The organism is Comamonas sp. C11, from assembly GCF_024496285.1.
Lineage (GTDB): Bacteria > Pseudomonadota > Gammaproteobacteria > Burkholderiales > Burkholderiaceae_C > Comamonas > Comamonas testosteroni_F.
Window position 1 is genome coordinate 55,065 of the sequence record NZ_CP101744.1, and the last position, 210,713, is coordinate 265,777.

Below are 210,713 nucleotides of genomic sequence, written 5' to 3' on the forward strand. Positions count from 1 at the left end.
ATAGCTCACCATTAGCTCAGATGGGCATAGCCATCAGGCCACAAATAAGCAGACCTCAACGTGCCGCCTCAGAGCAGAAGGCGTTGTACCAATTCAGGGGGGATAAACAGATTTTTTGGCCCGATAGCGAAAAAGCACACGTACCAACTGAAGGGGGGATACGTACCAAATGAGGGGGGATGAACACTGAAATTTGCTTGATAGTGCTCCAGAAAATGGAGCACCAAACTGTGAATATCAGGGGCTATCGAGCAAATTTTGGGGACACCAATGATCCCAAATTAAGGTGTGTAAGAGCCCAAATCGGGGGTGACACCCTACCAACCAGCGGATGTTATCGAACCAATGGACGGGGCCTACCGTACCAATACGGGGGTGTTATGCCTCTGCAACCCATTGTCAACAAACAGCTTTTCGCTCTCTTTATTGTAGTTAGCGTATTAAAGTTTTTATTGTTTTTAACGGTGCGCTGTCGCGGTTTACAAAGGCAAAAAAATGCGGGACTCCCTGGGGTTCTAAAAACGTTGCAGCGGTAGAGCGCAGAAGAAAATTTTTCCCGATAGCTAACCAATGCAGCGACGATTCACGGAGTCAGACAGAAGACGTTCCACACGTACAAAACCACATGGCTAGATCAGGAACCAAAAAAAGGGGTCTACCGTACCAATTGAGGGGTGCTAACGAGCAATTTTTCTGTATGGCTGAGGGGGCCATCCCTCTGAAAGAGTCGCTGCTGAAAAGCTATCGAGACAAAATTTGTACTGGGTGCGGTTTTTTGCTCTTTACGCTAAAAATTTCCCAATACAAGGGAGCTATCAGCACAAATTAAGGCTTGCAACGTACCAACTGAGGGGTGTTGAAGTACCAATACCCGGCATCCTTCGTACCAATTAAAGGGTGTCATTGCTCTATAAGTTGTTGATAACAAACAACTTAATTAAGTCCTTATAGTATCTATGCCTCTAGGTATCTATGTTTTTACGGTGCGCGCGATGAGCAAGTGCACACCTATTGCAATCCTGCAAAAAAATGAATAAATTCCGGGGTGATAATCCGTTGGCAATCAATAAATTTTTCTCAAATCGGCTCCAGGATCAGGAAAATTCCTTGTCTTGGTTAGGGCAACAAAAAGGGCGAAGCCATGGCCAAAGACGTTGAAGCAGAAGAATTCAATCTGCCGATGACCGATGCTGACCGGCAAATTGGCCTGTCTGGCTTCCCTGACCCCGAACCTGATTCGAAAAAGCGATTTCGCCGCGTCAACGTCAGAGCAGCAAAAGCTCGGCCTGAGTCCATCAGGAAGAACTATCCGCTCATCCATTCGTTGACTGCAACATTGCAGACAAATCATCAGCAGAAGCTGATGAACATGATCATCAAGTGCGTCCAGACGCAAGAGCGCGATGCTGATGGTTTTTGGTCGATGCCATTTTCGGATTTGAAGGTTGCACTCAACCTCAACACCAACAATCGCACCCACATCTCTGCAGTCGCAAATTCGATGCAGGAGATCAAGATGCACTTCGACATGGCGTCGAAGGATCTGAAGAATCCCAAGCTGGTGTGGATTGTGTTCGTGCCGACCATCCTGTACGAGTCTGGCGAAGTGCGCTTCAAGATCAACAGCGATGTTGAGCACCTTTTTTCTAAAGACCATCGATATGCGTTGCTCGAAGAGCGCGAGATGGCCGCTCTCAAGCTTCAGTGCTCGGTACGTCTGTACGAACTCGTCTGCCAGGATGCTGGTATCCAGCACTCCGCACTGATGCCATGGGAAATGCTGCGTGGCCTGATCATGGCCAAGGACATTCCGAAGAAGGCCGAGACATGGAGCGGCTTCAGCGAGCGATATCTGATTCCATCGATCCATGAGGTTTCGATGCAGACTCGGTTCAACGTTGAGTTGGATGTCATCAAACGGGGCAAATTCGTTCATCAGGTCCGTCTGCTGATCAAGCTGAAAAACAACCGGCAAGAAGTTCTCTCTGGCATCAGCGAAACACCTGCGCATGCTCAGATGCGTGGCTTCCTTGAAGGCTGGCCTCTCCCTAACGGTGACATCCTCAGCCTTTTCGGTAAGTACTCCATCGAGGACATACAAAACGCATACGCCCACACGCTGTACCGCTCGAAGTTTGAAAAGTACCAGCTCAAGCACCCACACAAGTATTTCTTGCGTAGCTTGGAGCACAAGTATTTCAAGGACTACCCCGATTGCGCGAAGGTGATGGGGCTTATCTTCGTCTCGGCTGTTCGCAACGAAGTTGATGACGTAGTGCCTGATGCCCGCAGGTCTAATGTCGAAGACACAGTGACGATTGAAGATATCGATAGGCGAGTCATGCTGCGTCGGCAAACCGAGCTACAAGGGATGGTTGATGGCATGCCTGCAGAGCAGCGCCATGCTCTGTTCTCCAAGTACAACGACACGCTGAAGGATGATCGATTCAAGCTCAACATCGGACGGCGCAACCGTGCCGGAAGCATGTCGATGTTCAGGCACTGGTACGGCGAAACGGTCTATGGTGCCATTTCTGCCGAAGAGCGTGAGTTGGCAAAGCAAGCGATCCTAGCTGAGGCCGTGGCGACTACCTACTGAGTTTGGTCTTGCATTTTTAACGATGCCGGTACTCTGGTTGTCAGTCACAACAGGAGTCCAGCATGTATCAGACAGCAGATCTATTTGGGTTTGTCGCGCCAGCAATTCAGCCAGGTGCGAAGGCGCAGGCAAACGCCAAGGCCAAGCCGTTCATCATCGACATCAACGCCAAAGCACCGATTCCTGTGGCTGTCCGTGCAAAGCTGAAAAAGGATGCACAAAACGTGCGCGCCTGCGCTGAGCGCAAAGGCCTGTGCATGGACCACTGGGAAGAAATGGATGAGGCGGACCATGCGAAAAATCACTTTGAGCTGGGATGCTGGCTGTACTTCTATCAACGGTCTTTCTATGACCTGAGCAAAGACAATATCAATGAGCGCGTGCAGTGCATGCTGCGTCTGTTCTTGAATGGATTCACTAACCCCGGCTATAGCTTCTACACGGTCTTCGATTTCGGTGAGCGCCAATTCGATTCGATCATGGAGATGGGAGACAGCGAGCGTGTGAAGGCAGAGATGCAAAAGGCTTTGCCCCTGGACAAGACAGGCAAAATTGCAGCTGCGTTCAGCTACCATGGCTGGTCCACAAATTGAAAAAGGTGAGGGGATGAAGCAGGCGATTTTCACCATTTTTGAAGATGCTCCGGGCTACTGGTTCGTGCCATACGAACAAGAAGCTGCAGCGAAGGCAAACCCCGAAAAGTTTCGGCAGGATGTCTACCAAACCAAGATCGCAGCCTGCCGCGCTACTCTTGCTTTAGCCAAGGAAGTTGGTGCAACTGAGCTTCATCTGCACGGGTTTGGTCCAACCACAACAATCAAGAAAGAAGCCGCTGCACAGGGCATCAAGCCCATGGTCTACTGGCCAGCAGCTTCTACGAAAATTGCTCCGTTTGCACGAGGAAAGTAAGGCGACTTTTTCGCATGCGAAAAACTTCGACAGTGGAGAATGTTTCGCGTCGGTTGATCGACGACTTATTCCCAGAAACCTTACCTAAGCGCACGAAGCCTCGCGTGTTGATGCATGTCAGCGATGCTGGCCAAGTGGATTCCGGCAAGCCGGAGGACATCGGCAAGCCGCTGTGCAAGATGGTCTGCAGACGCTGCGGTGCTGAGAGCGATTACATGATCTTCGGGACCATCACAGCGGCAAAACGCGGCATCCCATGCAAAGCATGCAATAAGCTAGGAAGAACGTCATGAAGGAACTGACAGCCCAAGCTGTGTTCGATGAGGCTTTCAAGCCTGGGCGCGCCCCACGCAGCGAGGCATACAAGCAAGGTGTACTGGCATCTCTTCGTGTTCGCATTGACAGATTGCCGATGGTGCCATGCCCGTATGTGGACAGCACTGCTGAGTCAGATGCCTTCTTCGCAGGAGTCGAGGAAGGGCGTGATCTATCACCTGAAGACGGTCAACCCGGACTGCTCGATGTCTATGCTTATCTGGATGAACTAGAGCAGGGGTAAACAGCTCCGTTCATGGTGTGATCCCAGAGAACATCCAGCGATAGCTGAGTGTTACCCGCTTCTGTATTGGCGAATGGGTAGCACTTGCATTTTTCAGGGCTATGAAAGACTGATTGCATCGTTTCAAGGACTTCCCCATGAGCATGCACACAGTCACAACTCGCAAACTCAGTGAGCGCGATGGATCGCCTCGTCTTTGGCTTGAGGGCAAGCGACTGCTCAACTCGGGCTTTGAGCCTGGACATCAGTTTGTTGTTGAACCCTATGGCCTCGGTGTCGTGCTTAAGCTCCAAGAGCAGGGCACAAACAAAGTCGCTCGCCGTGAGCGTAAAAAGGACGGTCGCATTGACTCCATCATCGATGTCCGAGACTCCACCGCCCTGGCTCCGCTGATGGGGTGCAAGGCCATCCGCGTGGTCTTCGGTGAACGTCAAGTCTTTGTCTCTCCTATGGCCTCGGAGCTGCGTTTGATTCGCCGCGTCAAGCGTTTGATGGAGCGCTTGAAGGCGGGCAAGAGTCTCGCCACTGCGGGGGTAGCCAGCGGCGGTGGGGTGCTGGACCACGCGTTACATGCGGGCCTGCGCAAGGCCGGTATCAAGGCGCATCTGCACGCCTTCAATGAGATCCGCGAAGACCTCACAGAACAAGCGTTGGAACACAACGAATTACTCAACGACTCCACCATCGTATTGAACCTTCCTTTGCAGGAGCTGGCTTTCGATGAAATGGTGATGGACCGCATAGGTGAGGTTGACGTTGTTTGCATGGGCCTTCCGTGTTCTGGGGCCTCCAAAGCGGGCCGAGCAAAGCGACGTACAGATATGCCTGAAGCGCACCCGGAGGTCGGGCATCTGGTCGCTGGCGCAGTTGCGCTGCTGGCCAAGCTAAACGCATCTGTCTGTATCTTTGAGAATGTGATCCCCTGGGGCAATTCGGCCAGCGCGTGCATTCTTCGTCAACAACTGCGCGATATGGCCTATGAGACGCATGAGCGCGTTCTGAGCGGCCCGGAATTCGGTGATTTGGAAGCCCGTGAGCGTTTTTACATGGTGGCTGTATCACGCGGGATGGACTTTGATTTTGATGCCATGGCCAGCAAGCCCGCGTGCTCGTCGCGCACCCTGGCAGACGTATTGGAGCCAGAGGAAGTCGTGAAGGACCGTTGGTCAACGATGGACGGACTCAAAGCCAAGCAAGAGCGCGACAAAGAGGCGGGGAAGAATTTCATGATGCGCGTCTTCAAGGCCGAAGACACGTTCATTGGAGGCTTGACTAAGGGCATCACAAAAAACCGCAGCACCGACCCGAAAATTCAGCACCCTACGAACCCTGAGTTGCTGCGCGTGCCTACCGCCATAGAGCATGCTGCGTGCAAAGGAATTCCTAAGCATTTGATTGAAGGCCTGCCCCAGACCAAGGCCAATGAGTTGCTGGGACAAAGCGTCACTTACGGTGCGGCTTCATCGCTCGGTGAGCATGCTGGGCGTGAGATCTTGCGTTGGGCTAATTCGTTTGGTCACTGCGTCAAGACCGCACTGCAGCAGCTGCGCAAGACTATGCCCGTGGGGCAAAGTGAATTATTCAGCGCTGCAGCGTGAGTGCGTTGCACCCATCAAAGATGCGGGTGGTACTGTCTGGCCATCTGGCGTGCCTGTGCGAAGCCTCGACACACAGATTCGCAAACTGGTTTCTGAGCGCGAAGAAACATGAGGGCAGGGCCGATGCTGGGAACTTCAATTCCGTCGCGGGTGGAATTGAGATGGCCGAGATGGCTGGGCAGGTAGTCTTGCCATCCCACAAATTCTGGATACGGGATCAGATGATGGCTTCCGCTGTCTCTCGATTGCACGCGCAGCCAGCTGCTCCCGTCCGCCATTTGTATGAACAGGACAGAGCGAAGTGGATCAACCCATGGCCAGGGCGGCAGTGCATTGCGCAGAGCCTCCCCAACGACCAGCTTTGGTGCCATGGCAGCTGGGGTAGGCCTGGACGGTGGAGAGTTGGTAGGGCGAGCTTTTGCAGCATGTGCTTGGGACTTGGCCAGTGCCTGCAGAGCATCGCTGGCCAGCTGGGTTTCGTATTCATTTTTCAAGCGTGCAAGAAGCTCGTGGGTATTGCTGATCAGGATCTGGCGCTCTTCCTCAGTCAGCTCTCGGCCATCGCCAGAGGAAACGGAATAGGCAGGCCGGCTCAAGTCGATACCTGCGGCATAACCATCCTTGGTAATGCATGTAGACCCAATGAGCTTGATGTCACCAGCATCGTCCACCACGTAGATGCGTTTGTGGATCGGGTGATTGCAGTTGGGGAACATGCAGCGAACCCGGTTCTCTTGATTGACAGAGACGATGGCTAAAAGTCGGCGTTGATTCATGGTTCCCCCCATACACTGCTGGTGCCCAATCATCAGGCGCTGGCTGCTGGGATTGTCACAAAGAAACGGAGAGGGATGAAATGATCGAACGGGACAAGCTACCCGAGCAAGAGACGATGGTTGGCTTCATGGAGGAAAACGATGTGCAGGGTGTTTATTACGGCCTGCACCTTGCAGAGCGCGCATACGGTGGCGGTGTGCGCGCTGGTATCGATGCCCTGGTTCACAAGCCCAAGGAATTTGATGCGGCGGTCGCAAAGTACCTGAGACAGCCCAATCGACAGGTTCAAATGCACACTGCCATTTTTGGAGGCGGCGGCCTGCTTTTCGGAGCGTTAGCTGCTACAGATCTGATGAACGGAAGCGAAGATATCTTTCTGACTGTTCTCAAGGCTGCGATTGCTGTATTTGGGGTGCTTGCAGCACTGCATGAGAGGATGAAGAGGGCCGTCATGGGCAAGATGATTGATTCGATCAGTGCTGCCCTAGACTCCACACCCGCAAGCTTGAATCGTGAAAGATATTTTGCGTTCTTGCATGAAAATCCCCAGCTCAAGGCTTTCGCTGAAAGGCTCAACCAGGCCAACGAACTTCCAACGTTGCGTGATCTGGTTGCGCTGAAGTTTCATGAGATTGACCTGTTAGGAGCAGTGAGCAGCTGAGCATGTCCAAGCAGTACGAAAAGCACAAATTGAGCCGCTGGGTTCGGGAGGACGAAATCGGTCGCGTCACTGCTTGGCTGCGTGCCTTTCGCGCGGCGCTTGAACAGTTGGGTCTTCCAGGCGCGACTATTCGCTACGGTGACAAACGGACGCTGCAGGAGTGGATTCGGCAGGACGGCTCCCTGGTACTGGAGCGGGCCGACAACATCGTTCCACTGGCAACAAAGACCGCGAACTTGGTTCCGCAGGTAGTAGTGCATTTGCAAGTTCTCTTGCCTGCAGAAGCACAGAGTTTTGGCATTTCACAGGTTGTGCTTGATAGGCTGGTGTCCACGTTCAATGCCTTCATCGACCACAAGCCTAAGGCTCATACACCTGCCCAGGCCCAGGCTCCAGCCGTGACGATTGTGGAATTTTTGGCCCACCTGCACGCAGTGATGCAAGCGCTCCCAAATGAAGGTAAGGATTGGGAGTTGTTCAGTCTTCATGCCAGGGAGACGGTTGCTCGAATTGGAAAAGTGAAGCCGAATGCCGAGCAACTTCAGTTCGCAGAAAGCCTCTTCGAGCATCTGATCAACAGTCAGAAGAAGTTGGTCATTTCTTACCAGCGCTTCTTGCATTCAGGGCAAGTGAGAATCACCCAGAGGAATGGGGTGTTCGTCTGGAGTGATGTACACATAGTCTGCAGGCTCTATGCAAGGGCTATGGGCATTAGGGACTTCGTATGGTGAGGGACGTTGGGATGGGTTCAGATTTCAAGCAGCTGCTGGCCAGCATAGACAAAGACCAATTAGCCAAGATCATCGACCGACAGACTGCTCAAAGTTGTGGCCTGACATTGGATGAATACGAAGCTTTGATGGCTTACAACAAATCGCTGCAGGAAGAGGGCGCGTTGTACCTCGGGAAGCCGGTATGCGAGTGGCCCGCGCTTGTTTTCAACTGGGACTATTCGCAAGCTGGACAGCACTTCGCAATGGATGGAGTGACTGAGCAAGCGATGCTTGAGATGTACCCAAATGGCCTGCGCTTGGGCCACATGCCGCTGCGCGCGTTCGATCAAAATCTGGCCCGTTACTGCCGCCGCGATACTGAAAAAGAGCTGTGGTCACTCGGCTCTGATTGGCGACTGGCCCAGGTGATAGCTCATCTGCGCCGTGGGATGCCGATGACCCCGCCGCTTGTGATTCGCGTTAAAGATGAAGCTTTTTTCAGCGGTGGCAATCATCGCTACGCCGCAGCAAAGGCCGTGGGCTTAGCCGTCATTCCGTTCTATGTGAACGAAGACGATGTGGCAGAGATTGAAGAGATCTTAGATGTGACCTGGGGTCAACCGCGTTGAGTATGGGTGCTGGCCTTAATTGACCATCATGCAGATACGCAATGACCGGCCTGCTTGTACTGCACCACCGGCAACAATCGCCCCGAAGCGGGTATCTATCTAGGACGGTTCTGGGATTCTCTGGTTGCCAGCTTTTTCGGTCGTTGCCTTACTGGAGCTTGCTTAGGACCAGTTTGGGTAAGGCGAATAGACTCACTTTGGGTACGCCGAGAGCTGCTTCCAGGATGCTATCGCACAGGATGATGCGCTGAGCTTTAGGATCATGAAGCGCATTCGCCTCGATGTAGGCGTAGACCCTGCGCACCGCCTCAGCATGACTGATTCGCTCGTGACCAATTATGAGAGCGATGGATTGGGACGGTGAAAGCAGTTTTTCTGGTTTTTCTGGTTTTGCTGGAGAGGGCAGCTCATCGTCATCAGCATCCAGGGAACTATCAAGGCTCTCGCATGGCGGATTCCCACAGCGCTCACACTTTTCCCAGGATTTGCTCGTCGGACTGACGCGAACCTGCCAGTCCATATGACTTTCAAAGCACCCAGGGCAGAGGACAGCAGACCAGTGCCATGGGCCATCCAATACGCCATCGTCATCGTAGAAATCACAGACCAGGTTGCTCATTTTTTGGCCTTCCTTTCGCATGTTGAGCCGGGTTGCTCCTGTGGTTTGATTTGCGTGGTTCGCATTTGGAGCTTGGACTTGCCCAAAACGGGTCGCGCAGCATTGAAGAGTACAGCCTTGACGCTTCTAAGGTTCGGATTCCTTCACAGACTTTCACAGGAAATCATGAGCTGTATTCCAAATCGAACCTCTTCCATCTCTGAAAAGAGGATTGGCGCGAACGGCGGCAAGTACCAGGCACGTTTCAAAAATGCTGATGGTTCTTGGAGTCCATGGTGGAACCTTGGCGGGGGATTGAATGCGTCGGATGTCGAGGTGAAGCTGGTGGAAGCTGCTGAGCCGCCGGTGGGGCCAATGTGGAATGCGTTGCTTAACTATGTTCTGGAGAATCAGAGCGAAGATCCCATGGCGCTGCTTCGTTTGTGGCGCGAAGGTTCGTTCGACGTTATTCGCAAAGAGTGGCCGGATGCCCCGAAAGAAATCTACCCAGCGGCATAGATTCGTTGGGAGTAGCCAGTCAGGTGTGGGGTCCTGGCTCTACAGCCAAGAACTCACACCTCTTTGTCAAGAGAACTCTCTAGCTCTCCAAGCTGTCACGAGAGTATTCCGGTTGAACTGACCGTCTGTGCCGGTTGAGGCAGACAAGGCTGCTGGTCGATTCGCTCTTTCCTTTGCTCGCTACAAATGGTCTACACTGCCTCTCTATTTGGAAGAGATTGCATGACAGGTCCTTTTGTTCGGGGTAACTACGTTCATCATGAATGGAATGTGGGAGCTTCACGTTTAACAACTACGTCGCCACCATATGTGTTCTATCACTACACAAGAGTTGATCCGAGCACATTCGAATGCAATAAAAATAAAATTCAGACTGTACGGCCTAACCCTCTAGGCAGTAGCAATTCGACTCATTGGTGCTCTGTCAAGATTGACAGTAACGACACCAAGTCTCTTGTAGATGCTATCGGCTTTGCTCCTGACGCTCCGATGTGGCGCATTGAGCTGGAAGTGTATCCGCATGAACTCGATTATGTTCGAGAGGGCGCTCGGCAGAAGAGCAGCCTTGTGATCGATTATGAAATTAAGATGGAAGTGCCACTAACGCGTTGCACCATTGTTGCTATCTAGGATGGCATTGGGGCGATTGCTGCCGATGGTCTGTGCAAGCAGGCCGATCATCTTGCCTCGGAACCATGGTCAATTAGCACCAGCTCCTGCAGTCACGCCCGAGCAATCGGCGCATCCTGGAGATTCGTCGTGTAGTGCGGGGTTCTTAGCTCTTGCCTGCTGTAGCTCTTCACTGTGGTGCTGGCTGTGCGCAAGCAATTTCGGCCATAGCGCGCATTGACGGCATCGACGGCCAGCATCAGGGCATGTTCTTTAGACGACAGCGGCCCTTCGTTTGTTGCGTCCGCACAATCATCAAACAGCAATTGGCCTTGGGCCATGGCCTCTTCGCGCGAGCTGATGTCCATCAGCATGACGCCTACCTTCACGATGTCATAGCCAGTTTCAAAGATGCTCCGCATTCCAGCTGCTGCGGCAGTACAAAGCTTGCGGGAGTCGTCAGTCGCTCTGGCTAGGGGTACTACACGAGAGCGTGCGAATCTCGGGCCATCACGGAAGGGGCTACTCATCGCAAAAACGGAAACTGCCTTGCTCACGGAGCCTTGCTGGCGCAGCTTGCGCGCAGCATTGGTTGCGAACAGACTGGCCAGCTGCTGCAACTCCTGGCAGGACTCCACCGGCTTGGCAAGGGAGCGAGAGCACATGATCTGTTGGCGCGTGCTTGAGCCTTCGACATCGATGCAAGCAATGCCATTCAGCTCGCGCACGGTGCGCTCCATATTGACCCCCCACCTTGCACGTACAGTGCCCGCATCCATGTTGGCCAGATCCAATGCCGTGAGAATGCCGCCGTCGATCAGCTGCGCGGAGTAGCGTCGGCCTATACCCCAGACCTCGTTGACGGGCGTATTCGCCATGCAGTCCTGCAGTAGGGAGGGCGCACACTGGCCAAGGTTGCATACATGGGCCAGTTCTGCGGGGTAGATGCCTGGTCTACGAAAAGCTTGCTTGGAAATATGGCTGGCCAGCTTCGCAAGAGTGAGCGTTTTTCCAATGCCCCCGCCCATAGGCAAGCCTAGCCATTGGCCAACACGCTCTCGCATGCGCCACACCCGCTCTGTATGGTCGCCGCGCATGTCACCCAGGTAGCTGAATGACTCATCGACAGAGTAAGGGCTTGTGTGCTCCGCAAGGCCTGCAAGCAGGCTGTGCATGCGTGTTGAATAGTCGGAATACAGCGTGAAGTTCGCAGACAGCCCCATCAAGCCTTTCAGCTCGCGCAGATCCTTGAGCTTGAACCACGGCTCTCCCATCTTGACCCCCAGGGCACGCGCCAGCTCGGATCGGGCCACAACAGCGCCATCGTTTGCTGAAAGGATCACATAGGGGTGTGAGCGCAGCGCAGGCCGCATGTCCCCCTCTACGGATGCGTAAAAGTTGTGAGCGTCTAAAAGGGCAAACATAGGGCACCTATGAGGGCCGGATATTGAAGCCGGGAAGCGCGTGCAAGCCAGTGCGTGCAACGCCGAAGATCTCCAGCGTCTGCCCTTCGCGGGGAACCATCTTTGGGTAGGTGGGGTTCGCGGCTTCGAGGTAGAAGCAGCCGCGCTTTCGTAGGTATTTGATAGTGAAATCCTGGTCCCAGACTGCGACAACGATATGACCCGGTTCCGGGCGTACAGCGCGGTCTACAAGTACGTAGTCCTGATCATGCAATCCGGCCAGCACCATCGAGTCACCGGAGACTCGGAAGTAAAACGTCGCCTGGGGATGAGGAATCAGTAGCTTGCTGATATCAATTGGAGACTGGGAAAAGTCCTCGGCAGGGCTAGGAAATCCAGCTCTGACAGCGCCTGAGACGCCGATCAACCAGCATGGTCTGGCGTCGATTGGCAGTGGCTGTAGGGGAAGAGGGTGGGGCTGCATGTCGGCTTTGCGGTGTACTGTATATATATACAGTTTAGCAAAATGCGTGACTCAGCAAAAAGGCCATGGTCACAAGCCAGCTTTCCTGGCTGTGAGCATGGCCCGAGTTTTCGCGCGGCTTGCGGTGGTTCTCAGTGCAGCGTGTAGTCGGTGTTTTGTTGCTCTTGCACCAGGGACCATGCTGCACGGTAGACCGCTTCCTGGGCAACACCGTTTTGGCGCATGGGTTCAGCGGTGGTGGCCACTGCCAGCAGTTCGTCCTGCGAGAACTCGCGGCTGACCTGATCTTTCTTGCTGGAATACATAACGGAGATGGCCACGGCAGTCACGCGCTTCAGAGCCAGTGTGAGCTTGTTGTTCATCAGCTCCAACTGCTGCAGTTGATCGGACTGGTTTTCAAAGACTTGATTCAAGGTCATTGCGGATTGTTCGTTACGGACCAAGCTGCACAGATCGTTACTGTTGAGTTGACGCAAGGCCAGTTCGAGGGCGGTCAGTTCAGCGGTGGTTTGGTTTTGCATTGTTGAGTACCTGGAAAAGTGTCGTTCTTCGTGGCCCGTATCGGCCTCACATAAACACCATAGCCGGAGCCTCAGGAATGCAAGCTTCTGCCCAAACTGGCCCAATGCGAGTACAGAGCTGTACGGGGTGGCACAGGCATACTTGGCAAATCTAATTTGTTCCTCCTGGGAGCGAAAGGTGAGGTAGCTGGCCTCCACAAACAAACAGCTTCTTATTGGCCGCAAGGTCTTTTTCAAACCCGGATGGGCCTCTGTTGCCCTTGGGCCGGGGTCTGTCCATTTCATACGGAGTGGATATGTCGATACACGTACAACCTCAACCGCTGCAGGCCTGGGCCGTTTCCTTCACCAGTTTGGAAGGGGAGAGTGCCAAGGTTCCAACCAAGGCCAGCTACAAGGGGACCGTGCCACCTTCAAAGGATGGCGTCTATCTTGTCAATGGAAAGTTCTCGCGCTTTCTGAGCGGGTTGTGGCGAGTCCCGAGTTCTGATGTGGCCAAGGCCGCGCAAGAGGTTCGGTTTGATGCTTTCTCAAGCCCTGAGTTTCGTTTTGCGCAGCGATATCGCTGGACAGAAATCGAAGAGTGCCTGCTTGCCTGAAAAGGCATTCGGCTAGGACACAGGCAATCAATTGCCTTCACCGACTGGGTAGGGTCAACCAACCTTGATTGATCCCTATCCAACCCTTTGAGTCCGCATAGCGGTCTTTTCAACCCCCAGGGGCGATTCAGCCCCTGTGGGGGAGATCGCCCTGATTTGTTTCAGGAGATCAAAATGAAAACGCTAGACCTTTTCCATGAGGCAGCAAGTGATGTCGGGTCCACCACGGCGCTTGTTAGCGTGAGGCTGGAGTCAGCTGAGGATCGCGCTCGTCGTATCGTCTCGGACATCATGAAAGCTCGGCACATCTGTGTCGGTGCTTTCTCTGCAGGTAAAGACAGCTCGGTCCTGGCCAGCGTCATCTTGCTGACGGGTGCCGAGCTGAAAACGCAGGGCTATGAGGTGCCACCCATCGTCATAGTTCACAGTCAGACTGGCATTGAAAACCCAGTGGTTGCAAGGCTGGCGCTGGCTGAGCTTAAAAAGATGGAGCTGTTTGCGCAGCGTCATCAGCTCGATCTTCGGGTGTTGCTTGGTTATCCAGATCTGAACGACTCTTTCCCTGTCCGAGTGATTGGCGGGCGGGCGCTACCTGCATTCGCCTCAAGTCGCCCGGATTGCTCAACTGATCTAAAGGTCAAGGTGAACACTAAGCTGCTCAACCAGCTGATGCGCTCAGCACCGAATCTCGGTGATTGGAAAGCACCTGTGGTCATGACTGGTGTGCGCCAGAACGAATCTGCAGCGCGCGATAAGCGTATTGAAGAGCGTCAGGAGTCTGCCGAAGGGATCTGGGTGAATGATCAAGGTCATCTTCGCGCGTCACCAATATTGCTTCACACCGTCGATGACGTTTGGGAGCATCTGGGGATGTGTGCAGCTGGTGTGTATGACAGCTATAGCGATTTCTCCGACACCATGGAGCTTTACAAGGCTGCAGGAGGTTCGTCGTGTGTGATCGTTGCCGACATGAAAATGTCGGGAAGCAGCAAACCGTGCGGAGCGCGCACAGGATGCTGGGCATGCACTCGCATCGGACCGCATGACAGATCAGCAGAGCAGATGATTGATTCTGACCTGGTGCGCTACGGGTTCATGAAACCCTTGAACCGGCTACGCAACTGGATTGCCAACACTCAGTATGACTGGAGCATGCGGCAGTTTGTGGGCCGCTCGATTGCCAGTGATGGCTACATCGAGATCGGCGCAGACACATACTCGCCAGACACCCTGAAAAAGCTCTTGGTCTACACCCTGACTGCCGAAAGAAAGTCCGGTGTGCAGATCATCAGCATTCAACAGCTTATTGCCATAGATGCTCGTTGGTCTTTGTACGCAATCGCCCCTCCTTTCAGCGCTTTGAAGATCTATCTGGATCTTCAGAACAATGATGGATGGGAGGAAGCGCCGGTAGTACCAGTCTTCCCCAAAACGGACGTACCCAAAGTGGGCCGCATTCATGTGGGCGATGATTGGTACAAGGTCACAGGCATCAAAAGCGCAGTCGGTCTGCGTGATGTGGGCCTGGAGATGTTTGCGGACTCGTGCAACGTGGGCCTCAAATCCCTTTCCAACGGTGCATTGGTGTGTGACTACGAAGAGGCGGATGCTTTCTCGGTAGACGCTGTGGGAGCAGCAGACTTTTTGGAGTTCCTTGCCGAAGACTACATTGCGAGCTATTGCGATCCGTCTTGCAGCGACTGGACTTATGGCTTCAAGACCTATTTGCGCATGGGCACAATTTCTCTCGCCACTGGCCAAAGCCGGATGACCGATGAGATCTTGCGTCGCTCGCAATGGCGACAGGAGCATGAACTGCATGGCCAGCGCGCCTGGTTGGACCTGGAGCACAGATGCGACCAGCTCCATACAGCGCAAATTGCCTTGCTGTGACAGCAAAAAGCCCAGCTCGATCCTTACAGGGATTGGCTGGGCTTTTTTTATTCTGGCAATGAGCTACGGTGCTTTGTCGTGACGAAACACCGCCCAGATTGGGCCAATGCGCAGAGGCCGAAGACCATGCAGTAGGGGCATACTGGGCAGATTGATTTTGTTCCTTTCGGAACGAAAACGTGAGGTAGCTGGCCTCCGCAAACAAACAGCTTTTTGGCAGGCCTCGCGGCCTTTTTTAACCCAGATGGGCGACAGCTGCCCTGAAGGGTGCTGCGCGCATCTTCAACCCGCGAAGAAGATGATCGCCAGTGAGCATTCTTTTCACAAACCACCCGATAAGGGATGGACCCATCAAGCTGTGGAAGCCGTAGCCAAGCCCACCGAGGCCTGGGACGCGTTCCTCGTTCTCAATGAATAGGCTCCTCAGGAGTCTGACCTAGTAGCGACTGCAAATGTGTAGTCGCTGAATCTGTTCTTTCCCAACTTTCTTCAACCCTATGGGGCGCTGTCTTGCCCTATGGGGCGCGGTGCCCTTTCACTTCCCCACGAAAGGAATCCCATGTCCAAGCACTTCATCAAACAAACGAGCGTCAATGGTGTTGAACTGGTTCTGGAATGCGGTTACGACCGCCCAACGGAATCGTTCTTTGCCAACATCAGCTCTGAGGGTGATGTCTACTACACCTCACTTGCAGAGTTCGGGCCGAAAGACTCGGGCTGGCTGCTCACGGTGACTGCGAAGCACGGTCTGGTTCTCCCTCCGAAAATGATGGAAACCCTGGCCATGGAAGCAATGTTCGGCGGTAGCAATGCTGTCGTCGAGCATGATGCTTACACACTGACGAATGCCGACAAGCTGCTGCTGTTGCTGGGCTTCCGTCAGCAGATGCCTTCCATGTTGCCTGTTGGTAGCCCGGTATGGGTTTGGTACACAGACAACGAAGAAGGCCTGGGTGAATATGCATTGTTGCAATGCAAGGACTATCAAGCCTTTGTGCCTCGTTTGCTGTGCGATGTCTTGCCACAAGAGCAGGGCTGGCCGGTGCTCGATGAACAGGACTTGCTCAAGCACCTTGAAGTGATGCAAGTGCGTCTTTTGAAGGGCGCGTATCAGGAACATCCCGGCGAAAGCGTGAATGCGGTTCTTAACCGCGTTCTCGGTTTCGTGCCAGCAATTCAGACTATCGAATCCACGCTGCTCGTGCTCTTCTCCGAACTGGAGTTTGAGCATGAAAAGCTGGGGTTCTGGGACGGCGATTGCTGGGGGGATTTTTCCACTGCGAAGGTCTACGAGCAGTGCGATGAGCCTGCCAAGGGTGGCGAGCACTTCATCTCTGTAAGCGAGGCTTATGCCCTGCTGAGTGGTGAGTTGGTCAAGATCCAGGCCTCAGGTGCCAAAAGCATCTCTGACGATGATCTCTGCGCCTCTTGCGGCCACTGCAACTATCGCCCAGGCGATATGAGCAGCTGCAGCAAGGACTGGCCTGGATATCAGGATATGGATGGCTATGTGAAGGTGTGCTTTGCATCTGATGTAGCCGTCTGAAGCGAACGCATTTTGTAAAACCCGGAAGGGCGTTGTCGCCCTCTGGGCCGCGCCTTTCCAATTTAGGAGATTGGAAATGAACACATCTAGCAACGAACCCCAAACCATCACAGTGACTGCAAAGATCATCGTGACGACACCCGCAGACGCGGCTCTTGAAGCTCGCTTCAAGAACCAGGCTGATACGTTGGAATGGATGAAGGCTTGTTTGAACTGCAATACCAACCACGCAAGGGTTGATATTGAGCCACTGTGTGCAAGTGACGACCCAGCTTTTCAGGTGCAGATTTCTGCACTGAAGGAGGTGAGCGCCACATTGAACGCGGGCCTGAAATCAGAGGACCAGGAAGAAGACCCCACGCCTGAACAGCTTGCCGCCCTCTCACGCTTTGCGAAGCGTGCTGGCGCTGACTGGAAGGGCCAACTGTCAGCTGCTTGGACTTCTGGAAAGGATGCAACGATGCCCGATGGGCATCTCTTGCGTCAACTTCGCAATCGTCTTGGCCCGGAATGGCTGACGAGTTTTACGCTGGCATAAGGAGATAGAAATGACCGTTATGACTGCAGATGCCTACCTGCGCATGTATTGGGGCGGGGCAACTTCTGAAGCGGGCACTTCAATTCAGAAGATCGCGGTGTTGGAAGCCTGGGATAAGACAACAGGACACAACCCTCGATTTTGTGCCTTCAAGATCCTTCCTCGCTTCTGTGAGCAGGTTGAACGCATGGTGTCTACCAGCAGAGAGCATGAGAGAGCTGGTAGCACATCCAACTACCCAGAAATGATCTGGGGAAGCGCGGAGATCGTCGATGGGATGGACGACCTTGGGAGTGAGATCCACGTCACCAGTGACGGAGGATTTAGGTTCACAGAGTATGCTCTTCAGGGTGGATCTGTTGAAAGCAACCTCATGTCTCTCAAGCAGTTGGAGGAGCTTTTCTCCGATCAGAACATCCACATCTCTCGTAACGAGAAATTCTGGATTGCAAGCGAAAGTGCAGATGCACTAATCGCGTTTTTGCAAGCGCCTGAGGCGGCTGAATGGCTAGCCTGAGATCTGCATCCAGCTCGGATCTGTAATAGCCACTACCCGGTAGTGATGCCTGAAAGTATCAAAAGCCCAGCGCACATCCTCGGATGTGCCTGGGCTTTTTGTTTTGCTCAATCGGTTCGCATGCCGAGAGCGGACAGGTCCGTTCAGCTCGATGGCCGAAGCTTCTGGTTCAGATAGTGAAACATCGTTCGGACAGCGTTAACGACCAATGCAGCCTCGGGCGTACCGACAATGTTCTCGTTGGGGTGGGCGATGCTGCCGTGGTTGCGCAGGGTATTGATGGCATCGAGAACGGCTGCGAAGGGGGCCAAAATTTTCCCTATATCTCCATCATGACTCCCGAGCGATTGCAGCGCAGGATGTTGTGCACGCAATGCTTTATAGGCCACGGTTAAGGTTGCACCGTCTGGGAGGTCGATGCCGCTTTCTTGGCACATGGTTTTCAAGTATCCATGCATGGCGGTATGTAGACGGTCGATAGTGCTAGGTGCTCCAGATGTTGCAAGTAAATTATCCGCATCGGCCAAAGCAAGACGAACTACTTCTGAGGCAGAAATATGTTGCGCCACGGGGGGGACATGACCTGCTTGGTAGCCCATCTCGATCAGCTTTTCTGGTTGATCTCGCTCCAGGTGGGGACGAATTTTTGGATGCTGGATAACTGCAACCAAGGCTTGAATGTCCTGCCGTGAGAAATGCTCAAGCACCCCAAAAACATGATCGCTGTAGTCATCATCTTTCCAGGACAGACTACGCCGAAGGCGCGGATGCTTGATGATGTAGTCCTGAAATCCCGTCTCATAGCCAATCTCACGCCAATCGGCTGCAGTAAATTCGGACAATAGTGCCCGATGCATTGCAAGCAGCAATGGACCGCGCCAAGCCGAATCTTCCAACAAATCATGGTTCATATTGCCTCCCTGAAAGGAGCAATCTAACCTAGCTTGGTCGGATTGAGGGTGGGTGTGCACGTTCTATAAAAAAGATAGCATCTGAAGTCAGGTGCAGTGCTTAACAAAAAGATCTACCTGATCGGTGAGCACTTCTACGGGCATTCTTTTAGCGCCTGCAAACTCCATGTAAGCTGATCGGTGTCGTCCATTGGTGAATGAGACGACTGCATGAATGCTTGGTGGCCTCAAGCCATACCAGCGCTTGATTTGAACCTCTTCAATGGATGTTCTCGGCATCACAGGTTCATCGCCCCCGGCTGGGTCAAGGTGAGAACACAAGCGCTCACGTTTATCGTCGCTCCACAACTGGATTTCTGGAATCCGCAACTGATTGCCGTTGCGCACGCAAGCCATGAACTTCGCTACGTCAACAACTACAACGGAAAACCACGAATGTTCCGGGAGGGGGCGCTGCAGGAAGATCTGAGGGTAGGGCGCATGCGTCTGGGCAAGCTGGACAGTCCACTGCTGAGGAGTTGAAGCCATTGAAGATTTTTCGGGTGCAGGGGCCGCGAAGGATCTGATGAAGATGACAACCTATCAATGCTGCAAGTTTGTTTCCGGGAACTCTCTGCCCCCTTTGACGGGCGCTTGATCAACCTTCCTACGGAGGCTTGCTGAGAGAGGCACCGGAAGGGGTCATACTTTCTGAAAATACTTGTTAGCACTCAAGTCAACCAAGACTCGGCCGTGGAGAACCCGATTCGGAATTCTGAAGGAGAACGTCTTGGGGTCACGCTCCAGCCCGTGTCTCTTAGCAAAAATTTCTGCAGCCCCTTGAGCTAGGATCGAACCAGAGCCTTTGAGGATGAAAGTGTCTTCACCTATGGACGTTGTTGTGATAACTCCGTCGCCGTCTCTTTCTCGAAAAATCGCCATTTCTATTCCGGTAAATGTGAAGGTCTGAGCATAAGAGTTTAGTCAGTTGCAGCATTGAATTGCATTGAAATTTGCTGGCACACCAGGCCAACGACGGAAAGAAGTTGAGAAGCAACCCATGCCATGATCCAGGCCTGAAAAAGGAGACAGGAATGTTCGGGCTAAAGAAGCTCTTCACCAAGTTGGTCAGCACTGATGAGCAGGCATCCGCCGAGGATCTGCCGAACCAGATGCCCACAGTCAAGGTTGACAAGTCAAGACTGACCCCGGCAGTCAAGGCTCAGTTGAAGAAGGACATCGCATCGTTTGCCGAAATTGGCAAAAAGAACGAAGCAAAGGTTCTCGCTACCGCTCTGGAAGCATTGAACAGGGGCCGAGACATGGCTCATCTCTCTTCAGGGCTAATGACTATCGATGGGATGCCGAAGAACTGTGCGCATCGCATCACACGGCTGCTAGTGAACAGAGCTGATGTAATCATGACCGTGGAGCATCGCTTGACTCTTGGGATGAGTGAAGCGAAGTGGATTTATGCAAAAGCTCCCTGCATGCATGACCCAACGAATCCAAGTAAAGCAGACATCAAGCGTGATGCCGCTCACAGCGCCCTAGACGGTAAGACCTTTGATATAGCCAAAGGGATGGTGGTTGACGGTGTTGCAACGTGGCCAGGGTTCGACGAAGGCTGCAAATGTGTCTCCAGAACGATCTTGCCCGACTGATGGCTGCAGGCCAGTAGCCTCGTGCTCGTGGCACTGATCGACTGTGGAAAGATGGTTTCGCTCGGAAAATCACTGCATGAAGCTTGTGACACCACTTGACCGCCTCACCGTATCGCGCATCCCGTCTGCGCTTGAAGGAAAGTTCTATCTCGGCGGGCCATACGAGTTTGCTGAAATGCTTCGTGAGCCTGATGAATATGGAGATGAGGAAATCGACTGGCGCAAAGTGCAGATCGCACCAGTCAACGGAGTCCAGATGCGTTCTGCTCAGGTGGACGTAACTTGTGGTCATCACCACGTAAAGCCAGGTGCTTGGCCTGGTGATCCAGCTCAAGTGAGCTATTCAATGCGATATCTATACCGTGATGAGTTCAACTCACCCATCCTTGGCGTGGTTCAGCTGAAGGTCGCACATGAAGTTCATGGGGTTCGAAAAGGGTTCAAGACCCAGTGCAGGAAGGCCATACACGCCGTTTACGTGAAACCATCAAGCCAAGGTATGGGCATTGCTCGCATCTTGTTATCTGAGGTTTTGGATGACGCACCAGACGTTTGCGTCCATCCCCAGTTCTCCGAGGATGGTGCGCGGCTTTTTGGATTTGATCTGAACGGCAGACGCGGTTAGCAGAGATGGTCAACTTTCCGCGTAGCGTTGGCCTAAAGCGCTGGAGTGCTCATAAGAAATAGGGCGAGGGCAAGCAGCAGGTGAATGAGAATAAATTTGCGCAATGGAAGCTCCGTAGTTTGTTGCAAGCACCGTTGCCTGCTACTACGTATAGCGCTGCGTTTTATACATGCCGACGCATTGGGCCAAGTTTCCTTGATAGCGAGGATTGCCGCGACACCATAGGTGGCTTTAAGCACAAAGCTCAGATAGCATCACGGTAATTCGCACTTCTGATGAATTACTAGATGGCAAAACCACAGGTTATTTCAGACCGACAATTCGAGCACATGCTGAAGGCAACAGCTGCATACAGCCGCGTGCCCGAGCGCGACAAAGCGCTTCTGCTGACGCTCTATGGCACCGCCTTGGCTGTGACTGAACTGGCATGCCTGACAGTAGCCGACTACCTCATGCCAACTGGCGAAATTCATGAGAAAAGCCGAGTGCGCGCTGAAATCGCGCACAACGGCGTGCCGCGTCCTCTGTATTGGACAAACAAGCGGGTCAGCACTGCGCTTGATGAGTACCTGGCCTGGCGCGTGAAGCACAAGCATGGTGTTACGGTCAAACATGGTGCTTACCGTGGCTTAGACCCCTCAAGCGCTGTTTTTTTGACTGAAGCGGGGGCTGCATATGGACTCACAGAAAAAGTGCTTGTTTCAGGTGCTTTGAGCTATTCATGCAATGCGCTGACCGCGTACATCAGCAGGCTCCACGCAAATGCAGGCATAGAGGGTGGGTCTGCCCAGTCTGCCCGCCGCACGTTTGCGACAAAACTGCGTCGCTTGGGCTACGACTACCGGCACCTTGCCGAAATCCTGGGTGTAAAGAGCGTGACGACAGTGAAGCGCCTAGTAGAAGCTGACCCAGTTGACCTAGGCGAAATCGTTGCGGGGGCAGTGTGAATATGCAGCAGCAATACCTACGGGAGGCGGCAGCACTTTTGGGTTGGTCGCAAAAAGCACTGGCTGACCACATGGGAGTCCCCTGGTCAACCTTCGAGAAATGGCTTGCTCCTAGCGAGTCCAAGAGTTTTCGGGAGATGCCAGGGATGGCTGAGCATTTCGTCAGGCTCATCGTTGAAAACCATAGGCTTAGAGAACAGATAAAACGCTTGAAACACCCCCCAATGGGGGGTAGACTTCCCAACTCCAACAAAACGACGGAGAAAGCAATGAGCAACGGGCAAGCAAATTTGAGTACAAGCGACCACAAGAACATGGATGCATTCTTAGGTTACGTACTCGACGATTACAAGGCAGGAGAAATCACCAAAGAAGAAGCTGTAGGCGCGCTCGCTCATGTGATGGCCGCGCTAGACATAGGCAACACAGCAGAGGCAGTGAATTGGTTTAAGCAGGGCCGTAAGTTCATTCGCTCAACACGCTGAGCTACGGCCAAGGAAAACCATGCCAGCCGCGAGCGCCGAACCCAAGTTGCTGTTTTGCTGGGTAGCTGAAGGGCTGCATGTGCTTGTACCCAAGCGCCGTGGAACAGGGTTTCTAAGCGTCCCATACGGACACCATACCGACAAGGGGCTTGACGCAATCGCTGCGCTTGCGAACTGTGATCTGTACGGTCTTGATGGGGCTTTGAATTTCGACTGTGGCTGGGACATTTGCCATGGTCAGAAGGGTACTCAAGATGTGTTCATTGAGCGGATCAGAAAGCCTTTGGAAGCCCACTACAAGATGCAATCACAGCTCATTGATGTGAACACATTTTGGGAACTACACCCACATAAATCCAGATAGGACAGCGGATGAGCACGGGTATGGAAAAAGAGTCGTTGGTCTATCTCGCAGACCGCCTTGAGGGCGTCCCCTGTGATGAGCTGAAAGCAGCAGCTGAGCTGGTGCGCAAAGTCATGGCCTCAAGTTCAGCTGCGCTCGAAAAGCCTGCTGCAGAGCACGCGCTTTTTCAGGCTGTCTGGAATCACATTTCACAAGCAATTGACCATGAGAGTTATGCGCCCCAGTTTGCGCAGCAAGTGAGTGCATTGGAGGCGGAAATGGCTGGCCGAGTTCTAACTTTTAGATTGCAGCGAGGATGGATTGCCAAAACAGCAAGCGGGCCTTCTGAGTTCCGCAGAATTGAAGATTTTTTGTAGAGCAACACATCGAGGAAATCCGAGGAAAGACATGTACCTGGGCACAGCTCTCAAGTTGGCAATTCCCTTTGCGATCTTGGATCGGGAAGCCATGGCCGATGCCCACACATCAGGGCCGGACGCCGATGCAGCCCATAAGGCGTGCGTGGATATGCGTGCTATTCGGGGTGTGAAGCCTTCAACCTTCACCGCCGAGCAGCGTGAGACGGCACGAATGTCGCTTCTGTGGGGTGAGCAGTACCTTGCGGGCTTCATGGATGCAACTGCGGATTCCGGTTGCATTGACCGCCTGTGCCGGTCGCGGCTGACCAGCCTGCTGGTCGTGACCGGCTTGGGATCGGCCAGAAGCTGGCGTCCGGTCGGTAGCAGTGAGCGGCAGGTCTAGGCTGAACTGAGTCATTCGGTTCTGGCCTGCCCAATTCCGCTCTGACCGACTTCGGACATGGACTGATCCCGTAGACAAAACCCAGCCTCACGTCCGGGCCCGCGTCAACTCCTGCGCGAGAAACGGCGCAGTCCGGCTGTCGGGCATTCGCGCCACCTGTCCCGGAGAACCGGCTATCACGATGCGGCCGCCGGCATCGCCTGCGCCCGGCCCCACATCAATCACCCAGTCGGCCTGGGCCACCGCACGCATGTCATGCTCGATCATCACCACGGTATTGCCGGCATCGACCAGGCGCTGCAACTGCACTAGCAGCCGGTCCGCATCCGATGCATGCAGACCGGTGGTCGGCTCGTCGAGCACGTACAGGTTGCGTCCGCGCTGACTGCGCTGAAGCTCGGTAGCCAGCTTAATGCGCTGCGCCTCACCACCGGAAAGCTCTGTGGCTGGTTGCCCCAGGCGAAGATAGCCCAGTCCGATATCACGCAGCAGTTGTAGTGTCCTTGCCACTGCGCCTTCATCCGTGAAGAATTCGCTGGCCTCGTCCACGGTCATCTGCAGCACTTCAGCGATATTGCGCCCGTGCCATTGCACCTTCAGCGTGGCCTGGTTGTAGCGTGCGCCATGGCATGTCGGGCACGGCGCGTACACGCTGGGCATGAACAGCAGTTCCACGCTGACGAAACCCTCGCCCTCGCAAGTTTCGCAGCGCCCCTTGGCAACATTGAATGAGAACCGTCCGGCGTCATAGCGTCGGCGTCGAGCATCGGGCGTGGCGGCGAACAGCTTGCGCACGTGGTCGAACAGGCCGGTGTAGGTAGCCAGGTTCGAGCGCGGCGTACGCCCAATCGGCTTCTGGTCCACTTGCACCAGGCGCTGAATGGCGTCCACGTCGCCCGCCAGACGACCGCCGGTCGCTTCGATTACGGCCGGCCCTTCGCTGGAGGCGTTTTCGGCCGCATCGTCTTCAGGCTCGTGGCCCAGGTGCAGCAGCATCAACTCCGGCAAGGCCTGCGCTACAAGGCTAGACTTGCCGGAGCCGGAGATGCCGGTGACGGCTGTCAGCACGCCCAGCGGAATCCGTGCATCCACACCATGCAGATTGTGGCGGTGGATGCCCTGTAGCTCCAGCCAGCTCGTCGCTTCGCGTGCCCGGCTCCCCGGCGCGGGGATCTCGTCGAACAGATATCGGGCGGTGCGCGATTCGGCAATCTTGCGCAGGCCATCCGGCTCGCCGCTGTAGAGCACGTGGCCGCCACGCTCTCCGGCATCCGGCCCGACATCCACCAGCCATTGCGCGCGGCGCATCAGGTCCAGATCGTGCTCCACCACGAACACCGAGTTGCCGGCGTCGCGCAGCCGGTCGAGCGCGTCGTACAGGGCTTGGCTGTCGGAGGGGTGAAGCCCCGCCGAGGGTTCGTCGAGGACATACACGACGCCAAACAGCAGGGAACTCAGCTGCGTGGCCAGCCGCAGGCGTTGCAATTCGCCAGCCGAAAGCGTCGGCGTGGCCCGGTCCAGCGTCAGGTAGCCTAGGCCCAGCCCGCGCAGCTGACGCAGTCGTGCCATCACGCCACCGGCCAAGCGCTGCGCGGCGAGACGCTTTTCTTCCGACAGCGCGGAGGTGCGGCGCACGTCGGGCGATACCGCATGCACGGCACGGCCGGAGGTCGCGCGTTCTGCACGGTCGCGCCGGGTTGCCTCTTTGTCCGTGGCCGCTCCCGCTGCATGGGCGCGGAAATCGCCCTGGGCGATGGGTTCGAGCAAGGCCGCCAGTCGGTCCAGCGGCATCTGCATGAACGCGCCGATGTCCACACCGGCGAAAGTGATCGACAGTGCCTCAGGCTTGAGCCGCTTGCCTTGGCACGTGGGGCACGGCTTGCCCTCCATGAACCGGGACACACGCTTTCTCATTAGCGCGCTCTGGGTGTTCGCGAAGGTGTGTAGCACATACCGACGGGCGCCGGTGAAGGTACCCATGTAGCTCGGCTCCATCTTGCGCTTGAGCGCGGCGCGGGTCTCAGCAGGTGTGAAGCCCGCGTACACCGGCACCGTCGGTGTTTCCTCGGTGAACAGAATCCAGTCACGATCCGTCTTCGGCAAGTCCTTCCACGGTCGGTCCACGTCGTAGCCCATACTGACCAGGATGTCGCGCAGGTTCTGCCCCTGCCAGGCGGGCGGCCACGAGGCAATCGCCCGCTCGCGGATGGTGAGCGATGGATCGGGCACCATGATGGCCTCGGTCACCTCGTACACATGACCCAGGCCGTGGCAGGTCGGACATGCCCCCTGCGGCGTGTTGGGGGAAAAATCCTCGGCGTACAGCATCGGCTGACCGGCCGGATAGGCTCCGGCGCGGGAATACATCATCCGGACCAGGCTGGACAATGTCGTGACGCTGCCCACAGAAGAACGCGCATTACTGGCTCCGCGCTGCTGCTGCAGCGCCACCGCTGGAGGCAGGCCGTCGATCGCATCGACATCGGGTACGCCGGCCTGGTCGATCAGGCGTCGTGCATAGGGAGCCACCGACTCGAAGTAGCGCCGCTGGGCTTCTGCATAGATGGTGCCGAAGGCCAGCGAGGACTTCCCGGAGCCGGACACACCCGAGAACACAACCAGCGCGTTGCGCGGGATGTCGACGTCCACGTCCTTGAGATTGTGCTCACGCGCTCCCCGCACCTGCACGAGGCCGCTGGCGGCGGCAGTACAAGAGGATTCACCGAAAGAAGGGTTGGGCATGTTCTTATCCTGTAGTTCATGAGCCGATTTCGGGGGGCGATCGGTCAAGATTCCGCCTCTGGCGGCATCTCATCGTCGAGCGAACGTAGCCAAGTGAGCCGTTCTCCCAGCTTGCGCTCAACGCCTCTGTCGGTTGGTTGATACCAACCCGGCCGCGCCACCCCTTCAGGAAAATAGGTTTGCCCAGCGGCATAGCCATTGGGCTCATCATGGGCGTAGCGGTAGCCTTCGCGATATCCCATCTGCTTCATCAGCTTCGTCGGCGCATTGCGAAGATGAAGTGGTACAGGCTGGGAGCCGCTGCGCTTGACGAACGCCTTGGCCTGGTCCCACGCGGCATATGCGGCATTCGACTTGGGGGCCAGAGCAAGGTAAGTCACCGCCTGGGCCAGCGGTATCTCGCCTTCGGGCGAGCCCAACCTGTCGTAGGCCAACGCGGCATTGAGTGCCAATTGCAGCGCCTGCGGGTCTGCATTGCCGATGTCTTCGCTGGCCATCACCACCATGCGACGGGTCACCTGACTCACATCACCGCTGCCATCGAGGATGCGAGCCAGCCAATACAGGGCCGCATCGGGGTCGGAACCCCGCAGCGATTTGTGAAATGCCGAGAGCTGCCAGTAGAACTCGTCGCCGCCCTTATCGAAGCGGCGCAGCGACGGACTGGTGGACAACCTGGTGAACTCGCCATCGACCAGAGGTTTGCCGGCGCCCGCCGCCGCATTTGTCACCTGCTCAAGCAGATTGAGGAAGCGCCTGCCATCGCCATCGGCGAAGCCCTTGAGCAAGTCCAGCGCGTCCGCATCCAACCTGATGCCCTGCAGATGCGGCAGTGCGCGTGCATAGAGCTGCTGCATCTCTTCGCCAGACAGCGGCTCCAGTGTGTAGACCTGAGCACGAGAGAGAAGGGCGGAATTGACAGCCAACCCCGGATGCTCCGTAGTCCCTCCCACCAGGGTAAGCAGACCCGACTCGACATGGGGTAACAACGCATCCTGCTGCGCCTTGTTGAAGCGATGGATTTCATCAACGAAAAGGACTGTAGAACGACCGTGGTTGTCCAGTTCAGCCTGGGCTTCGTCGATGGCTTGCCGAATGTCCTTCACCCCGGCCAGCACGGCGGAGATGGCGATGAAGCGGCTGTCGGTCACGCTGGCGGCTAGGCGGCCCAGGGTGGTCTTGCCCACGCCCGGTGGCCCCCAGAGGATGAACGAGTGCAGCTTGCACGACTCGAATGCGAGGCGCAGCGGCTTGCCGGGGCCAAGCAAGTGCCTTTGCCCGACGAATTCATCCAGCGTCTTGGGGCGCAGGAGTTCGGCCAAGGGAGGCTTGGGCTTTGTCGTGAATAGATCGGTCAAGTTCGTCTCCCAGGCATTTCAAGAAAATGATTCCGATGGCGCAGGTTCTTGTGTAAGTACGCGTATTTCTTCAAACCCAACATTTGAGTTGACTGGAACCAGCCAGCGACTGCGCTGGATCACCCCTTGGTTCACAAGGCGCTATTGCCATGAGACAGCGAGCTCACTACGGCAACTATCGCGATCCCAAGCAGAAGCCAAGCCACTTGTATCGTGGCGTCCTTCGCCGTTCGGCGTTGCTGCATCCGAGGTATTACGTCTGAGAGCGCCACATAGATAAAGCTGCTCCCAGCCACAGCCATCAAGAATGGTTGCCAATGCTGTAGCTTTGCAAGCAGAAGATATCCACTTACACCTCCTAATGCTGTCATCCCGCCAGCCATGGTGAGTTTCAGAACCGCAGAACCTCGATAACTCCCCTCCCGTAGAACGGCCAGATCACCCATGTGGTGAGGTATCTCATGCGCTAATACTGATGCGGCAGCAATCGCGCCCAATCGAATGTCCACGATGAACATAGAAGCGATCAGAACGCCGTCACCGAAACAATGAACACCATCGCCAATCAGCAATGCCCAACTGGAGCCTCTGTGAGAAGGGCTTGTATGTTCATGGTCGTGCGGGTGATGCCATAGCTCTGCCTTGCCCAAAAGAAAAAAGAAAACCAAGCCCGCCAGAATGACCAAGAAGAGCTCATGCGCATCTACATTGCTTTCAAGCGCTTCAGGCAGCAGATGAGTGAGGCTTGTAGTTAAAAGTGCGCCAGCTGCCAAACCAAGAAAGCCTTGCTGCGCGTAACTAGTCTGTCCATTGCTTGCCCTGGTACGGGCGACCAACAGATAGGCTATCCAGACGCTCCCTATGCCCGCGGCCAGCGTTGCCAGGATGACGATCATCAGTGACATAGATTTTGTACGTAGTTAGTAGGCCAATGGATGTGAAAGAGCAGCTGTCTTGCCTGAATTGCCTGCTGGCTACTTAACTGCGCGGCCTTGCGCGCTGTTTAGAACAACCAGCTGTCTTATCCAGGCTACTGACGATCAACGTCGATTAAGCAAGACGATCAAGAATCCGTACTGCACCCAAACGTGGTCTTGCCTACTCCGGAGCATGGTCCTCTAATCCGAAGGTCCGGATTTACCCAACGCCATAGGCTTAGGGGGGTGGTCCTTGTCCGGGCTTGTCCGAAGGATGATGCGAGAGCCTCGGTAGCCAATGCTGTGGTTCCATACCCAACTCAAGGCAACGCTAAGGCGATTTCGAGTACCAATAAGAAAGTAGATATGCGCGAGTTTCCAAATCCACCATGCAAACGCTCCGCGCAGCTTCACTCGTCCCATGTCAATGACCGCCAGGCTACGGCCTATGGTTGCTAGGTTCCCCTGATGTCGGTATTTAAAGGCACCATCGCTGGGCTTACCCTTCAAGCGTCGCCCAATCAGGCTAGCAACGTACTTGCCTTGCTGTTTTGCTGCTGGTGCAATTCCTGGGACAGGCTTTCCATCAGGCATAGTGCACGAGGCCGTATCGCCGATGGCAAAGATCTCAGGGTATCCCGCCACCGTCAGGTCGGCCCCTACGACAACTCGGCCAGCACGATCAGATGCAGCACCCAACCAGCGGGCTGCAGGAGACGCTTGGACTCCGGCGGCCCAGACGATGGTCTTGGCCGAAAGGGGGTTGCCGCCATACACCACGCCGTCCGCCGAGCATTCGGTGACCGGCGTACCCAGCACGACCTCGACCCCGAGCTTTTCGAGCGCCTGGCGCGTATAGGCCGAAAGATCCTCTGGAAAGACGGACAACAGGCGTTGACCAGCCTCGATCAGTACAACCCGCGACGTGCTTGGATCGATGGAGCGAAAGTCTCGCGCCAGCGTGTCTCGTGCAAGCTCCGCGATGGTGCCCGCCAATTCCACCCCGGTGGGGCCGCCACCGATGATGACGAAGGTCTGCAACGCAGCGCGTCGTTGCGGATCGCTCGTGCGCTCGGCTTCTTCGAATGCAGCGAGAATTCGGCCTCGGATGGTCGTGGCATCCTCAAGAGTTTTCAGGCCTGGGGCAAAAGGCTCCCATTCGTCATGCCCGAAATAAGCGTGGGTCGCGCCTGTAGCGAGCACGAGCGTGTCATAGGGCTGGCGCGATCCATTGCTGAGAATGACTTCACGTGCGTCAGTGTCTACACCTTCCACTTCGGCCATCAACGTGTTCACTTCCGGCCGATTGCGGAAGAGATAGCGTATAGGCCAAGCGATCTCCGAGGTAGATAGGGACGCCCCTGCGACTTGGTAAAGCAATGGCTGGAACAGATGATGATTGCGCCGATCAATGATCGTCACATCGACCTCGGTGCCAGCTAGCTCGTTGGCAACTTCGATCCCACCGAAGCCTGCCCCAATGATGACGACGTGATGTCGGTCTGTAGAGGTCCTTAACATGATCTGATCTCCTCTTAGTCAGCGGTTCAACGCTGACGCATGGTGTGCCATGTGTTCGCCGATGAAGCTGGCAATGAAGTAGTAGCTGTGGTCGTGGCCCGGCCGCAGGTTCAATGTCAGCGGATGCCCCGTTTCTTCACACACTTTGCGCAGCAGTTCGGGACGCAATTGACTTTCAATGAACTCATCGTTCAAGCCCTGGTCTACCAGTAACGGCAAACGTTCCCGTGCGGTACGGATCAATTCCACCGAGTCGTATTGCTTCCATGCCTCCTGATCACCGCCCAGGTAGGCTCCAAAGGCCTTTTGTCCCCAGGGCACTTGAGTGGGAGCCACGATGGGGGAGAAGGCAGATACGCTGCGATAACGGCCAGGATTGCGCAGGGCGATGACTAGAGCCCCATGTCCACCCATGGAATGGCCACTGATGCCGCGTTCCGTCGTTACAGGAAACTGCGCCTCGATACGTGCAGGCAACTCATGCACCACGTAGTCATACATCCGATAGTTCGCCGCCCAGGGCTCCTGTGTCGCATTGACATAGAAGCCTGCCCCTTGCCCGAGGTCATAGGCCGCATCGTTGGCAACACCTTCACCGCGAGGACTAGTATCCGGTGCGACAACGGCAATGCCATACTCAGCAGCGAAGCGCTGGACAGCGGACTTGGTGATGAAGTTTTGCTCCGTACAGGTGAGGCCCGATAGCCAGTAAAGCACCGGCACTTTGCCGTGCTGCGCCTGTGGAGGCAGATAGACACCGACCTTCATCGTGCAACCGAGTGTCGTCGATGCGTGCTGATAGACGTCCTGCCAGCCTTCAGAGCTGGCGTGATGTTCAATGCGTTCCATGTTGTTTCCAATATTCATAACTGCGCAGCCATTGCGCACCAAGACAGCTGCGCTGTCAGGAGGATTTCACTTCTGCTGCCGGGTCGCCGTGGGCGTGCCTAATCCTGCGGACCGTCCACCAGATGGCCAGCATCACCACAGGCACCAGGACAGCCGTTACTGGCGCAACCACGTCGTGAATGACGGGAATGCCTTTGAGCAGATAGCCCAGCAGACTCACGACGTAATAAGAAATTGCCGCGACCGACAGACCTTCAACCGTTTGCTGAAGGCGCAGCTGCATCTTGGCCCGGTCATTCATCGACGCGAGTAGGTCCCGATTTTGTCGTTCGAGCTCAACGTCTATCCAGGAACGCAGTAGCGAAATGGATCGATTCAACTTGTCTGAGAGCTTTGCCTGGCGCTCCTTTACGGACTGGCAGGTCCGCATCGCTGGAGCGATGCGACGCTGTAGAAAATCTGCCCATGTGCAGTAACCGGACACTGCCTCTTCCGAAAGAGAAGCCAGTCTTTCCTCGACGATCTCGTAGTAAGCACGGCTTGCGCCAAAACGATAGAGGTTTGCCGCAACACCGGCTTCCAGTTCCGCAGCTAGGCGAGTCAATTCGGCCAGCAAAACGTCACTGTCCCTCCGTCCGGCCAAACTGGTGCACATCTCGTCTGTGATGGCTGCCAGTCTTGACTCCATGCGTCGAAGTTCGTGCGTCATCGAACGAGTCAACGGAAGGGATAACAATGCCAACGTCCGATAAGTCTCTATCTCCAACAGACGTTGAGAAAGTGCTCCAGCACGCGCAGGATTCAAATCTCGAGCGAGTATGAGAATGTGCGTTAGACCATCCTCATCCTGACGAAAGTCGGTCAAGACAGCGGCAGAGCCATTCTCCACCAGCGAGTAGCACAAGCTGGCTGGATCAAAGCGCTCAGCTTCCTTCTCAGTTTCCGAAGTCCATGGAAGTAGCCTCAAGCTAATGCCGGACACCACCGGACCGGGAGGAACAAATCCGTGCTTGAAGGGGTTTGCACCGCATGGCTCACCACTCTCAGCATCCAGCGCTGCGCACCAGAGGTACGTAGAAAATTCAGTGTGTTTTTCGCAGTGCAGATCTCCCTCGTCCCATGTCAATCCGTGAAGAGGAGTGGCATGATCGGGCTCTGCAACGCCGAAGCGATGAGACAGCTCACTCATCGCAGCTTGGTCCTTTGCAGCGTCGCCTTCGGTCATGAAGGCGAACTGCAATATGCCCCGAGGGGCTTCTATCAGCAGATGTGGGCGCGCATGCACTTCACCGACCGCAGCATCACGATCGGCATAAGCTGGCATGCCATACACGGTGGCGGTGTGAGTGGGTTCTGCGGTCGCATTGACGTTTGCTGGATCTTTCATACCGACCTCATCTCTCATAGTTTGAAAATCACCACGCTTCACATTTATTGCCCAGGACCAAGCACAAGGTGCGTGGCCATGGGCCAGTCTTCAGATGCTTCATGCTCTGGGATTTGGCCGGTACCGGCGCTACAAGTAGACCCAGTACCGGCTTTGTCAGAGCTATTTCAGCTTAGATGAAGGTGTAAGAGCAGACCTTGTTGCCAGCGGGATCGCGCAGATACGCCGCATAAGCGCCAGGCAGATGTCCGCGAGGACCAGGTTGACCCTCGTCAGTGCCACCAGCTGCAAGGCCGGCTGCATGGAAAGCATCCACTTCAGCAGGAGAGGCAGCTGCGAAGCCTACTGTCACGCCATTGCTGGAGGGAGCTTCGCCATTGCCGGGGCGGGCAATGATGAAGGCTGGCTTTTCGCGGCCATAGAGTACCCAGCCATTGCCGAAAGGACCGAGGTTATTGATGCCGAGAGCACCCAGCGCTGCATCGTAAAACGCGGCCGACTTTTGAACATCGGCTGCACCGATAAAGACGTGGGAGAAAATGCCGTCACCGGAGATAACAGGAGTAGACATGGAAGTTTTCCTTGATATTTGCTGTTGAAAAGATCGTTATTGATCCGTGGGTTAGTAATGAATCACGGTACGAATCGACTTGCCTTCATGCATCAGGTCGAAGGCTTTGTTGATGTCGTCCAGACCCATGGTGTGGGTGACGAACGGGGCGAGATCAATCTCACCTTTCATCGCGTCCTCCACCATGCCGGGAAGTTGGGTGCGTCCCTTGACGCCACCAAAAGCGGAGCCCTTCCAGGTACGACCAGTGACCAACTGGAATGGGCGGGTCGAGATTTCCTTGCCGGCACCTGCCACGCCGATGACGATCGATTGGCCCCAGCCACGGTGGGCTGCTTCCAATGCGGAACGCATCACATTGACGTTGCCAATGCACTCGAAAGTGTGATCAACCCCCCAGCCAGTCATTTCGATAAGCACTTCGTGAATTGGCTTCTCGAAGTCTTTCGGGTTGATGCATTCGGTCGCCCCGAAGGTACGAGCCAGCTCAAACTTGGCAGGATTCGTGTCGATGGCGATGATGCGACCCGCTTTGGCTTGGCGTGCCCCCTGAATAGCTGCCAGACCAATACCGCCCAAGCCGAAGATAGCGACGGAATCACCTGGCTGCACCTTGGCCGTGTTGTGCACAGCGCCGATGCCGGTGGTAACACCGCAACCGAGCAAGCAGACATGCTCCGGATTCGCGTCCGGGTTGATTTTGGCCAGCGAGACTTCGGCGACGACTGTGTATTCGCTGAAGGTCGAGCAGCCCATGTAGTGATAAAGCGGCTGACCGTTGTACGAAAAACGGGTCGTACCATCGGGCATCAGGCCCTTGCCCTGTGTGGCGCGAACGGCGACGCACAGGTTGGTCTTCCCCGACTTGCAGAACAGGCACTCGCCGCATTCGGCTGTATAGAGCGGGATGACATGATCGCCAGGCTTCACGCTGGTGACACCTTCACCCACCTCCACGACGATGCCCGCGCCTTCATGACCCAACACGACCGGGAAGAGTCCTTCGGGGTCATCGCCCGACAGGGTGAAAGCGTCGGTATGGCAAACGCCAGTGTTCGTGATCTTGATGAGCACCTCGCCCTTACGCGGCGGCTCAACGTCGATCTCGACGATTTCCAGAGGCTTACCAGGCCCGAAGGCCACTGCTGCACGTGATTTCATGATGTTGTTTCCTTTACTAACTAAATTTGACGTCAGCGATGATGAATATTGAGCACATCAAGCGCCGCCAAGAACGCAACTGGCTTCGCGATCGCTGCAGTGCAAGGTGCCGTAGTAGGTGGTGATCTATGCCGAAGTATTCATGCGCGGTTCCTGTGGAGTTGCTCTGGAATCGAAGTATGTGATTTCGCAAAACTCTTGTATATGGAATTGTTTCGATTTATTAATTCCAATTTCTGGAATAATAAACACGCAGTGGAACCGACCAGGTGAGGCGCTCGTCATGAACAAGGAAATTGAACTGCTGCGTATCTTTCGAGTGGCGGCCGAAAGCAGCAGTTTTCGCGATGCGGCCGTCCGGCTCAGTACTTCCCCGCAAGGCGTTACACGCGCCATCCAGCAACTGGAGCAACACTACGGCGAGGTGTTGTTTCATAGAAGCACGCGCCAGGTACGCATCAGTGCGTTTGGTGAAGGTTTGTTAGACCAGGTGCGCCCCGCATTGGAGCGGTTCGAGGAACTCTGGCGAGTTCCTGGGCGTGACGAACAGACATCCCTCTCTGGCACGGTTCGCATCACGGCACCGCTCAGCTTAGGCACCCGGGCGGTTCTGCCTGCACTGGAGCGCGTGGCCGCGCGTCATCCCGCAATCACACTGGATGTCCGTCTGTCCGATCGCATCAGCAATACGGTTGAAGAAGGGATTGACGTTGGCGTCAGGCTCGGATTTATGCGCGATAGCCGCTTCGTCGCGCGAAAGGCCGCCGACATGAAATTTCCAATCGTTGCCGCACCGCATTTGATTAGAAAAGTTGGCGTACCTGACACCATTGATGCCCTCAGCAGACTGCCGACCACTGCGTCTATGGATCTCAATACCGGCCGCCCCTGGCCTTGGTATTTCAAAGCGGGACGCCAGTGGACACCCATTGCTGCCGCAATCGTCGTCGACAATGCCGACATGGAATTGGGGGCGGCGTTGGCAGGCATCGCCTTTGCACAACTGCCAGACTACGTAGTCGCCCCATACATTGCCAGCGGAAAGCTCGTGCGCGTGCTGGAGAAAGAAGAATCTTCAGCATGGGGTTTGTACGTTTATCGGCCGCAGCGCGGCCCGGTCTCGGGAAGAGTTCGGGCGGTATTTGATGAAATGCTGGCTGCCGTTAAATCGTTGCCGGCATTGAGGTGACACGCGACCAAGCGTCGTAGGGCATCAGCTTCGGAAAGCAAAGCACCGAGCCTTGGTGGCTCATTACGTATGCCCGAATTGTTAGTCGACCTTCTGCTCGCTTAAACTAGATGCAGATCGGTCGACCGTACAACTTAGTTGCTATTAAAGCCGGCTAAAGATTAGATATAAATGAATTGCCGGTACAAAACATCCAATTGACTACGGATTTCTTCCACGTGTTGCTCGTCACCAGCGTCGGTAAATTCGAGTAGTAATTGTTCCTTGGCAGTGATTTGGTCGCAAAGGTCGGACAAACTCTTGCAGAAAGCCTCGGAGTGAACTGTGGGTTCCTCCGCATTCGTCTCTTTTCCTGCCAGCTTTCGCACAGAAGAGGTCGGAGAGATTCCGTTTTCTTCGTTAAAGGCAATTTGAAGTTCCCTGCGCCGATTTGTCTCATCAATTGCTTGCTGCATCGCAGGAGTCATCGCATCCGCATACAAGATCGCTTTTCCGTTCTCATTCCGGGCGACTCGGCCTATCATCTGAATGAGCGCCTGGGCCGACCTCAGGAAGCCCGCACGGTCCGCATCGAGAATGGCTACCAATGACGCCTCGGGGATATCCAGCCCCTCGCGCAAAAGGCTCACGCCGATCAGAACATCAAACTCCCCAGCGCGCAGGCCATTGATGATTTCAACACGATCCTCCGCCTTGATGTCCGAATGCATGTAGCGCGCTCGGATTCCGCTGTCCGTCAAGAAATCCGTCAACTCTTCCGCGCCGACCTTTGTCAGCGTGGTCACGAGCACGCGGTCTTTTCTCTTCACGCACGTCGATATTTCGGCAAGCAGATCGTTCATGCGCCCGTCCGCCTTTCGCACCTCCACCTTGGGATCAAGCAGCCCTGTGGGCCGGATGATCTGCTCGACAACCCGGCCTTTCGATACCCTCAACTCGTATTCACCAGGAGTGGCCGAAACAAAGATGGTCTGTGGCTTGACCTTCTCGAATTCGCCAAAGTTCAATGGCCGGTTGTTCTTCGATGAAGGCAAACGGAACCCGTAATCGATCAACGTATCCTTGCGTGCCTGATCCCCCCGGTACATTGCGGATATCTGCGGCACCATGACGTGGGATTCATCAACGAACAGGAGCCCGTCTTTCGGCAGGTAATCCAGCAAGGTGATCGGAGGCGCAGCCGAGTCCCGGTCACTGAAGTAGCAGGAATAATTCTCCATCCCCGAGCAGTAGCCAAGCTCCCGCATCATCTCTACGTCGTTTGTGATCCGCTCGTACAGACGGTTGGCCTCGACCAAGCGATTGTCCCTGTTTAGTTGGGCAACGCGCTCTTCCATTTCAGCGAGAATCTTCTCGGACGCGGATTCGATCTTGTTCGTAGGTGTCGCGAAAAGCGTCTTTGGAGAAACCAAGTAGTGGTCAATTTTCCCCAGTGTTTTACCCGTAACAGGGTCTAGCCATTGAACAGACTCAACAGAGTCGTCCAGCAGTTCCACCCGAACCGCCCTGTGTTCTGAATCGGCAGGGAAAATATCAATCACCTCACCTCGAACTCGGAACGTTGCACGCTTGAGGGTGCGCTCAGTACGCTCATATTGCAGTAGAACCAGGCGACGAATCAGCTCCCGCTGATTTAGGTTGGCCCCAGGGGACAGAGCCATCTGCAGCGCTCGGTATGCATCTGGATCACCCAGGCCGTAGATTGAAGAAACCGAAGCAACGACAATCACGTCGCGGCGCTCAATCAAGGATTTGGTCGTGGATAGACGCAGACGCTCAAGATGATCATTGATCGCCGAGTCCTTTTGAATGAAGCGATCACTGCCCGGTATATAGACCTCGGGCTGGAAATAGTCATAGTAGGAAACAAAATACTCGACCGCATTTTCTGGGAAGAAATGCTTCATTTCACTATAAAGCTGCGCGGTCAATGTCTTGTTAGGAGCCAAGATCAATGTAGGCCGCTTCAGACGATGGATCACATTGGCCATCGTAAAGGTCTTGCCTGAGCCAGTGATCCCCTTCAGCGTTTGGTGTGTCGCACCTTCTTCTAGGTCAGATAGCAGGCGCGCTATCGCTTCTGGCTGGTCCCCCGCCGGCGTATAGTTGGAGTGCAGTATGAACATACCGGTTGACATGGAACATCTCCTAATTGAAGCACTTCAACTTGGCCTGATGCGTCAGCTATTTCAGAAGACCTATAGCAGTGCCAAACCGAGACGCGAATGGCGGTGATCCGGACGAGCCCCATGTGGGCCTAGGCGTCGCTCATGATAGCCCACACATGGGTCGATCTCCTAGTGCATCCTAGGAGTGCCACGACATTTGCGAGCAGCTTTCTGAGAGCTGTCTGTACCTGGGGCTGCATGCCTCATGAACCGTCGAGATCGAGCTGTGATTGGAGGCCCCGAGCTTGATGCGAAATGTGTGATGTACTTCCATTCACGATACGTGCCTTCGGCCCTAAAGATGCACGATTTCGACATTCGACCACTTGCCAGCAAGGTACTCGGCCACAAGTCTCCGATGGCAGTGATGGGGCCTGTCTTCGCTGCAAAGCAGGCAACTATTGTTAAGTTTTTCTTTATCAATTGATTCAATTTTTCTGGAGGACATTAAATCCAGAAACTTTCTAGCGTAGCTATCCCAGTCACCATTATTTAATTTATATTCTTCGAACATCTCTTTGGTTGGCGCAAGCGATGTTAGATGTTCATACTCCATTCCACACAGCGCCTCGGAGAAGTACTTTAGATCTTCGCGCTTCGCGAAACCTGCCAATTGCGACACGTTATTCAGGCGAACATCGACAAGACGTTTAGCACCAGAGGCGCTTAGTTTGGCGAAGAAGGACCGCGCGGAGGTCTTTGTGAATCCAATTGTGAATATCTTCATCTGTCTTGTCCTTTTCGCTACTTCATCCAAGATATGAAGGTAGGGGGCTGTCGATCGCAGAGTTACAGAGTTGAGCCAGCAGTGCTCAGGCACAGTGGCTAGCCATGATGAGTTTGACGCCCACATATTTCCCTAGAGTTGTTATACCGTCTAGGTAGAGCGTCAGATAGTAAGGGAATGGTCTTTGAATGCCTGCTGACAGCTATCTACCGTGAGGTCACGTTGCTGGAGCGATCGGCAGCAATCGCTGCAAAGCCACCCTAAGAAGCAGAAGTCGGCTTCAGGCTGGTTGCGGTCGGTCAAGACCGAACGCTCAATGACTGTTGATGCTCAGGGCAGTCATTAATCTGAGGCTAGCAGTTAGCTAGGAATAACTGACCTGCCCCCTTCAGCCGTACCAGTGATTAGGTTGGGGTCCTGGGGTTGAAGGTTAATGGATTTGGGCAGGGATCTCATGACGAGCTGCGTCGCCTGCGTGCTGACGCAGTTGCTGGGCATACCTGGCTGGCGGTATGCGGCCAATGCTGCTGTGAGGCCGAACCTCGTTGTAGTCCCGACGCCATGCGGCAATCTCGGTGCGTGCCTGGCGCATGCTCTGGAACCAGTGCTCATTGAGGCACTCGTCGCGGAACTTGCCGTTGAAGCTCTCGATGTAGCCGTTCTGCATGGGCCGACCTGGCTCGATCAGGATGTGCCGGATGTGGTGTTCCTGCGTCCAGGCGATGAAGGCCCGGCTGGTGAACTCCGGGCCGTTGTCGGTTCTGACGGCGGCCGGGTAGCCCCTGAAGCGCGCCGCCTGATCCAGCAGCCGGGTGACGTACAGGCCGCTGATGCCGTAGTCCACAGCGATCTCCACGCATTCGTGGCTGAAGTCATCGGCCACGGTCAGGCACTTGATGCGCCGGCCACTGGCCAGGCTGTCGCTGACGAAGTCCATGCTCCACACCTCGTTGATGCGTTGGGCGATGTTTAGGGGCGTGCGCTCCATCACGGGGCGCTTGGCCTTCTTGCGCTTGCGAACCGCCAGATTGGCCGCTCTGTAGAGCCGGTACACCCGCTTGTGATTGACGCCAGGGAAGTCGTTGCGCAGCAGGTCGTGCACGCGCCGGTAGCCGAAGCGCCGACGCACATGCGCGATCTCGACGATCTTGTCCTTCAGGGCCTGGGTCTGTGCGCTGGGCACCGGTGGGTGCCGGTAGCTGTCTCGGCTTAGCCCCACAAGCCCGCACGCGCGACGCTCGGACAGTTGGTGCTCCTGCACCAGCTGCGTGATCAGCTCGCGCCGGGCTTGTGGGGCTACCTTTTTACCCCGAGCACGCTCTTGAGCGCATGCAGATCCAGGTGCGCCTCGGCCAGCAGGTGCTTGAGCTTGGCGTTCTCCGCCTCCAGCTCGCGCAGCCGTCTGGCCTCTGACACCTGCATGCCGCCGAACTTGGCGCGCCACTTGTAGAACGTGGCGTCGGAGAAGCCGCCCTTGCGGCAAATCTCCGCCACCGCCATGCCGACCTCGGCCTGTTGGAGGAACCCGATGATCTGTTCCTCTGTGAACTTGCTCTTCCTCATGTCTGCGATTCTCCTGAATGGCGGACCCCTTGCTACTTCACATTGGTACGGCCTGGGGGGAGCAGGTCATAACTGCTCAACTCACTGTGAAACAAAAAAGCACCCCAACGGGTGCTTTTTAAGGTTGCCGCATTGAGAAAGTTAATCAACTCGCTCAGGCTCGCCAATGCTCTTCAAGAGAGAGTTGTATTGAACCTTGTCTGAGGCATAGATCTTTTCCAAGACATAGTTGGCAACTCTGGCAATCTCAGGAATTTCAACAGGCTTGAAGCCTCTGTCTGGAACCGCCTCTAGGTGTGAGAACTCGTTGTTAAGGCGATTGACGAGCGTAATGGCTGTGTCTTCCTCTTCTCCAAAGAATTTCTTGATTCGTTCAAAGGAGTCGTTCTTGTCGTCGTGGTATGGAAATTTGAAGAACAAGAATGCCTCGAGGAATTTGCGCAGATTGTTGCCGAAGCCAAAGAATGGCTCGTGGTTCTCTGCTGCGGCAGCTTGATCCTTGCACTTATAGATTTGGTGGAAGAGGTAGTGGAATTCGGTGATGTAGTCTTTGAGGTAAGGCGGCATAAGCATGATGTTGCTTGAGGCGCCGTTTCGCTCAATCATGAAGTGTTCATGATCGCTGACACTCTTTGCCTTTACTCCCTCTGCTGCTGGCTGCTTCTTCATCGGAATGGAAAGGCGCTTGAGGTACTTCAGAAAGTCCAAATTGTGCGTGGAGATGAACAGTTGCTTGTAGCGGTACGAATTTGAGCCATCTGGCTTCTTCACTGGTTTTGTGATCAAGCTTTCAATCAAGCTGAACATAAAGAAGATGTGATTGCCATCCAAGCTTGAAATTGGATCGTCAATGTAAATGATTAATTCTTTGCCTTTGCTGTCTGGATCTTCAAGCTTGGCCATGAAGTAGCAGAATGCAATGAGGCTACATTCACCTTCACTGAGGTTGTAGGCCGACTTGCCGTTGCGGGTGATCTCAAACTTGACGGTCGCGTTGTCTGCACTGTCACGCGCTTCCAGCTTGATTCCGTCATGGCCGAAGAAGTTGTTGAGCAGGGCATTGACTCGTTCCGCCCCCTTACGCTCATCCTTCTGTTGGGCCCTCAATGTCTGGACCCCCGCCTCGGCTTCACGGATCTCTTTTTCTGCATCGGTAAAGGCTGTACTTGCGGTGTCAGCGGTGGTCTTAAGGGTGGCGATCCGGCCAAGCTCCTTGTCATAGGTTATGGCCTCAGCAAAGGCGAACACATTAGCCAAGCGAAGTGACTCTGTGGCACTGGTTTTGTCTTTTTCCAACGTGGCAGTCTTGCTGTTGCTTGTTTCGATCAGTGCATTTATGTCAGCAACGTGCTTTGCGATTTCCTTGGCGTCATGGGAAGGAGTCTTGAGAGCTATGGGCTGGAACAGGTTGTTCTTCCGAGTCTCAAGCGACTTCTTCAGTGCCTCCAGATCTTTTTTATAGACGGCTAGCGCTAGAGACAGAGCTTTGCTACTGATTTCAAACGCTGTGCGCTCGTCAGCGTAGAACTGAGAACCCGTGAAAGTGTTGAGTCCCGCGACGGTGCCAATTTCGGTCGTTACTGTCGTGATAGCCTCATCCAAGGCCGTTTCCAGATCCCCAGACTCCTTGCTGAAATGCTCATCGAGCACTTGCCAAATGTCGTGCGGCAGATCCTGTCGGCAGAAGGCACATGTATCGCGCTTCTCGCGGTGGTGCCCCATACCCTGCTTGACCCAAAGTTGCAAGGCGCTGTCTTTGAGCAGTTCCTCAATGGCCTTGGTAGGCGTGATCGTCTTGGACAGTAACGGCTCGGCTGTGGCGGTCAAGGACTCCAGCTTGAGCGCTACAACCAGGGTCTCTGTGATGTCGGGTAACGCTTCCTGCTTGAGCAGCTTGATCCGACCTGCCTGTTCTTCGGTCGTGAGTGCGACGAAGCCTGGCTTGCTGGTCGTGGCGATGTCACGCCTGATGTGCTCGATGTTGTAGACGGGGCTGCGGAAGTTCGGGTTTTTCTTGATTTTCTCTGCGGCATGTGATCGCAGTTTGTCGTCCAACCCATTGGACGCAGCGGTGTGGGCAGACTTGGTGCGGTCGCGCTCTTTCTTTTTGGCTTCCAGATCAAACCGAAGCCCTGCCTTGCCTTCCACGCTGCCAAGCTTGTCTTCAATTGCAGCGATGGCATCGTCAATCTCTTTGTTTTGTTCACCGACGATGGCAAAGGTCTTGATCACCCCCCCTACTTCCTGATTTACCAGGAAGCTAAGGTTGTCGGTTACGAAGTCGCGGTTGTAGACCCGCACTTCGTAGTTGTGCGACAGCAAGCCAGTATGGGAGACAGCACCTTTGTCGCCTGTCAGGGTGAAGGCCGAACCGACATAGTTGAGGGGTAGTTTGCGAGTCTCCAGCGAGCGGAAGATCCGCGAAAGAGTGGTCTTGCCAGAGTAGTTACGCCCGTACAGCACGTTGAGGCGCTTGAAATACTGGGTTGTCTTGCCACTGTCCTTGACCGTTTTTTTCCAGTCCAAACCTTGAAAGCTGCCAAAGCTGGCTATGTCTACCTGATTGATCACTGACTCAGTCCTCCCTATATTGGCTTGCAGGCTTTTTGCAACAAAATGTTTCATAAATCTACTAAGCGTAGCCGTTGGTGGTCTAGGGTCTATCCATATAAATAGTTGCCAGTCTTCAAAGCTGAATCGACGTGAATTTCCCAGAGAGACTGCTATTTGAGTGAACTAATTTTTATTTATTGTGAATGACTTCTGCCTTGGAAAGAGCAGTCATTCATGTTGCGAACTCGATAGGCAACAACCGCTGCACAGCGGTCATTTGTTGACGTTGTGCGGACGACAGCACTGGGTCGATAGCACCAGTTCGCTCCAGGTAAAAGCAGTCACCCAACATTCGTGCCAGAACAGTTACTTCTTTGAGGTTGGGAGCGGACCTTTGTTGAGGTCTCGCTCCAATGGCTGCTTAGGTTAATGGCAGTCATTGGCATTTTTGAGTTGAGCGACTACAGAAAGCCTGAAGCAATCCGCTAGGCAAAGGTGGATCGACGGCTCATGGCTTCTTCTTGGCCTTTGGGGATGCGAGTCGCTTGTGGGTGCGGCCGATTTTTTGTGTGATTTTCAAGCGACCAAAAAGTAGCTCGCAAAGTCGCTTCGCGTTGGCTACATGTGTGTCAGGCGCAAGCCCCAACAGCATCTTCCCAGGAAGGGGATGCACAACATCCTCGCGCCAGCGTGTCCTTGTAAAGGGCATTGGCGGTTTGGAGACTCACCCCCAGTTCCCTAGCGCATCGGATGATGAGGCTAGGCTCAATTTCATTGAAGAAAAAGGCAAGAATTCCATTTGCTTCAAGGCTTGATGCCGACAGTCTCCCATTCCGGAACGATGCGGCAACATCTTCCTCACTGACGACTTTGCCGTAGGGGGCATTCATGTGGTTTGCGATTAACGCAGCTGCGCTCATGTAGATTGGCTCCTATCCACCATCGATTTTGACGCCCCGGCCTTAACTGTCCCAAGGACGGAGTCTGATACGAGCCCGTGGCGGAGGCAAGAGAGCTATACGTTCTACCCACGTCAAACCTACTTGACTGTTCTACGCATGGAATCCCCTTTAAGCTCTATGCGGTGCGCTGCGTGCACAACCCGATCAAGAACAGCATCGGCGATTGTCGGATCCCCGATATAGTCATGCCACTTTTCAACTGGTAGTTGCGATGTAAAGGCAAGTGATATGGTGCCATGGCAATCATCGACCAGATCAAGGAGGTCCTGTCGATGCCGTGCTCCCAATGGAGCAAGGCCCCAATCATCAAGAATCAACAAGCGGACCTTGGACAGCTGCTGTCGTAGCCTCGGAAGGCTGCCATCCGCCCTGGAGATTTCCAGTTCCTCAAGCAGGCGACTGAAGCGGCGATAGGCAACGGGCAAGCCTTTGCGAATGGCTTGATGCCCAAGGGCGCAAGTGAGCCAGGTCTTGCCCACGCCGGTTGGGCCAGTCACGATCAGATGCTGCGCAGAGTTGATCCAGTCGCAGCTGAGCAGTGCGCTGAACTTTCGCTTGTCGAGACCCCGAGCTGTTCGGAAGTCAATGTCCTCTGGAGACGCACTCACTTTCATTTGGGCAGACTTAAGTAATCGTTTCATCCTGCGGCCTTCGCGCTGTGAACGCTCGGCATCGACCAGCATTGAAAATCGATCATCGAATGGCAGGTCCTGCAATGCACTCGAAGTTCGTTGTCGTTCAAAGGCCTCGGCCATGCCGTGCAGACGCAGCTTGCGCAAGGAGTCGACGGTGTTCTCAATCAACATGATGGGTCCTCCTTGCCGGCGTAGTAGCCGGGGCCGCGGACGTTATGGTGAAGAGGCAAGCTGACCTGCCGTGTTTCGTCGGGATGAGTATCAAGGTAGCGGCGTGTCCCGAGCAAGGAGCGCACGCTCTTGACGGTTGGTGACTGAATTTGCAGCGCACGTATACACGCCTGTTCCAACCGGTCACTGCCATACTGACGGCCAAGTTTCTTCAGCGAGTCGCAAGCTGGTAGACCTAGCGCTGGTACGGATCGGTTGAATTGCTGCTTAACGACAGCCAAGGTGCCCGGTCCAATCCCGCGCGCCCAATCCATTAACTTTTCGGGCGTATGCTCCGCATAGGCGCGATGCTGCGGTGGCTGATGGGCGGGGTCAGTCGAGTTTTTGCCAACCTCAACGCGTACGTGAGAGGCCACGCGGACACCACAATGGAAGATCTCGACACTTTGCAGGGTTGCACGCGCCTCGACGCTTTCGCCCACGAGATGAAAGGGCACGGAGTACCAGGCACCATCGACCGACACATGGTAGTCGGGACCAACGGCCTGGCGGGCCGACCAGGTCGCCCATTCGAACTTTGCCGCGGGCAGTGGCTTCAGGTGCTGCTGCTCCTCCTGTTCTAGGCGCTCGAAGCGGCAGCCAGGCATCTTCTTGAAGGGACGCAAGTTGAGTTCGTCGCAAAGGCGGCGAATTTCCTGATTCAACCCACCAAGCGAGAAAAACTGCATGTTCCGCAGGCGTGCCAGTATCCAGCGCTGCGCAATCTGGACTGAGACCTCAGCCTTGGACTTGTCCTTGGGGTGACGGCTGCGTGCTGGCATGATCACAGTGCCGTAGTAGTCGGCGAATTCGAGGTAAGCGCGATTGATACGCCGGTTGGCGCCCGGCTTGACAACGGCGGCCTTAAGGTTGTCCGGCACAATGATTTCAGGCACACCGCCGAAGTAGTCCAGCATCAGCACATTCGCCTGAATCCAGTCTTGGATTTTCTGGCTTTCAGTGGCGAGTGCAAAGGTGTAGACCGAATAGCCCAGAACACCAATGAACAGTTCAACTGCCACCAGTTCACCGGTATCCTGGCGCACATAGTGGGGCCGCTTGCCGCTGAAATCAACAAAGGCCTTGTGGCCGGGAACGTGGGTCTGACGCATGCTCAGCTTGATGCGACGGGTGTACTGCCGATAATGGTGGGTGAACTGCGAATAGGACAAGGCGTCGTCGGCAGAGGCTAGCCGATACTCCTCCCATAGCAGTTGCAATGTCACGCCAGGCCGAGCCAACTGCAAGTGGATGTCTGTGAAATCGGGCAGGCGCTTTTGTGACAAGCGGCGTTCTCTTTTGTTCAGGAGGCTTTCAAGCTCGGCAGGTAGGTTAGCTTTGATGTCTTCCCATCTGAGCTCTCGTTCTTGGGCCAGATGCCGATAACGGCGAACAGTATTTTTTGAAACTGCTACAGCCTCGCCAATTTGCCGGTCCGACAACACTGTAGTCAGAATCAGCCGCAAAATGTCTCGAAGTTTACTCATCTGTCTCTCCTTCCCGCTGGTCATGACCAGCGGGCAGTTTTTGAGGGAGCGCCCAACCCCAAGCCTCGACGTATGCCGATGCTTGACAACTGAATTGGGAAAGAAGAGACTGATGGCGGATCTAGCGATAGTCCACAACCAAGGGCCTTGGGAGCTGTAACTCCCCGGGTCCTTTTTCTCTTTCCAGGATTGCAGAGCGCCTGCTTCAGTGGCGTGAATGTTTCAGGTCATGATGCGATGCCTCCTGCGGTTGGTGGCGATGAGTCGCGACCCGGGGTTGTGGCAGTACAGCGGCGTTCGTAGAGCCAGGCTGCTACTTCTTGCGTCAGGGCAAAGCGTCCCCTGCGGTTCGGTACGCTAAAAACAGGCACGGGGAGCGTGCCGCGCAATGCAGCTTGCCTGAAGGCAGCTGCACTGGGGAAGCCTAGGGCTTGCCGTAAGTCTTGCCCACCGATCACCGGACCATAACGATCCTGTAGTTGCGTCAGCAACCACCCTTGGCCTTCCGTGGCGTCCAGTTCACGAAGTTTGCTGTGGTTCACCATAGCCTCGCTCAGTTGCGCTATGTACCCATCGTAGGGATAGCCCGCTCGGCCGTCGAGGAGTGACAATGTGCACTAACTTTACCCGTCGACATCATGATGGCGCACTACCAAGTCATTGCTACGGAACAGTTTTCATTGGCGGAGTTCTGCATTTATGCAGGTTTTTCTGGGCCTGCTGAAACAACTGGGAGTAATCGGCGCGACGTGACGGATGCACTGGCAACGGTAAGTTGGTACCGGCGACTCAATCAGTTATCAGAATGGGCACGGCCCTATGCGATTGGCCTGAAAATAGAACCAGAGGCGTATTGGAATACTGCTGAGCACGAGCGTTTTCATCGCAACAAGTGGCCAAAGTACGCTCGTGGACTGCACCGACCACAGGAACCACTGGTCTGCGCAGCGGAGCACGCCTTTCCTGGCAGCGCGGTGGAACTGAGTAAACCCATCTGGCTCATCCTGAAACACCCGCCTGCTTCGCTGCACCAAATCACCAAATTTGAGGAGATGCTGGATCTCAGCGTTCGCCTTGAGATATCCCGTTGGTGCCCTCGTGTGCAGGCTAGCAAGAACGGCTCTATCAAGCGGTTTGCAGGAGCGCTGGAGCGAATTGCCAGTTTGGATGCATTGACTGCAATGATTTTGCAGTGTCACAAGGCACTCTTACTTGGAGAGTCTGAGACCGCTTGCAAATGGGTAGCTCAGATCTATCGTGGACTACTAATCCTTGGGTTTCAACTGTGCTCGCGAGGTATTGCGTTGCCGCTCTTTGAACTTCTTGAACTCAGGTTGCTCAAGGATGTATCACATGGTGGATGGCGGTACTACTTTCCAGCGACTCGTTATCTTGACGCATTAGGAGCCATGTCAGAAGCACTCTGGCATATCGAAGGGAGGCCCTACAGCTCAATGAGTTACGCTCAGAAGACTATATACATACTGAAGGTCATGGACGGAGACCTTGGCTGGGATCTCAAGTTCGCCTTGAACCCAGTCTGCTTACCTTGCTCAGAAGGTACGTTGATGTGGGATAGCGATCTGCGTCCGTTTCAGAAAGGGATCAATGTGTTTGTCTGGGCCTGGAACATGCGTCGTAGCGGCCGTCCACACCCTCAAATCCCTCCTCCTGAAGTGTTTGGTGGCACCGATTTGTGGGCCAGGTCATCAAGTAGTTGGCATTAGCGGACACGACCAGCGAGGTGGTCAACCTGAGCCGGCATGAGCGGTCAACTCAAACCGGCAAGGCGGTCAACTTACTACAGCGCCTGCATGCAACCGGGGAATCCGACAAAGCTGAACTTTATCTGGCGAAAAAGCAGCGTCAGCAGATACGCAGTGTGCGCTTCGAGCACTTCGGGAACACCGTGGGAGAAGCAGCAATGAAGGGTTGCTCCGAAATGCCTGTTGGCGGTCGTCACAACGACAAATTCTTCAGCATGCTCTCGCATGTGGTTTGCCCAGTTTGCAAGACACGCACAAATGGTGCATCTGCCGGTGATTTGTGCAGAGCTTGCAAGACAGGGATTTTTGAACATGCGCAATAAAGGAAATCGGCCATGAAGCCCGTTCGACTTGAAGACAACCATAACGGTAAATTCACCGCTTGGATTTTTAGCACCAGCTTTACCGGCAGCTATGAAGAGTGCCAAAGCTGGCTGAAAGGCCACGGCGAGCACATTACATGGAGCGTCAGCCCCGCGCAGGGAATGGGGCCTACGTACCACCATTTAATAGGTCTGAGCAGGCCTATGCTTTTGAACTGCACAAGCGAAGAAGCTCACCAGATCGCCGCAGCCGAAGAAATGTACAAAGCGCTAAAAGCTCTGCAAGACGTTGGAGTGCTTGAAGATGATTCACGAGGAATGCATGACGGCATTCAAGGAGCTAAAGCTAACGCCCGCGCCGTCTTGGCTAAATTAGCTAGTTCAATCTGACATCAAGGAAAGAAGAATGACTCAACTTGAGCACTTGGACGAAATTGCCCGTGAAGCATGGGCTGGCAACTATGACCGCACTGGCGTGCTGTCTGGTGGTGAGCGCCGCTATGTTGCCCTGGCATCAGGCCGGATGCGCGAGCTTTGCCCAGATGATTCGATTCCGTACGCAGTGAATAGCCTCGATCCTGGCTGGTTTGAGCACATGCTGACCGTGTGGCGAGCAGATAGCCAGCCCCAGAACTGACCAAGGAAATCACCGGTCCTATAAGGGGCTGGCCCAGGCTCCAGCGCAATGCGTGAGCAGCGCATTGCATTGAAGCTTGAAAACAATGGAAAGAGCTATGAGCAAACCGAAAATGTGGACGCCAAGTGACAGTATTGTCGAGGCGTTCTGGAAGAGGGTTAAGGTGGTCTGGCCCACGCAATTGGCTTCAGTTCCAGAAGGGGTTCCGACGATCCCTTCCTTTGAACAACGTGGCACTGAGTACCGAGCCGCGCTGACATTCGTATATCCGAAGTCTTCCAAGACTGCGTACTTTTCATTTTCGTATTCAACAGGTCAATGGACTTGTGTGAATTTTCCTGATGACTAAAAGGAAACTTGCTGGCCCGCACAGGGCTGGCTCAAGGCCTCAGCGCCAAGCCTTCATGGGCTTGCCAGTGAGACTTTGAAAACTACAGGGAGAAGACATGGCACAAACATCTGAAGCCGTGAACATCGACGTTAATACGTTGGCTCAGACCATGGGCAGCTACGGAGTACCAGTTGAGATGATTCAGCAGGTTCGTGCGCTGGGCCGCATGCAGTCCGCCTTGCGCGAGTTGCAAGCCTTTGACTTCAATCTGCGCGTTGAAGGCCATGAAGGACTGAATCCCGAAGTGGTCAAGATCGTGGAATCCGCTTTCGAGCTTTAAACGAGGAAACCAACACCATGGCATTTGAAGAACTCAACGCACAGACTGAGGTGATAGATAACCTTTATGCCCACGCCAATGCGATCAATGACCTGTTGATGACGAATTCCTTGCTGAATGATTGCCGGTATTCCAAAGCACGAGCGATCCTAGAAGACGCAGCTCGCCAGCTCGTCAAAGCTCAAAGCGAAATTGGCGCTGTCGAGCGCATCAAAGACTGACTTCCTAACCGATCGGAAAACAGGAAAGTGATGACACCCTCAACTGCAAAGCGCCACTTGCTGAAGTTGCAGAGCGATATCGAAAAAAGTGAAGCGAAGCTGCAGGAAGCTGGATTTTCCGATGCCAATGGATCGGTGCGCAAATTTGATTTGCGAACAATAGAAGCTATCAACGTCCTGGTGCTTGGGCTGGGACAGAAGCCCAAGCGACTCACAAAGAAGGCAACGAAGTTGCTTGAGGAGGCGGGTTGCAATGAAATTTCGGACGACTATGTGATGCTTGGTTCTACCGATCTGCGCATTCTTCTGCCGGATGACGCTATTGAAGATTTGAACGCCCAGGCGCGGGAGCAGGCGAGCTACAGATGATCGATCAATGCACGATACCCGAGAAAAAATGGAGCACTACCCAAGCGCAGGGTATGGGGCCGTACTACCACCATCTGCATGGCTTGCAACTTAAGTCGCTACTGCTCAATTGCACTGAAGAGGAAGCACGCCGCATCTGCGCATGTCTCAATGCATGCGAAGGCTTAACGACAGATTTTTTGGAAGCCAACCTGCTGAGCGACAGGCTTGCTTCGGCGGGCTGATTGGAATTCATCATGAGTATTTGGGCTTGGATTTTTCGAGTAGCAGCAGGTCGATTTCTGTTGGGCGCTCTGCTTGTTCTCTTAGGCTGCACAGGCCTGAACATGCCGACAATTGAAAAGGATGGCCAAGTTGTCATTCAGACTGCACTTTGGAATTTTGGCCATGGGCCGTTTGTGCTTTGCGTAGGAGTTGGCTTGGCACTGATTTCATGGGCGTATGCCACAGCCAAAGAATGGCAAAGTGCCAAATTTCACAATCCAGAGATTCAAGCAATCGCTGATGAAATGGATGCAGCGATTCGCGCTGAAAAGGAAAGCCCAGCGTGGCAACGTAAAGCGAGAATTAAGTCAATTGGTATCGCCGCAACAATTTTGGGCTTGGGTGTTGTGGTTACAGGACTAGTTTCAGATGAACTACTGATTTCTGATTGGTATAAAGTTTGGTTCGGTTTAGGTATGGGCCTGACTGGTTTAGGGGCTGTTGCTTCTGCGCTTTTTTGGGACTAGGAAAGTCTCTGTATCAGTTTGGAAAGTCTGAGTGCAATGCACTCGTGAATTGCAGTGTATGTTCGATGCTAAGAACAACGCTGAGGATAAGAATATCAAGGGGATGATTGCATATTATGGAGATTCCAAGTAGTTTAGAGCAGTGGTCATGGCTTGCAGGAATTGTAGGGGCAATAGTTGCCATATACACAGTACTAAAACCTGATAAAAGCTCATCCAGTGAATCAAGAAAAGTTTTTCAAAAGTTTGATGGCGAAAATAATAACTATATAGGTGAAAATACTGGGAATGTCACAATTAATAATAATTCAAACATCTCTAACATTTACGAAGAAAAAGAAGATAAGAAAGAGCTGGATATTATAGGTAGATGGAATTTAGAGGATGCAAAAAGGATATGTGAAGAGATTTTAATATCGTCTGACTGGGAAGGGTTCAACTTGAAAATTGAGCCTCCATTGTCGCATGAGTTTGTGAATGTCTATTTTCCAATCTATAAGAATAAAGAAGAAGCTATTATTATTTTTGCTACAAAAACAGAAGGAGATGACTGCCACGTTTCTGCGCCACACCTAAGCATATTTGAATTCACGAAGAAAGAGGGTGGTTGGCATTTATCCACTCATGATGTGGCTGCGTTCCAAGCAGGAAGCTGGGGGGCTGCGCCAAATATATCTGTTCATGTTATAGGTGATGAAAAATATGCCATTTATATGGAGCACGGATGGATGGGCCAAGGTTGGATTATGGGATCTATCTCTTTGCATGCTAAGATAGGTGATTCATTTCAAGAAATATTTTCTCTGCCCATGCATGAGTATGACCCAGAAGGGAATGGCTGGGAAAGCGCCCTAAAAATGGTCCATGCGAATACAGGTTTCTATGCAATTGACGTTGCTAGAAAAGGAACAAGAGGTGATCAGGATTTAAAGTATTTAAATGTTGTACACGAATCATTTATAACTAGTGTTGCCGACTATAAAGGCAATATTAGAAAATCAGATACATATAAGTTTGACGGAATCAGGTATCAATTGGCGGTATAAATTATGGCTACATTGAAATCTATTCACACACTTTGCCCTTACTTGGTAGTGCCCCTTATCCAGTGTGCGGAAGTGAATGGTGAACATATTTTGGCAAGCGCCCTAGGAACACCGGAATCATTTAAACTTGATACTGACGCTTCAGAGAATCAACGGTTGAACATCGAACTCGATGTGCCAATGCTGAAAAACGAAATGATTCAGCTTCTTGCAGTAGCGAGAGGGGTGACTTCGCGCTCAGGGAAGGACTTTGTGGTGCTCAATGGTGTGCTTGGAAATGGAGATAAAGCACGCCTAAAGCTCACACCCGAGAAAGCGGAATTTTCCATTCTATCACCCGTTGAAACTGACCCCCAGAGTGGAATGGTGTTGGCTGTAAAAGGGTTTGGTTCGGAAGCCAAAACCCATGCAGACGAAGTGATCAAGAAATACAAGAAGAAGGGTGTGGATTTAGACTGGCTAACACCACCTATCCACGAAGCGTGCACAGATAATCGCTGCCGCCAACTTCAACAGCGCTTCGTGGATATCCAGCCGTCGTTCAAAGCGGATTCGCAGCTTGCCAAAGCCAGCAAACCAGCTGTGCGTCCTCTCTACCACCCATCGGTGCTTGCCCAGCCGCTGGCTGCTCTCAACGCCTCGTCTGGCAATCCGGCCGATGATGCCCCGCTGCCTCAGGTGGGTCCGGCATCGCTTGAAGTCGTAGCCTTTGTCGGCGTGCAGCTTAGCTGGTCTTTTACGGGGACGCCCTGACAAGCCTGCAATCGCAGGAATCGCGTCCACGCACCTCTCGAACATCTTGGAGTCGTGCCGGTTCGCGCCGCTGACCAAGATCACCAGCGGGATGCCCCTGGCATCTACGACGATGTGTCGTTTGGAGCCGAGCTTGCCTCTGTCCGTGGGGTTGGGGCCCGTTTCCTGGCCCCCCGGGGGCTTGGTACCGAGGAGCCATCAATGCTGGCCCGGCTCCAATCGATCTGGTCGTGTTCACGCAAGCGGATCAGCATGGCCTGGTGCAACTGCTCCCAGACACCAGCGACATTCCAGTCGCGCAGGCGCCGCCAGCAAGTCATGCCGCTGCCGTATCCAAGGGACTGGGGAAGGTCTTCCCATGGAATGCCTGTTTGCAGCACAAACAGGATGCCGTTGAGGGCGGCTTCATCGCTGACTGTGAGCTTGCGCGCACCGCCTTTGGCAGAAGGCACGAAGGCTGGGATCAGGGGTTGTAGCTGTCGCCACAGTTCTTTGCTTACGGGTCGTCGTGCCATGAGGGCAGCGAGCATAACTGCTTTGCGGGGGCCTGTGACGAAGTGATGTTAGCCACTCTTAGTCGCAACTAGATGTCAGCCATTGGCCAGTGATATGACTACTGAACTAGGTCTTGATACCAATCTACTGCTTCGATTTATGTGCCGCACTTCGTATCTCATGAGTGTCGCCACACTTGGAGACGCTGCCATAGCATCCACGAGTGGAGAGCGATATAGATGTGCAATCAACACTACAGGCTTGAACCCTGAAATGTTGAAGGAAATAGGAATTGTTGGTTTGTCTGGGGACCCTGCGCTTCATCCATTTCAATTTTCAAATCCTTACCATGGAGGGCATACATTGGCATGTGTGCCGATGGGTGAAATGATGCTTACCTATGTTGCCCTTTTTGGGGTGTTCCATTCGTCATTTATTACGCCGAACCCTGCGTATTTCGAGCATGAGTATCAATCTTTGGTATTCTATATAAATCCCTCAACGAAGGAATGTAGTCGTAGCGACTTTTTAACCGAGTTTACCGCTAACCGCGCAAAATCTAGGTGTTCATCGCTATGAGAAATATGGATGGTATGTATAGCGCGCTTAATGCTTAATGTTCGTTATAGAAATGAATCTAGAAGTCATACAGACCAAGGTAGATTCACCGCCTCTTAAGGTGAGAATATAATGCAACCACAGCAGCGTTCCGTTATAAAGTGCGCTCATATTGTTTCCATAAATACCAAGCGTCGGGAAGTAATTTTTTCTGAATTACCGAGAATCTGGATAACTATGTTGTTCTTAGAGTTGACGATGGCTTTCCCTAAGATCTTTTCAAACTTGGTGTGTGAAAATTCCAACGATGGTAATTTTATGTCTGCGCAAAGTCCGGCTAGATAATCAGGAAGTCGAACGTGTTCAGCGTAGTCAGTTTGACCATCCATAAAAGGGTAAGCAAAAATATACTGTGGCTTACTCGGGTTTTTCACAGAATCTAACTGATTGCGTGCGACGAGAAACAGCAAAAATGCTATATCAAACGCCACTTCATTGTATTTTTCAAATGTAGCATCTCGATCCGTGATCCACCGGATATACGCTGGCCTTTTGAGATGATTCAGTGTAAGGAAAAGGAACGCAGCGAATGTTGAGGTCAGAAGCAACTGCCGCGCTAATTTTGAGTTAAATTTTTTACCTTTTACCTCTAGGGCAAAATATCCCAATGCCTTATTAATTCGGAGCCAATACTCTCTGTCAATATTTGGCAAACAAAGCCATGTCGAGATCAGTTCCTGTAAACCGAGGCAAAAATCGTGGATGTTGCCGTCAGTGATGAAATCCCGAAGCAGCTTCGACTCCCGCTCAACAATGAACGACACACTGAATGCCACAGGACAGTTAAGGTAAGAAATCAGGCCTTCAGAAGCTTGCCGAGATTTTTTTAAATCTTTCGGAGCTACGTTAGAGATGTATTCGGAAAAATTCTTATCAGTGTCATGTTTGAGAGTTATTACGAATGAAAAGCTGTCGTTAGCCTTCTCCGTGTTGCCCACGCAGTAGTCTGAATAGATGTTCCAAGGGGCGTCAGATGGATATTGTTGAAACCAGTCCTGCATGTCCCGAGTGAGCGACGAACTATTGTTTGTGAGCAACTTGAGTAGATCAAACACGCGCTTCCCTGCTGACGATATAAAGATTTGATCGTATCAGCTACAGAAGGACAGAGTCTTATTAGAAACGCTCAAAGAGGGCGAGATCCTGGAGCTGCGAACCGCAAAATCAAGCGACTGGCTTCCAGTGGAGCAAGACCAACAACTCTCTAGAAACAAAAAAGCTCGCGCACGCTCTTTTTGCTGCGACTAATTTAAGCAACGAGAGGCGGTCCCCGCTCGACTAACTTTCTTCGTGTCCGACGAACTTTATTTGCTCTAGTCAGCTTGAGAGCGATGCTGACATAACGAATGACATCTTTTTCGCATGCGAAAACTTTGACGTAACTTCTAAGAGGAGAAGTTATCCTACAAAGGCCTACAAAGGTTATGCGTTTTTCCGGTCGTCGCAGCGTTCATGCGCCTGCATCTGTAGAGTGACCCGTCCACCGAACAAAAAAGGAGGACAACGCCATGAGTAAAGATTTAGATCAAGCCCGAGCGGCATATGAGGCTGCCAGAGCTGAGTGCATTTCCGAGACGGAGAGCTTTTGCAATCGAAGCGATGGCAGTGGTAGGCAAGAGGCTATGGCAGAAGAGCGACTTGAAAGAGCGCGCGCCAATCAAGAGGAAAAAAGGCGAGAACTTGAAACCGCTGAACGTAGGCACCAAGAGCTGAAGGCTCAGCAGGCTCAGCAGGCTCAGCAGGCCCATCAGGCCCATCAGGCCCATCAGGCCCAGCAGGCCCCACAGCCACAGCAGCCACAGCAGCCACAGCAGCCTAAGGACAGTGAGCCTGGTTAAGCTGGACCAGTCTCCAGCTTTTGATAGACACTAGATCGATGACGCTCTTTTTCGTAAGAGCGTTTTTTTGTACGCATTGATCCTGCACAAAACAACTAGCTGACCAATATGGGCCACACCACGGGCCGACTATTGAAGATGCGTGTTTAGCCTTGACACCATCTATAAGTCCGTGGAGAACTCCATGAAAAGCGTAAAAAAGGTGGTCCTGTGCGCTACCGCAGCCCTAGTGGCGGGCGCGGCAGGTTCCGTGCACGCTGATGTGCTGCAATACAAATTCAGTCAAGCGAGTGGCCAAGTGCGTGAGGTACTGGCTGAAGACAGGTACATCAATCCTGATAGTTTTCTTGATATTTATGCCAGCGCTGGTACAGATCGAAAGGTGAAAATCACCATTCTTCGAAAAGATACAGGCGCTGAAGTCGAAAGCAAAACAAGCGAGTTGTTGGGTTTCAACAGCAAGATTGTTGTCGATTCCAAGTCGTACTACGGTGCTATTCTCCGATTCAACTCTCCCTCAGAAGGAACCTTTGTAGCCCGTCAAGACACTCTGTCATCAGCTAACAAAATCGTTCAGACAACACAAACCGAATTTGTTGTTGACAGGACACCACCAAGAACAGGTGAGTGGTTCTGGAGCGTACCCTATGGCGGTGGAATACAGGGTGATGGGATACCTAAATTCGGTACAACCGAAGCGAGAAATATTGGTATTAAAGATGTCCAAGATGCAAGTGGAATATCGTCTATCAACTTTAAAACTGAAGTTATTAATGGGCCGAAAACCGGCCTGATCACGAACACCGGTGATGTTGGTTACAACGAAAGCTTGAAAGAGGCAATCATCGGTGGGGCTAATGTCAATGATTTGTTCGACAAAGCATTCAACTCGTTGGGGGCAAACTCAAAGAATAAGATTACATTCTTTGTGACGGACAAAGCAGGCAATAGTTCATCATCTTCGATGATCTTTCATAATGATAGTATTTGCCCTGCAACTCCAATTCCTGTTGGATACTACGATCCAGCATATGGCGGAAACCTGTATGGTGTGCAGCAATTAAAGGGATATAGAGAGATTACCGGAAGTTTTAATCTTCCTCAGAACCCAGGTAGCTTCATCTATCGATCTCCAAGAAGCCAAAGCAAAGCTGCCACAGAAACACAACCCTATGGCGGATATTTTGTAGCCGATGCTGGTGGGGTTATTAGTCATTCTGTTATTCATAGTGATAGCAACTATGTTTACTACAAGATTGACGGTGTTATTAATCCAGATAAACAATTTGGGGATTTTTTGCGGTGGAACAGTGGCGGGTTCTGGGTTTGTGATGATGTAAGACTTCCTCAGGCTAATTTCACAGCTTCAACGACTCCACCTCATAATAAAATCAAGCAAGAGTTTGACATCGCTGGTTATGGTCGTATCCAAGTTGGATTCAAAGATATTCCAGGAAGGACGATTCCCAGAGATACCAAGATGACTGGTATCGCAGTTGAGGTTGAACCACGGCCATATGTACAAAGGGTGATGGTCGCACAGCAGACCTGTGATGTCCCCGCGAATCAGAAGTCTTGCTATATCAATACGAATACGCCTTGGAACGTCACAGGCGAAGTTTTGATGTATCAGTATCTGAGTAATGTTAGTCGGTTAGATATCCCTGGAATGGTGGTGCCTGCGGGGTATATCACCCTTGCCTATGATGGCGAAGATCCGATATTTCAGAGGTTCGTCAGTCACGATAGTTTTGAGAAGAAAGTATCTGTTGAATTCTTCGAAGGAAACTCAGGTAGTCTTTGGGGATCTGTAAACCTCCCGCATTCAGGCCTCAGATTTGTCGATAAGTCTGGAAAAGAAACTATTTTCAATCATGAATCTGTCGTTTCTGGAAATAACAAGTATACATTTACGACAAGCTATAAAGGTCTACCCCCTGGCCAGTATGATGTTTACGCGTGGGCAACGGATAACTGGGGAAATACTGCAGCTCCATCTCCAAAATTATTCACCATTGCGAACGACACAACCAAGCCAGTGATTAAGATCATTTCATCAGGGAGCGGTGTGACAAGTCTTGATGATATTACCTTCACTGTGAATGATGAAACTACGGCGAAGCCGCGAGTCACAAGCATCAAGCTTGAGGGTGGACCGACAAAAGATACGGTTTATCTAACAGCACGCTCACTGGGACTGAATTACTATGGTTTGGAGTATCCAATCATGTTCCCGAGCCTTGAACAAGGTGAAAGCTACACGCTCACGGTTCAAGGCGTAGACGATCAGGGAAATATAGGAGAAGCGAGCTTCGGCTTCGACTACACACCTCGCCAAATAACGATGTCGCCAGACGCGAGTGGCATATTGTCGATCCCTGCCTTGGCAGCGGAGTTCAGGCGTGCCAGCGGCAAGGAGGTGATTGATTCCAATCCCGTGACTATGCGTGATGGTACTGTGGTGTCGGGTCGATATGACATCATGGCCACGCTGCGCAAGGACGCCAAAGTACCGCTGAAAGTCAACGGTTTCGTTGTCGAACCTGGCCAAACTGTTGTCGTGATGCCTGCCCACGACTTCGCCAGCACAGGTGGCAAGATCAGCCTGTCCGTGTCTGCAGCAGTGGATGGCCAAACGGGCACATCCAATTTGCTGGTCACAACCTCAGCTCCGAACTCCCCAGTCCTCGTTGCGAATATCAACGTCTGGAAGCCAGCTGGGAAGCTCACAGGAACATCTGCGTCCGTGCGCCAGGGCATTGATGTGTACACAACGAATGCAGTGAATGACGCTGCTAATGGGAGCCGGTGTGCCCTGAGTACGGATGAATCCCGTGCCAAGACCGCTGATCCCATCACAGCCCCGGTGTGTTTGCTGGGTTGGGACAAGATTCCAGAGGGGGATTACCAATCTACTGAAAAAGACAAGAGCACCATCAACCTGCAAGGTAGGGCATCCAAGCTGGGGAGCAACGACATGACGTTTGCTCTTTACATGTATGCCTCCAACGGCACCAAGTATCTCGTTGGTAACGGCAGTGGCAAGCTAAACGTCACATCGCCAATGGGTTCGGTGAAAATAGCCACGATCACCGATCTCTCGAAGGTGACTCGTCGGATTCAGGAAATTGACACTCGCGTCAAGCAGGTCGAAGGTCCAGTGTGTCTCTTCGTGCAAGGCGCTGAGAAGGCCGCGCTCGATGCCAGCACCAAGATGAACATCGCAGCAAGCCCAAGCTGCTGGGTGGAGTGGACAAAGCTGCCTGTAGGCTTGAGCCAAGCTGAGAGAGTCGAAGTTCCCCTGCTGCAGGGCAACATCCCGAACAAGGGCGCGACTGAGCTGAAGTGGAAAATTTCGATGTTCAGCAAGTCGGGACAACAGATTATCCTGAATGAGCAAACACAGCCTATTACGCTCGTTGATCCTTCTGTTCCAACGGTAGAGATTACCTCCCCGCACATCGTTAACGATAGCCTGCTAGTAGTGCCTCACACGGGGGGCTATGTGGGGGACGTGACCATCACATCTGAGAGATCTCAACTGGATGTGAGCATCATGCGAGGCACTGACGTGCTTGAGTCTGGTGTGGCTGAGCCAAGCCGATTTGACAAGAGCCAGCTATACCGCCGTATTGATACCGACGAGCGGCCTCTTTGGACGGAAACACCATACACCGTCAACGTCAACTACACGTTGTTGCCTGAAGTGAAGACAAAGAAGGTCTACCGCATCGTGGCAGGCCCATCGCTTGGCATGAGGCCGGTTGTATCGGTGAATTCGAACCAGGCTGTGGACACTGAAGCCATGAAGGTGAAGGTGACGATGAGTGACCGATATAAGCCTGCAGAGGCCTATAACGCAAACATGGGCAAATGGAAGGTCCGTTTGGTCAAGCTCATGACCTACAACAAGCGAGAGCCAATGACGGACTATGTGGAAACCGTTGACGGCGTGGCGACGTTTAATGTTGGTTTGGACAATGTGAATGCAGCATCGGTGCGCTTCATCGCAGAGGCGGTGCTTGTATCTCCGATAGAAGGCTACAAACGAACTGAAGAATCAACAGTGCCGACATTCATTACCGTGTTGCGAGGTAATGCGATTGGGGCTTCAGTGACAGGGCGACGCCTTTCAGGCGAAGCTCCATTCGTGACAGCATTTAAGTTGGCACTGGATGAAGCTCTTGATATGCGAGCGGTCGGCGCTGTCGTCTGGGAAGTCAGCAGCAACCGGGGATCGAGCTGGGAGAAGATCGTTCAGCCGGAACAGCGCAAGATGATGTTCATGCGTACCTTCGAGAAAGGTGAGTACAAGGTCCGGGCCAAGATCACCAACATCAACTCTGCAAAGGAAAAGTACACAGAAATCGTGGATGTGATCGCCTATGACAAGCCCAAGCTTGAACTGACTGGCGCGCAGCAGCACTTCATCGGCTCCAAGGCCACGATGAGCGCCAAATTCAAATTTGGTAAGGACTACATCAGCAAAGATCGTGTCGTGATTGAGTGGTCTAAGGATGGTGGCAAGACCTACGCAAAGGGTAGTGACACGTTTCAGCTGACCTCTGACAAGGAAGCCCGAATCAAGCTATCCGTTCGCGCTCGATCCATTGATGCACCAGGCAGCGATGCATATGCTTTTGATGTCGTGAACAAGAGCATTGACTTTCTGCCAGTGAAACCGCCCCGTCCTTACGTGACTGGTCCCTCACGAATCGAATTGGGCAAGACATACACCTTCAATGCGCGCATCACACCTCCGTACCCTTCGATGGACGTGAAGATGGCCGGTGCCTTCACCTTGCCGAACGGCAAGATCGTCAACGGCGAGTCGGCAACCTATACGCCCACTGCAGCTGACTTATCAGCAGAGCGAGTCGAGACAAAATACACCGCCTGGGTTGATGGCTACCGCAACCAGGGGGCTGAAGGGACTCACTCGATGCGTTCGCGTGTTTGGGAATATGTGTTCCCATCTTTCGGTCTGCAGATCCGCAAGAGCGCAAACGTGTCGCCAGTGCAGATCACGCTGACAGTGCGTCCGATTGCTTTCGAGGGCACCCTTGAATCTCCTACCTACGACTGGAATATTCCAGCAAGCGCGAATGTGCTCGACGACAAGTTCCCCACGCTGCGAACCTTCGTTCTCAATTCCACGGGAGCATTTGATGTCGGTGTGGTTGTCCGTGATGCGCGAGGTAACGTTGCAAAGCTGAAGGAAACCATCCTGATCGGTGAAGCTGCACCTTACTCCGTAGAGGTGAAGTACTCGGGTTCGAACCCGATCAATCGCGCACCATTGAGCGTTCTGCTGCGTCCTTATGTGACCGGTGGGCATCCGCAAGATCGCATCCTGACTCGGGAGTTCTTCGTGAACGGTGAGAAGCTGAACGTCACTGGCTTCTATGGCCGGACTGTCCTGCAGGCGGGTGAGCATGACATTCAGTACAAGGTTGTGAGTCAGATGGGCAGCGAGGCCACGGCCAAGCTCAATATCTCGGTGAAGGAGAACCAGCCTCCAACCTGCACCATGACAAGCCGCGAGACAGTCGGCTCCTGGCTCTTCTATGCGTCCTGCAAAGATGAGGATGGCCGCATGAAAACCTACGAATGGACTGTGGATGGTGAGGTGAAAGCGGTTACAGGTGATCGCCTGACGCTGAACCGCAGCGGTGATGCCAGGAAGCCCAATGTTCAACTGATCGGTATCGATGATGCAGGCGGGCGCTCACAGCCAGCTGCGCTGCAGTAAGGATCTGTAGCTACTAAATAAGGCCCGCGCTCTTGGAGCTGCGGGCCTTTTCATTTCCGCCCAGGAAGGGCAACTTGGTGTTCAAGGAAATCAAAGGGCGAATCTTAGACTGAAAGCTCCCATAGTTACGTGGAGACGCGTATGAATTTCCGCAGAAAGTCAGGTGCATTGTTCCTGATTGCAGCAGCTGGCCTTCTACATGGGGCCAATGCTGAAGTTGTCCAATATGAATTTACGGACACTTTAAAGAAAACAAAAACTGTTCAAACTTCTTCAGCGATTGATTTCTTGAATCCATCCGGTGATATAGTGGTTACTGTCAGTGCCGGTATTGATCGGAAGATTAGATTGACGGCCATTGATGCCACTGGAAAACAAATAGCGACCCAAACGAGCGCAGTTGTTGGACCCAATGACAGAGTTGTTGCGAACAACAAAAGTTATTACGGGTTTGTAATGACTTTAAGGCTACCAGGGGAAGGCAAGTACACAGTAAAGGCCGAGCTTCTTTCATCGTCAAATCAGGTGGTTCAGACTGATGGGTATCAGGTCATTGTGGACACGACACCACCGACCGCAGGCGAAATTGCGATCACGTCCCCCTATGGTGGCGGCATCATGGCCGATGGTCTTATTGCCGTTGCGAAAGTAGATAACCAGACAGGTTTAGCCAGTGTCTCCATATCCAATATTTATGACAGCAACTCTGTCAAGGCAATTAATTATGAACTTCTGACATCAAATTCTGGCATTGTTGTCAAATCCGGTGATGCTCAGTATGCCGAGAATTCGAATTCTATAGACTTAAAAAGAACTTTCTTTGCAAATACATTCAATGTTGATAATGGAAAGTATAGACTCAAGTTCAACATTAATGACATTGCTGGCAATACTTCAGCAGTGGAAAGAGAGTTGTATGTAAATTCAGCCTGTCCTGATATACCGGAATTTATGGGTCTTTATGACCCCAATTCAACAAGCAACTTTCTTGGTATTCCGGCGTTGAAGGGATTTGTTGGCCCAAGCAATGGAAAGAATGTTGTTAAGTTCAATCCGGCTAAAGCATTGTATCGTGTTAAAAAAAATCAATCGAGAGATTTTGACCCGATTTGGGGTGGATACTTTGCGAATATGGGAGTCGCAAAAACCGTATTGACAGCTGATGGGGACTATGCTTATCTGGTGATGGATGGGCCTGTAAATGAACTCGGCAACTTCCCTAACGAAACGCATAGGTGGACCAATACGTCCACACATGCATGTAAGTCGATGTCGGTTCCAAATGCTGAGATTGATCCATTGCAGTCAGCACCGGAGCCACTGTTCACGGAGGCATACATTGATGGATTTGGTTGGGGCGCTAATACTTTCTACACGAAAGATAAAAATGTTCCTGCAGATACCAAAGTATCACGCCTCCGATTTCATATCAAAGCACCTAGAGGCTATGACATCCAAGTTACGCAAGGGAAGCCTTCATGTGTAATTCCGGCTGGTGAAGTTTCGTGTGAAATGGAAGTTGATTTTCCATTTAACACTTCAGATTCGCATGGTGCATACTCATTTAATGGCGTATTTAAAAGAGCGTCAGACGGCCAGCTTTCACTGTCAGGAAATGGGCGGTTTTTCTACTGGGATAAGAAGAGTCCGACGATAACATCTGTATCTCATATCCGGGAAACAAAGGAATTTGTTTTTACTGTCAATGAGCCAGGCACAACCTCATATGGGATGGGACTCAATAAGGGATATATCGATGCGAAAAATAATAAAAGTGGAGTGGTGACGGAAATTGCCGAAGTCAGTGGAAGAACATCTGCAGGCAACGACCATAATCTCACGATTTCATATAAGTCTCTTCCTGATGGAGAATACACTTTTTCATTGAGAGCATTGGATAATTATGGAAACTCTGTCGAAAAAAGTGTTGATGGTATTTATGCGATTGATTCTACCCCGCCTGTCCTGAACATTGTTGCCGGAACCTCAATTTCGACACTTGATGATGTCAAGATTAACTTGATTGATGCACTGGACAAAACACCCAGGATAACCGAGGTAAACCTGAAGGGCGGGGCGTCCAATGAGAACGTTTTTCTGACTGTGCGTTCACTTTCTGCGGGAAATTATGCTCTGGAATACCCAGTGATGTTTCCAAGCATGAAGGAGAATGAAAAATATACTCTGAGCATCAAGGCTCAAGATAGTCAAGGAAATCAGGTCCAGAAAAGTGTCACTTTCAAATATGAGCCGAACCAGATCGCGCTAAAGGGAAATTCTTCCAAAATTTCCATTCCTGCATTTGAAGGCGACTACCTGTTGGAAGGTGGGAAAAGGATTCTGGAAACGGAAAAATTTACTTTGAAAGATGGCTCAAACGTTGTTGGTGTCTATGATATTTTCTTGACTCTTAGATCTGACTCTGAGGCTCCCGTGCGCGTTAATGGTGTAGAAGTTTTGCCTGGAGAAACAAAAACAGTTATCAAAGACTACAACTTTGGCGCTAACGAAAGCAAGATTGCATTTGATATTAAGCCCGGTGCTCAATTCAAAAAAGGTGTGGCGAATATCTTGGTTTCTTCTTCTGCACCTAATTCTCCAATCGTTGTTGGTGAAGTAACGATGTGGAAGCCAGAGATTGACATCACGTTCCCCTCGCGCAGCATTGTTCAGGGAATTGAGAATTACACTGTCGCTCTTCGACCGGAAACATCAACAACATGCCAACTGACTACGCAAGAATCGAAGGCCAAAGCAGCAAACAATATTCTTGCGCCGATTTGTCTCGTGGACTTCTTTTCAAAACCTGTTGGTGACAGTATTCAGATAGATGTGGCGAATGGTGTAGACCTCGTTGGTCGTATGAATCAAGTCGGTAGGGAAGGTGTTTCATTTGCGCTGTATGTGTACGACAGCAAAGGGAAAAAGAATCAGGTGCAGAGTGGTATAGCGTCGGTGAACTCGGTATCGGCTTTGGGATCTGTATCACTTGCTGCTACTGAAGATATATCCAATGTGGTCCATTCAATTACTGATGCCGGTGTAAGGCTGAAGATCCAAGATGGCTACAAATGCAGTCTCACAATGAACAGAGATGCGGCGATTCAAGATGCTGCCACTCGATCATCTGAGCAAGCGAGCAATTATTGCTTTGTTGAGTGGATCAAGACCCCACCAGGGCTGGTTCAAGATGAGCGGTCTGACACGCCCTATCTTCGTGGCGTTGTCTCGTCTGAGGGTGTGCACCCCATCTCCTGGCGCGTGAGTCTGTTTACCAAAACTGGGGCTGAAATCAAGCTCAATGAGCAGTCAATCAACCTGACGGCGGTGAACCCACCTAAGCCCGAGATCCTTATCAACTCCAAGAGCTTGGTTCCAGATTCTGAAAACGTGTTGGTTGTTCCGATGGCGGGCGGCTACATCGGTGATGTCGAAATCAAGTCGGTACGTGCAGCTCTGGACCTATCCATCGCGCGTGGTACTGAAGTCTTGGAACAGGCAAAAATTGAGCAGTCGATGGGCCTGTCCAACAATTCGACCTTTAGACGATTGAATGCGGATGCCCGTAATCTGTGGGAAGTCACGAAGTACAAGGTTGCAGCGGCCTTTGCCGCACTTCCTAGTGTGAAACAGGAAGTCGTGTACAGCGTCTATGCAGCGCCCAGCGAAAGTGTGAAGCCAGTCATCAAACTGGATTCGGACACAGCTGTTAACACCTCGCCCTTGAAGGTGGTGGTCACGATGAGCGACCGAGGCTCAACCTCTTCGACCTACACCCCCGAGACAATGGGGAAGTGGAAGGTGAGGTTGGTGCGAGTCATGACTTACAACAAGCGCGAAGAGCTTGCTGCACCAGTTGAGATCTCTGAAACTGGCGAGGCTGTATTCAATGTCGATGTTGGCAGTTTAGATTCGACGGCGCTGCGGTTCGTGGCCGAAGCTGAGCTGGAAAGTCCTGTACCTGGCTACAAGCGAGTGGCAGAGTCGCCTCAAGGTGCCTTCGTCACCATTTCCCGAGGCGGAGAGATCACATCAGCCATATCTAGCCGTCGAACGTCTGGAGAAGCCCCTTTCACGAACACCTTCAAGCTGAGCATCGATGAGCGTTTAGATATGCGCGCTGTGGGCGATGTTGTCTGGGAGGTCAGTTCAGATGGTGGAAAGAGCTGGGTGGCGCACGATGTCAAGAACAAATCACAACGCTTCATGTTTGTGAATGTCTTCGACAAAGGTACACATCAGGTCCGCGCAAAGGTGGTCAATGCTAATTCGCTGAAGTCCAAGTATTCGGAGCCAGTGGAAGTCATTGCTTACGACAAACCGAAACTTGTGCTCACAGGTGCGCAAGCCTTCTACGTGGGAGGTACAGCCAAGGTCACAGCTGCCCTGACGCTCAATGGGAAGCCAATGAACACAGGTAATGCAGTGGTTGAATGGTCTGTAGACAACGGAGAAACCTTCAATGAAGGATCGACCCAGTTCGAGATCAAACAGTCTGAAGTGGCCCGAGTGCGTTTGGTGGCCAGAGCGCGCTCTAAGGAAGCGCCTGCAGAGGACATGAGTGGCTACAGCGTTGTTCGAAAAACTGTGGAATTCCTGAAGATGAAGCCGCCGCGCGTCTACGTCGATGGCCCAATTCGGGTCGAGAAGGGAAAGACCTATGAACTGGCTGCACGGGTGACACCTCCGTATCGAGACATGGATTTGTCGTTCGATGGCGAGTTCACTCTACCGAATGGAACTGTTCAGAAGGGCACATCCATCCAATACACCCCCAGTGATGAAGATCTTGCATCGCAAACGATTAACGTGACCTACACGGCATGGGCACAAGGTTTCCGTGAAGATGGGGCTGAGTCCACCTACGTTTTCAAGACAAAGGTTTGGGAGTATGTGTGGCCAACCTTTGGCTTGGAGATCAAGAGAACCGCAAAGGTTGCACCTTCAGAGGTGACGGTCAAGATCCGGCCTATCGCATTCAGTGGCAACCTTGAAGAGCCTACCTATAGCTGGTCTCTTCCTACCAAGGCAGTCATTACGGACTCTAGCAAGGCGACACAGCGCACCTTCAAGATCCTTGAAGACGGTGTGTATGAAATTGGCGTTGTTGTGAAAGATGCCCGTGGCCATGAGACTGTGATCAAGCAAGATCTGGCAATCGCTGAGTCTGCCCCCTACAAGGTGGAACTTCAGTACTCTGGGTCGAACGCAATCAACCGCGCCCCCTTGGATGTCCTGCTACGACCATATGTGACTGGTGGCCATCCGCTTGACCGCATCGACACACGCTCGTTCACCGTGAATGGTGAAAAGCTGGATGTCGCGGGACACTATGGCCGAATCACTCTTAATGCTGGTAATCACGATGTAGCGTTCAGCATCCGCAGCAAAATGGGTGAGGAAGCTGAGGCAAAGGTGCGGATCAGTGTGAAAGAAAACACTCTGCCAACATGCACGCTGACACAGCGAGAAACGGTAGGCTCCTGGCTCTTCTATGCATCCTGCAAAGATGAAGATGGCCGCATGAGGTCTTACGAATGGACGGTAGACGGTGAAGTGAAAGCGGTTACAGGTGATCGCCTGACGCTGAACCGCGTAGGCGATGCGAAAAAGCCCAATGTCCAGCTGATCGGCATCGATGATGCTGGCGGGCGTTCGCAGCCAGCCGCGCTGCAGTAACGCTCAGTAGCTGCCAATGACAAAGGCCTGCGCTCATCGGGAGCTGCAGGCCTTTTTTGCGCTTGACGGGTGCCCAAGCAACAAGCTTATGCAGGAGCAGTAAATGCCATTTCTGCAGTTGGATTTCTGCTGTACAGATCTGTCTGACTTCTGAATAAAACACGCTCACGTTCTACTGTGTGGAGATGGAAGATCTCAGAACGCTCTGTGATGCGGCCAGCCTCATCCAAACTATCCTGAATGTTCCCGTCCCGGTAGCGAGGCAACAACTCCATGCGCGGTTGAGCTGATGCTGGTGTCCAATTTTGTGCAGCTGATGGCCAACGGTTTCCAAATCCGCCAAGACTGGGAGACATTGAGTGCCATAGGACCATGCTCTCAGTTATCGCATCCATCTCTGAATCCAAGATCACGTACTGGACCTTATGGCTTACAACGCGCTCCGCGCCTACTGCCCAACGTGTGATGGTTGTGAGCTGGTTGATGCGAGTGGGAGACTCTATCAAGAGTCCATTGATGGCTTTTTGCCCGACCTTTCGGCAACAGACCAGGTAGTTCTTGTTGGGGTACGGACGCCTTGCCACCAGCTCATGTCCATTTCGAAGGAATATGCCGAGCGTCGGACATTCAAAATCGATCAACGAGCATTCGTCTTCAATTGAGCGGAAGGCGTACAAGCGTGGGATGAGATGAAGCAGCATTGAGAATTCAAATTTCCAAAAGAATCAGCGTTTGACGCCCGACACAAGAATTGCCTTTTCCACATTCAATGAAGCGATGGCGACTTTGAGCTTGATGATCTTGTTGGCCTGGAACTTGGCGATGAAGGTCAGCACCAGGGCAACAACCGACGAGACTCCGGCAAGCACCTGGGCGCGGGCACTTGACGCATCCGCGCTGTTTGTTGCGCCGTAAAAGGCGTCTGCGGCACATGCGAGCAGCAGTACTGACGCGATGAGAACTGTCATGTTGATGACTCGGTGGAAATTCATGTAGCGCTTTCGGCTGTGACGGAGATTGGTGCAAAGCCAGAATGCACAGAAAGGGCTGTAGCAGCTTTTTTTACATTCGGGCGGGGTAGTAGCGGGTGGGCTTTTTCAAGCACTCCAACGAGCGATTCGGCGCGCTCGCGCGCATCCGCAGGCAAGGCCTGGGCTATCGCATGCATAACGTCAAACAGAGCCAGCATTGCGGTGTAATCCTCAAGCATTGCGCGTGGTGATTTGCCGCACTGATGAAACACCGTGCCCGCTTCCGCGAAGAGAAAGGCATTCCCGATGCTCTCGTGCTCATCTGCAGCACCCTGGCTTCCAGTAATGGCCAGAACTCTGGCTTTGTTGTTCTTGGCATTCACGCCGATGATCGGCCGGTCATTGACCACATGTGTGCAGGCCTCGAAGTCATCATCTGTAGGCTTGAAACGTTGCAAATAGGTCATTCTTGGACAAGCTCCATATCGAGATCAGTCCCTTGGTCAGGGAGAGGAGCGCGCTGCCAGCTATTCCATTGATCGATAGCTGTGACCAGCATTGGCACACTGAGTCCTCCCCAGATGTCCTCAGCTCGAAAGGTGCTGGGCGGCTCTAGGCCACAGATGCAGCTCAACCAGACTGCGCAGAAATCCTCGCCTCCGCGCTCGGAGTGCAGGTTGAAGTGCGTTCGGTTGCCACATGCAGGACAGGGACAGATATCAACGCTGGATTTGAGAGCGACTGAACGTGCTGACATTAATTTCCTTCTTCGAGGTGAATGCAGTTTCTTCAATGGAGCTGAGGGCGGGGCCGTGAAGCTGGAGCTTCACAACAAGTTAAAGCGCATGGGAAAAATGCAAGTCCGCCTGGATCTGCGTGGTCGATATGTGAAAACTTGCCTAGAAGAGCCTTAGCTATTGAAGATCCTTAGCTTTCCCTTGGCACCAGGCTTGGGCTTGACGAAGGGCAGAATCCCTTTGCAGTTCGGATAGTCGCAGCACCCCCAGAAATTCTGAGCGCGCTTCCCGTCCTTAGGCTTACCTTTGCGCAGCTTGGTAGGACCGCCGCAGGTTGGACAGTCGGGTGCGTCTTCATCGCTGGCAAGCGGCTTTTGCGGCTTGCCGCGACTGTCGCTGCAGGTCTTCTTACATTCGGCGTTCTGACAACCCCAGAACATCCCGTTGGAACCTTTGAAGCGCATCATCTGGCCGCCACAGCCGAAAACGCATTCGTGCTTCTGGGGCATGGCGGCTTCAAAGGCTTTGGCCATCGGTCCGTCCGCTTGTGACAGGACTGGAGCAGCAGCCTTGAGCTGGTTGACCATCGAGCAGACCCAGTTTGTAATCTTGGCTTCAAACGCGGCCACAGGAATCGTCCCGTCCTCAATACGGTCCAAGTCTTGCTCCCACAAGGCGGTCATCGACGGCTGTTTGATTGCCGGTGGGAGGATGGCCATGAGCGCATGGGCCTTGTCCGTCGCGCGTATAGCGCGTTTCTTACGAACGAAAAATTTGCGCACCACTGCACCCTCAATCATTCCTGCGCGGGTGGCAGGGGTGCCAATGCCTGATTTCTCGTTGAGGACCTTCCGCAACTGCTCGTTGGTTTCGAAGCGCGCAATGTTCTCCATCGCGCCAAGCAATGCGGCTTCGGTGAAATAGGGCAGCGGGCGCGTCACTTTTTCGCCCAGCTCGGTCTTGGCCAGGATGCAGGCATCACCCGTAACCACTGCCGGAAGCGCAGCAGAACCGGTGCCTTCTTGTTCATCTGCAACTTCTTCGTCTGGGGGATCGATGTCGATGTCACTGCCGAAGGCCGATTTCCAGCCAGGGCTGGTTGTCACATTCCCAGTGGCCAGGAAAAGATGAGGGCCGCATTGGACTGTGATTTCCGAACGCAGGTACTCATGTGCAGGTAGAAACTGCGCCAGGTAGTAACGGCGCACGATGTCATAGATATTGCGCTCTTGTTCATTCAGGCTGTCGATTGAACCGGCTTGAAAGGTGGGAATGATGCCGTGGTGTGACGTAACCTTAGAGTCGTTGAACACACGGCATTTGCGCTCGGGATCGACCAGTTGCACAAGGCCTGCGATGCTTGGGTCAGTTTTGACCATGGCGCTTAGTACATCGGGCACATCTCCCTGCTGGTCCTGAGGCAGATACCGGCTGTCAGATCGCGGGTAGGTCAGTAGCTTGTGCTTTTCGTATAGTGCCTGTCCGATAGCCAGCACCTCATCGGCGGTGTAGCCCCAGCGCTTGTTCGCGTACTGCTGTAGCGATGTGAGATCGAACAGCAGGGGGGCAGTCTCCGACTCTGGCTTTTGTTCCGAGCGAACAATCTGAGCAGCAGCACCGTTGCATGCCTGTGCCGCGCCACGGGCAAAGTCCCCTTGATTGCATCTGCCGTTGGCATCCGCATGAGTCTGCGGAGGTTTCCAGCTGGCCTTGAAGCTCCCCTTGGTCGTGTTGACCTGGGCTTGAATGGTCCAGAAGGGGGTAGGTTGGAAGCTTGCGATGGCGCGCTCGCGTTCACACACCAGATTGACCGTTGCTGTGAGCACGCGACCAATGTTCAATATCTCGCGGAAGCCAATGGATCTTGCCAATGCGGTGTACAGGCGAGTCAGGTTCATCCCGACAAGGAAATCTGCGCGGCTTCGGGCCAATGCCGCATGAAAGAGCGGAAGGGTTTCACTGCCGTCTTTGACATTGGCCAGCGCCTTCTTAATGCTCTGGTTATCCAAAGCGGTAAGACACACCCGCTTTATTGGACCTTTGTAGTTGGCCTGGGCCAACAAGATTCTGCCAATGGCCTCACCTTCACGGTCGAAGTCCGTAGAGATGTATACGGTCGAAGCTTTCTGTATCAAACCCAACACGGTCTTTGTCTGCTTGGCCGTTTTTTCCTTCATTTTGTAGCCCCATGACGAAGGCACAAACGGAAGCAGGCTCAGGTCATTCCAGGACTCATAGCCTTCATATCGTGGGTCGTAGTCCTCTGGCATCAACTGCTCATACAGGTGGCCAAAGCCCCAGGTGACGGCGATGTCGCCGCCTGTGATGTAGCCATCGTTGTACTGGCGCACGCCCAGCACTCCTGCAAGGTCTTTGCCTTGGGCTGGCTTCTCGCAGATATACAGATCCATGATTCACGCTCGCCCGATGAGTTGAGAGCGCTCTTGCTCGTTGGCTGTGCTTGGGCGGTGCATTTCTTCCACCATGGCCAATGCTTCGGGGCATACGAAAATCATGCCTCGGCTGATGTTCGCTACGTGTCTGCGCAAGGCCAGCGCAACCATGTACTCAGGATGTCGTATCCCTAGCCAAAACGAATGAATGCTGACCTCGCCTAAGACGAAAGCAGCGCAAACATTGAATCTATGTTTGAGCTTGTGTTTCAAGGGGCGATTGCGCCAGACCTCGACTGGGTTGTGTCCGCAGAAGCGGTCGTGCAGTTGCAGATCGCGTGGATTGTTCTGGAAGTACATTGCAGCCTCTTAGAGCTTGCCCTTGCAGCTCTTGATGCTGGCTGGGCGAGTGGAGTTGCGAACAATGTCCTGCTGGGATTCTGAAATCGTTGTGCCAGAACAAAATGACTTCCAGGCGTCCTTGTAACCCTGATAGTTGTGGTTAGGCCGACTGCAACTGCTTATCGCATCGGCTGGAACTTCCCCCTTGGCTTGCGTGACGAACTTCCAATCTTGTTCGGTCATGCCCTGGCCAGCGTTGCAGTAGCGCTCCCAGCGGCGCATTTCATAAATGGCATAGCTGGTTTTGTTCGTGGTGGGGGCTGGCTTGGCTGCAGACTTGCTCAGGAGGGCGCGCATCTCGTCAATGCTTGGGCCGATGATCGCTGGTGTTGATTTCGGTGCAGGCTTTGGCGCGAGGGCCGGGGATTTGGCGGGTGTATAGCTTTGCGTCTGTGAGTCCTCATTGCTAAGCACATCGACAAAGCCTGGTTGGTGTAGAGCGGCTCCACCACGGCCAATATTGTCCCAGGCCACTGTCAAATGGCGGTGCGTGCGCTGGGGCTTGTCGTCTTCTTTGATGACAACAGGCTCCGGGGGCTTGGATTGAAAAGCCGCGCAGCCAGAAAGTACGCCTGCAGCAATAAGCAGTGATAGGTATGGACGCATAGCGCCTTGACTCCTTTGAAATCAGATAAAAAATTCTAGAAGTCAGTACCCAGATACCTTGATGCGCGATTTGCCCGTAATGGGCCACTCCGTAATCTTGTCTTGGAAGGCTTTTGGGGGAGCATCGGCGGATTGTTTTAAAGCACAGTCCATGCCTCCAGATTTGCTCGCTCCATTTTTGAAAACGCTCAAGGGGATATTTACGTCCTCTCGCGCGCCATCGAATGTGCATTCCAGTGGAAGCGGGCGGATCTTGGACATCGATGAAGAGGACATTCCAAGGTATCCCCCTTTCGCCAAAGGCATGCCCGTCGCGCCTGTGGATCGGGTCATGGCTACACAGGCTGAATTGGTAGAGCGCATTCGCATGGCGCTGGGCTTCAAAAAAGAAGACTTTCATCGCCTGGTTGTCCCAGTCATCGAGCGCTATGCGTCTTTTGTCCATCTGCTACCCGCATCAGAGGCACACCATCACCGTGGGGCCGGAGGGCTGTTTCGTCACGGCCTTGAAGTGGCGTTCTGGTCGGCGCAAGCCTCTGAGGGGGTTATCTTTTCGACCGAGGGCACACCGCGTGAGCGCCGCGACAACGAGCCAAGATGGAGGCTGGCCAGCTGCTTTTCTGGATTGCTGCATGACGTTGGCAAGCCGTTGTCCGATGTGTCGATCACCGACCGCAACGGAAAGATCGTCTGGAACCCCTATGGGGACTCGCTCTATGAGTGGGCACGCAAGAACAACGTGGACCGTTATTTCATTCGCTGGCGCGACAAAAGGCATAAGCGTCATGAGTCGTTCTCGTTGCTGACAGTAGATCGCATTCTTCCTGACCAGACACGCGGCTTCCTGAGCGAAAGCGGCCCCAAGATCATGGAGGCGATGCTTGAGGCCATCTCAGGTACTGGGGTTAATCAGCCTGTGACAAAGCTGATGCTGATGGCTGACCGGGAGAGTGTGGCCCGTGACCTGAAGCAGTCGCGCCTGAATGTCGATGAGTTCTCATATGGCGTGCCTGTCGAGCGATATGTGTTCGATGCAATACGCCGATTGGTAAAGCAGGGCACTTGGAAAGTGAACGAGCTGGGCGCGAAAGTTTGGCACTTGAAGCAGGGCGTATTCATCGTCTGGAAGCCCGCCCAGGACATCACGGATCTGGTTGAGAAGGACAAAATACCGGGCGTTCCGCGCGATGCCGACACCTTGGCCGATATCCTGGTTGAACGTGGTTTCGCTGTATCGAACATTGTTTCCGAAAACGGAAATATGGCCACATACCGCTACTGGGAGGTCATGCCCGATTTGGTGAAGGCCCAGGGGTTGGAGAAACCTCTCCTGATGCTTCGGCTGGAATCTCCTGATTTGGTTTTCACAACCGAGCCACCTCCAGCGGTCGAAGGGGTAGTTACAGGCGAAGCAGCGGCAGAAGAGGTCGCTCTCAACGTGCAACTGACAGATCTGAATGCTCCAGCCGTTGCACCAGGTAGCAGCACCGAAAATGACTGGAAGGATATGCGCTTTCCGCCAGATGAATCGGCGCAGTCGGCTGCGGCATCAACAGCACCAGCACCCGCACAAATACCGATTCAAACGGCAGGACAGACCGCAGCCCATACTTCATCATCTGCACCAGTTGCTCAAAGCACAGGAGCTAATGTAAGCGCGCAAGGTGCGCCTGCTGCTCAGCCGCCTTCTGAGTCGAACTCAAACATGCTGGCGCTGATATCCGGCTTGATTCAGTCGCCCTCGGTTGCTGGCGTAGATGAAGATGGAATCGGCGTCAGTGCTGAAGTGCTCAAGGCCGAGCAGGATGCCATGTCCGCCTTGGCCGGGATAGGCATGATGGGATTGGACATGTTTGCACCTGTCCCCTCCCCAGTGCCAGCAGCTGCAGCGCAACATAAGCCAGATCCGCTGCCAACGCCTCCAAACTCATCTGTAGCTGAATCACCTGCACCGCCAAAAACGGAACATGACCATGTGAGTTCGGTAGAAGTCTCTCCTATGCAGATGCTGGCGCAGGCAACAGGCTCAAAACCGGACGTGGATGCTCCTGCAACTGTAGGTCCTGCCAATGATTTTCTGGCAGTACTGACAGCAAATTATCCGAGCGCAACAGAGTCGCATACTCCATCTTCGATGCCTCAAAGTGCAGGGCAGGCGACGGGTAAGAGCGCTACAAAAATCAAAGCAAATAGGGCTGATAGACCAAAGCCTGAGGCTGCAAAGGGGGGACGACCAGCAGCTGCTCTAGGAACAGTGGAACAGTCGAAGGGCAGTGGCAAGGATGGAGTGCATAAGGCTGCAATGCCTCCATCTGCACCCCCCCCCGCTGCCGTCCATGCAGCAGCTCGACCTCCTGCGGTGGAAAGTGCTACCGCGCCCGACTCAATGCCAGAGGCATCGCACGTCTTGCCTCCCCCATCTGAATACAACCCTCTCCAAGAGCTGATTGATCTCAATATCGGTTTGGGATTTGACCCTTTGCCTGAGCATATGCGTCTGGCCAACGATGTGGTCGAGCCTGTCCTCTCAGAGGAACCCATATGCACGCAGTCGGAGCCAGGAGCTGGCCCTGTCGATCTCTCAGGAGGCTTGGCTGATGTACTGGCTCAATACGGATCTCAAGTGCAGGCATTGATCATGGCTGCCGTGATGCCGGTATTGCTGCGCGATATGACCCTTGGGGAAGTTTTGTTCATGCATGGTCAGCAGGCGGCGATCTATTACCCAGAGGGAGCAAGGAAGATTGGTGGCGAAGCCTCTGAGGTAATCAAGATACTGGCCCAGCAACACGCAATTTCCATCAATCCAGCAACTCCAGGCCGCTATGTCTGGGACTTTGACGGCTACATGGGCATTGTGCTTTGCGAGCCTATATCTGAAGCGATACGGGTGGCGCTCGCTCAAGCAGGAGAGCAGGAAGAAGCTGGAATCTGTCAGCTGGCAATGATGGCTCCAGTGCAATTCATTGAGGTCACACCGAGCGAACCTACTCCAATGGACAAGCTGCGTGGAGCTGCATTGGCGGAAGCAGTCTTGAACACGGGCTTCAAGATGCCTGTTCGCCAGAAGCGCACCAAGACAGCCTTGCGTGATGTCAAGCCCAAAGGCCGAGGGGCAGATCCAGGCCTGGGCATCGCAGAGGCTGCAGCTCCGCGTCAATCTCCACTATTTATCCCGGCCCATGAAAAGCGTACTGAAAGTCAGCCGCCAGTAGCCCTGGCCATTGAACACGAGATTTCCAAGGTGTCATCCAGCCCAGCTGCTGGAGCGGAAGAGCGGGCCGATTCACAAGCTCGTCCAAAGGGCAAGAAGGACAAGCAGAACGCGGCGAAGCCCGATACAGGCGAAGTGATAGAGGTGCGCGTCGATCCCATCGAGCGCGCATTCCAACGGTTGATCGAAATGATTAAGGCGGGCAATGGACCGTGGCTTGCATCGGCGCCTATTCGTGAGGGAGAAAAGCTTTTGGTGGACAAGCGCACCCTTCAGCTGATGACCAACGACTTGATAGGCGTGGAGTTGATGACGGTGCACTTCAAGATGAGCAGCTTTGGCTTCAAGGTCCGCGAAAACCAATTAATTTATTCGGAGAAATAGAGATGGCAATTGAATACGATGCTTTGGCCTATGAGATGCCCTGGCGGCCAAACTATGAAAAGCGCGCGGTCATGGGGTGGGGGCTGGCCACCTTTGGAGCAATGTGTGTGCAGCAGGTCACAGAGATGCCCCCGCAGCCTTTCTACTGGATGGCTGGTATAGGTGCGACTATGGCCATGGCCAGACTTCCGAAGGCCTACAAGCTTCACAAGCTGCAAGAGCACCTTAAGGGCAGACCACTGGAATTCATCAAGATTTCAGAGGTGCAAAAGATGATCAGCAAACACAAGGATGAGCTGTGGCTCGGCAAAGGCTTCATCTGGGAAAACCGCCACGCACAGCGCGTTTTTGAGATCCTGCGCAGAGACTGGTCTTCCATCACCAACCAGAAGTCATTGCTCGAAACGCTGCTGCTGAGGCTGAACCTCAAAGCTTCCAAAGAACTGGAGATGGGTCAGCCCTGGATTCATGGGGTGGAACCGAATGAGGTGGATCTGTATCAGCCTTTGAAGCATGTAGAAGGGCACTCACTTTGGGTCGGGACAACGGGTAGTGGCAAAACGCGCGCATTCGATGTGAATATTGCCCAGGCCATCATGCGCAATGAGGTGGTCATCATCATTGATCCCAAGGGCGATAAGGAGATGCGCGACAACGCGCGGCGTACTTGTGAAGCAATGGGCACCCCGGAGCGCTTCATACAGTTCCATCCTGCCTTCCCGGAAGAGTCCGTGCGAATAGACCCGCTTCGCAATTTCACACGCGGGACAGAGATTGCTTCCCGTCTGGCGGCGCTCATCCCGAGCGAAGCTGGCGCTGATCCCTTCAAGTCGTTCGGCTGGCAGGCCTTGAACAATATCGTTCAAGGCCTGCTGATCTGCCACGAGCGTCCCAACTTGATCAAGCTGCGTCGCTACCTTGAAGGCGGGGCTGAAGGCCTGGTTGTAAAGGCTGTTAAGACCTATTCTGAGAAGGTTGACCCACATTGGGAAGAGAAGGCCGCACCATACTTGGAAAAGGTCAAGAACGCCAGTCTCGACAAACAGGCTGTGGCTCTGATGAAGTTCTATCTGGCGGAAATACAGCCTACTTTCCCAAGCTCCGAGCTGGAGGGGCTGCTGAACATGTATCAGCATGACGCCACCCACTTCGGCAAGATGGTGTCGAACCTCTTGCCCATCATGAACATGCTGACTTCCGGTGATATCGGGGCACTGCTCTCGCCAGATCCAAACGACCTGAGCGACGAGAGGCCCATCACTGATAACGCGAAGATCATCAACAACGGCATGGTTGCCTACATCGGCCTGGACTCGCTCACAGACAGCATGGTTGGCAGTGCAATCGGATCAATTTACTTGTCGGACCTGACAGCGGTGGCGGGTGATCGCTACAACTACGGCGTCGATAACCGGCCAGTCAATATTTTTATCGATGAAGCTGCTGAAGTCCTCAATGATCCAACTATTCAGCTGCTCAACAAAGGGCGGGGAGCAAAGATGCGATTGTTTGTTGCGACACAAACGATTGCAGATTTCACAACACGCTTGGGCAGTCAAGAGAAGGCGCTACAAGTTCTAGGTAATATCAACAATATTTTTGCTCTTCGCGTCACAGACACTGAGTCGCAAAAGTACATAGCGGAAAATTTACCTATGACGCGCGTGAAGTACGTCATGCGCAACCAAGGACACAACACAGACGGCGATCAACCAATCATGCATGGTGGCAACCAGGGGGAGCGCCTGATGGAGGAAGAAGCAGAGCTTTTTCCGTCTCAGCTGCTAGGGATGCTGCCGAACCTGGAGTTCATAGGGAAGATTTCAGGCGGGCGTGTGGTAAAGGGGAGGTTGCCGATATTGACTTCATAAGAGGATATGAAAAAAAACAATTCTGAAAAGTATCGGAACTATGAGGTCATTTCAATGATTGACACGACTTTGCCTTTTACTATGGTTGAAAAAATCAAGGCAAATAGTAAGAAAAGTAATGAATTACTAAGTGTTTTGCAGTTTGATTGGCCTGATGTTGAATTGGTACTTCAGAAGTTAACAAGGTATGTAACTGCAGGAATCCAAGCCGATAAGAAACCTGTAATACAGACTATTATTGAAGAAGCTTTGGAGCAGTACGCGGTTCTCTTGATTGAAAACAACGGGAAAAAAATACTAGATCCAATACGCCTTGGAATGTTTCTTAAGTGTTTGATTGATGAAACAGTACTGGCGCTTCGAGTGAAAGTCTGTTCAAGCAATGGAAGCTCTTGGGATGTCTCTCAAGGAATTCCATTTGCTGACTGGGTAATGGTAAATAAGCCAAGGATAACGATTCATGAGAGCAGTGACTTTACTTTGGATGATGATTTAATTAGTAGAAGGTATGTCTATGATTACATCACCAATGAAAGAATCAAAAAAGTATTGCGGAGAGTAAATTATGAACAAACCGTGGTTTGTGGTGGTGATTCTGCTTCTCCTTGAAGCAACAGTAATTTTGCTTTTAATTCCGGGTGATTGGACAAAAAAGCAAATACATATTGAACAGAAATATGTAGAGCAAACACTAGGCGAGGACACTAGAGAGTGGGTGAAGAAGAGAGCAAATGGCTGGTATAACTACGCAATACTCGATTCCGGGTTTTATGAGGGTGCGCTGAATACGCTTATTCCTACTGAAACTGAGAAAAAACGCTCTCGTGGAATGGAGAAGATGGGGCAGGATTGGTTCGCCTGGGTTGAAGGGCGACTGAATGCATTCATGAATGCCGCATACCAGTTCTTTTCACGACTTGCACTTCTCATGGCCTGGTTGCCTTACATGTTGATCTTGTTCATTCCGGCGAGCTACGATGGGTTGATGACCTGGAAAATCAAACGGACCAACTTTGACTACTCAAGCCCAGTCATGCATCGATATGCAGTTCGCGGAGCGAGCTACTTGGTGTTCGGTCTGCTAGCAGCGTTTATGGCTCCCATCGCGTTGAACCCGATCATCATCCCTGTGGCGCTGATGGGCACTATCGTCTTGATAGGTCTGGCCATGGGTAACGTCCAGAAGCGAATTTGATAGCAACAGCATCCAACCGCGCATAAGAAGGGCATCCATTTGGGGTGCCCTTCTTTTTTGGCTGAGGCAAGGAAAGACTTTTTCGCATGCGAAAAAGATAGATTGCCAGCCGATGCTTCTTACAGCGCCCGATAGTGCTGGAGTTGCCCTCTATGGGCGTTTGGTCATGCACGTTTTTCCTTTGAACTCTGAAGAATTCGAGTCAAGGAGAAAGTTCGCATGAAGTTGATTGAAATCCCTCGTCGTATCGATGAGCCGCCACATCTGATGCTCTGGAGCGCCGATGAATTAGCTCCCATGCTGCTAGGGCTTGTTGTGGGTGTTGTGGTCGGCAAAGCTCTGCTTTGCGTGCTGGCCGGGATGCTTGTCACAAACCTCTACCGTCGATTCAAGGACAGCAATCCTGATGGCTATTTGTTGCACATGCTCTATTGGACTGGTGCAGCCTTCTCCAAAGGACGCTCGATGGTCAACCCATTCATCAGGACGTTCGTGGCATGAACATCAATAATTACCTGAAGAAGTATGCGTGGATGCAGACGGAGATCCATTGGGGTCGAGTTTTTATGGGGGGTCTTATTGCGATCAATGCTTTATTGGTCGTAAAAGTCCTCACCAAAGAAACCATTGTTGAAATCGTCCCATTCACATTAACTGAAGACGCTTGGCTGGGTGAGAAATCTGCATCACGATCATATAAAGAGTCTTGGGCATTGGCGTTTGCACAGTTGTTCGGCAACGTAACACCCGCAACAGTGGACTTTGTTAAGACACGGACAACACCATTTTTCGCTCCAAAAATTTACTCTCAAATCATTGAAATTCTTGAGGTGCAGTCTCGGCAAATCAAAGATGACCGAGTTTCACTCCGTTTTGAACCGCGTCATGTTGAATATGAAATGGGAACGGATAAGGTGTTTGTTTATGGGTATTCGTTTGCCAAGGGCGCAAGCTCTAAAGAGTCGCGTACTGACAGAACATATGAATTCCGCATAAAGATTGCCAAGTACGCACCTCAAATTGACTACATCGATACATACGCCGGTCGTCCGCGCACAAAAACCATTGAAGCGAATCTGAAGCGCAAAGAAGAACAAAGAGAGATGCGCGAGGAAAAAGAGAAAAGAATCCAGGAGCAGAACGAAGATGATATGCAAAGAAATTCGAGTGATGAAAGCGAATTCTAAATACCTGCTGGCCGTGAGCCTTGCAATTGCTGGTCATGTGCATGCACAAGATAAAACACCGACCATGGATGATATCCCTGTGGTGCCTGCTGGAGTCATGCGTGAGAACGTTCCGGCTCCGATAGGAAGTCGATCTGCTGTGGTTAACAATCAGAAGGCCAGGGGCCAAGGTGCTGAAGCAGGTGTGGACTCTGGAAATTTCTCAGGGAATATCAACAGTAGTTCACATATAACGATGAAGCCAGGGGTGAACCAGATCATTCCAATTGCTATTGGGCATCCAAATCGTATTGTGACTCCATTTAGTACACCCGATATCACCTCTACGACTCTTAGTTCCGGTGGTGGAGGGGGTGAGAAAGATAAATGCGGTGAAGTCTGTATTAAGGACAACGTAATTTATATCGCCACTCTTAAAGAAAGCCCTGTGACGATGTTCATCACCGAGAAGGGGAGTGAATCGCAAGCACTAAGTTTGACGATGATTCCACGCAAAATTCCACCGCGCGAAGTATTCGTTAAGCTTGATGGCTCATTTGCTGGTGGTATGGGTGGGGTCCGGGCTAGTGCAAATGCCAAAGCTGAGGCTTGGGAAACTAGCCAGCCTTACATCGAAACTATCAGAACGCTGTTCAGAAAACTCGCGCTGAATGAAATCCCTCAAGGGTTCACGATGACAGCGACACCGCGCGAACTCGCAGCAAAGGCACCTAAGTGTTCTATCCCTGGGCTGTCGGTTGATTTCGCAGCAGGCCAGTACATGGCTGGCCATAACCTGAATGTTTATGTCGGCGTAGCGCGTAACGACAGCCAGGATCTGGTTGAGTTTCGTGAATCTCAGTGTGCAAACTGGAATACAGCAGCCATCACCAGCTGGCCACTGAAGGTGCTGGAGCCAGGACAGCGCACAGAGGTCTATGTGGCAGTGAAGCAAGGGCATGCTCCTAGCTCGATGTCTCAGCGTCCATCCCTGATAGGAGGCCGGAATTGAATTTGATGCAGCAATGGGGGCAGCTGACCCCCAAGGTCAAACGGCTGGTTGCGGTATCTGCAATCGGTGTAGTCATCCTTGGTGCTATGGCACTGACCACCTCGCCACCAGAAGAGAAAAAACAACGAGGACGCCATGAATCCATCAAGAGCATCCTGACTGATAAGAACACGCGGGACGTTGGCATCGACTCAATTTCTGGCTCCCTGAAAGCGCTGGAAAATAGGATGAAGGGAGTTGAGCGCGAGCAAGAGCGCATAAAGAAAGAGGGAGTAAATCAAAAGCCTGACTCAACCTCGGAAGAAAATACGGCTGAGAGCGCTCGCATGAGGGCTGATATTGACCGTTTGATTGATATGGTCGAGGCGAAAAATCCTGCCCCTCCCAAAGGTGATGAAGCTGGAAAGGGGGCTGAAGCTGGAGGGAGCAAGCCTGGTGGGGAACCAGCTGTGGTGCAGCAAAGCTATATTGATCAGAAAGTGGACTTCAACGACCCTGCCTCGGTATTCAAATCCGCACCTCTTCCCCACACCAAGAAAATTCGTCAACACGATCATCCAGGAGGAACAGACACTGGTGAAAGTGACGACAAGCAGGTTGCAGGTCTGAGTGCAGAGCAGCAAGAAATGCGGATCGTAAGTATTTCTCAAGCAGAAGAAAAGTCGAAGTCGAAACCCAAAGAGGACGAGTCGCAAACCATGTCGTATTTGCCAGCAGGTTCCATTATTACTGGAACGCTGATAAATGGTATGGATGCTCCTACTGGTCAAGGTGCGCGCAAAGATCCATTCCCATCAACTCTACGCATTCAGAAAGAGGCAATTCTGCCTAACAAGTTTCGCGCCGATGTCAGAGAGTGCTTCATGATTCTCTCTGGGTATGGGGACCTAAGCTCAGAGCGTGCGTATTTACGCGGTGAGACATTCTCTTGTATCAGGGAGGATGGTGGAGTTATTGAAGCTCGGCTTGACTCGTATGCGGTTGGCGAAGATGGAAAAGCTGGTGTAAGAGGTCGATTGGTTTCAAAACAAGGACAGATGGTCGCTAAAAGCCTGATTGCTGGTTTCTTAGGCGGAGCATCAAAAGCAATGGACGTTAATGTAGTCCCAACCATCAACACGACTGGCTCAAATCGAACCGAATTCCAGTCTCCATTGTCTTCCGATCTTTTCCAAGGCGCGGCAGTTAAGGGGGCATCGAGCGCATTAGATCGAATTGCCAAGTTCTATATCGAAATGGCGGAAGGTATTTTCCCAGTCATTGAGATCGATGCTGGGCGTCAATTGGATGTGATTGTGACGCGCGGCGCGCGACTGCAGATCCGCAACCTGAAGCGCAAGCGCTAGAACAAAACATGAATTGTCCGAAACGGGCAATTTGGAGGTGAAGCAAAAAATGAAGTTGTCCTTACGATCCGTTCAACGTGTGATTCTTCCCGCTGTAGCAGTGCTGCTCAGTGGCTGCTCGATGATGAATATCGGGGCAGAGGATTACGGATGTCCAGGCCTTCCGAACGGCGTGCAATGCATGTCAGCTCGGGATGTCTATGTCGCTACCAACAATGGGCAAGTTCCTGCCCCAATGGTCAGGGGAAGGGAGGCTGAGCAGCATGAAGCTGAGATGGTCCACAAGACCGGCGTAGGTAAATCCAATGAATCGGGCGTTAAGCAGGCGAGTCCAAACGATGTGGTTGATAACTATGTGGCCCCAAGGTTGCCTGATCGCCCGGTCCCAATCCGAACACCAGCTCAAGTCATGCGGATTTGGGTTGCTCCATGGGAGGACAGCAATGGAGATCTGAACACTACTGGATACATATACACAGAAATTGAACCCAGGCGCTGGGTGGTCGGTGAACCGATGACGGCCTCCGATCCAGTGCTCAGGCCACTTCAATCACTGGACGCACCAACGACAGGCATCGGCAATACCGCGATGAGTGCAGAGCGTGAAGCTCGCCTGGAGAGACAGCGAGAGGAGAGGGAGATTCGCCAAGAGCAGATACAGCAACAGCGAGAAATCGCCTCTCAAAAACGGAATCGACTTAATTAAACAATAGGAGTTCAAGCATGAGCACACTCACACACAACAAGCTGATTGCCCTGAGCCAGAGCAATTTCGTGGCAAAGGTCAAAAAGAAGCATTTGATCGCTGGTGGCCTGGTACTGGCAAGCATCGTTGTTCTGATGACCCCTGACTTCGCATTGGCGGGCGGCGGTGGCTCCGAGTTCGACGATGTATGGAACACCCTCAAGGACTGGACACAAGGTACGCTGGGTCGCATTGTGGCGGGCGCAATCATCCTGGTGGGCATCATCGGCGGAATTGCACGTCAGAGCTTGATGGCCTTTGCCATGGGCGTTGGCGGTGGCATGGGCCTCTACAACGCGCCAACGATCATCGAATCCATCATGTCGGCAACCATTCCGGTAGCCCACAAAGCAGTGCCAAGCCTGATCACGATGTGCAACGGCCTCGGCTGCTAAGTCAACCGGCAAAATCAAGACATCGAAAGAGCGCCCAAGGGGCGCTCTTTCTTTTTCAGGGATCGGGTGAAAGTGCTTGGGTTGCCCATTATGGGCTTCCACCGAAGAGAGACTTTAGCAGCCTCAAAACTAGACTGGAAACATCTATAACTGGGGTTTCGCATGCGAAAAAGTTTCTTGCTCGCCGTTCTGTCTGGTGCGTTGTCCATAGCAAACGCAGCACCACTTGAAATTACTGATGCTCGTGGTGCGAACATCGAAGACATGGTGAAGCTGCCTGTTAAAGGGCTTCAGGCAATTCAAAGTAAGGGGCAAATTATGTTCGTTAGCGATAACGGACGATTTGTATTTACTGGCCAAGTAATTGATCTTTGGTCCAAAAAAGAGCTGAGCACTATGAAACAGATGCGGGACGCATCTGAAACTCTCAACTTCAAAGCACTTGGCCTCGACCCCAAAAGCTTGAACGCAATCAGCATTGGTACAGGGAAAAATGAGGTCGTGGTATTTGTAGACCCATACTGTGCTGTGTGTCACAAGTTGATGACCGAATCAAAATCATTGCTGAAAGACTATACGTTCCGCTTTATTGTTGTTCCTGCACTAGGCGATAAATCGAACGTGCTTTCCAAGCAAATATTCTGTGCAAAGGATAAGAATAAAACATTCGAAGCCTTCACGACTAATGCAATTCAAAGCTTAGCCCAAATCCCCAACTGCAATACTGAAGGGTACGACAAGACACTTATTGCAGCCCAGATTTTGGGCGTTGAAGGTGTCCCTATGGTAATAGCTCCCAATGGACGATATGCGAAAGGCTATCCTGCAAAGATGGCTGAATGGCTTGCGGGGAATAAATAATGCTGGCAACAATTCGAAAAGTTGAAGGCGACACATATATTCCTGCCTCATGCAGAGCCGCCACTCTTTTTCCGGTACTCGCATATGATGAAGATCAAAAGCTATTTATCTGTGATGATCAAACAGTAGGCTTTGGGTTCATCTGTCAGCCTCTCAATGGCGCAGATGAAAAAATACAAGATCGTGTTAATGGGTTCATGACACAGGACTATCCCAAAAACACGATAGCTCAATTTTTCTCGTTTCGCTCCCCTGACATTAGCCAAGAAATCTACAAAATTCTTGGTCTGAGAGATGGATTTCGACATGAGATTCTATCCGCGACTATCCAAGAGCGTGCTGAATTCTTAAAAAAGCATACTCGGGAAAGAATAACGGCCACGAATGATCGAGGTATCTATGATAACGGGATCGTACATGATCAAAAATTGATCATATCTTTCAAGATACCAATCTCAGGTCGCTTCCCAACTGAAAAAGAGTATCTGGAACTGAAACAGATACGAACGAAATGTGAAGCTTCAATTCAGAGCATAGGTGTTGCACCGCATGCAATGACTTCAGCTCAATACAAGCGTGTGATGGGGACCATCCTTAATTGGGGCACTGATGCGAGTTGGAAGCACGAGAATGACAATCTCGATCAGGACAAAGCTATATGCGATCAGCTTCTGGACTTTGATACGCAAATAGATGTCTATAAGAACAAATTAGTCATTGGTGACTATCACGTCAAAGTTCTCTCAGCCAAAAAGACACCAGACAAAATGTTCTTTGGTGATGCACTGGCATATATCGGGGATCTGGCTGGTACTGATTCAGGGGTCAAGGAAAACTACTTCATCTGTATGAATGTTTTCTATCCTGACCATGAATCGGAAAAAACGAAACTTGAACGCAAGCGGCAATTCACGGTGAACCAGGCGTATGGACCGCTGCTGAAATTTGTTCCTGTATTGGCCGATAAAAAGCACAGTTTCGATGTTCTGTATGAATCGTTGAAAGAAGGCTCCAGGCCCATTAAGACAACATACACGTTGGCTATCTTCGCTCCGACAGCTGAGCGAGCCGAAGAAGCTGCGACTAAAGCGCGAAATATCTGGCGAGAGTCACGATTTGAAATGATGGAGGACAAATTTGTTTGTCTTCCAATTTTTATTAATCATCTCCCATTGTGCACTGATCGCAAGGCAATTCTTGATTTATATCGCTACAAAACGATGTCCACAGAGCAAGTGGTTCCAATGTTGCCGATATTTGGTGAGTGGAAAGGAACTGGGACATTCCATGCAACATTGATATCCCGCAACGGGCAAATCATGAGCCAGTCGTTACATGACAGCGATACCAACAAAAACTTGGTCATAGCGGCTGAATCTGGTTCTGGAAAGTCGTTTGAAGTAAATGAACTCATTACTTCATATCTTTCTGAGGGTGCGCAGGTCTGGGTTATTGATGCTGGGCGATCTTATGAAAAGCTCTGCGCAACATTGAAGGGGGAGTTTGTGCACTTTGGGGAAAACTCCAAAGTTTGCTTAGCCCCATTTGCAAATATTGAAGAGTTTGACGAAGATGAAGATGCAATTAATGCGAATATTGCAGCAATGGCATCTGCAAAGGGAACCCTAGATGAGTGGCAGATAGCTTCATTGAAACGTGTCATTAACGAAATTTGGCATGAAAAGGGAAAAAAGACACAAATCGACGATATTGCGGAACGATGCTTGAAGAGTGGTGATACTCGATTAAGCGATATTGGGACTCAGTTGTATGCATTTACATCGAAGGGTAGCTACGGTAAGTATTTCAAGGGCGACTTTGCAACACAGTTCCAATCCCAATTAACAGTGGTTGAGCTTGACGACCTGCAAGGACGAAAGCATTTGCGTCAGGTTGTCCTTCTGCAGCTTATTCAGCAGATCCAGAACGAAGTTTTCCTGGGTGAAAAGAACAGAAAGAAGGTTGTAATCATTGATGAGGCTTGGGACCTGTTGAAGGAGGGGGAGGTTGCTGTATTCATGGAGCACGCATACCGAAAGTTCCGTAAGTATGGCGGTTCTGTGATTATTGCCACGCAATCAATTAATGACCTTTATGAGAATGCCGTAGGTCGAGCAATTGCGGAAAACTCTTCTAGTATGTACCTGCTAGGACAAACAGCAGAATCGGTGGAATCGGTTAGGGCAACAAAGCGACTGTCATTGTCAGATGGTGGGTATAACACACTTCTAACGGTGCACACAGTCCAAGGCGTATATTCAGAGATTTTCTTGAAAACAAAAGCGGGCATTGGTGTAGGGCGCTTGATTGTTCCTGATTTTCAGAAGCTACTCTATTCAACCAACCCGGTTGATACTAACCAAATTAAAAGATCTTTTGATCAAGGCTTTAGCTATGCTGAGGCTATCCGTCACGTAATTAGAGAACGCCAGCAAGGGGTACGTCAATGATTTCCAAAACAACATTCGCAATTTTCTCTGTCGTCCTGGTTGCTATGAATGCAGCTGGATATTACTACCTAGATAAAAAAATTGATAAGAGGCTTAGCCAGATTCCTAATATTGCAGTTGTCGATCTGACGAAATTGGCCTCTAGTTACCCGCAGGGGGCTACGCCTCAAGAAGTCGATGCGCTCATGGTGCAGACCAATAATGGAATTCTGAAGCTGAAAGAGGCCGGATATCTGGTTATTGACGCCGGGGCAGTCTTGGCTGCTCCACAAGACATTATTGTGGATCAGGAACTATTTAAATGAAGCTTGTTGTCAAGAAGCAGGCTTGGAAGGTCTATTTACCTAAGTTAGCATCAGTAGCTCTTTTTATACTTCTAGGCGGCGGTGCATTTATGTCTCGCTACCGTATTGGAATTGATTCGCAAATTGATAGGTGTATACCAAACTATTCGGTGTATTTAATTGATCTGAAAAATCAAAATATTGAGAAAGACAAGATATACGCATTCAAGGCAAACGGACTCCAGCCGTTGTTTAAGGATGGAACTTGGATGGTGAAATATCTTCGCGCAATTCCAGGAGATGTGGTCGAGGTTGATCCGCAGATGGATGTGAAAGTTAACGATAGGACACTGGCAAGCGGCCTGCCATTGATCATGAAGATTGGAGGAACCGAGAAGAGCTTTGTGGGGAAGAAGAAGCTTATGGATGATCAATACTGGGTTATGGGAAGCAGCTACACCAGCTTTGATTCGCGTTACTGGGGAACCATCAAACAGGAGCAAATAATTGGTCGCGCATATCCGATTTTCTAAGGTGATTTCGCTTCTGTTGCTTATAGGAGCTACTTACCCATCCATGGCCTCCGACCTCAAAGCTGCGGATGTCGAGATGATGCAGCGAGGCAAGGACAAAGCGATAAGCGGTGCATCACTGCTGGATCTCAGCACCCTGCAGAACAAGCACATGAGTGCAGCAGACAGCGATGCTCGGCAGTTCTACGAGCAGCTGAAAGAACAGGGTCGCATACAGATGAGCACGCCAGGGCAAAGCAGTGCTCCTGGCCAGCAGCCAAAGGACCAGACGGATAGCTATACCTCTCTTGTTTTTGCATCGTTCTCCCTCGGTGAAGCAGCGATGAAGGAGCTGATGGATGATGTTGCTGGTCGTAGAGATACCGTCATCGTTCTGCGCGGTGTAGCTCCGGGCGAGAGCTTGGCCAAGGGAATAGCCAGAGTCCAGTCGATGGCTTCGAGCAGGAAGGTGATGCCTAGCATCATCATCAATCCGACGCTGTTTCGAGAATTCAACGTCAATGCAGTGCCAACTGTGGTGCTTTTGAATAAACCTGACAAAAGCAATAACTATAAGGTCAAATCAAAAGTTTCTGGGATTGGCTCTGTTGATTGGCTCAAGAGGAAGTTTGCCGAGAATAATAAAGTCGAACAAGGCAACTACGGGCCTACAAGAGATATATCTGAACCAGACATAATCGAAGTGGCTAAGGCTAGGCTTGCATCGATTGATTGGGACGAGAAAAAGAGAAATGCAATTAAGAATTTCTGGAAGAACCAGAAGTTCATACCATTACCAACGGCGAATGAGGACGCTAAAAGAATAATTGACCCTACCGTCCTGGTTGCGAAGGATATTTCTTCTGCAGATGGGAAAGTCATTGTGAAGTCTGGCACTACGATTAATCCACTGACTTTGCGTTCGTTCACACAAGCGGTCATAGTCTTCAATCCAAATGATCCTTGGCAAAATCGATTTGCGAAGGTGAAGGCAAAAGAGCTTTTGAAACAGAAGAACGTTTCTTCAATTTCATTCATTGCAACCGAGATCAATATTGAAGACGGATGGAAGTCATACAAAAGCATCACTGAGTCGCTTGGTGCGCCAGTTTTCCTTCTGACTCCTGATGTTAGAAATAGGTTTGAACTTCGTGTGACCCCCTCAGTTATAACTGCGACAGACAGAAAATTTGAAGTTGCAGAGTTCAAGAAGGTGGAGACACAAAAATGATTACCTTCTTGCCGGTCTTTCAACCTATCAAGAATGTCTCAGACGGATCTAGCCTGTGTGCTGAGGTGCTATCAAGATGGAAGACTCCAGACGGTAGACTCCATGCGCCAGGGCAGCTTAATTTGAATCGAATTGACTGGCGAAAGATCGACAGAGGGGTAATAAATTACCTGCTTTCACATAAGAAAGATATTGTTAAGAAGATAGATCATATTTTTATCAATGTCTCCGCGCAAACTTTGCTTGATAATGCCCACTTCTTTCAGTGGGTCGATTCAATTAAAGAACTAATTGAAGATGGAAGTTTGAAAGTCACGATTGAAATCACGGAGCAAGTTCCTGACGACCTGCTTGAGCGCCGATGGTGTGATATAGCCATTGAGTCTATAACGATGGCTATCGATGACTTTGGTGTTTGCAACTCAACATTTTCTCGGTTGAAATCATTCCCATGGCTGTATTGCAAAGTTGAGGTGGCTGGAATTGAATCGCTGATATCTGATAATGCGGCGAGGATATTTATTGATGCTGGAATTAAGTTGATTGCAGAGAAGGTTGAAACACTTGATCAAGCAAACTTTGCAAGCAATAGAAATATTTCCCTTCAGCAAGGCTATATCCACTACAAGCCATTGCCGATTCAATCTTTGATGTTAGATGTCAAAGAAAGCACATATGCATATTAAAAGATTACTGGTCGCAATTTGGCTGTTGATGATGTCTAGCCTCAGCAATGCAGAGGTTGGTTGCTATAGCGCGGACTTGATTGGTCCAAAACTGTTCACGGATATTTGTTGGTCATGCATATTTCCGATACGAGTTGCCGGGATTCCAATAAGCGGCCCTGGTGGGAGCTTTCCCGAAGATTCCGTCACATCACCTCTGTGCGCCTGCGAAGACACAAATGGTATCCCCAGGCCAGGGATTACAACTTCGATGTGGGAGCCTGCGCGACTCGTAGAGTTCCAGCGTGTGCCTGGTTGTTCATCGGTGTTGAATGGGATCAGATTTCCGTTTGATCGCCTGAATCAGGGGAACCATTCGAACAGCACGCATGATGGCTCGGATGGGACATTCATGCATTACCATTTCTACGCGTTTCCATTATTGATCATGATGGACTTGTTCGTGAACCAGAAATGTAATCCTGATGGGTACATGGATCTGGACGTAATGTATATGTCCGAGTTAGATCCAACCTGGAATAACGATGAGCTTGCATTTTTTACTAACCCAGAGGCGGCTGCAGTAGCGAATCCTATTGCAGCTGCAGCTTGTTCAGCGGACGCGATTGCATCAACAGCAGGGAAACCACTCAAGCAAATGTTCTGGTGTGCCGGGTCCTGGGGGGCGTTGTACCCATTAAGTGGTAATCAGAATGGTGGAAGAGGGGTGATTCGTGAATCCAGTCTTCTAAAAACACGCGTTCTTGCCGCTCTGCATCGCCGTGGCTTGTCGTGGAAAACAATGGGTAGCGATGCCTTATGTGGTGGCTATATATCTCCTACGCTTCCAAAAACTCAGTACAAGTTCAATCTGGTAGCTCCAATTCCTGAGGCAAATTCGTCCCATGTCGTTGGCGAATCGACGCTGACCTGGGGAATTGCTAAAACTATTCCGTCAATTGGTCAAGATCCGGTTTACATGGTCTGGCGTTGGAATGATTGCTGCAATACCAAAATAGTTCAGTGAGTCAAATGATGATATTTAAGAGATTGATTTCTGCGCTTCTTGTTATTGGTCTGACAGTCAGTCCGATATATCCCTCCGCGCAAACAAAAAATAATAATGCCAGCTTGGCTAATGCAGGCCGTGAAGCTCAGAGCTTTGGGAAGTCTTTATCTGAAACTGTCAGAAGTAGGGATAGCTCTAACAATAATGGCACTTTGAATTTGAACGGTAGCAGTGTCAATATTAATGATCTCTATCCTTCTACTAGCAGCTCAAACGCTAGGCCTCAGAACTACTATTTTCCAGGTGGTGCAGCACCAAGCATCAATGACCTGGGCGGCGTGTATAACGATTCCAATAATATGGATAAAGTTGGCTCGACAACTGACAAATCGCTGTACCAAGACTCTCTGAGTGACAACCCGTCTATATCGGGTGCTGCCTATAAAATATTGCTTAACGCGTCTAATCGGTCTAGGCCTGACTTTGCCAATGACCCTATGTTGAATCAAAGCAAGGATACATTCAACAATATTGATGAAATCACAAAGAGCTTTGGGGATTGCTCAAGCACAAGTGAAGTCATTAAGACAAAAAACAAAAAGCACATTCCAGAATACGAACGTTGCGAACGCATTGTTAAGCCAGCCGGTGCATGCAAGATCACTCATACGATGGGTATTGAGCATCAGGTAGCCGATGTATTTGTGGCTGGTCAAGGCAGAACATGGCTCACGGTAGAGTTTGACCTCAAAAATGGGACTGGCCACACGGTTGCGCCAACTGATGGTGTTGCCTTTGCGATGAATATTCCAACAGTAAAGTTTGAGGATGTCTGCAGTGGTGCAAGTAACTATAAAACAGACTTAGTAGGTTCGTGGGACTGGATTGAACACGGCCTTGATGGAATTGTTGACTCAACTGTTCATTACCGCGTGCTGGAGTTCCCTACATGCGGCAATAACCTGTTAGGGAAAGTTCAGATCCAAGATACATCTGTTTCCGATGACACAAAATTTATTCTCGGTGGAAAATTCTCGCTGCGATTGATTAAACAGAAGCCTGATGTCTGGGCATCAGACTCATGTATTTCTGATGCTCAGTCCATTGGGCAGAATTTCTGTACTGGAAATGTTAGTGTCGATATTGGTCCACCAAGCGACCAAGAGTGTGTGGATATTGGTGGTGTTCGTATATGCCCCGGAGATCCATTCTTCAACTCGTTGACGCCATCACCGATCAAAGGGCTTCCAACGTTAACCCAGTCTGCTTCTGTCTCTGAAATTCAATGTAATTTCAATGTGGGACAGATGGATTGCTGGACTGATCCGCAAGGAGTTCAACATTGTCCTCATAACGATGGCACAAATCAAAATTCATGCGGCAAGTATGAGAATAATAACAAATGCGGATTTGTTTCAACTTCGTGCCTCGATGGAGCCAAGGATGAGAACGGGAAATGCTATGTTTTTGAAGATACATATGATTGTGGCCATGATGTTGATGTAATCGACTATACAAAAAATACTCAATATTCATGCTCGGGGCCGATTAAATGCATGGGATCTGAGTGTCTTGATATATCTTCTGAACAAAACGGTGATTTTGCGAAGGCTGCGGCTTTACTTAATGCAGCACAGTTTATTGCGCAAGATATGCAGTGCTCTGATTCTGCTGGAGAAGAGGGCGGTGATGGTAACGTGGATGAAGGCTGTAAGGTGTTCAGTGGTACGCCTGGTCAATGCAAAATTGCGGTTGGCGGAATTCAGAATTGTTGTGAGAAGCCTGAGAATATCTCGCTAGCTGATTACATCACTATGCTAATGGCCATGCCCAAGCTTGACTCGGCCATCATGAACTTGGAGTCTGGGAGTGTTGTGCGAGGCTCATATCAAGTCTTGCGTGATCCAGTGGTTTCAGGTTGGCAGGAAGTTACAAAGCCCTTTGCTTCGTTTGCAGAGAATATTGGTGGCTCGGTCGATGCTTTTACAGCGCCTATTAAAGAGGTTTATAACCAGATTATTGATTCAGTCAAAAGTACGATACAGGATGTCATAAAGAACTCAATTCAGAATGGCATGACATCGGCAGGAGCCGAAGCCGGTGTTGCCGCAGGCACTGCAAGTGAGTTGAGTCAGCAGGCTGCAACTGATGCAGCAAATATGATGGCGCAGGTTGGGAATATAGCCAGCACTGTTATGACTGTTTATACGGTCTATGTTGTATCAATGATGATGATTCAGCTAATCTGGGCTTGCGAAAAAGAAGAGTTTGAACTTAATGCGAAAAGATCGCTAAAGAGTTGTCATTATGTAGGGTCGTACTGCAAGACAAAAGTGCTAGGCGCTTGTATCGAGAAAAGAGAGTCATACTGCTGCTATAACTCACCATTATCACGAATAATGAATGAGCAAATACGTGGACAAATGAATCTGGGGTTCGGTACAGCAAAGGCACCTAGTTGCGATGGATTGAAGATCGAGGACATTGGAAAGGTTGATTGGGATCAGATCAACCTGGATGAATGGCTCGGTATTCTAGGGGAGACTGGGCACTATCCGACACCAGAGACTTTGACGATGGATAAGTTGACAGGTTCTGGGAATATTCTTAATGACGGAAATAGGGTTAACTCTGTTGAAAGAGCCAAGAATCGGTTAGAAGGGGTTAACGTAGATGAGAAGCGAAAAGAGGCAGAGCGGAAAATAAACTCCGGTCATTAAAAGCAAAAAGGCCTTGAGGTTATTCCTCAAGGCCTTTTTTATGGGATCTACTTCACAAAGTAGTAGGCGTTGCCTTTTGACAGTATCATAGGATACATGCTGTTCTTTTTCTTTGACCTATCAATGTATGTGTCGTTTGGACTGGAGTAGATAAATACCCAACTTGGAAGAGTTACGCTTGTATTTTGAACTACATCCAATGTGTTAATGCTGCTCGTCCTCGAAATCTCCATTTTCATTGCGTTGTAATAGAAACCGTGACTTGACGTGAACGCCCAAGACTCCTTCTCTCCATTCTTGACGAATTCGGGTGTTGAAGTTTTGCTGGGCTTGAAGATATTCAGATAGATCACACAAGCTTTTGCGGAGCCTTGGTCGATGGATTCGCAATTAAGGTTGCTGTCTTCAATGAAGAACGAAGTCCCTTTTTCGCTCTTTCTTGTCTTGCTAAATTTCAAATTCTGCTTATTCAGGCTCTCATTCAGAGACTGAGAAACAATGTCAATCATTTTCGATTGAGCTTCTTCTGCGCTAGCTGCTTGAGAAGCAGGCATCCAGGCGACGATGCTGCTGCGCGCGCCATGCGAGTTCGGCGCGATTGCGCTGGCAATTAAATTCAGCCCCAAGCCTTGGGCATTAGACAAGCCTGCCGTTGGATTCGCATATGCCACGGCTGCGGAAGCAGTGTTGAACATGCTGGACTCGGGCATCCCGGTATTGGAATTCTTGGGGGCGGACGCATCTTTTATGCCTGTTTCAAGCCCGCCTGCTCGCGCAATGTTGTATGCCAGCGAATGACCATCATCAAACGCGGCAGGTTTCTTCTCCATGGTCACACAGCCAGATAAGGCCGCAGTAAAAGCAAGCGCGGCCGCTGTTTGAATATTGAGTTTCATGTCAAATCCCCCTCTGTTAACTGTCGGGTCCCGGATGATTGCGCACGTTCTTGACGAATAAATCAGGAGCTTTCATCTTCCAAACCTTGAGGGCTTGCACCGGAGCTTGATGCCCCAGAGCCTTTTGCGGCAAATGGTGGTTGTACAGCCATACAAACCGGTGCAGTGTCTTGCCCAGGTCCTCGGCACTATTGAAGTGGTGCGAGCGTAGCACCTGGCTGAGCCGCCCATTGAAACGTTCGACCATGCCGTTGGTCTGTGGTGTCTTGGGTTTGGTCAGTCGATGTTCAATGCCCAGGCTTTGGCACAACTGGTCAAACTCGTGCTCTCCCGTCGGCTGACGGCTGCGACTGCCAAACAGCCGGTCGGTGAACTCTTTACCGTTGTCTGTGAGGATAGTGCGAATCTGGAAGGGTGCAGCCTTGCGTACTGCGGCCAGAAAGGCTTTGGCGGATGCTGCCGTCTTGTACTGCTTGATGGCAATAAATACCCAGCGGGTGGCCCTGTCGATGGCTACGAACACATAACGACGCTTGTCCTCATCGTGCATCTGGGGCAGGTACTTCACGTCCACATGCACGTAGCCGGGCTCATAAGCCTTGAATGGCTTGTGCTCTGCATCAGGCTTGGCTGGCACGGGCAATCTGGAGTGACCTCGCCTGCGCAGCAGTCGGTCCAGCGCCGAGCGGCTCATGGCAGGCTCAATAAACTCCCGCACTACCGCCAGCAAATCATCGAGCGGCAGCAGCAGTTGGGTGCGCAGATAGACCACCAATTCTTCCTGTGCCGCATTGAGCGTGGTCTGCAATCGGTGTGGCGTATGACTGGCATCGTGCACCGTAGTGCGATGACGCCACTTGCGCACCGTGTCCAGGCCAATGCCGTATTGCTGGGCCAACTCCCGGTCAGTGCTACTGGCTTGCTGCAATGCACGTCGTGTAGCAGGCGTGGTCGTTGCGTTCTTGTGTAGAGCAATCAACATAGCGGCTCCTTGGAAGACGATTGCCATGTTGCCACAACAGCCTGCAGCACTTGTCTGCTATGGAGCAACGGGCGCTTGGTTGTAAGCAGCCAATCATCCGGGACCCGACAGTTAACAACTACCCATAATGGTAAGGTAGCTCAAGAAAATGCAAGCTTCTGAGCGCAAAAAAGCCCGCCGAAGCGGGCTAAAACACAGATTCGAGAACCAAGTTTACCGTTAGGCCGCGACGGCCTCCGAAGAGGTTTCGGCCTGTCCTTCAGCCATGGCCAAAGCAACATCATCGTTGGCATGTTGGCTTTCATCTTGGCTGGTGCTGGGCGGTGCTTCAGCGTCTACCAGTGCGTCTTTGCCCTGCTTGCTGGCCGACCTGCGCGCGCGTTGTTCGATGCCCTGGATTCGCCCAGCGAGCTTGAACATCATTTGCTGCCACTTGTAGGTTTCGTTGGAGCGCTCCATGCCCTTGATAACGGTGGCCCACCACAAGCTGTCGAAGTAAGACACGAGTTCATCCAACTGCATCACGAGGCCCAGGAAGAGGGCACTTTGGGGAGTGCTCAGCTCCACATTGAATTCGCGCGCGTGGGTGTACACAGGTTGCTGAGTGATTCCGGCCTCTTTGACCTTGGCCTTGTTGACGCTCAAGGCGTCTGCGATTGCCGCGCGGAACTGCTGCAATTGCACATTGATCATGTCATTAACTTCATCCACGAAGTCGCCCCGATCAAGGATACGCAAGATAACTTCAGTGGAGAAGAAGGCTTGAGTTGTACGAGCAAAGCTGCGGTCCATGACTCGCTGAGCCTGGACGCTCCTCAAGCTGACGGTCTGCTTGAAAACGGGGCGGGAAACAGGATCACGCTGTTGCTCGCGTGTAGGCGTGTCTGCCTTGGGCTTGGCCGCCTTCGGTTGCTCTTTTGCAGGGTTATCGGTTGCAGAGACTGCACCGCTATTCGCTTCTGTCGCCATGTGTCGTGCTCCTTGTGATAGACGCACTGACGATATGGCTTGACCTTCAAAAAGCTTTACTAGATACGTGCCCATATTGGGCCATCTGAGCAACATTGAGCCGGGGCTTTTGCGATAAGCTGAAACCTCTCTTTGTTGCAGCCTCGGCTTCAACTTGAGTGAGGTAGCTGGCCTCCATAAACAAACAGCTTCCTTAACGTGCCTCTCGGCACTTTCAACCCACCTGGGGCATGTCTCCCAGATGGGGGTATTGCCCCTCAAATCGGAGCAATACCATGACTGCTATCACCTTCCTCTTCGTTCTGCTCTTGATCATCGTAGCCCTCGGCTTCGCTCTCAAGCTTTTCGTTGAAGGTATGCGCGGCCTTACGGCTGAACTACTTAGCCAATTGTCGAAGGTTCAATCCTTTGATAAGACGGCTTTCCTGAACGCGACTTTTTCATCCGTGAAAACCTCTGTTCAATCCTGCATTCAACTGTCATCGCACGTTACGCGCGGTGCCGTTGAAATGGCTTTCCCCGAGCCAATTCCAGTAGAGCCTGCTTTTGATTGGAGTGTCTATGACACTCCAGCTTGGCAGCGCAAGGGCATCCTTGTGTACTGAACCGATTGCGCTGTCCTCGGATGGCGTTTCCCTGAAAGACGTTAATAGCCCTCGGGCACACCAGCCCGTGAGGGTGAAGTGTGCCCAATCGAAATTGGAGTCCACCATGTCTACACCCATCGCTCAAACAGCGAGCTTTCAAACCAGCACAATCTTTGGCATGCCAGAGATTGGCAATTCCGCGAAAACCATCGGTTTTGTGGATATGTCCAATGCTTACATTCCCTCCGTCATGGCGGGTTTTGTGCATCGTCGTGAGTTCCTGCGTGAGGTTTTGGCCTTTCTCAACTCTCCTGACGGGGATGCCCTGTTTGTTACTGGTCCTACTGGATCGGGGAAAACTTCAGGCATCCTGCAAATTCTTGGCACGCTCAACTGGCCTACACAACAAGTCACCGGCAACGGCAAGATGGAATTGTGTGACCTGGTTGGGCACCATGCCTTGGTCTCTGAAAAGCCTGGTGAAACCCCATCCATGAAATTCATGTATGGCCCACTGGCAATAGCAATGAGAGAAGGGCATGCCCTTCTAATCAACGAGGTGGATCTGATTGACCCTGCTGAGCTTGCTGGCCTGAACGATGTCCTTGAAGGGCGTCCTCTGGTCATTGGCATGAATGGCGGTGAAATCATCAAGGCTCACCGCATGTTTCGCGTGATTGTTACGGGCAACTCGCGTGGCGCTGGTGATGTGTCTGGGCAATATCAAGGTGTTCAGATGCAGAACCTCGCGGCCATGGATCGCTATCGATTTACTGTTGTCTCTTATCCAGAGAAGGCAGTTGAGGAAGCGATAGTTACCAAAGCATCACCGAAACTTCCAAAGCAAATTGTTGAGGGTATGGTTCGCCTGGCTGATGATGTGCGCAAGCTCTTCATGGGATCGGACGGACAAGGTGGCCAGCTGGCCATTACGTTCTCAACGCGCACGCTGGTTCGCTGGGCGAAGCTTTCAACGAAGTTCAAGGGTGCTCCTAACCCTCTGGGATATGCGCTCGATTTGGCACTGCTCAATCGCGCGACACCCGAGGATGCCACTGCGATAACTCGCTTGGCCAAGGACATTTTTGGGGAGCAGTGGAAAGACGATACCCCGGCCACCCAGCCCTGAGATCGCCATGTCTCAAATCTTCCCTGGTCCAAAGATCAGTTGGAGCATGAAGGTGTTTACCACAGCCTCTGAGGACAAGTTCATCGAGGTTGTGAGAAGCGCTCTCAAGAATGCAGCTCTGAAAATGGGCTGCGAGTCACCGATTGGAGATGAACAGAATGTTGGCGTGCTCTTACGCGCTGGCGATTTGACTCTTTCCCTTTCGGGCAATTCCCTAACGGGCAACTCGTTCAATTTCGTCTACCGAGACGGAGCTGGTGAGTTGCTTCCGAATGGGGATCACGCGCCCTTGTTGGCCTTGTTCTTCCTTCAGAGCGAGATCAACAAAACAGGCCTTGCAACGGATCTGATCTCCCTGAGTGACGATTCCGGCACATCCTATGCGTTCCACGTATTGGATGACTTGAAGCCACTCATGTTGGAGTGGGACATACCATGGGATGTTGTGAGATTGGATGCTGTGGCTCTTGGGCTTGCAGTGCCAATCTTCAACTTCATGGATCTGTCCTGTGACGATACTGAGGACGCTTTTTTCTAACCAAACCCAATGGGGGCTTCAACCCCCTGGCGGGGATGGCCTCTGCTTCACCAATTCGGAGGCCATCATGGCATCAGTCAACAAGGTAATCATCGTCGGCAACCTGGGCAAAGATCCAGTTTGCCGCAACGGCAACAATGGCAGCGGCCAGCTTTTTGCGAACTTCTCCGTTGCCACGACAGAACACTGGACCGACCAGGCCTCGCAAGAGGCTAGGGAGCGCACAGAATGGCACTCGATTGTGCTGCGTGGCCGACTCGCTGAAATAGCGCGCGACTACCTGCACAAAGGCTCACAGGTTTATTTGGAAGGCACACTGCGCACGCGCAAGTGGGTCGATCAAGAAAACGGAGTTGAGCGCTTTATCACTGAGATTCACTGCGACAGCATGCAAATGCTGGGCAGCCCGAATCAAAGTTCCGGGGGTGCTCCAGCTCAGCAGAACCACGCACACCAACGTGCAGCGGCTCCAGCTCGTGCGCCTTCTCATGCAAGCAAAGGTTATGCCCAACAGTCGCAATCTTCGTCTCGTCCCTCAGCTCGTGCTCCGGCACCAGCTCAAGGCCGTGGACAGGGATCGCAAGCTGGTGGGTCCACCAGAGCTGCCAATTCCCAACCCATTCGCGGACAAGGCGGTGGGGGAGGAAGAACTGACGACGACATTCCGTTCGCTCGTCTTCACTACATGGCCGGTGGTTAAACACTAGGTCCATTTCTGTAACCCAACGGGGCGCTTGTATCCCCGGTGGGGGACATAGCGCCCAAATTGAATCGAGGTCACTATGTCCCAAGAGCAAAGCTCGCAAAATGAATCAACACTGATGGGCCGCTTCGGCGCGCGTTTTGGGGTTGATCCACACAAGCTCTTCGATACCTTGAAGGCTGTTGCCTTCAGACAAAGAGAAGGGCATGCGCAGCCTACCAATGAGCAAATGATGGCTCTGATGATCGTGGCTGAGCAGTACGGTTTGAATCCCTTCTTGAAGGAGATTTACGCCTACCCAGACAAAAACAATGGGATCGTTCCTGTTGTTGGCGTCGATGGCTGGAGCAACATTGTCAACGCGCACCCTCAGTACGACGGCTTTGAAGTGGTTTATTCCGAATCAAAGGTTGAAGTAACGGGAGTGAATTTTCCAGTTCACGAGTGGATCGAAGTGGTCATACACCGTAAGGATAGGACCGTTCCCTCCCGTGTCCGTGAATTCATGGATGAGTGCTATCGCCCTCCAACTCAAAGGAATGGGGCGCATGGTGCCTATCAAATCAATGGCCCATGGCAAACGCACGCTAGACGGATGTTGCGCCATAAGGCTTTCATTCAGTGCGGGCGTCTGGCTCTTGGCTTTACTGGAATCTTTGACCAGGATGAGGCAGAACGCATCATCGATGCTGATTCGAATGTGGTTGGAGCCTCCGTCAAGGTGGTGAAAACACAGGATGATCGACGTACTGCCAGCTCAGCTGAGGATGTGGCCAGCACGCAAGGGAATGCTCCCCTGCAGTTGACGCATGAGCAGCTGGAGCCATTGCTACAGCAACTGCTGAATCGCACACTGCCGAATCAAACATGGAATGTCGCTCGTCAGTACGTCGAGCAACGCTTTACAGGTGAAAACCTTGAAAGAGCGAGGACCTTCCTGAATGACAAGCAGATGGAGCACATGCCTAAGCCAGAGCACGACTATGAAGCGATGCAGCAACGCAGAGCCAGTGGTCAGGCGGAACGCTCAGAACGTGTGATGCCACCACTTGACGATCTTGTCCTGCCTCCAGGCGGGCTTGATTCTCAAGCTGAATCCAGCTTCTTCTAAGGTGCTGGTTTTATCAACCCCGTGGGGAGAAATCCTCCGGGGTTTCTCTATTCCTTCAACAGAATGGAGTTCATGTGAAATTCATTGACTTGATTCAAGGCTCTGAAGAGTGGCTTGCTTGGCGTAAAGGCGGCGTTACAGCAACCGATGCGGCAGTGCTAGTCGATCAGTCTCCCTACAAGACCGAATGGCGCTTGTGGGCAGAGAAAACAGGGTATGCGGTCGAGCGAGATTTGAGCAGTAATCCGTTCGTGAGGCATGGCCTTGCAATGGAGCCTGCTGCCCGAGCTGCTGCAGAGATCTATTTCGATGATCTCTTGCTGCCCATGTGTGCCCAGGCTTCGCACAACCCCTTGCTGAGGGCGTCTTTGGACGGACTCAACAAGGACAGTGAACCTGTGGAAATGAAGTGCCCATCAGAGGCTACCTGGATCGAGGTCACAACGTTGCGTCAGAACAGTAAGGCTTTCAAGTTTTACTACCCTCAGGTGCAGCATCAGATCCTTGTTACAGGGGCCAAGAGAGGGTGGCTGGTTTTCTATTTTGATGGCCAAGTTGAAGTGTTCTGTATCCCTCGGGACCAGGCACTGATCTCTCAGATAGAGGGCGTTGCCCCAATCTTCTGGGATAAGGTCGTTAAGAGACGAGAGCCGCAAAAGGACCCAGCGCGCGACCTCTACATCCCCCAGGGTGAAGAGATGGCCAACTGGTTGTATCAAGCCGAGGAGTTCCGCTTGCTGCAGGGACAGATCTCGGAATTGGAAGAACGCCTAGAGGTGATGAAGGAGCGCCAGTCGGCCTCACGCGCTGCGATGCAGGGCATGATGGGCGATTACATGCACGCAGACTATTGCGGTGTCATGGTGACGCGCTATGTGCAGGTAGGGAAAATTGACTACGAGAAGCTGCTAGCCGACAAGTCTGCAGGCGTGACTCAACAGGAGATTGACTCTTACCGGCGAAAGTCAACCGAGCGATGCCGGGTTACTTTGACAAACGATATGGCACCACGCCTGATCGTTGACAAAGGGGTCACAGATCCCGTCAAGGACCTATCATTGGACGTTGAATCCTTTTACATTTAGGGAAGTCTTTTTGGCAGGGGATTCGCGCAAGCGAGTCCCCTTCTGAAAAGCAGATTTTGTTCCCTCTGGGAGCGAAAGTGTGAAGTAGCTGGCTTCCTAAAACAAACAGCTTTTTATCAACCCTTGGGGTGTGTCACACCCTTGGGGGAGTGGTGCACCTCTTTTCGGAGAGCACCATGACACAAACCAATTCCACCAAGATCAACCATCTGACTCAGCTGTGTGTTGTACATGCAGACTTTGACATTTGGAGCGGGCAGGTTCGCCTGACCGCTGACGATCTGAAGCTTGGAGCAGGGGGAGAGATCCCACCTGAAAAAATTGCCCAACTGGGTACTAAGAAGATCTGCGATCCCGCACAGCTGAAAGGCTTTCATCGGGTCAAAGCAGAGACTCGACGCACATTGCTGCGCATCGGCATGAAGTTCATGGACGGCGTAGCAATTCCATTGACCAAGATGGATGAGGTGTGCAAGAAAATGGGCGAAGTGCAAACTGAGTTCGATGCACTGCGCACCACTTTCATCGCAAACTACAACGCTGCGATAGATAGCTGGTGCAAGGAAAATCCTCAATATGAGACGGCAATCCGCTCAGGCGCGCTTCCACAATCCGTTGTGGAAAAGCGCCTCGGGTTCGATTTCCAGATCTTCAAGATCGCGCCTACTGATGATGCAGAGCTGAGCACTCGCCTTGAAGAAAAAGTTCATGGCCTGGGCGATGACCTCATCAACGAACTGATAGAGGAAGCAGATAAGTTCTATGAAGACCGCTTGCTGGGCCGTGACAAATGCGGCATTGGCACCAAGCAGACTTTGCAGAACCTGCGAGACAAGCTCGATGGGCTGTCGTTCCTTAACTCAAAAATCAAACCGCTTGTCGATCTTCTCAATGAAACGTTGAATGGGTACAAAACGTATGCTGTTGGCCGCGATGTCACAGGTCCGTTTTTCCATCAGCTGACCGCCACAATGCTCATCCTGAGCAGCAAGGCGCGAATTGAGCAATATCTCAACGGAGCGATTTCAGTCAAGGCAGAAGCGGCGACTCTGGAGGCCTCAGCCTCCCAGAATCAAAGCTACGCCTCCGACTCTTCAACTGCCGAGATGCAACCGCAATCTGCAGAGGGTGATCTGTTCACATCCGTGGACAGCGCACCAGCACCGGCGCAAGCGTCCAGCAATCCAGCTGATGCGTTTATTGCCGACCTCGACCGCTTCTTTGGCACGCACGCACGCACAGAGACATCGATTCAGCCCCAGGCTGCAGAGGTGGTTCATCGTGTCGATGTAGAAGTGCTTGAAGCGCCTGCAGGTACTGTGTCAGAAGCCAGCGAGCCTGCACAAGGCTCGGTGGTTATCGACGTTGAAGCCACTTTTGTCCCTACTGATTCTGTTACGCAAGCACAGACTGAGGGCCAGCAGGCAGTTGTAGTGGGAGTTGAGGAGGAGCAAGCAGAAGTTGAAGCTGGAAACAGCAACAACGATGCCTCTTTCCAGCTTGCCACCATTGGTGATGACGACGAAGACGGCTTTTTCTAAGCAGTCCTAAGCGCATCATTTTTAACCCAAGGGGAATCCTAGCCCCTTGGGGCTGGGTTCCCCATACCTCTTGAGGGAAGACCCATGGCCAAACAGAACCGAAATACTATCTATACCGCATTGCCCATCGTGGCAACTGCTTATGGAGACAAGTTTGGTGTGAAAGTCCGTATAGGCCAAGACGTGGCCTATACGGATGGGAAAACGATTGTTATCCCGAACGTTCCTCACGATTATCCATACATGGATGTTGTGTGGGGCTACATGGCGCATGAAGCCGCGCATGTGCGGTTCACTGATTTCAGTGCACCGCGACGCGCAGGTCTGCATGCCGAACTGACCAACGCTTTCGAAGATTGCCGCATCGAGCGGGCGATGATGGACTTGTACCCAGGTACTGCCACGACGCTCAACGAGGTTGCGAACTACATGGCAAGGGTCGGTCACTACTCCCATCTTAGAGATGATGAGCATCCAGCTCAGATCCTGGTGGGTTACTGCCTCTATTGGCTGCAAGCGAGGGCCGTAGGTCAACCTGTGATGGCGTCTTATCTGGCAACTGCGCAGCCCGTTCTGGAGCGCACATTCCCACAAGGCGTTATCACTCGATTAAGCACCATTCTCCGCAAGGTGGTGGATGCTGAATCGACTTCCGATATCTGCTACCTGGCAGATCAGGTCATTTCCATGATCGAGGAAGAGAAGGAAAAGGAAGAAGAGCAGCAACAGCAGGATCAGCAGAATCAGGATCAAAACCAACAGCCTCAGAATGTTCCGAACGAACAATCCTCCGGCGAAGGCGATGACTCCGATGAAGCTGATGGCCAGCAAGACTCGACACAAGAAGACTCCCAACAGGGGAAAGGCCCAGGCCAATCCAATGAGGGTGATGATTCAGGTGAAGGTCAAGGTCAACGATCCATGGCTGGTGCCGATCAGGGAGCTGAAAACGATTCTGGTATTGCCTCGCGCACTGCAAAGGAAAAGTTGGATGCACTTACGCAAGCTCTCTCAGCTGGCGCTGGGGATGTGGATGGGGATCGCGCACGCAATTCTCTGAAGCAGGAGCTGTCACAAGTGGCACGGGAAGAGGGAATCCCCTCCTACCAGACCATTCGCAAGGGAACTGATGCATCAGATGACAAGGCCAAAGGCCTTGAGCTGATGAACCGGGTCCGGCCTGCAACATCGAAAATTCGCAATCAACTGTTCGGCCTGGTGCAAGCCAGTCTGCGTTGTGCGAAGCAATCGACCCGCAGTGGCAAACGCCTGGATATCAATCGACTGCATCGCGTAGTCGCGGGTGATACACGAGTGTTTGCAAAACCGCAGGAAAAGCGAAAGCCGAATACAGCGGTCCACATACTTGGCGATAAAAGCGGGTCCATGACCCGTCCTACCAGGTCCGACAGCTCGCGTTCGCTGGCCGATGTCACAGATGAAGCATGCATTGCATTGGCGCTCGCGCTCGATGCGATTGCCCATGTGAATCCTGCAGTGACCTTTTTCTCAAACTCTTCGGAGTCTCCTGTTGTCTGTGCTGTGAAGCATGGGCAATCAGTTCAGGCCAATACAGGCAGGTTTCCAGTGAAACCCTCTGGTGGCACACCGATGGCAGAAGCCATTTGGTATGCAGCCTACGAACTGAGCAAAACACGCGAAGACCGCAAGATGTTGATCGTCCTTACGGATGGTGAGCCGAACAGCTCTCAAGCCACAAAGGAAGTGATCGACCTCTGCGAACGTAGCGGAATCGATGTCATTGGTATCGGCATTCAAACGAACGCACCGGCAACTTTGTTCTCAAGGAGCATTTGCATTGATGCGGTCGAGGACTTGCAGAAAACACTCTTCAAGCTCATGGAAAAGTCACTGACTGCCGTGGACTGAAGGTGGCCAACCTTATGTGCTCGAAAGAGTGCATTTCAGCCGCTGGGGAAACCCAGCAATTTCAACCCTAGCGGGGTCGCACCCCCGGTAGGGGGGCGCTCCGCAAAATATCGGAGTTCCCACATGCAAAACGTCATCACTATCGCTCTAGACAACAACGCTCAAGCTATTGCTGAAGCAGATTGGGGTTGCGAGCTGGCTAGTGCTTTTGAAGTCAAGGAGTCGTACTGCGTTTCTCTGCTTCAAAAGGGTGAGAGCGATCTCACTTTCCACTACACCATGGCCACGGATCTGAAAGCAGCTCGTGCTGAAGCTCTCGACGCCTACCCAGGCGCAGAACTCATCGCGGGAACTGTTTACTGAATCGCAGCCATGTGACTGACCTCACGCCCTGAAGGGTGTGGGGTTTTGTCTTCCATCAACCCAGCCGGGGCACACCCGGTAGGGCGCTGCTCCAGCACGTTTTGGAGCAGCCATGAGCACTTTCGTCATTTACTCGGCCAACGAGAACGCTCTTACCGGAGCGGGCTACTGGAACGATAAAGATGGATGGTCAGTCCACGGGAATGCCACCGTGTACGTCAAAAAGAAGCTTGATATGCGCCTCCCTCATTCCGTGGGCGGGGACGCACGTTGGCTCAAGGAAGAGGGCAAGAAGCTCCTGCAGCCCATCAGTCAGACCCTTACCAAGGGCTTGGCCAAGGTGCGCAGGAAGCATGTGCTGACGGCTCAAACCCGAAGCATTCAAGTTAAGCCCATTGCTGCAACACCTGGATCTCAGGTGGCTGCATTTCAACAGCTGCAGATGGACCTCATCGTCAGCTAATCACCCATTGGGGCAGCTCGCCCCAGATGGGGCGACTGTCTCTCAATCAAGAGGCAGATCATGGATTTTCAGTACTACCCAACAGGCGCATACACAACGGCTTTGCTGTGGCATCAATTCCAACGGCCCATCGTCCATGTGTGTGATCCCAGTGCAGGTAAGGGTGCGTTGTTTCGACACGCTGAGAACGGGTTCGAGGAACTGCCGGAAGGCACTGAAGTTCCTTGGTTCGATCCCAGCCTGGAAGAGCGCTTTGATCGTCGTCGTTGGTCCTATGACCAGCGCGACAAATACAAATCTTCGTCCCGAAAGAAATCGGCTGTCGAAATCGATATCAAGCACCATGCGAGCTTGCGCGAGCTGGGTGTAACGGTTCTAGGACATGACTTCTTAGAAGTTCAGTCTCTGGCCTCCGTCACACAAGTGATCATGAACCCACCCTTTAACCAGGGTGCGGAACATGTTCTTCATGCTTGGGATTTGGTTTACGACGCTGAGATCAGTGCGTGCATCAATGCTCAGACCATCAAGAATCCATACACGCGCGAGCGTAAACGCTTGGTGGAGCTGATCGAGAAGCATGGCAGTGTGTCATTCCATCAAGATCAATTCGTTGATGATGTGGAACGTAAAACCGATGTTGAGGTGGCTATTGTCTATTTGAATAAAGTCCCGGAAGCATTTGCTGATGTGGACAATATTCTGAAGAGGCTAAAAGTGGGAGATAACTTGAGTCGTCATGAATTTGACCCTCATATCTGCAAAACTCTCGCTCTTCCAGCTAACTTCATCGAGAACACCTACTATCACTTTAGCGCGGCTATCGAAGCAGCGCGACAATCATCTGAGTTTGAAGCCATCTTCGAGCACGCATCAGATAAATTGGGAGTGACGCTAGACGAAATGCAGTCAAAGGGGGTAGGGTCTGACTTCAGACCTGATCCGATTGATATTCGAAAAAAAGCTATGGAGCTATTTTCGAAGAGGTATGAAGATCTCAAGCGGAAAGCTTGGGCGCAGATTATCAGATCAACACTTTTAACTGACAAATTGTCGAACCACGCAAGACGTAAGCTCGAAGCGGATGCTGAGACAATATACGCACTTGAGTTTTCGATATCGAATGTTCACGGGTTCCTCGCTGGAATGATTCAGTCGATGGGATCTATCTACACCGATATGGTTCTGGGATTGTTTGATACGATTATTGAACGCAGCTCTGACAACGTTGTGTTTTACAAGTCGTGGAAGTCTAACCAGAAGCACAAAGTAGGAATGCGTATTCGTAAGAAGCGCTTCATTATTCCGCGTTTCAATACGTGGAGTAGTGGGGCACTGCAATATGAATGCGAACAATTCTTAGGTGATATTGACAAGGTTTTTGGCTATCTAAATGGGATTTCCGGTGATTACTTCGGTCTTCGTCAATCATTTAGAAAAAATAATGTCAATACCTCTGAACGATTTACGTCAGAGTTCTTTGAATATCGTTACTACAAGGGAAGCGGCACGCTGCACTTTTTCCCCAAGAGTGATGAGGTTGTTGATCGCTTGAATCGCTTCGTTGGCCGCATACGCCAATGGCTCCCCCAGGACATGGGCGATGCAAATGAGCATTTCAAGAAGCAATATGAACAAGCTGAGAAATATTCTGATGATTATCTCAAAGCTTTTAGCAGAGGCAAAAGCCATAGCTACTACGAACGCAATCCGGTCTACGCACTGACATCAGGGCGCGACTCGGAAAACGTTGCGGAACGGATGGAAAAAGCCATTGATGAAGTTCTTGCGCAGGCAGGGATGGAGTGTGGCCCGATCCTCCAAGCACCCGCTGAGGTACAGACCGTCGCAGCTTTGCCCGCACCAGCAATGGGGCAGGCCGAGCAGCTGGATCTATTGGCGGCATAAATCAACCCATCAGGGGCTAACACCCCCTTGGGGATGTTGGCCCCGTATACGAGGACAACATGCAAATCGAACGACTCTACCGAATGATCAAAAATGCACGTATCGTGCGCTTGAACGGACAGATGGCAATCACCAAGGGGATCGGTACGGGCATCAAGAACAATCGCAGCCTCTCGCGGCACTTGCGAATCGATGTCTCTGACGAACCCCACGGCTGGCTCTTCTTTGAAGAGGAAACCATCTCGAAAGCACGCATAGCAGGGAATACCGTCGAGCTGAAAAGCGACGATGGCGAGAACTACACGCTATGTCTCTACCCATGGCGACAGAAGGCTGCTGCAGCCGAAGCTCTGTCAGTGAACTAAAGAAATTACACCAGGCGCTCACAAGCGCTCTGGTGAAATTTCGTCACAGCGCCCAAAGAGGGCAACTTGAGCCACGTCGTTGAACAGCGATCACCACTAGACTCCCGAAGAAGAGCACAGATGCAAGGCAGCAAGCCAAGCTTTGCATCTGCGCTTTTTTTGTCCCTCGTGGGCAATGTGTGAGGTAACTGGCCTCCATAAATAAACAGCATCTCTAGTGCTCGGCATGACCGAGACACCACTTAACGCTGAATGCGATCTCCCATCGCATCCCGGCAACATATGTCAGCCTCGTGAACTTGCTTCACGGTCGAGCTGACTTGTACCAGGTCCGATCTCAACTCAAAAACTATAGCGTCCATGACGCTTCAGTCTTGCGAGTTGCGACGACAACTTGATGCTCGATCAATGAGTGTCTTTCAACAATCCGCCAGGGTTTAGCCACCCTAGCGGGTGCGCCTTGGCAATTTCTACGGAGATTCGCCTATGCTAAAAATCAATGTGGCACTGCTTCTGCTGCCATACATCTTCATCCTGCTTGCAGGAACTTTCCAACTGGTAACGATGACGGTGAAGGCCATTGCGTCTTCGCTTCGTCTGACTTTCCTTGTAACCGGTGTCGTTGTTCCTTACTACGCCATCGAAGTAGCCCAAGCCGTTGTTGACTCTTTCGCAGCTGGAGACACTGCGACTGCCATCGGTGACATCATCGCCTTTGCAGTGATGCTTGAGGGTGCAGTGACAGTTCTCAAAACTCGTGAGAAAATGGCTTCATAAGCCGTAGCTGACAACCCATCTACGAAAGGTCACACCATGAATCACCTCTTCAGTCCCCTCGCCATCAGCATGCTCTGCATTGGAGTGTTCCTGATTGTTGGATCGATCGGCGCTCAGCGTCAGATCGATGAAGAGAAGCGTGAAGGTAAAAAATAAAGCGTAGTTGACGTTACGCAGCAAAAAAGACTGGCCACTCTCTTGGGAGTGGCCTTTCTTATTTCTGAACCGACTTGCCCATGCATGAAGAGCCTGCGCTCACAGTGCACGTCGATCACCATCTCGGGCATACATACACTCTCATGAAATCCTACAGTCAACTGAAAGCTGAGCTTGCCCAGCTAGACAAGCAAATTGCACAAGCTCGCGCCTCGGAAGAGACTGACGCTCTTATCCAGGTAAGAGAGCTGGTCCAGTCTTTCGGCTTCACAGTGCATCAAGTGTTCCCACTCCCGCAGCCAGCTAAGAAGGAACCCGTGGCCAGGTACTACGACCCAGACACTGGCCAGTCTTGGAGCGGTCGCGGCAAGCCTCCAAGATGGATAGATGGCAAGGACCGCAGCCTATTCGAAATCGATAGACGACCAACCTACGACTTCAATGCCCCAAGGGATGAACGCAACCCGTTTCCAGTCCAGTAGCCTGCCTGAAGGCTACTCAGTAATAGCTTGATCTATTTTTTAGGTCTGCCCAAATAGGGCAGCTTCATGGTGATGCCTTTTCCTGTCTATGCAGACAATGCACTTACGCAATACAGCAAAGACAGGAGAGAACTGATGAAGGAAGTCCCGTTCTTCATTGAACGCAACACGGAGCAATGGCAAGCGATGTGGGGAGGGTTATCCGAGGCAGAATTGAATTCTGGCGATCATGTTTGCGAGAACCAAGAAACTGGTGATTGCTGGCACTACATGGGAAGTGACAGCAACGGCCATCATTTTAGGCATCGTAAGCATCCCAAAACGGCGAAACGCGAAACCTTGATCGTCAAATCGAACGTCACTCCAGTTCAAGAACCGGAATTGGCCCACTAGACCTAAGACCCATTACCAATGCCCGCATTGGTATTAGTAATGTGGTTTTGTTCCTTCTTGGAACGAAAAGTGAAGTAGCTGGCTTCCTTAAACAAACAGCATTTTATCAACCCTTGGGGTGCATGCACTCCCATGGGTGGCGTGCCCTCAATTGATTAAGGCACGCATGTTTTCAAACTCGATTTGTTCCTACCCAAACCGGGGAAACTATGGTGACAACAAGTACCGTGGCAACTGCTCAGGGTACGTCATAAAGGACTTTATCGAGTCCTATCTAAAAGATCAGAATGGCCTCGTTGCAGATCCAAGCATTGGAGGCGGAACGAGCGCCGATGTAGCCGCTTCACTTGGAGTGCGCTTCAAGGGCACAGACCTTCATCAGGGCTTTAATTTGCTGACTGATGACTTCTCTTCCTTCTTGGGAGAGAAAGCGAATCTGATCTGGTGGCACCCAGCTTACTGGGACATGATTCAGTATTCAGGAAGTCAATGGGGCAATGAACCACACAAATGGGACATGAGCCGCATGAAGCTAAATGAATTTGTTGAGTCGTTAGAGCTTGCTGTCATGAACATTCATGATGCCTGCGAAGTAAAAGGACACTATGGGATATTGATGGGCAATCTCCGCAGAAACGGGGATTACTACAATCTCTCAAGTCTTGTGGAGCGTATCGCTCCAGGCAAACTGGTCGATGAAATCATCAAAGTGCAGCACAACTGCATTAGTGATTCACGACAATATTCAGGCAACATTGTTCGTATTGCGCACGAAAAGCTTTTAGTTTTTCGTCGTGATGCAAGTCACTCGTTGATCCTGCTATCAAATTTCCATCGAAAAGCAGTCAATATGATTGCCACTACATGGAAAGCAGCTGTTCGTAGAGTCCTGCAAGGGAAACCCTCTATGGATTTAAACCAGATTTACGAAGCTATTGAGCCATTTGCACAGTTCAGAGAGAACGTACATTGGAGGGCGAAAGTCCGACAGGTATTGCAAGACGCAAAATACTTCGAACGTCTGGAAACTGGTGTTTACAAGCTAGCCTTGTGAATTTTTCTACCCTAAGGGGGCTATGCCTCCTAACGGGGGCATGGCCTTCATTTTTGGAGTGTGGCCATGGCAATGATTCCCTCAATCCACAAACCGGAACTGGGGCAAATGTCGTTTGATTTTCTGGATCAAACGATGACTTCTCAGCAATATTCATACAGTGAACATGGCAAATCATATTTGTCCTTGAAGACCTGCAACAAGAATATTGAAAGCCTCATAAGTAGCTTGTCGCTTGATTTCGATATCTGCGCACCAGAGACAGGGGCTTATGTTCAAGAAACCTCAGAGCACGATGAAGTCGATGAAGAGAACTTAGACAATACGGAGAAATTCGTATGGTCTGATGATGACATCGATAAATTGCGCACAGCGTTTTTTGATGAAAATATTCGATTGCTAGGTGATGGGCGGACAAGCCCTGAAACCAGGCAAGAGAACTACGAATGGCTAATGTCAGACGAAATACATCCGTTTTCGTTCCTCGTACTCTGCCGTGAAGAAATGCTGTCCCCTGACCGCATCCGTGAAGGAGTTCAAGTTGTCATGCGTAAGCTTGGCTACCTGAACTAAATCAAAACCCTGCCAGGGATAAGTCCCTTGCGGGACTACTCCTTGGTTCCACTGGTGTGGGGGTTTCATTAAATCCCTATACAGGGCTTTAATGAAGCCTCAATTCCAGTTAATTTTCTAAGGACTAACAATGGCTAACTACGATAAAGAAGTTGTCAAAAAGGCTGCTGATGAAAATTGGCTGGCTATTTTCGCAAACCTAGCTCCTGAGCTGCGCCACGCAATTCAGCGAGTTGGCCGTCATGTTCCCTGCCCAATAAAAGGGGGCACTGATGGATTCCGCCTAATGCCTGATGCTGACGTGACTGGAGCTGCATTCCACAATGATCCAAGTATCCGTTTCTTATCGAATGGATTTGAAGTTCTGATGTGGTTACGCAACTGGTCATTTTCCGAAACTATTGATGAAGTGGGTCAAGCATTGGGGCTTCCAACTGCAAAACCAACTCAAACAAAGCGACTTGAATTAGTGGTCGCTCATGACCCAAAGAAAGCAAAGTTCTATGATGGAATTTTGATTGCCTTCGGTAAAGAGCGGTATCAGTTCAAGGATGAAAATGAGCTGAGCTTCTACGCAATTCTGCGTTACAGGAACAATCTTGAACGTACCCTTTGGGGTGTGGACATTGAGCGTGCCCTGGCAGAGAGCGGAGCCACTTACGGTGACAGTATCACTTTGAGTAATCTGGGGCGCGTCCCCGTCACTATTGTTGTCGAGAAAAAAGACAAGGACGGTGTGATTACGGAAGAGGAGATCAAGACTCATCGCAATACTTGGGAAGTGATTCGTATCGGGGAAACTCGTCTGAAAAGCACCCAGGCTTCAAGCAGCGTTGTGAAGCATGTTCAGGTTAGCAACGGTTCACCTGTGGCCGTAACCTCTGCGAAACAAGCCGTAGAAACTGCGGATGAAGTCAGTGCTGAGCCAATTGCAGCCCATCAGAAGGTCGTGCCCATCAACAAGGCTCTGGCCGCGCCTGGTTGGTTGCAAGAAGCGCAGCAGCGTGCAGCAAACGTGCTGGCCGCGAAAGCGGCAGGGAAGGCTTATGCCAGCGAGAAGATAGAGAAGGTCTGGAATCAGTGTGTGGCGTTCCCATCTGCGACCGCTGAACCCATGCGTCTCTACCTGCAGTCCCGTGGCGTGCTCTTCAATGAGCTGGCCAAAGGTGCTGCGGCCGACATGCGCTTTCATCCTGCCCTGGACTACTATGAAGAAGTGGATAACAAGAATACTCTGTTGGGATCTTTTCCAGCGATTGTTTGTGCTATCCGCAATGCAGAGGGGGAAATTGTTACTCTCCATCGAACCTACCTGAATAAGGATGGCAAAAAGCTCGCAGTGTCCTATAAGGATTCAGCTGGCCAGCGTCATAAGGTAGAGAAGGTGAAGAAGATGATGAGCATCCCTGACGATATGGATGTCAACGGATCTGCAGTAAGACTCGGTGATCCTTCTTGCGGGGGAGTACTGGGTATAGCTGAAGGACTGGAGACGGCACTCTCTGCATATCGAGCGACAAAGATACCTACTTGGTCGTCCGTCAATGCTCAGCTCATGGAAACTTTTGAGATTCCTGAGTCTGTTCATACCTTGCTGATATGGGCTGACAAGGATAAGTCTGTTCGTGGCGAAATTGCTGCAAACGTGTTGTACCAGCGTGCGAAAGCACTCGGGCTGAACGTTCACATACTTATGCCATCGATGCCAATACCAGCGAAAGCTAAAGGGGTTGACTGGAATGATGTCTTGCTCTCGCAAGGTATCTTAGGGTTCCCTAGGGTTGCGAACTTGAAGAGCTTTATAGCTAGATCTTTCGCCACTATCTAATAGAAAGCCTTCAGCCCTCACAGGGGTTGAAGGCTTTTTTTTGGTTCTGAGCAACTTTACTTGAATTTAACTTTTGACCTGCCCCCTTCAGCCGTACCAGTGATTAGGTTGGGGTCCTGGGGTTGAAGGTTAATGGATTTGGGCAGGGATCTCATGACGAGCTGCGTCGCCTGCGTGCTGACGCAGTTGCTGGGCATACCTGGCTGGCGGTATGCGGCCAATGCTGCTGTGAGGCCGAACCTCGTTGTAGTCCCGACGCCATGCGGCAATCTCGGTGCGTGCCTGGCGCATGCTCTGGAACCAGTGCTCATTGAGGCACTCGTCGCGGAACTTGCCGTTGAAGCTCTCGATGTAGCCGTTCTGCATGGGCCGACCTGGCTCGATCAGGATGTGCCGGATGTGGTGTTCCTGCGTCCAGGCGATGAAGGCCCGGCTGGTGAACTCCGGGCCGTTGTCGGTTCTGACGGCGGCCGGGTAGCCCCTGAAGCGCGCCGCCTGATCCAGCAGCCGGGTGACGTACAGGCCGCTGATGCCGTAGTCCACAGCGATCTCCACGCATTCGTGGCTGAAGTCATCGGCCACGGTCAGGCACTTGATGCGCCGGCCACTGGCCAGGCTGTCGCTGACGAAGTCCATGCTCCACACCTCGTTGATGCGTTGGGCGATGTTTAGGGGCGTGCGCTCCATCACGGGGCGCTTGGCCTTCTTGCGCTTGCGAACCGCCAGATTGGCCGCTCTGTAGAGCCGGTACACCCGCTTGTGATTGACGCCAGGGAAGTCGTTGCGCAGCAGGTCGTGCACGCGCCGGTAGCCGAAGCGCCGACGCACATGCGCGATCTCGACGATCTTGTCCTTCAGGGCCTGGGTCTGTGCGCTGGGCACCGGTGGGTGCCGGTAGCTGTCTCGGCTTAGCCCCACAAGCCCGCACGCGCGACGCTCGGACAGTTGGTGCTCCTGCACCAGCTGCGTGATCAGCTCGCGCCGGGCTTGTGGGGCTACCTTTTTACCCCGAGCACGCTCTTGAGCGCATGCAGATCCAGGTGCGCCTCGGCCAGCAGGTGCTTGAGCTTGGCGTTCTCCGCCTCCAGCTCGCGCAGCCGTCTGGCCTCTGACACCTGCATGCCGCCGAACTTGGCGCGCCACTTGTAGAACGTGGCGTCGGAGAAGCCGCCCTTGCGGCAAATCTCCGCCACCGCCATGCCGACCTCGGCCTGTTGGAGGAACCCGATGATCTGTTCCTCTGTGAACTTGCTCTTCCTCATGTCTGCGATTCTCCTGAATGGCGGACCCCTTGCTACTTCACATTGGTACGGCCTGGGGGGAGCAGGTCACTTTGACAGTATCATTTTTTGAGTTAGTATTCTGCCCTGTAATTCACAACCTGAAGGGTAATACTTATGGCAACGTACAAAGAACTCCTGGCTCAAGCTGAAGAACTCTCTCGCCAAGCAGAAGAAATGCGCCTGAAGGAAGTGCAGGGCGTGATTTCTGACATCAAAGCCAAGATGGAAGACTACGGCATCACCATCGAAGATCTCCAGTCAAAGTCTCGTGGATCTTCGGCAGGAAAGCCTCGCGGGAAGGTCGCGGATAAATATGCCAAGGATGGAAAAACCTGGACAGGTCGCGGCATGCAGCCTAGCTGGGTGAAAGAACATATCGCTGCAGGCGGCAATCTCGATGATCTGCTGATCGACAAAAGTTCGAACGATAAAGCCTAAAGCAAAAAGGTAGTCGCCATGATGCGCTTGACTACTTACTCCCAAAAACAGAGCGATGAACGCTCTGTTTTTGTTTTGTGGCGAGTAGGTATAAGTAACTTCGGTGTACTAACTGTAGAGTTTACGCACCCGATTGAGGACATCGAGTTGGCCGCTGAGTTAGTAGCTATTCGTCATCTGGTATTCAATCAAGCTGTCTTTGACCGCATTCCTGATAGCGGAAAAGCATTTGAACTCAATGTATCCAAAGGTGCCATAAAGAAGCTCTCCCTCAATAGATCCGATAAGAAGCATCTGCTCAAGTTTGCAGCATTCATGCAGGAAGGAGGGCGTTTCGCTGGTGCCAAAATTAATATCAAATCTGAGTCACCAATCAATCACGATGATGGCGCTAAACTCACAAAGATCACGATAAATCCCAAAGAGTATCGTATTCAGGAGATTGTTCAGACACCCAGGATTGGTGAATTGGTCATCACCGAACATGCCGTTGATCGATATGTTCAGTATCACTCAGCAGCTGATATGAAGAACCCATGGGCTTCCCTCATCAACAGGATGCAGCATGAAGATCTTCACAAGATCCCACTCGATCCCCGCGTTATCGAGCATAAGCGCAGAAAGTATGGACCTGACAATGAGGTTGAAATCTGGGGGCACGATTCATCTGTCCATAGATATGTGGTCATCACGGATGCCAAGACTGGAATGAAGATCCTGGCCACACTGTTCAAGCGCGCCAGCAACGTATGAATCTATTGCGCTCCCACAATCTAAGTCTTACTCTGTACCAAGCCCACAGACTTGATGCATTCTGTGATGGCGCGACAGAATGAATGTGCGCTCATGACCAAATCGCATGGCCGATAGCTCACGATAACAGTGAGCTTTTCAAACATAGCTCTACTTATTAAAATAGATCTTTTGAAAAGTAGAAGAAATCAAAAAAAATGGGCTTGTCAGAAAGTCCCACAAGCGCTCATCATGAGTCACCCAATGCAGTCGGATGTAAAAATGAAAAAATTCGCTATAGAGCCTCCTGGCGGCCTTCCTGGGGATTCTCTTAAATCTGAATTTTTAGCCTTGCCTGGACACCCGGATGTAGGACAGAACGCAGCGGTCAGGTACTTGCTTTCCCTCAAATCGGACCAGAGCAAGGTCACGATGCAATCCTTTCTCAACAACGTGGCCAGAATCATTGGCTTTTCTGATCTGCACTCCTGTCCATGGGGTAGCCTGCGTCGCCACCACGTTCTAGCCATAGTGTCGTTGCTCAGCAGCAAGCCTGACGAAAACGGTAGTGACATTGATCAAAGGAAAGGCAAGGCTCCGGCAACTGTAAACACCTATCTGGCAGGCATCAAAGGAGTGTGCAAAGAAGCGTGGTTCCTTCACCAACTCAATGTTGAGGACTACCAGCAAATCAAAGAAGTCAAAGGTGACAGTGGCTCACGGCTTCCTAAAGGACGTGCACTTCGCCCTGAGGAAGTTCGGCTTTTGTTGCAAGCCTGCGATGAAGATGAAAAAAGGCTTGGCCTTCGTGACGGCGCGATGCTGGCCATCTTGGCGGGTTGCGGATTACGTAGAACGGAGATCGTCAACCTCGATGTGGCCAGTCTCGTGAGGAAGGATCGAACTCTCAAAGTCATTGGCAAGGGAAATAAGGAACGAATCGCCTTTATCCCAGCTGGAGCATGGACCCGCCTCACTGCCTGGTTGGATGCAGCTGACCTTCAAGACGGCCCGATGTTTACCCGAATTCGTCGTCACGGTGCCATGACTTCCGAAAGGATGTCGAGTCAATCCGTCTATCACATCTTGCATGAGCGCAGCTTGCAGGCCGGGATTGAGAACGTCGCGCCTCATGACCTACGAAGAACCTATGCAACGACACTTTTTGAAAAGGGGATCGACATCATCACGGTCAAAGACAACCTTGGCCACGCCAGCATTACAACGACACAGCGTTACGACAAGAGGTCTGATGAGCGCAGACGCAAGGCCAGTGAAGTCATCGATTACCTTTGAAGCAGCTCCAAATTTCGTAGCACCCTCCGGGGTGCTTTTTTTTGGGCGTGTACTAGCTGCAAAAAGGGGTCGTCTCAGAAAACGGAAAATAAAGCACGCTAAGGCATAGCCGAACCTGCCAAGCTTGCTCCACCCTGTAGTGACGCGATCAGCGGGCAGGAAACGTTCCCCCTTCGCGCATGGCAGGCGCACACCAACTCAGACAGCACGGCCTCCATGCGCGCCAGGTCAGCCATTTTCTCGCGCACGTCCTTGAGCTTGTGCTCGGCCAGACTGCTGGCTTCCTCGCAATGGGTGCCATCCTCCAGCCGCAGCAGCTCGGCGATCTCATCCAGGCTGAAGCCCAGCCGCTGGGCTGATTTCACGAAGCGCACCCGCGTTACATGGGGTCTCCTCGTTTTCAGTGCAATAAGTGACGGTACGAAAAGCTAGCACTGGCGCGGAGGTGGTGTTGGTAGATCGTTGATTTCATTGACTTTCCTGTTCACTTTCAAATCTGCGATTCGTGGCGTCAAACCGTGGTCGGTTTCATCCATTGGTGCCAGTTATCGATGCATTTGGCCGCGAAGGCAGGATTTGGTCAGCATAGCGGTCAACCGGGAAGCGAAACACACCCCGCAAGTTGATGCTCTCCAGCCTGGTGGGCGCAATCTTCCCGATCAGTTCCGGTGGAATGACCTGGCGGCGGTTCGACCAGCGATCCAGGACCGCCTGCATCTGTGAGGTATTCCACGCCATCACGATGTTGGCCATCAGGCTCAACGCATCGGCCACAGCCTGCATTTCATCGACACGTTTGGCCTGCGCCGGGCTGATCCGGCCGGTATAAATGGCGCGCTTGAGGGCGTTAACAGCCTCGCCCCGATTGAGCACCCGGCGCAACTCGTTCCTGAAAGCGTCCTTGACAAAGTAGTCAGCCAAAAACGCCGTACGCAGCAACCGCCCCAATTGCACGCCAGCCTCATAGATTGGATCGCCCTGGGCGGCAGAACCGAACCGCGCAAGAGCTGCCACCGCACTGGCATGTCCGCTCATGACCGAGGCTGCCAGGTGCACCAGACTATCCCAATGCTTTTCGATCAAAGCGACGTCGACATTGGCTTCGCACACCGCAGCGATTTCTGCGGGCACTTTGGTGCCGCGTGGCACAAAGAGGTGGCGCTGTTTGAGTTCCTTCAACCGCGGGCAAAGATCAAAACCAAGCAAACGGGCATGTGACATGGCAAAGTCGGTGTAGCCATGGGTATCCACAGCAAGCTGGCTGGTCTCCAGCTTTTCTTGGCGGATGACACCTTCAATGGCCACGCCCGCCTGGCGCTCATTGAGCACAAAGGGCTGCGCATGGAAGATGCCCCACCGGTCTTTTACATGGGAGTAGATTCCAATGGAAGGTGTGTTGCGCCGAGGATCAAGCCGGGTTTGCCACACCCGTTTGGTGGTCTCCATGCTCATCATGTCAGAAGATGCCAAATCGGACCGCCCCCAGGTGGCGGCAATCGGGTGTCGCTGCATGAATTCCAGCACAGCCTGGCAGGCCTGGCTCAGACGCCGTTCGTCCCGCGCCCAGCGCATGGCCTGGCGAATGCTGGTGGCAGACAATTGCGGAATCATGCGCGCGCATTCGACCGCAGTCAGACTGGTGCCGTGGGCCATGATGCCGGCATAGACCATCAGCAGCTCGTCGGTAGAGCGCGGCTCACGTCCGAGCATGATCCAGCTAAAGCGCACCTGGGCGTCAACGGCCAGAATCACTTCCGGCAATTGAACCTCACCGATGCGGTGATCCAAAGCCGCGCGCAGCTTGGTCACTTCTGGGTCTTCGTCCTCTGCGGGCAATGGCGACAAATGGAGTTCATCATCCACGCGCAGTACGCCACTGCGGGCTGCAGCGGCCACCGCATCGACACCGGCAGTTACTCTGGCCAGCAAAGGCTTCAAGAAAGTGGCAGCCTTGCTGGGTAACGATAGACGGGCATAGTGTTTCTTGGACTCTGCCTGCCAACGCTCGTCCGTGAAGAACAAGCGCGCACGACCCCGAAAGCTCAGGCTGTGCTCAATCCAGACCGAGCCATTGCGCACCGCGCGGCGCAGGGCAAACAGGGTGGCCACCTCCAACGCCTGAAACGCCCGTTCCCGGTCTGGGCTGGAGATCGAAACCTGCCAGATCATTCCCAGACTTGGTGCCACCACTTCAACTGGCAGCTTTCTGGATCCTTTGAGATATAAAGCTTGCAGCTTGGCAAGGTACTCGATGGCAGGATGCTCGCCGGTGGCCTGCCAGGGCAGCTTTGCAATGGCGACGAGCAACGACCGCACGGGGCGAATTCCATCAATCAATCCCTCGCGGACCAGGGAGGCCCTGCTCGGTGGTTTGCGTTTCTGGGTTTCGGTGATCAAGGCTTCAAGACGGGCACGCAACTCAGCATCTGGCACCGCACCTTGCGCGCTCAAGGCAACAAGTTCGCCGAGCAGCGTTTTGTACATTGCGGCCCAATTGACGGTAGCGGGGACATCGGCGGCAGCCTGACGCCACAGATCGGCGATCCGGCGCTGCACCATAAGGATCAACTGGTCTGTGGTGGTGAACAGGCAATACCGAAGAAAGCATGCGACCTCCACGGTGCGCGCTGGCTCTTTGATCTTGGCTCCGGCTGAGGGCGGCCTGGAGACAAGTCGGCGCGCGTAGCGGCGCAAGATGAGATCGGGGATGTCTGCCAGGTGCTTATGAACGTCCAGCGTGTAAAGCAGGTCGATGCGCTCCAGTACCTCGCTGATTTGGCGGGTTGAGTGTTTCGCCGGTGCAGCCCATAGCCAACTCTGCTGGGTTTGTCCATCTGGGCGCAGCTCTGAAACTGAGGCTCGCCAGCGATCAAGTGTTGCTGGATCAACGCTGGCGGCGATGGCGGTGCCTGTTTCAACTTCAAGCTGGGCAAGTGCCGCCGCAATCAGTGTCCGAATTGCCCGCTCGTGCACGATCACCAGCTTGTTCTTGTACAGCCATTGACGCGCCCGCACGAGTAGCTGATCGCGGTCGGCGCAGCGCGCCACTTCGTCGCGCAGTTCACGTACCAGTGAGCGGCGCTGGTGCTCGCTCATCCACTGGAATCCAAGGACCGTGCAGGCTACTTGTTGGTGATCGAATAGCGTGCGCCCGCGTTCATACATGGCTCTCAGCGAGGCGACTTCTGGTGCTGCAATGCCAAGCTCGTTGCCAAGGTGGCGCCACAAGGCTACTGGAATTACCCGAAAGGCACCGAGCAAACGCCCACTCATGCGCAGGAAACCAATATGGAGCGCCAGACCAAGCTTGTGGGAATCACCTCGGCGTGCATTGATTGCGTCGCGCTCGGCACCATCGAAGGTGAAAAATGCCTTCATCTCGAAGTCGCTGATATCGCGGGGGAGCCCACGCATCCCCAAAAACGTTGTGTGCCAACCCTGCATCGTGAACCTCAAAAGTGGGAGGCCACCATACCCGTTTACAAAGCGAACAGGAAAGTCAATGAAATCAACGGTCTACCCAGACCACCCCCGCGCCAGTGCTAGCTTTGCGTACCGTCACTTATTGCACTGAAAACGAGGAGACCCCTATCTACGAAGCCAAAAGCCGCTTTTCCGCCCTGGTCGAAATGGTCGAGCAAGGCGAAGAAGTTCGCATCACGCGCCATGGCAAAGAGGTCGTGCGCATGCTGCCCATGCGCCGCAAGCCAGTGATCACCGATGAGCAGATTGCCCGCGAGCTGGAGCAGATCTCGGCCCTGCAGCAGACAGTGAAAGATCAAGCAGCCACAAACCCGGCGGCGAACAGCATCACCGGTTTGCGCCACACAGGACGGAGCCAGGCATGAGCGCCACCGCTTTTGTGCTCGATGCATCCGTCACCGCTGCCTGGCTGCTGCCTGACGACGCCAGCGAGCACACCAGACGCCTCTACACCCGTATCCGCCGCGATGAAGTCGACCCGCAAGCCCCCAACCTCTGGCAGTGGGAATGCGGCAACCTGATTGCATCGGGCGTGAATAATGGCCGTATCCCGCAGACTTCGGTCGAAGGCCTGTGGGGCGTGCTGGAAGCCATTCGCCACCGCGTGGAGCTGCACGACCTGGCTCCTGCACAGCACAAGGCCGTGCTGGATGTGGCGCTGGACACCGGCCTGCCCACCTACGATGCCGCATACCTGTGGCTGGCGCAGTCGCTGCGCCTGCCACTGGCCACATTCGATGCAGCCCAGATCGCGGCCGCCCGCAAAAGCGGCGTCACTGTCTGGGCTCCCGAAGATTTCTAATCCCTTTTTGCCACCCTCTTGCCCTTGATCACCATGCAACACGACAAGATTCTTATTCTGGACTTCGGCTCCCAGGTCACGCAGCTGATTGCTCGCCGCGTGCGCGAAGCCAATGTCTACTGCGAAGTTCACCCCTGCGATGTGAGCAGCGACTGGGTGCGCGAGTTTGCCGCCGACGGCAAGCTCAAGGGCATCATCCTGTCCGGCAGCCATGCCTCCGTCTACGAAGTGGACGACCGCGCTCCCGACGCCGTGTTCGAGCTGAACCTGCCCGTGCTGGGTATTTGCTACGGCATGCAGACCATGGCAACCCAGCTGGGCGGCAAGGTCGAAGGCTCCAACACCCGTGAATTCGGTTACGCCGAAGTGCGCGCCCATGGCCACACCAAGCTGCTGGAAGGCATCGAAGACTTCGCCACGGCCGAAGGCCACGGCATGATCAAGGTCTGGATGAGCCACGGCGACAAGGTCACCGAGCTGCCTCCGGGCTTCAAGGTCATGGCCTCCACTCCCTCCTGCCCCATCGCCGGCATGGCCGACGAAGCACGTCGCTACTACGCCGTGCAGTTCCACCCCGAAGTTACGCACACCGTGCAGGGCCAGGCACTGCTCAACCGCTTTGTGCTCGACATCTGCGGCACGCAGGCAGACTGGATCATGGGCGACTACATCGAAGAAGCCGTGGCCAAGATCCGCGAGCAGGTAGGCGACGAAGAAGTGATCCTGGGCCTGTCCGGCGGCGTTGATTCGTCGGTGGCTGCAGCCCTGATCCACCGCGCCATCGGCGACCAGCTGACCTGCGTGTTCGTCGATCACGGCCTGCTGCGCCTGAACGAAGGCGATATGGTCATGGACATGTTCGAAGGCAAGCTGCACGCCAAGGTCGTGCGCGTCGATGCCTCCGCCCTGTTCCTGGGCGAGCTGGCCGGCGTGTCCGAGCCCGAGCAAAAGCGCAAGATCATCGGCCGCCTGTTCGTGGACGTATTCAAGGCCGAGGCCGAAAAGCTCAAGGCAGCCAACGCCGGCTCCAAGGGTGCAACCTTCCTGGCCCAGGGCACCATCTACCCCGACGTGATCGAGTCCGGCGGCGCCAAGAGCAAGAAGGCCGTCACCATCAAGAGCCACCACAACGTCGGCGGCCTGCCCGAGCAACTGGGCCTGAAGCTGCTGGAACCCCTGCGCGACCTGTTCAAGGACGAAGTGCGCGAACTGGGCGTGGCCCTGGGCCTGCCCCGCGGCATGGTCTACCGCCACCCCTTCCCCGGCCCCGGCCTGGGCGTGCGCATTCTGGGCGAAGTGAAGAAGGAATATGCCGACCTGCTGCGTCGCGCAGATGCCATCTTCATCGAAGAGCTGAACAACTGGATCGACGAAAAGACCGGCAAGAGCTGGTACGACCTGACCAGCCAGGCCTTTACCGTGTTCCTGCCCGTCAAGAGCGTGGGCGTAATGGGCGACGGCCGCACCTACGACTACGTCGTGGCCCTGCGCGCCGTGGTCACCAGCGACTTCATGACTGCCGACTGGGCCGAGCTGCCCTACGGCCTGCTCAAGAAGGTCTCCGGCCGCATCATCAACGAAGTGCGCGGCATCAACCGCGTCACCTATGACGTGAGCACCAAGCCACCAGCAACCATCGAGTGGGAATAAAGCGCTGTCGTGAACTGACACGCAAGCTTTAGACCTTTTCTCATGCAAGCCCGCGATATCGCGGGCTTTTTTCATTTCTATCTGGCTCTATCTGGAACTAGCCGGTCTTACGAAGTCGGCGGGTTTCGATGGCACTTTGCATGGCACCGAGCATCGCCAATACCATCCGCCTCGTCCATACCATCAGCCCTGCCTTCTGCAGTTGATGGCATCAAAATCACCTAATTATTTGATTTTAAAGACGATGCCATACACAAAAACGCGCTTGTTTGCTGGTGGTCTCGCGCATATGCCGCGAACAGTCACAGCAGGAGCGCGAGCAATACGAGTTTGCAGAGCAAGAGGCCAAGGCTCGAAAAGTTGGGCTTTGACGAGAGGCCGGGACAATCGCGCCGTGGGATTGGCGCAAAGCCTTATGCGTGCCTCGGCACAACCTAAGTCCGTAAACAACCCATTGCTGTCGTTTGAACTATGCCGCTCTATGCTTGCTATGCAGCGGTTGCTGTCCATCGGGCTCTTTAAATGAATGACTGCTCTATACCTATGAGTGGTCATTTAAGTCATTGATTTTTTTGAGCAAGCATGAGCGATGCAACATCAAAAACCGACGCATCCCACACGAAGCTGCTATACAGAGCAACGCTAGGCCTTATTGGCTTTTTCAGCTTTCCAAAGCCTTTAAAGCCAGATCGCCTGCCAACATTTATTCTGCGCGGATGCCCTGGCGCTTGACCACTTCGCCAAAGCGCTGGTGATCCTGCCGGATTTGGGTACGCAGCCGTTCTGGAGACAGCACCTGAACTTCGGCCCCTAGAGCATGGATTTGAGAAGTGACCGCAGGCGTTTGCACAATGCGATTGATTTCTTGGTTCAGGCGCTGGACGATAGGCTGAGGGGTTCCTGCTGGCAGGTAGAACGCATGGCTGGTGCCAGCATCAAAGCCCTTGAGACCTAGCTCATCCAGCGTTGGCGTTTGGGCAAACAGGCTGGAACGCTTGAGGCTACCCACGGCGATCAGCTTGAGTTTCTTGCTCTGAATATGGCTAATGGCAATGCCCGGGTCAAAGAAGACGTCGACCTGTCCTGCGAGCACGTCCTGCAGCACATTGGCAGCTCCCCGGTAGGGCACATGCAGCAGGTTGATCTTGGCCTGCTCCTTAAGCATTTCGCCGGCGATATGGGGAGCCGTTCCGTTTCCAGGCGAGCCATAGCTCAGTTGGCCGGGGTTGGCTCTCGCATAAGCGACCAACTCATCGAAGTTGTTGAACGGTGCATTGGCGCGCGCAACCAAAAACAGCTCTATGCGCGCTGCTGCGGCCACGGGGGTCAAGTCCTTTTCCGTGTCGTAAGGAAGCTTGCGATAGACATGGGGATTTATAGAGATAGCACTGCCCGAAGAGGCTAGCAGCGTATAGCCGTCGGCGGCAGACTTGGCTGCGGCATCGGCGCCCAGGCTGCCGCCAGCGCCCGACCGGTTGTCGATCACAAAAGGCTGGCCCAGGGCCTGTGCCAGGGGCACGGTAATCGCCCTAGCGACCACATCGGGCGAACTTCCCGGCGGGAAGTTGACAATAACCCGTACAGGCTTTTGCGGCCAAGCACCGACGTTGGATGCCATGGCCGGCGAGGTCAGTGCGGCCATGGCAGCAAGCGCTACGAGAATCGGGCGGCATGTGAGTTTGAAGTGGATGAACATGGTTTGTCTCCTTGTTGTTTGAAATTCAGTGATCGCAGCGGTGCTTAGAGTTGTGTGAGCAGGCCCTCGCTGTTAAGGGGAACACCTACTCAGTACCCAAGTGCCCAAAACTAGCTCCCCACTGAGGGACATCGAGCAGACTGTCCCCCTCCAGCTCTGCAGACAGCTCAAGGGAGTCATTCGTTTTCCAGCACCACGAGTCCATAAGCGGTGTTGGAGACGGGCACGTGGTAGAAGCGGTGCAAGGTCTTGACTCGGGCGTCGAGGCAGCCGCGCATGACCAGCCACATGATGGCTTCCACCCCTTCCGAGCCCGTCTCGCGCAGCATCTCGGCAACGCCGATTTCTGCAACCCGCTCGGGCTCGTGTACGAAGAGGTCCAGCCAGTGCTGGTCATAAGCCGCGTTGATCAGGCCGGCACGCTCTCCCTGCAATTGGTGCGATAGCCCGCCTGTGCCGATGACGGCGACCTTGAGGCCGCTGGCATGGCTTTCTATAGCGGCGCGCAAGGCCTTGCCTAGCGCATGGCAGCGCGCGGCTGTGGGCAGCGGGTGCTGTATCACATTCACGCACAACGGAATCACCCTGCAGGGCCAGACCGAAGGCTGGTCGTAGAGAATCGACAAGGGCACGGTCAGACCGTGGTCTACGCTCATCTCGCTGACCAGGGTGAGGTCGAAGTTCTGGGCGATCAGGGACTCGGCGATATGCCAGGCCAACTCGGGAGCGCCCTGGACCTCGGGCACGGGCCGGGGGCCATAGCCTTCGTCATGCGGGGCGAACTTCTCGCCCACACCCAGCGCAAAGGTCGGCGTCAGCCTCAGGTCGAAGCAGGATGCATGGTCGTTGTAGACGATGATGCAAACATCGGGCCGGGTCTTCGCTATCCAGTCGCGCGCGGCCTGCATGCCCTCAAACACAGGCTGCCAGTAGGGCTCGTGGCATTTGCCATGATCGACGGCCGCGCCAATGGCTGGCACATGCGATGTGCCCACGCCTCCAATGATCTCAGCCATGGCAAGCCTCCTTGCGGCTGCGCCAGCCTTCTATGCGCCGGCCTCCGCCGAGCATCATCTGGCGGAATTCCTCCACGCTCATGCCCGTGCCGGACATGGCCGCTCCCGCGTGCTGCATGCTCCATCCATCGAAGATGGCCAGCTTGAATAGGTAGTAGATATTGCCGCCCAGGCTCAACATGGCCAGCCAGTCGCGAGAGCGCACGGCGGTCAGTTGTTCATCGGACAGGGCATGGCCTGCAAGATATTGCTCGGGATCTTGGCGAAAGCGCTCACGGTTGTGTTTGTCGTCCAGGGACTTGCAAAACATGTTGAGCCTCAGGCCCAGGCGGTGTTGGGCACCGTCGAAGACATAGGTGCCAGGGATGTCGGCCAGGGCAGCCTTTGTCTCCATAAGTTGCTCCTTCATGAGCCTTCTCCTTTCGCTTTAGTTGCAGCTACGCCTGAGGTTTCCTCGAACGGCAGGCCTGCGTATTGCTCGGCCAAGGCCAACTGGGCCGAGGGGTTGGCGCGCAGGTATTCGAGCTCGTACTCCTGGGCGCGCTGGTCGAAGGCCGAGCTGTCCGGAAAGCGGTGCAGCAGATTGGTCAGATACCAGGAGGTGCGCACCGAGGCCCAGACGCGGCGCAGCGCCATGTCGCTGTAGCCGTCTATGAGCTCGGCCGAGCCCGTGGCATAGAAGCTGGCCAGGGCCCTGGACAGGTAAAACACATCGGAGACGGCGAGGTTCAGCCCCTTGGCGCCCGTGGGCGGCACGATGTGGGCCGCATCGCCGGCCAGGAACAGGCTGCCATGGCGCATAGGCTCAGCCACGTAGCTGCGCAAGGGGGCAATCGATTTTTCGATGGACGGGCCGGTGACGATGCGCTCGGCCATCTCCTTGGGATAGCGGGCCTTTAGTTCTTCCCAAAAGCGCTCGTCCGACCAGTCTTCCAGGCGCGTGTCCAGGGGCACTTGTATGTAATAGCGGCTCAGCATGGGGTTGCGCATGGAGGCCAGCGCAAAGCCACGCGGGTGATTTGCGTAGACGATGTCGTCCAGCGGCGGCGTCTCCGACAGAATGCCCAGCCAGCCAAACGGATAGACCTTCTCGAACTCACGCAGCACATCGGCGGGGATGGTCTTGCGCGAGACGCCGTGAAAGCCGTCACAGCCCGCGATGAACTCGCAGTCCAAGCGTTGTGCGCGGCCTTTGTGCTCGAAGGTGACGAAAGGCGCCTGGCCGTCCACATCGTGCAAGCTTACGTTCATGGCCTCATGCAGTATGCGCGCCGAGCGCGCATCGCTGGCCGCATGCAAGTCCTCCTGAATCTGGGTCTGGCCGTAGGCCATGAAGCGCTTGCCCAGGTGCTTGTGCACATCGATGAAGAAGCTCTCCTGGCCGGCCCAGGCGATTTTCATGCCGTCGTGCAAATGGCCTTCTTTGTCCATGCGCTCGCCCAGACCGCAACTGCGCAGCAGATCGACCGTTCCCTGTTCGAGCACGCCTGCGCGTATGCGTGCCTCAACCTGGGCGCGACTGCGGTGCTCCAGCACCACGCTGTCCACGCCGGCCTGGTACAGCAAATGGGATAAAAGTAATCCGGCGGGTCCGCCTCCAATGATTGCAACCTGTGTTTTCACTTTGAAACTTCTGAATTAAATGAGATGGCGAAAAGTGTTTTTGCGTAGTCGATGGTAGGGACAAGCGCTGCGCCGGATAAGCCAGGAGAGGCTTATAGTGATCAGGTTTTCTTATCGGTAAAGGCCATGACGCTGCAACAGTTGAGAGTTTTTCTGGCCGTGGTGGAGTGCGGCGGCTTCAGGGCGGCTTCGCGCCAGTTGGATATTTCACAGGCCGGGATCACGACCAGCCTCAAGGCGCTGGAAGCCACGCTGGGCGTGCAACTGCTGCGCCGCTCGGTGCAGGGCGTTGCGCTGACGGCCGAGGGCGAGAGGCTGCTGCCGCGCGCCAAGCTCATTACGCGCGAGGCCTACAAGGCCGAGGAGGATGCGCGCCAGGCCCTCACTTCCGAGGGCGGCAGCCTGGCCATTGGCCTGGGGCCCACGCCTACGGCGGTTTTGCTGCATCTGGTGGTTCCCGAGTTCCACCGACGCTTTCCCTCAGTGCAGCTGCGCTTGTTCAGCGGCTTTTATGAGCAGTTGCTGCCCGAGTTACAGCAGTCGCGCATACAACTGGCGGTCACCGCCGTGCCCGATGCAGGAGTGGCCGCGGGCTTTGAAGTGCGCAAGCTGTTTCGCAGCGCCCTGGTGGTGATAGCCAGGCGCGGTCACCCCCTAGCCGGGGCATGCCGTCTCAAAGCCTTGCAAGGCCAGGAATGGGTGCTGCTGGGCCCGCCCGGCGGTCCCGGGGGCACAGTGCTGCGCTTTCATGCCGAGCAAGGCCTGCCCATGCCGCGGGTGGCCGCCACCTGCGAGTCTTTCTCCCACCTCACGCCCCTGCTCCGAGGCACGGACTGGCTGGCCATGGTGCCCGTGGTCATGATGGACAACAATTTGCTGGGCAACGATGTCGTGGCCCTGCCCATAGAGGAGTCATCGCCGACCTTCGACAACTGCCTGATCTACCGCAGCGACAGCCCGCTAAGCGCCAGCGCGGATACTTTCGCCGGCATGTGCCAGTCATTTTCCCGGGTGCTGGCACGCGGGGCCAGCGATGCGGTGATAGGGATAACCTAGCTACATGTATGGGCCTCGGCCAGTTGGTTGTACTCGCTGCGGCTTGTCCAACGTCCACTGCAGTGGTGTTTGGAATGTTCAGTGAGCGGCGGCTGTGACATGTTCAACCGCTTGGCAGCACGGTCGAAATGCAGTTCCTCGGCAACGATGAGAAATAGCCTGAAGCCTACTTCTTTCTGACCACCTAAGTCGGCTTTGCAGCGGCTCCGTTCATTGACAATCAGAAGGTGTACTAATGCTAACTGATACCTACCGGTCACTCGGCTTAATAACCGCAGACGGCGTGAACGGTAGCTGTACGAGCAACTACTGCTGTAGTTGTTCGCGCACTTTCTAAGTAATAGTCCGTTCAGGCCCAGCTCAGTTTTCTAACGCCAGTCGTGCCAGCTTTTCCAGCATGCTCATCTTGGAATTGTCCCCGCCTACGAGCACGCCGTTCGTGAGGGTGTGGAGGTAAAGCTGAACCAACTTTCGGTCAAGCAACCCGCTCGACACAGCTTGGCCATCCGGCAGGTACACCATCACATCGCGCATTCCGGACAGGGAATCGCCGGCGCCGACGATGCCACCGGCGGGTGGGACGAACATTCGCACGAAGGACCCGCAATCTTGCAGTGCGATGCGAGTGCCAGTTCGTTCGCCGTGCGCCTGGTACTCCGGCTGGTACATCGACATGTAGTAAGGAAGCAGGTTGAATTCGCGGTCCTTCGAATAGAAGCGGGCCTTGCTACCCTCCTGGCGTCTTTGCTCCAGGCGTCCATCTTGAGCGGCTAACGCGGCCTCGACGCCAGCATAGGAGGCATTCAGGATGAGTTTTGGGACAAACTTGCCCGACCAGGCTGTCAGCCGCTCACCAGTAGCCCTGTCGATGACCCAGAATTGGCCGTCGCCAATAAGCTCCTTGCCCGCCGTTTGAAGGAAGGGAAACTCATCCACGAAGTCGATAGCTGCAAGGGTGTCTTTCGACCAAGGCGAGCGCCGGACACGTCTCACAGAAAGGCCGTCCTGGCCCAAATCCACATCGACGCAGGCCACCAGTTGCTTTGGCTTCTGACGACCACCCATACGAATTTGTCGCGTTGCAAGCAGCGTTAAGGACGCAGGAAGCAAGTCCTGCGGCATAGTTGGCGCCGGGACCGACTTGTGCCCAAGCAGCCCTTCCTTTAAGGAAAGCTCGACCAAACATCGCTTCAATGCCTCTTGCAAGGCGCGATCATCATCAGCAAGGCCAGCAAGCGTCAGGCTCGCGAGCGCAGAGGGTCCGTAGTCGAGCCCCTGGGTCGACACCGATACAGTGTCGCACTCCAAGAGATGTCTGAACTTTGCCTCCGTATACGGATCGGCGACAGAACCGCCGGCAGCGAGCGCGGAGTAGGCAGCGTTTGCCCGTACCGCCTTGAATTCCAACGCAGCTCCCGTCATCTTTGCCACTCGGATGCTGCTCTCTTCATCATTTGACGCGCCGTTGAGGAACAGGTAGTTCAGCGACGAATCAAGATTCAGAGGCGGTTTCTCAAGAGAGCAGACCTCTGGAGCAGTGAAATGTGTACGCTTGCTGCCAGCAACGTAGTAGCCGTTGGGGAAGAATTCAGGGAAGCGCTTCAAGGGCTTCAGCGCCTCTTCGGTTCTGAACGAGCATGTGCACTTCCATGTCTGCGCAGTCGATGGCGTGTTTGAGGAAGTGGCGGGCGAGGAGGGCGATGCTGCTGATGCAGCTTCTCAAAGCTCACCATCGCGCATCATCTTCCACCCCGCCACCGGCGTGACTGCGGATGCCGTGGGTCAGGTGCAGGCCAGCTTACGCAAACGCATCCTGCGCGCCTTTGTCGGACGGGGCCTGCTGGAGAGTTTCGAGGCCCAAGAGATGCTGGGCTACAAGCACAGCGGGTTTTCGGCGGACACCAGCGTGTGCATAGCGGCGCACGACCGCGCCGGGCTGGAGCGGCTGCTGCGCTACTGCGCCCGCCCGCCGTTTGCCATGGAGCGGCTGCGCAAAGCGGGCAGCGAGCTGGTCTACCGCTGCGCCAAGCAGCACAGCGAGCCCGGCAGCCTGCCTCACAACAAGCGCGGCGTAAAGGCCGATGAGATCACCCTCACCCCGCTGGAGCTGATTGAACGTATCGCCAAGCTGGTGCCCCCGCCGCGCACGCACCGCCACCGCTACTTTGGCGTGCTGGCACCGAACTCACCCTTGAGGCCTGCCGTCACGGCGCTGGCGCGTGATGCAGCGGTGAAACCGGCGCAGGTGCAAGCCGAGCCAGCCAGCACGGCTGCAGGCGAGGGCGCACTTGGGGTAAGAAGCCCACTGCCAACCCAGACCGAGCCCGCCCAGCCGGTGCCACCCAAGCGCCCGGCGCACTATTTGTGGGCGGTGCTGATGGCCCGTATCTACGAGGTGTTCCCGCTGCTGTGCCCCATCTGCGGCGGGCAAATGCACATCATCGCCTTCATCACACACAGTGCCGATATCCGCCAAATACTGGAGCACATCGGGGTGGAGACGGAGCCGCCGCACATCACCCCGGCACGCGGGCCGCCACTGTGGGACGAGTGCGACGCGCAAGCCGCAGAGGGCGTGGAGCCAGCCCCAGACTGGGATGAAGCGACCCAACCGGCCCCGGACTTCGAGGTCGATCAGCGCGTCAGTTGGTAGGGTGGCAACAGCGGTTAACAGTGGTTTTGCCAACGTTGCGAGGCAGCGCTGCGCCTGTCACCGCCAAAAACGGGTCATACCGAAAAATCTCGGGCAACTGGCTTTGAGAAATCAACCCAGCAGTCCCCTGTGTGCATGCCTGAGACGCCCCAAACGTGTGCTATACTTGTGCTCACGCGGTTGGATTTCCTATCCCCCAACTGGCTTTGAGAAATCAACCCAGCAGTCCCCTGTGTGCATGCCTGAGACGCCCCAAACGTGTGCTATACTTGTGCTCACGCGGTTGGATTTCCTATCCCCCGACTACATCGAGTGCTTCTATAACCCGACGCGTCGGCATTCAACGCTCGGCTATCTCAGTCCCGCACAGTTCGAGCAAGCTCAAAAAGCTTAGGTCGGTGTCAATGGAACCGGCAGCAGCCCAGGTCACGGCGACGCCCGGGTGGCTGGGCCCACGCTGCACTGGGTGGCCCGGGCCTGCGCGGCCTCGCGTGAAGCGCGCGGTCCGGCGGCGTCCCGGACCGTACGCCCCGTGCTGCTGCTGCAGGGCGGGCAGGACACCGTGGTCGTGCCCGAGGCGCAGCAGGTCTATTGCGCCAACGTAAATGCGGGCGCAAAGCCGCCCGGCCGCTGCGAAGGCCGAAGCCTGGACGCGGCCCGCCACGTACTGCTGGTTGAGCGCGACGACCTGCGCAACCCGGCGCTGGCCGCCGTGCTGGACTTCTTCGCTGACACCGCTGCGAAGTCCGCCGCCGGCAAAGGGCCGGTTCCGGGGGCGCGCTGACATTCGCCGACCCTGTCCCAGCGACAGAAGCCAGCCTGAAGCGGAAGCTCCCTGACCGGCGGTTCAGCAGCGACAAACGTCATTGGCTAACGAATGAGACCTGCCAGCTATGAGCCCAGAAGGCACAAGCACTTCGATCCCCACTTCGCCGAGCCATACAAATTTGCACCGATAGACAGGAAGCCTGCACTCTCAGTCTGGTTGCCCATGGTCTGGCGAATCTTGACTTCATAGACTTTGTGATCTCGAACTCATCATGAAACTCAGGAGACAGAGATGACAACCAATCTCCCCTTTGTACTTGTCCACGGTGCCTGGCATGGTGCCTGGACCTACGATTTAGTGATCCCGATCTTGGCAAAGCGAGGACATATGGCCATTGCCCGGGATCTGCCCGCGCATGGTCTTCATGCGCGCAATCCAGACAGTTTCGGACAACGGCCACTACAGCCAGGTGCATTTGGTACCGAGGTGTCGAAAGTCGCAGGCATCACTCTGGATGATTATGTGGACTCGATCGAACGAACCATTCATGCGATCGTCGAAGGAGGCCATCAGCAGGTCGTGCTTGTTGGTCACAGCATGGGTGGCATACCTATCTCAGCTGTAGCGGAACGTATGCCACACCGAATCGCCCACTTGGTGTACCTGACGGCCTTCATGCCGGCCAATGGCACGCCTGCAATTTCCTACATCAATTGCGCTGAAAACGATGGGGAAATGGTGGGGCCTCAGTTGATGGCCGATCCGGCCCAAGTGGGCGCCCTGCGAATGGATCACCGCAGCGACAGTTTGGAATACCAGAGTCGTGGAAAGAAGACCTTTTATGAGGATGTATCGCAGGAGCGTTACCAGTCCATCGCCCATCTGCTGACGCCCGATGTTCCCGTGGCGCCATTTGCAACACCTGTTCACATCACCCCTGAAAACTGGGGAAGCCTGAAGCGCCACTACATCCAGTGCACCCGCGACAATGCGATACGCCCAGCACTGCAAAAGCGCTTCATTGCGGAAGCAGATGCTTACGTCCCCCATAGGCCGACTCAGGTCCACACACTGGATTCGAGCCATTCTCCCTTTATGTCCCAGCCGGAGGCTCTGGGCGAGTTGCTTTGCCGGATCGCTGCCGGCTAGGTATTAGCACTATGGTCAATCAACGTGGCATCGGGTAACTTAGATTACCTGATGCCCGTTTTGACATGAAAGCCACTTGGAATACTGCCCTGATTCCACAAGGCCAACGCGCCGAGTTCTGGCGCAGCGCGGTGTGCGAAGCGTTCTTGTCCATGACCCCGCGAATCGATTGCGCACCAAGGTTTGAAGCCAGACTGGATCACCAGTCCATTGATGACATCGACCTCAATCGTGTAACGGCTCCCGCACATGGCGTATCGCGTACGAAAGGGGACATTGCTCGAAGCGGCAAAGATGTTTTCTTTCTGAATGTGAGCATGTCTGGTCGCTGTCACATTCGCCAGAATGGACGGGAGTACACAGCGCGGGCACATGAATTGGTGTTGATGGACAGCACGACTCCGTATTCAGTTGATCTCCCAGATGGCGGTGAAATGTTCTCACTGTCTGTGCCGAGCCAATGCCTCCTCAGGCTCGCGCCGCGTGCTCATGATTTGGCCGCCAAAAGACTTAGCGTCAGCACAGCGAGCCGACTGCTGCTTTCACAGATTCATGAGGTGGCGGCATTGGATGACATCACCACCGGCCAAACATCGATGGTCAGGCAGATGTTTCTGTCCTTGGTTGCCGGTTGCTTGAGTGAGGAGCAAGATGCAGAGGTCGCTGCCACAGCCCGGCTTCGTCGTCTGCGTAGATTCTTAGCCACCCATCACAGCGATCCGGACTATTCACCTGCAATGGCCGCAAATCAGGCGGGTATCTCATTGCGCGCCCTTCACGCCGAGTTTGAGCGTGCTGGCTCAGCCTTTTCTGCCGAACTGATTGAAGTCAGGTTAACCCGCGCCCGTGATCTTCTTCTCCTCAAGCGTGCGCCGCTAGCTGTGTCGGTGGTTAGCGAAATGTGCGGGTTCAAAAGCGCTGAGCACTTTAGCCGGAGGTTCCGCCAAAGGTTCGGTGTATCGCCTTCTCGTTTTGATGCGGCATAGGGGGCTGTGGTTTTACGTCCGTTTCCCGACATTCACAAAGATTTTAGATGATTTGGGAGCCATTGCGCAGGATTTTTGAAGCGGGCCGGCTATTTCCGCGCGCAACGAACGTGATAGTTATTGGCTTTATCTCCGGAATAGTAATTCCCGTTGACAAAGGCCACACCCCAAGCATTGGTCGCGCTTTGTTCGGATGACGAGTAATAGTACGAATCCGGCGTTGATGTGAAACCATGGTTTGGCACCGGGCCCAGATTGTCAAAAATCGTCCTTAATTCGTTGCGGGCCGGCAAATACCAATCGTCGCGACCATGGGCAACCAAATTGTAACAATAGGTCGCCGCATCGTGCGACTGAACTCCAGCCGTCACGCTGTCCGAATCATCAACAACCAGAATGGCGGTGTTCGCCTCACCCTGAATACAGCCCGCATTGGTAAAGGGGGTTACGCAATTGATCATCGATGTATCTGTCCGCGATGCACCCACATTCCCCACGTTGAACGGTTCACGCGATGGCCCGTTGGCCGCCGTTATATACATACGCACGTTTCCATCCGGCGTCAGACCCGCATAAATCGTTCCATCGCTACATGTATCCCCAATAACCGGACACCCCTTGGGCGCCATGGTGGATTCGTTGTAACGCCCGATCCCAACCCAATCATCCCCTTCGCAATATTGCAGGTAATGGTGCGTGGAATTATACACCACGTCCCCGGCATTACCGGATGGATTAACGCACCCGGCACCGCCATTGCCCGGCGGCCCAGCGGCACGCCAAGCGGACCCATCGCAATATTGCAGGACATGGTGGATCATATTGTAGAAAATATCACCAACCGCACCGGCGGGAGCAACACAGCCCGCACCAGACACATCCGGCACAAACGTGAACGCACGACCCGCACCGCTTGAGAAGCCATAACATTTCACCGCAAGCCCCTAACCCGACTCACAGCATCTAAGGTCAGCTGACCTTCACCCAGTCGGGGTGCGGGCGCAGCTTTGGCTGCATCCGCATGGCGAGCGTCGCGAATTCCTCGCGCAGGATCGGCAATAGCGCGGCAGTCGCGGCCCGGTCCTCGCCCCCGGTGGTGCCGGAAACAAACAGCCGCGCCGACCGTGAGGAGACCGAAACCGGTGAGAGGGACACACCATCATCGGTATAAAGACGGGTGTTCCAGACGGTCGAGAGCGCCTCGCGATGTCTCTTTGCATAACCGCCAGGACGCAACCCGTCTTTGACACAGATCACGGACCAGCCGATCCAGAGCCGCAGACGGACAAGCTGCCGCATTGGCCAGGACCAGGCCGAGTTGATCAAACCGAGCTCGAACGCCCAGCGGATGAAAAGTGCGGCCTCCTGGCGGTGGCGCTGCCTGCTGTAGCCGGGCAGCGCGGCAAGATCGGGAGCCGTCGCCTCTGCCAGCCGCTCCTGCGCTTCACGGGGCTGAACCCTGGCCCCGCTCATGGCCGAGACATTTCCGGCGCCGTCGTCACGACTCCACACAAGGCAAGTAATACATCGGCAAGCTGGGCGGGCTGCGCCCCCTCGCTCAGCTTTTCCTCCGCTCCATCCACGTCACCGGAAAGGCGCCATGGGTAAACGGGGCCGCCGCCATCATCTGGCCGCCAGGCTTCCCGCGCATGGGGTTCCACCGCCACCAGCCATGTTGCGGCTCGACCCAGCCGCCATCAACCGCCATGGTGATGGCGTGCACCTCGCGTTCGACCTCGGCGGGATTATGATGGCCCTTCGTATACGCCAGTTCCAGCGCAGCGGTCGCGTGAAAGGAAATCTTGAGCGGGTATTCGCGGGTCGGCATGGCTGCATTGTAGGAAACTTGCGACCGATGTTTCCAGCATGGCATGGCCGTACGTAGGGGACTCGTGAGGTTAGCCACGAGACTTAGTTGGCTCGTTCGATCGATTAGTGGGGGCCGCGAAAGCTTCACGCCTGAAGTCCATGGTGCATTAGCGACCCGCGCCTACGAAGCCACCTTCATGGCCGGCCAGCCGGCGCTGGCCCCGATGCGCTTCAGCGCACTGAATTTCTGCGGCCAACCGTGGGAGCCGCAGCAGGCGGAGTACGACGGCGGCACCACGCTCACGCTCTGGCACCACGACCTCTACTACGGCAACCGCGTCGGCGCGCGCTTCTCGTTTGCCGACCAGTACATGGGACTGGTCGGTCAGCCGTCGCGCGAGTAACCGGTGCGAATAACCGCCGAGAGTACACCCCGATCAAAGCCAGGCCAGACCAGCAGGCGCTGCTCAGCTGAACCCGCCGCGCATCAAAACCGCCACCTCACCGGCGAATAGAGGCGGTTCCTGACCAGCGTTCACACGGCTGAGGAGAAGTCTGCAAAATACTGTGTATTTGCGCAGTATTCATGCCAGCCACCGCCAAACCCAAGCGCTACAACCCCCGCCACCCCGAACGCACTCTGCTCTACCAAACCGTGGCCGAGCACTACGAGAGCTGGCTGGAGCTGGCTTGCGAGGGTCAATTTGAGGGCCAGGGCGACCACCACAGCCCCAGGCCCTACGTGCGCAAAGCGTTCGAGAAATATCTGGAGTGCGGCATCTTCGCCCACGGCTTTGCCCGCGCCCGCTGCGACGACTGCGGACACGACTTCCTGGTCGCCTTCTCGTGCAAAGGCAGGGGTGTCTGCCCCTCATGCAACACCCGGCGCATGGCTGAGACGGCGGCACACCTCACCGACCATGTGTTTCCCCGCCTGCCGGTGCGCCAGTGGGTGCTGTCGGTGCCCAAACGGCTGCGGTACTACATGCAGCGAGAGGGCCCGGTGCTGGGCATGGTGCTGCGCATCTTCCTACGCGTCATCGCGCAAACGCTGCAAGCCAACAGCCCTGGTGCGGCCAATGTGGACAAGGCAGCACTGCACATAGGCGCAGTCGCCTTCATCCACCGCTTTGGCTCCAGTCTGAACGAGCATGTGCACTTCCATGTCTGCGCAGTCGATGGCGTGTTTGAGGAAGTGGCGGGCGAGGAGGGCGATGCTGCTGATGCAGCTTCTCAAAGCTCACCATCGCGCATCATCTTCCACCCCGCCACCGGCGTGACTGCGGATGCCGTGGGTCAGGTGCAGGCCAGCTTACGCAAACGCATCCTGCGCGCCTTTGTCGGACGGGGCCTGCTGGAGAGTTTCGAGGCCCAAGAGATGCTGGGCTACAAGCACAGCGGGTTTTCGGCGGACACCAGCGTGTGCATAGCGGCGCACGACCGCGCCGGGCTGGAGCGGCTGCTGCGCTACTGCGCCCGCCCGCCGTTTGCCATGGAGCGGCTGCGCAAAGCGGGCAGCGAGCTGGTCTACCGCTGCGCCAAGCAGCACAGCGAGCCCGGCAGCCTGCCTCACAACAAGCGCGGCGTAAAGGCCGATGAGATCACCCTCACCCCGCTGGAGCTGATTGAACGTATCGCCAAGCTGGTGCCCCCGCCGCGCACGCACCGCCACCGCTACTTTGGCGTGCTGGCACCGAACTCACCCTTGAGGCCTGCCGTCACGGCGCTGGCGCGTGATGCAGCGGTGAAACCGGCGCAGGTGCAAGCCGAGCCAGCCAGCACGGCTGCAGGCGAGGGCGCACTTGGGGTAAGAAGCCCACTGCCAACCCAGACCGAGCCCGCCCAGCCGGTGCCACCCAAGCGCCCGGCGCACTATTTGTGGGCGGTGCTGATGGCCCGTATCTACGAGGTGTTCCCGCTGCTGTGCCCCATCTGCGGCGGGCAAATGCACATCATCGCCTTCATCACACACAGTGCCGATATCCGCCAAATACTGGAGCACATCGGGGTGGAGACGGAGCCGCCGCACATCACCCCGGCACGCGGGCCGCCACTGTGGGACGAGTGCGACGCGCAAGCCGCAGAGGGCGTGGAGCCAGCCCCAGACTGGGATGAAGCGACCCAACCGGCCCCGGACTTCGAGGTCGATCAGCGCGTCAGTTGGTAGGGTGGCAACAGCGGTTAACAGTGGTTTTGCCAACGTTGCGAGGCAGCGCTGCGCCTGTCACCGCCAAAAACGGGTCATACCGAAAAATCTCGGGCAACTGGCTTTGAGAAATCAACCCAGCAGTCCCCTGTGTGCATGCCTGAGACGCCCCAAACGTGTGCTATACTTGTGCTCACGCGGTTGGATTTCCTATCCCCTCGTGCGCGTCGATGCCTCCGCCCTGTTCCTGGGCGAGCTGGCCGGCGTGTCCGAGCCCGAGCAAAAGCGCAAGATCATCGGCCGCCTGTTCGTGGACGTATTCAAGGCCGAAGCCGAAAAGCTCAAGGCTGCCAACGCCGGCTCCAAGGGCGCCACCTTCCTGGCCCAGGGCACCATCTACCCCGACGTGATCGAGTCTGGCGGCGCCAAGAGCAAGAAGGCCGTCACCATCAAGAGCCACCACAACGTCGGCGGCCTGCCCGAGCAACTGGGCCTGAAGCTGCTGGAACCCCTGCGCGACCTGTTCAAGGACGAAGTGCGCGAACTGGGCGTGGCCCTGGGCCTGCCCCGCGGCATGGTCTACCGCCACCCCTTCCCCGGCCCCGGCCTGGGCGTGCGCATTCTGGGCGAAGTGAAGAAGGAATATGCCGACCTGCTGCGCCGCGCAGATGCCATCTTCATCGAAGAGCTGAACAACTGGATCGACGAAAAGACCGGCAAGAGCTGGTACGACCTGACCAGCCAGGCCTTTACCGTCTTCCTGCCCGTCAAGAGCGTGGGCGTGATGGGCGACGGCCGCACCTACGACTACGTCGTGGCCCTGCGCGCCGTGGTCACCAGCGACTTCATGACTGCCGACTGGGCCGAGCTGCCCTACGGCCTGCTCAAGAAGGTCTCCGGCCGCATCATCAACGAAGTGCGCGGCATCAACCGCGTCACCTATGACGTGAGCACCAAGCCACCAGCAACCATCGAGTGGGAATAAAGCGCTGTCGTGAACTGACACGCAAGCTTTAGACCTTTGCTCATGCAAGCCCGCGATATCGCGGGCTTTTTTCATTTCTATCTGGCTCTATCTGGAACTAGCCGGTCTTACGAAGTCGGCGGGTTTCGATGGCACTTTGCATGGCACCGAGCATCGCCAATACCATCCGCCTCGTCCATACCATCAGCCCTGCCTTCTGCAGTTGATGGCATCAAAATCACCTAATTATTTGATTTTAAAGACGATGCCATACACAAAAACGCGCTTGTTTGCTGGTGGTCTCGCGCATATGCCGCGAACAGTCACAGCAGGAGCGCGAGCAATACGAGTTTGCAGAGCAAGAGGCCAAGGCTCGAAAAGTTGGGCTTTGACGAGAGGCCGGGACAATCGCGCCGTGGGATTGGCGCAAAGCCTTATGCGTGCCTCGGCACAACCTAAGTCCGTAAACAACCCATTGCTGTCGTTTGAACTATGCCGCTCTATGCTTGCTATGCAGCGGTTGCTGTCCATCGGGCTCTTTAAATGAATGACTGCTCTATACCTATGAGTGGTCATTTAAGTCATTGATTTTTTTGAGCAAGCATGAGCGATGCAACATCAAAAACCGACGCATCCCACACGAAGCTGCTATACAGAGCAACGCTAGGCCTTATTGGCTTTTTCAGCTTTCCAAAGCCTTTAAAGCCAGATCGCCTGCCAACATTTATTCTGCGCGGATGCCCTGGCGCTTGACCACTTCGCCAAAGCGCTGGTGATCCTGCCGGATTTGGGTACGCAGCCGTTCTGGAGACAGCACCTGAACTTCGGCCCCTAGAGCATGGATTTGAGAAGTGACCGCAGGCGTTTGCACAATGCGATTGATTTCTTGGTTCAGGCGCTGGACGATAGGCTGAGGGGTTCCTGCTGGCAGGTAGAACGCATGGCTGGTGCCAGCATCAAAGCCCTTGAGACCTAGCTCATCCAGCGTTGGCGTTTGGGCAAACAGGCTGGAACGCTTGAGGCTACCCACGGCGATCAGCTTGAGTTTCTTGCTCTGAATATGGCTAATGGCAATGCCCGGGTCAAAGAAGACGTCGACCTGTCCTGCGAGCACGTCCTGCAGCACATTGGCAGCTCCCCGGTAGGGCACATGCAGCAGGTTGATCTTGGCCTGCTCCTTAAGCATTTCGCCGGCGATATGGGGAGCCGTTCCGTTTCCAGGCGAGCCATAGCTCAGTTGGCCGGGGTTGGCTCTCGCATAAGCGACCAACTCATCGAAGTTGTTGAACGGTGCATTGGCGCGCGCAACCAAAAACAGCTCTATGCGCGCTGCTGCGGCCACGGGGGTCAAGTCCTTTTCCGTGTCGTAAGGAAGCTTGCGATAGACATGGGGATTTATAGAGATAGCACTGCCCGAAGAGGCTAGCAGCGTATAGCCGTCGGCGGCAGACTTGGCTGCGGCATCGGCGCCCAGGCTGCCGCCAGCGCCCGACCGGTTGTCGATCACAAAAGGCTGGCCCAGGGCCTGTGCCAGGGGCACGGTAATCGCCCTAGCGACCACATCGGGCGAACTTCCCGGCGGGAAGTTGACAATAACCCGTACAGGCTTTTGCGGCCAAGCACCGACGTTGGATGCCATGGCCGGCGAGGTCAGTGCGGCCATGGCAGCAAGCGCTACGAGAATCGGGCGGCATGTGAGTTTGAAGTGGATGAACATGGTTTGTCTCCTTGTTGTTTGAAATTCAGTGATCGCAGCGGTGCTTAGAGTTGTGTGAGCAGGCCCTCGCTGTTAAGGGGAACACCTACTCAGTACCCAAGTGCCCAAAACTAGCTCCCCACTGAGGGACATCGAGCAGACTGTCCCCCTCCAGCTCTGCAGACAGCTCAAGGGAGTCATTCGTTTTCCAGCACCACGAGTCCATAAGCGGTGTTGGAGACGGGCACGTGGTAGAAGCGGTGCAAGGTCTTGACTCGGGCGTCGAGGCAGCCGCGCATGACCAGCCACATGATGGCTTCCACCCCTTCCGAGCCCGTCTCGCGCAGCATCTCGGCAACGCCGATTTCTGCAACCCGCTCGGGCTCGTGTACGAAGAGGTCCAGCCAGTGCTGGTCATAAGCCGCGTTGATCAGGCCGGCACGCTCTCCCTGCAATTGGTGCGATAGCCCGCCTGTGCCGATGACGGCGACCTTGAGGCCGCTGGCATGGCTTTCTATAGCGGCGCGCAAGGCCTTGCCTAGCGCATGGCAGCGCGCGGCTGTGGGCAGCGGGTGCTGTATCACATTCACGCACAACGGAATCACCCTGCAGGGCCAGACCGAAGGCTGGTCGTAGAGAATCGACAAGGGCACGGTCAGACCGTGGTCTACGCTCATCTCGCTGACCAGGGTGAGGTCGAAGTTCTGGGCGATCAGGGACTCGGCGATATGCCAGGCCAACTCGGGAGCGCCCTGGACCTCGGGCACGGGCCGGGGGCCATAGCCTTCGTCATGCGGGGCGAACTTCTCGCCCACACCCAGCGCAAAGGTCGGCGTCAGCCTCAGGTCGAAGCAGGATGCATGGTCGTTGTAGACGATGATGCAAACATCGGGCCGGGTCTTCGCTATCCAGTCGCGCGCGGCCTGCATGCCCTCAAACACAGGCTGCCAGTAGGGCTCGTGGCATTTGCCATGATCGACGGCCGCGCCAATGGCTGGCACATGCGATGTGCCCACGCCTCCAATGATCTCAGCCATGGCAAGCCTCCTTGCGGCTGCGCCAGCCTTCTATGCGCCGGCCTCCGCCGAGCATCATCTGGCGGAATTCCTCCACGCTCATGCCCGTGCCGGACATGGCCGCTCCCGCGTGCTGCATGCTCCATCCATCGAAGATGGCCAGCTTGAATAGGTAGTAGATATTGCCGCCCAGGCTCAACATGGCCAGCCAGTCGCGAGAGCGCACGGCGGTCAGTTGTTCATCGGACAGGGCATGGCCTGCAAGATATTGCTCGGGATCTTGGCGAAAGCGCTCACGGTTGTGTTTGTCGTCCAGGGACTTGCAAAACATGTTGAGCCTCAGGCCCAGGCGGTGTTGGGCACCGTCGAAGACATAGGTGCCAGGGATGTCGGCCAGGGCAGCCTTTGTCTCCATAAGTTGCTCCTTCATGAGCCTTCTCCTTTCGCTTTAGTTGCAGCTACGCCTGAGGTTTCCTCGAACGGCAGGCCTGCGTATTGCTCGGCCAAGGCCAACTGGGCCGAGGGGTTGGCGCGCAGGTATTCGAGCTCGTACTCCTGGGCGCGCTGGTCGAAGGCCGAGCTGTCCGGAAAGCGGTGCAGCAGATTGGTCAGATACCAGGAGGTGCGCACCGAGGCCCAGACGCGGCGCAGCGCCATGTCGCTGTAGCCGTCTATGAGCTCGGCCGAGCCCGTGGCATAGAAGCTGGCCAGGGCCCTGGACAGGTAAAACACATCGGAGACGGCGAGGTTCAGCCCCTTGGCGCCCGTGGGCGGCACGATGTGGGCCGCATCGCCGGCCAGGAACAGGCTGCCATGGCGCATAGGCTCAGCCACGTAGCTGCGCAAGGGGGCAATCGATTTTTCGATGGACGGGCCGGTGACGATGCGCTCGGCCATCTCCTTGGGATAGCGGGCCTTTAGTTCTTCCCAAAAGCGCTCGTCCGACCAGTCTTCCAGGCGCGTGTCCAGGGGCACTTGTATGTAATAGCGGCTCAGCATGGGGTTGCGCATGGAGGCCAGCGCAAAGCCACGCGGGTGATTTGCGTAGACGATGTCGTCCAGCGGCGGCGTCTCCGACAGAATGCCCAGCCAGCCAAACGGATAGACCTTCTCGAACTCACGCAGCACATCGGCGGGGATGGTCTTGCGCGAGACGCCGTGAAAGCCGTCACAGCCCGCGATGAACTCGCAGTCCAAGCGTTGTGCGCGGCCTTTGTGCTCGAAGGTGACGAAAGGCGCCTGGCCGTCCACATCGTGCAAGCTTACGTTCATGGCCTCATGCAGTATGCGCGCCGAGCGCGCATCGCTGGCCGCATGCAAGTCCTCCTGAATCTGGGTCTGGCCGTAGGCCATGAAGCGCTTGCCCAGGTGCTTGTGCACATCGATGAAGAAGCTCTCCTGGCCGGCCCAGGCGATTTTCATGCCGTCGTGCAAATGGCCTTCTTTGTCCATGCGCTCGCCCAGACCGCAACTGCGCAGCAGATCGACCGTTCCCTGTTCGAGCACGCCTGCGCGTATGCGTGCCTCAACCTGGGCGCGACTGCGGTGCTCCAGCACCACGCTGTCCACGCCGGCCTGGTACAGCAAATGGGATAAAAGTAATCCGGCGGGTCCGCCTCCAATGATTGCAACCTGTGTTTTCACTTTGAAACTTCTGAATTAAATGAGATGGCGAAAAGTGTTTTTGCGTAGTCGATGGTAGGGACAAGCGCTGCGCCGGATAAGCCAGGAGAGGCTTATAGTGATCAGGTTTTCTTATCGGTAAAGGCCATGACGCTGCAACAGTTGAGAGTTTTTCTGGCCGTGGTGGAGTGCGGCGGCTTCAGGGCGGCTTCGCGCCAGTTGGATATTTCACAGGCCGGGATCACGACCAGCCTCAAGGCGCTGGAAGCCACGCTGGGCGTGCAACTGCTGCGCCGTTCGGTGCAGGGCGTTGCGCTGACGGCCGAGGGCGAGAGGCTGCTGCCGCGCGCCAAGCTCATTACGCGCGAGGCCTACAAGGCCGAGGAGGATGCGCGCCAGGCCCTCACTTCCGAGGGCGGCAGCCTGGCCATTGGCCTGGGGCCCACGCCTACGGCGGTTTTGCTGCATCTGGTGGTTCCCGAGTTCCACCGACGCTTTCCCTCAGTGCAGCTGCGCTTGTTCAGCGGCTTTTATGAGCAGTTGCTGCCCGAGTTACAGCAGTCGCGCATACAACTGGCGGTCACCGCCGTGCCCGATGCAGGAGTGGCCGCGGGCTTTGAAGTGCGCAAGCTGTTTCGCAGCGCCCTGGTGGTGATAGCCAGGCGCGGTCACCCCCTAGCCGGGGCATGCCGTCTCAAAGCCTTGCAAGGCCAGGAATGGGTGCTGCTGGGCCCGCCCGGCGGCCCCGGGGGCACAGTGCTGCGCTTTCATGCCGAGCAAGGCCTGCCCATGCCGCGGGTGGCCGCCACCTGCGAGTCTTTCTCCCACCTCACGCCCCTGCTCCGAGGCACGGACTGGCTGGCCATGGTGCCCGTGGTCATGATGGACAACAATTTGCTGGGCAACGATGTCGTGGCCCTGCCCATAGAGGAGTCGTCGCCAACCTTCGACAACTGCCTGATCTACCGCAGCGACAGCCCGCTAAGCGCCAGCGCGGATACTTTCGCCGGCATGTGCCAGTCATTTTCCCGGGTACTGGCACGCGGGGCCAGCGATGCGGTGATAGGGATAACCTAGCTACATGTATGGGCCTCGGCCAGTTGGTTGTACTCGCTGCAGCTTGTCCAACGTCCACTGCAGTAGTGTTTGGAATGTTCAGTGAGCGGCGGCTGTGACATGTTCAACCGCTTGGCAGCACGGTCGAAATGCAGTTCCTCGGCAACGATGAGAAATAGCCTGAAGCCGACTTCTGACCACCTAAGTCGGCTTTGCAGCGGTCGCTGCCGGTCGTAATCAATACGTTTGGCGGCCACTTTCGCGACAGAAGCCGACACTGCCCCTACTATCGGGCCGTATCCCGAATCGCATCGTTCGCGAATGCAGATGCCGTCATGATCAGCTTGAAAACGCCTGGTCCGATCGACAAGCACAGCGAAGATGAACCGAACTTCTTGCCTTTTAGAAATCAATCAGGGCAGTCGCACAACTGATACCACTACGCAGCGGCAGGTCAGTGGATCTGTCGAACTCTGGATCCCAAGTAGCGCAGCACTTTTGTCGTTCGGCTATTAAGGATGGGGAGTTCTTCCTTGTTGCACCAGCCGATGAGTTCCTGAACGTTGGCCTTACCGAAAGCCTTAATCTTGCCGTCGCCATTGACCGCATCAGCCATCCTGTCTACTACGTCCCCACGCCCGAACACCAAATGCGCAAGCGCTTCTCTAGCGCGTTCGGGGTCGTTGCTATTGATGAACTCATCTCTCCAAGTTTCTTTCCCGCCGCGATAGAAGCGGAGGCGGTCGCCGAAACTGTGCAGAGTGGATAGGGCGTCAAACAGTTCATCGTCCGAGGCCGCGAGAATTGTCTCCTTTGACTTGAATACGCGCTGCAGGCGTGGATAGGTCTCGCCGACGATGGTGTTCTCGAAGTAAGGCCATGGTATGGATGACCACTCGTCAATGAGTGGTCGCAGGATGGTTCGCTGCTCCTCGACGGTTCGGTAGGGGGACTTCTGCCAAGACTCCCCGGTGGCGTGTTTTTGCCGAATGAAGCTCATGAAGGAGTCAACCTCGAGACGGAGTGGAACGTCCTGCTCGCTGACCTTCCTATAGCCGCTCGCTGCGTATGCATCTCGCACAATGTTGAATGCCGACACGCACTCTTGGTAGGACTTTCGAAAGCTTGAACGAAAGAGAGAATCGGACCTGGGCTTTGGCTGTCCGCGGGCGATGTTGTTCGGTGCGGTCTTGCCGAGCAACTCTGCGACCTCGTCAGCAAGCAATTCTGCAGCGTTGCTGTGCTGCTCGTACTTGCGGTACAACATCCTGTACTGTGCCAACATTTCGCCTGTGGGAACGTCGGCGCTTTCCCAGTAGTCTTGGAATATCGCTGCGAGCTCAGGCAAACGTTCGTCACTATCGTCAAGTCCCACAACGATTTCTTGATTCGCTGTGATGGCCGCTCTTGTTAGGTTGGCCGATCCCACCAAGGCCTTGTCATCGCCGAAAAGATAGAGTTTTGGATGGAATGAACGCGCCGTATAGACGCGAAGTTGGACATTCGGGTGGCTCATCGCCCACTCGACAGCAGCAGGACAGGTCGGAAAGCCCAGTCTTACCACCAGCTGTTGATTTCCACCCAGAAGTGACCCACTAGCCCCCGGTTTTTCCATCTCAATCTGACCCACGCATTAACCCTAGCCTGCTGCTTTCTTGTGCAGCAGGAGACCAGGAGTGATTGACGTGGCTACTTTGAGTGTCATCCGACGCTGGGCTCTGCGTGAGCACCTGTCCATCCGAGAGATCGCCCGCAGAACCGGGCTTTCTCGCAATACCATCCGCAAGTATTTGCGCTCCGACGTTGTGCAGCCTCGTCTTGCACAGCGCACCATCGTCACCAAGCTAGACCCATTTGCCTGCAAGCTGTCTGGCTGGTTGCGCACAGAAGCCAACCGCTCTCGCAAGCAGCGGCGCACGATCAAGCAGATGTTTCTGGACTTGCAGGCGTTGGGCTACACCGGCTCCTACAACCGAGTCGCTGCCTTTGCCAGAGTATGGAAGGCTCAGTGTCATGCCGCTGAGCAGACATCAGGGCGAGGCGTTTTTGTGCCTCTGGTCTTTGGCGCTGGAGAAGCCTTCCAGTTTGATTGGAGCGAGGATTGGGCTGTCATTGCGGGTGTACGCACCAAGCTGCAAGTGGCTCACTTCAAGCTCAGCCACAGCCGAGCCTTCTATCTGCGGGCCTATCCGCTGCAAACCCATGAGATGCTGTTCGATGCCCACAACCGTGCCTTTGCGGTGTTTGGCGGCATCCCTAGGCGGGGGATCTATGACAACATGCGCACAGCCGTTGATCGTGTCGGCCGTGGCAAGCTCAGAGAGGTCAACGCCCGTTTCAGTGCCATGGCCAGCCATTTCCTGTTCGAGGCACAGTTTTGCAATCCGGCCTCGGGATGGGAGAAGGGACAGGTCGAGAAGAATGTTCGGGACGCTCGCCATCGTATCTGGCAATCTGTACCAACGTTTCCAACACTCAGAGCCCTCAACGATTGGCTAGAGCAACGGTGTCAACAGTTATGGCAAGAGATTGCGCATGGCCAATTGCCTGGCTCACTTGCTGATGTGTGGGAGCAAGAACGCTCAACCTTGATGCCCATGCCTCGGCCGTTTGACGGCTTTGTCGAGCATGCCAAACGAGTCTCTCCCACCTGCCTAGTTCACTTTGAGCGCAATCGCTACAGCGTGCCGGCCTCTTATGCCAACAGGCCCGTGAGCTTGCAGGTTTATGCCGACCGCCTGGTTGTCGTGGCCGAAGGTCAGCTCGTCTGCGAACACCCGCGCATCATTGAGCGCAATCACCAAGGCTCTGGGCGTACGGTCTATGACTGGCGCCATTACTTGGCCGTATTGCAGCGCAAGCCTGGCGCATTGCGCAACGGTGCGCCGTTTGCCGAGTTGCCAGACGCATTCAAACGACTGCAAGCTTTGCTCCTGAAGCAACCTGGCGGCGACCGTGAGATGGTGGAGGTGCTTGCCTTGGTGTTGCAGCACGATGAGCAAGCCGTCCTGGCCGCTGTCGAGTTGGCACTGGAGGATGGCGTACCTCGCAAGACCCACATCATCAATATCTTGCACCGCCTCATTGATGGAACACCGGAACCTGAGCCCATCCACTCACCCCAAGCCTTGGCCTTGATCGTTGAGCCCCAGGCCAACGTCGTGCGCTATGACCAACTCCGACAGGTGCGCCATGCGTCATGACCCCGCCATCGCTGCGATCATCATCATGCTGCGCCAACTCAAGATGTTTGGCATGGCCCAGGCCGTGACAGAACTTGCCGAGCAAGGCTCACCAGCCTTTGAAGCAGCACACCCCATACTGTCGCAACTGCTCAAGGCCGAGAGTGCTGAGCGAGAAGTGCGCTCCATTGCCTATCAACTCAAGGCCGCCAGGTTCCCGGTCTACAGAGATCTGGCAGGCTTTGACTTCGCCCACAGTGAGGTCAATGAAGCCTTGGTACGCAGCCTTCATCGCTGTGAGTTCATCGAGAAGGCTAACAATGTGGTGCTTGTCGGTGGGCCTGGCACGGGTAAGACGCACATTGCTACGGCACTGGGTATTCAGGCCATTGAGCACCACCGTCAAAGGGTGCGCTTCTTCTCTACTGTGGAATTGGTTAATGCCTTGGAGCAAGAGAAGGTCCAGGGCAAAGCCGGACAGCTCGCCCACAGGTTGGTGCATACGGATCTGGTGATACTCGATGAACTGGGCTATCTGCCCTTCAGCTCATCTGGTGGAGCGCTACTGTTCCATCTGCTCTCGACGCTTTACGAACGTACCAGCGTGGTCATCACCACCAACCTGAGCTTCAGCGAATGGGCCAGCGTGTTTGGTGATGCCAAGATGACCACGGCTTTGCTGGACCGCCTGACCCACCACTGCCATATTCTGGAAACAGGCAACGACAGCTACCGCTTCAAGCACAGCAGTGCAGTCCAACAACCGCCCATGAAGAAGGAGAGAAACAAAATCTTATCCACATCTTGAGCCTTCCGGCTCAAGCTAAAGGGTGGGTCAGTTTGAGATGGAAATGGCGGGGATGCGGACAAAAACTTGGACTACCAGGAGGTAGTTCATGTATTCATACGCAGACAGGATTCGTGCAGTTGAGCTTTACATCAAGCTTGGCTTGCGTGCCAGAGCCACGATTCGCCAGTTGGGGTACCCAACCAAGAACGCATTGAAAGGCTGGTATCAGCACTACCTGAAGCATCAGGATTTGCCAGCAAGCCAAGCTCCAAGAGCACCAAAATATTCTCTGAAGCAAAGGGAGGTGGCGGTTGCTCATTACCTCGCCCATGATCGCTGTATTGCTGCAACGATGAGGGCTTTGGGTTATCCGGGTCGAGGAACGTTGACTGCGTGGGTTCGGCAAGACTGCCCTGACACCTGCAAATCGAGAGTAGGCAGATCTTGGCCGGCTACAAAGCCTGATACTTTGATGTGTGAGGGCGTGGTGCAACTGTGTACCCGTCAATCAACTGCACAGGAGATTGCGGACAAGTTAGGGGTGTGTAGGGGGACCTTGTACAACTGGAAAAATCAGTTGCTTGGCCCTTGTGCCCCTGCCTCGATGAAACACAGTCCAAAGCGATCGCCAGTGTTGGATGAAGCAGCACTCAGGCGCCAAGTTGAATCATTGCGCCAGGATGTTCGGCGGCTGAAGATAGAGCGGGAGCTTCTCAAACAGGCCCATGAAATCTTAAAAAATGGGGCTGGCATTGATCTGCATAGCCTGGCAAACAAAGATAAGGCTGTGCTGGTTGAAGCGTTGCGCGGTCAGTATGAATTGCCAGAACTGCTTTCTCTTGTTGGCCTTGCTAGAAGCTCGTACTTTTACCATCGTGCCCGGCTGAAGCTGGCTGACAAATACTTGGATGTACGCCGAAGCATCACAGAGATCTTCGACAACAACTACCGTTGCTATGGGTACCGCAGGGTACAGGCATCTCTGCTCAAGGAGTGCACGGGCATCTCAGAGAAGGTGGTTCGTCGGCTGATGAAGCAGGAGGGGTTGATCGTGGCCAAGCCCAAACGCCGCAGATATAACTCCTACCTTGGAGAGATAGGTGCTGCCCCGCAAAACCTCATCAATCGAGACTTCCATGCTGCTGCGCCCAATGAGAAGTGGCTCACAGACATTACTGAATTCCAAATCCCTGCTGGCAAGGTTTACCTGTCGCCAGTCATTGATTGCTTTGACGGGCTGGTGGTGAGCTGGTCGATTGGGACTCATCCCAACGCAAATCTCGTCAACACAATGCTGGATGCGGCCATTGATGCTGCTCAAGGCAGTGAGAGCCGCCCTGTGATTCATTCTGATCGTGGAGCTCACTACCGCTGGCCGGGCTGGCTCTCGAGGATCCATGATGCAAAGCTGATTCGCTCGATGTCTCGCAAAGGTTGCTCGCCAGACAATGCTGCATGCGAAGGCTTCTTTGGAAGGCTGAAAATAGAGTTGTTCTATCCCGGCAACTGGCAATCAACGACGATTGAGCAGTTCATCGAAGCTGTCGATGCGTACATTCGTTGGTACAACGAAAAACGTATCAAGGTATCTCTGGGACGTTTAAGTCCTGTGGAATACCGGCACAAACTTGGCCTAGCCGCATAAAACCAGTCCAAGTTTTTATCCGCACCCCCGGCGGGTCAGTTTTGCGTGGAAATTAACAGCCGCGAAGGCAGGATTTGGTCAGCATAGCGGTCAACCGGGAAGCGAAACACACCCCGCAAGTTGATGCTCTCCAGCCTGGTGGGCGCAATCTTCCCGATCAGTTCCGGTGGAATGACCTGGCGGCGGTTCGACCAGCGATCCAGGACCGCCTGCATCTGTGAGGTATTCCACGCCATCACGATGTTGGCCATCAGGCTCAACGCATCGGCCACAGCCTGCATTTCATCGACACGTTTGGCCTGCGCCGGGCTGATCCGGCCGGTATAAATGGCGCGCTTGAGGGCGTTAACAGCCTCGCCCCGATTGAGCACCCGGCGCAACTCGTTCCTGAAAGCGTCCTTGACAAAGTAGTCAGCCAAAAACGCCGTACGCAGCAACCGCCCCAATTGCACGCCAGCCTCATAGATTGGATCGCCCTGGGCGGCAGAACCGAACCGCGCAAGAGCTGCCACCGCACTGGCATGTCCGCTCATGACCGAGGCTGCCAGGTGCACCAGACTATCCCAATGCTTTTCGATCAAAGCGACGTCGACATTGGCTTCGCACACCGCAGCGATTTCTGCGGGCACTTTGGTGCCGCGTGGCACAAAGAGGTGGCGCTGTTTGAGTTCCTTCAACCGCGGGCAAAGATCAAAACCAAGCAAACGGGCATGTGACATGGCAAAGTCGGTGTAGCCATGGGTATCCACAGCAAGCTGGCTGGTCTCCAGCTTTTCTTGGCGGATGACACCTTCAATGGCCACGCCCGCCTGGCGCTCATTGAGCACAAAGGGCTGCGCATGGAAGATGCCCCACCGGTCTTTTACATGGGAGTAGATTCCAATGGAAGGTGTGTTGCGCCGAGGATCAAGCCGGGCTTGCCACACCCGTTTGGTGGTCTCCATGCTCATCATGTCAGAAGATGCCAAATCGGACCGCCCCCAGGTGGCGGCAATCGGGTGTCGCTGCATGAATTCCAGCACAGCCTGGCAGGCCTGGCTCAGACGCCGTTCGTCCCGCGCCCAGCGCATGGCCTGGCGAATGCTGGTGGCAGACAATTGCGGAATCATGCGCGCGCATTCGACCGCAGTCAGACTGGTGCCGTGGGCCATGATGCCGGCATAGACCATCAGCAGCTCGTCGGTAGAGCGCGGCTCACGTCCGAGCATGATCCAGCTAAAGCGCACCTGGGCGTCAACGGCCAGAATCACTTCCGGCAATTGAACCTCACCGATGCGGTGATCCAAAGCCGCGCGCAGCTTGGTCACTTCTGGGTCTTCGTCCTCTGCGGGCAATGGCGACAAATGGAGTTCATCATCCACGCGCAGTACGCCACTGCGGGCTGCAGCGGCCACCGCATCGACACCGGCAGTTACTCTGGCCAGCAAAGGCTTCAAGAAAGTGGCAGCCTTGCTGGGTAACGATAGACGGGCATAGTGTTTCTTGGACTCTGCCTGCCAACGCTCGTCCGTGAAGAACAAGCGCGCACGACCCCGAAAGCTCAGGCTGTGCTCAATCCAGACCGAGCCATTGCGCACCGCGCGGCGCAGGGCAAACAGGGTGGCCACCTCCAACGCCTGAAACGCCCGTTCCCGGTCTGGGCTGGAGATCGAAACCTGCCAGATCATTCCCAGACTTGGTGCCACCACTTCAACTGGCAGCTTTCTGGATCCTTTGAGATATAAAGCTTGCAGCTTGGCAAGGTACTCGATGGCAGGATGCTCGCCGGTGGCCTGCCAGGGCAGCTTTGCAATGGCGACGAGCAACGACCGCACGGGGCGAATTCCATCAATCAATCCCTCGCGGACCAGGGAGGCCCTGCTCGGTGGTTTGCGTTTCTGGGTTTCGGTGATCAAGGCTTCAAGACGGGCACGCAACTCAGCATCTGGCACCGCACCTTGCGCGCTCAAGGCAACAAGTTCGCCGAGCAGCGTTTTGTACATTGCGGCCCAATTGACGGTAGCGGGGACATCGGCGGCAGCCTGACGCCACAGATCGGCGATCCGGCGCTGCACCATAAGGATCAACTGGTCTGTGGTGGTGAACAGGCAATACCGAAGAAAGCATGCGACCTCCACGGTGCGCGCTGGCTCTTTGATCTTGGCTCCGGCTGAGGGCGGCCTGGAGACAAGTCGGCGCGCGTAGCGGCGCAAGATGAGATCGGGGATGTCTGCCAGGTGCTTATGAACGTCCAGCGTGTAAAGCAGGTCGATGCGCTCCAGTACCTCGCTGATTTGGCGGGTTGAGTGTTTCGCCGGTGCAGCCCATAGCCAACTCTGCTGGGTTTGTCCATCTGGGCGCAGCTCTGAAACTGAGGCTCGCCAGCGATCAAGTGTTGCTGGATCAACGCTGGCGGCGATGGCGGTGCCTGTTTCAACTTCAAGCTGGGCAAGTGCCGCCGCAATCAGTGTCCGAATTGCCCGCTCGTGCACGATCACCAGCTTGTTCTTGTACAGCCATTGACGCGCCCGCACGAGTACTGGAATTACCCGAAAGGCACCGAGCAAACGCCCACTCATGCGCAGGAAACCAATATGGAGCGCCAGACCAAGCTTGTGGGAATCACCTCGGCGTGCATTGATTGCGTCGCGCTCGGCACCATCGAAGGTGAAAAATGCCTTCATCTCGAAGTCGCTGATATCGCGGGGGAGCCCACGCATCCCCAAAAACGTTGTGTGCCAACCCTGCATCGTGAACCTCAAAAGTGGGAGGCCACCATACCCGTTTACAAAGCGAACAGGAAAGTCAATGAAATCAACGGTCTACCCAGACCACCCCCGCGCCAGTGCTAGCTTTGCGTACCGTCACTTATTGCACTGAAAACGAGGAGACCCCCACATCCGGCCGTTGGGAGACCGGAATCTTGGTCGCCGTCATGAAGCCGACGCCATAGCCTGCGCCGACTAAGGTAAGCATCATGTCCAGCGAGGACACTTTCTCCACGACGTTCAGCTTGTGCTCCACCGCTTGCAGGAGGCGTCCCAGCTCGCGGCAATAGCCCTCGCATGCGTGCGGGTTGCACAAGACAAGCGGATGCCCTCCCAGTTCGTGGAGTGGAACCTCCTTGTGGACGAGCAATGCGTGCCGGGCTGGCACCGCGATCACCAGCGGGTCTTGCCAGATTGGTTCGGCAACAACGCCGTCGCCGACGTCGGCCGTATGTGCGAACCCGATCATGAAATCGCCCGAGCGCAGGCCGCGCAACTGCTCGGCCAAAGGCACTTCTGATAGACGTATCTCGACCTCCGGCTCTTCTGCACGACAACGGGCAAGAAACGCCGACAGTCGGGGGTCGATGGCCCCGTCGGATATCGCGATGCGCAGACTACCTCGCAAGCCTGCCGCAACAGCCTTTGCGTTCTCTCGCGCCTGATCCAGAACGGTGAACAACCGACGGACATCTTGCAGGAAGGCTGCACCCGCTGCAGTCAGTAACGTCCCCCGGCGGTTTCGATTGAAAAGTACGACCCCCAGCTCGTCCTCAAGCTCCTTGATGGCCCGCGAAAGAGGGGGTTGTTCAATATGCAAGCGCTCCGCAGCACGGGTGAAATGCAACTCTTCCGCCAATACTACGAAGCAACGCAAATGCCGAATTTCCATGTTGGCCTGCTGCGGTGACCCGATGACTAACAGAAATAACGTATCTTCATCACGGCTCGCCCTCAGCGATTACCTCGTCAGCCCTCTCGCGCCGACTTCTTGCCGGCAGTTCTCGGTTGACTAGCCATAAAGCAAGGCCTATCAATATTCCGCCAGCAGCCTGCATCCAGGAAATTTCCGTGTCCAAGATGAAATACGCAAGGATGACCGTGAACAGCGGAGCCAAGAACAGAAATCCGCTGGTTCTTGTTGCACCACCTCTTTTAAGCGCCACGAACCAGAGGCCAAATGAGCCCGTTGATGCAGGGATGGAAAGCCAGAGAAACCATCCCCATTGCTCCCGCGTTACGTTATCGGGCCATTGCTCGCCATTGATGTAGGCGATGACTAGAATGGCGATCGCACCCACCAGCATTTGCCAGAAACTCAAGGCCCAAGGCGCGAACGGCAATGCCGCCCGTTTATTGATGAGCGTCGCGCTTGCCCAGCAAAGCGCAGAGACGATGCCGATGATTTCGCCAGCCAAGGTCATCCCGCCAGAAAACATGGATGGGCTGATACCAATGGCAAGCGCAACACCGACAACGCCAAGAAGCAACCCAAGGAGCCTCGCTCTGTGCAGGCTTTCGCCAAGGAAGATGCGACCCAGAACAGCAACCCAGATCGGATTGGTGAAAAGCAGGATGGCGGCCGTCGATGCGGAGATGAACTGCATGGCCCAGAACAGCAGCCCCATGACGGCGGCTGTCTGAAGCAAGCCAATCAGGATCACCAGCGCAACATCACGCAGCCCTGCTTTGGCTGGCAGGAGCGCGGCCACAATATTTCGCTCGCCGGCCAGAACCAGCGGCAAGGTCGCCAAGGCCGCGACAAAGAAGCGCCACCCGACCAAGATCATCGGCGTGAAGCCCTGCTGTAGCAGGATTTTTCCTGCGACGAAGCTGGACCCCATCAAGAAGGTCGATGCGAAAAGCGTGACAAGGAAGCCAGCCTGACTGGATGCAGGAGCGGGGGCATTTCGCGCCATCAGCGTGCTCCTTCCTGGGTACTTGTAAATTCAGCGACACGGGAAGCCAGCGCTTCCGGTACATCCTCTGGCAGGAAATGCCCAGCGTCATCAAAAACCTGGAGTTGGGCGTTGGACATCTTCCCTGCCAAACGCTCTGCGAAGCGCAATGGCTGGAATGTGTCGTGCAGCCCCCAGATGATGAGCGTGGGCAGGGCCAGCTTCTCGACGTCTTCCATGCGCGAAGAAAGCTCCTCTGACCTCAATGCCCGGGCCGCACGTAGGTAGGCACGCCGCCCTTCGACGCCACGGAACGGACGCTCATAGGCCTCGACCAGTTCAGCGGTCACCCGATCGGTATGGAACATGCCTCGTGAAAAGCCTTTCGCCAGACCCTTTCTCAGATCGAAGTCCGGTGCACCAAGAATTTCGTCCCACGCCGGCTCCTTCAAGCGGGCAATTCCTGGCTCTGGAAACGAGTCATAGAGGATGGAGTCAATCAAAACGAGGCGATCAAGGATTTCGGGATGGTTGATAGCCACGAGCTGGGCAATCCCACCTCCGATGTCGTGGCCCACCATGGTTGCGCGCTTCCACCCCAGGGCCGAAAGTGCCTGAAAGATGATTTCGGATTGCGCCTGGATTCCGAGTTCCGCGTCCGAAGGCTTGTCGGAATCACCATAACCGAGAAGGTCGATCGCAAGCGCTTCATGGCCTGATGCGGCGAGAAGCGGCATGACGTTGCGCCAAAGATGGCGGCTCGTGGGAATGCCGTGAACAAGGGCGATGGCACTCCCGTGGCCCTGGCGTGTGTAGGCGATGCGGTGACCGGCCACGTCAAGAAAGCCATTTTCAAGAATTTCGTTTTTCATGGCACTTCCTCATGTTGAAAGGGCAGAAACAATCACTGATGACTCACTGCGCTCCGTCCGCATGAACCGCAAGGATTTCGCAGACCACTGAATTTCGCGGCGTGGGCACGCCGAGCCGCCGGCCTCTGCTGCTGACGTCGCCGCTGAGCCACTGCACCTCCAGCCGGTTTCCGCGTTCCAGGTCGCGCAACATGGAAGCAGTCATGTCGGCGGGCAGTTGGTCGCAGAAGCGAAGCCGGTCCAGGGCAAAGTCAGTGGCGAGGTTGACGCCTTCAGCACGTCCGACGTCGACCACCTCCTGCATGACGCCTTCGAGCAACTTGCGGGAGGCCGGGTTGCCGCGCACCACGCCTATCGGGCGCCGTGTGGACGCGGTGGTCGCCGACAGGCCAACCAGGAAGACGAACTTCTCCCAGATCACTCTGGCAATGTCGTCGCTGATCTCGGCGTCGATCCCCGACTGGATGCAGGCTCGATGGAAGCGCTCGATACGCGCGCTGCGATGGCCGCCGTACTCGCCAAAGACCAGCTTCTGCAGGTTGTTGGCATGACCGATGACGCCCGGGGCCGCGATGGTTGCCGCGATGTAGCAAACGCCACCTGCTACCGGCTTTTCTCCGAGCGTGGCTCTCAGCAATTCGTCCTTGATCACCCCGTTCTGGAAGGAGATCACCATCGTTTCGGGTCCGATCAGCGGCTTGATCGCGTTGGCGGCCGTCTCGGTATCCCAAAGCTTGACACCGAACAGAACGACATCGACTGGCCCGACGTCCGACGGCGTGTCGGTTGCTCTGGGCGTGGGGACATGCATGTCCCCTAGCGGACTGCGCACAGTGAGGCCTTGGGACTTGATGGCAGCCAGGTGCGCCCCTCTGGCAATGAAGCTGACGTCGTTGCCTCCGAGGGCCAGTTTGGCTCCGAAATAACCACCTACGCCTCCGGTGCCCATGATCGCGATCTTCATCCACGGCTCCATTATTGAATATGAATTCAAGAAGATTCTAGCTTCAACAAGTCTTCATGGCAATGTATGCTTGAGTCATGTGAAAATTCTTGATTGATGAATCATCAAAAGCCATGGGCCGAGTACGAAACTTTGACCGCGATGCGGTGCTTGAAAGCGCGGTGGACGTCTTCTGGGAGCGGGGCTATGACGGGGCTGGCATGCAGGAGATCTGCCGGGTCACCGGGCTCAACCCGGGCAGCGTCTACGCCGCCTTCGGTGACAAGCACGGCCTCTTCATCGAGGCTTTGAAGAGCTACATGGCGTCCATGTCGCGAGAGACGATCGCGCGCCTGAACAGCAATCCGTCCGGTCGGGCCGGGATTGCCGACTACTACGCGGCGCTCATCGAAGCGATGCTGGACGGCAAACGGCGCTGGGGATGCCTTGTGACGAACTCGATCGTTGAGTTCGCCATGAATGATCCGCAGATCAGCGAAGCCTTCCAACTCCACCTGGCCAGGCTGGAAACGGCCCTATCTGGCGCGATCGAGCGGGCAAAGCAAGCGGGAGAACTATCGCGGGACGTCGATGCGGCCGAAGCGGCCGTATTTCTCGTATGCACGACGCAAGGACTCAATGTCCTGGCCAAGACCCGGCCCAGCCGGCGCACACTGGAGGCGATCACGCGGCATGCGTTCACGGCGTTGGGATTCGAGGCCTGAATCAGCCGAGGTCATCGCTTAGACGACGATGAACCGCCCGTGTGTGGGGGTTGGATGTCCGTGGTGGCCATGTTGCTCAATGCGATGCCATGCGATGGCGATACGCTCGACGGCATCCTGCAACTCGTTTGCCGGCCGAGTCCAAGGCAGGCGAACGAATTTATCCAGCCCGCCCCCCAGGGAAAAGACCGGGCCGGGCGAAATGATGACATTGTTGGCGGCCACCATGGAGGCCAATGCGGTTGCGCCTCGGCGTGGAAGCTCGCACCACAGCGCCATCCCGCCAGCAGGTGGGACGAAGCGCCAGCCCGGTAAATGTGATTCTACTGCGTGGATCAGTGCATCACGCTGTAGTCGCAAACGATGAAGATGTCCGGTAGCGGCCGGTCCACTTCGCAGCAGGTGCGTCGCCGCGAGTTGCTCCAGAACGGGCACGCCAAGATCGAGAGATAGGCGTGCCCTGGTCAGGCGCTCGACGAGGTGACGAGGGGCTCGAATCCAGCCCACGCGCAATCCTCCCCAGAACGCCTTGCTCATGCTGCCGAGCGTGATCGCATTAGGATGGAAGGCCGCAAACGGAGGCGGCATCTGCTGACCATCCAACGCCAGCGCGTAGTTCGTTTCGTCCACGATGGGCAGCGCGGCGTGTGCAAGAAGATGCTTCCCCAATCGCTTGCGGTGGTCTGCGGTCATGACGGCACCCGTGGGGTTCTGAAAATCGGGAACGAGATACACGAAGTCCGGCTTCACTTGCTTCACGGTTTCCATGATGCCGGCGATGTCCCATCCGTGGGCATCCAATGGCGCTTCGTGCAATCGCGCGCCGGATGCCCTCAGTGCTTCGGCCGCATTGGGGTACGTGGGGGACTCGACCAGTGCGCGCGTGCGACGCGAAGCAAGTGCGCGGGCCACGACGCTGGCGGCAGCCAGCGAACCCGGTGTGACCACGATCTGGTCAGGAGTGGTTGGCAGTCCGCGCATCGCGTAGGCCGCAGCAACGGCTTCCTGCAACACCGGCAAGCCTCCCGGAAAATATCCGTGACCGCCCAAGTAGGCGGGGAGTTGCGAAAGCGCGGCTGTGTAGGCGCTCATTACGTCGGCGGGCGCCGAGTCCGCAGTGCAGTTCAGGTCGATCCAGTCCTCGCCGACACCTTTCGGAGCAAGCACACGGTCATGGGCTCGTTCGCGCCCGCCGGGGACGGCGGTGAAGGTTCCTGCACCTTGTGTCGCGTGAGCGTAGCCGCTGTCTCGCAGCGCGGCATATGCACGCGACACGGGGTCTCCTCGTTTTCAGTGCAATAAGTGACGGTACGAAAAGCTAGCACTGGCGCGGAGGTGGTGTTGGTAGATCGTTGATTTCATTGACTTTCCTGTTCACTTTCAAATCTGCGATTCGTGGCGTCAAACCGTGGTCGGTTTCATCCATTGGTGCCAGTTATCGATGCATTTGGCCGCGAAGGCAGGATTTGGTCAGCATAGCGGTCAACCGGGAAGCGAAACACACCCCGCAAGTTGATGCTCTCCAGCCTGGTGGGCGCAATCTTCCCGATCAGTTCCGGTGGAATGACCTGGCGGCGGTTCGACCAGCGATCCAGGACCGCCTGCATCTGTGAGGTATTCCACGCCATCACGATGTTGGCCATCAGGCTCAACGCATCGGCCACAGCCTGCATTTCATCGACACGTTTGGCCTGCGCCGGGCTGATCCGGCCGGTATAAATGGCGCGCTTGAGGGCGTTAACAGCCTCGCCCCGATTGAGCACCCGGCGCAACTCGTTCCTGAAAGCGTCCTTGACAAAGTAGTCAGCCAAAAACGCCGTACGCAGCAACCGCCCCAATTGCACGCCAGCCTCATAGATTGGATCGCCCTGGGCGGCAGAACCGAACCGCGCAAGAGCTGCCACCGCACTGGCATGTCCGCTCATGACCGAGGCTGCCAGGTGCACCAGACTATCCCAATGCTTTTCGATCAAAGCGACGTCGACATTGGCTTCGCACACCGCAGCGATTTCTGCGGGCACTTTGGTGCCGCGTGGCACAAAGAGGTGGCGCTGTTTGAGTTCCTTCAACCGCGGGCAAAGATCAAAACCAAGCAAACGGGCATGTGACATGGCAAAGTCGGTGTAGCCATGGGTATCCACAGCAAGCTGGCTGGTCTCCAGCTTTTCTTGGCGGATGACACCTTCAATGGCCACGCCCGCCTGGCGCTCATTGAGCACAAAGGGCTGCGCATGGAAGATGCCCCACCGGTCTTTTACATGGGAGTAGATTCCAATGGAAGGTGTGTTGCGCCGAGGATCAAGCCGGGCTTGCCACACCCGTTTGGTGGTCTCCATGGTCATCATGTCAGAAGATGCCAAATCGGACCGCCCCCAGGTGGCGGCAATCGGGTGTCGCTGCATGAATTCCAGCACAGCCTGGCAGGCCTGGCTCAGACGCCGTTCGTCCCGCGCCCAGCGCATGGCCTGGCGAATGCTGGTGGCAGACAATTGCGGAACCATGCGCGCGCATTCGACCGCAGTCAGACTGGTGCCGTGGGCCATGATGCCGGCATAGACCATCAGCAGCTCGTCGGTAGAGCGCGGCTCACGTCCGAGCATGATCCAGCTAAAGCGCACCTGGGCGTCAACGGCCAGAATCACTTCCGGCAATTGAACCTCACCGATGCGGTGATCCAAAGCCGCGCGCAGCTTGGTCACTTCTGGGTCTTCGTCCTCTGCGGGCAATGGCGACAAATGGAGTTCATCATCCACGCGCAGTACGCCACTGCGGGCTGCAGCGGCCACCGCATCGACACCGGCAGTTACTCTGGCCAGCAAAGGCTTCAAGAAAGTGGCAGCCTTGCTGGGTAACGATAGACGGGCATAGTGTTTCTTGGACTCTGCCTGCCAACGCTCGTCCGTGAAGAACAAGCGCGCACGACCCCGAAAGCTCAGGCTGTGCTCAATCCAGACCGAGCCATTGCGCACCGCGCGGCGCAGGGCAAACAGGGTGGCCACCTCCAACGCCTGAAACGCCCGTTCCCGGTCTGGGCTGGAGATCGAAACCTGCCAGATCATTCCCAGACTTGGTGCCACCACTTCAACTGGCAGCTTTCTGGATCCTTTGAGATATAAAGCTTGCAGCTTGGCAAGGTACTCGATGGCAGGATGCTCGCCGGTGGCCTGCCAGGGCAGCTTTGCAATGGCGACGAGCAACGACCGCACGGGGCGAATTCCATCAATCAATCCCTCGCGGACCAGGGAGGCCCTGCTCGGTGGTTTGCGTTTCTGGGTTTCGGTGATCAAGGCTTCAAGACGGGCACGCAACTCAGCATCTGGCACCGCACCTTGCGCGCTCAAGGCAACAAGTTCGCCGAGCAGCGTTTTGTACATTGCGGCCCAATTGACGGTAGCGGGGACATCGGCGGCAGCCTGACGCCACAGATCGGCGATCCGGCGCTGCACCATAAGGATCAACTGGTCTGTGGTGGTGAACAGGCAATACCGAAGAAAGCATGCGACCTCCACGGTGCGCGCTGGCTCTTTGATCTTGGCTCCGGCTGAGGGCGGCCTGGAGACAAGTCGGCGCGCGTAGCGGCGCAAGATGAGATCGGGGATGTCTGCCAGGTGCTTATGAACGTCCAGCGTGTAAAGCAGGTCGATGCGCTCCAGTACCTCGCTGATTTGGCGGGTTGAGTGTTTCGCCGGTGCAGCCCATAGCCAACTCTGCTGGGTTTGTCCATCTGGGCGCAGCTCTGAAACTGAGGCTCGCCAGCGATCAAGTGTTGCTGGATCAACGCTGGCGGCGATGGCGGTGCCTGTTTCAACTTCAAGCTGGGCAAGTGCCGCCGCAATCAGTGTCCGAATTGCCCGCTCGTGCACGATCACCAGCTTGTTCTTGTACAGCCATTGACGCGCCCGCACGAGTAGCTGATCGCGGTCGGCGCAGCGCGCCACTTCGTCGCGCAGTTCACGTACCAGTGAGCGGCGCTGGTGCTCGCTCATCCACTGGAATCCAAGGACCGTGCAGGCTACTTGTTGGTGATCGAATAGCGTGCGCCCGCGTTCATACATGGCTCTCAGCGAGGCGACTTCTGGTGCTGCAATGCCAAGCTCGTTGCCAAGGTGGCGCCACAAGGCTACTGGAATTACCCGAAAGGCACCGAGCAAACGCCCACTCATGCGCAGGAAACCAATATGGAGCGCCAGACCAAGCTTGTGGGAATCACCTCGGCGTGCATTGATTGCGTCGCGCTCGGCACCATCGAAGGTGAAAAATGCCTTCATCTCGAAGTCGCTGATATCGCGGGGGAGCCCACGCATCCCCAAAAACGTTGTGTGCCAACCCTGCATCGTGAACCTCAAAAGTGGGAGGCCACCATACCCGTTTACAAAGCGAACAGGAAAGTCAATGAAATCAACGGTCTACCCAGACCACCCCCGCGCCAGTGCTAGCTTTGCGTACCGTCACTTATTGCACTGAAAACGAGGAGACCCCTGGATGCCCAGGGCCGCCAGTTCTTCGGGGCTGAACACCCGCGAACGGGTGTGGAAGGCCTTGCCCTCGGGCCCCTCCAGCGAGAAGGTGCCGCCGCCATGCCCGTCGATCACATCAATGATGAGCTGCGTGTGCTTCCAGGTCTCGTACTGGGCCTTGCCCATGTAGAAGCGGCAGCCCCCGATATCGCCCAGGTACACATCGCCCGCACCCATGGTGATCTCGCCGGGCAGGTAGCAGTTGGCGGCGCTGTTGTCGCAGCAGCCCCCACTTTGGTGAAACATCAGGTCCTGGCCATGCTTGGCTTGCAGCAAGGCCAGCAGTTCCAGCGCGGCGGGCGTGGCCACCACCCGTGGGGGTGGCGGGGTGCCGCTGGCGTGTGTGGAATCCACGGCGTCCATGGCCTTCATGGCGTCAGGCCGTCATGGCCCCGCGGAAGATGCCTTCAATGTCCGCCTGCGTGGCGGTGCGCGGGTTGGTCAGGCCGCAGGCATCTTTCAATGCATTGGTGGCCAGCAGCGGAATGTCCGCTTCCTTCACGCCCAGGTCGGCCAGACATTTGGGAATGCCCACATCCAGCGCCAGCTGGTGGATGGCGGCGAGGCAGGCTTGTGCGCCCGCTTCGGCGTCCAGCCCCGCCACGTTCACACCCATGGCGTGGGCCACGTCGCGCAGACGTGCGGCCGATGTGGGCACGTTGAACGCCTCCACATGCGGCAGCAGCAGCGCATTGCACACGCCGTGGGGCAGGTCGTAGAAACCGCCCAGCTGGTGCGCCATGGCATGCACATAGCCCAGCGATGCGTTGTTGAACGCCATACCGGCCAGGAACTGCGCATACGCCATCTGCTCGCGGGCGTTCAGGTCGTCGCCATGGTTCACGGCGGTGCGCAGGTGGCGGGCAATCAGCTCTACCGCCTTCAGCGCGCACGCATCGGTGATGGGCGTGGCGGCGGTGGACACATAGGCCTCCACCGCATGGGTCAGCGCGTCCATGCCGGTGGCAGCCGTCAGGCCCTTGGGCTTGGCCAGCATCAGCTCGGGGTCATTGACGGACAGGATGGGCGTGACGTTGCGGTCCACGATGGCCATCTTGATGTGGCGTGCCTCGTCGGTGATGATGCAAAAGCGCGTCATCTCGCTGGCGGTGCCCGCCGTGGTGTTGATGGCCACCAGGGGCAGTTGCGGCTTGGCAGAGCGGTCCACGCCCTCGTAGTCGGCAATCTCGCCGCCGTTGGTGGCGCACAGGGCAATGCCCTTGGCGCAGTCGTGCGGCGAGCCGCCGCCCAGCGAGATCACGAAGTCGCACTGCTCGGCCTTCAACTGCGCCAGCCCGGCGCGCACATTGCCCACGGTGGGGTTGGGCTGGGTGCCATCAAACACCACCGAGGCAATCTGCTGCCCAGCCAACTGGGCCTGTATGCGCGCCGCCACGCCGAGCTTGCTGAGCACGGCGTCGGTAACGATCAGCGCCTTGCGAAAGCCGTGACCCTTCAGGGCCACCATGGCTTCCTGCAGACAGCCTGCGCCCATGATGTTGACACTGGGCATGAAGAACGTACTGGTCATCGTGAACCTCCTTGGTATCGCTATAGGTATGGGGAAAGGGTTGGGTCGGTGTGTCGCAGCAGGGCGGGGCTGCCCTTGCCTTGGGGTGCTGCGGGCCAGCCCGCGCCCGCCATCGGTGCGGCGGGGCGGTCGGGCCAGAGGGCGAGGCGCTGCTGCCATCGCCCAAGGCTGGGGGTGCTTTGCCAAAATCGTACGCCCGGCACGCCTTGGCAAAGCGGGGTTTGAGGCTGCCCGTTGACCCCCATCAAACCGGCTTAAAAGAAGCCCAGCTTGTTCTCGCTGTAGCTCACCAGCAGGTTCTTCGTTTGCTGGTAGTGGTCCAGCATCATCTTGTGGTTTTCGCGGCCAATGCCCGATTCCTTGTAGCCGCCAAACGCGGCGTGCGCGGGGTAGGCGTGGTAGCAGTTGGTCCACACGCGCCCGGCCTTGATGGCGCGGCCCATGCGGTAGGCCACGTTGCCGTTGCGGCTCCACACACCGGCGCCCAGGCCGTACAGCGTGTCGTTGGCAATCGCCAGCGCTTCGGCCTCGTCCTTGAAGGTGGTCACGGCCAGCACGGGGCCGAAGATTTCTTCCTGGAAGATGCGCATCTTGTTGTGGCCCTTGAACAGCGTAGGCTGCACGTAGTAGCCGCCTTCCAGGTCGCCGCCCAGATGGGCCTGGCCGCCACCGGCCAGCACTTCAGCGCCTTCCTGCTTGCCCAGCTCCAGGTACGAGAGGATTTTGGTGAGCTGCTCTTTGCTGGCTTGCGCGCCCATCATGCTGTCGGTGTCCAGCGGGTTCTGGTGCTTGATGGCGGCCACGCGCTTGAGCACACGTTCCATGAACTTGTCGTAGATGCTTTCCTGGATCAGCGCACGCGATGGGCAGGTGCAGACCTCGCCCTGGTTAAAAGCAAACAGCACCAGGCCTTCAACGGCCTTGTCCAGAAACGCATCGTCCTTGTCCATCACGTCGGCAAAGAAGATGTTGGGGCTCTTGCCGCCCAGCTCCAGCGTGGCGGGGATGAGGTTGTTGGCGGCAGCCTGCGCAATCACGCGGCCGGTGCTGGTCGAGCCGGTGAACGCTATTTTTGCAATGCGCTTGCTGTTGGCCAGCGGCATGCCTGCCTCGCGGCCAAAGCCGTTGACGATGTTCAGCACGCCGGGGGGCAGCAGGTCGGCAATCAGCTCGGCCAGGATAAGGATGGAGATGGGGGTGCTCTCTGCGGGCTTGAGCACCACGCAGTTGCCCGCGCCCAGCGCAGGGGCCAGCTTCCACGCGGCCATCAGGATGGGGAAGTTCCACGGAATGATCTGGCCCACCACGCCCAGCGGTTCCTGGATGTGGTACGCCACGGTGTTTTCGTCGATCTCGCTGATGCCGCCCTCTTGCGCCCGCACGCAGCCCGCAAAGTAGCGGAAATGATCGACGGTGAGCGGAATGTCGGCGTTCAGCGTCTCGCGGATCGCCTTGCCGTTGTCCACCGTCTCGGCATAGGCCAGCAGCTCCAGGTTCTGCTCGATGCGGTCGGCAATTTTCAGCAGGATGTTGGCGCGTGTGGCGGCATCGGTCTTGCCCCAGGCGTCTGCTGCGGCGTGCGCGGCATCCAGTGCCAGTTCGATGTCTTCAGCGGTAGAGCGGGCGGCCTGGGTGTAGACCTTGCCGTTGACGGGCGTGATCACATCAAAGTACTGGCCCTTGACCGGGGGCACGAACTTGCCGCCGATGAAGTTGTTGTACTGGGGCTTGTAGGCGATCTTGGCGCCAGCGGCGCCGGGGGCTGCGTAAACGGTCATGCTGTGTCTCCTATCGATGTTTTGGACATCTGCTGCGCGTGTTGCGGCGGCAGATGACAGCAGCTATGCAAGACCCATGCCAGCCCTTGAGTGCCTGCTGGGCAAGGGCTGCTTCCGCGCTAAGTGGCTGATTTGTTTGGGTTTTGGTGTGTGAGGGCTCGGAGTTGTGACGCGTTGGCGCCATGCGTTACGTTCCAACACAGAACACCTGTCACGAAATGGAACAGTTGGACAGTTTCCCTGTGCAAACGCTATTGCTCCGGCTTTCGCACCCGGCCATACTGCCCCTTCGAAGCGGGTGCCATGACGCCCGTTCAGGAGACAGCGTGCGCACCACCCCATCCCCCCTGCTGGCCTTGCAACAGGCCCGGCGACATTTGCTGGAACATGGCCATTGCCCCACGGGCCTGGTGGATGAGCGCCTGGCCCGTTCGTGGGGGCGCAGCATGGCCGCAGGCCTGGCCCCTGCCGGGCGCGCAGCGGCCGATTTGCCCAGCCCCGGCGAGCTGCGCGAAGCCATGGCCTGCAACCACAGCCTGCTCACGCATTCGCGCCCCATCATGGAATACCTGTTCGACCAGGTGCGCCACAGCCACAGCGTGGTGGTGCTGGCCGACCGGGCCGGCATGCTCATGCACACGCTGGGCAGCCCCGGCTTTGTGGACAAGGCCGAGCGCGTGGCGCTGACCTGCGGCGCCTCGTGGCACGAATCCCACCGGGGCACCAACGCCATTGGCACGGCGCTGGCCGAAGGCACGGCGGTGGAAGTGCATGGCGGCGAGCATTTTCTGGAGCGCAACAGCTTTCTCACCTGCGCGGCCTCGCCCATCCTCTCGGCCACGGGCGAGCTGCTGGGCATCCTCGACATCTCGGGTGACCACCGCAACGGCCACGCCCACACCCTGGGCCTGGTCAGCACTGCGGCCCGCATGATCGAAAACCGCCTGCTGGTGGCCACCTGCAAGCGCAATGTCCGCCTACACCTGCACCGCGAGCCCGAGGGCATTGGCAGCGTGGCCGAAGGCATCGTGGCCGTGTCGGCCGATGGCTGGATCGTGGGCGCCAACCGCGTGGCCCTCACCCAGCTGGGCCTGCACATGGGCGACGTGGGCGCCACCCCGCTGGCACAGGTGCTGGACGTGCGGCTGGATGACCTGCTCTCGCACCACCACCGCCGCCCCCAGCAGCCCCAGGCGCTGCGCCTGCGCGGTGGGGCGCTGCTGTATGCGCAGGTGCAGCTCGACGCTGCCGCCTGGCCCGCCGCCCGCTGGGTGCGCGGCACGCCGGGTGCCCCTGCCGCCAACGAATCCGCCGATGATGCCCTGGCCCGGCTGGACACGGGCGACGCCCGCTGGCGTGCCGCCGCTGACAAGGCGCGCCGTGTGGTGGGCAAGCCCATTGCGGTGCTCATCCAGGGCGAATCGGGCGTGGGCAAGGAAGTGTTTGCGCGCGCCCTGCACGCCAGCGGCCCACGCCGCGCCGGGCCCTTCGTGGCCATCAACTGCGCGGCCATCCCCGAGCACCTCATCGAATCGGAGCTGTTCGGCCATGTGGCCGGCGCCTTCACCGGTGCCCGCAAGGAAGGCAGCCTGGGCCGCCTGCGCGAGGCCCACGGCGGCACGCTGTTCCTCGATGAAATCGGCGACATGCCGCTGCCCCTGCAAACCCGCCTGCTGCGCGTGCTGCAAGACCGCAGCGTGACGCCCGTGGGCGCAGGCCACGCCGTGCCGGTGGACTTTTGCCTCATCAGCGCCACGCATTGCCAGCTGCTGCAGGCGGCCGAGCAGGGGCGCTTCCGGCACGATTTGTACTACCGCCTGAACGGCCTGACGGTGCAGCTGCCCGCCCTGCGCGAGCGCACCGACTTCGCCGCCCTGACGGCGCAACTGCTGGCCGACCTGGCCACCGAGCAGGGTCTGCCCCACCCCGTGCAGGTGGCGCCTGACCTGCTGCAGCGCCTGGCCGCCCACCCCTGGCCCGGCAACCTGCGCCAATACGCCAGTGTGCTGCGCACCGCCTGCGCCATGCTGGCCGAGGGCGAAAATACACTGGGCTGGGAGCACCTGGGCGATGACATCGTGCAGGCGCTGCAAACGGCGGCTCCACCCTTGCCCGCAAGGCTGCCAGGGCTGACCACCGCCAGGCCCGTGCCTGCGGCAGCGGTGCTCAGCCTGCAAGAACTCTCCAGCGCCGCCATCGACCAGGCGCTGCAAAGCGCGCGCGGCAATGTCTCGCAGGCTGCCCGCCAGCTGGGCATCAGCCGCCAGACGCTGTACCGCAAGCTGGCTGCGCGGGTGCATTGATTTGCTATTGAATGCATAGCTGCTTGCGCTTATCCATCAAGCGCTACAGGCCATTTATGCTTCTTGGGGTCTCCTCGTTTTCAGTGCAATAAGTGACGGTACGCAAAGCTAGCACTGGCGCGGGGGTGGTCTGGGTAGACCGTTGATTTCATTGACTTTCCTGTTCGCTTTGTAAACGGGTATGGTGGCCTCCCACTTTTGAGGTTCACGATGCAGGGTTGGCACACAACGTTTTTGGGGATGCGTGGGCTCCCCCGCGATATCAGCGACTTCGAGATGAAGGCATTTTTCACCTTCGATGGTGCCGAGCGCGACGCAATCAATGCACGCCGAGGTGATTCCCACAAGCTTGGTCTGGCGCTCCATATTGGTTTCCTGCGCATGAGTGGGCGTTTGCTCGGTGCCTTTCGGGTAATTCCAGTAGCCTTGTGGCGCCACCTTGGCAACGAGCTTGGCATTGCAGCACCAGAAGTCGCCTCGCTGAGAGCCATGTATGAACGCGGGCGCACGCTATTCGATCACCAACAAGTAGCCTGCACGGTCCTTGGATTCCAGTGGATGAGCGAGCACCAGCGCCGCTCACTGGTACGTGAACTGCGCGACGAAGTGGCGCGCTGCGCCGACCGCGATCAGCTACTCGTGCGGGCGCGTCAATGGCTGTACAAGAACAAGCTGGTGATCGTGCACGAGCGGGCAATTCGGACACTGATTGCGGCGGCACTTGCCCAGCTTGAAGTTGAAACAGGCACCGCCATCGCCGCCAGCGTTGATCCAGCAACACTTGATCGCTGGCGAGCCTCAGTTTCAGAGCTGCGCCCAGATGGACAAACCCAGCAGAGTTGGCTATGGGCTGCACCGGCGAAACACTCAACCCGCCAAATCAGCGAGGTACTGGAGCGCATCGACCTGCTTTACACGCTGGACGTTCATAAGCACCTGGCAGACATCCCCGATCTCATCTTGCGCCGCTACGCGCGCCGACTTGTCTCCAGGCCGCCCTCAGCCGGAGCCAAGATCAAAGAGCCAGCGCGCACCGTGGAGGTCGCATGCTTTCTTCGGTATTGCCTGTTCACCACCACAGACCAGTTGATCCTTATGGTGCAGCGCCGGATCGCCGATCTGTGGCGTCAGGCTGCCGCCGATGTCCCCGCTACCGTCAATTGGGCCGCAATGTACAAAACGCTGCTCGGCGAACTTGTTGCCTTGAGCGCGCAAGGTGCGGTGCCAGATGCTGAGTTGCGTGCCCGTCTTGAAGCCTTGATCACCGAAACCCAGAAACGCAAACCACCGAGCAGGGCCTCCCTGGTCCGCGAGGGATTGATTGATGGAATTCGCCCCGTGCGGTCGTTGCTCGTCGCCATTGCAAAGCTGCCCTGGCAGGCCACCGGCGAGCATCCTGCCATCGAGTACCTTGCCAAGCTGCAAGCTTTATATCTCAAAGGATCCAGAAAGCTGCCAGTTGAAGTGGTGGCACCAAGTCTGGGAATGATCTGGCAGGTTTCGATCTCCAGCCCAGACCGGGAACGGGCGTTTCAGGCGTTGGAGGTGGCCACCCTGTTTGCCCTGCGCCGCGCGGTGCGCAATGGCTCGGTCTGGATTGAGCACAGCCTGAGCTTTCGGGGTCGTGCGCGCTTGTTCTTCACGGACGAGCGTTGGCAGGCAGAGTCCAAGAAACACTATGCCCGTCTATCGTTACCCAGCAAGGCTGCCACTTTCTTGAAGCCTTTGCTGGCCAGAGTAACTGCCGGTGTCGATGCGGTGGCCGCTGCAGCCCGCAGTGGCGTACTGCGCGTGGATGATGAACTCCATTTGTCGCCATTGCCCGCAGAGGACGAAGACCCAGAAGTGACCAAGCTGCGCGCGGCTTTGGATCACCGCATCGGTGAGGTTCAATTGCCGGAAGTGATTCTGGCCGTTGACGCCCAGGTGCGCTTTAGCTGGATCATGCTCGGACGTGAGCCGCGCTCTACCGACGAGCTGCTGATGGTCTATGCCGGCATCATGGCCCACGGCACCAGTCTGACTGCGGTCGAATGCGCGCGCATGGTTCCGCAATTGTCTGCCACCAGCATTCGCCAGGCCATGCGCTGGGCGCGGGACGAACGGCGTCTGAGCCAGGCCTGCCAGGCTGTGCTGGAATTCATGCAGCGACACCCGATTGCCGCCACCTGGGGGCGGTCCGATTTGGCATCTTCTGACATGATGACCATGGAGACCACCAAACGGGTGTGGCAAGCCCGGCTTGATCCTCGGCGCAACACACCTTCCATTGGAATCTACTCCCATGTAAAAGACCGGTGGGGCATCTTCCATGCGCAGCCCTTTGTGCTCAATGAGCGCCAGGCGGGCGTGGCCATTGAAGGTGTCATCCGCCAAGAAAAGCTGGAGACCAGCCAGCTTGCTGTGGATACCCATGGCTACACCGACTTTGCCATGTCACATGCCCGTTTGCTTGGTTTTGATCTTTGCCCGCGGTTGAAGGAACTCAAACAGCGCCACCTCTTTGTGCCACGCGGCACCAAAGTGCCCGCAGAAATCGCTGCGGTGTGCGAAGCCAATGTCGACGTCGCTTTGATCGAAAAGCATTGGGATAGTCTGGTGCACCTGGCAGCCTCGGTCATGAGCGGACATGCCAGTGCGGTGGCAGCTCTTGCGCGGTTCGGTTCTGCCGCCCAGGGCGATCCAATCTATGAGGCTGGCGTGCAATTGGGGCGGTTGCTGCGTACGGCGTTTTTGGCTGACTACTTTGTCAAGGACGCTTTCAGGAACGAGTTGCGCCGGGTGCTCAATCGGGGCGAGGCTGTTAACGCCCTCAAGCGCGCCATTTATACCGGCCGGATCAGCCCGGCGCAGGCCAAACGTGTCGATGAAATGCAGGCTGTGGCCGATGCGTTGAGCCTGATGGCCAACATCGTGATGGCGTGGAATACCTCACAGATGCAGGCGGTCCTGGATCGCTGGTCGAACCGCCGCCAGGTCATTCCACCGGAACTGATCGGGAAGATTGCGCCCACCAGGCTGGAGAGCATCAACTTGCGGGGTGTGTTTCGCTTCCCGGTTGACCGCTATGCTGACCAAATCCTGCCTTCGCGGCCAAATGCATCGATAACTGGCACCAATGGATGAAACCGACCACGGTTTGACGCCACGAATCGCAGATTTGAAAGTGAACAGGAAAGTCAATGAAATCAACGATCTACCAACACCACCTCCGCGCCAGTGCTAGCTTTTCGTACCGTCACTTATTGCACTGAAAACGAGGAGACCCCTACCGGCTGCAGTGGAGCACTCCGACAAGGCGCTGATTTTTGACAATTCGGGCACCACGCCCATTCGCGTTGTCACAAAGAACGGCCCGGACGTGGTGTTTGAGCCCAATGCCCCGCAATGGGTGGAGGCGCAGTTTGCGGCCCCATACCGGGCTCGCCAGGCCTCGCTGAAGCAGTTGGATGCGGTCGCCAAAGGCTCGGCCCCCAACATCACGATTTCAGAAGCCGCGGCCCAGCATGGCCGAAGCTATCGTGGCAAGGTTGTTGATCAAACGGCGCACCACGCGCTGCAGGAATCCGAAGATCGCGGATTCGTTATTCACGACAAAGCGCTCGGCCCCAAGCGGGATTTTGACAACGGCAGCTACGCCCAAATCACCTACGCTTACGACAAGGGGAAAATTCCTGCTGAGGAAATTGTTCAACGCATAGAGCGGGAAGCCCGAAGCAAAGCATTCAAAGAGCTGCCTCGCCAGGAAGCCGTCAAGCAACACCCGGAATTGCAAGCAAATTTCGTCCAGCTCGATGCGCTCAAAAAGCAAATTCAGGGTCAACACCTCACGGCTGCTGAACAGGCAACGGTCATGGATCGGTTGCACGAAAACATGGCCAGGGCCATTGAGCGCGGCCCGGTTCCAGGCCAAAGCGCTTCCACCGAAACCGACAAGTCAACGCCTCCCACCCCAAGCAAGGATCACGAGCGCTAGACGCCGCACCCCGCCCACTATATGATGCAATGTTATGTTGAAGCCATTTAACATAATCTATATCGTATAACACCGCACCTTGGGCCGCTCGGCGGCGACTCACGACGTAATTGCGAAATTGGGCCGCAGTGCCTTTTGCTCGTCGTGACAACATGATGGGAGGCATGAAACACGCAAACCGCCTCATCGTGCTGCTCGTGATTGCCTCCCTCGTTGGCCTTGCCCTCCAGCCCGGAAACAAAGGTCTGGCTGTGCGTGTCTTCGGCGTCCAAATTGAAACCAAGTGATCTGTCTTGATCCCGTGGACAAGCGGGGATCGGCATGGAAATATGGACAAGCCTGCGACTTGCCCACATTCCCACCCCTCGCACCCCCTTGCCCACAGGCGCCCACGGGCCTGACGCGCTGCGCTTGCCTTTTGTGATTTTCATCTCTTAGAACACTCGCTTTGCGGGCATCAAGGTAACCAGTTCGCCTCGAAGGATCTTTGGCCTGTCGACGGCTTCAAGCCAACTGATGACCGCGCAGTCGGCCACATTGCATTCTCGTACACCAACATTGCGCGTGCGCTAGAGAGGATGAAAGCGTCCGGCGTCACCATCGTGAGGGGCATCCAGATAGATGCGAAGTTCGGCCACAAGAGCTTCTTCGTTCGAGGACCTGACAACCTTCTCATCGAAATCGTTGAGGCAAAGCCCATTCCTGATGGGCGACCACTGCAGAAGCAGTCAACCCACAAGTCAAAGCCGTGACTCAAGCCAGGCGCAGCTGTGCAAATCGCGACGCCAACTCTCGCGGAAAATCAATCATCATGCTGCCTCGCGCGCAAGCGGCTTTGGTAGCAAGCGCGCGGCATGTCGCTCAACACGTGCACGCCTCAATGACGGATCACCACCTTGCCGAAGACGTCGCGAGCGCTGAAGTGGTCCCATGCCGCCTGCAGGCTCTCAAATCCGTACACACTGTCAATGACAGGTCGGATGTTGTGCTGCGCAATAGCTCGCATGAGGTCCTCAAACTCGCCACGGTTGCCAACCACGACGGTCTTCAGCACAGCTTGGCTTTGGAAGACAGACATGAAGTCAATACTCCCTTCGACGCCGGCGAGCACCCCAACGATCGAAATCTGGCCACCGAGCGCAACGGCCTTCAGGGACTGCGTCAAGGTCTGCGGGCCACCGACTTCAATTACTCGGTCCACACCGAGACCAGCGGTGAGAGACCGTGCCTGCAAGCCCCACTCTTCGACTGTCTTGTAGTTCAAGACATGGTCAGCTCCCAATTCAGCCAACCGAGCTGCCTTGCTCCAGCTCGACGTGGTAGCGATGACTCTCGCGCCCATCGCCTTTGCAAACTGCAATGCGAAGAGGGCCACACCACCCGTTCCTTGAGTCAAAACGGTGTCGCCGGCTCGGACTCCCTGCAGCGCCGACCAAGCTGTAACCGCAGCACAGGGCAAAGTCGCCGCTTCCTCAAAGCTGAGATGGTCTGGAATGCCAACCAATGCCTCAGCCGAAACGACCTTGTACTCGGTAAGCCAGCCCTCGTGATGCGCAACCCACTGCTGGGTTGCCTGGTTGAATTTGCCAGCGTAGAGGTTCGGGAAGAAGCTGTTGGCGACGCGGTCTCCCTTCTTAAATCGCGATACGCCTTCGCCAACAGCCACCACCTCGCCAGCGCCATCCGAGAGGGGAACTTGGTCGTCTGGAATCGGCAGGGGGTACCACCCGTTGGCGATGATCAAGTCGCGGAAGTTGATGGCGCTGGCGCGCACGTGGACCAAGACCTGACCGTGTCCAGGTGTCGGAATAGCCTCTTCAGTCAGTCGAGCCACGTTGGCGCTGCCTGGCTTGGTCAGTCGGTATGAATGCATTCTCTTATTCGTCATTTGATGAGCCTTTCGACCTGATTGGTTTGTAGGCTCAGAGAATGCCGTCACCCTTACTGTTTCACAATACAACGCAATTTGCACGGGTTGTTTAAATGAATTCATCAATAGACAAGTCGGCCTTCGATGGAATGGCCGTATTCCTGGTGGTGGCTGAGCTGCGCGGATTCAGGGCTGCTGGCAAGCGTCTGGGGCTTACACCTTCGGCTATAAGTCACGCGATCCGAACACTTGAAGAGCGCGTCGGTGCGCCTTTGTTCGTTCGAACAACTCGAAGCGTGAGACTGACGGAAGCCGGCGCTAGGCTGGCGTCACACGCGAAACCGGCGATGGAAATGTTGAAGGATGGGCTCGACGCAGCGGCGGGACTAGGGGCTGAAGTCAGTGGCCGTCTGCGCATAAACGCACCGAGAGCCTGTCTTCCGCTTTTGGTTAACCGCCTCCTGCCTGATTTTCTGGAGGCTTATCCGAAGCTGCAGCTCGAGCTGGTAGGCGAGGACAACCTCATCGACATTGTCAAAGACGGCTTTGATGCGGGTATACGGCTAGGGAACTTCGTCCAGCAGGACATGGTGTCACTCTGGCTGACTCCTCCCGAGCCATATGTTGTTGTCGGTACCCCTGACTTTTTTGCCAGACATGGGCGGCCCGTGAAGCCTGAGGATTTGAAGGAGTTTCGATGCATTGAACTTCGAAGAAACGATGACGCGGTTGCCCGCTGGCAGTTTTTGGTGGATACCGAGCCGGTCGATGTGCAGGTCGGTGGTGCGCTCATCGCCAATGATGTCGACACTTGCCTTCGAGCAGCGCTCAAAGGATCAGGGTTATTTCGTCTACCTAGATCAATCGCGATGAACTATGTGTGGGCCGGGCTCCTGGAGAGCGTCCTCGACAAATTTTCAACGGGGATCCCTGGACTGGCGCTGTACTACCCTAGCCGAAGCCAGTCGTTGCCAAAGCTCCGCGCGTTCATAGACTTTGCGACGCCTCGTATGAGACGTGACTTCCAGCGCGATGACTACAACATTTCACCTTCTGCGCTTCGCGAACGGGCAATTTCTCCTGGAAAGATTGCCACATGACGGGGCGTCAGATTCCCTAGCCAACTAGTGTTCAGAGGCGCCGGAACGACTGGTTCTGGCTAAACCGAGATTTGGGCCTTTCTGTTGCCGAACTGTGGGCATCAACGCTCGGAACTAGGAAACTTCAGCTATCCGCTGGTGTCATTTTCTTCCGTTCCGCGCGCCTCAACGGGTCGAGTACATATGCGCTTCAAGTAGTTTTTTCCGCAGTCGTGATTGCACTACGCTTTGGTCGATGACCTAGTACGCCGGCTGAATGGAGGCATCGGGCGGAGAGCCAGCTGGCTAGGCACGCTATCGACATCGGCACTGTTGGCTGCAGCGATCCAATCATTTCCACGACAAAGACCACTGCGTATATGGGCAATCGCAGCACGCCTGCGACTGCTGCGCCCATCCCGAGAAGTGCGCCGCTCTCAGCTGGTGCGCCGGTTTCTACCGCGAAGAATGCCCCCGCCATTGCACCGCCAAGCATTACTGGGGAGAAGTAGCCACCGGCGACAGAACTGCGAAGGCATACGGCCGCAATTAGCAGCGGTGCGGCGAGTAGTAGTAGCTCGCCCTGAGCAGTCGATGGCGCGTTCCCCATAAGTACGTGGTGAAGCCTTGTGTCTATAGGAGCTGACAAAGGCCAGAATGCAATCCAGGCTGCAACGTTTACCCCAATCGCCAACGCTGCCCTCGCGGGCGACCTCACTCTAGGAGTCGTGTTCCAAACTAGTGTGATGGCAGTGCACATCCAAGTGAAGCCAGCGGAAACAACCCCCAGCATGACGCCAGTGAGAAAAGCTTGACCCGGGAGCACTGGACTGTAGGCGACGCCCCAACCCGTGGGCCCAGTTGAGTCCAGCAACAGCGCGTGCACTAGAACTCCCGCCGCACTGCCTAGAAGCGCTGCAACTGCCGAAGATCTGGAGGGGAACGCCCGCAGCAGTTCTAGCGCCAAGACGATCGCAGAGAAAGGCATGCCAAACATTGCGGAAACAGCCGCGCTTACGGCAGCGATGGTCGCAAGTCGATGATCTAGCAACCAAGGTGTGCGTCTGCGTATCCATACGCTGACCGTCGTCGCAAGCACGATCGCTGGGCCCTCCTTTCCGACTCCAAGGCCAGCCCCGAAGTTCAGGGCACCCATGAGCGCACTGCAAAAACCCGTCTTGACCTGCCAGTGAGAAAATCCGCAGCACGCTTGTTCGACGAATGTCACTAAGCCATAGGGGGTTTGCGCACGGAGAAGTTGCAACGTCCACGCGTTTCCCACAACTAGCACCATGCCAAAGACAACGGCCCAGGTTGACGCACCCAAAGTCGCAGCCATAAAACCAGCCGCGCCAGTGACTCCAACAATCAGAAGCTGAAGTGCGGCGGCCGCAAACGCGGCGACTATTGCAACAGAGGCGAGCGCCGCCATTGCGCCGGCCCCAGTGCTCACACTACTGCCCCGGTGGTGCTCCGAACAACGGCGGTGCATAACCAGGCTGTTCGAGGGTCGGAATCTCCACGCCTTTGGTGTCAATGTCCTTCTTGGCATGGGTCCCCACAAGCTGTGGAAACGCAATGAGCGCACCCACCATCAAGAGCTGAATGACCAGATACGGAGCAGCACCCCAGTAGATGTCCGATGACGTTACCGATTTCGGGGCCACGCTGCGAAGGTAGAACAGCGCGAAACCGAAAGGCGGATGGATGAAGGATGTTTGCATGTTGACTGCAAGCACCACTGCGAACCAAACTAAGTCGATGCCAAGTTTGTCGGCAACCGGCGTGAGCAGCGGGATGAGGATGAATGCCAGCTCGAAGAAGTCGAGAAAGAATGCGAGCAGGAAGACCAATATGTTCACAACAACAAGAAATCCAACCTGACCGCCTGGCAAGCTAGCGAACAGATGCTCGACCAAGCGATCGCCGTCAATGCCACGGAATGTCAGACCGAAAACCGTTGAACCGACAAGAATGAAGATGACAAATGTCGTGAGCTTGACCGTTCCTTCGCTGGCCTGCCACACCATTTTGAAGTTGAGGCGCCGCTTCATTGCTGCCAGTGCAAGTGCCCCCACTGCACCCATGGCACCTCCTTCCGTCGGAGTAGCGATTCCGAAGAAGATGGTTCCGAGCACCAGGAAGATGAGTATGACGGGCGGGACCAGGACGAAGATGACCCGGCCTAGAAGTTGCCAGCCACGCGTCGTCCGAGCTTCCTCTCTCCGGGTGGAAAAACGCGTATCTGGAACTGCCCTCCAGTCAAAGCCTCCACGCGCTTCGCGACAATCTCTGCTGCTTGGTACATGCCGAGCGTGCGGGGGAACGACGACGCCATCCTCCAACGCACTTGCGCGCCCCCTTGCCCCCTGGCCGGCGAAACTGCGAGTGCCGCCGCTGCGGTCATCCCTGAACCTACTGTGAACTTCCTTCGATCCATGTCTTGTCTCCTTGCTTATGTAAGCCTGCACACTTAATTCACTGCCAATCTGCGCCAAGGGCGCGCACTGCCCATAATCTCCTTCGCAGTCAGACTCGCTGGGCGACAAACTTCACTAAGTCGTCCAACGAGCGTCCCTCTGCGTGAGCCCGCACGCCAAGTTGCTCCATCGGCTGGGCAGTGCGGTTGACCCAAAAGGTCGTGTAGCCAAACCACGTAGCTCCAGCGATATCCCAGCCGTTCGAGGATGCAAAGAGGATTTCTTCGGGCCTGAAGCCAAGCGCGTCAGGGCCTAGCTGGTACGCCTCTGGCGCCGTCTTGAAGCGTTGAACTGAGTCGACGCTCAACAGATGATCAAAGTGTGAGCCGAGGCCAGCGGCGGACACTGCATCGGCGAGCATCTCTGGGTCTCCGTTGGACAGGATTGCGAGGGGAAGTCCCATCGCATTCAGGCGCTTTAGAGCACCGCTGTTCTCGTCGTACGCCTTCAGTCGGCGGTATTGATCAAGTAGCTCTGCTCGTTGCGGAGGGGTCACAGTCAGGTTCAGGCGAAGACAGGCAAATGTGAGTGCGTCTTCGGTCACCTGCCAGAACGAGACGTACTTGTCGCAAAGTGTTCGGAGTCTCGTGTACTCGATTTGTTTGTCGCGCCAGAGCTGCGCGAGGGTTTCGCCTCGCCCGGGGAAAAATCGGTCGGCTGTGGCACCAACCGAGTAAACGTCGAATAGCGTGCCGTAGGCATCGAATGCAACTGCCTTAAGCGGCGGGTGAAAGTTCGCCATCCATGTCTCCTTCCTACCTGTGGGTGAACGCCTTTTGAAGACGCCCCGGAAGGTTGCCATAGCGGCTTTACATGAGTAAAGTTGAATCTTTTAACGAATGCATAAGCGGTTGAAACCTATGGCCAAGCATCTGGAGCTAGACGTGTTGCGCACTTTCGAGGCGGTTGTACGAGAGGGCAGCTTTGCTCGGGCTGCCGAGCGAATGTGTCTGACAGCGCCCGCCATAAGTTTGCAAATGAAGCGGCTTGACGCCGTGCTTGGGGGAGACGTTTTTTACAAGGACGGACGCGGGAAAAGTCTTACGGATAAGGGTCAACGGCTCCTTGAGCATGCGCGCCGCATGCTGCACTTGAATGATCTGGCACTCAGCGAGTTCACTCAGACCAATTTCCGTGGCAGGGTTCGCTTAGGCGTTGCGCAGGACTTTGCCGAAGGCGCACTGATCATGTTGCTACGCGAGATTCAGGATGCTCATAGAGAGGTACAGATCGATCTTGTGGTCGACCTAAACCGGCGCATTCATGCCGCGTTTGAAAGAGGCGAACTGGACGTGGCGATCGCAACGTCTGATCCGCTAGGGGAGCCCTTAGGCGAGAGCCTTTTGGATACAGAGCTCATTTGGATTGCCGCGCGGGATTTCAAGCTGACTCCTGGTGCGCCACTTCCGCTAGTCCTATTTCCGGAGCCCTGCATTGTTCGTGACATCGTGCTGCGTGCGCTTGTAGAACATGGCATCTCGTGGAGACCAGCTTGTGTCAGCACCAGCCTAGAGGGGTTACTCAGTGCGACCAAAGCTGGTCTGGGCATAACAGTTCGTTCACCTCAGCAGCTGACGCGAGACCTCGTGAAGGTATCGCCAGGTTTGGGCCTACCGATGCTTCCCGACGTAAGTGTCGCCATGCGTATCAACGATAACGGGCCGTCTTCACAAGCCTTAACTCGTCACATTGCAGAATTGGTTCGCAATGTGGTGCTAGTCGAGGCAGCTCGGGTAGTGCGACCGCTAGATGATGTTGTTGGTCACGACGCTGTTGAAGCTTTCTCGGTTCCAAAATGCGCTGTCAAAGACGATATGGGGCAGCCGATTGGTCGTCCGGACCGCGAACGAATGGGATCCCGTGGTGGGACCGCTGAACTTGCGTAGACCGTTGAACAAAGCTGCCATGAAGGTCCTTTTTTAGGCTGGTCTAAAAAGGTAGTAAGCGCTTCATGCGCCTCTAGCGCTGCGCAATCGCTGATTCAGTTGAGTAGTTTCAAGTTCCAATCGAGCCGCTACGGCGTCGGGGTTGGGCATCAGAGCCTTGCTTCAGTGAGCCAGCTGGAAGTTTCGCAAGCGCGCGGTGCCTAAGGATGCGTACATCTCGTTGGTGATGTGCCTTCGTCTTCTCTGGCCGCGCAGTGGTCAGAGTGAGAACAGCGTTTTCTCTATAGATGTTGACGTGCCTGCTCATGTCTCCTCCTGGGTGTGTCTGGGCGTTCTCGCCTTGTGCGAAAATATTTCGTATGCGAGTTATATGATTCGTATACGAAATACTTTAAAGTTGCGGCCATCAGCGCGGAGTTCAGATGAAACAAAAGAAGACTCGTTTGGTCTTTTTGCTCAACATTGCCTACAGAGCTGTAGATCGCTGGCTGGAGAACGAGGGTGGAGGAGCCTCGGCACTGTCTGCCGCGCAAGCGGGAACGATGTTCTATTTGGCTGAGAACGACGGAGCTCTAACGGGCGACGTGGCCGCAGCGCTCAATATCGGTGCTCCTGCGATGTCAGGGTTGGCCAATCGACTTGAGCAGGCTGGATTTTTGACGCGTCAGCGCGACGAAGAGGATGGAAGAGCGATACGTCTCTACCAAACTGATGAGGGCAGGCTTGCCGCCCAGCGTACAAAAAGTGCTCTCACGGCACTGAATTTTCAGTTGACGGATGGCTTCAACGAGCAAGAAATGGAAGTCGTAGGGCGATGGCTTGAAGCGTTGCCGAAAAAGCTAGCAATTGAGGGGCCTCGGTCGTCTGGCCAGCGCCTCAACTGAAGCCGAAATCGGGCATCAAATTGTGCTCACCCGAGATGCTTCTTCCGCACCGCGCGCAGTCAGTTTTTATGATCGTTAGATTTTTGGGGCAAGTGGATTACCAGTCAACGGTCGCGGCCATGCGTGCATTCACCGCCGCGCGCGATGCAGATACATGTGACGAGCTATGGCTCTGCGAGCATCCTCCAACTTTTACTCAGGGGCTGTCTGGAAAGCCTGAGCACCTACTCTCACCTGGGGACATACCTGTGGTTGCAAGCGATCGCGGTGGGCAAGTGAGTTATCACGGGCCGGGACAGGTTACTGCTTATCCCTTAGTCGACCTGCGGCGAATCAACATATTCGTCAAGGAGTACGTGGCTCGTCTGGAGTTGGCAATCGTCGAAACGCTCAGTAGTTTTGGCGTCGATGGCATACGAGTGTCAGGCGCTCCAGGTGTCTATGTGCACTCGAACGTATCAAGGGACCCGAAAATTGCTGCAGGGTCGCGCAAGTTGGAGGAAGAACTCCAGCGGGTGGCAAAGATTGCAGCTCTTGGCATCAAAGTAAGTCGGCATTGCACCTACCACGGTCTTTCACTCAACGTGGCAATGGATCTGCGCCCGTTCGAGCACATTAATCCGTGTGGGTATGTTGGGCTGCGAACCACCTCCCTTCAAGAGGTAGGTGTGGCCACTGACTGGTCAACTGTGGCAGAGAGGCTTGCTGACAGACTGTTATCGCAACTCGTGGTGAGTTCTAGAAGCGATGCGACGCCAGCGCCGGCTTGACACCTCGAAAACCTGTCCAGCCAGAGGTATCGAACTCCTCACCATGAGGCGCACTCTATGCGCATCGCCTTCAATCACATTCAGCCTGGCAGGCCTATGCAGAACCCCTATGTCGAGCCGAGGGGACTTCAAGCAGCCTAGCGAGAACATTTGCGCGCTTTCGGCAATTTTTCCATCACGGTACTTTTTATACAGCCCGTATGCTTGACCGCACGCGAACGTACAGGCGGCACCACATTGAGTGCAATGGAGGAGACAGAGGATGGCAACAAGTCAAAAAATCAGGATCATGCTGTCAAGCCGGTGTTTGGTGGACTTCTCTGAAGGAGAGAGCGTCGAACTCACCGAGATTCGACGAGCGCTCAAAAAGGACATTGAGAAGCAGAAGCTGTTCAAACTCGAGCCTTTTGAAGTCTGGATCAATGAAGACGCCGAGGCGCTTGACCAATCGGCAGATAGTTGGGAAGCGTGCCTCAAGCAGGTTCGAGACTGCGACATCCTCATCGTTCTTTACAACGGTGATGCGGGATGGGCCAAGACGGGCGAGGACATCGGCATATGTCATGCCGAGTACGCTGAAGGCATCAAGTACTCGCCTGGCAAGGTAAGGGTGCTGGTTTTGCCCAAAAGTCCGACCGCTGTCGACAAGCTCCAGGAGGCGAGAAACGCCCGGTTCGCAACATTTATGGACGGCGCCTCCCCGTTTCGGGGAGGTGAGATTCACACGGTGGCTGATCTCACCACTGCCGTTCGAAAGACTGTTGTTGACGCCGTTCTGACGCAGACCAGACGAGGAGCGGAGGGCTCGAAAGTCGGGCGCTTCGATCTTGGTGCATCCCTTGAATGGAGCCGCATGGACTTCGTCGGGCGCAAGGCCGCGATGGAAGGCGAAGTTCGTGCGTCCCTCGAAGGGCGAGCCGGATCCACGATGAAAAAGGGCGCACTCAGCGTATCCATCGCCGGAACCCCTGTGCTGGTCAAAGTCCACGCCGTACCAGCTGCGATGAGCGTTGCGGCAGCTCGCGAATTGGTTGGCCGTCCTCACTTGAATGACCACCGTTTGGCTGGTGAGCTAGGTTCGCTCGGTGGCCCTCTCCATGTCATCGCTTGCCACCGAACGGTGACTGAGACTCAAGCGACCAACCTGCTTGGCTTTCCGGATGCGACCGTTGTGAGCAGCCCGTTTGGAATTTACCTTGCCGACAACGTTCAGAAGATGCAGTTTGTCTTCCTGGCCAATTGCAGGGACTCTGTGCAAACGAGGTTAGCAACGCAGCGCTTCTTTGAATGGCTTGTCCAGGCGGGCGAAGCTGAGTTGCTCGCTACCAGGGCCAAGGCGCGAGCTCGAATCATCAGCGCGATTGCCAAAGAGCAGTCTTCACCAATCTAGTACTCAAACAAACCAACTAGGGGAGGTTCAAATGGCCAAGCTACATCTAGGGCCGGTACTGTCTTTTCGTGGGACCAGTGCCGCAGGGGATTGGAAGGTGTCCGCGCTCATCGGCATTGACAGCAATGCCAAGATTCCCGTCTTGACGTTCGACGGCACTCAAACGAAGCCGCCGATGGTGCTTCTTGAGCACGCTGGGAAGACATACCTTCGGTATGACTTGTCGTGCAAGCAAAAGAAGGACGAACGACGTGTTGAGTACAAGATCAAAGGGGTAGCACAGTCTTGGACCTTCACTGTGCCTGGAAAGGGATACGCGCCGCGACTTGCCTACGTGTCTTGCAACGGATTCTCGGACCCCAGTGCGTTGCGAAAGCTCATCAAGTCGGAGCACGCTGTGTGGGAGGACCTTCTGTGCAATCACGACAAGGAAGTTCGACCAGTCGGCTATCAACTCGACAAAGAGCAACTGTGGCATGAGCCGCGCACGCACGGCAAAGGGAATCAGCGCTTCCATCTTCTTTTGATGGGAGGAGACCAGATCTACTTCGACTCCATCTGGGAAGACCTCAAGGAGCTTAAGGGCTGGATAGGTCTGCCTCGCGACAAGCAACTGGCTTTCGACGTCAGTGAAGATCTGGACAAGAAGATTGAGGACTACTACCTGGGCCTCTACAGTACACGGTGGCTGCCCGTTGAGCGCCAGCCTTGGGGCTCTGTGGAACGCTCTCTGGATGCGCCTCTCGGTATGGCCAGCATGCCCACCGTCATGATGTGGGACGACCATGACATCTTCGACGGGTGGGGCTCATACAGCGTCGAGATGCAGCGCAGTCCGCTCTTCCAGCGCTTGTTCTTCCACGCTCGTCGTGCCTTCTGGGTGTTTCAGATGCAGCACGCGGCCGAGATGCTGCCTGAACTGAAGCTGCGAACCGATATCAGTGTTCGCTCGGACGATCCGCTGTTCGAATCCATCGAGTGGTCGAAGGCGCTCAAGGCGGACAAGCTGGGTCTTCCACTTCTGGATAAGCAACCGGGCTTCACGTTCACGCATTCGTTGGGCCCTCTCCAGCTGGTAGTGGCGGATCTCAGGACTGAGAGGTCGCATGAGCAGGTCCTTGGGCCGCACACCTGGGGCGCCGTGCATCAGTACCTGAATGCGATCGCGCAGAACGACCGTAAGCACCCTGGCGTGGGGTGCCAGCACTTGTTGTTCATGTCGTCTGTTCCGGTCGTTCACCCAAAGTTGTCGCTTGCTGAGGCATTCATGGACAGCTTTGGTTCAGAACACGTGTTGGACAGCAGCGCGGACGACCTAAAAGACCACTGGACCAATGACAGCCATGAGGGCGAGCGTAGGCGCCTTATTGAAACGCTGCTCAAGACGGCGCAGCAGAAGCAGCTTCGGGTGTCGTTCGTGTCTGGTGATGTGCATGTGGCTGCTTGGGGGACTGCCTACAAGGCGGATGTCGGTACGAAGGACAACTGGGCACACATTCAGCAGTTCACCTCCACTGCCGTGGTTCACCCCTCATTGGTCTCTGTCACTGAGAGGCTCTTCTTCCATGTCCTCAACACCGTGGCCAGGTCGAGGCAATCCCTGGATATCAGTCTTCATGCGGAGATGATGCTCTTCCCAGGCTCCAACAAGTACGTGATGGCGGCCAGGAACTGGTTGGCGCTGGAGCTTGATCTGGGCACTGACAACCCGAGTGGGTCAAAGCTGTGGGCCACTTGGCGGTGTGAGACCAAGGACGCTTTCACGAACCATTTGCTCGCGACCGACCCGGTGCACCGAGTCGATTGAACCGTCTTGGTTTTGCCGGAGATAGGACGGGTCGCGTTTCAGTAGGCGGGACCAGCTTGGGGTTGGTTTTGCCCTTGGTTCGACCACAAACGCAGGCTTGTGCGCGCCGGGCGCTCTGGTGTCAAACGAGCAAATTGCTGTCTTCAGGATTGAGCCGAGGCGGCAAGCCGCGATCTCCTTTGGGTGGACATCGTGCATACGGAACAACAGTTACAGAGGGAAGGGAAAGCAGGTGGCAACGCAAACAACTCCAGCGGGTGCAAATTTTTTGGAGGGATTGGCTAAGGACATAGACGTCCCCCCCTCACTCTATGAGGAGGCAAACTCACGCTACCTATCCGTCGGAAACTGGCTTGGTCGGCCTACCTCCACGCTGCTGAAGTACTCCCCTGATGTGTACGTGCAGGGCTCGTTCCGTCTTGGAACGCCTATAAAGCCTAGCAACGACAACGAGCACTACGACATCGATCTGGTCTGTGAATTGAAGCTGGGAAAGAGTCAAGTCACTCAGAGCCAGCTTAAAGAAATGCTAGGCAAAGAAATGAAGCTCTATGCCAAAGCCCACAACATGAAGGAACCGGGTGAAAGCCGCAGATGCTGGACTCTTGACTATGCAGAGGGTGCGCAGTTTCATCTCGACGCGCTGCCGGCGATTCCTGATAGCTCTGGAAAGCGACTTCTGCTTGAGGCTTCTTTGCAAAGGAGCGAATGGGTAGGCACGGCCATCGCGATAACCGACATCGATCACGCTCACTTCAAGCTTCTGTCGCCGAACTGGCCGCACAGCAACCCGAAAGGCTTCACCAACTGGTTCAGGTCGCGTATGACGGAGGTGTACAGAAGTCAGCGTAAGGCGATGGCGATTCTTGAACACGCGAGCGTGGAGAACATCCCTTCATATCGAGTCCGTACTCCGTTGCAACAAGCCGTGCAAGTGCTCAAGCGCCATCGGGACATCATGTTCTCCGCAGATCCCACGAACAAACCCATCTCCGTGGTGATTACGACTCTTGCAGGTCAGGCGTACGGAAATGAGCCGACCGTGGCTGAGGCGCTCGAGGGATTCTTCAGTCGCATGCATGAGTACATCGAGGACCGGCACGGCGTTGTATGGATTGGAAATCCCACCGACCCACAAGAGAATTTTGCAGACAAATGGGAGAAGAACCCTGCGCTGGGAGTCGCGTTTCGTCGTTGGGTGCAAAAAGCGCGTGATGACTTCCGAGCTATAGCGTCCGAGAACAATCGACAGCGCATCGTAGAGGCGGCGTCTACGGCATTCGGGGAACGCAGCGCCCAATCTGCCGAGCAGAACTCGCAGCTAAAAGGTGGGAGAGGGGGGGCGAGCTTTCGGCAGCGACTGACCTCGGTCTTCGCGCCCGCCCACAAGAAGCCTGTGCCCTGGAAAGTGAACGGTAGCGGAAGCGTGCGGATCGCGAGATGCGTGGTGCGTCAGAGGGGTCGATTTGTTTTCGTTGTCAAAAGTGACGGTAGGAGATCGAGCACTGGCGTAGGGGTGGCCTGCCAAGCCATTGATTTCATTGGGTTTCCTGTTGATTTTTTTGATCGCCGTTTGAGGGCGCAAAAGCGTGCTCGGTTTCAACCGCCGGTCCCGGTTTTCGGCGTGGTCTGTGACGGCAGGATTTCACTGGCATAACGCTCCACTGGAAAGCGGAATACGCCCCTCAAATTGATACCTTGCAGCCGCGTCGGCGCAATTTTCCCCGTGAGCTCCGCCGGGATGACCTGACGCCGGTTGGCCCAGCGGTCCAGAACGGCCTGCATCTGGGTTGTGTTCCAGGCCATGATGATGTTGGCCAACAGACTCAAGGCGTCAGCCACCGCCTGCATTTCCTCGGCCCGCTTGGCCTGAGCCGGGCTCACTCTGCCGGTATAAATCGCCCGCTTCAAGGCATTGACCGCCTCACCCCGGTTGAGTACCCGACGCAGCTCATTCCTGAAGGCGTCTTTGACAAAGTAGTCGGCCAGGAACGCAGTTCGCAGCAAGCGCCCCAACTGAACACCCGCTTCGTAGATGGGGTCTCCCCGCGCCGCCGATCCAAATCTGGCCAGCGCTGCAACTGCGCTGGCGTTGCCGCTCATCACCGAGGCTGCCAAATGGACCAAGGTGTCCCAGTGCTTCTCAATCAAAGCGGTATCGACGGTAGCCTCGCAAACTGCTGCGATCTCCGGTGGAATGATCGTGCCACGCGGCACGTACAGATGACGCTGCTTCAATTCCTTCAGTCGTGGGCATAGATCGAACCCCAGTAGCCGGGCCAACGCCATGGCAAAGTCGGTGTAGCCGTGGGTGTCCACCGCCAACTGGCTGGTCTCGATGGATTCTTGGCGCACGACACCCTCAATGGCGACCCCTGCCTGGCGCTCATTGAGCACAAAAGGCTGCGCGTAGAAGATCCCCCATCGGTCACGCACATGGGAGTAGATGCCAATCGAGGACGTGTTGCGTCTTGGATCCTGTCGGGCCTGCCACACCCGTTGGGTGGTTTCCATGCTCATCATGTCGGACGACGCCAGGTCCGTGCGACCCCATGTCGCTGCAATGGGGTGCCGTTGCATGAACTCCAGCACCGCGTGGCAGGCTTGACTCAAGCGACGCTCGTCCCCGGCCCAACGCATGGCCTGACGGATGCTGGTGGCAGACAACTGCGGAATCATACGGGCGCATTCGGCCGCCGTCAGACTGGTGCCGTGGGCCATGATGCCGGCGTAGACCATCAGCAGCTCTTCTGTCGAACGTGGCTCGCGGCCAAGCATGATCCAGCTGAAACGTACCTGAGCGTCAACGGCCAGGATCACTTCTGGGAGTTGCACCTCACCGATCCTCAGGTCAAGTTTGGCCCTCAACTTAATCACCTCTGGATCTTCATCCTCTGCCGGCAATACTGAAAGGTGGAGTTCTTCGTCCACGCGCAGCACACCGCTGCGCGCGGCGACGGCCACTGCCTCCACGCCGGCGCGTACCTTGGCCAGCAACGGCTTCAAAAGTGTGGATGCATTGGCTGGCAGTGACAGTCGGGCATAGTGCCGTTTGGCTTCTTCCTGCCAGCGCGCATCAGTGAAGAACAGGCGTGCGCGGCCACGAAAGCTCAGGCTGTGCTCAATCCACACCGAACCGTTGCGCACGGCACGTCGCAATGAAAACAGGGTGGCCACCTCCAAGGCCCGAAACGCGCGCTCCCGGTCGGCACCCGCAATCGCGCCGCTCCAGACCGAACCCAAGCGAGGGGCGCTGACATCAGCAGGTAGTTCGCGAAGTTTGCCCGCGTACAGTTTCGTCAATTGGGCCAAGGCTGTGGTCACCGGGTGCTCGCTATTGGCCTGCCAGGGCAGCTTGGTGATTTCGGCCAGCAAAGAGCGCACGGGACGTATGGCGTCAAACAAACGCTCACGCACCACCGAGGCCCGGCTGGGTGGTTTGCCTTGCTGGCTGGCACTGAGCAGGGCAACAATTCGAGCCCGCAACTCCGCGTCTTGAAGTTCACCCTGGGCGACCAAACCAGCCAGCTCTGCCAGCAATGTCTTGTACAGGTCAGCCCAATTGACCGTCTCCGTGACACCTGCTGCGACCGTGCGCCAAAGATCGGCAACGCGCCGCTGAACCATCAAGATAGCTTGGTCTGTGCTGGTAAACAGGCAGTGCCGTAAAAAGCAGCCAACCTCCACTGTGCGAGCGGGTTCTTTGATCCTGGCCCCCACCGAGGGAGGCCTTGAAGCCAGGCGGCGTGCATAGCGCCGCACAATGAGACCGGACAGGTCGTCCAGGTGTTTGTGGACATTCAGGGCGTACAGCAGTTCGATTCGCTCGAACACCTCGCCAATTTGTTTGGTTGAGTGTTTGGCCGGTGCCGACCACAACCAGCTCTGCTGGGTTTGCCCATCCGGGCGCAATGCGGCCATGGCATCCCGCCAGCGCACCAGTTGTTCGGGCAGCACAGATGCCGCAATCGTTTTGGCTGTTTCTTCTTCGAGTTGTCCCAGCGCCGCTGTGACCAGGACACGGATGTCACGGTCGCGCAGGATCAGGATCTTGCTTTGATACAACCAGCGCCGAGCGAATACGAGCAATTGATCCCGATCGGCGCAGCGGGCCACCTCATCGCGCAGGGTGCGTACCAGGGCGCGACGTTGGTGCTCCGTCATCCAATGAAACCCCAGGACATCACAGGCCAGTTGTTGATGGTCAAAGAGGGTTCGACCGCGAACATACAGGGCTCGCAGGGATGCCAGTTCAACAGCAGTGATGCCGATTTCGTCACCCAGATGGCGCCACAGGGTTGTCGGAACGATGCGCACCGAATTCAGCAGGCGCCCGCTCAAGCGCAAGAAACCTATGTGCAGTGCCAGACCCAGCTTGTGGGCGTTGCTTCGGCGGGCGTTGATGAGCTCGCGCTCAGTACGGCTGTACGTGAAAAACGACTGAAGCTCGAAGGTGCTGATTTCCCTTGGCAGCTCTCGCAGGCCAAGGTAGGTTGTGTGCCAGCTTTGCATCTTGTGTCTCCGGTGATTGGGGCAGACACAATACGCCTGAAAAAGTGAACAGGAAAACCAATGAAATCAAGGGCTTATCAGACCACCCCTACGCCAGTGCTCGATCTCCTACCGTCACTTTTGACAACGAAAACAAATCGACCCCTGTCAAGGAAAACGGGCCTGCAGCATCGCCAGGAACGGCGATGGAGGCCCGCTAGGGGACGCCAGCAGCGCAGTTAAAACGTCGCGTCTTTCAGCGAGATCGAACACCCGTTGTAGTCGTAGCTCACGTCCGACACGACACCCGACACCCGAGCGGTTTTCCCGGTTGAAAGCTGGGTGACGTTGAGCTTGTTGGGGTCGTCTCAGAAAACGGAAAATAAAGCACGCTAAGGCATAGCCGAACCTGCCAAGCTTGCTCCACCCTGTAGTGACGCGATCAGCGGGCAGGAAACGTTCCCCCTTCGCGCATGGCAGGCGCACACCAACTCAGACAGCACGGCCTCCATGCGCGCCAGGTCAGCCATTTTCTCGCGCACGTCCTTGAGCTTGTGCTCGGCCAGACTGCTGGCTTCCTCGCAATGGGTGCCATCCTCCAGCCGCAGCAGCTCGGCGATCTCATCCAGGCTGAAGCCCAGCCGCTGGGCTGATTTCACGAAGCGCACCCGCGTTACATGGGGTCTCCTCGTTTTCAGTGCAATAAGTGACGGTACGAAAAGCTAGCACTGGCGCGGAGGTGGTGTTGGTAGATCGTTGATTTCATTGACTTTCCTGTTCACTTTCAAATCTGCGATTCGTGGCGTCAAACCGTGGTCGGTTTCATCCATTGGTGCCAGTTATCGATGCATTTGGCCGCGAAGGCAGGATTTGGTCAGCATAGCGGTCAACCGGGAAGCGAAACACACCCCGCAAGTTGATGCTCTCCAGCCTGGTGGGCGCAATCTTCCCGATCAGTTCCGGTGGAATGACCTGGCGGCGGTTCGACCAGCGATCCAGGACCGCCTGCATCTGTGAGGTATTCCACGCCATCACGATGTTGGCCATCAGGCTCAACGCATCGGCCACAGCCTGCATTTCATCGACACGTTTGGCCTGCGCCGGGCTGATCCGGCCGGTATAAATGGCGCGCTTGAGGGCGTTAACAGCCTCGCCCCGATTGAGCACCCGGCGCAACTCGTTCCTGAAAGCGTCCTTGACAAAGTAGTCAGCCAAAAACGCCGTACGCAGCAACCGCCCCAATTGCACGCCAGCCTCATAGATTGGATCGCCCTGGGCGGCAGAACCGAACCGCGCAAGAGCTGCCACCGCACTGGCATGTCCGCTCATGACCGAGGCTGCCAGGTGCACCAGACTATCCCAATGCTTTTCGATCAAAGCGACGTCGACATTGGCTTCGCACACCGCAGCGATTTCTGCGGGCACTTTGGTGCCGCGTGGCACAAAGAGGTGGCGCTGTTTGAGTTCCTTCAACCGCGGGCAAAGATCAAAACCAAGCAAACGGGCATGTGACATGGCAAAGTCGGTGTAGCCATGGGTATCCACAGCAAGCTGGCTGGTCTCCAGCTTTTCTTGGCGGATGACACCTTCAATGGCCACGCCCGCCTGGCGCTCATTGAGCACAAAGGGCTGCGCATGGAAGATGCCCCACCGGTCTTTTACATGGGAGTAGATTCCAATGGAAGGTGTGTTGCGCCGAGGATCAAGCCGGGCTTGCCACACCCGTTTGGTGGTCTCCATGCTCATCATGTCAGAAGATGCCAAATCGGACCGCCCCCAGGTGGCGGCAATCGGGTGTCGCTGCATGAATTCCAGCACAGCCTGGCAGGCCTGGCTCAGACGCCGTTCGTCCCGCGCCCAGCGCATGGCCTGGCGAATGCTGGTGGCAGACAATTGCGGAATCATGCGCGCGCATTCGACCGCAGTCAGACTGGTGCCGTGGGCCATGATGCCGGCATAGACCATCAGCAGCTCGTCGGTAGAGCGCGGCTCACGTCCGAGCATGATCCAGCTAAAGCGCACCTGGGCGTCAACGGCCAGAATCACTTCCGGCAATTGAACCTCACCGATGCGGTGATCCAAAGCCGCGCGCAGCTTGGTCACTTCTGGGTCTTCGTCCTCTGCGGGCAATGGCGACAAATGGAGTTCATCATCCACGCGCAGTACGCCACTGCGGGCTGCAGCGGCCACCGCATCGACACCGGCAGTTACTCTGGCCAGCAAAGGCTTCAAGAAAGTGGCAGCCTTGCTGGGTAACGATAGACGGGCATAGTGTTTCTTGGACTCTGCCTGCCAACGCTCGTCCGTGAAGAACAAGCGCGCACGACCCCGAAAGCTCAGGCTGTGCTCAATCCAGACCGAGCCATTGCGCACCGCGCGGCGCAGGGCAAACAGGGTGGCCACCTCCAACGCCTGAAACGGGGTCTCCTCGTTTTCAGTGCAATAAGTGACGGTACGCAAAGCTAGCACTGGCGCGGGGGTGGTCTGGGTAGACCGTTGATTTCATTGACTTTCCTGTTCGCTTTGTAAACGGGTATGGTGGCCTCCCACTTTTGAGGTTCACGATGCAGGGTTGGCACACAACGTTTTTGGGGATGCGTGGGCTCCCCCGCGATATCAGCGACTTCGAGATGAAGGCATTTTTCACCTTCGATGGTGCCGAGCGCGACGCAATCAATGCACGCCGAGGTGATTCCCACAAGCTTGGTCTGGCGCTCCATATTGGTTTCCTGCGCATGAGTGGGCGTTTGCTCGGTGCCTTTCGGGTAATTCCAGTAGCCTTGTGGCGCCACCTTGGCAACGAGCTTGGCATTGCAGCACCAGAAGTCGCCTCGCTGAGAGCCATGTATGAACGCGGGCGCACGCTATTCGATCACCAACAAGTAGCCTGCACGGTCCTTGGATTCCAGTGGATGAGCGAGCACCAGCGCCGCTCACTGGTACGTGAACTGCGCGACGAAGTGGCGCGCTGCGCCGACCGCGATCAGCTACTCGTGCGGGCGCGTCAATGGCTGTACAAGAACAAGCTGGTGATCGTGCACGAGCGGGCAATTCGGACACTGATTGCGGCGGCACTTGCCCAGCTTGAAGTTGAAACAGGCACCGCCATCGCCGCCAGCGTTGATCCAGCAACACTTGATCGCTGGCGAGCCTCAGTTTCAGAGCTGCGCCCAGATGGACAAACCCAGCAGAGTTGGCTATGGGCTGCACCGGCGAAACACTCAACCCGCCAAATCAGCGAGGTACTGGAGCGCATCGACCTGCTTTACACGCTGGACGTTCATAAGCACCTGGCAGACATCCCCGATCTCATCTTGCGCCGCTACGCGCGCCGACTTGTCTCCAGGCCGCCCTCAGCCGGAGCCAAGATCAAAGAGCCAGCGCGCACCGTGGAGGTCGCATGCTTTCTTCGGTATTGCCTGTTCACCACCACAGACCAGTTGATCCTTATGGTGCAGCGCCGGATCGCCGATCTGTGGCGTCAGGCTGCCGCCGATGTCCCCGCTACCGTCAATTGGGCCGCAATGTACAAAACGCTGCTCGGCGAACTTGTTGCCTTGAGCGCGCAAGGTGCGGTGCCAGATGCTGAGTTGCGTGCCCGTCTTGAAGCCTTGATCACCGAAACCCAGAAACGCAAACCACCGAGCAGGGCCTCCCTGGTCCGCGAGGGATTGATTGATGGAATTCGCCCCGTGCGGTCGTTGCTCGTCGCCATTGCAAAGCTGCCCTGGCAGGCCACCGGCGAGCATCCTGCCATCGAGTACCTTGCCAAGCTGCAAGCTTTATATCTCAAAGGATCCAGAAAGCTGCCAGTTGAAGTGGTGGCACCAAGTCTGGGAATGATCTGGCAGGTTTCGATCTCCAGCCCAGACCGGGAACGGGCGTTTCAGGCGTTGGAGGTGGCCACCCTGTTTGCCCTGCGCCGCGCGGTGCGCAATGGCTCGGTCTGGATTGAGCACAGCCTGAGCTTTCGGGGTCGTGCGCGCTTGTTCTTCACGGACGAGCGTTGGCAGGCAGAGTCCAAGAAACACTATGCCCGTCTATCGTTACCCAGCAAGGCTGCCACTTTCTTGAAGCCTTTGCTGGCCAGAGTAACTGTGCCGGTGTCGATGCGGTGGCCGCTGCAGCCCGCAGTGGCGTACTGCGCGTGGATGATGAACTCCATTTGTCGCCATTGCCCGCAGAGGACGAAGACCCAGAAGTGACCAAGCTGCGCGCGGCTTTGGATCACCGCATCGGTGAGGTTCAATTGCCGGAAGTGATTCTGGCCGTTGACGCCCAGGTGCGCTTTAGCTGGATCATGCTCGGACGTGAGCCGCGCTCTACCGACGAGCTGCTGATGGTCTATGCCGGCATCATGGCCCACGGCACCAGTCTGACTGCGGTCGAATGCGCGCGCATGATTCCGCAATTGTCTGCCACCAGCATTCGCCAGGCCATGCGCTGGGCGCGGGACGAACGGCGTCTGAGCCAGGCCTGCCAGGCTGTGCTGGAATTCATGCAGCGACACCCGATTGCCGCCACCTGGGGGCGGTCCGATTTGGCATCTTCTGACATGATGAGCATGGAGACCACCAAACGGGTGTGGCAAACCCGGCTTGATCCTCGGCGCAACACACCTTCCATTGGAATCTACTCCCATGTAAAAGACCGGTGGGGCATCTTCCATGCGCAGCCCTTTGTGCTCAATGAGCGCCAGGCGGGCGTGGCCATTGAAGGTGTCATCCGCCAAGAAAAGCTGGAGACCAGCCAGCTTGCTGTGGATACCCATGGCTACACCGACTTTGCCATGTCACATGCCCGTTTGCTTGGTTTTGATCTTTGCCCGCGGTTGAAGGAACTCAAACAGCGCCACCTCTTTGTGCCACGCGGCACCAAAGTGCCCGCAGAAATCGCTGCGGTGTGCGAAGCCAATGTCGACGTCGCTTTGATCGAAAAGCATTGGGATAGTCTGGTGCACCTGGCAGCCTCGGTCATGAGCGGACATGCCAGTGCGGTGGCAGCTCTTGCGCGGTTCGGTTCTGCCGCCCAGGGCGATCCAATCTATGAGGCTGGCGTGCAATTGGGGCGGTTGCTGCGTACGGCGTTTTTGGCTGACTACTTTGTCAAGGACGCTTTCAGGAACGAGTTGCGCCGGGTGCTCAATCGGGGCGAGGCTGTTAACGCCCTCAAGCGCGCCATTTATACCGGCCGGATCAGCCCGGCGCAGGCCAAACGTGTCGATGAAATGCAGGCTGTGGCCGATGCGTTGAGCCTGATGGCCAACATCGTGATGGCGTGGAATACCTCACAGATGCAGGCGGTCCTGGATCGCTGGTCGAACCGCCGCCAGGTCATTCCACCGGAACTGATCGGGAAGATTGCGCCCACCAGGCTGGAGAGCATCAACTTGCGGGGTGTGTTTCGCTTCCCGGTTGACCGCTATGCTGACCAAATCCTGCCTTCGCGGCCAAATGCATCGATAACTGGCACCAATGGATGAAACCGACCACGGTTTGACGCCACGAATCGCAGATTTGAAAGTGAACAGGAAAGTCAATGAAATCAACGATCTACCAACACCACCTCCGCGCCAGTGCTAGCTTTTCGTACCGTCACTTATTGCACTGAAAACGAGGAGACCCCTACCGGGCTAGCGGCCTCAATCTGGTAACGGCTGCCGTCGTGTTGTGGAACACGGTCTATCTGGAACGGGCTGCGCACGCGCTGCGTGGCAACGGCCATGCCGTTGATGACGCGCTGTTGCAGTACCTGTCGCCGCTCGGTTGGGAGCACATCAACTCACCGGCGATTACCTCTGGCGCAGCAGCGCCAAGATCGGCGCGGGCAAGTTCAGGCCGCTACGACCGCTGCAACCGGCTTAGCGTGCTTTATTTTCCGTTTTCTGAGGCGACCCCAAAAAATCCTGTTGCGATTTTCTATCGTAATACGATAATTATGGTAATACGGTATTACATAGAGTGAGGATTGCCATGGCCAGACGCATAGCTACGAAAGAGGACGTATTCACTGCCGCAAATGAGCTTGTGAAAGCGGGAAAGCTTCCGCGTATTACAGCTATTCATCAAATCATCGGCGGTGGCAGCTACACAACTATCTCCAACTTTCTGAAGGAGTGGGAAAGCGCAAATCTGCAGGAAGCTCCAACTGAGGAAATGGTCCTGCCAGATTTCATGGCTTCGGAAGCTGATTTTCTCGTCCGCAAACTATGGCGCACCGCGTTGGATGGAGCTGAGATGCGGGTCCAGTCCGAGCGCGAGCAGCTGCGGAGCCGCGAGGCAGTTATCAATGAAGACATGCAGCAGGCCATCGACATGGCCAACAGCAACAGCGAGAAAATCGATCAACTAGAAGACCAGCTGGCAAAGTGCAAAGAAGAGGCCGAGAAGCTTGAACATGATCTTCAAGCTAAAGAGCGTGCGCTTCAAATGGTGGAACATGACCAGCAGGCTCTCCAAGACAAATATGACCAAGCAGCCCAAAACGGTGCCTCTTCGCAGTCGCAGATCGATGCCTTACGCAGGCAGACTATCGAGCTGGAAACGACTATCAAGGCCCAGGAAGAGCGGGCTGCTGAGCTTCGGGATGAATCGCTGGTGCTGAAGGGTGAAGTGCGTGATGCACTCGATAAGCTTAGCTATGCCAATGGCCAGTTGAGCCTCAAGGACAAACAGATTGGCATGCTAGAGCACATGCTGAATGAAGAACAGAAGCGCAACCGCGATATCGAATCTTTGATTCTGAGACTCAGGCAAGGCACCCTCTTCCCGGCTACTACAAAGACGCCTAGGAAGAAAACCGATGGTAATCAGACCAACCGCTGAACAAGCGCGCATTATTCAGTTCCCCGGCTCGCGCCTTGTCGTGAAAGCGAGGGCCGGATCTGGCAAGACGACAACATTTTTTCAGATCGCCCAAGCTTACCCCCGCGAGCGTATGCTCTACCTGGCGTATAGCCGCGCCATCCGCGACGCAGCTGCACAGCGCTTCCCTAAGCGACAGGTTGACTGCAAGACATCACATCAGCTTGCTTTCCCCAAGTTCGGAAAGCTGCTAAGACACAAGATCTCACATCACGGGAACATTCCCTTACGCGAGCTGGCCAACGCTCTGGACACAAGCAACTGGGCATTCGTGAAGGATGTCTTGGATGTCCTGACAAATTTCATGTGCAGTGCTGACATGAAGTTCTACAGCGATCATTTCACTCGATTCAACGGTAAGCCTAACCTCACCACCAAGATGGTTCAGTACCAGGCGGAAGTGGTTGATGCAGCTGAGAGAGTTTGGGTTCGGATGTGCGACCCTGACGACCCATTTCCAACAGTTCACGACTGCTATCTGAAGCTCTATCAGCTTTCGATGCCAGACCTCAGCCTTCAATACAAGCGAATACTTTTTGATGAGGCTCAGGACGCGAACCCCGTCACTAGCCAGATAGTCCTTTCTCAGAGCTGCAAACTCACCCTTGTGGGCGATGAGCACCAGCAGATTTTCAGATATCGCGGCGCGGTGAACGCCCTCGACCACCCTCTTCTCAATGATGTTCCGCGCTTGTACTTGACCAATAGTTTCCGGTTCGGTCCCAACGTCGCTATCGTTGCGAATGCGCTGCTTGAGCTGAAGGGGGAAACAGTTCCTGTGGTTGGTCGTGGACAGGCAGACACGGTTACTTTCCACGTTCCTATGGGCACTGAACATCGATGCTTAGTCTCCAGAACAGTGATGGGCGTACTCGAATCCGCTCTTGCAGCTGCAGCTCGCGGCGAATCAATCTTCTGGGTCGGAGGCATTGAAAACTACAAAGTGCAGGATCTACTAGATCTGCACCACTTCAGCCGTGGTGAACTCGGAAACGTAAAGAACAAGAAGCTCAAAGCCGACTACAAGGACTATGAGGAATATAAGGAAGCCGCAGAGCAGACCAAGGACCATGAGATGCAACGGTCTGTGCGAATTCTGGAAACATACGCAGCCGAAGACATCCCTGCAATGATTGATCACCTCAAGAGCCTTACTGTTGAGGAAGAAATGGAGGCCTCAATCACTGTCACCACAGCGCATAGGAGTAAAGGTCTGGAATGGGACACAGTGCAACTGACTGATGACTACCCAGATATCTTCGATCCAGATATGGAACCAGAGGCTCGTGAAGACGAAATCAATTTGTTGTACGTTGGCTCCTCTCGCGCCATGCGAGTGCTGATCATCAACGCAATCATTGAAATCATCCTCAACCAAGTCGCTCAAAGACGGCGAGCACGGGCAAGAATCGAGATGGTGACAGCATGATTTTTTCGCATGCGAAAAAGTACACCATCGTCACCTCTGCCGAGGTAGCAATAGCGTAGACATCTGGTTTGAGCCTAATGGGGTGCACACAGAATAGCTATGGCGCTTGTACAGCCCTATAAGGGCAGAGGCCGATGCATGCCTAGATAGCCATATCCATACGATCAGTCACAAGAGGATTTGTGACTGATGAATACCACTGCATTTCAACGTAGCTGCATTCTGATTGCCCTGGCCAACGCAATCTGTATGGGGGTTGGGCAAGCATATGCACAGCAGATCGAAGAGACCCCTGTTCGCTTCTACGACCGCAAGAGCGAAGGATGGTTCTGGTATGCCCCAGAGCCTGAGGATGATGAAGAAGAACCTCCTAAGCCACCACCCAAGCCTCAGGTAGCACCAACACAGTCACCGCCTGCAAAGCCTGCATCTGTTCCTCCAGCAGTGGAGAAAGGGCCAGCACCTTTCTCAGCTGCTTGGGTGCGCGAAAACCTCCCCAAGTACAAGGATGCGGCCTGGGACAACCCGACAGTGGAGAACGTTCGCGCATTCATGTATCTCCAGCGATTCGCAATCGATAGGTCGGAGCAGTTTTCAAATGCTACTGAGATGGCCGTTCTGGGTGATCCATATCTGGATGAAATTTCACGGCGTCCTGCAGCGACGTTTGCGTCTCAAAAGCTAGATGTTGAGGCAGGTAAAGAGAAAAGCGCCCTCATTGACTCTATTGCTCAACGTGCTGGCATCTTTTTCTTTTTTAAAGATGACGAATATAGCAACCTTCAAGCCTCTATTGTGAAGATGCTAGAGGCTCAAGGATTCACCATCGTTCCAATCTCGGTAACTGGACGACCACTCAAAGACAACATATTCCCAAATTTCAAGACAGATAGTGGTCATGCAAAAACTCTAAATATCGTCAATTTTCCAGCAACGTTCTTAGTTTCACCAAGTGGAAAATTTGAGCCAATTGGGCAAGGGGCACTCTCTCTTCCTGAGATGAAGCACAGAATTATTATTGCAGCCAAACGTAATGGCTGGGTTTCTGAAGAAGAGTATAAAAAGACGAAACCAATCTACACGACAGATAACAACATTGCAGAGAAATTAGATCCCTCGATTTTTGGTAAAGACTTAGAAAGGATTCAGCAAAAGACAAATGGCAAATCCAACTTTGTTGAACCAAGCAAACTGATGGACTACATCAGAACCCGTCTGAATACCAAGTAATTAATATCATGAAACTCAAATTATCTGTTGCAGCTGTTGCTCTATCGCTATCCCCTACTCTGTTAAACGCTGGTGGCCTGCAGTCACAACTCGATGGCGTCTTCGGCCAGATGACTAATGTGACCCCTCCTGGTGTTTATGAATCACAACGTCGTGGCGTTCTTTCTGGGGGGAGGTTCACTACCAAATCAAAGATTTACGATACGAATTTGGTTGCGTTCACCCCCCCATCATGGAAAGCCGGATGTGGAGGTGTTGATTTATTCGGCGGATCTTTCAGCTTTATTAATGCAGAGCAGTTGGTCCAACTATTGAGAGCGGTTGCAGCCAATGCCAAAGGCTACGCATTCCAATTAGCACTAGACAATGTATTTCCTGACGGAGCGAAGTGGATTGAATCATTCCAGAAGAAGATTCAGGAACTTAACCAACATCTTGGTAATTCTTGCCAACTTGCGCAAGGGTTTGTTAATGACTTGACTTCAGGCATGGATCTCAAGAACAAAACTGATGCTTCGCTCATGGGTTCTGCCAATGGTCTATTTGAAGACTTCTTTTCTACAAAGCAAGAAACAGGCGGAAAAACACCAATTAAAGAAATCAGGGATCAATCGCCTGAGGTTTACAAAAGAATGACCGGCAATATTCTGTGGAAAACCATGAAACAGAATTATGCCAGCTCTTGGTTTACATACGGCGATACAGAGTTATTAGAAACCATCATGTCTATGACAGGCTCGATTGTTGTTGGTGACATGGTGAATGACAAAACAGGGACATCTTCCGGCGAGGAAAATACCAACCCGATCATAACTCTCCCAGGCGGACTCATTACTCTTAAAGACCTTATCCAAGGTGGAAATCTTGAGATTTATACTTGTAATGGTGATGATCAATGCTACTCCCCTACCACCAAGAGAGTAACCATCAAAGGTATGAGAACCAAGATTGTTGATTTGCTTCACGGAGGGGGCACAACTCCGGGCGTAATCTACAAGTATGCGACCAATAGTGGTGTTCTTTCTGAAACCGAGAAAGCATTCACAACTTCCATGCCCAGTGGTATGGGAGCGATCATAAGAAACCTATCAATAGTTTCTTATGACTCTGCCGTCTTGTTTGCCAATGATTCGGCAGATGCAATTTCATTAGTAATGATGAAGAAAGTTGTCGATGACTTCTTCAGAGTTGCGCTCGCTGTAATTAGCTCTTCTGACTCCGCTAACAAAAAACAACTACTTGACGAAATAAACATTTCCAAAAGCAAGTTTGACAGTGACTATTCGGCCTTACGCGGCGAATACGGTGACTTGTCAAAAATTATTGACCGATATCGCTCGATTCTGGAGATTTCAAGAAAGCAAAAGTATGCACTCTCCACATTAACCTCTGCTCCGAAGCCATAAACATCATGATGTCATTTACGATTTACTCAATAGGTGACTCGACGTTCCTAGAGCAAATACTTATTGGCATAGCAATGATCACAGGGGCGGGTGATCTAGAAAAGGCCGTCATGATTGGGATGCTATTTGGCGTTCTAATAATATGTGTCAAGTCGTTGTTACAAGGTGCCAAGCAAATCGAATTCCAGCAAGTTTTAGTTTGCTGGGTTTGCTACATGTGCTTCTTCGGACCAGCTACAGTCGTGACAATTGAAGATGCATACGATGGGAATGTGCGTGTAGTTGCCAACGTCCCCCTAGGTATTGGATTTACAGGAGGAGTAATATCCAATGTCGGCTACACGGTGACCGATCTATTCACGACCGGATTTAGCATCATCGCACCAAGCATTACAAGAACGGAGTTTGCAGAATCATTAAAATTGCTCAATGACACCCGACGAAATCTCGATAAATCGGGAATCTATGTCGCAATGAATGATGCCATGGGTGGCGGTTCTGTTGATATTAGAAAGAGCTGGGACAACTATATCCGTGAATGTACTCTGACCAAAATTGACTTGGGATTAATGTCCGTCGAATCGATGATGACGGGCAAGGTGACAGATGTTCTTCCCTTCATGTCATCACTGTACGGAACAAGAATTTTTTTAAATCCTGGGGAAATAGACGGCGAAGAATATACCTGCTCTGAAGGCTGGTTTTATCTAAGCGCTTCATTAGACTCCCTATCAGACATGCGTGTTCAACAGGCCATTTCTGCAGCAATCGGCTTGAACAGACCTGATGTTGGACAAGCTACATCACGCATTCAAGACTCTATCCAGGCTCTAGGGCAAGCGTCTACATCTGCGAACGAGTATTTGAAGGCTTCTATATTGGAGCCACTGTACAACGATGCTGTTGTTGGGAAATACAAGGACATGCTTGACTTTGGCTCAGCGGCCATGGTGAACCAAGCAATACAGCAGCGCAATACGCAATGGGCTACTGAACAATCAATGTTCGTCACGGTAGCTCGGCCAATGATGGCATTCTTTGAAGGTTTTGTGTACTCGCTGACACCCATAATGGCCATGCTCATGGTTATGGGAAGCTTCGGCATAAGCATGTTGTCTAAATATTTTCTTACTGTTCTATGGATTCAGCTTTGGATGCCTGTCCTAGCAGTCGTCAACCTCTACATTCATGTGATATCGACAAATAAGATAGCACAACTTAATCTACCTGGGCTTGATTCATTCTATGCCATAAACACAGCTGGTGAAATTCTGCAAAACTGGATTGCAACAGGCGGCATGCTTGCTGCTTCCACGCCCATTATTTCTCTCTTCATCGTTACAGGCAGCACTTATGCATTTACGAGCCTTGCTGGTCGTGTGAACGGAAGCGACCACATTAACGAGAAGATGTCGAGTCCTGATGCATTGCAAAGTGGCCCACTTGTAAACATGATGCCGATGCATAGCGGGAATTCATTCAGTGGAATACAGAAAACTGGCACAGAGAACTTAAATTCAAGTATGAATTTTGGTGATGCCGTTTCAAGCGGGATATCTTCAGCTTCTGCAATACAGCAATCTAAGTCTGATGCATTTAAGCAAGATGTTTCGCGTGGCGTTACCGAAGGTGGTAGTGCTCAGCAACAGTCCCAGAGAATGCAATCCTTAGGGCGCTCAGTCTCGTCGATGGGCACAAAACAGAGCCAAATGATTGATAACAAGGCTAGAGAAATTGGTAAGCAATATGGGCTAAGTGAGTCCACGGTAGACGCAATTAAAGGTGCTCTTACTCTATCTGCAATGGGCGGCGCTGGTGCAAAGGGTACAGGCCTACAGGGTGCATTAAGCGCAGCACTCTCGGCAGATAAGTCAAACACGGCTAGCGAAGGAGGAAGATTAGATAGCGTAATGAGGGCTGTACAAGGGGTAACATTCTCCACATCCGATTCTCAAGCCCTGACAAGTGGGCTTACCCATCAGGCGGTAGATTCAGGTAGCAATTCATTCACAAAAACATGGTCTGATAGCTCATCGAGGCAAGTTGCCCAATCAGCTCAGGAAAGTATTGCCGCAACTGAAAGTCTTACCTCTCTCCAAAGCATGCAAAGTTCACTGGGACAGCAAACCAGCACAGATATGAAAACTCTTGGGGGTGCTATATCTGCATCTCCTGAAGCAGAGAGCAGGTTGAACAATGCTGTGCAAAATGCTCCTCAAGCGGTTAGGCAAGAAGCGATTGCGTTGGAAAATCGATTTGCGAATAGCTACAACATGGACAGAAATGTAGCTCGTAATGCAGCACAACTTCAGGCACTGACAAACTCTAGCAATTATGCAAATGGAAATGGCAGTGCTGGGTTAGCTGAAGGCATGCGTATCATCGGTCAAGCTACTGGTAGGAGTCTTGATTTCACAGGTGATCCAAACAGAAATAAAGATCTCCAAAATCAAGCGCCTACAGGTGTCAATACTGAAGAGATCCGCTCACGAGTAGCCGGTGCACCTGATTTTAATGATGCGAAGTTGTCCTCAGTCACAACACAAGCTCAGAGGCAACCTGGTGGGCCAGGTTCTGTCATAGCAGATCATCAAAGTAGGACAGGAAAATTGGTTTCAAGCGGAAACCGTGCTCTTGAAGGAGTTGCCAATGATCAAAGCGACTTTATTAAAGATCAGATTATTAATAAATCAAGCTCCACAAGTTTTGCTCAACGCGACATGGGAACACTTGATCAAATTAAGGATCTGAGCAGTTCATTCATGGAGTTCGGGAAAAGCACTGCCTCCAATATACAGACATCGAATGATCAGAATGACCGAATTCTTGCCGATCCTAAGGGCGAAGGAATCAAACAGTTCCAAGAAGACTTCAAGAATCGCAGCACAGGCGAACGAGCAGTAGGCTATCTCGGCAATACCTTGCTGGGTGTCTCGGCCAAAGCGACCAATGCGTTCAATGAATGGCGAACTGGGAAGTCTAATTTCTCAGAGCACACCAAGAATATGAGCATTGAGGAAACAGGTGCATTCATGGCCCAAGGCCTCGCCCAAGCGTACTCAGGCGGCGCTACGACTGCAGCAAGGTTCTTGGACGATCATAAATCGGAGATGAAAGGTCTTACGAAACGCTTTGCCCAAGAGAAGCACGGTTTACCAGGATATCAGGCTGAAATTTTCGCTTCTGCAAAGTTCAATGATCAAGCCGGGCTTGATGCCGGTTATAAGGGTCTTCGTGAAAGTTTGGCGCAAAGGGATTCATCAGGAGAAATCCTCAGAAATTCGAGCGGTGAAGCAATCTTGTCGGAAAAGGACAACCGATTCGCACTCAGCATGTATAAGGATATATACAATGCCGGAGTGCACCAAGGATCGAAGGATGGGCAATCGGGTCCTATTCTTAAAGATGTGAAGGCCTGGAACGCAACTCAGAATACTCCCGGAAAGTAATTACCTTAAAAAAAACCGCTTCTGTTCGAGAAGCGGTTTTTTTATTGCCCTGGAAATATTCTTTTCCGCAAGTGTGGATTTGCGACTACAGGGTCTAGCAAGTCCAGATCGCTGGTAGAAACGCCACCTTTGAGGGTTGCAAATATCCCTCGCATTATTGCGAAGCCGAATAATGCCAAGAAGCCACCGATGAAGTAAGAGGCTCCGACCCACATCAGAATCGTGGCGACCATGGACTTGTTGATGAACTTCAACAGCATGAAAGCCAGATACAGAGCAGACGCACCCAGCGCGTAGATGCTCAGCAGGGGCGCAACAGGTAGCGTCAGCAAGGCGATTCCGGGGACATACACCAAGAAGATCTTGTTGAAATTCAGCATTGGTTCCTCTCTCTCTTCATGTACATCTAATTTACTACAGCTTCTAAAAATGCAAGCTCGGGAGCCGCCTTGCAGAACTTCATTACATGAATCTGACCTCAAACAGTCACTTGCCCATATAGGGCCATCTGTGCTTATAATGAACTCACGGCCACCTCACGCTGCTTGCTCAGCTCAACTGGCTGCTACTGCCGAAGTGCAGTCCCTCAAGGCCTAGTGCCACACATCACCTGCATTGCAGGTTCTCTCTGCCGAACAGGCTTCCCTACTGGGTAGGGATCAATCTGTGGCCTTGCTGCCACCAGCTTTGCATCGTTGGCCATTTCGCCTTCCTTGCTGCTTTCTCCTGCGCATCTTTTACATCTGAGATCTCGATTCAGCCGAATCGCGCCTTTCATCGCCTCGGGTACGGGCAACTGTGTACCTTCGTAACAAAACGTCTATCCCAAAAAAGACTAACTGTTGCATTACAAGGATTTGACATTCTGATACGATTTTACAGTATCGGAAAATGAACTTCTAAACGCATTTTGGATAACCTGCATTCATGCCCCAGTCTCTGCACTTGTGCCGACCGACCTCCTCCCTGCCCAGTCGTCGCCATATCCTTTCACTTCTGACTTTTTCCCTGGCCAGCTCAGCTGGTGGTGTTCTCGCGTCCACCAACACTACTTCCGTTGCTGAATCCTTGCGAGGCTCGCTGTTTGAGCAACAAGGAGCCAGCACAGGCACTGACCCTCTGCTGCTCTACACAATTGCTCTCGTTGAATCCGGTTTTGGGCGTGGCAAGGGAAACATCAGCCCCTGGCCATGGACACTGCGCTCCACCCAATCCCATTACGCCAAGACCAAAGCAGAAGCAGAAAAGAAGCTGGCGGAATGGATTGAAGCTTATGGTCGCAAGATTGATATAGGAATGTGCCAAACGAATTTGTTCTGGCATGGGCACCGGGTCAAGCAAGCTGCCGATTTGCTAGACCCCCCCACGAATTTGAGGGTCGCAAATCAAATTCTCATCGAGTCACTGAAATCTTCACCTGACGACATTGAGCTGGGCATTGGCCGTTATCACAACTGGACTGAGCCTGAACGTGCGCGCAACTACGGCTCACGCGTCTTGGCCATCTACAGAAACTTGAAACGACTGGGTTAATGACATGTTGATGTTTCAGACGAACATAATTCAAGAGCTGGATGACCGAGCTGAAGACCTGACATTCGGGGAATCAGATCCCTCAGTCAAAGAGCTGGATGCCTCGCTGTGGGGCATCCTGAGAAAGGTTTCCATCCAGAACCCAGAGCTGGCTGGCAAGCTCTTCAACCTGAAAAGCCACACTGTTGAACTTGCTGCCCAGCTGTCCGATGAAGCAATTTCAAACCTTTCATCTGGCACAGTTCTGAGCTTCAAGCTCGTCGCAAACCAGCACGAGATCTGCCAGTGGATAGAAGACAGGGACTACAAGCAGACGTTTGAAATCACTGACACCAGCAATTGCACAGATCTCTACTGGGTGCAGCTGGGCGTCCAGGCACGCAAAGATGTGGAAACAGCTTCACAGACCTTTGGCGTTGGCCTGAACCTGGTGCGTGCGTGCGCTAACGCTACGCTGATTCAGCTTTCCGGTATTTCCACAAATTTCGCAGTGAGCTTTGCTCTTCGTTTCGACGAATCAATCATTGCCGAAATCATTTCCGGGAGGCGAAACCCTCAGTACATCCTGCTGAAGAAAATCCAACAATCGATAACTGCATAAGAGGAAGACATGTCCAGAACCACACAGATAGCACCCAAAGCGCAGATGGCGTCGCTCACACAGTTGCTTCTCGCTCGGCAGATGACTAAAGCTGGATTCATTACGAAGATCATCATGATCGAAACCGGCCTTACGCACAAACAACTGCGCCGCATCTATAGTGGTTTTGAGCAAGATGAAGGTACTGGAGCAAGAAAAAACCACGGCACCATGCGGAGCGGCACGACACTGATCCACAACAGCGCGACAAAGATCCAGGCATCTTTGCTCATGCAGCTGTACTACAACCTGGGAGGGGACGATGTGACTATCTCTGTACAGATCCCTGAGCTGGTCAAAGCGTTCCGCCTCTATCACACCCTGCGCAATGAAATTCCCAGCATGAAGAACGGGCGCTGGCCATCTTTCACGATCACGGATGCCTGGTGCTTGGCCTCTGAACTTCGTAGTGAAATGGCCTCTCTTTCAGTGTGCAGTTCCTGCAAATGCTCGTATTTCACTAGCGTCAATCAGCGCACATATATTGAATGTCCGTTTTGCCATGATGCAGCTCGCCTTCCAATGAATGAATCAGCAAAGATGATTGCAGCCTGATCAACTCCTAAAAAAAAGAGCGCTAGATTTTCTAGCGCTCTTTTTTATTGTACTGCCCCATCACAAGCAGCATCATTCCAGCAGTCTTTGCGCCATTTCCATGGGGCTACTTGATTAGGCAGAGCCCAAACCCCAACTGCCTGCTTCTTGGCAACTGACTCCGCCTCATAGACCCGCGTGTCACGCACATACTTTGGGTTGGCTCTATTCGCCCACGCAAGGCCAGCACGCACCATTTTTAGGTTAACTGACTCACCATCAATGGTGATGGTGCATACGCCTCTTTTATAACGGTCATACTCATAACAATGAGCATTGACGATCTTCCCATGCACCAGTGACTTCAAATAGTCTGTGGCCTTTTGACTGAGCGGCTGCCCTGGCCGCTTGTGCCCATGCATCGACTCTGGAGCATCAATATCACTGAGTCGTATCTTTATCCGCGAGTTATCTGAGCGATGCAGTACAACTGTATCTCCATCGTCAACGTAGATGACTTTTCCAGTTTCAGACCAATTTTGTGCATTTCCCTGCAGTGGCAGAATGGCAAATGCAAGACTAGCTAATACACTGATCCTCATCATCACATTGAACCAAGTAAGGCGTCACGACGGCTTTTATTAACGGTCACTCTCTCCACGGTACGATTTGATGGGGGTTGATTGGTATCTTCAGATGCATGCACATTTTTCACCGCCGAACCAGCATCAGCATCAGCATCAGCATTCTTCTCCGGTTCCACAGTTCTGGGTACAGCTAATGGTTCACCAGTTACCAAGGCCGAGAGGTTTAGCGATTGAAGGCCAAGCATTGCCAAGGTGCGCAATCTTTCCCCTCTGTCGCGTTGATTGACTTTTACCAAGTCCCCGTAAAGCTCGGGATGCGAGAACTTGGAAACCTTAATATTTGATAGTTTCCCATCCCAATCATTTTGATCTGCTTTAGACACTATCAACTCCTTTTAACCCAGCATCCAGAAGCCGCGAGCGTTGGCCAACTCGGGATTCGCACTCATGATGATGTGCGCCTTTGGGAAAATCCGCTTGGCAGCTTCTTTATAAAAGGTTGCGCCGCCACCAGCCAAAAGAATAACGTCAGCATCTAGTCCTTCTTCTCGCATGGACTTCTTCATTGAAGTAAGCGCGAGGTCTGGAATCTTCTTGATGGCCTCTTCAACATAGCTCTTGATAGGAACCATCTTCCCATACAAAGGGATTTCATTCTTACCAGAGACAATTGCAGATTCTAGCTTTTCAACACTCAGTTGGCCTCCGAACTCTTCTTTGATTCGGCTTGCCGCATCATCCAAAAGTACAGACATCGCTTTAAGTGATGTACCGGATGAGTTATAGCGCATTTCACCTGCGGCGATAGATACCCAGTCAACCGAGAAGAATCCAGGATCAATCACTACTGTACGGCCCTCATTGATGACAGCTTCGATTTCATCTTCCTGCACGCTTTCACTGATGTCCATATAGGCTCCAGCAGGCTGAGGAACAACTACAACTTTTTTAACTTCAATCGTTGTTTGATTTGCAATTTGATGAGTGCCAGTCAGCTTATCTTTCAGTCTTTTACGGGTGTTTTCATCTTTAAACTGATCTACAGGCAGGCCTGTCACAAGCACATCAATCACTGGTTGCTCTGTCAGAGCCAGCGCTGCATAGAACAAAGCCTTATATTGGTTCGTACTGGGATAGTCTGCGTGCAATTCCCGCTCCCAGCCTTGGATGCGTCCAGGTTCAACACAAGCAGCCCATTGCTCATTGTTCACCAGGACCTGTACAAAGTCGGAGCCGTGACCGCCTCCAATTTTTTGAGGCATCAGCGACAGAGGGGCAGCCCCAACTGGTCGGACTAATGTCGTCATATCCGATTCACGATGGCCAAAGGCCAGCTTGAAATTCGAGTAGCCAATATCCATACCGAGGATAAATTCAGAATTCTCCGCTGCTTCAATACCTTTTTTCGCCATGTTCCCTCCTGTTGATACGACTTCAAAACGACTTGTAACGCATGGCATCATAGCATTACAGATGCATAAAATGGAACTATCAACGGAAAATTTTCTTCTCTAAGTCGCTTTGAAGTCCGAGACTTGCCCAGAGGATAACGACCAGGATCTCTGCTCTGCTCCTTCGAGGCTCGAATTCTTCGCGCCTGAAGCACACTCAAAGCCCTGAGAGTAGATAGGGATTTTTTCTGAGCTTCCCATAGAAGAAGGGAACAACGTAGTTCTTACCCACAAATGATCGCTTAGATTTGGTCAGATGCCTATAGATGTTCAACTCAACGCATCCAATCAATCACAGCCATCCTTGTTCGCTTCCCATAGAATATGGAGAGCACATAATTTTTCCCACTCTTTGAGTGCTCGTGAAAAGCTGAACATACCAGCACCTGGCACGTAGTCTAGGACCTTCTCGGTGATCTACTAGAAGGCCTTAGCAGGGAAGATTTCTTGCACCGGCCCTCTTCTATGGGAAATAACTCTCCCAGCCCATAGAAGATAGTATCTTGGGAAGGGACACATTTTTTTCCCAACAACCTCTATGCCCTCTTTCAACTCACTGCCGCCCAGCGCTCATATCGCACACCTCCGTTCTGAGCTTGAGAAGCCCTGGGAGCATCGCGTAGACATCGACTTTGAGGCCGCAGCCAAGACCTTCATGCTCAGCACTGCGGAAGGTGTTGAAGCGCAGCTGCTCCTTCTTGCTCTTGAAGCAGATGTGATTGCGGCCAACTTCCATCAAACTTCGCTCACTGCCCGAAAGGAAATGCCCAAGGAGCAGCAAACTTACTTGGGCTGTCGTGTCCGTATAAAAGATAGCTCTTTAGAAATCTCTTGGCATCGAAATAACGTAATACCTAAAGAAAAATCAAAATCTAGTATTCGAGTTCTTTCGAAGCATATAAAAAAGGGAAAGTCTGATTGCTACGACATGTCTTCATTCCAGCGTGAACCGGCATGGGTGCAAGCTGTTGTCGCTGACGCCGAGAAGACGTTTGCAAAATTGCGTACTCGTGCGAAGATACTCACGAAGTTTAGAAAAGCTTTGAGAGAGTATGAATCCTTGTGCAGCTAACCAGGTGATTACATGAGCCGACACAATCTAATCTATGGTGCTTCTGAGAAGACTAACCTTACCCTGTCACCTACCAAGATTGCGAGCAAGGTTAAGCCTTCTAATGCCACTCGTGCAATTTCGCAAGCCAGCCAACGCTCCTGTGAACTTCGCGGTGAAATTGAACACAAGGCTTTCGAAAGGCACGTAGGCACATTCCAGACACATGAATCCATCAATAAAACGAACTCCGCACATATAGCAGTTTTTTGGGCTACATGCTTTATGCTCGCTATCGTCGGCTTGGTCCTGATTAGCTAATTCACCCCATCAAACTTATGCCCGTGCAGTTAGACAAGTTTCCAACAACGATCAAAGATGCAGTTGCATTCACGAAATTGGTCCTTCCAGAGAATTATGATTATTTCAAAAAGGTTGATTATCATAATATTTTAGATCAGTTGCGTAAAGATTACAGTGGTCATGCTCGAACTTTCCTTAAAGTTCTTCTCAAAAGAATTCGCTCAGATTCAATTGAAGATACTGAACAAAAAATTGATTTAGCTCTTAAAGAACTAAGTGAATTAGCTCCTGTAGAGTGGGTACTTGACAGAGGTAACAAGACAATACTCCGTGATGGATCATGTCGCTACGCGCTTATCCACCTGGATCTTTTCATCAATCCCAATGGGGCATTTGCATGTATCGACAATAAAAAAATGGTTTGGCTTGAGCAGCCATCTAAAAATGGGACCTCGTTCGTACAGCCACCAATTTATTAATATTTCATTCACTTAGCTTGCTGTTATATGAGTCTAAATCGTGTCTGTTCATCTTGCTTTTCCGACAAAGACTTGCGTAGCTGGATACGTGAGAAAAATGGTCCTCGCGGATGCAACGCATGTCGTAAATATGACTCGCCTACCGTGGGTTTTGACGTTCTTGTGGATTACATTGAGGAACGCCTAAGGCGCTACTATGGCAGAGCAGTTGACCAGCTTCCATATTGCTCAGCTGAAGGTGGCTACTTAGGTCCACATTGGGATTCTTGGGACATGCTCGACAAGATTGGCCTAGATTTTCCAAGAGACTATACAGGCAGCCTGCGCTCGGATATTGCGAGTTCCATGACTGACGAACCATGGACTGATAAGGACGTTGCCACACTTGATCTTGACGATGCCCTGTGGAGCAGCTGGGAGTCATTTTGCTCGACAGTGAAACACAAACGGAGGTTTTTCTTTCATGCTACAGGTAGCGATGATAGAGACTCCTACACCCCAGCATCGCTGCTGAATAAAATTGCTCGTTCAATTGATTTTCACGAATTGATTACAGAGCTACCAGTTGATATTCGCCTTTGGCGTGCAAGAACAGATATACCCAAACGCAAGCGTGTGACAGCGACCGATTTTGGACCTCCTCCGCCCCAATTCGCGCTTCAGAGCAATCGCCTGAACCCATCTGGGATTCCAATGTTCTATCTCGCGTCTTCCACCACAACAGCACTAAAGGAAACACGCGAAGACAAAGGGAAAGTGGGACTATGGCGCTCGGCCCGCCCAATTCGAGTACTGGATCTGCGATCCTTGCCGGATATTCCTGGGATATTCTCTGATGAACCGCCAGAACTAGCCCAAACTTTGAGCTTCTTGCACGACTTCACGAACGACATCATGAAGCCCGTACCGCGAAGCGATAAAGTACAAATTGACTATCTTCCCTCTCAAGTCGTCACCGAGTACTTTCGTGACTATGAATTCGTAGACGGTGCACTGGATGGTGTTGCATACCGTAGTACCGTACATCGAAGTGGTTGGAATGTTGCACTCTTCCTGGGACCAGAAGATCTCGGACTTGCAAAACGTGAGTGGGGCGTTACGCCCACTCCTGCTTTCGAGTTCGAAAAATCGGTTTGGGCAACTTCCGCTTAGGCGTTATGCCGGATACACAGGGGAGATGAATGGGTAGCGGGGATGGGGTGTTGGCCACCAACGGGCATCATTCCGCTACCTTATGACCTAACTGGCTTCCTGAACAGGAGCTGCAATCCCCCCATAGTTACCGATACCAGGTATGGGATAGCGTCTTTCAACGCTCGGCATGTGAGGCCGGGGCAGCTCTTGCGGACATCTGCCCTCCAGTTCACAGAACCAGAACTGACCAAACTTTTCCCAATTGAAGGTGTATGACCGCGCGAGCTGGATGTTTACATCTTTCCCTCCAACCGGCACAGTGAAATGCCCGCCCTGAAAAGTGTGCCCGTGCGATGTGTCATAAGTCCAGCACTTACCATCTTTGGCTTTTGGATTGACAAACCGTTCCAGGTCGTTCATCACTAGGGCGACGCCGCGCGATGCAACACCTTGAGCTACATACTGCTCCAGTACATGTAGATCTTCATAGACATCTTTCATGAATATGTCGTGTGCACCACGCGTGCGACCCGATGCGGCTATCTTTCGATAGCACTTCATCTCTATGGCAATCTTCGTCTCACCGCTTGCGGACGCGCCGTGGACGAGGATATCGATATTGTTTGAGCCTGTGCCCATGTTGACGCCTGGTTCCAGCTCTATCTCCGCTCGTTCGTCCGGGTGTTGGAGTGCCATAGGTAAGAGCTGCTTCAACACAAAGGCGTACTGAAGCTGCATTGAAGCTTCTTTGTTGATGGGTATAAGGGTGCTGCCAACCTTTCGAGCGAAGACGGCCCAAGCTGCCGAAATGGTTGATCGAAGGCGGCTGTCAAATGATGTGTCGGTGATAAATGCGTGCATTTCCGCACTGTATCCGACCGAATCCAGCTGGCCCAAAGCCATGTATTCGGAAGACCACTGTTCAGTTTTAATTCCTCAGACAGCATCAAACGGGGCGCTGTTACTTGGCACAAAAAAGCCCGCAAGTGCGGGCAAAGATAGCAAGCGTTGAAATCACTCAGGTCTGATCACGCCTTGAGAGGTTCTGCAGCTCAAAGCTCACACCGGAATATGAGTACCAACACTCAGTATCAAAGCGCACCCGCTGGAGCATGAAATGTATCGACCGTACAGCCTGCCGGCCCACATGCCGCTTGAGCGCCCTGTGCAGAATCTGGTCTGAAAGCGCAGCCGCGCAGTCTTGTTCGCTCATGGTTTCAGAGCCTCGAAGAGCGCACTCCACAATCACGGCCTCCATCACAATCAGTGCTTTGTAGTTCACAACACCACCACGGTGGCACACCAACTCGGCCAGCTCCAGATGGTCCAGCCGCCGTGGCCAAGCTATAGCTGGCTGCTTCCAAAACGTCTTAGGCCGCGCTTGCCAAGCAAGAAAGCCTCGCACGAATGATGTGCTCGCCAGTCGAAGCGCACGGAATGTACGTCCGCGAGAATTTGAAGTGCTCTGCATAGTTCAATGCCCTTCAAACTCTGCTCTGGACACGATTGTCAGATCTCCAGCGAAATCACCACTGCCCACGCCTGACCCGATCAGGATCTGCGACTCGTCCCAGCTCCACACCTTGCCTGTGTACTTGGGACATTCACCCCCAAAGGTCGGCAGCTGTCCGAAGTCAACCTTTGAACGCACCTGGTAGTCCATAGTGCGCAATTCGGTGAGCAATTCATGAAGATTGTTGGCCGTGAGCTGGATCATCACCATCCCCTTGTTGATCTGCCAAAAATCTACTGTTGGCACTTCATCAACCAGGAATGCGGACTTGTCCAGTTTGGGCAAATCAGCAGTGAAGGTTGCAATGGCGTCGCTCCTAGAGTCTGGATACCTCAACAGACCGTCAATAGGTGCCC

Annotated in this window: 178 protein-coding genes and 14 pseudogenes; 117 read left to right on the forward strand and 75 right to left on the reverse strand. The window is 54.4% G+C overall.

The features are described from left to right. The first annotated feature begins 1,141 nt into the window (after nt 1-1,141). The 5 genes from NOX35_RS26940 to NOX35_RS26960 all read left to right on the forward strand — a co-directional run bounded on the left by NOX35_RS26940 (nt 1,142) and on the right by NOX35_RS26960 (nt 5,665). Nucleotides 1,142-2,599 (forward strand): replication initiation protein, encoded by a 1,458-nt coding sequence (locus NOX35_RS26940; RefSeq protein WP_034396707.1) that lies wholly within the window; start codon nt 1,142-1,144, stop codon nt 2,597-2,599. 62 nt (nt 2,600-2,661) lie between these two features. Continuing rightward, entirely contained in the window at nt 2,662-3,192 is a 531-nt protein-coding gene (locus NOX35_RS26945) for a hypothetical protein (protein ID WP_182312642.1), read from the forward strand. Beyond that, nucleotides 3,173-3,508, forward strand: coding sequence for a hypothetical protein (locus NOX35_RS26950; RefSeq protein ID WP_256497037.1), 336 nt, complete (start codon nt 3,173-3,175; stop codon nt 3,506-3,508). The genes NOX35_RS26945 and NOX35_RS26950 overlap by 20 nt, the downstream gene beginning before the upstream one ends. A gap of 289 nt (nt 3,509-3,797) precedes the next feature. Beyond that, a complete protein-coding gene (locus NOX35_RS26955) occupies nt 3,798-4,067 on the forward strand; it encodes a hypothetical protein (protein WP_034396704.1) in 270 nt (89 codons plus the stop codon). 137 nt (nt 4,068-4,204) lie between these two features. Then, complete coding sequence (locus tag NOX35_RS26960) at nt 4,205-5,665, forward strand: DNA cytosine methyltransferase (protein ID WP_182312640.1); 1,461 nt, start codon at nt 4,205-4,207, stop codon at nt 5,663-5,665. A 14-nt stretch (nt 5,666-5,679) separates the two neighbouring features. On the opposite strand, the gene NOX35_RS26965 is transcribed toward NOX35_RS26960, so the two are convergent. After that, a complete protein-coding gene (locus tag NOX35_RS26965; protein ID WP_182312638.1) occupies nt 5,680-6,441 on the reverse strand; it encodes a hypothetical protein in 762 nt (253 codons plus the stop codon). Between the two features lie 80 nt (nt 6,442-6,521). On the opposite strand from NOX35_RS26965, the gene NOX35_RS26970 reads away from it, so the two are divergent. From NOX35_RS26970 to NOX35_RS26980, 3 genes are read left to right on the forward strand one after another with little or no spacing between them, the layout of a single operon-like run. Continuing rightward, nucleotides 6,522-7,103, forward strand: a complete 582-nt coding sequence (locus NOX35_RS26970) for a hypothetical protein (RefSeq protein WP_182312636.1) — start codon at nt 6,522-6,524, stop codon at nt 7,101-7,103. A 2-nt stretch (nt 7,104-7,105) separates the two neighbouring features. Beyond that, nucleotides 7,106-7,834: a hypothetical protein gene (locus tag NOX35_RS26975; protein ID WP_182312634.1), complete on the forward strand. Its 729-nt coding sequence runs from the start codon at nt 7,106-7,108 to the stop codon at nt 7,832-7,834. Between the two features lie 11 nt (nt 7,835-7,845). Continuing rightward, on the forward strand, nt 7,846-8,445 hold the full coding sequence (locus tag NOX35_RS26980; RefSeq protein ID WP_182312632.1) for a transcriptional regulator: 600 nt from the start codon (nt 7,846-7,848) through the stop codon (nt 8,443-8,445). 148 nt (nt 8,446-8,593) lie between these two features. On the opposite strand, the gene NOX35_RS26985 is transcribed toward NOX35_RS26980, so the two are convergent. Next, nucleotides 8,594-9,064, reverse strand: coding sequence for an SWIB/MDM2 domain-containing protein (locus NOX35_RS26985; protein WP_182312630.1), 471 nt, complete (start codon nt 9,062-9,064; stop codon nt 8,594-8,596). A 165-nt stretch (nt 9,065-9,229) separates the two neighbouring features. Between NOX35_RS26985 and NOX35_RS26990 the strand changes: the two genes are divergently transcribed. Together NOX35_RS26990 and NOX35_RS26995 are read left to right on the forward strand one after the other, a co-directional pair. After that, nucleotides 9,230-9,562, forward strand: coding sequence for a hypothetical protein (locus tag NOX35_RS26990; RefSeq protein ID WP_182312628.1), 333 nt, complete (start codon nt 9,230-9,232; stop codon nt 9,560-9,562). Between the two features lie 222 nt (nt 9,563-9,784). After that, on the forward strand, nt 9,785-10,192 hold the full coding sequence (locus NOX35_RS26995) for a hypothetical protein (protein ID WP_232536463.1): 408 nt from the start codon (nt 9,785-9,787) through the stop codon (nt 10,190-10,192). A 92-nt stretch (nt 10,193-10,284) separates the two neighbouring features. Here NOX35_RS26995 and NOX35_RS27000 read toward each other — a convergent pair whose 3' ends face one another. The 3 genes from NOX35_RS27000 to NOX35_RS27010 form a co-directional block, all read right to left on the reverse strand. Continuing rightward, nucleotides 10,285-11,595, reverse strand: coding sequence for a Y-family DNA polymerase (locus NOX35_RS27000; RefSeq protein ID WP_182312626.1), 1,311 nt, complete (start codon nt 11,593-11,595; stop codon nt 10,285-10,287). A gap of 7 nt (nt 11,596-11,602) precedes the next feature. Then, nucleotides 11,603-12,058, reverse strand: coding sequence for a LexA family transcriptional regulator (locus NOX35_RS27005; protein ID WP_080944556.1), 456 nt, complete (start codon nt 12,056-12,058; stop codon nt 11,603-11,605). A 131-nt stretch (nt 12,059-12,189) separates the two neighbouring features. Then, nucleotides 12,190-12,477: a hypothetical protein gene (locus tag NOX35_RS27010; RefSeq protein ID WP_256497038.1), complete on the reverse strand. Its 288-nt coding sequence runs from the start codon at nt 12,475-12,477 to the stop codon at nt 12,190-12,192. A 398-nt stretch (nt 12,478-12,875) separates the two neighbouring features. Here NOX35_RS27010 and NOX35_RS27015 point away from each other — a divergent pair, with 398 nt between their 5' ends. The 5 genes from NOX35_RS27015 (at nt 12,876) to NOX35_RS27035 (ending at nt 17,672) form a co-directional block, all read left to right on the forward strand. Further along, nucleotides 12,876-13,178 (forward strand): hypothetical protein, encoded by a 303-nt coding sequence (locus NOX35_RS27015; protein WP_148748316.1) that lies wholly within the window; start codon nt 12,876-12,878, stop codon nt 13,176-13,178. 174 nt (nt 13,179-13,352) lie between these two features. Next, nucleotides 13,353-15,071 (forward strand): hypothetical protein, encoded by a 1,719-nt coding sequence (locus NOX35_RS27020; RefSeq protein ID WP_182312622.1) that lies wholly within the window; start codon nt 13,353-13,355, stop codon nt 15,069-15,071. Between the two features lie 559 nt (nt 15,072-15,630). Continuing rightward, entirely contained in the window at nt 15,631-16,617 is a 987-nt protein-coding gene (locus NOX35_RS27025; RefSeq protein WP_182312620.1) for a hypothetical protein, read from the forward strand. A 76-nt stretch (nt 16,618-16,693) separates the two neighbouring features. Beyond that, on the forward strand, nt 16,694-17,155 hold the full coding sequence (locus tag NOX35_RS27030; RefSeq protein WP_182312618.1) for a hypothetical protein: 462 nt from the start codon (nt 16,694-16,696) through the stop codon (nt 17,153-17,155). A 10-nt stretch (nt 17,156-17,165) separates the two neighbouring features. Then, nucleotides 17,166-17,672 carry a hypothetical protein gene (locus NOX35_RS27035; RefSeq protein WP_182312616.1) on the forward strand — a complete coding sequence of 169 codons (507 nt, stop codon included), beginning with the start codon at nt 17,166-17,168 and terminating at the stop codon, nt 17,670-17,672. A 143-nt stretch (nt 17,673-17,815) separates the two neighbouring features. Here NOX35_RS27035 and NOX35_RS27040 read toward each other — a convergent pair whose 3' ends face one another. Further along, entirely contained in the window at nt 17,816-18,583 is a 768-nt protein-coding gene (locus NOX35_RS27040) for an abortive infection family protein (RefSeq protein WP_182312614.1), read from the reverse strand. Nucleotides 18,584-18,670: 87 nt separating this feature from the next. Then, nucleotides 18,671-19,111, reverse strand: coding sequence for a hypothetical protein (locus tag NOX35_RS27045; protein ID WP_256497039.1), 441 nt, complete (start codon nt 19,109-19,111; stop codon nt 18,671-18,673). A 545-nt stretch (nt 19,112-19,656) separates the two neighbouring features. Here NOX35_RS27045 and NOX35_RS27050 point away from each other — a divergent pair. From NOX35_RS27050 to NOX35_RS27080, 7 genes are all read left to right on the forward strand, one after another. After that, nucleotides 19,657-20,226 (forward strand): hypothetical protein, encoded by a 570-nt coding sequence (locus tag NOX35_RS27050; protein ID WP_182312611.1) that lies wholly within the window; start codon nt 19,657-19,659, stop codon nt 20,224-20,226. A 76-nt stretch (nt 20,227-20,302) separates the two neighbouring features. Then, nucleotides 20,303-20,851, forward strand: coding sequence for a GNAT family N-acetyltransferase (locus NOX35_RS27055; RefSeq protein WP_182312609.1), 549 nt, complete (start codon nt 20,303-20,305; stop codon nt 20,849-20,851). Between the two features lie 287 nt (nt 20,852-21,138). Then, nucleotides 21,139-21,798 (forward strand): site-specific integrase, encoded by a 660-nt coding sequence (locus NOX35_RS27060; RefSeq protein ID WP_148748305.1) that lies wholly within the window; start codon nt 21,139-21,141, stop codon nt 21,796-21,798. Between the two features lie 2 nt (nt 21,799-21,800). After that, a complete protein-coding gene (locus tag NOX35_RS27065; protein ID WP_232536461.1) occupies nt 21,801-22,283 on the forward strand; it encodes a hypothetical protein in 483 nt (160 codons plus the stop codon). Nucleotides 22,284-22,302: 19 nt separating this feature from the next. Beyond that, complete coding sequence (locus tag NOX35_RS27070; protein WP_148748300.1) at nt 22,303-22,647, forward strand: hypothetical protein; 345 nt, start codon at nt 22,303-22,305, stop codon at nt 22,645-22,647. Nucleotides 22,648-22,667: 20 nt separating this feature from the next. Continuing rightward, on the forward strand, nt 22,668-23,003 hold the full coding sequence (locus tag NOX35_RS27075; RefSeq protein ID WP_182312607.1) for a hypothetical protein: 336 nt from the start codon (nt 22,668-22,670) through the stop codon (nt 23,001-23,003). 31 nt (nt 23,004-23,034) lie between these two features. Continuing rightward, on the forward strand, nt 23,035-23,388 hold the full coding sequence (locus NOX35_RS27080; RefSeq protein WP_182312605.1) for a hypothetical protein: 354 nt from the start codon (nt 23,035-23,037) through the stop codon (nt 23,386-23,388). A gap of 87 nt (nt 23,389-23,475) precedes the next feature. On the opposite strand, the gene NOX35_RS27085 is transcribed toward NOX35_RS27080, so the two are convergent. The 8 genes from NOX35_RS27085 to NOX35_RS27120 all read right to left on the reverse strand — a co-directional run bounded on the left by NOX35_RS27085 (nt 23,476) and on the right by NOX35_RS27120 (nt 33,894). Then, complete coding sequence (locus NOX35_RS27085) at nt 23,476-26,130, reverse strand: excinuclease ABC subunit UvrA (RefSeq protein WP_071038006.1); 2,655 nt, start codon at nt 26,128-26,130, stop codon at nt 23,476-23,478. A 44-nt stretch (nt 26,131-26,174) separates the two neighbouring features. Then, nucleotides 26,175-27,488 (reverse strand): replication-associated recombination protein A, encoded by a 1,314-nt coding sequence (locus NOX35_RS27090; protein WP_071038007.1) that lies wholly within the window; start codon nt 27,486-27,488, stop codon nt 26,175-26,177. 131 nt (nt 27,489-27,619) lie between these two features. Continuing rightward, a complete protein-coding gene (locus tag NOX35_RS27095; RefSeq protein WP_084084741.1) occupies nt 27,620-28,393 on the reverse strand; it encodes a ZIP family metal transporter in 774 nt (257 codons plus the stop codon). 213 nt (nt 28,394-28,606) lie between these two features. Continuing rightward, nucleotides 28,607-29,926, reverse strand: coding sequence for an NAD(P)/FAD-dependent oxidoreductase (locus tag NOX35_RS27100; RefSeq protein WP_084084743.1), 1,320 nt, complete (start codon nt 29,924-29,926; stop codon nt 28,607-28,609). 18 nt (nt 29,927-29,944) lie between these two features. Next, nucleotides 29,945-30,775: an S-formylglutathione hydrolase gene (gene fghA, locus NOX35_RS27105; RefSeq protein ID WP_071038009.1), complete on the reverse strand. Its 831-nt coding sequence runs from the start codon at nt 30,773-30,775 to the stop codon at nt 29,945-29,947. A gap of 55 nt (nt 30,776-30,830) precedes the next feature. Next, nucleotides 30,831-32,162 (reverse strand): DUF3422 family protein, encoded by a 1,332-nt coding sequence (locus NOX35_RS27110; RefSeq protein ID WP_071038010.1) that lies wholly within the window; start codon nt 32,160-32,162, stop codon nt 30,831-30,833. A gap of 172 nt (nt 32,163-32,334) precedes the next feature. Then, entirely contained in the window at nt 32,335-32,733 is a 399-nt protein-coding gene (locus tag NOX35_RS27115) for a VOC family protein (protein ID WP_046462314.1), read from the reverse strand. Between the two features lie 51 nt (nt 32,734-32,784). Beyond that, on the reverse strand, nt 32,785-33,894 hold the full coding sequence (locus NOX35_RS27120; protein WP_043387381.1) for an S-(hydroxymethyl)glutathione dehydrogenase/class III alcohol dehydrogenase: 1,110 nt from the start codon (nt 33,892-33,894) through the stop codon (nt 32,785-32,787). A 283-nt stretch (nt 33,895-34,177) separates the two neighbouring features. Here NOX35_RS27120 and NOX35_RS27125 point away from each other — a divergent pair, with 283 nt between their 5' ends. After that, nucleotides 34,178-35,083: a LysR family transcriptional regulator gene (locus tag NOX35_RS27125; protein ID WP_043387383.1), complete on the forward strand. Its 906-nt coding sequence runs from the start codon at nt 34,178-34,180 to the stop codon at nt 35,081-35,083. Nucleotides 35,084-35,244: 161 nt separating this feature from the next. On the opposite strand, the gene uvrB is transcribed toward NOX35_RS27125, so the two are convergent. From uvrB to istA (NOX35_RS27160), 7 genes are all read right to left on the reverse strand, one after another. Next, nucleotides 35,245-37,221 (reverse strand): excinuclease ABC subunit UvrB, encoded by a 1,977-nt coding sequence (gene uvrB / locus NOX35_RS27130; protein ID WP_071038011.1) that lies wholly within the window; start codon nt 37,219-37,221, stop codon nt 35,245-35,247. A gap of 325 nt (nt 37,222-37,546) precedes the next feature. Beyond that, nucleotides 37,547-37,978, reverse strand: a complete 432-nt coding sequence (locus tag NOX35_RS27135; protein WP_182312603.1) for a DUF488 family protein — start codon at nt 37,976-37,978, stop codon at nt 37,547-37,549. A 430-nt stretch (nt 37,979-38,408) separates the two neighbouring features. Further along, nucleotides 38,409-39,541 (reverse strand): IS3 family transposase gene (locus tag NOX35_RS27140; RefSeq protein WP_122975108.1). Its coding sequence is split into 2 segments (ribosomal slippage): nt 38,409-39,286 and nt 39,286-39,541, totalling 1,134 coding nucleotides; the frame shifts between segments, so codons are not numbered across the junction. 141 nt (nt 39,542-39,682) lie between these two features. After that, nucleotides 39,683-42,166: an AAA family ATPase gene (locus tag NOX35_RS27145; RefSeq protein WP_182312601.1), complete on the reverse strand. Its 2,484-nt coding sequence runs from the start codon at nt 42,164-42,166 to the stop codon at nt 39,683-39,685. 557 nt (nt 42,167-42,723) lie between these two features. Continuing rightward, nucleotides 42,724-43,014 (reverse strand): hypothetical protein, encoded by a 291-nt coding sequence (locus tag NOX35_RS27150; RefSeq protein ID WP_182312599.1) that lies wholly within the window; start codon nt 43,012-43,014, stop codon nt 42,724-42,726. Nucleotides 43,015-43,133: 119 nt separating this feature from the next. Then, nucleotides 43,134-43,862, reverse strand: coding sequence for an IS21-like element helper ATPase IstB (gene istB, locus NOX35_RS27155; RefSeq protein WP_182312597.1), 729 nt, complete (start codon nt 43,860-43,862; stop codon nt 43,134-43,136). Next, on the reverse strand, nt 43,856-45,388 hold the full coding sequence (istA, locus tag NOX35_RS27160) for an IS21 family transposase (protein WP_182312595.1): 1,533 nt from the start codon (nt 45,386-45,388) through the stop codon (nt 43,856-43,858). The genes istB (NOX35_RS27155) and istA (NOX35_RS27160) overlap by 7 nt, the downstream gene beginning before the upstream one ends. A 638-nt stretch (nt 45,389-46,026) precedes the next feature. Here istA (NOX35_RS27160) and NOX35_RS27170 point away from each other — a divergent pair. The 10 genes from NOX35_RS27170 to NOX35_RS27215 all read left to right on the forward strand — a co-directional run bounded on the left by NOX35_RS27170 (nt 46,027) and on the right by NOX35_RS27215 (nt 51,152). Beyond that, the gene (locus NOX35_RS27170) at nt 46,027-47,115 is read left to right on the forward strand and encodes a hypothetical protein (protein ID WP_182312593.1); all 1,089 of its coding nucleotides are present in this window, start codon (nt 46,027-46,029) and stop codon (nt 47,113-47,115) included. Then, on the forward strand, nt 47,106-47,477 hold the full coding sequence (locus NOX35_RS27175; protein WP_182312591.1) for a hypothetical protein: 372 nt from the start codon (nt 47,106-47,108) through the stop codon (nt 47,475-47,477). Before NOX35_RS27170 ends, NOX35_RS27175 begins: the two co-directional genes overlap by 10 nt. Before the next feature lie 12 nt (nt 47,478-47,489). Continuing rightward, nucleotides 47,490-47,867, forward strand: a complete 378-nt coding sequence (locus tag NOX35_RS27180) for a hypothetical protein (RefSeq protein ID WP_182312589.1) — start codon at nt 47,490-47,492, stop codon at nt 47,865-47,867. Between the two features lie 16 nt (nt 47,868-47,883). Beyond that, on the forward strand, nt 47,884-48,114 hold the full coding sequence (locus NOX35_RS27185) for a hypothetical protein (protein ID WP_182312587.1): 231 nt from the start codon (nt 47,884-47,886) through the stop codon (nt 48,112-48,114). A gap of 446 nt (nt 48,115-48,560) precedes the next feature. Further along, nucleotides 48,561-48,785, forward strand: a complete 225-nt coding sequence (locus NOX35_RS27190) for a hypothetical protein (RefSeq protein ID WP_182312585.1) — start codon at nt 48,561-48,563, stop codon at nt 48,783-48,785. Between the two features lie 17 nt (nt 48,786-48,802). Beyond that, nucleotides 48,803-49,006, forward strand: a complete 204-nt coding sequence (locus tag NOX35_RS27195; RefSeq protein WP_182312583.1) for a hypothetical protein — start codon at nt 48,803-48,805, stop codon at nt 49,004-49,006. A 30-nt stretch (nt 49,007-49,036) separates the two neighbouring features. Next, on the forward strand, nt 49,037-49,375 hold the full coding sequence (locus NOX35_RS27200) for a hypothetical protein (protein ID WP_182312582.1): 339 nt from the start codon (nt 49,037-49,039) through the stop codon (nt 49,373-49,375). After that, on the forward strand, nt 49,372-49,599 hold the full coding sequence (locus tag NOX35_RS27205; RefSeq protein ID WP_182312580.1) for a hypothetical protein: 228 nt from the start codon (nt 49,372-49,374) through the stop codon (nt 49,597-49,599). Before NOX35_RS27200 ends, NOX35_RS27205 begins: the two co-directional genes overlap by 4 nt. 12 nt (nt 49,600-49,611) lie before the next feature. Further along, nucleotides 49,612-50,106: a hypothetical protein gene (locus NOX35_RS27210; RefSeq protein WP_182312578.1), complete on the forward strand. Its 495-nt coding sequence runs from the start codon at nt 49,612-49,614 to the stop codon at nt 50,104-50,106. A gap of 116 nt (nt 50,107-50,222) precedes the next feature. Next, complete coding sequence (locus NOX35_RS27215; protein WP_232536459.1) at nt 50,223-51,152, forward strand: hypothetical protein; 930 nt, start codon at nt 50,223-50,225, stop codon at nt 51,150-51,152. Between the two features lie 459 nt (nt 51,153-51,611). Here NOX35_RS27215 and NOX35_RS27220 read toward each other — a convergent pair. Both NOX35_RS27220 and NOX35_RS27225 read right to left on the reverse strand, forming a co-directional pair. Continuing rightward, nucleotides 51,612-52,420 (reverse strand): IS5 family transposase gene (locus NOX35_RS27220; protein ID WP_182312724.1). Its coding sequence is split into 2 segments (ribosomal slippage): nt 51,612-52,090 and nt 52,090-52,420, totalling 810 coding nucleotides; the frame shifts between segments, so codons are not numbered across the junction. A gap of 705 nt (nt 52,421-53,125) precedes the next feature. Further along, nucleotides 53,126-54,073: a GCN5 family acetyltransferase gene (locus tag NOX35_RS27225; protein WP_182312574.1), complete on the reverse strand. Its 948-nt coding sequence runs from the start codon at nt 54,071-54,073 to the stop codon at nt 53,126-53,128. A gap of 967 nt (nt 54,074-55,040) precedes the next feature. Here NOX35_RS27225 and NOX35_RS27230 point away from each other — a divergent pair. Together NOX35_RS27230 and NOX35_RS27235 are read left to right on the forward strand one after the other, a co-directional pair. Further along, nucleotides 55,041-60,608, forward strand: coding sequence for an Ig-like domain-containing protein (locus NOX35_RS27230; protein ID WP_256497040.1), 5,568 nt, complete (start codon nt 55,041-55,043; stop codon nt 60,606-60,608). 141 nt (nt 60,609-60,749) lie between these two features. Next, entirely contained in the window at nt 60,750-66,287 is a 5,538-nt protein-coding gene (locus NOX35_RS27235; RefSeq protein ID WP_256497041.1) for an Ig-like domain-containing protein, read from the forward strand. Between the two features lie 86 nt (nt 66,288-66,373). On the opposite strand, the gene NOX35_RS27240 is transcribed toward NOX35_RS27235, so the two are convergent. From NOX35_RS27240 to NOX35_RS27265, 6 genes are all read right to left on the reverse strand, one after another. Then, nucleotides 66,374-66,988: a DUF6012 family protein gene (locus NOX35_RS27240; RefSeq protein ID WP_256497042.1), complete on the reverse strand. Its 615-nt coding sequence runs from the start codon at nt 66,986-66,988 to the stop codon at nt 66,374-66,376. A 24-nt stretch (nt 66,989-67,012) separates the two neighbouring features. Further along, entirely contained in the window at nt 67,013-67,255 is a 243-nt protein-coding gene (locus tag NOX35_RS27245) for a hypothetical protein (protein ID WP_256497043.1), read from the reverse strand. Nucleotides 67,256-67,275: 20 nt separating this feature from the next. After that, the gene (locus NOX35_RS27250; protein WP_034394002.1) at nt 67,276-67,725 is read right to left on the reverse strand and encodes a hypothetical protein; all 450 of its coding nucleotides are present in this window, start codon (nt 67,723-67,725) and stop codon (nt 67,276-67,278) included. Nucleotides 67,726-68,168: 443 nt separating this feature from the next. Then, nucleotides 68,169-70,406 carry a DNA topoisomerase 3 gene (locus tag NOX35_RS27255; RefSeq protein WP_148748271.1) on the reverse strand — a complete coding sequence of 746 codons (2,238 nt, stop codon included), beginning with the start codon at nt 70,404-70,406 and terminating at the stop codon, nt 68,169-68,171. Between the two features lie 3 nt (nt 70,407-70,409). Next, nucleotides 70,410-70,748 carry a hypothetical protein gene (locus tag NOX35_RS27260; RefSeq protein WP_034394005.1) on the reverse strand — a complete coding sequence of 113 codons (339 nt, stop codon included), beginning with the start codon at nt 70,746-70,748 and terminating at the stop codon, nt 70,410-70,412. A gap of 9 nt (nt 70,749-70,757) precedes the next feature. After that, nucleotides 70,758-71,396 (reverse strand): hypothetical protein, encoded by a 639-nt coding sequence (locus NOX35_RS27265; protein ID WP_148748270.1) that lies wholly within the window; start codon nt 71,394-71,396, stop codon nt 70,758-70,760. Nucleotides 71,397-71,727: 331 nt separating this feature from the next. On the opposite strand from NOX35_RS27265, the pseudogene mobH reads away from it, so the two are divergent. The 19 genes and pseudogenes from mobH to traN all read left to right on the forward strand — a co-directional run. Continuing rightward, a pseudogene (gene mobH / locus NOX35_RS28865) lies at nt 71,728-72,678 on the forward strand (MobH family relaxase); the annotation flags it as partial. A gap of 1,247 nt (nt 72,679-73,925) precedes the next feature. Further along, nucleotides 73,926-73,994, forward strand: a pseudogene (locus tag NOX35_RS28870) (hypothetical protein); the annotation flags it as partial. A 1,002-nt stretch (nt 73,995-74,996) separates the two neighbouring features. Further along, a complete protein-coding gene (gene traD, locus NOX35_RS27275) occupies nt 74,997-76,865 on the forward strand; it encodes a conjugative transfer system coupling protein TraD (protein ID WP_034367679.1) in 1,869 nt (622 codons plus the stop codon). 6 nt (nt 76,866-76,871) lie between these two features. After that, a complete protein-coding gene (locus NOX35_RS27280) occupies nt 76,872-77,474 on the forward strand; it encodes a hypothetical protein (RefSeq protein WP_131667130.1) in 603 nt (200 codons plus the stop codon). Next, nucleotides 77,431-78,060, forward strand: a complete 630-nt coding sequence (locus tag NOX35_RS27285) for a DUF4400 domain-containing protein (RefSeq protein WP_034394014.1) — start codon at nt 77,431-77,433, stop codon at nt 78,058-78,060. The genes NOX35_RS27280 and NOX35_RS27285 overlap by 44 nt, the downstream gene beginning before the upstream one ends. A 219-nt stretch (nt 78,061-78,279) precedes the next feature. Then, nucleotides 78,280-78,561 carry a type IV conjugative transfer system protein TraL gene (gene traL / locus NOX35_RS27290; protein ID WP_034367684.1) on the forward strand — a complete coding sequence of 94 codons (282 nt, stop codon included), beginning with the start codon at nt 78,280-78,282 and terminating at the stop codon, nt 78,559-78,561. After that, complete coding sequence (locus NOX35_RS27295; protein WP_046461891.1) at nt 78,558-79,247, forward strand: TraE/TraK family type IV conjugative transfer system protein; 690 nt, start codon at nt 78,558-78,560, stop codon at nt 79,245-79,247. The genes traL and NOX35_RS27295 overlap by 4 nt, the downstream gene beginning before the upstream one ends. Continuing rightward, nucleotides 79,231-80,238 (forward strand): type-F conjugative transfer system secretin TraK, encoded by a 1,008-nt coding sequence (locus tag NOX35_RS27300; protein WP_182312556.1) that lies wholly within the window; start codon nt 79,231-79,233, stop codon nt 80,236-80,238. The genes NOX35_RS27295 and NOX35_RS27300 overlap by 17 nt, the downstream gene beginning before the upstream one ends. 5 nt (nt 80,239-80,243) lie before the next feature. Next, entirely contained in the window at nt 80,244-81,584 is a 1,341-nt protein-coding gene (locus NOX35_RS27305; RefSeq protein WP_371878566.1) for a TraB/VirB10 family protein, read from the forward strand. A gap of 49 nt (nt 81,585-81,633) precedes the next feature. After that, nucleotides 81,634-82,140: pseudogene (gene traV / locus NOX35_RS27310) on the forward strand (type IV conjugative transfer system lipoprotein TraV); the annotation flags it as partial. A 167-nt stretch (nt 82,141-82,307) separates the two neighbouring features. Beyond that, on the forward strand, nt 82,308-82,724 hold the full coding sequence (gene traA, locus NOX35_RS27315; RefSeq protein WP_046461893.1) for a TraA family conjugative transfer protein: 417 nt from the start codon (nt 82,308-82,310) through the stop codon (nt 82,722-82,724). 162 nt (nt 82,725-82,886) lie between these two features. Beyond that, a complete protein-coding gene (locus NOX35_RS27320; protein WP_034394019.1) occupies nt 82,887-83,585 on the forward strand; it encodes a DsbC family protein in 699 nt (232 codons plus the stop codon). Then, nucleotides 83,585-86,035: a type IV secretion system protein TraC gene (traC, locus tag NOX35_RS27325; RefSeq protein WP_052052710.1), complete on the forward strand. Its 2,451-nt coding sequence runs from the start codon at nt 83,585-83,587 to the stop codon at nt 86,033-86,035. Before NOX35_RS27320 ends, traC begins: the two co-directional genes overlap by 1 nt. Next, nucleotides 86,032-86,340: a hypothetical protein gene (locus tag NOX35_RS27330; RefSeq protein WP_034394022.1), complete on the forward strand. Its 309-nt coding sequence runs from the start codon at nt 86,032-86,034 to the stop codon at nt 86,338-86,340. Before traC ends, NOX35_RS27330 begins: the two co-directional genes overlap by 4 nt. Beyond that, a complete protein-coding gene (locus NOX35_RS27335) occupies nt 86,337-86,852 on the forward strand; it encodes a S26 family signal peptidase (protein WP_182312554.1) in 516 nt (171 codons plus the stop codon). The genes NOX35_RS27330 and NOX35_RS27335 overlap by 4 nt, the downstream gene beginning before the upstream one ends. A 43-nt stretch (nt 86,853-86,895) precedes the next feature. Then, entirely contained in the window at nt 86,896-88,062 is a 1,167-nt protein-coding gene (locus tag NOX35_RS27340; RefSeq protein ID WP_148748267.1) for a TrbC family F-type conjugative pilus assembly protein, read from the forward strand. Further along, nucleotides 88,059-88,748: an EAL domain-containing protein gene (locus NOX35_RS27345; RefSeq protein WP_256496975.1), complete on the forward strand. Its 690-nt coding sequence runs from the start codon at nt 88,059-88,061 to the stop codon at nt 88,746-88,748. Before NOX35_RS27340 ends, NOX35_RS27345 begins: the two co-directional genes overlap by 4 nt. Next, on the forward strand, nt 88,738-89,754 hold the full coding sequence (locus NOX35_RS27350; protein ID WP_370512843.1) for a TraU family protein: 1,017 nt from the start codon (nt 88,738-88,740) through the stop codon (nt 89,752-89,754). Before NOX35_RS27345 ends, NOX35_RS27350 begins: the two co-directional genes overlap by 11 nt. A 5-nt stretch (nt 89,755-89,759) precedes the next feature. Next, entirely contained in the window at nt 89,760-92,456 is a 2,697-nt protein-coding gene (traN, locus tag NOX35_RS27355) for a conjugal transfer mating pair stabilization protein TraN (protein WP_256497047.1), read from the forward strand. A gap of 47 nt (nt 92,457-92,503) precedes the next feature. On the opposite strand, the gene NOX35_RS27360 is transcribed toward traN, so the two are convergent. The 3 genes from NOX35_RS27360 to NOX35_RS27370 form a co-directional block, all read right to left on the reverse strand. Further along, nucleotides 92,504-93,352 carry a hypothetical protein gene (locus tag NOX35_RS27360; RefSeq protein WP_046462833.1) on the reverse strand — a complete coding sequence of 283 codons (849 nt, stop codon included), beginning with the start codon at nt 93,350-93,352 and terminating at the stop codon, nt 92,504-92,506. Nucleotides 93,353-93,368: 16 nt separating this feature from the next. Then, the gene (locus tag NOX35_RS27365) at nt 93,369-94,334 is read right to left on the reverse strand and encodes an IS481 family transposase (RefSeq protein ID WP_256493885.1); all 966 of its coding nucleotides are present in this window, start codon (nt 94,332-94,334) and stop codon (nt 93,369-93,371) included. Between the two features lie 219 nt (nt 94,335-94,553). Further along, on the reverse strand, nt 94,554-95,303 hold the full coding sequence (locus NOX35_RS27370; RefSeq protein ID WP_256496976.1) for a hypothetical protein: 750 nt from the start codon (nt 95,301-95,303) through the stop codon (nt 94,554-94,556). A gap of 275 nt (nt 95,304-95,578) precedes the next feature. Between NOX35_RS27370 and NOX35_RS27375 the strand changes: the two genes are divergently transcribed. The 13 genes from NOX35_RS27375 (at nt 95,579) to NOX35_RS27435 (ending at nt 107,763) form a co-directional block, all read left to right on the forward strand. Next, nucleotides 95,579-95,908 (forward strand): hypothetical protein, encoded by a 330-nt coding sequence (locus NOX35_RS27375; protein ID WP_034367708.1) that lies wholly within the window; start codon nt 95,579-95,581, stop codon nt 95,906-95,908. 106 nt (nt 95,909-96,014) lie between these two features. After that, on the forward strand, nt 96,015-97,019 hold the full coding sequence (locus NOX35_RS27380) for an AAA family ATPase (RefSeq protein ID WP_113707700.1): 1,005 nt from the start codon (nt 96,015-96,017) through the stop codon (nt 97,017-97,019). Nucleotides 97,020-97,026: 7 nt separating this feature from the next. After that, nucleotides 97,027-97,557 carry a hypothetical protein gene (locus NOX35_RS27385; RefSeq protein ID WP_046462832.1) on the forward strand — a complete coding sequence of 177 codons (531 nt, stop codon included), beginning with the start codon at nt 97,027-97,029 and terminating at the stop codon, nt 97,555-97,557. A 67-nt stretch (nt 97,558-97,624) separates the two neighbouring features. Then, nucleotides 97,625-98,257, forward strand: coding sequence for a single-stranded DNA-binding protein (gene ssb / locus NOX35_RS27390; RefSeq protein WP_256496977.1), 633 nt, complete (start codon nt 97,625-97,627; stop codon nt 98,255-98,257). An 82-nt stretch (nt 98,258-98,339) separates the two neighbouring features. Next, nucleotides 98,340-99,371 carry a phage recombination protein Bet gene (gene bet, locus NOX35_RS28875; RefSeq protein WP_046462830.1) on the forward strand — a complete coding sequence of 344 codons (1,032 nt, stop codon included), beginning with the start codon at nt 98,340-98,342 and terminating at the stop codon, nt 99,369-99,371. Nucleotides 99,372-99,445: 74 nt separating this feature from the next. Continuing rightward, nucleotides 99,446-100,456: a YqaJ viral recombinase family protein gene (locus NOX35_RS27400; RefSeq protein WP_046462829.1), complete on the forward strand. Its 1,011-nt coding sequence runs from the start codon at nt 99,446-99,448 to the stop codon at nt 100,454-100,456. Between the two features lie 176 nt (nt 100,457-100,632). Next, nucleotides 100,633-101,997 carry a DUF3150 domain-containing protein gene (locus NOX35_RS27405; protein ID WP_131667227.1) on the forward strand — a complete coding sequence of 455 codons (1,365 nt, stop codon included), beginning with the start codon at nt 100,633-100,635 and terminating at the stop codon, nt 101,995-101,997. A gap of 84 nt (nt 101,998-102,081) precedes the next feature. After that, nucleotides 102,082-103,887 carry a VWA domain-containing protein gene (locus tag NOX35_RS27410; protein WP_256496978.1) on the forward strand — a complete coding sequence of 602 codons (1,806 nt, stop codon included), beginning with the start codon at nt 102,082-102,084 and terminating at the stop codon, nt 103,885-103,887. Between the two features lie 123 nt (nt 103,888-104,010). Further along, on the forward strand, nt 104,011-104,250 hold the full coding sequence (locus NOX35_RS27415) for a hypothetical protein (RefSeq protein WP_034389842.1): 240 nt from the start codon (nt 104,011-104,013) through the stop codon (nt 104,248-104,250). Nucleotides 104,251-104,362: 112 nt separating this feature from the next. Further along, on the forward strand, nt 104,363-104,713 hold the full coding sequence (locus NOX35_RS27420) for a hypothetical protein (protein WP_034389840.1): 351 nt from the start codon (nt 104,363-104,365) through the stop codon (nt 104,711-104,713). 60 nt (nt 104,714-104,773) lie between these two features. Beyond that, complete coding sequence (locus tag NOX35_RS27425) at nt 104,774-106,621, forward strand: DUF4942 domain-containing protein (protein ID WP_224651355.1); 1,848 nt, start codon at nt 104,774-104,776, stop codon at nt 106,619-106,621. A gap of 59 nt (nt 106,622-106,680) precedes the next feature. Then, nucleotides 106,681-106,986, forward strand: a complete 306-nt coding sequence (locus tag NOX35_RS27430) for a hypothetical protein (protein ID WP_131367694.1) — start codon at nt 106,681-106,683, stop codon at nt 106,984-106,986. A 486-nt stretch (nt 106,987-107,472) separates the two neighbouring features. Then, nucleotides 107,473-107,763, forward strand: a complete 291-nt coding sequence (locus NOX35_RS27435) for a hypothetical protein (protein ID WP_034367731.1) — start codon at nt 107,473-107,475, stop codon at nt 107,761-107,763. Here NOX35_RS27435 and NOX35_RS27440 read toward each other — a convergent pair. Beyond that, nucleotides 107,758-107,943, reverse strand: a complete 186-nt coding sequence (locus tag NOX35_RS27440) for a hypothetical protein (protein WP_131367695.1) — start codon at nt 107,941-107,943, stop codon at nt 107,758-107,760. The two genes, NOX35_RS27435 and NOX35_RS27440, sit on opposite strands and share 6 nt — an antisense overlap. A gap of 119 nt (nt 107,944-108,062) precedes the next feature. Here NOX35_RS27440 and NOX35_RS27445 point away from each other — a divergent pair, with 119 nt between their 5' ends. The 5 genes from NOX35_RS27445 (at nt 108,063) to NOX35_RS27465 (ending at nt 112,249) form a co-directional block, all read left to right on the forward strand. Next, nucleotides 108,063-108,401, forward strand: a complete 339-nt coding sequence (locus tag NOX35_RS27445; RefSeq protein ID WP_034367891.1) for an H-NS family nucleoid-associated regulatory protein — start codon at nt 108,063-108,065, stop codon at nt 108,399-108,401. 66 nt (nt 108,402-108,467) lie between these two features. Further along, entirely contained in the window at nt 108,468-108,794 is a 327-nt protein-coding gene (locus tag NOX35_RS27450; RefSeq protein ID WP_148748358.1) for a hypothetical protein, read from the forward strand. Between the two features lie 166 nt (nt 108,795-108,960). After that, nucleotides 108,961-109,848 carry a restriction endonuclease subunit M gene (locus NOX35_RS27455; protein ID WP_046462413.1) on the forward strand — a complete coding sequence of 296 codons (888 nt, stop codon included), beginning with the start codon at nt 108,961-108,963 and terminating at the stop codon, nt 109,846-109,848. Between the two features lie 66 nt (nt 109,849-109,914). Further along, the gene (locus NOX35_RS27460) at nt 109,915-110,421 is read left to right on the forward strand and encodes a hypothetical protein (protein ID WP_052052718.1); all 507 of its coding nucleotides are present in this window, start codon (nt 109,915-109,917) and stop codon (nt 110,419-110,421) included. 130 nt (nt 110,422-110,551) lie between these two features. Then, the gene (locus NOX35_RS27465; protein ID WP_034396053.1) at nt 110,552-112,249 is read left to right on the forward strand and encodes a toprim domain-containing protein; all 1,698 of its coding nucleotides are present in this window, start codon (nt 110,552-110,554) and stop codon (nt 112,247-112,249) included. Between the two features lie 129 nt (nt 112,250-112,378). On the opposite strand, the gene NOX35_RS27470 is transcribed toward NOX35_RS27465, so the two are convergent. Continuing rightward, nucleotides 112,379-113,511 (reverse strand): IS3 family transposase gene (locus NOX35_RS27470; protein WP_122975108.1). Its coding sequence is split into 2 segments (ribosomal slippage): nt 112,379-113,256 and nt 113,256-113,511, totalling 1,134 coding nucleotides; the frame shifts between segments, so codons are not numbered across the junction. 135 nt (nt 113,512-113,646) lie between these two features. Here NOX35_RS27470 and NOX35_RS27475 point away from each other — a divergent pair. From NOX35_RS27475 to NOX35_RS27485, 3 genes are all read left to right on the forward strand, one after another. Further along, nucleotides 113,647-113,970, forward strand: coding sequence for an H-NS family nucleoid-associated regulatory protein (locus NOX35_RS27475; RefSeq protein WP_034367740.1), 324 nt, complete (start codon nt 113,647-113,649; stop codon nt 113,968-113,970). 18 nt (nt 113,971-113,988) lie between these two features. Next, nucleotides 113,989-114,723, forward strand: a complete 735-nt coding sequence (locus NOX35_RS27480; RefSeq protein WP_034367742.1) for a hypothetical protein — start codon at nt 113,989-113,991, stop codon at nt 114,721-114,723. A 129-nt stretch (nt 114,724-114,852) separates the two neighbouring features. Continuing rightward, nucleotides 114,853-115,998, forward strand: a complete 1,146-nt coding sequence (locus tag NOX35_RS27485; protein ID WP_256496979.1) for a tyrosine-type recombinase/integrase — start codon at nt 114,853-114,855, stop codon at nt 115,996-115,998. Between the two features lie 98 nt (nt 115,999-116,096). Here the strand turns inward: NOX35_RS27485 and NOX35_RS27490 are convergent. Next, nucleotides 116,097-116,381: pseudogene (locus NOX35_RS27490) on the reverse strand (MerR family DNA-binding protein); the annotation flags it as partial. A 145-nt stretch (nt 116,382-116,526) separates the two neighbouring features. Further along, a complete protein-coding gene (locus NOX35_RS27495; RefSeq protein WP_256496980.1) occupies nt 116,527-119,442 on the reverse strand; it encodes a Tn3-like element IS1071 family transposase in 2,916 nt (971 codons plus the stop codon). 104 nt (nt 119,443-119,546) lie between these two features. On the opposite strand from NOX35_RS27495, the gene NOX35_RS27500 reads away from it, so the two are divergent. Genes NOX35_RS27500 through guaA (NOX35_RS27510) form a run of 3 tightly spaced genes read left to right on the forward strand, consistent with a single transcriptional unit; the run spans nt 119,547 to nt 121,933 of the window. After that, nucleotides 119,547-119,846 carry a type II toxin-antitoxin system Phd/YefM family antitoxin gene (locus NOX35_RS27500; protein ID WP_256496981.1) on the forward strand — a complete coding sequence of 100 codons (300 nt, stop codon included), beginning with the start codon at nt 119,547-119,549 and terminating at the stop codon, nt 119,844-119,846. Next, on the forward strand, nt 119,843-120,283 hold the full coding sequence (locus tag NOX35_RS27505) for a type II toxin-antitoxin system VapC family toxin (protein ID WP_003064858.1): 441 nt from the start codon (nt 119,843-119,845) through the stop codon (nt 120,281-120,283). The genes NOX35_RS27500 and NOX35_RS27505 overlap by 4 nt, the downstream gene beginning before the upstream one ends. Nucleotides 120,284-120,316: 33 nt before the next feature. Then, nucleotides 120,317-121,933, forward strand: coding sequence for a glutamine-hydrolyzing GMP synthase (guaA, locus tag NOX35_RS27510; RefSeq protein WP_256496982.1), 1,617 nt, complete (start codon nt 120,317-120,319; stop codon nt 121,931-121,933). Between the two features lie 703 nt (nt 121,934-122,636). Here the strand turns inward: guaA (NOX35_RS27510) and NOX35_RS27515 are convergent. The 4 genes from NOX35_RS27515 to pobA (NOX35_RS27530) all read right to left on the reverse strand — a co-directional run bounded on the left by NOX35_RS27515 (nt 122,637) and on the right by pobA (NOX35_RS27530) (nt 126,268). Further along, complete coding sequence (locus tag NOX35_RS27515) at nt 122,637-123,629, reverse strand: tripartite tricarboxylate transporter substrate binding protein (RefSeq protein ID WP_256496983.1); 993 nt, start codon at nt 123,627-123,629, stop codon at nt 122,637-122,639. A 176-nt stretch (nt 123,630-123,805) separates the two neighbouring features. Beyond that, nucleotides 123,806-124,645, reverse strand: coding sequence for a class III extradiol dioxygenase subunit beta (locus NOX35_RS27520; protein WP_003064850.1), 840 nt, complete (start codon nt 124,643-124,645; stop codon nt 123,806-123,808). Continuing rightward, nucleotides 124,638-125,054: a protocatechuate 4,5-dioxygenase subunit alpha gene (gene ligA, locus NOX35_RS27525; protein WP_003064848.1), complete on the reverse strand. Its 417-nt coding sequence runs from the start codon at nt 125,052-125,054 to the stop codon at nt 124,638-124,640. The genes NOX35_RS27520 and ligA (NOX35_RS27525) overlap by 8 nt, the downstream gene beginning before the upstream one ends. Next, nucleotides 125,051-126,268 (reverse strand): 4-hydroxybenzoate 3-monooxygenase, encoded by a 1,218-nt coding sequence (pobA, locus tag NOX35_RS27530; protein WP_050788957.1) that lies wholly within the window; start codon nt 126,266-126,268, stop codon nt 125,051-125,053. Before pobA (NOX35_RS27530) ends, ligA (NOX35_RS27525) begins: the two co-directional genes overlap by 4 nt. Before the next feature lie 126 nt (nt 126,269-126,394). Between pobA (NOX35_RS27530) and NOX35_RS27535 the strand changes: the two genes are divergently transcribed. After that, nucleotides 126,395-127,324 carry a LysR substrate-binding domain-containing protein gene (locus tag NOX35_RS27535; RefSeq protein WP_003064842.1) on the forward strand — a complete coding sequence of 310 codons (930 nt, stop codon included), beginning with the start codon at nt 126,395-126,397 and terminating at the stop codon, nt 127,322-127,324. Between the two features lie 68 nt (nt 127,325-127,392). Here NOX35_RS27535 and NOX35_RS27540 read toward each other — a convergent pair. Continuing rightward, nucleotides 127,393-127,545: pseudogene (locus NOX35_RS27540) on the reverse strand (LysR family transcriptional regulator); the annotation flags it as partial. A 139-nt stretch (nt 127,546-127,684) separates the two neighbouring features. Next, nucleotides 127,685-128,929, reverse strand: a complete 1,245-nt coding sequence (locus NOX35_RS27545) for a hypothetical protein (RefSeq protein WP_256496984.1) — start codon at nt 128,927-128,929, stop codon at nt 127,685-127,687. 16 nt (nt 128,930-128,945) lie between these two features. On the opposite strand from NOX35_RS27545, the pseudogene NOX35_RS27550 reads away from it, so the two are divergent. The 5 genes and pseudogenes from NOX35_RS27550 to NOX35_RS27570 form a co-directional block, all read left to right on the forward strand. Next, nucleotides 128,946-129,977: pseudogene (locus tag NOX35_RS27550) on the forward strand (transposase); the annotation flags it as partial. Nucleotides 129,978-130,215: 238 nt separating this feature from the next. After that, on the forward strand, nt 130,216-130,371 hold the full coding sequence (locus NOX35_RS28880) for an IS3 family transposase (protein WP_371878562.1): 156 nt from the start codon (nt 130,216-130,218) through the stop codon (nt 130,369-130,371). A gap of 138 nt (nt 130,372-130,509) precedes the next feature. Continuing rightward, nucleotides 130,510-130,761 (forward strand): hypothetical protein, encoded by a 252-nt coding sequence (locus NOX35_RS27560; protein WP_256496985.1) that lies wholly within the window; start codon nt 130,510-130,512, stop codon nt 130,759-130,761. Nucleotides 130,762-131,037: 276 nt separating this feature from the next. Continuing rightward, on the forward strand, nt 131,038-131,895 hold the full coding sequence (locus NOX35_RS27565; protein WP_256496986.1) for an alpha/beta fold hydrolase: 858 nt from the start codon (nt 131,038-131,040) through the stop codon (nt 131,893-131,895). Between the two features lie 65 nt (nt 131,896-131,960). After that, nucleotides 131,961-132,881 (forward strand): helix-turn-helix domain-containing protein, encoded by a 921-nt coding sequence (locus NOX35_RS27570; RefSeq protein WP_256496987.1) that lies wholly within the window; start codon nt 131,961-131,963, stop codon nt 132,879-132,881. A gap of 89 nt (nt 132,882-132,970) precedes the next feature. Here the strand turns inward: NOX35_RS27570 and NOX35_RS27575 are convergent, their stop codons facing one another. The 3 genes from NOX35_RS27575 to NOX35_RS27585 all read right to left on the reverse strand — a co-directional run bounded on the left by NOX35_RS27575 (nt 132,971) and on the right by NOX35_RS27585 (nt 134,709). Continuing rightward, the gene (locus tag NOX35_RS27575) at nt 132,971-133,816 is read right to left on the reverse strand and encodes a DUF1566 domain-containing protein (RefSeq protein WP_371878563.1); all 846 of its coding nucleotides are present in this window, start codon (nt 133,814-133,816) and stop codon (nt 132,971-132,973) included. Nucleotides 133,817-133,850: 34 nt separating this feature from the next. After that, entirely contained in the window at nt 133,851-134,354 is a 504-nt protein-coding gene (locus tag NOX35_RS27580; RefSeq protein ID WP_144735869.1) for a hypothetical protein, read from the reverse strand. 85 nt (nt 134,355-134,439) lie between these two features. After that, on the reverse strand, nt 134,440-134,709 hold the full coding sequence (locus NOX35_RS27585; RefSeq protein WP_144735867.1) for a hypothetical protein: 270 nt from the start codon (nt 134,707-134,709) through the stop codon (nt 134,440-134,442). Nucleotides 134,710-134,887: 178 nt separating this feature from the next. Between NOX35_RS27585 and NOX35_RS27590 the strand changes: the two genes are divergently transcribed. The 3 genes and pseudogenes from NOX35_RS27590 to guaA (NOX35_RS27600) all read left to right on the forward strand — a co-directional run. After that, the gene (locus NOX35_RS27590) at nt 134,888-135,094 is read left to right on the forward strand and encodes a hypothetical protein (protein ID WP_020205952.1); all 207 of its coding nucleotides are present in this window, start codon (nt 134,888-134,890) and stop codon (nt 135,092-135,094) included. A gap of 182 nt (nt 135,095-135,276) precedes the next feature. Continuing rightward, complete coding sequence (locus NOX35_RS27595; protein WP_011798713.1) at nt 135,277-136,857, forward strand: IS91 family transposase; 1,581 nt, start codon at nt 135,277-135,279, stop codon at nt 136,855-136,857. 196 nt (nt 136,858-137,053) lie between these two features. Next, nucleotides 137,054-137,821, forward strand: a pseudogene (guaA, locus tag NOX35_RS27600) (glutamine-hydrolyzing GMP synthase); the annotation flags it as partial. Nucleotides 137,822-138,524: 703 nt separating this feature from the next. On the opposite strand, the gene NOX35_RS27605 reads toward guaA (NOX35_RS27600), so the two are convergent. The 4 genes from NOX35_RS27605 to pobA (NOX35_RS27620) all read right to left on the reverse strand — a co-directional run bounded on the left by NOX35_RS27605 (nt 138,525) and on the right by pobA (NOX35_RS27620) (nt 142,156). Beyond that, nucleotides 138,525-139,517 (reverse strand): tripartite tricarboxylate transporter substrate binding protein, encoded by a 993-nt coding sequence (locus NOX35_RS27605; RefSeq protein WP_256496983.1) that lies wholly within the window; start codon nt 139,515-139,517, stop codon nt 138,525-138,527. Nucleotides 139,518-139,693: 176 nt separating this feature from the next. After that, nucleotides 139,694-140,533: a class III extradiol dioxygenase subunit beta gene (locus tag NOX35_RS27610; RefSeq protein WP_003064850.1), complete on the reverse strand. Its 840-nt coding sequence runs from the start codon at nt 140,531-140,533 to the stop codon at nt 139,694-139,696. Further along, nucleotides 140,526-140,942, reverse strand: coding sequence for a protocatechuate 4,5-dioxygenase subunit alpha (ligA, locus tag NOX35_RS27615; RefSeq protein ID WP_003064848.1), 417 nt, complete (start codon nt 140,940-140,942; stop codon nt 140,526-140,528). Before ligA (NOX35_RS27615) ends, NOX35_RS27610 begins: the two co-directional genes overlap by 8 nt. Continuing rightward, nucleotides 140,939-142,156, reverse strand: a complete 1,218-nt coding sequence (pobA, locus tag NOX35_RS27620; protein WP_050788957.1) for a 4-hydroxybenzoate 3-monooxygenase — start codon at nt 142,154-142,156, stop codon at nt 140,939-140,941. The genes ligA (NOX35_RS27615) and pobA (NOX35_RS27620) overlap by 4 nt, the downstream gene beginning before the upstream one ends. A gap of 126 nt (nt 142,157-142,282) precedes the next feature. Between pobA (NOX35_RS27620) and NOX35_RS27625 the strand changes: the two genes are divergently transcribed. Next, nucleotides 142,283-143,212, forward strand: coding sequence for a LysR substrate-binding domain-containing protein (locus NOX35_RS27625; RefSeq protein ID WP_003064842.1), 930 nt, complete (start codon nt 142,283-142,285; stop codon nt 143,210-143,212). 68 nt (nt 143,213-143,280) lie between these two features. Here the strand turns inward: NOX35_RS27625 and NOX35_RS27630 are convergent. Both NOX35_RS27630 and NOX35_RS27635 read right to left on the reverse strand, forming a co-directional pair. Beyond that, nucleotides 143,281-143,409, reverse strand: a pseudogene (locus NOX35_RS27630) (LysR family transcriptional regulator); the annotation flags it as partial. A gap of 236 nt (nt 143,410-143,645) precedes the next feature. Then, complete coding sequence (locus NOX35_RS27635) at nt 143,646-144,821, reverse strand: phospholipase D-like domain-containing protein (RefSeq protein ID WP_256496988.1); 1,176 nt, start codon at nt 144,819-144,821, stop codon at nt 143,646-143,648. Between the two features lie 46 nt (nt 144,822-144,867). Between NOX35_RS27635 and istA (NOX35_RS27640) the strand changes: the two genes are divergently transcribed. The 3 genes from istA (NOX35_RS27640) (at nt 144,868) to NOX35_RS27650 (ending at nt 148,808) form a co-directional block, all read left to right on the forward strand. Continuing rightward, nucleotides 144,868-146,394: an IS21 family transposase gene (gene istA, locus NOX35_RS27640; protein WP_256496989.1), complete on the forward strand. Its 1,527-nt coding sequence runs from the start codon at nt 144,868-144,870 to the stop codon at nt 146,392-146,394. Beyond that, entirely contained in the window at nt 146,384-147,181 is a 798-nt protein-coding gene (gene istB, locus NOX35_RS27645; protein ID WP_256496990.1) for an IS21-like element helper ATPase IstB, read from the forward strand. Before istA (NOX35_RS27640) ends, istB (NOX35_RS27645) begins: the two co-directional genes overlap by 11 nt. An 88-nt stretch (nt 147,182-147,269) precedes the next feature. Next, a complete protein-coding gene (locus tag NOX35_RS27650; RefSeq protein WP_256496991.1) occupies nt 147,270-148,808 on the forward strand; it encodes an IS3 family transposase in 1,539 nt (512 codons plus the stop codon). 35 nt (nt 148,809-148,843) lie between these two features. Here NOX35_RS27650 and NOX35_RS27655 read toward each other — a convergent pair whose 3' ends face one another. The 5 genes and pseudogenes from NOX35_RS27655 to NOX35_RS27675 form a co-directional block, all read right to left on the reverse strand. Continuing rightward, a complete protein-coding gene (locus NOX35_RS27655) occupies nt 148,844-151,537 on the reverse strand; it encodes a Tn3 family transposase (protein WP_256496992.1) in 2,694 nt (897 codons plus the stop codon). Between the two features lie 145 nt (nt 151,538-151,682). Further along, nucleotides 151,683-152,447: pseudogene (locus NOX35_RS27660) on the reverse strand (LysR family transcriptional regulator); the annotation flags it as partial. A gap of 49 nt (nt 152,448-152,496) precedes the next feature. After that, entirely contained in the window at nt 152,497-153,474 is a 978-nt protein-coding gene (locus tag NOX35_RS27665; RefSeq protein ID WP_033996656.1) for a DMT family transporter, read from the reverse strand. Then, the gene (locus NOX35_RS27670) at nt 153,474-154,325 is read right to left on the reverse strand and encodes an alpha/beta fold hydrolase (RefSeq protein ID WP_033996654.1); all 852 of its coding nucleotides are present in this window, start codon (nt 154,323-154,325) and stop codon (nt 153,474-153,476) included. Before NOX35_RS27670 ends, NOX35_RS27665 begins: the two co-directional genes overlap by 1 nt. 43 nt (nt 154,326-154,368) lie before the next feature. Beyond that, nucleotides 154,369-155,289, reverse strand: a complete 921-nt coding sequence (locus tag NOX35_RS27675) for a ketopantoate reductase family protein (protein WP_033996653.1) — start codon at nt 155,287-155,289, stop codon at nt 154,369-154,371. An 89-nt stretch (nt 155,290-155,378) separates the two neighbouring features. On the opposite strand from NOX35_RS27675, the gene NOX35_RS27680 reads away from it, so the two are divergent. Next, entirely contained in the window at nt 155,379-155,993 is a 615-nt protein-coding gene (locus tag NOX35_RS27680) for a TetR/AcrR family transcriptional regulator (RefSeq protein WP_201969913.1), read from the forward strand. An 18-nt stretch (nt 155,994-156,011) separates the two neighbouring features. Here the strand turns inward: NOX35_RS27680 and NOX35_RS27685 are convergent, their stop codons facing one another. The 5 genes from NOX35_RS27685 to NOX35_RS27705 form a co-directional block, all read right to left on the reverse strand. Then, nucleotides 156,012-157,268, reverse strand: coding sequence for a PLP-dependent aminotransferase family protein (locus NOX35_RS27685; RefSeq protein WP_256496993.1), 1,257 nt, complete (start codon nt 157,266-157,268; stop codon nt 156,012-156,014). 143 nt (nt 157,269-157,411) lie between these two features. Beyond that, on the reverse strand, nt 157,412-160,327 hold the full coding sequence (locus NOX35_RS27690) for a Tn3-like element IS1071 family transposase (RefSeq protein WP_256496994.1): 2,916 nt from the start codon (nt 160,325-160,327) through the stop codon (nt 157,412-157,414). A 114-nt stretch (nt 160,328-160,441) separates the two neighbouring features. Next, complete coding sequence (locus NOX35_RS27695; RefSeq protein WP_256496995.1) at nt 160,442-160,882, reverse strand: DUF779 domain-containing protein; 441 nt, start codon at nt 160,880-160,882, stop codon at nt 160,442-160,444. A gap of 4 nt (nt 160,883-160,886) precedes the next feature. Continuing rightward, nucleotides 160,887-162,041, reverse strand: a complete 1,155-nt coding sequence (yiaY, locus tag NOX35_RS27700; protein ID WP_256496996.1) for an L-threonine dehydrogenase — start codon at nt 162,039-162,041, stop codon at nt 160,887-160,889. 254 nt (nt 162,042-162,295) lie between these two features. Further along, nucleotides 162,296-163,819: an aldehyde dehydrogenase family protein gene (locus NOX35_RS27705; protein WP_256496997.1), complete on the reverse strand. Its 1,524-nt coding sequence runs from the start codon at nt 163,817-163,819 to the stop codon at nt 162,296-162,298. 326 nt (nt 163,820-164,145) lie between these two features. Here NOX35_RS27705 and NOX35_RS27710 point away from each other — a divergent pair, with 326 nt between their 5' ends. From NOX35_RS27710 to NOX35_RS28885, 5 genes and pseudogenes are all read left to right on the forward strand, one after another. Further along, nucleotides 164,146-166,122, forward strand: a complete 1,977-nt coding sequence (locus NOX35_RS27710) for a sigma-54-dependent Fis family transcriptional regulator (RefSeq protein ID WP_256496998.1) — start codon at nt 164,146-164,148, stop codon at nt 166,120-166,122. Between the two features lie 210 nt (nt 166,123-166,332). Further along, complete coding sequence (locus tag NOX35_RS27715) at nt 166,333-169,248, forward strand: Tn3-like element IS1071 family transposase (protein WP_256496994.1); 2,916 nt, start codon at nt 166,333-166,335, stop codon at nt 169,246-169,248. Between the two features lie 154 nt (nt 169,249-169,402). Continuing rightward, complete coding sequence (locus NOX35_RS27720; RefSeq protein WP_256496999.1) at nt 169,403-170,098, forward strand: hypothetical protein; 696 nt, start codon at nt 169,403-169,405, stop codon at nt 170,096-170,098. A 164-nt stretch (nt 170,099-170,262) separates the two neighbouring features. Then, nucleotides 170,263-170,385: a hypothetical protein gene (locus tag NOX35_RS27725; protein WP_256497000.1), complete on the forward strand. Its 123-nt coding sequence runs from the start codon at nt 170,263-170,265 to the stop codon at nt 170,383-170,385. Nucleotides 170,386-170,628: 243 nt separating this feature from the next. Beyond that, a pseudogene (locus NOX35_RS28885) lies at nt 170,629-170,850 on the forward strand (VOC family protein); the annotation flags it as partial. A gap of 125 nt (nt 170,851-170,975) precedes the next feature. Here NOX35_RS28885 and NOX35_RS27730 read toward each other — a convergent pair. Next, a complete protein-coding gene (locus NOX35_RS27730; protein WP_256497001.1) occupies nt 170,976-171,971 on the reverse strand; it encodes an NAD(P)-dependent alcohol dehydrogenase in 996 nt (331 codons plus the stop codon). Between the two features lie 110 nt (nt 171,972-172,081). On the opposite strand from NOX35_RS27730, the gene NOX35_RS27735 reads away from it, so the two are divergent. Further along, the gene (locus tag NOX35_RS27735) at nt 172,082-173,068 is read left to right on the forward strand and encodes a LysR family transcriptional regulator (protein WP_256497002.1); all 987 of its coding nucleotides are present in this window, start codon (nt 172,082-172,084) and stop codon (nt 173,066-173,068) included. A 190-nt stretch (nt 173,069-173,258) separates the two neighbouring features. Here NOX35_RS27735 and NOX35_RS28890 read toward each other — a convergent pair whose 3' ends face one another. The 3 genes and pseudogenes from NOX35_RS28890 to NOX35_RS27745 all read right to left on the reverse strand — a co-directional run bounded on the left by NOX35_RS28890 (nt 173,259) and on the right by NOX35_RS27745 (nt 176,269). Continuing rightward, entirely contained in the window at nt 173,259-174,599 is a 1,341-nt protein-coding gene (locus NOX35_RS28890; protein WP_371878564.1) for a chloride channel protein, read from the reverse strand. Next, nucleotides 174,502-175,266 (reverse strand): annotated as a pseudogene (locus NOX35_RS27740) (TRAP transporter large permease subunit); the annotation flags it as partial. The gene NOX35_RS28890 and the pseudogene NOX35_RS27740, both read right to left, overlap by 98 nt. A gap of 310 nt (nt 175,267-175,576) precedes the next feature. Then, nucleotides 175,577-176,269, reverse strand: a complete 693-nt coding sequence (locus tag NOX35_RS27745) for a haloacid dehalogenase type II (protein WP_030540859.1) — start codon at nt 176,267-176,269, stop codon at nt 175,577-175,579. Nucleotides 176,270-176,387: 118 nt separating this feature from the next. Here NOX35_RS27745 and NOX35_RS27750 point away from each other — a divergent pair, with 118 nt between their 5' ends. The 6 genes from NOX35_RS27750 to NOX35_RS27775 all read left to right on the forward strand — a co-directional run bounded on the left by NOX35_RS27750 (nt 176,388) and on the right by NOX35_RS27775 (nt 183,921). Further along, nucleotides 176,388-177,413 carry a LysR substrate-binding domain-containing protein gene (locus NOX35_RS27750; protein WP_072599003.1) on the forward strand — a complete coding sequence of 342 codons (1,026 nt, stop codon included), beginning with the start codon at nt 176,388-176,390 and terminating at the stop codon, nt 177,411-177,413. A gap of 422 nt (nt 177,414-177,835) precedes the next feature. Next, nucleotides 177,836-178,297: a MarR family winged helix-turn-helix transcriptional regulator gene (locus NOX35_RS27755; RefSeq protein WP_072599004.1), complete on the forward strand. Its 462-nt coding sequence runs from the start codon at nt 177,836-177,838 to the stop codon at nt 178,295-178,297. Between the two features lie 68 nt (nt 178,298-178,365). Next, a complete protein-coding gene (gene lipB / locus NOX35_RS27760; protein ID WP_072599010.1) occupies nt 178,366-179,067 on the forward strand; it encodes a lipoyl(octanoyl) transferase LipB in 702 nt (233 codons plus the stop codon). Nucleotides 179,068-179,329: 262 nt separating this feature from the next. Continuing rightward, nucleotides 179,330-180,457 carry a DUF4062 domain-containing protein gene (locus tag NOX35_RS27765; RefSeq protein ID WP_256497003.1) on the forward strand — a complete coding sequence of 376 codons (1,128 nt, stop codon included), beginning with the start codon at nt 179,330-179,332 and terminating at the stop codon, nt 180,455-180,457. 31 nt (nt 180,458-180,488) lie between these two features. Further along, nucleotides 180,489-182,264 (forward strand): alkaline phosphatase family protein, encoded by a 1,776-nt coding sequence (locus tag NOX35_RS27770; RefSeq protein WP_256497004.1) that lies wholly within the window; start codon nt 180,489-180,491, stop codon nt 182,262-182,264. Nucleotides 182,265-182,496: 232 nt separating this feature from the next. Then, complete coding sequence (locus tag NOX35_RS27775) at nt 182,497-183,921, forward strand: nucleotidyltransferase (RefSeq protein WP_256497005.1); 1,425 nt, start codon at nt 182,497-182,499, stop codon at nt 183,919-183,921. Here NOX35_RS27775 and NOX35_RS27780 read toward each other — a convergent pair. The 3 genes and pseudogenes from NOX35_RS27780 to NOX35_RS27790 form a co-directional block, all read right to left on the reverse strand. Continuing rightward, complete coding sequence (locus NOX35_RS27780) at nt 183,864-186,776, reverse strand: Tn3 family transposase (protein WP_012478196.1); 2,913 nt, start codon at nt 186,774-186,776, stop codon at nt 183,864-183,866. The two genes, NOX35_RS27775 and NOX35_RS27780, sit on opposite strands and share 58 nt — an antisense overlap. 371 nt (nt 186,777-187,147) lie before the next feature. Continuing rightward, nucleotides 187,148-187,432 (reverse strand): annotated as a pseudogene (locus tag NOX35_RS27785) (MerR family DNA-binding protein); the annotation flags it as partial. A gap of 145 nt (nt 187,433-187,577) precedes the next feature. Further along, nucleotides 187,578-189,224, reverse strand: coding sequence for a Tn3 family transposase (locus NOX35_RS27790; RefSeq protein WP_256497006.1), 1,647 nt, complete (start codon nt 189,222-189,224; stop codon nt 187,578-187,580). Nucleotides 189,225-189,319: 95 nt separating this feature from the next. On the opposite strand from NOX35_RS27790, the pseudogene NOX35_RS27795 reads away from it, so the two are divergent. From NOX35_RS27795 to NOX35_RS27825, 7 genes and pseudogenes are all read left to right on the forward strand, one after another. Continuing rightward, nucleotides 189,320-192,237, forward strand: a pseudogene (locus tag NOX35_RS27795) (Tn3-like element IS1071 family transposase). 143 nt (nt 192,238-192,380) lie between these two features. After that, a pseudogene (locus NOX35_RS27800) lies at nt 192,381-192,619 on the forward strand (Tn3 family transposase); the annotation flags it as partial. Nucleotides 192,620-192,727: 108 nt separating this feature from the next. Next, entirely contained in the window at nt 192,728-193,579 is an 852-nt protein-coding gene (locus tag NOX35_RS27805) for a DNA-binding protein (RefSeq protein WP_182312519.1), read from the forward strand. Then, on the forward strand, nt 193,557-195,047 hold the full coding sequence (locus tag NOX35_RS27810) for a UvrD-helicase domain-containing protein (protein ID WP_182312521.1): 1,491 nt from the start codon (nt 193,557-193,559) through the stop codon (nt 195,045-195,047). Before NOX35_RS27805 ends, NOX35_RS27810 begins: the two co-directional genes overlap by 23 nt. Before the next feature lie 189 nt (nt 195,048-195,236). Further along, entirely contained in the window at nt 195,237-196,277 is a 1,041-nt protein-coding gene (gene traF, locus NOX35_RS27815) for a conjugal transfer protein TraF (RefSeq protein WP_182312523.1), read from the forward strand. 8 nt (nt 196,278-196,285) lie between these two features. Then, nucleotides 196,286-197,683, forward strand: a complete 1,398-nt coding sequence (locus NOX35_RS27820; protein ID WP_034367750.1) for a conjugal transfer protein TraH — start codon at nt 196,286-196,288, stop codon at nt 197,681-197,683. Between the two features lie 5 nt (nt 197,684-197,688). Further along, nucleotides 197,689-201,132: a conjugal transfer protein TraG N-terminal domain-containing protein gene (locus NOX35_RS27825; protein WP_256497007.1), complete on the forward strand. Its 3,444-nt coding sequence runs from the start codon at nt 197,689-197,691 to the stop codon at nt 201,130-201,132. A gap of 41 nt (nt 201,133-201,173) precedes the next feature. Here the strand turns inward: NOX35_RS27825 and NOX35_RS27830 are convergent, their stop codons facing one another. Continuing rightward, entirely contained in the window at nt 201,174-201,512 is a 339-nt protein-coding gene (locus NOX35_RS27830) for a hypothetical protein (RefSeq protein WP_182312529.1), read from the reverse strand. 547 nt (nt 201,513-202,059) lie between these two features. Between NOX35_RS27830 and NOX35_RS27835 the strand changes: the two genes are divergently transcribed. From NOX35_RS27835 to NOX35_RS27845, 3 genes are read left to right on the forward strand one after another with little or no spacing between them, the layout of a single operon-like run. Then, nucleotides 202,060-202,665: a transglycosylase SLT domain-containing protein gene (locus NOX35_RS27835; RefSeq protein WP_182312531.1), complete on the forward strand. Its 606-nt coding sequence runs from the start codon at nt 202,060-202,062 to the stop codon at nt 202,663-202,665. 10 nt (nt 202,666-202,675) lie between these two features. Then, the gene (locus NOX35_RS27840; protein ID WP_256497008.1) at nt 202,676-203,266 is read left to right on the forward strand and encodes a hypothetical protein; all 591 of its coding nucleotides are present in this window, start codon (nt 202,676-202,678) and stop codon (nt 203,264-203,266) included. Between the two features lie 9 nt (nt 203,267-203,275). Beyond that, the gene (locus NOX35_RS27845; RefSeq protein WP_232536456.1) at nt 203,276-203,860 is read left to right on the forward strand and encodes a FlhC family transcriptional regulator; all 585 of its coding nucleotides are present in this window, start codon (nt 203,276-203,278) and stop codon (nt 203,858-203,860) included. A 44-nt stretch (nt 203,861-203,904) separates the two neighbouring features. On the opposite strand, the gene NOX35_RS27850 is transcribed toward NOX35_RS27845, so the two are convergent. The 3 genes from NOX35_RS27850 to NOX35_RS27860 are packed head-to-tail and all read right to left on the reverse strand — an operon-like array spanning nt 203,905 to nt 205,838. Then, on the reverse strand, nt 203,905-204,444 hold the full coding sequence (locus tag NOX35_RS27850) for a thermonuclease family protein (RefSeq protein WP_182312535.1): 540 nt from the start codon (nt 204,442-204,444) through the stop codon (nt 203,905-203,907). Continuing rightward, entirely contained in the window at nt 204,444-204,809 is a 366-nt protein-coding gene (locus NOX35_RS27855) for a hypothetical protein (protein WP_182312537.1), read from the reverse strand. The genes NOX35_RS27850 and NOX35_RS27855 overlap by 1 nt, the downstream gene beginning before the upstream one ends. A gap of 12 nt (nt 204,810-204,821) precedes the next feature. Further along, nucleotides 204,822-205,838: a ParM/StbA family protein gene (locus tag NOX35_RS27860; RefSeq protein ID WP_182312539.1), complete on the reverse strand. Its 1,017-nt coding sequence runs from the start codon at nt 205,836-205,838 to the stop codon at nt 204,822-204,824. 577 nt (nt 205,839-206,415) lie between these two features. Here NOX35_RS27860 and mobI point away from each other — a divergent pair. The 3 genes from mobI (at nt 206,416) to NOX35_RS27875 (ending at nt 208,862) form a co-directional block, all read left to right on the forward strand. Continuing rightward, a complete protein-coding gene (gene mobI / locus NOX35_RS27865; RefSeq protein ID WP_182312541.1) occupies nt 206,416-206,949 on the forward strand; it encodes a conjugative transfer protein MobI(A/C) in 534 nt (177 codons plus the stop codon). Nucleotides 206,950-207,272: 323 nt separating this feature from the next. Next, on the forward strand, nt 207,273-207,710 hold the full coding sequence (locus NOX35_RS27870) for a hypothetical protein (protein ID WP_182312543.1): 438 nt from the start codon (nt 207,273-207,275) through the stop codon (nt 207,708-207,710). 27 nt (nt 207,711-207,737) lie between these two features. Further along, nucleotides 207,738-208,862, forward strand: a complete 1,125-nt coding sequence (locus NOX35_RS27875; protein ID WP_182312545.1) for a HEPN-associated N-terminal domain-containing protein — start codon at nt 207,738-207,740, stop codon at nt 208,860-208,862. 87 nt (nt 208,863-208,949) lie between these two features. Here the strand turns inward: NOX35_RS27875 and NOX35_RS27880 are convergent, their stop codons facing one another. Together NOX35_RS27880 and NOX35_RS27885 are read right to left on the reverse strand one after the other, a co-directional pair. Then, on the reverse strand, nt 208,950-209,705 hold the full coding sequence (locus NOX35_RS27880) for a hypothetical protein (protein ID WP_256497009.1): 756 nt from the start codon (nt 209,703-209,705) through the stop codon (nt 208,950-208,952). Between the two features lie 613 nt (nt 209,706-210,318). After that, the gene (locus NOX35_RS27885; RefSeq protein ID WP_131667166.1) at nt 210,319-210,642 is read right to left on the reverse strand and encodes a hypothetical protein; all 324 of its coding nucleotides are present in this window, start codon (nt 210,640-210,642) and stop codon (nt 210,319-210,321) included. Between the last annotated feature and the right edge of the window lie 71 nt (nt 210,643-210,713).

Excerpts from the sequence above, each read along its gene's own strand:
- NOX35_RS26940 (WP_034396707.1), top strand. The coding sequence starts at position 1,142 with ATGGCCAAAGACGTTGAAGCAGAAGAATTCAATCTGCCGATGACCGAT.
- NOX35_RS26945 (WP_182312642.1), top strand. The coding sequence starts at position 2,662 with ATGTATCAGACAGCAGATCTATTTGGGTTTGTCGCGCCAGCAATTCAG.
- NOX35_RS26950 (WP_256497037.1), top strand. The coding sequence starts at position 3,173 with ATGGCTGGTCCACAAATTGAAAAAGGTGAGGGGATGAAGCAGGCGATT.
- NOX35_RS26955 (WP_034396704.1), top strand. The coding sequence starts at position 3,798 with ATGAAGGAACTGACAGCCCAAGCTGTGTTCGATGAGGCTTTCAAGCCT.
- NOX35_RS26960 (WP_182312640.1), top strand. The coding sequence starts at position 4,205 with ATGAGCATGCACACAGTCACAACTCGCAAACTCAGTGAGCGCGATGGA.
- NOX35_RS26965 (WP_182312638.1), bottom strand. The coding sequence starts at position 6,441 with ATGAATCAACGCCGACTTTTAGCCATCGTCTCTGTCAATCAAGAGAAC.
- NOX35_RS26970 (WP_182312636.1), top strand. The coding sequence starts at position 6,522 with ATGATCGAACGGGACAAGCTACCCGAGCAAGAGACGATGGTTGGCTTC.
- NOX35_RS26975 (WP_182312634.1), top strand. The coding sequence starts at position 7,106 with ATGTCCAAGCAGTACGAAAAGCACAAATTGAGCCGCTGGGTTCGGGAG.
- NOX35_RS26980 (WP_182312632.1), top strand. The coding sequence starts at position 7,846 with ATGGGTTCAGATTTCAAGCAGCTGCTGGCCAGCATAGACAAAGACCAA.
- NOX35_RS26985 (WP_182312630.1), bottom strand. The coding sequence starts at position 9,064 with ATGAGCAACCTGGTCTGTGATTTCTACGATGACGATGGCGTATTGGAT.
- NOX35_RS26990 (WP_182312628.1), top strand. The coding sequence starts at position 9,230 with ATGAGCTGTATTCCAAATCGAACCTCTTCCATCTCTGAAAAGAGGATT.
- NOX35_RS26995 (WP_232536463.1), top strand. The coding sequence starts at position 9,785 with ATGACAGGTCCTTTTGTTCGGGGTAACTACGTTCATCATGAATGGAAT.
- NOX35_RS27000 (WP_182312626.1), bottom strand. The coding sequence starts at position 11,595 with ATGTTTGCCCTTTTAGACGCTCACAACTTTTACGCATCCGTAGAGGGG.
- NOX35_RS27005 (WP_080944556.1), bottom strand. The coding sequence starts at position 12,058 with ATGCAGCCCCACCCTCTTCCCCTACAGCCACTGCCAATCGACGCCAGA.
- NOX35_RS27010 (WP_256497038.1), bottom strand. The coding sequence starts at position 12,477 with ATGACCTTGAATCAAGTCTTTGAAAACCAGTCCGATCAACTGCAGCAG.
- NOX35_RS27015 (WP_148748316.1), top strand. The coding sequence starts at position 12,876 with ATGTCGATACACGTACAACCTCAACCGCTGCAGGCCTGGGCCGTTTCC.
- NOX35_RS27020 (WP_182312622.1), top strand. The coding sequence starts at position 13,353 with ATGAAAACGCTAGACCTTTTCCATGAGGCAGCAAGTGATGTCGGGTCC.
- NOX35_RS27025 (WP_182312620.1), top strand. The coding sequence starts at position 15,631 with ATGTCCAAGCACTTCATCAAACAAACGAGCGTCAATGGTGTTGAACTG.
- NOX35_RS27030 (WP_182312618.1), top strand. The coding sequence starts at position 16,694 with ATGAACACATCTAGCAACGAACCCCAAACCATCACAGTGACTGCAAAG.
- NOX35_RS27035 (WP_182312616.1), top strand. The coding sequence starts at position 17,166 with ATGACCGTTATGACTGCAGATGCCTACCTGCGCATGTATTGGGGCGGG.
- NOX35_RS27040 (WP_182312614.1), bottom strand. The coding sequence starts at position 18,583 with ATGAACCATGATTTGTTGGAAGATTCGGCTTGGCGCGGTCCATTGCTG.
- NOX35_RS27045 (WP_256497039.1), bottom strand. The coding sequence starts at position 19,111 with ATGGCTTCAACTCCTCAGCAGTGGACTGTCCAGCTTGCCCAGACGCAT.
- NOX35_RS27050 (WP_182312611.1), top strand. The coding sequence starts at position 19,657 with ATGTTCGGGCTAAAGAAGCTCTTCACCAAGTTGGTCAGCACTGATGAG.
- NOX35_RS27055 (WP_182312609.1), top strand. The coding sequence starts at position 20,303 with ATGAAGCTTGTGACACCACTTGACCGCCTCACCGTATCGCGCATCCCG.
- NOX35_RS27060 (WP_148748305.1), top strand. The coding sequence starts at position 21,139 with ATGGCAAAACCACAGGTTATTTCAGACCGACAATTCGAGCACATGCTG.
- NOX35_RS27065 (WP_232536461.1), top strand. The coding sequence starts at position 21,801 with ATGCAGCAGCAATACCTACGGGAGGCGGCAGCACTTTTGGGTTGGTCG.
- NOX35_RS27070 (WP_148748300.1), top strand. The coding sequence starts at position 22,303 with ATGCCAGCCGCGAGCGCCGAACCCAAGTTGCTGTTTTGCTGGGTAGCT.
- NOX35_RS27075 (WP_182312607.1), top strand. The coding sequence starts at position 22,668 with ATGGAAAAAGAGTCGTTGGTCTATCTCGCAGACCGCCTTGAGGGCGTC.
- NOX35_RS27080 (WP_182312605.1), top strand. The coding sequence starts at position 23,035 with ATGTACCTGGGCACAGCTCTCAAGTTGGCAATTCCCTTTGCGATCTTG.
- NOX35_RS27085 (WP_071038006.1), bottom strand. The coding sequence starts at position 26,130 with ATGCCCAACCCTTCTTTCGGTGAATCCTCTTGTACTGCCGCCGCCAGC.
- NOX35_RS27095 (WP_084084741.1), bottom strand. The coding sequence starts at position 28,393 with ATGTCACTGATGATCGTCATCCTGGCAACGCTGGCCGCGGGCATAGGG.
- NOX35_RS27100 (WP_084084743.1), bottom strand. The coding sequence starts at position 29,926 with ATGTTAAGGACCTCTACAGACCGACATCACGTCGTCATCATTGGGGCA.
- fghA (WP_071038009.1), bottom strand. The coding sequence starts at position 30,775 with ATGGAACGCATTGAACATCACGCCAGCTCTGAAGGCTGGCAGGACGTC.
- NOX35_RS27110 (WP_071038010.1), bottom strand. The coding sequence starts at position 32,162 with ATGAAAGATCCAGCAAACGTCAATGCGACCGCAGAACCCACTCACACC.
- NOX35_RS27115 (WP_046462314.1), bottom strand. The coding sequence starts at position 32,733 with ATGTCTACTCCTGTTATCTCCGGTGACGGCATTTTCTCCCACGTCTTT.
- NOX35_RS27120 (WP_043387381.1), bottom strand. The coding sequence starts at position 33,894 with ATGAAATCACGTGCAGCAGTGGCCTTCGGGCCTGGTAAGCCTCTGGAA.
- NOX35_RS27125 (WP_043387383.1), top strand. The coding sequence starts at position 34,178 with ATGAACAAGGAAATTGAACTGCTGCGTATCTTTCGAGTGGCGGCCGAA.
- uvrB (WP_071038011.1), bottom strand. The coding sequence starts at position 37,221 with ATGTCAACCGGTATGTTCATACTGCACTCCAACTATACGCCGGCGGGG.
- NOX35_RS27135 (WP_182312603.1), bottom strand. The coding sequence starts at position 37,978 with ATGAAGATATTCACAATTGGATTCACAAAGACCTCCGCGCGGTCCTTC.
- NOX35_RS27145 (WP_182312601.1), bottom strand. The coding sequence starts at position 42,166 with ATGAAACATTTTGTTGCAAAAAGCCTGCAAGCCAATATAGGGAGGACT.
- NOX35_RS27150 (WP_182312599.1), bottom strand. The coding sequence starts at position 43,014 with ATGAGCGCAGCTGCGTTAATCGCAAACCACATGAATGCCCCCTACGGC.
- istB (WP_182312597.1), bottom strand. The coding sequence starts at position 43,862 with ATGTTGATTGAGAACACCGTCGACTCCTTGCGCAAGCTGCGTCTGCAC.
- istA (WP_182312595.1), bottom strand. The coding sequence starts at position 45,388 with ATGAGTAAACTTCGAGACATTTTGCGGCTGATTCTGACTACAGTGTTG.
- NOX35_RS27170 (WP_182312593.1), top strand. The coding sequence starts at position 46,027 with ATGATGGCGCACTACCAAGTCATTGCTACGGAACAGTTTTCATTGGCG.
- NOX35_RS27180 (WP_182312589.1), top strand. The coding sequence starts at position 47,490 with ATGAAGCCCGTTCGACTTGAAGACAACCATAACGGTAAATTCACCGCT.
- NOX35_RS27185 (WP_182312587.1), top strand. The coding sequence starts at position 47,884 with ATGACTCAACTTGAGCACTTGGACGAAATTGCCCGTGAAGCATGGGCT.
- NOX35_RS27190 (WP_182312585.1), top strand. The coding sequence starts at position 48,561 with ATGGCACAAACATCTGAAGCCGTGAACATCGACGTTAATACGTTGGCT.
- NOX35_RS27195 (WP_182312583.1), top strand. The coding sequence starts at position 48,803 with ATGGCATTTGAAGAACTCAACGCACAGACTGAGGTGATAGATAACCTT.
- NOX35_RS27200 (WP_182312582.1), top strand. The coding sequence starts at position 49,037 with ATGACACCCTCAACTGCAAAGCGCCACTTGCTGAAGTTGCAGAGCGAT.
- NOX35_RS27205 (WP_182312580.1), top strand. The coding sequence starts at position 49,372 with ATGATCGATCAATGCACGATACCCGAGAAAAAATGGAGCACTACCCAA.
- NOX35_RS27210 (WP_182312578.1), top strand. The coding sequence starts at position 49,612 with ATGAGTATTTGGGCTTGGATTTTTCGAGTAGCAGCAGGTCGATTTCTG.
- NOX35_RS27215 (WP_232536459.1), top strand. The coding sequence starts at position 50,223 with ATGGAGATTCCAAGTAGTTTAGAGCAGTGGTCATGGCTTGCAGGAATT.
- NOX35_RS27230 (WP_256497040.1), top strand. The coding sequence starts at position 55,041 with ATGAAAAGCGTAAAAAAGGTGGTCCTGTGCGCTACCGCAGCCCTAGTG.
- NOX35_RS27235 (WP_256497041.1), top strand. The coding sequence starts at position 60,750 with ATGAATTTCCGCAGAAAGTCAGGTGCATTGTTCCTGATTGCAGCAGCT.
- NOX35_RS27240 (WP_256497042.1), bottom strand. The coding sequence starts at position 66,988 with ATGCTGCTTCATCTCATCCCACGCTTGTACGCCTTCCGCTCAATTGAA.
- NOX35_RS27245 (WP_256497043.1), bottom strand. The coding sequence starts at position 67,255 with ATGACAGTTCTCATCGCGTCAGTACTGCTGCTCGCATGTGCCGCAGAC.
- NOX35_RS27250 (WP_034394002.1), bottom strand. The coding sequence starts at position 67,725 with ATGACCTATTTGCAACGTTTCAAGCCTACAGATGATGACTTCGAGGCC.
- NOX35_RS27255 (WP_148748271.1), bottom strand. The coding sequence starts at position 70,406 with ATGGATCTGTATATCTGCGAGAAGCCAGCCCAAGGCAAAGACCTTGCA.
- NOX35_RS27260 (WP_034394005.1), bottom strand. The coding sequence starts at position 70,748 with ATGTACTTCCAGAACAATCCACGCGATCTGCAACTGCACGACCGCTTC.
- NOX35_RS27265 (WP_148748270.1), bottom strand. The coding sequence starts at position 71,396 with ATGCGTCCATACCTATCACTGCTTATTGCTGCAGGCGTACTTTCTGGC.
- traD (WP_034367679.1), top strand. The coding sequence starts at position 74,997 with ATGGCAATTGAATACGATGCTTTGGCCTATGAGATGCCCTGGCGGCCA.
- NOX35_RS27280 (WP_131667130.1), top strand. The coding sequence starts at position 76,872 with ATGAAAAAAAACAATTCTGAAAAGTATCGGAACTATGAGGTCATTTCA.
- NOX35_RS27285 (WP_034394014.1), top strand. The coding sequence starts at position 77,431 with ATGAACAAACCGTGGTTTGTGGTGGTGATTCTGCTTCTCCTTGAAGCA.
- traL (WP_034367684.1), top strand. The coding sequence starts at position 78,280 with ATGAAGTTGATTGAAATCCCTCGTCGTATCGATGAGCCGCCACATCTG.
- NOX35_RS27295 (WP_046461891.1), top strand. The coding sequence starts at position 78,558 with ATGAACATCAATAATTACCTGAAGAAGTATGCGTGGATGCAGACGGAG.
- NOX35_RS27300 (WP_182312556.1), top strand. The coding sequence starts at position 79,231 with ATGAAAGCGAATTCTAAATACCTGCTGGCCGTGAGCCTTGCAATTGCT.
- NOX35_RS27305 (WP_371878566.1), top strand. The coding sequence starts at position 80,244 with ATGCAGCAATGGGGGCAGCTGACCCCCAAGGTCAAACGGCTGGTTGCG.
- traA (WP_046461893.1), top strand. The coding sequence starts at position 82,308 with ATGAGCACACTCACACACAACAAGCTGATTGCCCTGAGCCAGAGCAAT.
- NOX35_RS27320 (WP_034394019.1), top strand. The coding sequence starts at position 82,887 with ATGCGAAAAAGTTTCTTGCTCGCCGTTCTGTCTGGTGCGTTGTCCATA.
- traC (WP_052052710.1), top strand. The coding sequence starts at position 83,585 with ATGCTGGCAACAATTCGAAAAGTTGAAGGCGACACATATATTCCTGCC.
- NOX35_RS27330 (WP_034394022.1), top strand. The coding sequence starts at position 86,032 with ATGATTTCCAAAACAACATTCGCAATTTTCTCTGTCGTCCTGGTTGCT.
- NOX35_RS27335 (WP_182312554.1), top strand. The coding sequence starts at position 86,337 with ATGAAGCTTGTTGTCAAGAAGCAGGCTTGGAAGGTCTATTTACCTAAG.
- NOX35_RS27340 (WP_148748267.1), top strand. The coding sequence starts at position 86,896 with ATGGCCTCCGACCTCAAAGCTGCGGATGTCGAGATGATGCAGCGAGGC.
- NOX35_RS27345 (WP_256496975.1), top strand. The coding sequence starts at position 88,059 with ATGATTACCTTCTTGCCGGTCTTTCAACCTATCAAGAATGTCTCAGAC.
- NOX35_RS27350 (WP_370512843.1), top strand. The coding sequence starts at position 88,738 with ATGCATATTAAAAGATTACTGGTCGCAATTTGGCTGTTGATGATGTCT.
- traN (WP_256497047.1), top strand. The coding sequence starts at position 89,760 with ATGATGATATTTAAGAGATTGATTTCTGCGCTTCTTGTTATTGGTCTG.
- NOX35_RS27360 (WP_046462833.1), bottom strand. The coding sequence starts at position 93,352 with ATGAAACTCAATATTCAAACAGCGGCCGCGCTTGCTTTTACTGCGGCC.
- NOX35_RS27365 (WP_256493885.1), bottom strand. The coding sequence starts at position 94,334 with ATGTTGATTGCTCTACACAAGAACGCAACGACCACGCCTGCTACACGA.
- NOX35_RS27370 (WP_256496976.1), bottom strand. The coding sequence starts at position 95,303 with ATGGCGACAGAAGCGAATAGCGGTGCAGTCTCTGCAACCGATAACCCT.
- NOX35_RS27375 (WP_034367708.1), top strand. The coding sequence starts at position 95,579 with ATGACTGCTATCACCTTCCTCTTCGTTCTGCTCTTGATCATCGTAGCC.
- NOX35_RS27380 (WP_113707700.1), top strand. The coding sequence starts at position 96,015 with ATGTCTACACCCATCGCTCAAACAGCGAGCTTTCAAACCAGCACAATC.
- NOX35_RS27385 (WP_046462832.1), top strand. The coding sequence starts at position 97,027 with ATGTCTCAAATCTTCCCTGGTCCAAAGATCAGTTGGAGCATGAAGGTG.
- ssb (WP_256496977.1), top strand. The coding sequence starts at position 97,625 with ATGGCATCAGTCAACAAGGTAATCATCGTCGGCAACCTGGGCAAAGAT.
- bet (WP_046462830.1), top strand. The coding sequence starts at position 98,340 with ATGTCCCAAGAGCAAAGCTCGCAAAATGAATCAACACTGATGGGCCGC.
- NOX35_RS27405 (WP_131667227.1), top strand. The coding sequence starts at position 100,633 with ATGACACAAACCAATTCCACCAAGATCAACCATCTGACTCAGCTGTGT.
- NOX35_RS27410 (WP_256496978.1), top strand. The coding sequence starts at position 102,082 with ATGGCCAAACAGAACCGAAATACTATCTATACCGCATTGCCCATCGTG.
- NOX35_RS27415 (WP_034389842.1), top strand. The coding sequence starts at position 104,011 with ATGCAAAACGTCATCACTATCGCTCTAGACAACAACGCTCAAGCTATT.
- NOX35_RS27420 (WP_034389840.1), top strand. The coding sequence starts at position 104,363 with ATGAGCACTTTCGTCATTTACTCGGCCAACGAGAACGCTCTTACCGGA.
- NOX35_RS27425 (WP_224651355.1), top strand. The coding sequence starts at position 104,774 with ATGGATTTTCAGTACTACCCAACAGGCGCATACACAACGGCTTTGCTG.
- NOX35_RS27430 (WP_131367694.1), top strand. The coding sequence starts at position 106,681 with ATGCAAATCGAACGACTCTACCGAATGATCAAAAATGCACGTATCGTG.
- NOX35_RS27435 (WP_034367731.1), top strand. The coding sequence starts at position 107,473 with ATGCTAAAAATCAATGTGGCACTGCTTCTGCTGCCATACATCTTCATC.
- NOX35_RS27445 (WP_034367891.1), top strand. The coding sequence starts at position 108,063 with ATGAAATCCTACAGTCAACTGAAAGCTGAGCTTGCCCAGCTAGACAAG.
- NOX35_RS27450 (WP_148748358.1), top strand. The coding sequence starts at position 108,468 with ATGGTGATGCCTTTTCCTGTCTATGCAGACAATGCACTTACGCAATAC.
- NOX35_RS27455 (WP_046462413.1), top strand. The coding sequence starts at position 108,961 with ATGTTTTCAAACTCGATTTGTTCCTACCCAAACCGGGGAAACTATGGT.
- NOX35_RS27460 (WP_052052718.1), top strand. The coding sequence starts at position 109,915 with ATGGCAATGATTCCCTCAATCCACAAACCGGAACTGGGGCAAATGTCG.
- NOX35_RS27465 (WP_034396053.1), top strand. The coding sequence starts at position 110,552 with ATGGCTAACTACGATAAAGAAGTTGTCAAAAAGGCTGCTGATGAAAAT.
- NOX35_RS27475 (WP_034367740.1), top strand. The coding sequence starts at position 113,647 with ATGGCAACGTACAAAGAACTCCTGGCTCAAGCTGAAGAACTCTCTCGC.
- NOX35_RS27480 (WP_034367742.1), top strand. The coding sequence starts at position 113,989 with ATGATGCGCTTGACTACTTACTCCCAAAAACAGAGCGATGAACGCTCT.
- NOX35_RS27495 (WP_256496980.1), bottom strand. The coding sequence starts at position 119,442 with ATGCAGGGTTGGCACACAACGTTTTTGGGGATGCGTGGGCTCCCCCGC.
- NOX35_RS27505 (WP_003064858.1), top strand. The coding sequence starts at position 119,843 with ATGAGCGCCACCGCTTTTGTGCTCGATGCATCCGTCACCGCTGCCTGG.
- guaA (WP_256496982.1), top strand. The coding sequence starts at position 120,317 with ATGCAACACGACAAGATTCTTATTCTGGACTTCGGCTCCCAGGTCACG.
- NOX35_RS27515 (WP_256496983.1), bottom strand. The coding sequence starts at position 123,629 with ATGTTCATCCACTTCAAACTCACATGCCGCCCGATTCTCGTAGCGCTT.
- NOX35_RS27520 (WP_003064850.1), bottom strand. The coding sequence starts at position 124,645 with ATGGCTGAGATCATTGGAGGCGTGGGCACATCGCATGTGCCAGCCATT.
- ligA (WP_003064848.1), bottom strand. The coding sequence starts at position 125,054 with ATGAAGGAGCAACTTATGGAGACAAAGGCTGCCCTGGCCGACATCCCT.
- NOX35_RS27535 (WP_003064842.1), top strand. The coding sequence starts at position 126,395 with ATGACGCTGCAACAGTTGAGAGTTTTTCTGGCCGTGGTGGAGTGCGGC.
- NOX35_RS28880 (WP_371878562.1), top strand. The coding sequence starts at position 130,216 with ATGCCTGAGACGCCCCAAACGTGTGCTATACTTGTGCTCACGCGGTTG.
- NOX35_RS27565 (WP_256496986.1), top strand. The coding sequence starts at position 131,038 with ATGACAACCAATCTCCCCTTTGTACTTGTCCACGGTGCCTGGCATGGT.
- NOX35_RS27570 (WP_256496987.1), top strand. The coding sequence starts at position 131,961 with ATGAAAGCCACTTGGAATACTGCCCTGATTCCACAAGGCCAACGCGCC.
- NOX35_RS27580 (WP_144735869.1), bottom strand. The coding sequence starts at position 134,354 with ATGAGCGGGGCCAGGGTTCAGCCCCGTGAAGCGCAGGAGCGGCTGGCA.
- NOX35_RS27585 (WP_144735867.1), bottom strand. The coding sequence starts at position 134,709 with ATGCCGACCCGCGAATACCCGCTCAAGATTTCCTTTCACGCGACCGCT.
- NOX35_RS27590 (WP_020205952.1), top strand. The coding sequence starts at position 134,888 with ATGGCCGGCCAGCCGGCGCTGGCCCCGATGCGCTTCAGCGCACTGAAT.
- NOX35_RS27595 (WP_011798713.1), top strand. The coding sequence starts at position 135,277 with ATGCCAGCCACCGCCAAACCCAAGCGCTACAACCCCCGCCACCCCGAA.
- NOX35_RS27605 (WP_256496983.1), bottom strand. The coding sequence starts at position 139,517 with ATGTTCATCCACTTCAAACTCACATGCCGCCCGATTCTCGTAGCGCTT.
- NOX35_RS27610 (WP_003064850.1), bottom strand. The coding sequence starts at position 140,533 with ATGGCTGAGATCATTGGAGGCGTGGGCACATCGCATGTGCCAGCCATT.
- ligA (WP_003064848.1), bottom strand. The coding sequence starts at position 140,942 with ATGAAGGAGCAACTTATGGAGACAAAGGCTGCCCTGGCCGACATCCCT.
- NOX35_RS27625 (WP_003064842.1), top strand. The coding sequence starts at position 142,283 with ATGACGCTGCAACAGTTGAGAGTTTTTCTGGCCGTGGTGGAGTGCGGC.
- istB (WP_256496990.1), top strand. The coding sequence starts at position 146,384 with ATGCGTCATGACCCCGCCATCGCTGCGATCATCATCATGCTGCGCCAA.
- NOX35_RS27650 (WP_256496991.1), top strand. The coding sequence starts at position 147,270 with ATGTATTCATACGCAGACAGGATTCGTGCAGTTGAGCTTTACATCAAG.
- NOX35_RS27655 (WP_256496992.1), bottom strand. The coding sequence starts at position 151,537 with ATGCAGGGTTGGCACACAACGTTTTTGGGGATGCGTGGGCTCCCCCGC.
- NOX35_RS27665 (WP_033996656.1), bottom strand. The coding sequence starts at position 153,474 with ATGGCGCGAAATGCCCCCGCTCCTGCATCCAGTCAGGCTGGCTTCCTT.
- NOX35_RS27670 (WP_033996654.1), bottom strand. The coding sequence starts at position 154,325 with ATGAAAAACGAAATTCTTGAAAATGGCTTTCTTGACGTGGCCGGTCAC.
- NOX35_RS27675 (WP_033996653.1), bottom strand. The coding sequence starts at position 155,289 with ATGAAGATCGCGATCATGGGCACCGGAGGCGTAGGTGGTTATTTCGGA.
- NOX35_RS27690 (WP_256496994.1), bottom strand. The coding sequence starts at position 160,327 with ATGCAGGGTTGGCACACAACGTTTTTGGGGATGCGTGGGCTCCCCCGC.
- NOX35_RS27695 (WP_256496995.1), bottom strand. The coding sequence starts at position 160,882 with ATGAAGGCCATGGACGCCGTGGATTCCACACACGCCAGCGGCACCCCG.
- yiaY (WP_256496996.1), bottom strand. The coding sequence starts at position 162,041 with ATGACCAGTACGTTCTTCATGCCCAGTGTCAACATCATGGGCGCAGGC.
- NOX35_RS27705 (WP_256496997.1), bottom strand. The coding sequence starts at position 163,819 with ATGACCGTTTACGCAGCCCCCGGCGCCGCTGGCGCCAAGATCGCCTAC.
- NOX35_RS27715 (WP_256496994.1), top strand. The coding sequence starts at position 166,333 with ATGCAGGGTTGGCACACAACGTTTTTGGGGATGCGTGGGCTCCCCCGC.
- NOX35_RS27725 (WP_256497000.1), top strand. The coding sequence starts at position 170,263 with ATGAAACACGCAAACCGCCTCATCGTGCTGCTCGTGATTGCCTCCCTC.
- NOX35_RS27730 (WP_256497001.1), bottom strand. The coding sequence starts at position 171,971 with ATGCATTCATACCGACTGACCAAGCCAGGCAGCGCCAACGTGGCTCGA.
- NOX35_RS27735 (WP_256497002.1), top strand. The coding sequence starts at position 172,082 with ATGAATTCATCAATAGACAAGTCGGCCTTCGATGGAATGGCCGTATTC.
- NOX35_RS28890 (WP_371878564.1), bottom strand. The coding sequence starts at position 174,599 with ATGCCAAGAAGGACATTGACACCAAAGGCGTGGAGATTCCGACCCTCG.
- NOX35_RS27745 (WP_030540859.1), bottom strand. The coding sequence starts at position 176,269 with ATGGCGAACTTTCACCCGCCGCTTAAGGCAGTTGCATTCGATGCCTAC.
- NOX35_RS27750 (WP_072599003.1), top strand. The coding sequence starts at position 176,388 with ATGGCCAAGCATCTGGAGCTAGACGTGTTGCGCACTTTCGAGGCGGTT.
- NOX35_RS27755 (WP_072599004.1), top strand. The coding sequence starts at position 177,836 with ATGAAACAAAAGAAGACTCGTTTGGTCTTTTTGCTCAACATTGCCTAC.
- lipB (WP_072599010.1), top strand. The coding sequence starts at position 178,366 with ATGATCGTTAGATTTTTGGGGCAAGTGGATTACCAGTCAACGGTCGCG.
- NOX35_RS27765 (WP_256497003.1), top strand. The coding sequence starts at position 179,330 with ATGGCAACAAGTCAAAAAATCAGGATCATGCTGTCAAGCCGGTGTTTG.
- NOX35_RS27770 (WP_256497004.1), top strand. The coding sequence starts at position 180,489 with ATGGCCAAGCTACATCTAGGGCCGGTACTGTCTTTTCGTGGGACCAGT.
- NOX35_RS27780 (WP_012478196.1), bottom strand. The coding sequence starts at position 186,776 with ATGCAAAGCTGGCACACAACCTACCTTGGCCTGCGAGAGCTGCCAAGG.
- NOX35_RS27805 (WP_182312519.1), top strand. The coding sequence starts at position 192,728 with ATGGCCAGACGCATAGCTACGAAAGAGGACGTATTCACTGCCGCAAAT.
- NOX35_RS27810 (WP_182312521.1), top strand. The coding sequence starts at position 193,557 with ATGGTAATCAGACCAACCGCTGAACAAGCGCGCATTATTCAGTTCCCC.
- traF (WP_182312523.1), top strand. The coding sequence starts at position 195,237 with ATGAATACCACTGCATTTCAACGTAGCTGCATTCTGATTGCCCTGGCC.
- NOX35_RS27820 (WP_034367750.1), top strand. The coding sequence starts at position 196,286 with ATGAAACTCAAATTATCTGTTGCAGCTGTTGCTCTATCGCTATCCCCT.
- NOX35_RS27825 (WP_256497007.1), top strand. The coding sequence starts at position 197,689 with ATGATGTCATTTACGATTTACTCAATAGGTGACTCGACGTTCCTAGAG.
- NOX35_RS27830 (WP_182312529.1), bottom strand. The coding sequence starts at position 201,512 with ATGCTGAATTTCAACAAGATCTTCTTGGTGTATGTCCCCGGAATCGCC.
- NOX35_RS27835 (WP_182312531.1), top strand. The coding sequence starts at position 202,060 with ATGCCCCAGTCTCTGCACTTGTGCCGACCGACCTCCTCCCTGCCCAGT.
- NOX35_RS27840 (WP_256497008.1), top strand. The coding sequence starts at position 202,676 with ATGTTTCAGACGAACATAATTCAAGAGCTGGATGACCGAGCTGAAGAC.
- NOX35_RS27845 (WP_232536456.1), top strand. The coding sequence starts at position 203,276 with ATGTCCAGAACCACACAGATAGCACCCAAAGCGCAGATGGCGTCGCTC.
- NOX35_RS27850 (WP_182312535.1), bottom strand. The coding sequence starts at position 204,444 with ATGATGAGGATCAGTGTATTAGCTAGTCTTGCATTTGCCATTCTGCCA.
- NOX35_RS27860 (WP_182312539.1), bottom strand. The coding sequence starts at position 205,838 with ATGGCGAAAAAAGGTATTGAAGCAGCGGAGAATTCTGAATTTATCCTC.
- mobI (WP_182312541.1), top strand. The coding sequence starts at position 206,416 with ATGCCCTCTTTCAACTCACTGCCGCCCAGCGCTCATATCGCACACCTC.
- NOX35_RS27875 (WP_182312545.1), top strand. The coding sequence starts at position 207,738 with ATGAGTCTAAATCGTGTCTGTTCATCTTGCTTTTCCGACAAAGACTTG.
- NOX35_RS27880 (WP_256497009.1), bottom strand. The coding sequence starts at position 209,705 with ATGCACGCATTTATCACCGACACATCATTTGACAGCCGCCTTCGATCA.